Origin of the sequence: Halomonas litopenaei (assembly GCF_017303055.1) — a bacterium.
In the GTDB taxonomy this organism is placed as follows: domain Bacteria; phylum Pseudomonadota; class Gammaproteobacteria; order Pseudomonadales; family Halomonadaceae; genus Halomonas; species Halomonas litopenaei_A.
This window is the reverse complement of record NZ_JAEKJT010000005.1, coordinates 1-230,212: the sequence shown is the minus strand read 5'-3', so window position 1 is coordinate 230,212 and position 230,212 is coordinate 1. Positions and strand designations below refer to the sequence as shown.

Below are 230,212 nucleotides of genomic sequence, written 5' to 3'. Positions count from 1 at the left end.
TCGTCACCGGACAACCGCTACGAAAAGATCGATTTCGAGGACATCCAGGCCGGGAACTTCCAGAATCGTGAAGTCGAGGGCGGCTGGGTCGCCATCATTCAGCACTACTTCACCTCTGCCTGGGTGCCGCCGCAGCAGCAGGACAATCTTTTCTACGCTGCCACCGATAGTCAGGACCGTAACGTCGCCGCCTTCGCTGGTCAGTCTCAGACGCTGGAACCGGGGGCAGAAGCCAGCCTTGGCGCGACACTGTACATGGGCCCCAAGGTCCAGGAGCGCCTCGAGGCCGTTGCCCCCAACCTGGAGCTGACGGTCGATTTCGGCTGGCTGTGGTTTATCGCCAACCCGTTGTTCTGGCTGCTGGATCATATCCACAGCCTGATCGGCAACTGGGGCTGGTCCATCGTGATCCTGACCATCATGGTCAAGGCTGCCCTGTGGCCGCTGTCTGCCAAGGCCTACAAGTCCATGGCACGCATGCGCAAGCTGGGTCCGGAAATGCAGCGTCTCAAGGAGCGCTTCGGCGATGATCGCCAGAAGATGTCTCAGGAGATGATGAAGTTCTACCAGAAGGAAAAGATCAATCCTCTGGGTGGCTGTTTGCCGATCCTCATCCAGATGCCGGTGTTCATCGCGCTTTACTGGATGCTGCTGGAATCCGTCGAACTGCGCCATGCACCGTTCATGCTGTGGATTCAGGATCTGTCGGTGAAGGACCCGTACTTTGTGCTGCCGATCCTGATGGGGGCATCAATGTTCGTGCAGCAGCTGCTCAACCCGACACCTCCGGACCCGATGCAGGCGAAGATCATGAAGATGCTGCCGATCGTCTTCACCTTCTTCTTCCTGTGGTTCCCTGCAGGTCTGGTCATCTACTGGGTGTGCAACAACTGCATCTCAATCGTTCAGCAGTATGTGATCACCCGCAAGATCGAGGACGACCCCGAGGTCGGCAAGGGCTTGAAGACCAAGTAAGCCCCGTGTGATCAGCAAGTGAACCCCCGCCTCGGCGGGGGTTTGTCGTTTCAGGCCGGCGAGCCTGACAGGCGTGTCCCGCTAGGCTGGCAATGCGCTGTCAGGCACCCGACAATAGGCCCAATCCTTCAGGAGCTTGGATATGACCGCCCCGCTTTATACCCAGGACAGCATTTGCGCACTTGCTACCCCGCCCGGGCGTGGAGGCGTCGGCATCATTCGCGTGTCAGGCCCTGCCTGTCGGGACATCGCCAAGGCGATGCTGGGCCATCAACCTGAGCCACGCCAAGCGTTCTATGGCCCTTTCAGGGGTGCTGACAGCATTATTGATGAGGGTATTGCGCTGTTCTTCCAGGGCCCCCACTCCTTCACCGGAGAAGACGTGCTGGAACTGCAGGGGCATGGCGGTCCGATGATCATGGATATGCTGCTGGAGCGCTGTGTCTCCCTCGGCGCCCGGCTGGCAAGGCCAGGCGAATTCTCTGAACGCGCCTTCCTCAACGACAAGCTTGACCTGGCCCAGGCAGAAGCCATCGCCGACCTGATCGACGCCAGCTCTCGGACAGCGGCAGAGAACGCTCTGCGCTCCCTGCAGGGTGAGTTTTCCAGCCGCGTCCAATCCCTGGTTCAGCGACTGATCGAGCTGCGCATGTACGTCGAGGCGGCCATCGACTTCCCTGAGGAGGAAATCGACTTTCTTGCCGATGGCCACGTCGCCGCCAAGCTTCAGCAATTGATGGACCAGCTGGCCGATGTGCGAGCCAGCGCCAACCAAGGTGCCTTGATGCGCGAAGGCATGAGCGTGGTCATTGCCGGACGCCCCAATGCCGGCAAGTCGAGCCTGCTCAACGCGCTGACAGAGCAGGATACGGCGATCGTCACCGACATCGAAGGCACCACCAGAGACGTCCTGCGTGAGCATATCCACCTGGACGGGATGCCGCTGCATATCATCGATACGGCGGGCTTGCGGGACACCCCGGATGCGGTGGAGAAGATCGGGGTTGCACGGGCCTGGAGCGAAATCGAGAAGGCCGACCGCGTGCTGCTGCTGGTGGATGCCACGACCACCAGTGCCACCGACCCTATGCAGATATGGCCAGAGTTTGTCGAACGACTGCCAGACCCTGCTCGCCTCACTCTGGTACGCAACAAGGTCGACCAGAGTGGTGAAGCAGCGGGGCTCGATCTATCCACAACCCCACCTACCCTCCGGCTGTCAGCCCGCTCTGGCGAGGGTGTGGATAACCTGAAGTCCCATCTCAAGAGCATCATGGGCTTCCAAGCCACCACCGAAGGCCGGTTCTCCGCACGACGGCGACACCTGGATGCCCTGGACAGGGCCAAGGAGGCCATGGATAACGGCAATGCCCAGCTCATGGGCCATGGTGCCGGCGAGCTGCTGGCCGAGGACCTGCGAGACGCGCAGCAAGCCCTGGGAGAGATCACGGGTGAATTCAGCGCCGATGACCTGCTGGGCGAGATCTTCGGCAGCTTCTGCATCGGGAAGTGACAGCGCTCGTCAGACCGCACACGCCCTTCTCAAGCCGCTACGGCACAATGCCGGGGGTCGCTGCGTACAGAAGATAGTGAGCGACTCTCTACACTGGAGGGACATGCTGCCCCCTTCAGGAGTCGCTCATGAAAGCGCTAGTCATGTCAGCCGCCCTCGGACTTGCCTGCCTATCGGCCAACGCCTCGGCAGACTGGAACCTGATAGATGACGAATCACGCCTGTGGTTCGGTTCAGTGAAGAATGAAAGCGTCGGTGAAACGCATGTCGTTGGCTCGCTAACGGGCCATATCGACGACGACGGCAAGGTGGCTATCGAGGCCACCACCGCCTCTCTCGATAGCGGTATCGATATTCGCGATGAGCGCATGCAGGAGCACCTGTTCCCGACTCCTAGCCTGGCGATCAGCAGCAACCTGGACCCCACGCAGTTTGCGTCGCTGATGCCCGGCAACACGCTCTTGGCCCGGGTACCCGTTAGCGTCACTCTAGGCGCTGCTGGCAGCGACTATGACGCCACAGTGATGGTCGTTCGACTTTCCGAATCGCGCTGGCTGGTCGTCTCCGATCAGCCGATCTGGGTCGACGCCTCCTCACTGGGGCTCGTCCAGGGTATCGCCACCCTTCAAGATATCGCCGGCCTGTCTTCCATCGCGCGGACGTCGCCGGTGGGTTTTCGGCTGCTGTTCGAATCGCCCTAGGCGCGGTTCGCATCCGTCCGGGAGCTGCTGGTGTGGCGCCAGGTAGCAACTCTATGGTGGCTCAGAACCTGGGCCTGGCGCCCTACTCTTCTACCCACCAGTGCTGTTCATGACGAGCCTGAGGTCCCAGCAATGGAAGCCAGGTGTCGATGGCAGCGCCCATGCGCTGGTCGACGCCCCAGGGAGGATTAGCGATCAACATGCCGCTGCCGTACATGCCGTGACGGGATTCGCCAGGAGGGGCCAGGCTGACCTCGCTGCGCCACAGTTTGCGCACACCGCTTGAGCGCAGCTCCTCCAGCATGTCCTGATGACGTCCAGCCGGCAGCAGTGGGTACCACAGCATGATCACGGCATGCCGAACCTTGCCGAGCACATGTACCAGGGTCCTGGCCACCTCCTGGTACTCGGACTTCTGCTCGAAGCTGGGATCCATCAACACACAAAGCCTTGGTGTTTTCACCGGCACCAGGGATTTCAATCCCGCCAGTCCATCACCATGGATGCGTTGGATAAGCGGCAGCGTGTCGGCATCCACCAGCGATTGCTGGGTCAAATGGCCGTGCTCACCCGGGTGCAGCTCAAACAAACGAAGGCGGTCCTGCTTGCGCAGACGATGCCCCAGCCACCAGGGCGAACCAGGATAGTGGGACAATCCTGTCGACCCTGATTGCAACGAGGCGACAGCATCGAGCCAGGCACTCAACAGCTCCTGCTCTTTCACGTCGCCTTGGTGACGAGATACCCACAGCCGCTGAACACCGGTTTCGTACTCTTTGAGACGTGCCGTTTCAGCGGCAGCGAGAGGATAGCTACCTCGTCCCGCATGCGTATCTACAAACGTAATAGCACTATCTTTACGTAATAGGTGTTCGGTAACACTGTAAAGCCATAAATGCTTGTGAACATCGGCGAAATTGCCGGCATGGTAAGCGTGTTGATAAGAGAGCATGGCATTCCGCCTGGTGTGCATCGCGATGGGGAATCCGCGGTCATCCATCGCAGGATAAAGAGGACTATGATAGCGGGACAATCGCCCAGAGGTCGCGGAAGGCATCTGCCGAATGCCTGACCGCTCCAGCCAACACAAAGGCCCGCGTCCTTTCGGAGCGCGGGCCTTGATGTCGACGGGCCTGGAATCAGGCGTGTCGTCTTATCCCTGCTGGCCGGTCGGCGTCAGGGTGATCTCGACGCGACGGTTCTGCGCGCGACCTTCCTCGGTATTGTTGCTGGCCACCGGCTGGTTTTCACCGTAGCCGCTGACATAAAGGCGGTTGGACGCCACGCCCTGGCCTTGCAGGTAACTGCCGACGGACTGCGCGCGTCGCTCGGACAGGCGCTGGTTGTAGCTGGCGTCACCGGTAGAGTCGGTGTGGCCAGCGATGTTGATGCGGGTTTCCGGATACTGGGTCAGGACATTTGCCACATCATTCAATGCGCTGGTGGCACTGCCGGTGAGATCGGCGGAATCGAAGCCGAAGGTCACGCTACTCGGCATATTGAGCACGATGTTGTCGCCTTGGCGCTCTACACCGATACCGGTGCCCTGCATGCTCTGGCGCAACTGCTCTTCCTGGCGGTCCATGTAAACGCCAATCCCGCCACCAACAGCAGCACCGGCGGCGGCACCGATCAGCGCACGGTCACGCTTGCTGGTGCTACCGTCACCACTGATGGCACCTGCCGCTGCGCCCACTGCGGCGCCCACGGCAGCGCCGATACCGGTGTTGTTACGATCGGTCTGGCCAGTGTAAGGGTCCGTTGTGGAGCAACCAGCCAGAATCACGGCGGCAGCCAGCGGGGCAATCAGTCGAATCTTGCGGCTCATAGCGTCAACGTCTCCTTCCATGTATTACATCGTCCCTTTCAGTCATCGCTGAACAGGGTCAAAAGGTCGTTCAAGAATAATAGACCTTGGGCAGAAGCTTGAACCCTGGCGGCATCTTGCACAATAAGTCCCTTTTCACGCGCCCTGTCGATCTTCGGCGACAGTTCATCAAACGGACGTCCTGTGCACGCCTGCCAGGTCTCAACCGGTACGCCCTCCACCAGACGCAGTGCGTTCATGGCGAATTCCAGCGCCACCTCATCATCTGTGACACGTCGATGTCCAGCAATGAAGCCCCGGGGATCGTTCAAGCGGCGCAGATACGCCTCTGGCTGGCGGGTCTTCCAGCGCCGCTCGATGGCGAACCCGGTCGCGCCGGGTTGGCTGATCTTGGCGTGAGCCCCGGCACCGATGCCGAGATAATCCCCAAAGCGCCAGTAGTTGAGGTTATGTCTCGCGCGTCTGCCTGACTGGGCATAGGCTGAAATTTCATAGCGTTGAAAGCCAGCGGCCTCCAGGCGCTCATGACCTTCATCCTGGATATCCCAGAGCACTTCTTCCTCGGGCAGCGCCGGCGGATGAGCATGAAACTCGGTGTTGGGTTCCAGCGTCAGCTGGTACCAGGAGAGATGCTCCGGCGCCAGGGCAATGGCCTGCTCGAGATCTGCCAGAGCCAGCTGCGGCGTCTGCCCGGGCAGGCCATGCATCAGATCCAGATTGAGATTGTCAAAGCCCGCCTCACGCGCCTCGGTCACCGCGTGAAGCGCATCTTCACCGCTGTGGATGCGCCCCAAGGCCTTGAGCTGTTCCGGATGAAAGCTCTGAACACCCAGCGAAAGACGATTGATACCCGCCTCTCGGTAGGCCGCGAAGCGCCCCCTCTCGAGGGTCCCCGGATTGGCCTCGAGGGTGATTTCGATGTCAGCGGCAAAGGGCAGCCGCATGCGCGCTTCATCGAGCAGACGCTGATAAAAGTGGCCGGACATCAAGCTCGGCGTCCCTCCACCAATAAAGATACTGGTGAGCTCACGCCCCTGGGCCAGACCAGCGTCGTTGTCGAGATCGGCCAACAAGGCAGACAGGTACGCCTCTTCCGGCAACTCTGCCTGTCGGCCAACGCCGTGTGAGTTAAAGTCACAGTACGGACATTTGCGCACGCACCAGGGTACGTGCAAGTACATCGACAGTGGGGGCAGGGTAGCCATCGTCACTGCTTGGCCCGTTCGAGTTCGGCCAGCAGCTGAGACAAGGCACGACCGCGGTGGCTGAGCCGGTTCTTTTCGGCAGCGCTCAGCTCTGCCGCGGTTGCACCCTGGTCAGGAAGCCAGAACAGCGGATCATAGCCGAATCCGCCTTGCCCGCGCGGATGGGCAAGAATTTCGCCGCGCCAGTGAGACTGCACGATCAACGGCACGGGATCCTCGGGATGCTCGAGCAATACCAGTACGCACCAGTAACTGGCACCACGGCTGCCTTCAGGCACGTCGGCCAGCGCCTCAAGCAATGCATCGTTGTTGCGGCCATCATCCTTGGGCTCGCCAGCAAAGCGCGCCGAATAGATCCCCGGACGTCCGGCCAGGGCATCCACTGCCAGTCCTGAATCGTCAGCCAGGGCTGGACGGCCACTCACTCGGCTGGCTTCTCGCGCCTTGAGCAACGCGTTCTCGACAAACGTCAGCCCCGTCTCCTCGACCTCTTTCACGTCGAAATCCGATTGGGCCTGCACCTTGATACCCAAGGGGGCCAACATCTCGCCCAGCTCCCTTAGTTTGCCGGCATTGCCGCTTGCCAGCACGAGTTCTGTCAGGTGGCTCATGGTCTCGCTCATTGGTGGAAAGTATCTTGAAATCCCCGGCGATACGCCGGAATGTTTGCCTATACTCTAGCATGGGCAAGATGAGTTCCGATTCAGCACAAATACTGATACGTGAACCAGAAAAATGCCGCCATATCATGCCGTCAAAGGCGGGTAGAGCCCCTCGTCCGGTCGTTGTTTTGTTCACGGGAGCCGTTTTTTGGCAAACTTTACTGTGCAGGTGTTACAGAATCTTACAAAAGATATAAAATAGGCGCATAATGACCAACACGACTTAGTCATGCCCATCCGCCGAGGGCAGACGGCAGCGGATGCACGGAGACACGACGATGAGCCACGCCACAGGACAGATAGTGCTGGTGACTGACCACAACCCTCAGTCGCTGCTCTTTATCAATTACATCAAGGATCAGTTCCACTGCCCTGTATCCATCGCTGCACCTGCCGACACCATTGATGTCGATGACTCCCAGCCGGTGCTGGTGTTGATGGATGCCGACCATGTGGACGACACCGCCATGCAGCACTGGCAGGATGTCAGCTCTCACCATCATGGGCTGTTGCTCACTGCCTTCAACCTGCGTGATGAAGAGCATGCGCTGGAGGTGCTCTCCTTCATGCATCTACGTGGTGTCTTCTATCGTCAAGACAGCCTGGAGAGCATCTGCAAGGGGATCGCCAAGCTGTTCGAGTCCGACGACCTGTGGATGTCGCGGTCGCTGATGACCCGGCTCATCGAGTTTTCGCGACGCCAGCAGCTCAATGCCTATCGTCCTGCCTGTGGACTGACCCAGCGGGAAATGGAAATCATCGGCCTGCTGGGGTCGGGGGCATCCAACATGGAAATCGCCGAGCGTCTTTGCGTCAGCGAACACACGGTAAAGTCCCACCTCTATAACGTGTTCAAGAAGATTCGGGTCAGCAACCGCCTGCAAGCCGTCAACTGGGCTCGCCAGAACCTCGGCGCCCCGCCCCCCAGACGTAGCACTGCCATGCGCTGATCACTGCCATGCGCTGATCAAAAGAAAAACGGACGCCGGCCATTGCCGGCGTCCGTGCTCTGCACTCATGCCATAGTCAATGATGTGATCGTCAAGCCTTGGGTAGACACTCACGGCCTCTGCTGGCTCGCTACCATCGTCGCGCCGATCACTCGCTACCATCGTCGCGCCGACCACTCGCTACCATCAACGCGCCGACCACTCGCTACCACCATCGCGCCGACTAGAGGACGCGAATGTGCTCTTCAATCAGGCTTGCCAAGGTCTCTGCAGCGTTGTCTGCTGTACTATCGAGGCGCACCAGATGCAGCCTTTCCTCGTCAGTGAAGTCCTCGAACGCATCCTGCTGCGCTGCCAGCACGGCAAGACTCAGTGATTCGTCCCGTTCATTGCGAACCGCCCGCTTGCTGATACGACGTCGCAGGGTCTCGTCATCGGCTTCAAAGCTGACCAGCAGTACCGGCAGGCCTCTGGCTTCCGCCTGCCATCGCAACAGCTCACGCTGACCGCGCTCGAGGAAAGTCCCGTCGACGCACACCATATAGCCGGCATCCAGCAGGATACCCGCACAGGTCGCCAGCCGCTGATAGGTCTTGTCTGTTGCCTCTCGGGTGTAGATATCCACAGGCAGACCATCGCCCTCGGCCTGTGGACTAAAACCATGCAGCAACATGCGCTGCACGTCTGAACTCAGTCTTACCGCTCCGAGGCGACCCACCAGTGTCTTGGTGAAGCGGCTCTTGCCACTGCCGGAGACGCCTACACCGATCACCAACGGAGGGAACCGGAACTCGGCATGTCGCTCCGCCAACGTCAGATAGCGACGGAAGGCATTCATGGTCTCGGCCATCAGCGCGGGTCGCTCATGACCCGACGTGAAGCGACGTTGCAGCACACGACGCATGCCCGCCATTGCCTCGATGACCTGCAGCAGCGACAGAATCCGCGCCAGCTCGTAGTCGCCGCTGCGGCGCAGGTAACCGTCCAGAGCCTGATGCGACAGCGTCATCTCTCCGCGCAGCTCCAGCTCAACCCTGAGGCTTGCCAGATCATGGCCTGGGTCGGCCATCTCAGGATAGTCAAAGGGCTGCGGGTCCTGGGCAGCACTCTGGGCCACCACCAGGCGGCCGTTATCGCAAAGCCGTACATCGGAATACTCCATGTACCAGCGGCTCGGGCGCAAACGGTCCTGGCGAACTTCGATGATCGGGGCCAGTCGATCGAACTCCTGGTCCAGCCACACCTTGAGTGACGCCAGACGTTGCACGTCCTCGTCACCGGACAGCAGGGCCTTGCAGGCGCTGTGTTCTGCCTCGCTGCGTTGTTTCAGCACGCTTAGCGCATCGGGCAGTGCCACCTCGGGCGGCAACGGCTCGGCGTGAAACTCTGCCAGCACATCCAGCAGTTCTTCCAGGGTAAAGGGCTCCAGCGCGGTGTCCGGCGAAGCGGCGTCATTGCCAGTCATGGTCGGCTCCTTTCAGGCCTGGGTCGTCATCTGTGCAAAGGCGTGTTCTGCGGCGTCCAGAGTACGCTGAATATCTTCCGGCGTGTGAGCGCTGGACATGAAACCGGCCTCATAAGCGGAGGGCGCCAGATAGACCCCTTGATCCAGCATGGCGGCAAAGAAACGGCGGAAGGCATCCGCATCACAGGCAGTGGCCTGTGCAAAGTTCTCCACGCTGCTCTGGGCGGTGAAGAACAGGCCGAACATGCCCCCCGCACGCTGCGTGATGAGATCCACACCCGCCGCTCTTGCCCGGCTTTCCAAGCCGTTGCAGAGGGTCTCGACACGCTGTGCCAGCGCATTATGGAAACCAGGCTCACGCAATTTCTTCAGCAGGGCTACCCCCGCTGCCATCGCCAAGGGGTTACCCGCGAGGGTGCCCGCCTGGTAAACCGGCCCTAACGGAGACAGTTCGCTCATGATCTCGCGGCTGCCGCCAAAGGCGCCTACCGGCATGCCCCCACCGACGATCTTGCCCAGGCAGGTCAGGTCAGGCGTCACCCCGTAGTGGGCCTGGGCGCCCCCCAGAGCCACCCGGAACCCGGTCATCACCTCGTCAAAGATCAACACGCTCTGGTGGCGGTCACACACCTGGCGCAGTGTCTTGAGGAAGTCCGCGTTGGGCGGAATGCAGTTCATGTTGCCGGCCACCGGCTCGACAATGATGCAGGCAATCTGGCTACCGATTTCCTCGAAGCAGCGTTCCACCTCGTCGCTGTCATTGTAGGACAAGGTAATAGTGTGCTCAGCCAACGCAGCGGGTACCCCAGGGGAACTCGGCTCGCCATGGGTCAAGGCGCCGGACCCTGCCTTCACCAGCAGCGAATCACTGTGACCGTGATAGTTACCCTCAAACTTCACGATCTTGTCACGCCCGGTGTAGCCGCGAGCCAGGCGAATCGCCGACATGGTCGCCTCGGTACCGGAATTGGTCATGCGCACCATCTCGATGCTCGGGATGATCTCGCAGATCAGGTCCGCCATGGTCGTTTCGACCGCGGTGGGGGTACCGAAGGACAGCCCCTTGTCCAGACGCTCACGCACGGCGCCAAGCACATCAGGATCGGCGTGACCGGTGATCATCGGCCCCCAGGAGCCGACGTAGTCGACATAGCGCTTGCCTTCGACGTCAACGAGATAGGCGCCTTGCGCACTCTCCATGAACACTGGCGGACGATGCAGCCCCTTGAACGCGCGCACCGGTGAATTGACGCCACCGGGGATGTGCCGACAGGCCTGTTCGAAGAGCTCAGCGGATGTGGTCATGGAAACCTCTTTGCCCAAGTGTAAGTTCTGACGTCGGTGCTAGGCACCGATACGGTGAATGAAGGCCTGTGGATAACCCTGTGGAGGGCATGGGATAACCCGGTGAATGTGGCCCAAATGTCTCGCAAGTTGCCCGATTCTGTGACATATGACGCAGGCTACCCATCATACCTTGACCTCGTCTGGCGAAAAGCGTGGCGTCGGCATTTTCCACAGCCTGCGAGGCAGCGACTGGCCGTGGCCGGGATCCCAGCCGTGGGCCAGCGCCTGCCAGGCGAAGACCTGGGCCTGTTCGCAAGCCTGTACCAGAGTTTCACCTGCCGCCAGCCGCGCTGCCAAGGCGGAAGCCAAGGTGCAGCCGGACCCATGATAGCTCGCGGGTAGTCGTGGCCACGTCCACTGACGATCGCTATCGGGCGTGTGCAGGGTGTGAGACACCGTGTCGCGCGCCTTGCCGGGTTCGGGGTCATCGGTGCCGGTCACCAGCACGGCCTGACATCCCTGGTGCATCAGGCTGACACAGCGTTCCGTGTCATCCTGATAGTCGGCTCCGGCCAGCCGTGCCAGTTCACCACGGTTCGGGGTCAGGATATCGATCATCGGGAGCAATTGCTGCCGATAGGCATCGATCAACTCCTGGGTCGCCAGTGATGCTCCGCCTCCCGCTCTCAACACAGGATCTGCCACCACGGGAATTCCCGGTCGCCGCTTGATCACGTCAACCACTGCATCGAGCCCTTCCAGATCCGCAATCAAGCCAATCTTGATCGCCGCAATCGGCAGCGAGGCCAGTGCCTTGGCCGCCTCTCTGATGCCAGACGCCGGCAGCGGATGCAGCGAGTGCACATCACGCAGATCCTGTACCGTCAGTGCGGTCGGAATGGTCATCGCCCAACCGCCGCAAGCCGCCACGCTCTCGGCATCAGCGACCAGCCCAGCACCTCCGGTAGGGTCATGGCCCGACAACACCAGCACTGTCGGCAGATGGGGTGAATATTCCGCGTTCAAGCTATTCAAAAGGGTTTCACCACAGCCAGGATGATGATCGCTACCAGCGCCAGCACCGGCAGCTCATTGAAGACACGGAAAAACGTGGCACTGCGTCGGCAGCGGTCTGCTGCCAGCTGCTTCAGGTAGATCAGGCAAACATGGTGATAGGCCACCAGCGCTACCACCAATGCCAGCTTGGCATGCAGCCAGCCCTGACTCATCCAGCCAGGGTTGAGCCATACCAGCAGGGCACCAAACAACAGCACAGCCACCATGGAGGGGGTCATGATGCCGCGATACAGCTTGCGCTCCATGACCATGAAGGTGTCCATGGTTGCGTACTCACCCTTGTCTCTGGCCTGGGCGTGGTACACGTACAGGCGGGGGAGATAGAACATCGCCGCAAACCAGGTCACGATGGACATCAGGTGAAAGGCTTTTATCCACAGGTACATGTCAACTCCTCAGGCTGTGGATGAATCAGACAGGCGGTAGTACCGCTCGATGGCGTCACGGGTGATGATACCGGAAATTCGTTTCTGCTTCGGTCGATAACCATGTTCTACATAGAGTCCATCGACCTTGCTTTCGTTCAGCACGTTCAATGCTTCCGTCAGTGTTGCCTGTAGGTGGATGGGCACCAGGTCGAGTCGCTGACCGGGTATTTCCAGCAGGTCGAGCAACGCCTGCTTGTCATCGGCCTGCTCGGTTTCCGGTGGAGGCGAGCGCAGGGGGGAGCGATCCACGTTCTTGCCAGCAATGCTCTCCGCTGGCGATTCTGCCTCTATCAACGCTTCCATCATGCTGTCGTCCGGATCACTGACCTTATCCTTGGCCGCTGCCTCCCGCTCATCTTGCTCGATCAGGTAACGCGCCAGATCCGCGGCCTTGAGGGCAAGGGTCGGTTTGTCATCCGTGGATCGCTCGATAATGATCCAGACAGGCTTGGCCTCCAGCAAGGCGCGAGCTTGCCCCTCGGAGACACGCCGCTTGGTTCTCACCAGGCTGCGTTCCATGACCGCAGGCACCGACACCCGGGACAGTGCTTGCATCAACGGTTGCTGGAGCGGATGCAGGCCGTGCAGCTTGACGCTGATGAAGAAACCATCGCAACGACACAATTGCCGTGTGGTAAGGCCCGCAACGACCACTGCCAGCATGCCCGGTAGCAGGATGTGCGGAATATGGGTCAGCTCCAGCAGTGCCATCAACGCAGCGAGAGGCGCCTGCAGCACCGCTCCCATCATTGCCGCCATGCCAATCATGGCGAACAGGCCGGGATCGGCCGCCTTTTCAGGCCACAGCCAGGTCCCGGCCAGACCGAACATGGCTCCCGCTGCTGCGCCAATCACCAGCACCGGGCCAATGATGCTGACCGGCACACCGCAACCTACCGCGAACGCCGTCAGCAGCAGCTTGCCAAGCACCAGGGCCAACAGAATGTCGAGTGCCAGCCGATTGAACAGGGCATCTGACAGGCTGTCATAGCCGATGCCTTGTACCTGGGGATAGCACCAGGCCAGTAACGCCGCCAGGGCACCGACCATCGTCAACCGCCACCACAGCGGCAGGCGTGCCAGTCTCTCGGAACGGGACACGTGAATGAACAACCCCGCCAGCAATCCGATGCCAAAGGCCATGACGGCAATCCAATAAATATTGAATAGCGATCCCAGGGCCAGGTCGGGCACCGCGAAGGCGGGCTCGGCGCCATACACCAGCTGCGATACCAGAGCCCCCATGCAGGCCGCCAGGATCACCGGCATGAAGCCGACAATGGTGTACTCCATCATCACCACTTCCATGGCGAAGATCACCCCAGCGATAGGGGTATTGAAGGAAGCCGCGATACCGGCCGCGGTACCGCAGGCCACCAGCACACGCAGACTGTTGTGGGGAAGGCGCAGCAACTGGCCAAGCCCACTGGAGGCCGCGGCGCCCAGGTGAATCGCGGGCCCCTCCCTCCCGGCAGAGAGACCGCCTACCACCGTCACCACCCCGACCCACCATTGATTCAGCCAGTTGCGCAGCGGAAAGCGTCCCTGGTGATAGGTCAGGCGCTCGATGACATGGCTCACCCCAATCTTGCGGGCCGCCAACGGCTGACGCCACAACGCAAACCCGATGATGGTCACCGCCAGGATCGGGAGTACCATGCGCAGCCCGGTAGACAGCTGTTCGAAGGCCTCAGGGTCGTCATGGGGCATGACCAGCATCGCCCCCAGCATCAGTGCAAGGCGAAACACCACCATCAAACTACCGGTGATCAAGCCGGTCGCAATGCCCAGTACACACAGTTGCGGCAGGGCATCGACGCTCGCCAGCTGGCGGCGGAAGGCATCGAGACTGAGATCTGGCAGGCGCATGGCTTCCTTGTTTCCTTCCGTGAAGGCAGAGGGCGGGTCCCTGTCACACCCAAGTGGCCAAGGCTCGAGTGAAGTGACTGTCTCTTGTGTATCATAGAACGGGACCCGGCACCCAGACGGCTGGCATGACTTGGCTCTGCCCCGGGGACCTCCCGAATGCGTCGGGGCCTTGGCGCCAGGCCGGTATTGCGCCGGCAATGGGCTACTTATCGTTCAGGCAATGCGCTGATAGAGCAAAGTGCAAAGGAGCATCACGTGATCAAGGTTGGAATCGTCGGCGGTACCGGCTACACCGGTGTCGAACTGCTCAGACTGCTGGCTCGCCACCCTGGCGTCGAGGTGGATGCCATCACCTCACGCAGCGAAGCAGGTCTCGGCGTGGCCGAACTGTACCCCAACCTGCGCGGTCACTATGACGGACTGTGCTTTAGTGAACCTGACCCAGAGCGTCTCGCAGCCTGTGATGCGGTATTCTTCGCCACGCCCCACGGCGTTGCTCATGCGCTGGCGGGTGACCTTCTCGAGCGCGGCACTCGCGTTATCGACCTGTCAGCAGATTTTCGCCTGCGCGACGCTGCCGTTTGGGCCGAATGGTACGGCCAGCCTCATGGTGCTCCAGGACTGCTTGAAGAAGCCGTCTACGGCCTGCCGGAAGTCAATCGCGACCAGATCAAGCAAGCGCGGCTGATTGCTGTACCGGGTTGCTATCCTACCGCCGTACAGCTCGGCTTCCTGCCGCTGCTGGAAGCAGGGCTGATCGATCCTGAGCAGCTCATCGCCGACTGCAAGTCCGGGGTGACCGGCGCGGGCAGAGGCGCAAAGGTCCCCTCCCTGCTGGCCGAGGCGAGCGAATCCATGAAGGCCTACGGCGCTTCTGGTCATCGCCATCTACCTGAGATACGGCAGGGGCTTGGGGATGCCGCAGGCCAGGACGTTGCCCTGACCTTCGTGCCACACCTGACACCGATGATCCGTGGCATACATGCCACGCTCTACGGACAGCTCACCGGCGATCCTGGCGACCTTCAGCAGCGCTTCGAAGAGCGCTTCGCCAATGAACCCTTTGTCGATGTGATGCCTGCAGGCAGCCATCCGGAGACCCGCAGTGTCAAAGGCGCCAATCTCTGCCGTATCGCCGTCCATCGCCCTGGCAACGGCAATACGGTTGTCGTGCTCGCGGTCATCGATAACCTGGTCAAGGGGGCGTCGGGGCAGGCCATCCATGCGCTCAACCTGATGTTCGACTTTGATGAGACGGCGGGACTCGATGCCCCTGCCATCATGCCCTGACCGACGGAAATCCTGCCCCGACGGTTTTCCGGGACAGACAGGTCACAACGGGAAGATGGCGCGATAGGTCGCGAGAGACATGAGAAGGAACACGCTGTCGTGCCGTCACGCTGGCGGCGCGGCGCTACCTCCTTGGAAAAGTTGACCCTTTTACTCTGGTTTAGGGATAATACCCGGTGTTGTTCGTCTTGGGCGCCTGACGCCTGGAATGACACTCCATGTGACCTGACCCCCGGAGCTCCTAATGAGCGGTGCCGAATCCTTTGTTCCTACTCCGTTGCTGCTGTCCGACAACGCACAGCGTCGTCTCAAGGCGCTGATGGCCGAGGACGGTGCCGAAAAGATCGCCCTGCGCGTGTATGTCACAGGTGGCGGCTGTTCGGGATTTCAATACGGCTTCGACGTCGCCGACAGCTTCAACGACGACGACACCGAAATCCCTTTCGGCAGCGTTTCGCTGGTGGTTGACCCGCTGTCCTACCAATACCTGGTGGGCTCGACCATTGACTACGAAGAGGGCCTGGCCGGGGCTCGCTTTCTGGTCCAGAACCCCAACGCCACCACGACCTGTGGCTGCGGTGCATCGTTCATGGTGTAACCCGCCGCAAGCCAGACATCTGACGCAGCCCAAGGGCTGCGTCTTTCGTTGCAGGCTAGCGACTCCTTAGGTTCTCCCCAAGACTCCCTTCAGACCCGGTTCCCTCGGCCTGGTCGATCCCCGGGCATGCCCCTGGCAACACGCCCAGCGTTGGCCCAGCGGATTCTTCCCCAGCTTGACCCCCTCGCCGCAACTCGCCATGGTAGTTACGGATTTCACAATAACGTCAACTGGGGAAAACCATGAAAACCGCCCTTACCTCTGCCGCACTGGCCTCTGCCCTGATGACCTTCGGTATCATCGGTACCGCCCAGGCCGAGACCCTGAACGTGGCCACCGATCCCAGCTTCGTACCGTTCGAGATGATGGATCAGGAAACCGGCGAAATGGTCGGTTTCGATATGGATATCATCAAGGAACTGGCCGAGCGTGCCGGCTTCGACTACGAACTGCGCACCATGGACTTCAACGGCATCATCCCAGCCGTCCAGACCGGCAATGTCGACATCGCGATTGCGGGCATCACCATCACCGATGAGCGCGCTGAAATCGTCGACTTTTCCGATGCCTACTATGATTCCGGTCTCAAGATTCTGGTCAGCGCCGACGAGGAAGGCGTGGCAGAGATTGGCGACCTCGCCGGAATGCGAATCGGCACCAAGATCGGCTCTACCAGCTACGACTTCCTGCAGGAAAACCTGGGCGAAGATGCCGAGATCACGCCGTATCCGGGCACTCCTGACATGTACATGGCCTTGCTGGGAGGTAGCGTCGATGCCGCCTTCTACGATGCGCCCAATGTCGGCTACTTCTCTCAGACTCGTGGCGAAGGCAAGGTCAAGGTCGTAGGCCCGCTCTATGAAGGCCAGCAATACGGCATTGTCTTCGTCAAGGGCAGCGAGTGGGTCGAGCCGGTCAACGAGGCGCTGGCAGCCATGAAGGAAGACGGCACCTACGACGAGATTCACACCAAGTGGTTCGGCGCTCCTAGCGAGTGACATAGACCCGCTTAACGCGGTGAAAGCACTGGCCAATTGCCCGCGACGGGGCTGCCCAGCGTCTAGGCAGTAACGTGATGGCGAGAGGACAGTGCTTTCCAGGGGCCGGAGCCATACCGGCCCTTTTCGATCCTGCCCGGACGTCACTTCGAGGCGCAGTCTCGACCCTCGCGTCAAGGCAAGCGGCCTTGTCCTGATCTCATAAGCATGACGGAGACCCACTCGTGGACGTCAATTTTCAATTCGACTGGTCGGCAGCCCTGTCCTCCATTCCTCAGCTGCTGACCGGCATCCCCTACACGCTGATGATCTCCTTCGGTGGTCTCGCCATCGGTTTTATCATCGGCATCATCTTTGGTCTGTTAAGAATCTCGCGACACGCATGGCTACGCATTCCTGCGGTGGCCTATATCGAGATCTTCCGTGGCACGCCCGTGCTGGTTCAGGTCCTGTTTATCTTTTACGGCCTGCCCAGCCTGCTGGGAGGCCCCATCGATGCCATTACCGCCGGTATTGCTGCCATCGCCGTCAACTCAGGCGCCTATATCTCGGAAATCGTGCGCGGAGGCGTTCAGTCCATCGAACGCGGCCAGGGCGAAGCGGGACTGTCTCTTGGCCTGTCACAGCGCCAGACCTTCCGCTACATCATCTGGCCACAGGCATTCAGACGCATGATCCCTGCTCTCGGCAACCAAGCCATCATCAGCATCAAGGACACCTCTCTGTTCGCGGTCATCGGTGTCGGAGAACTGGTACGTCAGGGCCAGATCTATATCGCGACGACCTTCACCGCACTGGAGGTCTATTTGATGGTGGCGCTCATGTATCTCGCCATCACCCTATCCTTGTCGTTTGCCCTGCGCATGCTTGAGCGCAAGGGCCTGGTGGGTCAGTGAGGAGCCGTCATATGGAAAATCACCGTCAGTCCCAAGCTTCTCAGTCTTCTGCTTCGATGCCCCAGGGCGAGCCCATCGTCCGCATTGGCAAGTTGAACAAGCACTTTGGCTCCCTGCACGTACTCAAGAACATCGACCTTGAAGTGGCGCAGGGAGAAGTGGTCGTGATCATCGGCGCCAGTGGCTCCGGCAAGTCGACCTTGATTCGCTGCGTCAATGGCCTCGAAGAATTCCAGCAGGGCGAGCTGCGCGTCGATGGCAACGATCTCAAGCCCTATGGCAAGGCCAGTCGCGCCCTGCAGACGATCCGCACCGAAGTCGGCATGGTCTTCCAGCAATTCAATCTGTTTCCGCACCTAAGCGTCCGTGACAACGTCACTCTGGCGCCGATGAAAGTGCGCAACATGGCGCGAGATGCCGCTGAGGCGACGGCAGAGCGCTTGCTGGACAGGGTCGGGATCAAGGACCAGGCAAGCAAATATCCGACACAGCTGTCAGGCGGCCAGCAACAGCGCGTCGCTTTGGCCCGAGCACTGGCCATGGAGCCGCGCCTGATGCTCTTCGACGAGCCCACCTCTGCACTCGATCCGGAGATGATCGGTGAGGTCCTGGACGCCATGCGTGAGCTCGCCAAGGAGGGCATGACCATGATGATCGTGACCCATGAGATGGGCTTCGCTCGCGAGGTCGCCGATCGGGTCATCTACATCCACAAGGGTGAAATCGTGGAGCAAGGCAAGCCTGAAGATATCTTCGACAACCCGCAAAATGAGCGTACCCAGAGCTTCCTGTCACGGGTACTCAAGCACTGACAACGCTTCCTGAAGCACTGAAAACGCCCTGTCGATATCTCGACAGGGCGTTTTTTTGGCTGTGGACAACTTTTTTGCGCATTCGCCGCTAACCCAGTCGTGGCGCCGACTACGAGGTATCCGCTGAAATGTTCACCGTCACGAGGACAACGCTGCCTGAGCACGGTGGATAACACGTGGACCCTCACGCTTGTGGGCAACCTCGGCTTTCATCCACAGCCTAAGAACATGGCGTCAAGAGCTGGTACGCCTCTTGTCCAACAATCGATCAACATTTCAAGCTATTGTAACAATTAGGGTTTTATAGGTTTTCCACAAATTTTGTCCACACCAGTAGTTACTACCACTACAGAACTTCCTTTCTTATTCTTCTTATTTTTTTATAGGAGAAAAACCAAGTGAGGATCTGGCCGACGAGGGTGTGGAAAACCCTGACGTTTACCCACAGGAGGGTTTATACTGGCGGGCTAATTTTTGCATGACCCATCATTTCCGACGCTGGCGCGCTGCGCCGAACGAGGTGAACCTTGGAGTATCCCGACCGCTTTGACGTCATCGTCATCGGCGGTGGCCATGCTGGAACGGAAGCTGCCCTGGCCTCTGCCCGCATGGGTTGCCAGACCCTGCTGTTGACACACAACATCGAGACCCTTGGTCAAATGTCCTGCAATCCCGCTATTGGTGGGATCGGCAAGAGTCATTTGGTCAAGGAAATCGACGCTCTCGGCGGCGCCATGGGCTTGGCGACGGACCTGGGCGGTATCCAGTTCCGTGTGCTGAATGCACGCAAGGGACCCGCGGTGCGCGCCACTCGTGCTCAGGCCGATCGCGTGCGCTACAAGGCTGCGATTCGTGGAATGCTGGAAAATCAGCCGAATCTGACGCTGTTTCAGCAGGCTGCCGGTGATCTGATCGTCGAACAGGACACGGTACGTGGCGTGGTTACCGAAACCGGGCTGCGTTTCCTGTCAGACACCGTCGTGCTGTGCACCGGAACCTTCCTCGGAGGGGTCATTCACATCGGCTTGGACAACAGCCGCGGTGGCCGCGCTGGCGACCCGCCCTCCAACGCATTGGCAGAACGTCTTCGCGCTTTGCCCTTCCGGGTTGACCGACTCAAGACAGGGACACCACCGCGTATTGATGCCAAGAGCGTTGATTTCGCTCGACTCGAGGAACAGCCGGGTGATGCCCCAACGCCGGTGATGTCCTATCTCGGTTCGCGGGAGATGCATCCTCGTCAGGTCAGTTGCCACATTGCGCACACCAATGAGCGGACCCACGAGATCATCTTCAACAATCTCGATCGCTCGCCGATGTTTTCGGGAGTGATCGAGGGCGTCGGTCCTCGCTACTGCCCATCCATTGAAGACAAGGTCCACCGTTTCGCTGACAAGAACAGCCACCAGGTCTTCATTGAACCCGAAGGACTGGATACGCACGAGCTATACCCAAATGGTATTTCTACCTCGCTGCCCTTCGACGTCCAGCTCCAGGTGGTCCGTTCCATCGAGGGCCTCGAGCGTGCGCACATCACACGCCCGGGCTATGCCATCGAGTATGACTTCTTCGATCCGCGGGATCTGAAGCACTCGCTGGAAACCAAATTTATCCACAACCTGTTTTTTGCCGGCCAGATCAATGGCACCACCGGCTACGAAGAAGCCGGTGCCCAGGGGCTATTGGCAGGCTTGAACGCCGCCCGTCGGGCGAAATCCCTGGAAGCCTGGTGCCCGAGACGCGATGAAGCGTATCTGGGGGTGCTGGTGGATGACCTGATCACCATGGGCACCAAGGAGCCCTATCGCATGTTCACCTCCCGCGCCGAATACCGGCTGCTGCTGCGGGAAGACAATGCCGATATGCGATTGACCGAACACGGCCGTGAACTGGGACTGGTCGACGACGAGCGCTGGTCCCGTTTCAGCGAGAAGCGCGAGGCGGTAGAGCGGGAAAGTGCACGCTTGAAAGCCACTTGGGTTCAGCCTGGCAGCGATGCGGCGAAGTCGATCGAAAGCGTCACCGGCAAACCCCTTGGTCGCGAATACAGCCTGATGGATCTGCTCAAGCGTCCCGAGCTTGGATATGCTGATGTGGCGGGTGCCAAGGGAGATCCTGTCAGTGACGACACCGTGGCCGAACAGGTTCAGATTCAGGCCAAGTATCAAGGCTATATCGATCGTCAGCAGGACGAGATCGACAAGCTCAAGCGCCACGAATCCATGGCACTGCCGGCAGATCTCGATTACGCCCGCGTCGAAGGGTTGTCCCACGAGATTCGCCAGAAGCTGGCGGAAGCGCGGCCCGAGACCCTGGCTCAGGCCGGACGCATCAGTGGGGTGACCCCTGCTGCGGTGTCGATCCTGCTGATCCATCTCAAGAAGCGTCGGCTGCTGGATGATCAGAAAGTGGTGACAGGATGACAGCGTCCATCGATAGCGCGCTGGAGGGGCGTCTGCGCGCCCGCTTGGTCGAGGGTCTCAAGACCCTCGAGATTGCCGTCAGCCCCGGCCAGGTCGATCATCTGGTCGCCCTGGTCGTCTTGTTGCACAAGTGGAATCGGGCCTATAACCTCACCGCGGTGCGAGACCCCCTGGAGATGGTGTCCCGCCATCTGCTGGACAGCGCTGCCGTGCTGCCCTGGGTCGAGGGGCCGCGGATCCTGGATGTCGGCGCTGGGCCCGGTCTTCCGGGGCTGGTACTGGCAATACTCAGACCTGATCTGGACATCAGTCTGCTCGACAGTAACGGCAAGAAGGTTCGCTTTCAGCGCCAGGCAGTGATGGAGCTGGGGTTGACCCGAGTGACCCCGATCCAGGCCCGAGTGGAGTCCTTTGCGCCGCCAGCGGGCGGTTACGACCAATTGATCTCCCGTGCCTTCGCCAGTCTCGAGGATTTTATCGGCATGACACGCAGCCTGCTGGCGCCTGGCGGCCAGTGGCTGGCCATGAAAGGACCGGCAGTAGATGGCGAGCTTGAGCGGCTGGATGATGATATTCGCGTGTTGTCACGTCATCCGTTGAGAGTGCCGTTCGCCGATGGGGGACGAGAACTGGTTATGCTGGAACCCGACGCCGGGGATCGCTAGGCTCAACCTTGGAACGACCTGTCGGGCCCAATTTGGCTGGCCTGCCACCCGAGAATTTCCACGCAAGGATGACGTCGTGACGAAAATCATCGCCTTGACCAACCAGAAGGGTGGGGTCGGCAAGACCACCTCTGCCGTCAATCTGGCCGCCAGCCTGGCGGCGCTCGACCGCCGGGTGCTGCTGGTCGATCTTGATCCCCAGGGGCACGCCACCATGGGCAGTGGCGTTGATAAGCATAGCCTCGAAGGCAGCGTGCTGGACGTCATCCTGGGCGACAAGCGCCCCGTGGAAGTCATCCTTGACTGCCCAGAGGCGGGCTATGCGCTGCTTCCGGGCAATGGTGATCTGACCGCTGCCGAGGTTGAGCTGCTGGACCGTGGAGAAGGGCGCGAGCGTGCCCTGGGCAAGGCATTGTCCGAGGTGGCAGGCGAGTATGACGTGGTCATGATCGACTGCCCGCCGTCATTGAACATGCTGACCGTCAATGCGTTGACGGCAGCGGACGGGGTACTGATTCCGCTGCAGTGTGAGTTCTATGCTCTCGAAGGGCTGTCGGCGCTGCTGGACACGGTTGAACAGATCAAGGACAGCGTGAATCCGGGGCTCGAAATCTATGGCATCCTGCGCACCATGTTCGACGCCCGCAATAGCTTGACGCGAGACGTCAGCAAGCAGCTGCGTGACTACTTCGGTGATGCCCTGCTGAAGACGACGATACCGCGTAACGTGCGGGTTGCCGAAGCTCCCAGTCATGGCCTGCCTGTCACCAAGTATGCGCGCTTTTCAAGGGGTAGCCAGGCCCACCGGGTACTTGCCAAGGAATTGATTCGCCGGTTGTCACTGTAGCCGCGCGGCGGGACGGTCGACTTTTCAAAGCGTGCTGTGATGAGGATGAATCGATGACACGCAAACGCGCCCTGGGACGGGGTTTGGACGCGCTGATCGGGGCGGGCGCCAGACGCCGTGAAAGCCTGGATCTTCCCGAGGTCGACGCTGAATTGATGGAAGCCGAGGATGGCGGCGCCGATGCTGTGGCCCCGGCCATGGCGGAAGAACGACTTGAACGCCTGCCGCTGGGACAGCTCAGCCGAGGAAAGTATCAGCCCAGGCGCGACATTCAGCCTGAGGCGTTGGAGGAGCTGGCCGACTCGATCCGCGCCCAGGGCGTGATGCAGCCTATTGTCGTTCGCCCTATTGGCACCGATCGCTACGAGATCATTGCCGGTGAACGCCGCTGGCGTGCCTCGCAGTTGGCTGAGCTGGATGTGATTCCTGCGGTCATCCGCGACGTCTCCGACGAGGTGGCGCTGGCGCTGGCGCTGATCGAGAACATCCAGCGCGAGAACCTCAACCCGGTCGAAGAAGCGTTGGCGCTCAAGCGCCTGCTCGATGAATTCGAGTTGACCCAGCAGCAGGTGGCCGACGCCGTGGGGCGCTCCCGCGCCCAGGTCACCAACCTGTTGCGCCTGCTGACCCTGGATGGCGAAGTCCAGACCCTGCTTGAGCGCGGTGATCTTGATATGGGGCATGCCCGTGCGCTGCTGTCGCTGCCTGCGGCCAAACAACGCAAGGCGGCTCACGAAGTGGTCAACAAGGATCTGACCGTGCGTGCCACCGAAGCACTGGTGAAGCAACTGGCCAGCGGCAAGCCAAAGGCGGCCAAGGCAGCTCCACAGCAGGACGTGTCGCGTCTGGAGACGCGCCTGGCGGACCTGCTCGGTGCACCGGTCAAGATCAGTCACGGCAAGGCGGGCAAGGGCAAGGTGACGATCCAGTACTCCAGCCTGGATGAGCTGGATGGCATCCTCGAGCATATTCGCTGAAGAGAGCGGATAGGCGCGGCATAGGTGTGTGCGATTTCGCGCAGTAAACCACTTAGGTCGCTAACAACTTTAGCGACCAGTTCTCCGCATTTGGTCGTAAGCCAGCGCGAAGTGACGACAAATCGTTGCGTCTTTGGTTGAAGCCCCAAGGGGGCTTCCCTATAATCGCGCCGGAGTCTGTCGGTGGTCTGTCGCCGACAACACGATGAATATTGAATGCGCGCGATGCGGCGCGTCGGGAGAATCACTTGGCGGCCAGGATTCAACGACCCCAGGTGCAGCGTCTGCTGATGGTGCAGCTTGCCACCGTTGCGCTGATCAGCGCAGTTGCCGCTGTGACCAGCGGTGTGCCGGGGACATCCTCTGCGGCGCTGGGTGGGCTTGTGGCCTTCCTGCCCAACGTGTTCTTTGCCTGGTGTGTGTTCCGCACGCAAGGGGCGCGTCATTCAAAGATCATCGTCAACAATTTCTATCGTGCGGAAGCCGGCAAGTTCGGTTTGACGGCGGCGCTGTTCACTCTAGTGTTCATCGCAGTGCCTCCCTCAAACCCGACTTTTTTCTTTGGCGCTTATGTGGTGACGCTGTTCGTTCATTGGCTGGGGCCCTGGCTAGTGAAACGACCGTCGCACACCTGACAACGAGGCAGACATGGCAGGCACGAATCCGACCCCTACGGAATATATCCAGCACCACCTGCAGAACCTGACCTTCGGGCTGCATCCCGACAACGGCTGGTCCATCGCGCATTCCGCTCAGGAAGCGTCCGACATGGGCTTCTGGGCCGTTCACCTGGACACGCTGGGCTGGTCCGTGGGCCTGGGCCTGATCTTCCTGTGGCTGTTCAAGAAGGCCGCCAACACGGCGACCACCGGTGTGCCTGGCGCGCTGCAGAACTTTGTCGAGCTGATGGTCGAGTTCGTCGATAACTCGGTCAAGGACACCTTCCACGGCAAGAGCAAGCTGATCGCGCCGCTGGCGCTGACGATCTTCTGCTGGGTGTTCCTGATGAACCTCATGGACCTGGTGCCGGTAGACTTCCTGCCGATGCTGGCGGCCAAGATTGGCGCCATGTTCGGAGCCGATCCTGCCCACGTCTACTTCAAGGTGGTGCCGACCACTGACGTCAATGCCACCCTGGGCATGGCGCTGTCGGTGTTTGGCCTGATCATCTTCTACACCATTCGCACCAAGGGCTTCTCCGGCTTCATTGGCGAGCTGACCCTGCACCCGTTCAACTCACCGAACAAGCTGGTTCAGGCGCTGTTCATCCCGGTTAACTTCCTGCTGGAGTTCGTGACCCTGCTGGCCAAGCCGATTTCCCTGGCCCTGCGACTGTTCGGCAACCTCTACGCCGGTGAGCTGATCTTCATCCTGATCGCCATGATTGGCCTGTGGCAGCTGCCGCTGCACTTCACCTGGGCGGTGTTCCACATTCTGGTCATCACCCTGCAGGCCTTCATCTTCATGATGCTGACCATCGTCTACATGAGCATGGCGGTGGAAAAGCACTGACGGTTTCGCATTACCCCTAACCCTTAACCCTAACCCACTGATAAACCTTAGTTTCAACTAAAAACTGGAGAGACCACCATGGAAGCACAAGTTCTGGGTATGACCGCCATCGCCGTGTCCCTGCTGATCGGCCTGGGTGCCCTCGGTACCGCTATCGGCTTCGGTATCCTCGGCGGCAAGTTCCTGGAAGGCGCTGCACGTCAGCCGGAAATGGTTCCGATGCTGCAGGTCAAGATGTTCATCGTCGCCGGCCTGCTGGACGCCGTGACCATGATCGGTGTGGGTATCGCGCTGTTCTTCACCTTCGCTAACCCGTTTGTCGGTTAATGTCCGACCGCTCGTCATGAGCCGTCGAACCCTTAACCCCAAACCCGTAACGCGAGAGGTGCTGGCGTGAACCTGAACCTTACCCTAGTCGGCCAGGCTATCGCCTTTGCGTTCTTCGTCTGGTTCTGCATGAAGTTTATTTGGCCGCCGGTCATGCAAGCTCTGCAGGAACGCCAGAAGAAGATCGCCGATGGCCTGGATGCTGCCAGCCGTGCGGCGCGGGATCTCGAAGTGGCCGAGAAAGAGGCCGACGAGACTCTGCGCAAGAGCAAGCAAGAGGCGGCCGAGATCCTGGAACAGGCCCAGAAACAGGCCAACCAGAAGCTCGAACAGGCACGCGAAGACGCCCGCCTCGAAGGCGAGCGCATGATTGCCAAGGCCAAGTCTGAAATCGAGCAGGAAGTGGCACGCGCGAAAGAAGATCTGCGCGCACAAGTGTCACGCCTGGCGGTGCTGGGCGCTGAGCGAATTCTGGAGTCCTCCATCGACGAGAAGCAGCACGCTGCCATCGTCGACAAACTCGCCAAAGAGCTCTGAGGAGGTGCCCCATGGCGGAAACGTCAACTATCGCTCGCCCATACGCCAAGGCTGCCTTTGAGCACGCCGTGGCCAAGGACGCGCTCGAGGACTGGTCCGGCATGCTGGCCCGCGTCGCGCAGGTCGTCAGCGATGACGACATGCGCGGCCGAGTGCTCGGCAACCCCAAGCTGTCCAGCGCACAGAAGGCTGATGTTGTCGTCGACGTCTGTGGTGACGCCGTCAATGACGACCTCAAGAACTTCGTTCGTCTGGTCGGCCAAAAGGGTCGCCTGACGGCGCTCGGCGCCATCGCCGAGCAGTTCGAGGTGCTCAAGGCCCAGCAGGAAAAGCGGGTCGAGGTGGAGATTGTCTCTGCCTTTCCGCTGGCCGAAGCCCAGGAACAATCGCTCGCGAGTGCACTGGCCAAGCGTCTGAACCGCGAAATCTCCATTACCACTCAGGTGGACAAGACGCTCCTGGGCGGCGTGATCCTGCGTGCCGGCGACACCGTCATTGACGGTTCGGTACGCGGTCGATTGAACCGCCTCCAGGAAGCCCTTTCCGCCTGAGTCTGAGGGACATGGCATGCAGCAACTGAATCCTTCCGAGATCAGCGACATCATCAAGCAGCGCATTGAGAAGCTTGACGTCGCATCCGAAGCCCGTAATCAGGGTACGATCGTCAGCGTGTCTGACGGTATCGTGCAGATTCACGGCCTCGCCGACGCAATGTTCGGTGAGATGATCGAATTCCCCGGCGGCATCTTCGGGATGACCCTGAACCTCGAGCGCGACAATGTCGGTGCCGTGGTCCTGGGTGATTACCTGCAGCTGGAAGAGGGCATGACTGCCCAGTGCACCGGCCGCATCCTCGAGGTGCCGGTGGGCCCCGAGCTGCGTGGTCGCGTGGTCGACGCCCTCGGTAACCCCATCGACGGCAAGGGCGACCTGGGCACCAAGGAAACCGACGCGGTCGAGAAGGTCGCGCCTGGCGTCATCACTCGTCAGTCCGTTGACGAGCCGATCCAGACCGGTTTCAAGTCCATCGACGCCATGGTGCCGATCGGCCGTGGTCAGCGTGAGCTGATCATCGGTGACCGCCAGATTGGTAAGTCGGCGATCGCCATCGATGCCATCATCAACCAGAAAGGCACTGGTGTTACCTGTGTCTACGTGGCTATCGGTCAGAAGCAGTCGACCATCGCCAACGTGGTGCGCAAGCTCGAAGAGCACGGCGCCATGGAGCACACCATCGTGGTTGCTGCCGGCGCCGCCGACCCGGCCCCGATGCAGTTCCTGGCCGCCTACTCCGGCTGCACCATGGGTGAGTACTTCCGTGACCGCGGCGAAGATGCCCTGATCGTCTATGATGACCTGTCCAAGCAGGCCGTGGCGTACCGCCAGGTGTCTCTGCTGCTGCGTCGTCCGCCGGGCCGTGAAGCCTTCCCTGGTGACGTCTTCTACCTCCACTCTCGCCTGCTCGAGCGTGCCGCTCGCGTGAACGCCGACTATGTCGAGAAGTTCACCAATGGTGAAGTGAAGGGCAAGACGGGCTCGCTGACTGCTCTGCCGATCATCGAGACCCAGGCCGGTGACGTGTCTGCGTTCGTTCCGACCAACGTGATCTCCATCACCGACGGTCAGATCTTCCTCGAGACCGACCTGTTCAACTCGGGTATCCGTCCGGCCATCAACGCTGGTCTGTCGGTATCTCGTGTGGGTGGTTCTGCTCAGACCAAGATCATCAAGAAGCTCGGCGGCAGCGTCCGTCTGGCGTTGGCCCAGTACCGCGAGCTCGCGGCCTTCTCCCAGTTCGCCTCCGACCTGGACGAAGCGACCCGCAAGCAGCTCGAGCACGGTCAGCGCGTCACTGAGCTGATGAAGCAGAAGCAGTACTCGCCGATGTCGGTTGCCGAGATGGCCATCTCTCTGTTTGCCGCCAACGAAGGCTTCCTCGATGACGTCGACGTCAACAAGGTGCTGGACTTCGAGCATGCGCTGCATGAGTACATGAAGTCCGAGCATGGCGCCTTGATCGACAAGATCAACGAGTCCGGCGACTACAACGACGAGATCAAGGACGGCCTGAAGCAAGGTCTCCAGAAGTTCAAGTCTTCTCAGAGCTGGTAAGCGCCCTCTGGCCCGCCTGACGGCGGGCCAGCTGGTCGAACAGGATTCTGAGGGTCACCGAACAAGGGTAGATCGCCATGGCAGTCGGAAAAGAGATTCGCACGCAGATTGCGAGCATCAAGAACACGCAGAAGATCACCAATGCGATGCAGATGGTGGCGGCGTCGAAGATGCGCAAGACCCAGGAACGGATGTCGGCAAGCAAGCCTTATGCCGAACAGATCCGTTACGTGGTGGGTCATCTCGCCCAGGCCAACCCGGAGTACAAGCATCCGTGGATGGAAGAGCGTGAGGCCAAGCGCGTCGGTTACATCGTCGTCTCCAGCGATCGCGGTCTCTGCGGCGGCTTGAACGTCAACCTGTTCAAGGCGACGGTCAAGGATGCCCAGGCATGGCACGAGAAGGGCGCTGAGCTCGACTTCTGTGCCCTTGGCAGCAAGGCCAGCAGCTTCTTCCGCAAGTATGGTGGAAGTCTGGTCGCGGCCAAGAGCGGCCTCGGCGAGTCGCCGAGTCTTGATGATCTGATCGGTAGCGTGAAGGTGATGCTGGATGCCTACGATGCAGGCAATCTGGATCGTCTTTACGTCGTGCACAACGAATTCGTCAACACCATGACCCAGAAGCCGGTCGTCCGTCAGCTGCTTCCGCTGACCGAGGACACCGCCAAGGTCGAGGATGACGACGAGAACAAACGTCCCAACAGTTGGGACTACCTGTATGAGCCGGATGCCAAGGCGCTGCTCGACAGCCTGCTCGTGCGCTACGTTGAAGCGCAGGTGTATCAGGCAGTGGTCGAGAACACAGCGTGCGAGCAGGCGGCACGCATGGTTGCCATGAAGAGCGCGACCGACAACGCGGGCAACCTCATCGATGATCTGGAGCTGGTGTACAACAAGGCCCGTCAGGCGGCCATTACCCAGGAAATCTCCGAGATCGTTGGCGGTGCCGCCGCTGTTTAAAGGTATGCAGGTTTCATTTGCAGGTTTTAGAGAGGAACCAAGATGAGCGGACGTATCGTACAAATCATCGGCGCGGTGATTGACGTAGAGTTTCCGCGGGACGACGTGCCCAAGGTCTACGACGCGCTGAAGGTCTCCGACAAGGAAACCATCCTCGAAGTCCAGCAGCAGCTGGGTGACGGCGTGGTGCGCTGCATCGCCATGGGCTCTACCGAAGGGCTCAAGCGCGGCATGAACACCGAGAACACCGGTGCGGCAATTTCTGTTCCGGTGGGCCAGGAAACCCTGGGCCGGATCATGAACGTGCTGGGCGAGCCGATCGATGAAGCGGGTGACATCGGCGAGCAGGAACGTATGCCGATCCACCGCGGAGCTCCGGGCTATGCGGACCAGGCAGCGACCAACGAACTGCTCGAGACGGGTATCAAGGTCATCGACCTGGTGTGTCCGTTTGCCAAGGGCGGTAAGGTCGGTCTGTTCGGCGGTGCCGGTGTCGGCAAGACCGTCAACATGATGGAACTGATTCGTAACATCGCCACCGAGCACAGCGGTTACTCCGTGTTTGCCGGTGTTGGTGAGCGTACTCGTGAAGGTAACGACTTCTATCACGAGATGCAGGAATCCAACGTTCTCGACAAGGTGGCACTGGTCTATGGCCAGATGAACGAGCCGCCCGGCAACCGTCTGCGCGTCGCGCTGACCGGTCTGACCATCGCCGAGAAGTTCCGTGACGAAGGTCGTGACGTTCTGCTGTTCGTCGACAACATCTATCGTTACACCCTGGCCGGTACTGAAGTATCCGCACTGCTCGGCCGTATGCCGTCTGCGGTGGGTTATCAGCCGACGCTGGCCGAGGAGATGGGCGTTCTGCAGGAGCGTATCACCTCCACCAAGACGGGCTCCATCACCTCCGTCCAGGCCGTCTACGTGCCTGCGGATGACTTGACCGATCCGTCTCCGGCCACCACCTTCTCGCACCTGGATGCCACGGTCGTACTGGCGCGCTCCATCGCCGAGCTGGGTATCTACCCGGCCATCGACCCGCTGGACTCCACCTCTCGCCAGCTCGATCCGCTGGTCGTGGGCGACGAGCACTACAACGTGGCTCGCGGTGTGCAGGGCGTGCTCCAGCGTTACAAGGAGCTCAAGGACATCATCGCCATCCTGGGGATGGACGAGCTGTCCGACGAAGACAAGCAGATCGTGGCACGGGCGCGTAAGATTCAGCGCTTCCTGTCGCAGCCGTTCTTCGTTGCTGAGGTCTTCACCGGCTCCCCGGGCAAGTACGTGTCCCTGAAGGAAACCATTCGTGGCTTCCAGGGCATCCTTGACGGCGAGTACGACGAGCTGCCCGAGCAGGCCTTCTACATGGTCGGCACCATCGACGAGGCCGTCGAGAAAGCCAACCAGATGAAGTAATCCCTCTAACCGGGAGACGTCATCATGACGAAAACCATCCAATGCGAGATCGTCAGTGCCGAAGGCTCGGTCTACTCCGGTAGCGCCGAGCAGGTGGTGGCGGCTGGCATCCTGGGGGATCTTGGTATCCTGGCCGGCCACACGCCGCTGCTGACCGAGTTGGCACCTGGTCCCGTGCGCGTGCTCAACGAAGGTCGCGAGGAGAACTACTACGTCTCCGGCGGTTTTATCGAAGTGCAGCCCGAGAAGGTGATCGTGCTGGCTGATACAGCGGTTCGCGCATCCGATCTGGATGAGGCGTCCGCCGAGGAGGCGCGCAAGCAGGCCCTGAAGGCCATGGAAGACAAGTCTGCGGAAATGGATTACACCCGTGCCGCAGCGGAGCTTTCCGAGGCCATGGCTCAGCTGCGTACCATCCAGCAGCTGCGTCGCAAGGCTGGCAAGAGCTAACCGCTCGCGCCCCGGCAAGCAAGCCCCCGCCCCCCGAGTGGTCTCCACTCGGGGGGCGTTTTTTTGCTGGGTTGGGCGGTCGCCGCCAGGGTGACTGACGGAGCGGCGGCTGGAGCAGGGCACGAAGGGCGACGAGACGGCTTATGCGCAGTCCTTGCTCATGATCCGTGCCGGTAGATCTGCGTTGCTGGAGCGCTTTTGTCACGAGAGCGTGGCATCATATCGACTTTCGTTTAATGCTCTGGGGCAGCATGCCTCCCGGCAGGTGCTGACAGCATGGCGAGTCCTCCAAGACGGCCGTGTCGCCGATCATGTCACGGCTCATGCCACTGCCCTTGCCACCGAGCACGCTGGTTGAAGCATGTTGCCACGCCCCGGGTCTGCGCATAGGCCGCACGGCACGTCGCAGCGCCACATTCAGGCCTCTTTCTGTCACGCCCAAGGAGACGCCCATGACATTGACTGCTCCCTTGATGCAGCACCAGCAGGCCCTATTGGCGGCCCTGGCGCAAGGTGACAGTGAGGCGCTGGACGCGCGCTTGCCTCAGATACGGTCGGCTGATCTGGCGGATATCCTCGAGCAGATGCTGGAAGATGAGGCCCAGGTGGATAGCGCCTTGGCGCTGCTCAAGAGCCTGCCCATGGAGCGCCAGGCCAGCGTCTTTGGACACCTGCCGAACGATGCCCAGGATGAAATGGCGGGGCGGGTGGAGGATGCCTGGCTGTCGCGCATCCTCGACAAGATGGGGTCCGATGAGCGAGCCGATCTGTTCAAGGTGCTGGGAGACGACCGCAAGGAGGCACTGCTGCGCCGCATGGCCAGGCGTGAGCGGGAAGCGTTGAAGCGCCTTGCGAGCTACGAAGAGGGCACCGCTGGTGCGCTGATGACCGCGGATTACGTGGCGATCCCGATGGGACTCACGGTCTCTAGAGCCATGATGAGGGTGCGCCAGACCGCCCCCGACGCGGAAACCGTGTATCAGCTGTACGTAGTGGATGAACAGGGGCGTCTGGCAGGCACCATGTCGTTGCGTCAGCTGATGGTGGCACGGCCCCAGGCGACCATCGATGAACTGATGATACGTGACGTCATCAGCATCAATGTGGATGCCGAGCAGGAGGAGGTCGTGCGGGTGGTGGCACGCTACGACCTGCTGGCCCTGCCGGTGATTGATGGCGACGCGCGGCTGGTGGGTATCGTGACCCACGACGACGCGCTGGATGTGGTCGAGTCCGAGGCCACCGAGGATATCCATAAGGGGATGTCCATCGGCCAGCTTGAGGGCGGGGTTTCGCGAGTGCCGTTGTGGAGCCTCTATCGCAAGCGGGTCACCTGGCTGGTGCTGTTGGTGTTCGGTAACCTGTTTTCTGGCGCTGGTATCGCCCATTTCGAGGACACCATCGCGGCTCAGGTGACCCTGGTGTTTTTTCTGCCGCTGCTGATTGGCAGTGGCGGGAATGCCGGTGCCCAGGCCGCCACCTTGATGGTACGTGGCATGGCGACCGGCGATGTGGGGATCAAGGACTGGGGCAAGCTGCTGGGGCGAGAGTTGCTGGTCGCGGGATCGCTCGGTCTGACCATGGCGCTGGCGGTGGCCCCCATCGGCGTGATGCGGGGCGGTGAGGCGGTTGCCATGGTGGTCGCCATCAGCATGATCTGCATCGTGCTGTTTGGCAGCCTGCTGGGCATGTGCCTGCCGTTCGTGCTGGACCGCCTGGGCTGGGATCCAGCGACGGCCTCTGCTCCGCTGGTGACCACCTTGATCGATGCCTCCGGTGTGGTCATCTACTTCTCGATTGCCGCCCTGATACTGACAGGCTCTTGATGGCCGTCTTGCCGGGAGCTCTGCCTCATCTTCCAGCGTGTGAACGGTGGTGACGCGCCAACAGCACGGTAGGTTGTCGGTGGTTGACCCAGGTGGGGAAAACGCTGCCCGTGGGCTCCGCTTCAAGGCTCTGGGCGGACATCCGGCGCGGCGGCGTGTATGCTCTTGCACGCGTTTGCCTGTCACCCTTTCATGCTTACGGGTTATCCGATGGATTGGCTACAGATAGTTGTACTTTCCCTGGTTCAGGGAATTTCAGAGTTCCTCCCCGTCTCCAGCTCCGCTCACTTGATTCTGGTTCCGGTGTTCAGCGATTGGCCCGATCAAGGACTGGCCTTTGATGTCGCTCTGCATCTGGGGAGTCTGGCGGCCGTGCTCATCTACTTTCGTGATGACATCCAGCGCATGATCTTGAGCTGGTGCAGAAGTGTCGCTGGCCGTGGCACCGATCAGGACGGCAAGCTCGCCTGGTGGGTCATCCTTGCCACGATTCCCGTCGGCGTGGCAGGCCTCCTGTTCAAGGACATCATTGAACAGTACGCGCGCTCCCCCATGGTGCTGGCATTCGGTTTGATCGCCTTTGGTCTGTTGCTGGGTCTGGCTGACTGGCGCTTCCGTGGGTCCCGCAGTGAATATCAGCTGAGCTGGAAAGACGCCCTGTGGATTGGCATCGGTCAGGCGTTGGCGCTGATCCCGGGTACCTCGCGTTCCGGCATTACCATTACCGTAGCGCTGTTGCTTGGCATGGGCAGAGAGGCCGCGGCACGCTTTTCCTTTTTGCTGTCGATTCCGGTCATCATCCTGGCTGGCGGGCTGGAAGCCTGTGAGCTGCTGCAGTCCGGTATCGATGTGCACTGGGGAGATCTGGCGATAGGCACCTTGCTGTCCGGCGTCAGCGCCTATCTGTGCATCCACTTCTTTTTGTCATTCATCAAGCGTATCGGCATGCAGCCTTTCGTCGTCTATCGCGTGCTGCTGGGCATCGCGCTGATCTGGCTGTTTGGTTGATGCTCAAGGAGGCCCCCATGATCAGCGCCAAGACTGTGCGACGTTGCTGGCTTTTGCCTGTGCTTGCATCACTGTTGATCGGTTGCAGCGATGAGCCCGACACCACCACGTCGGCGGTGACCCTGGAAGGCGACATCTTTGGCACCTTTTACCAGATCACCGTGGCGGATCCGCTGACCGAACAGCAGCTGGAAGAGATCGAGCAGGGCGTGCTCGACGAAATGCACGATGTCGATGCTTCCATGTCGACCTGGCGGGATGACTCCGAGCTCAGTGCCTTCAATCAGGCCCCGTTGGCTCAGTGGCAGCCGATCTCCGACGAGTTCATGGAGGTCCTGGCCATCAGCCAGTCGGTCAGCCAGCAAAGTCACGGTGCGTTCGATGTGACCGTCGGCAGTCTGGTCAATTTGTGGAGTTTCGGTCCTGAAGCCGAACCCGAACAGATTCCCGATGAGGCGGTGCTGCAGCAGCGCCTGGCCGAAGTTGGCATGGATGCCCTCGAGATTGATACCGACACTGCCCAGGCCAGACGCCTGCGCGACGTCTATGTGGACCTTTCCGGCGTCGCCAAGGGGTTTGCCACGGATGAAGTGGCGGCGTTTCTCGACCGCCAGGGCATTGCCAACTACCTGGTCAACCTGGGCGGCGAGGTCAAGGTGAAAGGCCACCGTGACGGTGGTGATGGCCTATGGCGCATCGGTATCGAGGTACCCGAGAACGGCACTCCCAAGGCACAGCATGTGGTCGGTCTGGACGATATCTCGGTAGCCACCTCAGGCGACTATCGCCATTACTTCGAGGTGGATGGCAAGCGCTATTCCCACACCATCGATCCGCGCACTGGACGTCCGATCACCCATCGCCTGGCGTCGGTCAGCGTGGTGCATCCCTCCAACGCCTGGGCAGATGCCTGGGCCACCGCCATCAGCGTGATGGGCGAGCGGGAGGGCATGCAGGCGGCGATTGCCGCGGAGCTGCCGGTCGTCATGCTGGTACGTCAAGGCGAGGGATGGGAGAGCTGGGTCAGTCCCGCCTTCGTCGAGCGGTTTGGCAGTGATGTCGTCGACAAGCTTGGTCTCAAGGTAGTGTCCCAGGACGACATCCCGCTAGAATAGAAACACTGTTCGCAAGAAGGCGCGACCTGGCGCTGACCAGACTATGCTGTCTCAAGGGCAGCGGTCCCTGCTGGTCAAGGTCATGGCGTTCTGGTCCGTCCGGATCTTTTTCTCTCCTCTACACGACAAGGAGTCACAATGAGCCTCGATGTGGTGATTCTGGCCGCCGGACAAGGCACCCGCATGCGCTCCAGCCTGCCCAAGGTACTGCATACCCTGGCTGGAAAGCCGATGGTGCGTCACGTGGTGGACACTGCGTCGGGACTTGGCGCACAGCGTACCCACGTGGTCATCGGACACGGCGGTGAGCGGGTGCGCGAGGCGCTGGCCGATACAGGAGTGGGATTCGCCCATCAGGCGGAACAGAAAGGGACCGGACATGCCGTGGCCCAGGCGCTGGGACAACTGGGAGATGGCAAGGTCCTGGTGCTGTATGGCGATGTGCCGCTGATTCGTCGCGATACGCTGACGTCATTGCTCACCCAGGTGAATGATCACAGCATGGGCCTTTTGACGGTCACTCTGGAAGATCCCAGCGGCTACGGACGCATCGTGCGCGATGAGCAGGACAATGTCGTGGCCATCGTCGAGCAGAAGGATGCCAACGACGAGCAACTTGCGATCCGTGAGTGCAACACCGGCATCATGGCCATGACCAGTGCGCAGTTAAAGCGCTGGCTGCCCGAGCTGTCCTCCGACAATGCACAGGGTGAGTACTACCTCACCGATGTGATTGCCATGGCGGCTGCCGAGGGTGTCCGCGTTGCTACCGCTCAGCCGTCGCGTCCGATCGAGGTGGAAGGCGTCAACAACCGGTCTCAGATGGCCCGGCTCGAGCGTGCCCACCAGCACAGCATCGCCGAGTCATTGATGGCCAGTGGTGTGGCCCTGGCCGACCCTGCACGACTCGATGTGCGTGGGCGTCTGAGCTGCGGTCACGATGTCTTTATCGACGTAGGCTGCGTGTTCGAAGGCGAGGTTGAGCTGGGCGAAGGCGTGCGGATTGGACCCTACACGGTGATTCGTAACAGTCACATTGGTGCCGAAAGCGTGATTGAGGCGCATAGCACCATTGATGGCGCCGTATTGGCGGGACTCAATCAGGTCGGCCCCTTCGCCCGGCTGCGTCCTGGCTCGCGACTGGCGGTCAAGGCCAAGGTGGGCAACTTCGTCGAGACCAAGAATGCCGAGGTCGGAGAAGGCAGCAAGATCAACCACTTGAGTTATGTGGGCGACGCTCGCCTGGGCCGTGAGGTAAATATCGGTGCAGGTACCATTACCTGCAACTATGACGGTGCCAACAAGCATCGTACCGAGATCGGCGATGCCGCCTTTATCGGTTCCAATTCAGCGCTGGTGGCGCCGGTCAGTGTCGGTGAGGGGGCGACGGTAGGCGCTGGCTCGACCATCAGCCGAGACGTGGCCGATCACAGCCTGGCGGTGACCAGGGCACGCCAGATTGCCAAGGCCAACTGGCCGCGGCCGTCCAAGGACGATGAGTGAGGGTGTCCGTGCCCTGATGCGTAGCTGCTGTAAATCATGATGTTTTTCAAGGAGTGACCCCTATGTGTGGCATCGTCGCCGCGGTTGCCCAGCGCAACGTACAGAATATCTTGCTCGAGGGACTCAAGCGCCTCGAGTATCGCGGCTACGATAGCGCCGGAATGGCGGTGCGAAGCCCCATGGGTAGCCTCGATCGTCAACGTGCCGTGGGCAAGGTAGCGGCCCTGGAAGAACGCCTGCAGGCGACGGGCTTGCCCGGTCACAGTGGCATCGCCCACACCCGCTGGGCGACCCACGGCCGTCCCAGCGAGCCCAACGCACATCCTCACCAGTCCCGGGACCGCCTGGCGGTGGTGCATAACGGCATCATCGAGAACCATGAGTCGCTGCGCCAAGAGCTCAGCGATCAGGGCTATCAGTTCGAATCCGAGACTGACACCGAAGTCATCGCCCATCTGCTGGAGCGCGAGTCGCGCCGCGACGGCAATCTCTTGAGTGCGTTTCAGCGGGTTGTCGCCGGGCTGGATGGTGCTTACGCGCTGGCGGTCATGGCGGTGAATGAGCCGGGGGTCGTGGTGGGAGCGCGCAAGGGCAGCCCTCTGGTGGTGGGGGTCGGTATCGACGAGGCGTTCCTGGCCTCTGATCCGCTGGCGCTGTTGCCCGTCACCGATCGCTTCATCTACCTGCTTGAGGGTGATGTGGTCAGGCTGTCGGGTGACGGTCAGATTGAGCTGTTTGATGCCGACGGCGTTGCGGTTCAGCGTGAGATCCACACCTTCGAGCACGGTGATGGAGCGGCCAGCAAGGGCGCCTACCGTCACTTCATGCTCAAGGAGATTCACGAGCAGCCGGAGGTGATCGCCGCCGCTCTGGAAGGGCGTCTGGGGGATCGCAGCGTGCTGGTGGAAAGTTTCGGTCCCGATGCCGAGCGCCTGTTCAAGGACGTTCGCCAGATTCACATCGTGGCCTGTGGTACCAGCTACCATGCGGGAATGGTGGCGCGGTACTGGCTGGAGCGCTACACCAATGTGCCCGTGCAGGTGGAGGTGGCGTCCGAGTATCGCTACCGTCAGGTAGTGGTTCCCCAAGGTACCCTGTTCGTGACGCTCTCCCAGTCGGGGGAGACGGCGGATACCCTGGCCGCCATGCGCTTTGCCATGCAGCAGCAGAACTACCTGGGTAGCCTGGGGATCTGTAACGTGCCGGGGAGTTCGCTGGTACGTGAGGCCGACCTGACCCTGATGACCCAGGCGGGTCCCGAGATCGGCGTGGCCTCTACCAAGGCCTTCACCACCCAGCTGACGGCGCTGATGCTGTTTGCGCTGGCGCTGGGACGGGTGCGTGGCATGGACGAGAGCGAGCAGGCCGAGATCGTCGATGCGCTCCGTTCGCTGCCCACCCTGTGCAGCCAGGTACTGGGTCTCGACCGGGACATCGAGGCCATGTCCATGGCCTTTGCCGAAAAGCATCATGCGCTGTTCCTGGGCCGTGGTGCCCACTTTCCCATCGCCCAGGAAGGTGCGCTCAAGCTCAAGGAAATCTCCTATATTCACGCCGAGGCCTATCCGGCGGGCGAGCTCAAGCATGGCCCGTTGGCACTGGTGGACAGCGACATGCCGGTGATCTCGGTAGCCCCCAACGACGAGCTGCTCGACAAACTCAAGTCCAACTTGCAGGAAGTCAGGGCAAGGGGCGGAGAGCTGTATGTCTTCGCTGACGAGAACGTGGGTCTGCATGAAAGTGACGGTATCCGCGTCCTGCATCTGCCCCATGTGCATGATGCCTTGGCGCCGATCCTCTACACCCTGCCACTGCAGCTGCTGTCCTACCACGTGGCGGTACTCAAGGGCACCGATGTGGATCAGCCGCGCAACCTGGCCAAGTCGGTGACCGTGGAATAGCCACGGGGCCAGCGGTAAGCCACAAGAGTGGTTCTCTACCATAGACAAGCGACGGCGCCGAACACTCAGTGTTCGGCGCCGTCGCTTCGAGACCTCGTCAACGCTGCCGCATCCGCTGCACAATACCCTTCGACATGTGTGCAATGGCGTGCATTGCGAACTGCTGCGGTGCAGAAAATGTGTCTTTGGCGTAAGGCTAGTTCCCTGAAAAAAGGGATAAAATCCTCTCTAGTGTGCCAATAGATACCATTATGTGCTTAGCCTTATTGAGCACATAATCAAACACCATGGATGCATCTTCGTTCCTATAGTCGCTTATCAAGCGCTTGTGATGTTGGCCGGTAGCGGTGAAGCCCATCTCCTGAGCCTATAACGATAACGACCGAGGACTGGCGATGATCAGACGATGCTCCAGCGGCCCCTTACGCTCCCCTGTCATGCTCTCTCCTGTGGTGCTCTCGGCTGCCATGCTGACCGGCGTTCCTGTGCTCGCCATGGTGCCTATGAAGGCCGTTGCCCAGACCACCATGCAGGAACTCAACGAGCTAAAGGCCCAGATCGAACTGCTGAAACAGCAGCAACAGGCGGCGATGGCGCTGGTCGAGCAGCAGCAGGCCCAGATCGACAGCCTGATCAGCCAACAGACCCATATGCAGCATGAGGTGGCCGAGGTCAGCGACAGCGTGGTCAGGCGCACCGACGACGGCGACTTTCTGGTGGGCGAGACGACGGTGGCCATCGGTGGCTATATCAAGGCCCAGGCGGCCTTCTCCGACAACGGTTTGAGCGACGGCAAGGCCAACGAGACGGTGACGGCGGGGCTGTTGCGTGCCACCGATGATGACAAGGACAATCGGGTCAGCCTCAGTGCTCGTGAAACACGCTTCAATATTGGCACCTCCACGCCGGTGGGGGGCGATACCATGAACACCTTCATCGAGATGGACTTCTACGGTGCCGACGATGAAGCCAACGAATTTGTGTCCAACTCCTACGCCCCCAGGTTGCGGCACGCTTACTTGAGCTGGGGAAACTGGCTGGCCGGCCAGACCTGGTCGACCTTCATGGACGTGAAGGGACTCGGGGAGCTGGACGCCTTCAGTACCCATACGGGCTCCATCTTTGTGCGACAGCCTCAGCTCCGTTACACCTACCCGCTGGACTGGGGCAATCTACAATTCGCGGTGGAGAACCCTGAGGATGGCGACGACGACCAGGACACCCCGGATATGGTGGCCCGAGTCAACGTGGATCAGGACTGGGGACATGTCTCTGCGGCCACCGTCGTCCGACGCTTCAGCCTGGACGATGCCGAGGATGACGACAGTCGCTGGGGGGCTGGTTATAGCCTGACCGGGCGTTTCCCGGTGTTCGAAAAAGATGACCTTATGCTCCAGGCCAACTACGGCAACCTGGGGCGTTACATGGCCCTGGGTGCCTATCCCAACGCCAAGGTCGAGGATGGACAGCTCAAGATGGTCGAGTCCTGGGGGGCGTCCGCCATCTATCGGCACTACTGGACCGACACCTTGCGCTCGAGCGTTGCCTACTCGGCCACGGAACTCGACAGCCATGGCAGCGGTAATGATACGGACAGCTACGACAGCGTTTTTCTCAACCTGATGTGGTCTCCCTTCGCCAATACCACTCTGTCCGCGGAGTACCAGCGCTACGACCTGGACGAGGTCGACGGGGACACCTTCGATCTAGACCGCGTGCAGCTCTCTGCCAAGTACGACTTCTAGACAAGATTCCACCCTCGATGGCGCACCACGATGTATCCAACGGAGACCAGGGGGGCATGCAACCGTGAGAAAGCTGTCATGAAGAGCCGTCATCGCGGATGGCGGCCGGTCTCGGTAGATAAGGCTTTGTCCGAAAAGTCGACGAGCGAAGGTTAGACAAGGCAAAAATCGGTGAGAAAGCGCAATTTACGAGGTGTAAATGAGCATTTTGACCGGGCTGGCGTACCAGCTGATTTTTAACGCCGTATCACCAAGCGCAGGCACTTTTCGTGCAAGCCCTAGGGAGCTCGCGCTGTCGCCGGACGATAATAGGTTGGGGTGGTATCCTGTCGCCCCTGATGGCTCGGCGAGAGCAAGACCTTGTGTGAATCTCCACCTGAACGCCCGCTGCATATCGGCTTGCCCATGTGGGCGAATCCCGACTGGCGAGGCGGGCTTTATCCCCCCCATGCTGGTCGCGACGGATGGTTGTCAGACTACGCCGAAGTATTCAATGCGGTGGAGGGCAACACGACCTTCTACAGCGGTACGCCTAGACCTGACACCGTAGATGCCTGGTCGCGGCAGGCGCCTGCGGGCTTTCGTTTCTGCTTCAAGCTGCCCCAGCGACTGACCCACGGCAAGCGACTCAGGCAGGTGGGGCAAGAGGTGGAGGCATTCCTGGAGGCGTTGGCGCCTCTTCGGGACAGGCTTGGGCCCGCCATGATCCAGCTACCGCGAGACTTCGGTCCGGACGAAATCCCGGCACTGGCGCAGACGCTCGAGGACTGGCCGTCCGACTACCCCTGCGCGGTGGAGCTGCGACACAGTGAGTTTTTCCACAAGGGGACCGCTGAACGGGATATCAACGCGCTGTTGATAAGTCATGGTGTCGATCGCGTCATGCTCGACGTGCGGCCGCTGTTTTCAGGCCCATCGATGGACCATCCCGGGCTGATCCAGGCAAGGCGCGAAAAGCCAAGACGCCCACTACATGTGCTCTCCACAGCAAATTTTCCTGTCATTCGTTACATCGGGCATCTTGACAAGGACGTAAATGAGCACTATTTCGCGCCCTGGGTACGGCAGCTATGCCTGTGGATAAAACAGGGGAAAACCCCTTTCCTGTTTGTGCATACCGCTGACAATCGTCAGGCCCCAGAACTGGCTAGAGTGCTCTACGCCAGAATCGCAAGGGAAATGGGGTGGCCAGAACTCTGCGCTTTCCCCGGAGATCGACAGAATCTGCTGCTTTGACCAATGTTGGCTGGCGTTTGTTGGTGTCATACGCTAGTTTGGTCGGCTGTTCGTCACTTGCCATGGGCCAGGGCGGCCGTCGCCTTACCTCGGACGACGACCCACCTGAACCCAACGGTCTCGACCAGCGCCCAACCGGCGTTGGGGAAGAGTGTTGTGCCGGCAGTGATCCTGCTGACATCCGTCAGACCCCTTGATTATCGGTAGTACCGTGACCCGGGCTATCGAGGACGTGGCGACTACAAACACAACGCCGTCATTGCATCCGATCGATCAATGACGACACGTATCCTCAGGGTGATTTATGTCCAAGACTACACATGCGCAGTGGTCATCGCGCCTGTCCTTCATTCTTGCTGCTACCGGCTCGGCCGTTGGTCTCGGTAACATCTGGAAGTTTCCTTATATGGTGGGCGAGAGTGGCGGTGCCGCCTTCGTTCTTGTCTACCTTCTGTGTATTGGCCTGATTGGCCTGCCTATTCTGGTGACCGAGTGGATGATCGGTCGGCGTGGGCAAAGCAACCCGGTCAATGCCATGGCCAGCGTGGCCAAGCAGGCCGGTCAGCCCAAGATCTGGGCATTGGTGGGTATCTCCGGTGTGATCGGTGCCTTCCTTATCCTGTCGTTCTACAGCGTGATCGGCGGTTGGTCCCTGTACTACACCCTGGGTAGCGTCACTGGCGACTTCAGCGGTCAGGATGCCGACGGCATCGGCGCCCTGTTCGGTGGCATGCTGGCGAGTCCTGGTCTGCTGCTGCTTTGGCACTCCATCTTCATGTTGCTGGTGATCGGCATCGTGGCGCGGGGCGTCACCAAGGGCCTGGAAGGTGCGGTCAATGTACTGATGCCCGCGCTGGCGCTGCTGCTGGTCGTGCTGGTGGGTTATGGCATGACCACTGGCCACTTTGGCGAAGCGCTCAACTACCTGTTCAATCCAGATTGGTCAGCGCTGAACGGCGAAGTGGTGCTGGCAGCTCTGGGACATGCCTTCTTCACGCTGTCTCTGGGCATGGGCATCATGATTGCCTATGGCTCTTACCTGGGCGAAAAGGTGGATCTGATCAAGACCGCTCGCACCGTCGTTATCATGGATACCGTGATCGCACTGGGCGCTGGCCTGGCCATCTTCCCCATCGTGTTCGCCAATGAGCTTGACCTTGCCTCTGGTCCCAGCCTGATCTTCGTTACCTTGCCTCTGGCCTTCGGTAACATGGGTGGCGGCTTGATTCTTGGCCTGATGTTCTTCCTGTTGTTGACCTTTGCGGCCCTGACATCGGCCATTTCGCTGCTGGAGCCGGTGGTGGAATTCGTGGAAGAGCGTACGCCCCTGTCGCGTTCGGCCTCGACCGTCGTCGCCGGTATCGGTGCCTGGGCGCTGGGCATTGCCGCGCTGTTGTCGTTCAACCTGTGGAGCGAGCCGGTACTGTTTGGCCTTGGCGTTTTCGATCTGCTCGATAAACTGACCAGCAAGTTCATGCTGCCGTTGACCGGTCTCGGCGCCATTGTGTTCGCTGGCTGGTTCCTCAGCCGCGAGGGTGTCGCAGAAGATCTGGGCCTATCCGGCGGCAAGGAAATGGTGTGGGTGGCTCTCACCCGTGTTGTCGCGCCCATCGGCGTTATCGTGGTGTTTATCTCGAGCCTGTAAGCCGCTCGTCAGATCGGCGTCGCTGTGGCGTCGATCGACTCAGTGCTTCCAAGACCCGGCCTTGTGCCGGGTCTTGGCGTTTTCGCCGATCTCTTTCGATGCCTGTTGTGCATTGTGCGGCTAAAGGCACATCGCAAGCGCATCGAGCCGCGTTTGGCCAGGGCTCGGGTTAACTGGGCTTTGGTTAACTGGGCTCTGTTTAATCTGGGCTCGAGCTGGGCAGGGGGCGTCGTGAGTAGGGGGGAGACGCTGCTACGCCCATTTTTTAGGGCGGAGCCGATCACCTGCCCTCATGGCGGGGCAAGATGGGGAATGGCATGCCCAGAGAGGACGTTGCCATTCATTGGCGTCAGGCAGGAACGTCGGTGGTGGCAGGCCTGCCTGAGCTGATGAGACTGTCTGGCTAGTGCATTTCGTCTTCGTTGCCGTCTTCCGGCAATTCGGCGATGTCTTCAGAAAGGCGCTTGAATTCGCGATGCAGCTCGATGCCGCGGCGGGCCCTGAGGTTACGCTGGGCCGCGCTACGGGAGCGCTTCTCGTGTTCGGCGACTTCCATGCTCATGAAGATGTCGAGGAGTTCACTCTTTACGGAGGTTAACCGTTCGACATTACGCATGATCGACTCTCCTATGCAGTGAATGTGCCGGCATCCAGGACGCTGCGCGACACTGCCCTTTTACTATACCCCAGTTGACAAAAAGATGACGGTGTGGGTGTCAATTCTGCAACGCTCTGCCAACGCTTGAGAAAAAAGTGCCTTTGTTCAAACCATTGGCCTCTATCAGGGGGATGTCGATTGGTTGGGCAATCCTCGCCGGCATCGGGCATACTGGAATGCAACACCGGCCCGACAGCCATGGAGCTGTATGTCATGCTGCCATGCACGATGTCGGGCGGGACAAGGCTCAAGGCCTGCTACCTCGGGGCCTCCCGTCAGTCAAAGGAGTAAAGGGTGAGTCGCGCGCTGTTTGATGAAATGCGACGTCGCATGGAACACTTCCGGCGGTCAGAGCAGAAGGTGGCACGCTTCGTTCTGCGTAACCCCGATGAAGTTATCCACATGCGTATCGTCGATCTTGCCACAGAGGCAAAGGTCAGCGAGCCCACGGTCGTGCGCTTCTGTCGCGCACTTGGCTGTGACGGGTTTCAGGATTTCAAACTGAAGCTAGCGCAGATGCTGGCGTCAGGTAGCCAGTTCGCTCAATTCTCGATGAATGACAGCGACTCCGTGGCCGAATTCTCCCACAGCATCTTCGACTCGACGGTGGGCACCCTGCTGTCGATTCGCGATCGCCTGGACAATGATGCGTTGAACAGGACCATCAACGCGCTGGCCATGGCCAATCGTGTCGAGTTCTATGGTTTCGGCGCGTCTGGTGCAGTGGCCTTCGATGCGCAGCACAAGTTCTTCCGGCTGCAGATTTCTACCGCTGCCTATGCCGACCCCCATATGCAGAACATGTCGGCGGTGACGCTCAAGGAAGGCGACGTGGTGGTGGCCATTTCCCAGACCGGGCGTACCCGCGCCCTGGTCGCCAGCGTCAAGCTGGCACGGGAGGCGGGAGCCACCGTGGTCGGCCTTTGCCCGAGCGGATCGCCGCTGGCGGATGAGGTAGACCTGCCGCTGTTTATCGATGTGCTCGAAGACACAGAAATTTATACGCCGATGAGCTCGCGGATTGCGCACCTGGTGCTGATCGACGTGTTGGCGGTAGGTGTCGCCAAGACCCGAGGTCCCAAGTTGGCCGAACAGCTCAAGGCGGTAAAGCGAAGCCTGAACCCGTTGCGTTACCCCGAATCCGACTCATCTTGACGCGCACAAGCGGAGACTGACGACCCGCGCCTTGGGGTCGATGGTCTGCTGTCCTTTTATCCAGCATCGCTATGGTAGACTGGGCGCCCACTTTCTCTCCAGCGGTGCCTTCTCCATGGACGACGTCACGGCGATCATTGACGGCCTCAATTCGGCGCAGCACGAGGCGGTATGCGCTCCTCAGGGCAACATGCTGGTGCTCGCCGGCGCGGGCTCCGGCAAGACCCGCGTGCTGGTGCATCGTATCGCCTGGCTGATGCAGGCCGAGGGGCTGTCACCCTACGCCGTACTGGCGGTGACCTTCACCAACAAGGCCGCCAGGGAGATGCGCACGCGTCTTGAGGCCCTTCTGGGACTCTCGCTGAGGCATGTCTGGGTGGGCACCTTCCACTCGATTGCCCACCGCTTGCTGCGTACTCACTGGCAGGATGCTCGTCTGCCCCAGCACTTCCAGATCATCGATTCCGATGATCAACTGCGTCTGATCAAACGCCTGTTGAAAGATAACCAGGTCGACGACGAGCGTTTCCCGCCGCGCCAAGTGCAGTCCTTCATCGGTGGTTGCAAGGAAGAAGGGCTTCGGCCACACCAGGTACGTACCAACGGCGACGCCTATGTCGAGCAGATGGTATCGCTTTACGACATCTATCAGTTGACCTGTGAACGTGGTGGTCTGGTCGATTTTGGTGAGCTGTTGCTGCGCAGCCTGGAGCTCTTGCGTGACAATCCTGCATTGCTGGCCCATTACCAGGAACGCTTTGCCCATGTGCTGGTGGATGAGTTCCAGGACACCAACACCTTGCAGTACGCCTGGTTGAAGCTTCTTACTGGGCAGCGCACGCCGATGACGGTGGTGGGTGATGACGATCAGTCGATCTACGGTTGGCGTGGGGCCAAGGTGGAGAACATCCGTCGCTTCGAGCAAGAGTTTGCGGATACCAAGACCGTCCGACTCGAACAGAACTATCGCTCTACCAGCGCCATCCTTGATGCGGCCAACGCGCTGATCAAGCAGAACTCTGATCGCATGGGCAAGGAGCTGTGGACGGCTGGCAGTCGCGGCGAACCCATTTCCGTGTATGCCGGTTTCAATGATATGGAAGAGGCACGCTTTATCGTCGATACCATCAAGGAAAAGGTCGATGAAGGGTTCCAGCGCCAGGAAGTGGCCATTCTGTATCGCTCCAATGCTCAGTCTCGAGTGATCGAGGAGACCTTGATTCGCCAGGGCATGCCGTATCGCATCTACGGGGGGCAGCGGTTCTACGAGCGCCTTGAGATCAAGAACGCCTTGGCATATCTGCGCCTTTTGCTGAACCGTGACGATGACGCGTCCCTGGAACGCGTCATCAATGTGCCCGCTAGAGGTATCGGTACGCGCACGGTAGAGGGGTTGCGCGATCGTGCGCGCCGCGCGCAGGTATCGCTGTGGCAGTCCATCCATGACACCCTGGCCGACGGCTCTCTCAAGGGGCGTGCCGCCAACGCCGTGACGGCATTTGCCGATCTGATCGAAGGTCTCGACAATGACACCTCGGGGATGGCGCTTCACGAGATCATCGCCCACGTTAACCAGCGCACGGGACTGATTGACCACCACCTCAGCGAGAAGGGCGAGAAGGGCCAGGCTCGAGTCGAGAACCTGGAAGAACTGATCAATGCCGCGCGGGCGTTCTCCCAGGGCGAGACATTGGATACCGTGGAGGCTGGCGAGGGCATGGTGGCGCTCGAGGCCTTTCTGGCCGAGGCGGCGCTCAACGCTGGCGAGCACGAGGCCGACGAATTCGAAGACAGCGTGCAGCTGATGACGTTGCACTCCGCCAAGGGGTTGGAGTTCCCGGTGGTATTTATTGCGGGAGTCGAAGAGGGGCTGTTTCCCCACCGCATGTCCCTGGAAGAGCCCGGCCGCCTCGAGGAAGAGCGCCGACTCTGCTACGTCGGGGTGACCCGGGCGATGAAGAAGCTGTATCTGACCCATGCCGAGATTCGCCGCATGCATGGCAAGGAAACCTTTCAGCGGCCGTCACGTTTCCTGCGCGAGTTGCCCGAGTCGCTGCTGGAGGAAGTGCGTCTTCGCGGCCAGGTATCGCGTCCCGTCAGCGCGCGGCCAACGCCGCCACGCTTTGCCCAGTCCGGTGTCGAGGCCAGCGGTGACCTGCCTGCACTGTCATTGGGGCAGCGGGTTCGCCACCCGGTATTTGGTGAGGGCGTCATCCTCAATGCAGAAGGTGAGGGGGAGCGTGCCCGGGTGCAGGTCAGCTTCGAAGGCCACGGGGATAAATGGCTGGTGCTCGGGTTTGCCAAGCTCGAGGCGCTGTAGCCCACTGCCGTCTTTGCCAGCTGCGCTCTTGAGCGCAGCGTCTCAGGCCTGGCTTGCAGGCTAATTTCTCTTTCCCGCATACTTCCCGGCGGACACCACGCCGGGGAGAGCAGCCTTCGACCCTGCTGCTTTGATGCCGGCGTCGACATAACACGCTTCAGGAGCTCGCCCCATGGAACGCCGTTCCTTTCTCAAGACCGCCGGCCTCGGCGCTGCAGGCGTCGCCGCCGCCCCCTTTGTCAGCACCGCCAGTGCCCAGGAAACCATTACCTGGAACATGGTCACCTCCTGGCCCAAGAACTTCCCCGCATTGGGAACCGGTGCCAATGACCTGGCCGAGCGGATTGAGCGGATGTCCGGCGGGCGCATGAAAGTTAGGGTTCACGGTGCAGGCGAGATGGTGCCGGCCATGGAAGTCTTTGACGCAGTGTCTCAGGGCACCGCCGAAATGGGACATTCCGCTTCCTATTACTGGCGTGGCAAGGTGGCGGCATCCCAGTTCTTTACCGCCGTGCCATTCGGCATGACCACCACCGAGACCAACGCCTGGCTTTACAACGGCGGTGGTCAGGAATTGTGGGACGAGCTGTATGCCGGGCATAACCTCAAGCCATTTGCGGTGGGCAATACCGGGACCCAGATGGCAGGCTGGTTCAAGAAGGAGATCAACTCACTGGAAGATATGCAGGGGCTCAAGCTGCGTCTGCCCGGTCTTGCCGGTGAAGCCATGTCAGGCATCGGGGTCACCACGCTGACGATTCCCGGCAGCGAGATTTTCACTTCGCTGCAGACCGGTGTGCTCGATGCTGCAGACTGGGTCGGACCGTACAACGACTTGGCCTTTGGTCTGCACCAGGTCGCGGATTTCTACTATACCTCTGCCTGGAACGAGCCGAGTGCCATCCTTGAGGGGACGGTCAATCTGGATGCCTGGAACGCGCTTCCCGACGACCTCAAGGCCATCGTGACCGAGGCGGCGAGAGCCTCCAACCTGGCGATGATCAGTGAATTTGCCTTCCGCAATGCCGAAGCCCTGGACGCGTTGGTCAATGAGCACGGCGTGCAGCTGCGTGCCTTCCCTGACGACGTGATCTCGGCGTTGCACGAATCGTCGGAGCAGGTATTGCAGAAGCAGGTGGACAGTGACGAGGCGTCTGCGCGCATCTACGAGTCATATCGCAACTTCCAGGCCCAGGTGCGCAAGTTCTCGGATGTGGGCGAGTTTGCCTATCTCAAGGCGCGGGACAACGTGCTGTCTTGATGTCTGAACGCCCGGGCAACGGTGGACGAGTGCCGTTGCCCGGTGGCAGGCCGCCGGATCAAGCATGCACGCCTCGGATGCGGCCATTGTCGTCCAGTGCCACCAGCACGTGGCGTGCTTCGGTGACCTTGTGGAGGTCGTCCTCGCTGTCGTGAGCTGTACGAACCCATACCTCCACATCAATCTTGATCGAACTGTGGCCAATATCACCGACCTGGGTGTAGACGCAGACCAGAGAGCCCACACGCACCGGGCAGAGAAAGTCCATTCCCTCGATCGCCACGGTGGCGGTTCGTCCCCGTGCCTCTTGGCTGGCGGTCCACTCTGCGGCCTGGTCCATCAGGCGGGCTAACCAACCAGCGGGAATGTCACCGTGCGCGTTGGTGTCCTGGCGAGTCGCCGCGAGCTTCAAGGTCAGTTGACCCTTTGGCACAGGAACGTCATCGACTTCGGTCATCATGATGAGTGGCATCCGGCGTGAGTTGTTGTCATCGCTGACGTTCGCAAGCAAACGCCATCGTCGCTGACGTCATGAAACCACCCCGGAGCGATATACTCCACCGTTCGTGCGTTACCCTGCAGGGACGTCGCGCCGAGGACCACCACGCCCAGAAGCTTTGATAGACGTTCTGGCAGAAGCTCTGGCAGAAGTTCTAGGTGGTTGCCTTGGCAACCGTGTGGCACGGATGATGTGAAAACTCAGGAAGATAGCCGAGCGAAGGCGTCATTCTGTCTGACGTGATGCTGAGCCAATGCCGGGAGGCCAGATGTCCAGCGTGTCCCATTTTGCTGCCACCAGCAGGCGCATCGTGATGCTCCTGTGGCTGGGCTGGGTGGCATGGTTACCCTTGCCGGCGACGGCACACGATGTCGCGGGGGCATTGAACGCAGTAGGTTCGGACACCATGGCCGAGCTGATGCTGCGCTGGGGGGAACAGTTCGAAGAGCAGCGTCCAGGCGTTCGTCTGCAGCTGCAAGTGGCAGGATCCGCCAGTGCTCCACCCGCGTTGATTGCCGGCACTACGCTGTTGGGCCCCATGTCGCGGCCCATGCAGGATGATGAGAAGGCAGCATTTGCGGCACGTCACGGCTATGCCGTCACTCCCGTGGTCGTGGGCAAGGATGCCCTGGTCGTGGTGGTCAATCGGCATAATCCCCTCGAGCGTCTGAACCGCCAGCAGCTCGACGCCATCTTCTCCGATACGCTGGCCTGTGGTGCGGAAGAAAGCATCGACCACTGGCAGCAGCTGGGGCTGGATGATCCCCAGGGCAGCATCCATCTGTACGGTCGTAATGCGGTCTCCGGTACTCACGGTCTGTTTCGGCGTCGTGCGCTGTGTGATGGTGAGTTCAAGGTATCCGTCACCGTCTCGGCGGGATCGGCAGCGGTGGTCGCCGCTGTCGGTGACGACCCGCGAGGCATCGGGTATGTCGGTTTGAATCATTTGAACGCTGACGTGCGTGAGGTGGCCATTGCCGATGGCCAGCGTGACGTGAGACCTGAGCGTCAGGCGCTGCGGGATGGGGACTATCCGTTGGTTCGCGACTTGCTCATTTACGTCAACCGGCCCCCGGAAACACCGCTGCCGGAGGTAGAGCGTGCCTTCCTGGACATGGTGCTGTCGCCGTCGGGTCAGCGCGTGGTGAAGGAACTGGGCTTCGTGGCGCTGTCTCCCTCGGCATTGATGGCACAGCGACGAGCGCTGGGGCTACCGGCGTTGGCACGAGAGGAACGTTGATCAAGCCGCCTTCTGTCATCCAGATGTCATGAAGATGTCGTAATCTTCCGCTATGCAACAATGGCTGGCCTAGATGTCTGATCCTACCTCCACCAATCCTCTCTATCGGTCCCGCCAGCGGCGAGATCGACTGGCCACCCTGCTGATCACGGCAGGGGGGATCGGTGTGCTGTTGACGGTCATTGCCATCGCGGTATTTCTGCTGGTGGAGGTGGTGCCCCTGTTCTGGCCCGGGGCAGACGGAATGTCTCTGAGTGCGCTGTGGTCGGCCCCCGGCACCAGTGGCGAAGCTGAGTTTCGCTGGCTGCCTCATCGCCTCGAAGAGGGGGTGGTTGCCCAGGCCAGTCTGGCGCCGTTGCTGTGGGGGACGCTTGAGGCCGCTATATGGGCGCTGATAGTGGCCATACCGTTGGCACTAGGCGCGGCGGCCCACTCGAGTCTGTATATGACGCCGGGACTGCGTGCGCGCATGAAGCCGACCCTGGAGCTGATGGAAGCCATGCCCAGCGTCGTACTGGGTTTCATTGCCGGGCTGGTGCTGGGCCCCTGGGTGGAACGCCATCTGGCCGAGGCAGTGTCCGTCGTGCTGCTGCTGCCCCTCGCGATGATCACGCTGGCGCTGGGCCATCGTCGGCTACCGGTCCCCGTGCAGCGGTACCTGTCGCTGAATTCGGCCGCCTTGTGGTTATTGCCCTGCCTGTTGTTGCTGGTACTCGCCGCGGTGCAGCTTGCCCCGCTGTGGGAGAGCTGGTGGTTCGCTGGCGACCTGCGCGAATGGGTCGAGCAGCGCTGGGGTCTCGATGTTCAGGCCCGCAATGCCATGATCGTGGGGCTGGCGATGGGGTTTGCCGTGATCCCCGGCATTTATGCGCTGGCCGAGGATGCGCTCAGTGATGTGCCGCGAAACCTGGCGGAAGGCGCCCAGGCCATGGGTGCCACGCGCTGGCAGACCCTGACCCGCGTCATGCTGCCGATTGCCCTCCCGGGGATCTTCTCCGCCATCATGATCGGGGCCGGTCGAGCGGTGGGAGAAACCATGATCGTGTTGATGGCCAGCGGTAACAGCGCCCTGATGACGGCGACGCCGTTGGATGGCCTGAGGTCGCTGGCCTCGAGCATTGCGATTGAACTGCCTGAAGCGGCACCAGGCGGCACCCACTACCGCTTGCTGCTATTGGCGGCCCTGGCGCTGTTTCTGTTTACCTTTCTGATGAACACCCTGGCCGAGCTGGTGCGTGCAAGACTCAGGCAGCGCTTCCGGCGTTCGCGGGGTGATACATGAAGATTCCCGGCCATACGGCGGTCGGCAGCAAGACGCTTAGACGTCCGCATGAGGGGCCCTGGGCGTGGTTGGCTGCGGCCTCGGTAGCGCTGTCGGTATTGATGCTAGGCGCCTTGATTGTTCTGCTCAGCGTGAAGGGGCTGGCCAACTTCTGGCCGTCGACCCTGCACGAGGTCATCCTTGATGACGGCGACACGGTCATAGGCGTGCCTTTTGAGCAGCGCACGCTGCCCGGTGGAGAAGGCGTCGAGCGGCGCTACTGGATAGCCAATCGTGATGATGGCGGTGGCATCTGGCGCTGGTTGAGCGTCCCGCGGCTGGCGAGTGACCAGACGCCTGATGACCTGGTCGTGCTTGAGCGACGTCACTGGGGCACCTTCTTCGGTCGCCTGGTGGCAGTGAGGCTGGAGGGTGAACGGCTGACGGGAGAGGCCGCGTGGCTGGCCATGGAGCAGCGGCTCAAGGAGCTTGATGCCCTGCGCCAGGCCCGACAGCAGTTGACCCGTGATGACATACTGCCGTTGATCCGGCGCATGGAGCGTGAGCCGTCGTCGAGCGAGACACAGCACCGCCTGGATGACCGGCAACTGCAAGCGTTGCAGGCGCGGGCGAAGGAGCTTCGTCGGTTGCAGCAGGGCGGGGTGCTGGTGCTTGAGAACAGCCAGGGCCAGCGTCAGGAGCAGCCCTTGGAGGAAGTGCTGGATGCCTGGCGCCCCAACGCCATGGCCTGGTACGAAAAACTGGGCCACTGGGGAGGAGAACTGTGGCAATTCCTGTCCGAGGGGCCCCGGGATGCCAACACGGCCGGCGGCGTGTGGCCTGCGATCTTCGGCACTATCTTGATGGTGTTGCTGATGTCGGTGCTGGTCACGCCCTTCGGTGTGCTGGCTGCCGTCTATCTCAATGAAGTGGCCCATCAAGGCCGCTTGACTCGGCTAGTGAGGATTGGCGTGCGCAATCTGGCCGGGGTGCCCTCCATCGTATACGGCGTGTTTGGCCTCGGGGTCTTCGTCTATGGTATCGGCGGCAGCATTGATCGGTGGTTCTTCGACTCATCTCTGCCATCGCCGACCTTTGGTACCGGCGGATTGCTGTGGGCATCGTTGACCCTGGCGCTGTTGACCCTGCCAGTCGTGATCGTGGCCACTGAAGAGGGCCTGTCACGGATTCCCCTGCACCAGCGCGAGGGGGCACTGGCACTGGGGGCAACACGCTTCGAGACCTTGACTCGGGTGGTGCTGCCGATGGCCATGCCGGCCATGCTGACAGGATTGATTCTGGCGGTGGCCCGGGCCGCGGGAGAAGTGGCGCCGCTGATGTTGGTCGGCGTGGCAAAGCTTGCACCACAGGTTCCAGTGGACGGTGAGTTTCCTTTCCTCCACCTTGAAAGAAAGTTCATGCACCTTGGCTATCACATCTACGATGCCGCCTTTCATTCCAGCGATGTTCAGGCCGCCATGCCGCTGGTCTATGCCACGGCTCTGTTGTTGGTAGTGGTTATTTTGGTGCTTAACCTGACTGCAATATTCATGCGGCATTATCTGCGCAAGCGTCATGGTGCGCCGGTGCGTCGATGATGCAGGGAGAGTCAATGTCCATCGATGGAAGGCTGCCCCAACGCCAGCTCAGCCAGGCCTCCCTGGGAAGTCGGCGCGGGGCGGTCATGGCGTTTTCGGAAGCCGATACGTGCCTGGATATCCAGGGGCTAAGTCTGGCCTATGCGGGCAAGCCCGCATTGAAGGATCTGACGCTGCGCATCCCGCGGCACCGAGTGACGGCCTTCATCGGGCCGTCGGGCTGCGGCAAGTCGACGTTGCTGCGGGCACTTAACCGGCTGCATGACCTCAACGAGGACGTCAGCCGGCGCGGCAGTATCTATCTCGATGGGCACGACATCCATGATTCGCGAGTGGCCGTGTCGGAGTTGAGGCGACGGGTAGGCATGGTCTTTCAGGCACCCAATCCTTTTCCCATGTCGATCTACGACAATGTCGCCTTTGGTTTGCGACTGCAGGGGGGACTCAGCAAGCGGCGCATCGATGATGTGGTCGAGTGGGCGCTGAAGTCAGCCGCACTGTGGGAAGAAGTAAAGGGGCGCCTGCGTGCGTCAGCCTGGTCACTGTCAGGTGGTCAACAGCAGCGACTGGTGATTGCGCGGACCCTGGCGGTAGAGCCCGAGGTGCTGCTGCTGGATGAACCCGCCTCCGCTCTCGACCCGATCTCGACGCTCAAGATCGAGGAATTGATTCGCACGCTGAAGCCACATCTGACCCTGGTACTGGTCACTCATAACATGCAGCAGGCGGCACGCGTGTCCGACTATACGGCGTTCCTGCATAACGGTGAGCTGGTGGAGTACGGACCGACCGACACCCTGTTCACGCACCCGCGCCTGAGGCGCACCGAAAACTACATCACCGGACGTATGGTGGGCTGATCGCCCCCTGCACCTCCCTTCAGGAGACCTCCATGGATATCACCAGCGATACCCACAGTCAGCATATCTCGCGCCAGTTCAATCACGAGCTTGAAGAGCTCAAGACCCACCTGATGGCCATGGGTGGCCTGGTCGAGAAGCAGGTGCAGGATGCTGTCAGCGCACTGCTCGACTCCGACTCGGCGTTGGCCTCCCGGGTGGTCGACAATGACCGCGCGGTCAACGATATGCAGATCAAGATTGATGACGAGTGCACCCGCGTGCTGGCCCGCCGCCAGCCGGCCGCCTCGGACCTGCGCCTGGTGCTGGCGGTGATCCGCGCCGCATCCGATCTCGAGCGTATCGGTGATGAAGCCAGCAAGATCGCCCGTAACGCCATCGAACTGGTGGACGGCAATAATGGCACTCGCGGGTTCGTCGAGGTGCGCAATATCAGCGAGCACGTTCGCCACATGATGCGCGATGCACTGACCTCTTTTGCCCGCTTCGATACTGAGCTTGCGATGCAGGTGGTGCAGGAAGACGAGCGCGTCGACAGCGAGTATCAAAGCGCCATGCGATCGCTGATGACCTTCATGATGGAAGATGCGCGGTCTATCTCGCCAGTGCTCGCCATCATGTGGATTCTGCGAGCCCTAGAGCGCGTGGGTGACCACGCCAACAACCTGGCCGAGTACGTCATTTACCTGGTCAAGGGCCTGGATATCCGTCACGTCTCGCCGGACAAGATTGACCCGGATCTGCTGGACGACGACGCCTCGTCTTGACCTGAACGCCGCAAGCGGCGTCAATAGGCCGGCCCTGTCAGGGTCGTTGCCGGTACCCTGAACTGCGGGCCATCGTCGAGACGATGGCCCGCAGTCGTTATGGCCTTGTTGATGTCATTGCCAAGGATAGAAGTCATGCTGAATGCTATTGAGGCGGTTCGTCGCGGTACGCGGCTGGTCTATAGCCGTGGACTGCGCCGCTACGTCTTTCTTCCCATTCTGGTCAATCTGCTGGTCTATGCCGGCATGCTCAGCTATGTGCTGGGTGAGTTTGGTGGCTGGCTCGACAGCTGGATGGCCATGGTCCCAAGCTGGCTGGAGTGGCTCGACTGGCTGATATGGCCCCTGTTCGTGGTCAGCCTGATCGTGATCGTGTTCTTTTCGTTCACCCTGGTGACCCACCTGATTGCAGCCCCCTTCTACGGCTTTCTGGCAGCGCGTGCCGAGGTCGAGCTGACGGGGCAGGAGCCCAGCGACGACCGCGGTTGGCTCAAGACCGGTGTTGATGCACTCGGGCGTGAACTGCTCAAGCTGGCGTATATTCTGCCGCGCATGATCGGCCTGTTCATCCTCAGCTGGATACCCGTGGTGAATCTGGTGGCACCGCTGCTCTGGGCGGCCTTCAGCGCCTGGACCATGGCGATTACCTATCTCGACTATCCGATGGACAATAACAAGGTCAGTTTTCCCGATATGCGCAAGCGACTGTCGGCGCGCTGGTGGCCGAGTATCAGCTTTGGCGGCCTGGTGACGCTGATCACCTGGATACCACTGGCCAATCTGTTTCTGATTCCCGGCGCAGTGGCCGGGGCTGTGCTGATGTGGGATCAGCACTATCGCCAACTGCCGGTGGTGCGTCGCTGATGGCGACCTGTCACCTGGCCGGTGCAAGGCGCTGCCGATGTTGACAGGGTTGCCTGGGCTGGCCATCTACCTGTTGGCGGCGGTGGCCGAGATCGCCGGCTGCTTCGCGGTATGGCGCTGGTGGAGGGCGGATGGTGCGGCCTGGTGGCTGTTGCCCGGTCTGTTCAGCCTGGCGCTGTTTGCCTGGCTGCTCAGCCAGGTAGACGCTGACTATGCTGGACGCGCCTTTGCCGCGTACGGCGGCGTGTATATCGCGGCATCGTTGGGCTGGATGTGGTGGGTGGAGCAGCGCCCCCCCGATCGCTGGGACATGATGGGGGCGGCGCTTTGCCTGGCGGGCGCTGCGGTTATCTTGCTGGGTCCCAGGAGCTGAAAAGACACAGTGATGCCAGCCTGGCTTGAAGCGGGGCTGGTGTGTCCCTGGGTCGGGGTCAGGGCGAGGCGGCCGTCTGGCGGTTTTCCTGCACTCGGCTCGAGGGGAAGATACAGCGGAAGGTGGCGCCTTCACCCGGATGTGAGTCGATGTCGAGGCGCGCATCGTGGCGCAGCAGCACGTGCTTGACGATGGCGAGGCCTAGTCCGGTGCCACCGGTCGCCGTGCTGCGTCCCTTGTCTACCCGATAGAAGCGCTCGGTGAGGCGCGGAAGGTGCATCGGGTCGATGCCGTCGCCGTCGTCCTCCACCTCAAGACAGGCGCCATCACCGTAGGCCCGCCAGCGTAGCTGGATACGTGCGCCATCGCCGGCATAGCGCACGGCATTGAAGGCCAGGTTGGAAATGGCACTGTGAATTTCCTTCTCACTGCCCTTGAGCCCACGCGGATCGTCGATGGACACCTCGATCTGCTGGCGCCCACCAGACAGCGCCTGTGCATCTCGCTTGACGGTCTGCAACAGAGTGGTGGGGTCGAGCCGCGTGTGGTCATCGCCGCCCTGATCGTTTTCCAGTCGCGACAGCAGCAGCAGATCATTGACCAGGTTCTGCATCCGACGGGTCTGGTTCTGCATCTGCGCCACCCCCTTGCCGAGCCGTTCGGGCAGCATGTCGGCCATGTCGCCGTAGGTCTCGAGATAGCCGGTCAGTACCGTCAGTGGCGTGCGCAGCTCATGGGAGACGTTGGCCACAAAGTCTCGGCGCATCTGTTCCAGGCGGTGCAGGCGTGTGATGTCGCGCGCCATGACCAGGCGTTCATCGTCACCGTACAGGGTGATCTGGAACTGCAGGATCATGTTCTCGTCGATGGGCGATGGCAGGCTCAGCGGCTCACGATAGTCCCGCTCGTTGAAATAGCCGACGAAGCGCGGATCACGCAGCAGGTTGGTGATATGTTGACCACGGTCCAGCGCCGGCTTCAGGCCTAGCATGCGCTCGGCAGAGCTGTTCCACCATTCGAGATCGCCATGGCGATCCAGCATGACCACACTGTCGCGCATCGCTTCAGAGGACTCCTGGATACGCTGAAGCGTTGAGCGCAGGCGTCGTTGGGTAATGCGCTGGCCCTTCTGGTAGCGATAGAGTCGATCAAACAGCTCGCCCCACAGACCGCTGGCGGTAGGAGGTTCCTGCTGGGGACGATGGGTCAGCCAGTCGTGCATGGCGTGCAGGTTGCGCAGATGATAGGCGAGACCAAGCGTCAGGCCCGCTCCGACGCCGACACTCGTCAAGGAAAAGGGCCAGCCCAGCAGGGCGCCGATGCCGACCAGCAGGGTCAAGCGCCAGACTTCTCGTCTCCACAGTCGACCCACGTCAGCTCCTGGCTCCGTTCACCTATGTCCTCCTGTCTGCCGCCAGCCGTACAGGCGCTATCAAGCTTGCGTGGAAGGGAGGCAAGACGTCACATCTTGGCCGAAAAACGGTAGCCGGTGCCGCGCACGGTCTGGATCAGCTGCTGATGTGGCTCGCCAAGGGCCTTTCGCAGGCGGCGAATGTGCACGTCGACGGTGCGTTCCTCGACGTAGACGTTGCCACCCCAGACCTGATCAAGCAACTGGCCGCGGGTGTAGGCGCGTTCCTGGTGGGTCATGAAAAACTGCAGCAGGCGGTATTCGGTGGGCCCCATGTCGAGCGACTTGCCGTCGACGCTGACGCGGTGGCTGACAGGATCGAGCTTGAGCCCGTCGACTTCCACCGGGTCTTCAACGCCGCGGGGAGTGGCACGACGCAGCACCGCTTTTAGACGGGCGACCAGTTCCCGGGGAGAGAACGGCTTGGTGATGTAGTCGTCTGCACCTGCTTCAAGCCCCTGAATCTTGTTGTCCTCCTCACCCTTGGCGGTGAGCAGGATGATCGGCAGCTCGGCGGTGGTTTCTTCCCGCTTGAGGCGGCGTGCCAGCTCGATGCCACTGGTTCCGGGCATCATCCAGTCCAGCAGCAGCAGGTCTGGCTGATCGTCCACGATAATCGCGTGAGCCGCCTGGGCATTGTCGGCCTCGAGGACCCGGTAGTCGGCCATTTCCAGAGCCACCGCGATCATTTCGCGGATGGGCGCTTCGTCGTCGACGATCAATACGGTCTTGGCTGTCATCCCGGGCCTCTTGTTCAGGGTCTTCCTATCAACGGTGACAGATGACACCACGTCAATGTGACATTTAGATGACATTGGCCGAGCTGTCGAGCCCTCGACAGCTCGACAGGGTCATCCCAGGTCGGGATAGAGACTCAGCGCCAGGCCGGCAAACAGCAGCAGGCCCGACCAGTGATTGTTGAGAAAGGCCTGGAAGCAGCGATCGCGATCACGCTCCTTGATGAGTCTCTGCTGGTGGATAAAGGTAGCCGCCATGGCCAGCCATCCCAGCCAATAGAAACCGCCGATATTCAGCAGAACGCCCGCCCAGGCCAGCAGGCCCAGCGTTGCCAGCTGCAGCAGCGCGATGATGCGAGTGTCCCAGCGACCAAACAGCACTGCGGTCGACTTGATGCCGATCTTGAGATCATCGTCACGGTCCACCATGGCGTATTCGGTGTCATAGGCCACCGTCCACAGTACATTGGCGGTGAACAGGATCCAGCCGACCGTGGGTACCTCGCCCAGCACGGCACCGAATGCCATGGGAATCGCCCAGGAAAAGGCGGCCCCCAGCACCACCTGGGGAAAGTGGGTGTAGCGCTTCATGAAGGGATAGCTGGCGGCCAGCACGGCGCCGATCAGCGACAGCCATACGGTAAAGCCGTTGGTCAGCCAGACCAGCACGAAGGCCGCTGTCAGCAGACCGACGAACAGGACCTTGGCTTCCTGCTCGCTGATACGCCCAGTCGCCAGAGGGCGGTGTTTGGTACGTTTGACGTGACCGTCGAAATGGCGGTCTGCATAGTCGTTGACGACACAGCCTGCTGCTCGCATCAGGTAGACGCCAGCGACAAAGATCAGCAGGGTGTCGCGGGCGGGAATGCCGTCCGCCGCTACCCACAGCGCCCACAGTGTTGGCCACATCAACAGCCAGGTGCCGATGGGGCGATCCAGACGCATCAGCGCCAGGAAGTCGGGAATTCGGGCGAGGCGTCCGGGGGGACGCAGCAGGGAGCGGTCCATCGTGGTCTCTCGAGGGCTAGTGGAAAGTCGCTGTCACAGGCATCGTGGCGGGCACGCTTCAGCCGTGTCCGCATCCGCTGGTGTGGCGTTGAGCGTCGAAACAAGACGAGACAGTTCATCCATGGGTGTCGCCGGGAGCGACCATTTGCTGCCAGGTCTGGTCAGCGCTTGTCGACATGACGGACCAAGCCTAGCGCGGGGAGACGGGCGTGACCAGTACAGCGCGGTCGCTGTCTAGCCTGGAGACGGGTCGAGTGACAGCGCCTCGGCCATGGCGGGCAGAAAGCTCTCTTGCACCAGCATCACCCAGCCCCCGTGGCAAAACAGAGAGCGCCGTTGCCAGATACCGCGGTATCCGTGGATAGGACGAGATATCCGGCTGATCTCGATCGGACTGCGGCGAAGATCCGGCTGCTGAAACAGCCAACTGCCCAGCGAGTTTTCGCCAAGGCCGGCAAAGGGCGCCTGTTGATCGCTCACCCGTGGTGCCACTGAGCGTGCCACCACCCAAGGGACCTCGTCGACGCACAGCGCGACCTCGCGCAGCCAGGCCTGCTGGCCGGCCGCCAGTCCCAATGCCTCGGCCTCGTCCGGCCATGGCTGCCCCAGGTACTGGTCGAGCAGACGCACGTGAAAGCGTCCCTCGCCAGCGGCCGCCATCAGTCTCTCCGTCAGTGAGTCGCGGGAAGCCAGCCACTCCAGCCAGCGCTCAGAGATGGCATGCGACGATGCGGGGATGTCGCGCCACTCGGGAGTCGATCGCGGGCACTCGGGCTCGACATGGCAACGGGACGGGGTGACATGAGGATGCTGTGACATGGGGCCTTGAGGTCCTTGCTGCACCGGACGTCGTGCTCCGGTAGATGGGCGCATAGTGTACCATGGTGCACAGGAGTCACTCGCTGGAGCCCCCGCTGGGCACTCCGGTTTCTTGAATGACCGCAGGGCGGTCGTCGGCAGAGTCGAAGTACGTGATGCAAGCACCCTTGACCATCATCGGCACTGGCATGGCAGGCATTGGCCTGGTGCGCCAGGTGCGCGCACTGGACGCCCGGCGTCCGATCACCCTGATCACGGCCGATAGCGGCGATGACTACGCCAAACCCTTGTTATCCACGGGCTTTGCCAAGGGCTTGGCGGCGGATCGGCTGGCGGCCCGTTCGGCCCTGGAGCTGGCCGATCAGCTGAATGTGGTGGTGCGCCCCCATACCTGGGTAGACCGCATCGACACAGCGTCCTCGTGCCTGTGGATTGGCCAGGAACGGCTGCCCTGGTCGGACCTGGTGCTGGCTACCGGTGCCAGCCCTGTCGCTCCCTTCGCCATTCCGGCGGAGCTCAGCGGCCGCGTGTTCTCGATCAATGATCTCGATGACTACCGCCGCTTCTCGGCCATTCTTGACGGCCTGGAGCGTCCGGCGCGAGTGGCGGTGATCGGGTTGGGCCTGGTGGGCTGCGAGTTCGCCAACGACCTCCAGGCGGGCGGACACCAGGTCATCATGGTAGGCCCGGAGCAAACCTTGCTGCCGAGGCTGCTGCCCCAGCAGCCGGGCCAGGCGCTGGGCAATGCGTTTCGTGACGCTGGCATCGAGATCAGAAGCGGGCGCCTGGTCGACAGCTTAGCGCGTCAGGCTGCGGGCGATGAACAGGAGATCGTCCTTCGGCTCGATGACGGCCAGACGCTGAGCGCTGATCTCGTGCTGGTCGCTACGGGGCTCAGGCCCCGCAGCCAGTTGGCCGAAGCGGCGGGCATCCGTACCGGCCCCGACGGCATCCAGGTGGATCGCTATCTATCGACGTCCTATCCGCGTATACACGCACTGGGAGACGTGGCCTCGGTGGACGGCGTCAACGCGATGTATGTGCAGCCGTTGCAGGCATCGGCCAAGGCCCTGGCCGCTACCCTGTGCGGCAGCCCGACCCCGGTGAGCTACGGCCCATGGCCCGTGCTGGTCAAGACACCGCTGCTGCCGGTGGTGGCGTTGCCGCCGGCAAGTGAGCGAGTGCAATGGCGGATCGAGGCCGATGGCGATGACATCAGCGCCCTTGCCGAGGACGAACAGGGGCAGCTCAAGGGGTTTGCGTTGACGGGAAAATGCGTTCGTCGGAAAGTCGAACTGGCGCGGGCGGCACCGCCGTTGCTAGGCTAGGTTCGTTGATGGTGGCTGGGCCACCGTCGTTGAAGGTGCCATCGTTGCAGTGTGTGATACTGATTCTGATTCGTGTAACACGAATGGACGGTGTCACGTCGATGGATTTCGAGTGTCATCTCACCACAACAAGGATGCACTGATCGATCCGTGACGTTCATTGCCGGCATCGTATGGGAGCGTTGGCATGGCAGGACCTGGAAGGGTCCAGGTGGACACACGGACAGTGTTTCCATAACAATGATCCCGGTGCCATGGCACCGGGTAGTCAAGCCAAAATTAGGAGGGCTGTATGCGCAAGCCAGAACTCGCCGCGGCAATTGCCGAGCGCGCTGATCTATCCAAGGACAAGGCCAGCCAGGTGCTGAACGTGATTCTCGACGAGATCACCGGCAGTGTTTCCTCGGGCCAGGATGTGTCTTTGATCGGCTTCGGCACCTTTACCGTGCGCGAGCGTGCCGCGCGGACCGGCAAGAATCCCCAGACGGGTCAGCCGTTGAAGATTCCCGCCAGCAAGACAGTCGCCTTCAAGCCCGGCAAGGGCCTCAAGGACGCCGTCGCCCGCTGAGGCGACGCTTGCCATTGTCAGAAATGGCAGCGAATGGCTGATATCGCGGCTCGCTTGGCGGGCCGCGCCTTCCTATTCCAGCGTGAGGCAACATGACTCTGAGACTGATGTTGTGGCTGCTGGGTGTCATGCTGAAGCGGGCACTCAAGCGCAAGGCGCGCTTTCGTGAGCGGCTGGAAGAAAAAGGTGGGCTCGACTGGGGTATCGCGACAGAGGACCTGTCGATCGCTCGTTACTACCGCATGCGGCCCAGCGGTATCGAGACCCAGCGAGGACTCCCCGTCGATCTGGACCTCGAGCTGCGCTTCCAGGATAGCCAGACAGCGGTGAAGGTGTTGCGTCGGCCCACCCAGCAAGTGTTTTTCGACGCCATGATGTCGGGACAGTTGCGCCTGGTAGGGGACGCTCAGGATATGGACAGATTGCAGCGTCTGCTCAAGCATCTGTAGGGGGATGACGGCCACCATTGCGTGGCTCGTGATCGCGCGGAGCAGGCCCACCGCCAGCGAGTGAATCTTGGCACCCGCATCCACCGCACCTTGATCTTGTGACAGAACTTGATAGTGCTGCAGGCATTGATGACATCCCGTTTCAGGGGGCATCACCCGCCGTCTTCCTGCACGCTTCCCACGACATGCCTTGTGGCTCTGCGCGGTCTACACCTGCCCATAGCGCCCAGCTTCTTCTCCCAGCCAGCGCCTGATCAGCGGGCGACTGGCCCCAGGATCGCGTGCCAGTAAGGCGTCTGCCAGTGGGGTGATCTGTGGCAGCAGGTCGGCGTCGCGTTCCAGGTCGGCAATCTTCATCTGAGCCAGGCCTGTCTGGCGGGTGCCCAGCACCTCGCCTGGACCACGAATTTCCAGATCCCGCTCGGCAATGCGAAAGCCATCGGTGGTTTCTCGCATCACCGCCAGGCGCTGCTTCGAGGTGTTCGACAGCGGCGGGTGATAGAGCAACACGCAGTAGCTTTCGGTGCTGCCTCGACCGACGCGTCCACGCAGCTGGTGAAGCTGGGAGAGCCCGAGACGTTCAGGGTTTTCGATGATCATCAGGCTGGCGTTGGGCACGTCGACACCGACTTCAATGACGGTGGTCGCTACCAGCAGGTCCAGCTCACCGCCCTTGAAGGCAGCCATGGTAGCGGCCTTGTCGGCGACTTTCATGCGACCGTGTACCAGCCCGATGGACAGCTCAGGCAGGGCCTCTGTCAGCTCCTGATGGGTCACCTCGGCTGCCTGACAGGTCAGCGCCTCGGATTCCTCGATCAAGGTACACACCCAGTACGCCTGCCTTCCTTCGGCACAGGCGTTACGAATTCGTGCAATGACGTCGGGCCGACGCTCATCCGGCACCACGGCAGTGGTCACCGGAGTTCGGCCGGGCGGTAGTTCATCAATCACCGACACATCAAGATCGGCATAGGCACTCATTGCCAGGGTGCGTGGGATCGGCGTCGCAGTCATGACCAGCTGATGGGGCGTCAGACCACCTTGCTCGCCTTTCTCGCGCAGTGCCAGGCGTTGGTGGACGCCGAAGCGATGCTGCTCGTCGATGATGGCCAGGCCAAGGCGGTCAAAAGAGACGTCATCCTGAAAGATGGCATGGGTGCCGACAATCATCCGCGCCCGACCATCGGCGATAGCCGCCTTGGTATCCAGTCGTGCCTTGCCCTTGAGCTTGCCCGACAGCCAGGCAACGTCGATGTCCAAAGCGCTGAACCAGTCGCGAAACGCCCGATAGTGCTGTTCTGCCAACAGTTCCGTCGGCGCCATGATGGCGGCCTGGCAGCCTCCGGCAATGGCGGTCAGGGCGGCCATGGCAGCGACCACGGTCTTGCCTGAACCCACGTCACCCTGGACCAGGCGCAGCATGGGGGCAGGCTTGGCCAGATCGACGCCAATCTCGTCGAGCACACGCCGCTGGGCGCCGGTCAGAGAAAAGGGCAACTGCGCCAGAAAACGCGTCTTTAGACTGCGTCCGCTGGGCAAGCAAGGGGCGCCGTCGGACTGAATGCGCAGGCGCACTTCGCGCAGGCTCAGTTGATGGGCCAGCAGCTCTTCCGTGGCCAGGCGTCTGCTGGCCGGATGGCGGCCGTCGCTCAGGGCGTCGACATCGCTGTCCGGGGGTGGGTGGTGCAGGGTCTTCAGGCTGTCCTGCAGTCCTACCAGGGAAAACTGTTGGCGAATGTCGTCCGGCACATAGTCGGGCAAGGCTGCTGGGTCGGCCTCGAGCATGGCCATGGCCTGGTCGATCAAGGCGCGCAGCCTGGCCTGGTGGAGACCCTCGGTGGTGGGATAGATGGGGGTCAGATGATCTTCCACGGGTGGCTCGTCACCCCCGATCAGGCGGTACTCGGGGTGGTAGATCTCCAGCCCCGTGGCACCGGCGCGGGCTTCACCGAAGGCGCGCACCCGTGTGCCTGGACGGAATTGCTGCTGCTGGGCAGGAGAAAAGTGAAAGAAGCGCAGGCTGAGAATGCCGCTGCCATCCTTCAGTCGCACCAGCAGACTGCGGCGCCGACCGCGGATGACGTCAGCGGCACTGACATCTCCCTCGACGACCGCTTCATGGCCCCCGCGCAGGGTCGCGATGGGGGTGATCCGCGTGCGGTCCTGGTAGCGCAGCGGCAGATGAAAGAGCAGATCCTCGACGGTCTCCACTTTCAGCCGCGCGAGCTTCAGTGCCAGCGCCTCGCCCACACCCTTCAGTGATGTGACGGCTTCGTTCAGGCGACTCACGCCGTCTCCTGGTCGGCGGCGCGGCAGCGGGCGATGGCGTCCGTGACCGCGTCGATCGCCTTGGGCCGCGGAAAGCTGGCGCGCCAGGCGATCGCCACCGTGCGCCCCGGAGGCTCGCTGAACGGTCGGCTGATCAACATGCCGCTCTCATAGTGGCTGGTACCAATGGCGGAGCGTGGCAATACCGTGATGCCAAGACCCGATGCGACCATGTGGCGAATGGTCTCCAGGGACCCGCCTTCTGCGGTCAGCGTGTTGTTGGGACTGTTGAGCTTCTGGCTGATGGCCGGGCAGGCTTCCAGGATCTGGTCACGGAAGCAGTGACCTTCACCCAGCAGCAGCAGGCGTTCTTCCAGCAAGTCTTCCTTGGCGATGCTCTTGCGCTTGGCCCAGCGATGATCTGACGGTAGCAGAACTTCGAAGTCTTCTTCATACAGCGGCTTGGTGACCACGTCGGTCTCGGTAAACGGCAGGGCGACGATGATGGCATCCAGCTCGCCGTTCCTCAGCTTGCGCCGCAGCCCACCGGTGAAGCCTTCCTCGATATAAAGAGGCATCTGGGGGGCGCCTCGGGTCAGCTCCGGAATCAGGTGCGGGAACAGGTAGGGCCCGATGGTGTAGATCGCACCAATGCGCAGGGGACTGGCCAGCTGGTCACGTCCGGCCGTCGCCAGTTCCTTGATGGCGCTGCTTTGTTCCAGCACGCGCTGAGCCTGCTCGACGATCTTTTCGCCGAGGGGTGTGACCTGTACCGTGGACTTGGATCGCTCGAACAGGGCGACCTCCAGCTCCTCTTCCAGCTTTTTCACCGCCACCGAGAGTGTCGGCTGGGAGACAAAGCAGCGCTCTGCGGCACGCCCGAAATGGCGCTCCTGGGCCAAGGTTACGATATAGCGGAGTTCTGTTAGAGTCATATGGTGCCGATCGGCATCCTCTGTTCGGGGTATTGATCAAGGCGCCAGACGCTGGATGCGCGGGTCTCCGGACCGGAGCCTCATAGGGATTTTATATCAGGGGGACGCGGTAAAGGTGAAGACGACGACGTTGATTGTTGGTTGTGGCGACATTGGCATAGCGCTGGGCCGTGAACTTCTGGCCAAGGAACATCGGGTCATTGGTGCTCGGCGCCACCCCGAACGGCTGGCCGAAACGGGCATCGAGGGAGTGACGGTGGATCTCGCCGATCCTGAATCCGTGACCGCCCTACCGGATGCTGACATCGTGGTATACGTGGTCAGCGCCGACCGCTTCGAGGAAGATGCGTATCGTGCGGCATATCCGGAGGGGCTGAAAGCGGTCCTGGGCACCCTATCTGAACGTGATGTCCCGCCCCGCCATGTGTTCTTCGTATCCTCCACCAGCGTGTACGCCCAGCGTGACGGAGAAACGGTCGATGAACAGAGCCCTACCGAGCCATCCGGCTTTTCCGGCGTGTTGATGCGGGAAGCCGAACAGGCGTTGATCGATCACTCGCTACCGGGAACCGTGGTGCGCTTTTCCGGCATCTATGGGCCTGGCCGCGACCGTCTGATTCGGCAGGTCAGTGAAGGACGGATTGCGCCCGCCACGCCCCCCATGTACTCCAATCGCATTCATCGCGACGATTGCGCCGGGGTGCTGGTGCACCTGATCGACAAGGCGTTGCAGGACGACGCCCTGGCCCCGCTCTATCTGGCCAGTGACAGCGAACCGGCCCCGCTCAATGAAGTGATGACGTGGTTGGCCAAGCAGTTGAAGGTCGAGTGCACCGAGACCATTCAGTCCCCGCTGCGGCGCAGGGCCAGCAAGCGTTGCGATTCTCGTCTGCTGATCGAGAGCGGCTACCGTTTTCGTTACCCCAGCTTTCGCGACGGCTACGCTCAGGTGCTCAAGGAAGGGGGCTTCCTGCAGGTGGATCCCGTCGGCTGAGATTGCCTGGAAATGTCAGGGCCCGCGACATATGTCACGGGCCCGGTCGCTAGGACAGCTCGACAAGACGCTGATGGCACAGCGAGTCATCACGGTGCCTATGGGCTTGGCTAGTAGGCCAGACGCCAATTCAACCCATACAGCTCGAAGCCGTCATTGGGTTCCTTGATACTGGCGTTGGAGTAGTGGGTGATGCTGACTGACAGGTCACCATAGCCCCCCATTCTTACGCCCAGAGCCAAACGATCTTCGAACTGAAAGGCGCTGCCCAGGTCTCGGTCCTCGATGTGGGTATCGACAAAACCTGACGCGCCAATACCTCCCTCGACGAAGACGTGTTCCCAGCTGTAGCGAAGTGCCGGACGAACATAAAACGCCTGGTTATCGCTGCGTTCATCCCCCTCGAAAAGAATGAATCCTGTGCCCAGGCGAAGATCCAGTGCCGGATGATAGTGGCTGAGGTCAAAGGTCCAGTCGTAGCCCAGGTCCAGGGCTCCTGTCCCTTCACTGGTGGAGCCGAGACCAAGCGTCGGACCAGCCATGGCTGGAGTGGCAAGGCTGGCAAGCAGGCAGACGGCCAGCGGACGAGCAAGTATGTTTGGCATGAGTTTTCCCTGGTTCTTTTCATCCCTTGTTATTGGCCTGCGATGTCCCTGCAAGCCTTCACCCGAGACAGGGTGAACCTGTCTGTCACGCATGTGCGGTCGGTGCGGACCGCGGGGGGCTGGCAGCACGTTGGGCAAAGGTGCTGGCAACTCTGTGTATGATCGATGCCATAAAGATGCGTCAGTTTGTGCCAATAGAGCCACCAACTGACGGTGATTCACCCTGATGATTCGCCTTCATGCCTTGCTGGAGGCCAAGAGCGTGTAGTGGCTTCCCTCATGGCTTAAAGATGACTGTATTAGGTGAATAGAAGTATAGGACCAGCAGAATTTGTCCACGGATAAAGCTTGTGCCGCAGGCGCCATTGCTCTACGCCGTAGCGATACATGGGGACGAAAATGAGAAGGCCGGTGAGCCAGTCCCATGTCAGCGAGCTGACGAGACAGCGCTGCCTGTTGCAGCAGCAGGTTCTGAGGTGGTTGCCCGGGGCCGATCCAGACAATGCCGGGAGCCGTAAAAACACCGAGGGTATCGAGGACGAGCCGGCCGTTCACGGGCGGGTAGTGTTCAACAAACTGGCGAAGGCGTGCGCTTGTCGTCGCATCCTGTTCACCCAGGAAGGCCAGGGTCAGGTGAATATTGGCATCGGCAATGCGGCGGCCGCCACAGTCAGCCTCCAGCGCTTCGGAGAGGGCACCCAGGCGCTTGCGCAGGGCGTCGTCAGGGAGCAGGGCGATGAACAGTCGCATGATGGGCTGGGCCAGCGAGGAGCCATGCCGGTACCTTGATGACGCCACAGGCACCGGCAGGCGTGAGGGTCATCAGTCGCCGATGACCATGACCGCTTCTGCTTCGAACTGGCTGCCCTTGGGCAGTGCCTTGACGCCCACCGCCGCACGGGCCGGGTATGGCTTGGTGAAGATCTCTTCCATCACCTTGTTGACCGTGGCGAAGTTGTCCAGGTCCACCAGATACAGGTTGAGCTTGACGATGTCCTGCAGTGAGCCAGCGGCTTCTTCGCAGACGGCTTTCATGTTGGTGAACACCTGGCGCGCCTGGGCCTCGAAGTCATCCGACACCAGCTCCATGGTGGTCGGGTCGAGGGGGATCTGGCCTGACAGGTAGACAGTGTTGCCGGCCTTGATCGCCTGGGAGTAAGGACCGATGGCGGAGGGGGCTTGATCGGTGTTGATAACAGCCTTGTTGCTCATTATTGACTCCTGATGTTATGTCGATGGCGACAGCCACGTGGCGAACGGCCATGGGATTCATGGCCTGTTGGCGCCACCCAGGTCAGTTGCCGAGACGAGAAATCTTGCCGATATGGGAGAGATTACGCAGTCGCTTGATGATGCGCGCCAAGTGAATGCGATCCCGCACAGAAAGCGTCAGATTGACGATGGAGAGACGAGCGTCTCTCTCTTCGATACCGATGCGCTCGATGTTGGCGTCGGCATCGGTGACCAGTCCGGCCAGTTCTGCCACCAGGCCGCGACGACTCTCGACCTCCAGGCGCAGTGCCACCTGGAAATCTTCATCAATGGTGTCCGACCAGTTCAGGGTGAACAGCTTTTCCGGATCGCTCTTCAGCTCCTGCAGATTGCGACACTCGGAGCGATGTACCACGATGCCCTTGCCCACCGATAGGTGGCCGATGATCGGATCGCCCGGTAGCGGATAACAGCAGCGCGCAAACTTGATCACCATGCCTTCCACGCCACTGATAGTGACGTTGGAGCTGTCGCTGCTGTCGCGATTCTGCGTGATCCGCTCGCCCCGCTGCAGCTCCACCAGGCGCCGCGCGATGACGTGGGTCATGCGGTTGCCAAGCCCGATGGCTTCCAGCAGATCGGACTCGTTCTGGATCTCCATTTCCTTGAGCAGGCGGGCCATGACGTCGTCACCCAGATCTTCCAGGTGTACCTCGAACTCCATCAACGCCCGGGTCAGCAGGCGGCGACCAAGCTGCACGGCTTCGGTGTGCTGTTGGTGCTTCAAGGCGTGACGAATGGCCGAGCGGGCCTTGGCCGTGACCACGAAATTGAGCCAGGCAAGGTTAGGCTTGCCGCCAGGAGAGGTGATGATCTCCAGCGTCTGGCCGCTTTCGAGGCGGGTCGACAGCGGCGCCAGGTGACGATCGATGCGACAGGCGATGCAGGTGTTGCCGATCTCGGTGTGTACCGCATAGGCAAAGTCGATCACGGTAGCGCCCTGGGGCAGCTCCATGATGTCGCCCTTGGGGGTGAACACGTAGATATCGTCCGGGAACAGGTCGTTCTTGACGTGCTCAATGAACTCCAGGGAGTCGCCGGCATGGCGCTGCATCTCCAGCAGGCCCTTGACCCATTCGCGGGCCCTGGCACGGCTGCCCTCGGCAATCGGATGCGAGGTCTGGCCTGCCTTGTAGAGCCAGTGGGCAGCGATGCCGTTGTTGGCCATGGCTTCCATTTCACGAGTGCGGATCTGCACTTCGATGGGCATGCCGTTGGTGCCGAACAAGGTCGTGTGCAGGCTCTGGTAGCCGTTGGCCTTGGGGATCGCGATGTAGTCCTTGAAGCGTCCGGGTACCGGCTTGTAAAGGTTGTGCACCATGCCCAGGATGCGATAACAGCTGTCGACATCGTCGGCGATGATGCGAAAGCCGAACACGTCCATGATCTCGGCGAAGGACTTTCGCTGGTCGCGCATCTTGCGGTAGATCGACAGCAGATGCTTCTGGCGACCGATGACGGTGCCCTTGAGCTCGTGCTCGTCGAGCCGAGTCTGCAAGGCGTTCTGCACCTGGCGAATGGCGGAGCGACGATTGCCACGGGCGCTGGCCACGGCACGCTTGATTCGCTCGGCCCGCATCGGGTGGATAGCCTGAAAGGACAGGTCCTCGAGCTCGACGCGAATGGTGTTGATGCCAAGGCGGCTGGCAACGCGAGCATAGATTTCCAGGGTTTCCCTGGCGATGCGACGCTTCTTGTCAGGCCTGAGCGCACCGAGGGTGCGCATATTGTGCAGACGGTCGGCCAGTTTGACGATGATGACCCGGATGTCCTGGGACATCGCCAGCACCATCTTCTGGAAGTTCTCAGCCTGGGCGACGGCCTTGTCCTCGAAGGTGATCTGGGTCAGCTTGGATACACCGTCGACCAGGTCGGCCACGGGCTCGCCGAACTGTCTGGCCAGGGCCTCCTTGGGGACGCCGGTATCCTCGATGACGTCGTGCAGCATGGCCGCCATCAGACTCTGATGGTCCATGTGCATGTTGGCGAGGATATTGGCCACCGCCAAGGGATGAGTCACATAGGGTTCACCGGAACGCCTGCGCTGGCCGTCATGGGCCTGTTCAGCGTAGTAAAAGGCACGCCTGACCTGCTGGATTTCCTCGGCGGGCAGATAGCCTCCGAGTCGGTCAGACAGATCGTCGATGGTGAACATGTGGCGTGCCCCGACTGCGTGATGAGGACCCCGTGGGATGGCCAACGGCCATCCCCGGCGCGATCATTCCTCGGAGGGCGAGGCGTGAGAGTACTCGGGACGGAAGCGGCTGGGAGCCTCGACCGGCTCGTCCAGTACGCTGTCATCGATCAGGCCGTCGGCGATTTCACGCAGGGCCATGACCGTGGGCTTGTCGTTTTCCCAGGGCAGCAAGGCATCGCGGGAGCCGCGGGCCAGCTGACGGGAGCGCTGGGTGGAAATCATCACCAGCTTGAAACGGTTCTCGACATGTTCCAGACAATCTTCGACGGTAACTCGCGCCATTGGGCCCTTCCTGATCTGACAGACAGTGTGTCGGGCAGGTGCTGGCCTTTCGCGGTCGGCGAGACGGACTATGCCCCCGCCGACGATTGCGCCCGGGGGTTGCACCTGCGAAGTGACAGGCTAGATTACTCGAGTCACGCCGCTTCTGACAAGACGCTGGACGGTCGTTGCAGTGCCGAACCGCTTGCCCACCGGCGTGGTGGTGAGGAGGTACCTCAATTGTGTGGCTGCGTATCGGTCAACAGCGCTTCGAGCAGGGCAGCATGACGCTGATTCTGGCGCGGGGTCGCCAGGCGCTGGGCGACGACCAGTGCACGCAGTTCGTCCAGCGCCGTGGTGAAGTCGTCATTGATCACCAGGAAGTCGTATTCGTCATGGTGAGACATTTCACTGACGGCTTCACGCATGCGCGCGCTGACGACCTGATGGTCATCCGTACCACGGCTCGACAGGCGACGCTCGAGCTCTTCCCGGGAGGGCGGCAGAATGAACACCGAGACCGCGTCCGGCATCTGCGCCCTGACCTGACGAGCGCCCTGCCAATCGATCTCGAGGATGACGTCCTGACCTGCGGCCAACAGGGTTTCCACGGCGCTTCGCGAGGTGCCGTAGCAGTTGTCGAAGACCCGTGCGTGCTCGAAGAAGTCGCCCTTGTCGATCATGGCGTCGAAGGTCGGCATGTCGACGAAATGGTAGTTCACGCCATCTACCTCGCCCGGTCGCTTGGCTCGGGTCGTATGCGAGACCGATACCTGAATGCCGTCGAGGCCCTCGATCAATTCGCGCACCAGGCTGGTCTTGCCGGCGCCGGAAGGGGCGGAAATGATGAATAGCGTACCTTGGGACATGGGCGGGGTCTTCACCTGAGGGATTCGGAACAGAGAGTGCAATATGAGGGCAACCGAGGGCCCGAAGTATGGCACAGTTGCCGTCCGGGCTGCACCCGTCGACGCCGGAGAGGGAGATCTCGCACGCGGTGCCTGATACAGGGAATGAACATGAAGAAACCCTCTTGGAGGGCGTCATTGACGGGCATGCTGATTCGCCTGTTCGCACGCCTGGTGACATCGCCACGGCCAATCTGGTCGGGAATCGCGCCGATAGCGCGCCAGCGGCTGTATTACGCCAATCACTCCAGTCATGGCGACTTTGTCCTGATCTGGACCACCTTGCCGCCGCGCCTGCGAGCGCGAACTCGCCCGGTGGCGGGGGCCGACTATTGGCTGGCGTCGCCGCTGCGCCGCTTTTTGATCCATGAGGTGTTTCAGGGCGTGCTCATCGCGCGTCAGCGCAAGACAGACCAGACGGCGACGCAGCCACAGGGAGACCCCCTTGAAGACATGGGCGCTGCACTGGCAGCAGGCGACTCCTTGATCCTGTTCCCTGAGGGCACGCGTAACACCCGTGAGGATGGCATGCTGCCGTTCCGTTCTGGGCTTTATCACCTGGCCCAGCGCCATCCCGAGGTCGAACTGGTACCGGTATGGATCGATAACCTCAACCGGGTGCTGCCCAAGGGCGAGGTGGTTCCCCTGCCCCTGCTGTGCACCCTGACCTACGGGGCACCCCTGCCGCGTATTGATCACGAGAGCCGCACAGACTTCCTGGCGCGTGCCCAGGAGTCGCTGATGGCGTTGGCGCCGAACGCGCAAGAAGCATCGCTCCAGGGAGGCGCGTCGCATGAATGACATGGTGATCCCCGCAGGCCTGGGAACGCTGCTGGCGGCGATTGCCGGCATCCTGGTGGTCGCGAGTACCATCGGTTTCGTGTTGGCGAGGCGTTACTCCCCTGGTGGGGAGAACGAGGTGATCGAGAACCTCAACCAGCGTATTCGTTCCTGGTGGCTGATGGCGATACTGATGGGCATCGCCCTGCTGGGCGGACGAACAGGCGTGGTGCTGCTGTTCGCCTTTGCCTCCTTCTCCGCGCTGCGCGAATTTCTCAGCCTGATTCCTTCTCGACGCGCCGATCACTGGGCGTTGGCGCTGGTGTTCTTCGTGGTGCTGCCCGTGCAGTACGTGTTTATCTGGCAGCAGTACTACGGCATGTATTCGATCTTCATTCCGGTGTATGCCTTCTTGCTGCTGCCGGTTGTCGCCGCGATCAGGGGCGATAGCCATGGCTTTTTAGACCGAGTCAGCGAGGTGCAGTGGGCCTTGATGGTGTGCGTGTTCTGCGTATCGCACGTGCCCGCATTGCTGACGCTGGATATTCCCGGTTTTGAAGGGCGCAATGTCCTGCTGATTGCCTTTCTTATCGTCGTCGTCCAGCTCAGTGACGTGCTGCAGTACGTGTGGGGCAAGCTGATAGGTCGGCGCAAGATCGCCCCACGCTTGTCCCCATCGAAGACGCTTGAAGGGTTTGTCGGAGGGGTGGCGAGTGCCACCCTGGTCGGTGCCGGACTGGCCTGGATGACCCCGTTTACCTTGCTCCAGGCGGCCTTGCTGGCACTGATGATCGCGTTGCTGGGCTTCGTTGGAGGGCTGGTGATGTCAGCGATCAAGCGTGATCGCGGGATCAAGGATTGGGGACACCTGATTGAAGGGCATGGTGGCTTTATCGATCGCCTGGATTCAGTGATCTTTTCCGCGCCCATCTTCTTTCATGTGGTGCGCTACTTCTGGTCTGTCGCCTGAGCTGACTCGCTACCTCTGCCTTGTGGGCGTCATGACGACAGCGCCGGTCCTCAGGGGACCGGCGCTGTCGTATGAACCACCCGGCGGAGCGGGTCGGGAGTGTGCCCGGCCGAGATCGTCGGTCGGTCGCCGCCTCAGGCGTTGTTGTCGGCCGCCTGCGCCCGTGCGGCACGACGGGCGTCGCTGCGTTTTTCTGCCCGCAGCCCCAGCATGAACACCACCAGGCCGCCAAACGCCAGCCCTGCACCCACCAGGCCACTGGATGACCAGGGAGCGCCCGCCTTGATGGCCACACCACCGAGATAGGCACCCAAGGCATTGGCACAGTTGAACGCAGCGTGGTTCATCGAGGCCGCCATGGTCTGAGCGTCGCCGGCGACGTCCATCAGGCGGGTCTGCAGGGCAGGCCCCAGCGCCATGCTGGTGCCGACCAGGCCGACAAACAGTATGCCGGTGTAAAGGTTGTTGGCGGCAAAGTAGAAGGCGGCCTGGACGACCAGACACCACAGCAGGATTCTGGGCACCGCTTTCATCAAGTGGCGATCGGCGGCGCGTGCACCGACCAGGTTGCCGATGATGCCACCGATGCCGAAGATCGCCAGGACCCAGGGTCCGATGGACTCGGGCATGTCGGCCTGGGCGCGCAAGGTGGGGACCACGTAGCTGAAGACCGAGAACATGCCGCCAAAGCCGATGCTGGCAACGCCCAGAGTGTAAAGCACGCGTTGTTTCACCAGGGCTGTCAGCTCGCGCTTGGGACTGGCCTTGACGTCATGGGGCTGGCGCGGCACGAACAGCCGGATCATGCCCATGGTAAGGAAGGCGATGACACCGACCGCATGAAAGGCAAACTGCCAGCCCATCCACTGACCGGCCCAGGTCGCCAGGGGGGCGCCGATCACGATGGCACTGGTCAGACCCAGCATGACACGACTGATGGCCCGCGCTCGCTCCTCGACCGGGACCGCGGCGGCGGCGACCAGAGCGGCGACGCCGAAATAGGCGCCGTGGGGCAAGCCCGCAATGAAGCGCAGCCCGACGAAGGGCCAGAAGCTGGTGGCCAGGGCGCTGGCGATATTGCCAATGGCGAAGACCAGCATCAGGCAGATCAGCAGTGTACGCCTGGGCACCCGTGCCGCCAGCGCCGAGATCAATGGAGCGCCGACAACCACGCCGAGGGCATAGGCGGAAATCGCGTAGCCCACGTCAGCGGAACTGACCGACAGGTCCTGAGCGACCCGCTCCATCAACCCCATGATCACGAATTCGCTGGTACCGATGCCGAAGCCACCAAGGGCAAGGGCGAGCTCCGCCAGGCGAGGATGCCGTGCACGAAGATTGGTGATGGAGATTGCCATGGGACCTCCCGACAAACGAAAACGATCCCGACGGGATGTCGAGATCGTAAATTTACGACGAAAGTATAAAGCAACTAACAGGCGTGTTCTACCGTCTGTATGGTCCTTTCTCGGCGACAATGATGACAATATTCTCGAATATGCCGACCTTTTGTCGCCAGTACGCCGGTGGTGGCAGGCCTGCGCAGAGCACACGGCTGGCGATTTCATCGCTGATCAGATTCGGAGCTTTACTACATGAACGGCACGACCTGGCCTGGACGAGACCTCCACTCAGCTTGGTGTGTCGTTAGGTGAAAAAGTTTCATCTCTCGCCAGCCCACTGATTTTCTGTGCACTTTTTTCTCAGGGAACTGACACCACCCGGTGTGGATGATCCGTTCACTCAGATGATTCGATGATGATCAAAGAGTTACGGATAGGTGCCTGAGGTTGCTGGAGCCAGGGCAGCCACAGACGGTTGGCCGTGAAACAACTACCTTGATAATCCATTACGCTGCGGCTAATTCCGCTGAAGAGGGTTCTGCCGGTGAGCGGGACCGTCTCGTTCTGGCGCATCGTCCCTGCTGCCGATGGCAGCAAAGGGTGACTCCATGAAGGTGATACTGAGGCAAACGATAACGTCTTCTTCCGCTCGCGCCAAACCGCTGACAGTAGCGGGAGTCTGGCGGGTGCAGGCGGGAGGTCAGCAGCTGTTGGTCGCGCCCAATGCGCGCTGGCCGGCGCTGCGTGCGACGCTTGATGACGGTACTGGCGATAGTACTGGAGATAGTACTGGAGATAGTACTGGCAATAGTACTGGCAATAGCGCCGACGTGCGGGCGGTGGATGTCGCCCGAGGGAGCCTGCACGGTGTTTGCCAGAAGGGCCGGCTGTTTCAGCAGCAGTATCCCGACGTGCCGGTACTGCTGGATGCGGGCCGCTATCTGGTGGTCGACCTGGACCGAGCCACGGCGCGTCAGATCAACGCTGGGCTCGATGACCATCAGGAGCCGTGTTTTCGCCTGTTTCCGCTGAACAAGGACACTGTTCTGTTCCATCGGGCCAAGCCCAACGAGGGTCCTGAGACTCGCGCCACGTCGCTGACAGCCCTGGTGAACTCGGCCTCGCGTTCACGCTATGACCAGCTGATCAGACAGCTGGTGTCCTGGCCCACTCGGCATTCTACCAGCGCCAGCTATGGCGAGGCCGCAGATTGGGCGGAAGGCCAATTTGCTGCTGCGGGTTTGTCCTGTTCGCGTCAGACCGTATCGATCCCGACAGGGGGCACCAGTAGCAATGTGGCAGCCGCGCTGGCAGGGGTTGGCGCCCATCCTCGGCATTGGCTGGTCGTGGCGCACCTGGACAGCGTCAATCATCAGGGAGGACCGTCGGCGCCAGCTCCGGGCGCCGACGACAACGCCAGCGGATCAGCGGCGCTAGTGCTGATGGCCGAGGTGCTGGCTCAGCACTCGTTCGACGACGACATCAGCTTTGTTCTGTTCGGTGGGGAAGAGCAGGGACTGCATGGTAGCCGTCAGTGGGTCGCGGGACTGTCGAGTAGCGAGCGGCAACGGATCGCGGGCGTGCTCAATATGGACATGATTGGTTCGGTCAATGCGACGCCTCAAGCCGTCCTGCTGGAAGGCGCGCCGCTCAGCCAGGACATGATCGATGGACTCAGCACAGCGGGAGCGCAGTTTACTGATCTTGTGCTGCAGGTCTCGCTGAATCCCTTCGCGAGTGACCATGTGCCCTTTATTGATGCGGGCATTCCGGCGGTATTGACCATTGAAGGTGCCGATGGAGCCAACGCCAATATCCATGGGCCTGGTGACGTGCTGGCCACGGTCGATATCGACTATGCGATGAAGATCATCAGCATGAACCTGGCCTTTGTGGCCGAACGCGCCGGGCTACGGTCGTCGATGCAGCCCCCCGCGCCGCTGCCGCTATGTGTTTGCCGCGGCGACGAGCGCCATCATCGGGGGGACCCGTGGCGTCACTTCGAGGCCCAACGGCAGGCGCTGCTGGCGCAGTACCGTCGTCTGCAGGCGTCTGCACAATGGCATCCGTCCCTCGACGCCGGGTGGCAATGGGCCTTGGCGACGAAGGTCTCTGCATGACCGCGCTGGAGCGTAGAACAACACCTCATAAGGAGGCAGCCATGACGATGCCGCTGTGCGGAGACTGGGTGGAAGTGAAGGAGGAGGGAGTGAACGGCTGCATGATTCTGCGCCATCCCGATTCACCGGCGATCGCCCCGTCGCGCATGCCTCGTCGGCGGCTTTGCCTCCACCCTGATGGCTCTGCCGAGTGCTACGGCGGCAGCGCATCCGACCGGCCCTGTCGTGATGCCACGGGACATTGGCAGCAGCAAGGACAGAAGCTGCAGCTGACGTTGCCCGGATGGGAAGGCGATTACGACATTGATGCAGTGGAAGAGGACATTCTGATCATCACCAAGCGATAGGCTCCTGGCGCAACCCGCCCGAGGCGAATGGGAAGAGCGTTGTGGGGCCGCAGGAGGCCAGCCTGCCGCTGGCCAATGAGTCCGTACTCACAACGCTGGCCTCCTGGCTGGCGGGGAGCAAGTCATGTCTGAAGAAATGAACCATCCAAGAGGATGTCGCTGCTGTGGCACCATGGCGCTGCACCGGCGCCTGCTTGACGAAGACCCAGGGTACGCCCGTCGCCGGGCGCGCATCGAGGAGCACGCCTTTCGCGCCATGCGTGGCACCATGGCACAGCGTCCGGGATGCACGCGCATACCGGTGGTGGTGCACGTGGTCTACAAGACCGATACCCAGAACATTTCCAGAGAGCAGATCGACAGCCAGATCGAGATCCTCAACCAGGATTTCCGCAAGACCAACGCCGATATCTCCAGCGTACCGGCGCCGTTCGCCCCGTTGGCGGCGGATGCCAGACTGCTGTTTGTCCTGGCCACCACCGATCCAGACGGCAACGCCACCGACGGCATCACCCGCACCCAGACCGAGGTCAGCGGGTTCTCGGGGGATGACAAGGTCAAGGCCGACGCCACCGGCGGCAAGGATGGCTGGCCCTCTGATGAGTACCTCAATATCTGGGTCTGCCCGCTGAGCGGAGGTCTGCTCGGCTATGCCCAGTTCCCGGGAGGCCCCGCCGCCACCGACGGCGTGGTCGTGACCTACACGGCCTTCGGCAACATGGGCACCGCCCAGGCGCCGTTCAATCTGGGGCGTACGGCCACCCATGAAATCGGCCATTGGCTCAATCTGTTCCATATCTGGGGGGATGATGGCACCGGCTGTTCCGGCTCGGACTTTGTCGACGATACGCCCAACCAAGGCGGCGCTAACGTGGGCAAGCCCAGCTTTCCCAAGGTGTCCTGCGACAACGGTCCCAACGGCGACATGTTCATGAACTACATGGACTACGTCGATGACGACACCATGGTGATGTTCACCGAAGGCCAGGTGGCACGGATGCAGGCCTGCCTTGACGGACCCCGCAGCGCCATCGGCGAGACGGTGTCCTGTACGCCGGTATTGCCCAAGTTCCCGCCTAAGGACAGCCCCAAGGAGCTGACCAAGGAGATCGTCAAGGAGCTGGCCAAGGACCCGATCAAGGACCCGGCCAAGGAAACCGGCAAGGAGCTGCCCAAGGATCGCCCGAAGGAGGTGATCAAGGATTTTCCCAAGGAGGGACCGAAGGATGGTGGCAAGGATCTGTTGAAGGACGGCATCAAGGAGCCGCCGAAGGAGCTCAGCAAGGAAAAACCCAAGGAGCTGCCAAAGGACCTGGCCAAGGACAAGCCCAAGGACCTGGCCAAGGATCCAGGCGTCGACCCTGGCAAGATCAAGCCGCTGGATCCCCCCAAGCAGGTCTACGAAGCCCCTGGCAAGGCCCTGCTCGAGGGCGGCAAGCAGGCCTTCGAGAATCCGCAGCCCGGCGGCTTGGACAGTGTACCGGTGCAACCCGCCATGCCGGTGCAGCTTGGCACGCCGCTGCAGCCCTTCGTGCTGGCGACCGGCCAGCCTCCTGCCGGAGCGTCATTGAAGCCGCCCACCAGTGACGGTGCAGACAATGGTCAGGCGCTGCTCGCTGAGTACGCGCAAATGCTGGCGTACTACGCTCAGCTTCACCAGATGGGCATGCTCGATCAGCAGGGGATGATGGCCTGGCAGCAGGCCTGGGAAGCCTACCTCCAACTTGGCGGCCAGTAGCTCCCGTTCACATGGCGAGCGTCACCCTGGCGCCCGCCATGTTTCACGTAGCGGTCTCATTGCCCATGGGAGCTTTCCATGATTCTGATCCTGTCCTTTGCCGACAACACCCACGTCGAGCGTGTGCTGGAACATCTGCATTCACCGGTGGACGTCATCGACGTCGCCGACTTTCCCCAACGGCTTGGCATTCTCGCCTACGCCGGTGCCAGCGGCGACAGCCTGTGGTTGACGCTGCCCGATGGTCGGCGTCTGGCACTGGATGAGGTGCGCTCGGTGTGGAATCGACGTCTGCGCCCCTTCGATCTGGACCCGGCGTTGGGCGATGGCACCGAGCGCCTGTTCGCCTGGTCTGAAACTCAGGAAGCGGTTCAGGGCCTGTGGTACGCCATGGACGGCTTCTGGATGAATGATCCTCTGGCCGACGAGCGTGCCCAGCGCAAGCTTGCTCAACATCGACTGGCCCACCGGCTGGGGCTGGAGATACCCGATACCCTGATTACCAACCGTCCGGAGGCCGCCGCGGACTTTGTCGGCCGACACCAAGAGGGTGGCGTGGTGCGCAAGGCCTTTCGCAATATCGTCGAGGCCCCGCGAGAGACCTTGAAGGTCGGTGAGGCCGAGTTCGCCCAGCTCGATGCTGTGCGACTGGCCCCGGTGATCTTCCAGGAATATATCCCGCTGGCGCTGGATATTCGGGTCACCGCCGTGGCCGGCGAGATGTTCGCCACCGCCTTTGAAAGTGAGCCTCAGTATGAGGTCGACTACCGCAGCGGGGTGGGCAGCGCCAGGGTGTCCGCCTATACCCTGCCCGCCGAAGTGGAGACAGGCCTCAGGGCACTGATGAAGGCCTTCGGCCTGGCCTACGGCGCCATCGACCTGAGGGTCACACCCGAGGGACGTCACGTCTTTCTCGAGGTCAACCCGGCCGGTGAGTACCTGTTCGCCAGCGAGCGCACCGGCCAGCCCATTCCCCAGGCCATCGCCGCCGCTCTGGAGCGTGGCGGCGGCGAGTGGTAGCCGTCAGGACTTCAGCGAACGTCAGTAGGGACCATCGGCGGAAGAGGGGGAAGCGGGGCCGAGCGAAAAATCAGCCGCCCGCTGTCGTACCGCTTGCATCAGCAGGCTGACGTCCAGCCCGACCGCTACAAACTGGGCACCAAGGGTCAGGTAGTGCCTGGCCTGATCCGGGTCACCGGTCAGCACACCGGCAGCTTTGCCGCTGTGCTTGACCCGCGTGATGGCGGTGTCGATGGCTGCTTGCACCTCGGGGTGGGACGCATTGCCGAGATGCCCCATGGAGGCAGCCAGATCAGCGGGACCGATGAATACGCCATCGACACCATCCACGGCACAGATGGCTTCGAGGTTATCCAGCGCTGTTACGCTTTCCGCCTGAACCAGCAGGCAAACCTCGTCATTGGCGTGCTGAAGATAGTCCGTACGGGCGCCCCAGCGGGATGCGCGAACGATGGGTGAGGCTTCTCCGCGGATGCCCTGTGGAGGGTAGCGGGTGGCCGCCACGATGGCGCGGGCTTGCTCCGCCGTGTCGACCATGGGCACCAGCAAGGTCTGTGCACCGATATCCAGTACTTGCTTGATCAATGCCGTTTCGCCCTGCACCACTCTTACTACCGGGTGGCCACCGGCGGCCGTCACCGCCTGCAGTTGGAAAAGCAGTGAACGCAGGTCATTGGGGCCGTGCTCGCCATCTATCAGCAGCCAGTCAAAGCCTGCACTGGCGCACATTTCAGCGCAATACGGGTCGCCCAGCGATAGCCATAGGCCGATGCGATGATGACCCTCGGCCATCGCGACCTTGAAGGGATTACCCGCCGAGGGGGCGTGCCGTGGAGTCGTTGTCATTGTCGGTGTCCTTTCGAGCGTGTGAGCAGCGCTGACGCGATGGCCATTTATCTGTCTCTGTGTGCCGATACTCTTACGCGAATTGCCACCTCATCGCCAGCACACGGTCTAGCGCAGTCATCCCTCATCCATCGACATTAGGCGGCGCAGCACCGTCGGATCCTGGCGCAGGCCATCGTGCTCGTACTCGTTGGTGATCCAGTAGCGCAGGTGGGGAATGGCCTCGGCGGTGGCCAACGACAGTTCGGCGTCCACGTACATGTCGTCGAAGTAAATCAATGCCATCACCGGGACCTGATTGGCGGCCAGTTGGTGGCGATCGTAGAAGGGGTGGGACAGGCGGCGCTGTGCCAACCGGTGTACGGCGTCGCGAAACGGCCTAAGGGCCTGGATGTCGTCGAACATCCAGGGGTAGATCATCTCGCCGGTCAAGCTGAGCGGACGCCGCGTTTCGTCGAAGATATCGCCGCGCTGGCGTTCGGCGGACCAGTTGCAGGTGCCCTCGGGGCGGGCGTAGATATTCTCGTGAATGGCGGCAAACAGCGGGTTCTCGTCAAACCCGGTCAGCGTCATCACCTCCACCAGGAAGTGGTGATTGAGGTGGCGACGGTCATCATCGCTGAAGGCTTCTTCCAGCAACCAGTGCAGGCGCTCGGCACCGTCACCCATGCCGAGCATCAGGCCCAGGCTCTGCAAGCGGCGGACGCTGAACGGATCACCATTGGGCAGGCGCACATCGTGGTCGAGCAGGTGATCGGCGATGGCATCGAGCTGGTCCTTGTCAGCCGGAAAGCGCGCCAGATAAGCGTCCAGCTTGGCCGCCACCCGCCGATGGGTACGTCGATAGACCTCGTCGGGGTCGGCTTCGATGGCAGGGAGCCCGCCGGTGATATAGCACCTCTCGAGTCCCTGAGGCGCATAGGACAGGTAGGTCAGTGTAAGGAAACCACCGTAGCTCTGGCCCAGGGTCGCCCAGCGCGCCCCTTGATAGCGAGTCTTGCGCAGGTGCTCGAGATCCGCCACGACCGCGTGGGCATCGAAGCAGGCCAGATATTCCGCAGCGGCTTCGGCATCGTGGAAGGCGGCCATGATGTCGCCGGTGATACGCGAGCTACGCCCCGTACCCCGCTGATCCGGCAGGATCACCCGGTAGTGCTTCAGCGCCTCGTGCAACCAGCCAGGCCCATGGGCTGTGGGGCGGGGAGACTTGCCCCCCGGCCCCCCCTGGAGAAACACCAGCAGTGGTAGATCCTCATCCTGACGCTGTGCGGCAGAGACCTCGCGATAGAACAGGCTGAGGGTGTCGCCGTTGTCCGGATGGGACCAGTCAAGGGGCACGGTCAGTCTATGGTCGGTGATATGCAGGCCCTGGATGGCGTGGTCGGTCGGCATGTTGGTTTCCTGCGTCCTGAATCGATGCAACAACCAGGCGGCGATGGCCGCCTGGCACGTCGTGTGCGGAGTGTGTCCCCTGTGGCAGGGGCGGGGAGAGGGCAGACTCAGTCGGCGCCGCGCATCGCCCGGCGGATGAAGGGCAGGCAAAGAGCCAGCAGCAGGGCGCTACCCCCGCCAATCGCCGCCATGGCGATAAAGTAGCCGACTTCGCTGTCCTCGGTATAGAAAGCGCCCAGCTTGCCGCCGGCAGCGAAGCCAAGTGACAACGACAGGAAGAACAGCGCCATCATCTGAGTCTGGAAGGAGCGCGGCGCCAGTTTCGTGGTCACTGACAGGCCAATGGGGGACAGGCACAGTTCAGAGGCGGTGAAGCCCAGCAGTAACAGCACCAGCATGATCAGGGGCATGCTTGAACCGTCCTCACCGAGAAACGGCAGGTACCCCAGGAAGGTCGCACCGATGATGGCCATGGCAATGACGAACTTGCCGGCAGACGAGGGTTGGCGTTTGCCCAGCGTCGTCCACAGCCAGGCAAAGACACCGGAGAACAGAATGATGGTCAGCGCCTGTACCGATACCAGCCAGCCAACGGGAATCTCCCAACCGAACACGACGCGATCCACGCGCTGGTCGAAGAAGGCAGTGATCACGGTATAGGACTGGCTGTAGAGCGCCCAGTAGGCGGCACTGGTCAGAAACAGCGGGATAAAGGCCAAGACTCGGCTGCGCTCTTCGCGGGTGACCTGTGACGAGCGCAGGATGGTGGCGAAGTAGGCGACAGTGGCGACGGCAATGATGGCCAGCATCACTTCGGACAGGTTGTTGGCGCGTACCAGCCCGCCCAGGGTGGCTACGACCAGAACGGTGATCGCGATCACCGCCATGACCAGATAGCGTTTGAGGGTCGTGGGCGCGACAGGGTTCGGGGCGACCTTCTGGTCATCCGGCAGGCCCTTGCGACCCGCGGTGTACTGGGCCAGGCCGATGGCCATACCGACCGCTGCGATACCGAAGCCGACATGAAAACCGGCCTTTTGCTGTAGCAGCCCGGTCAGCAGAGGGCCGACGAAGCCACCGATATTGATGCCCAGATAGAAGATCGAGAACCCTGCGTCTCGCTTGGGACTGCCCGCTTCGTAGAGCGCGCCCACCAGCGCCGAGCAGGTGGCCTTGACCCCACCGCTGCCCAAAGCGACTAGCATCAGGCCTGCTGTCACGCCGTAGACCCCTGGCAGGATCGCCAGGGCAATATGGCCGAGCATGACCACGATGCCGGAGTAGAACAGGGTGCGCTCAGCCCCAAAGACCCGGTCGGCTAACCAGCCACCAAGAATGGTCGCCAGATACACCGAGCTTCCATAAGCGCCGACGATGCCGATGGCCACCGATTGATCCATCGCCAGGCCACCACGGCTGGCCTCGTAGTACAGGTAGATCAGCAGGATCGCCTGCATGCCATAGAAAGAGAAGCGCTCCCACACCTCCATGCCGAACAGGGTGGCCAGTGGCCAGGGATGGCCGAAAAAACGGCGCTCTTTGCCGGAATTCCCAGCAGGATTGGAGGTTTCCATGGAGTAACTCCCGATGGTTAGCAATATCGAACGGATAATGCGCAATGATGTGGTGAAAACCCTAAGGTTTGTCACGCGTCAGCGCAAAGTTCGTGTCCCTAGACGGCAAAGCTTCGCCGCAAGGTCGCAAATGCTGCCGACGCCGCAACACCGCTGGACGTCAGGCGCTAACGCGATGGGTTGCCTTGGGTAGAAAGAATGTTCTACTCTTCGTGGTAGAATATTCTTTCTACCACGAAGAGTAGGTAGCGCCGCTACCACCTTCTCCAGGACAGTGCATGAATCGAGAACAGATTGCCGAAGGGCTGGAAACCGCCTTTAGTCAGCGTGGCTTCGCCGAGCCCAGCGTGCCGGAGCTCAAGATTGCCTCGGGCGTCAGCTTGAGGACCTTGTATCGGCACTTCCCTTCCAAGGAGGCCATGGTCATCGGCGCGCTGGATCACCGACACGCGCGGTATCTGGCGCTGCTGTCACAGTCGCTGCCCGCTCCGGGGGCGGAAGCAATCTGTGTGCTGTTTGATCGGCTAGGGAGGTGGATGGCCGACAATGCTCCCCACGGCTGTATGTCGATGAGTGCCTTTGCGGCGTTTCCCGGCAACGTCCACATCACCGACTCGGTCATGCGCCACAAGCGAGAGGTGCGTGAACTGATGGGCAGTGCCAGCGGCAGGCCTGACCTGGCGGCAGAACTGTTTTTGCTCCACGAAGGTGCCTCCAGTGCCTGGCCCACTCAGGGTGATGCTGCCATCCACGCGGCCCAGCGAGCCGCTCGACGACTGTTGGGAGATGTCTGATGAACGATGTTCCATGCCACATGATGAAAGGCGTTCAGCTGCTGGGCCATGGCGGCCCTGAGATGCTGGTATACCGTGAAGACCTTCAGGTGCCTCAGCCTGGCCCTGGAGAGGTGCTGATCAAGGTAGCGGCTGCCGGGGTCAACAACACCGATATTAATACGCGCCTTGCCTGGTACTCCAAGGGTGACGGTGACAGCGAAGATGCCAGCTGGTCTGGTCAGCCTCTGCGGTTCCCGCGTATTCAGGGCGCTGATGTGTGTGGCCGGATCGTCGCTGTAGGTCGTGGTGTCGACGACTCGCGGGTGGGCGAGAGAGTGTTGATTGAACCTTGTGTCCGCGAGAGTGCTGGACAGGAACTGGCGGCTCCTTGGTATTTCGGTTCGGAATGTGATGGCGGTTTTGCAGAGTTCACCAAGGTGGCGTCTCGACATGCCTACCGTATCGAGAGTGCGCTCTCCGACGTTGAGCTGGCGTCCTTCCCCTGTTCCTACTCCACCGCGGAAAACATGTTGACCCGGGCCCAGGTGGTGGAAGGCGACAAGGTCCTGGTGACAGGGGCTTCCGGAGGTGTGGGGTCTGCAGTGGTCCAGCTGGCCAAGGCCCGAGGAGCTGATGTAATCGCCATGACCGGGAAGGGCAAGGCGCAGATCCTGCGTGAGCTGGGTGCCAACCAGATCGTGCTGAGGGATCAGCCGTTGTCTGAGCATGTCGCTGCGAATAGCGTCGACGTAGTGATCGATCTGGTAGCGGGCGAGCAATGGCCTGAGTATTTGAACGTGCTGCGCCCGGGGGGACGTTACGCTGTTGCGGGCGCCATCGCGGGCCCTCTAGTGGAGCTGGACGTTCGCACGCTCTACCTCAAGGACCTCAGCCTGTTGGGCTGTACCGTGTTGGCTGAGGAGGTCTTCGGCAACCTGGTCGAGCGTATCGAGCAGGGGCAGGTTGCCCCCCTGGTGGCAGCAACCTTTACGCTTGATGACATCGCTACGGCGCAGCAGCGCTTTCAGGAAAAGCATCACGTGGGGAAGCTGGTGCTGGACGTCGGCAGCCAGCGTTGATGGGGTGATTCCGCGCTAGCGAGGGAGTCCAGAGAAAACCATGAAGGTCTCTGGAGGCCGCCGTCGAGATCATGCTGATCCTGCAATGGCCTCCAGAGCTTGCCATCATGCCGGAAAGGCAGGTAATGCGACGCTACAGCTGCATTGCGTTGGCTTGGTTTGCGCTCGTCGGCAGTCCATCCACAAAGCGTGCGATGCGCTGGCAGGCGTCTTCAAGCTGCGCTTCGGACACGGCGAAGGATAGCCGCACGAAGCCTTTGGCGCTGCTGCCGAAGGCTTCCGCATCCAGTACCGAGACTCCGGTGCTTCGGAACAGCTGCCAGGCGAAGTCGATGCTCGAAAGCCCCGTCTCGCGGATGTCCACCAGCATGAACATACCCGCCTCGGGCGCCTTGATGCCAAGCCGCGAGCACTGTCCCAGACCCTCCATCACTATCGCCCGGCGGCGCCGGTAGACCTCGCGCGCCTGGTCGACAACGTCGTCGTCCAGCTCCAGGGCACGCAGAGTGGCCTGCTGAACGAAACCTGGCAGGCCATACAGCATGCTCAGCAGCAGGTTATCCAGATGCCCGATCAGCGTCTTCGGTCCCACCACCCAGCCGGTACGCCAACCGGTCATGGCATGGGATTTCGACAGGCTGTTGATGACAATGGTCCGCTCCTGCATACCCGGCAGGCTGGCAATGCTTTGATGGTCGCAGTCATAGGTCAGCTGACCGTAGACCTCGTCGGAGATCACCCACAGGTCATGGCGCCGCGCGATCTCGGCGATTGCCTCGAGCTCTTCCGGGCGGTAGACGTTGCCCGTGGGATTGTTGGGCGTGGCAAAGGCGATGCCGCGGGTGTTGGGCGTCAGCGCCGCTTCTATCGCCTCTCGGGTCAGCCGGAAGTCGTCATCGGCATGCTGGGCGATGGGCACCATGCGTGCCCCGGACGCCTGCAGGCTGGCGGCATAGGTCAGGTACATGGGTTCGGGGACGAGCACGTCGTCGCCGTGTTCAAACAGACACAGGGCGGTGGCGAACAGCCCATTTTGTGCCCCCGCCACCAGCGTCACCTCATCGGCGGAGACCGGCGTGCCCTGGAGGCGGCGCTGTTTGGCGGCGATGGCATGGCGCACCTCTTCACGCCCGGTCACTGGGGTGTAGTGGGTATCGCCAGCCGCCAGCGCATCCACGGCAGCTTCGATGATGCGGGGGTCGGTGGTGAAGTCGGGGTCGCCGATACTCAGCACAATGACGTCTTCACCCCGTTCGGCGGCGTCACAGGCCGCGAAGTGGATGTCCCAGGCGGTAACGGTCTCGCCGGCGATACGGCCCACCAATGAGGAATATTTCATGCAAAGCTCCTGAGCTATTGAGCCAGGCTTTGGCGAGTGCCTGGCGTAGACGATCTGGTGTCAATGGTCTGGCGTAAATGCTGTGAGGTCATGGGACCCATAGGGTGTCCTGAGCGCGTCAGGCAGATACCTGCCCCCCCTGGTCCAGCGGGGTTTTTCCGGCGATCTTGCACAGTTCTGCACCGGGGGGCAGATAGCGACTGGATGTGCGCATGTAGACGACGCCCTGACTGGCGCTGACCACCGGCGTCACCTCCGCCGTGAGTGGGTCGACCAGATCCGCCAGCCGCTGGCCGACGTCAACGCGATCCCCGGGGGCCACATGAAAGGCCACCACTCCCGCCACCGGCGCCTTGATGGTCAGGGCGCCCTGGAACGGGGTGGGCTCGGCCTTCAAGGCGGGCGCCGGGGGAATCTCGTCAGCGATGAAGCCTTGCTGGACCAGGTAGCGATACAGGGCAATGGCATCGGCCCGTGCGGTGTCGTGGTCTACGTCCTGCTCTCCGCGCAGTTCCACGGTGGCGGTAACGCAGGCCGCGGGAACCGGGAAGCGATCCTCAAAGTGGTCGGCCAGCCGCCACCAGGGCTGGCCGCAGGCCTCGTCGAAGGAAAAGGATCCGGTGCCTGTCCCCAGCAGCATGGCCTCAGCGCCCAGGTAGCGGGCCAACGGCTCGAGCTGTGGCCAGTAGGGGGCTTCCAGATACAGATGAACAATCGCCTGGGCATCGCAGTGCAGGTCCAGCACCAGGTCGGCGTCATGGGCCAGACGCAGTTGGGCCTGCTTGAGTGACCGGATATCGCTGTCACAGGGCAGCCTGTCGATGGCCCCCGCCAGGGCCTGGCGGATGATCCGGCGGTTGTCCTGGGGGGAAGGGCCGAGTTGCCCTTCCAGCGCCGCCATCAGGGGGGTGGCCAGATCCGGATAGTCACGATTGAAGTTGAGGCCGGTGGTGAAGTCGAAGCGGCCCATGGCATCGTGCATCAGGCGTTGGCCCAGGGCGATGGGGTTGGCCACCGGGACCAGGACGATCTCCCCGCGCAGCAGGTGGCTGTCTTCGGCCTTGGCGATCAACTGGCGCAGGTGGTGGAGCACCAGCATGCCGGGAATTTCATCGCCATGCAGGCTGGCCTGCAGGTAGGCCTTGCGAGCCCCTTCACCAAAGTGAAGGCTGGTCAGGGTTCGTTCCACTCCATGCACCGCTGGCAGCAGCGGGCAGCGCTGTTCACGCATACTCGGTATTCCCGTCCTGATGGGTCGTTGGTGGGGCCATGTCCTGTGTCACGGACGCTTGTGGACGCGCATCGTGGTGGGCCTTTTCTATGTCGGTTGGCCACACCACGCAAGCATCCAGCGTTTCCTGCAGCGTCAGCGGGTCGATGCCTCCTAGCGGGGCGATCATGATCAGGCGGCTGCAGGCGTCTGCCATGGAGGTATCTGCCAAGGTACTTTCTGCCATGGAGGTATCTGCCAAACCACTGTCTCCAAGGGGCGCTATATCGATACGGCTGCCGACCAGGTGCACCGCTACCGCGCGACCGTTCATCTCCTCGGGATAGCAGACCCCCTTGGCCCGGTAGATGGAAGCGGGAAGTGCGCGCAGCGCTTCTCGCAGCGCCTGCAGCCGGACGGGATAACGGCTGGTCCAGTGGGTGCTGGTAAAACGGGCGGCATGGTCCTCACCGGCGCCCTGGCGTGGAGCGACCAGGCCACCGGGGGATGATGGTATCGCCCGCAGCGATATGGGGCGCTGACCCGCATCGACGCCCAGTACCATCGAGAGCGGCACCTGTCCCCGCTGGGTCTTGTATAGACGAACTCCCGGGTAGAGCCAACGGCGCTCGAAGGCGTTAATCTGCGCATCGCTGGCCAGATCGGTCTTGTTCAGTATCACTATATCGGCCACATCCAGCTGCTCCGTGGCCAGTCTCGCCATATCGCCATCCAGGCGATCGAACTGTTCGGCGTCGACCACCGTGAGAATACTGTCGATGGTGACCCTGTCTCGAAAGATCGGGTAGCGCAGCGTACTGGCGATCTTGGTCGGATTGGAGACACCGCTGGCCTCGATCACGATGTGCTCCGGGCGGCCTGCCTGCATGTTCAGCAGTCCCGTCAGCTGATCGATAAGATCGCCCTCCACCGTGCAGCAGATGCAGCCGTTTGCCAGGCTGACGGTGGTCTGGGTTTCGCTGATGATCAAGTCCTTGTCGATATTGATGGCGCCAAAGTCATTGACCATCACCGCGACGCGCCGACCGCTGGTGGCATGCAGCAGGTGGTTGAGAAGGGTCGTCTTTCCCGCCCCGAGAAACCCGGTGATCAAGGTGACGGGAACGACAGGGAGTGAAGATGCCATGGGCCGTCTCCTGGGCGTTAGGCTTTAGTCATCGCAACGTGGTGTCTCAGAACGCCGGCGGCGCCTGAGTCCACACGGCTTCGAGCTCGCTCTGCTGGAAGTCACCTGCGGCGTCCCAGGTCGGGCGACCTTCCAGCAGTGTCCACTCCACCTGGGTGGCATGAATGCCGCCACGGGCGGGCACCTCGAACAGGTTGCGGTCCAGCACGATCAGGTCGGCAGACTTGCCGACCTCGATGGAGCCGGCCTGGTGCTCCATGCCCATGGCGTAGGCGCCATTGAGGGTCGCCACGCGGATGGCCTGCTCCAGGCTGATGGGGGTGCCGTGGAAGGTCTCGTCGTCCTGTGACCAGGGATTGGCGCGGGTGACCATGGCTTCCAGCCCGATCCACGGGTCTGGGTTCGAGACCGGCCAATCGGTGCCCATCACCGCGACACCGCCTGCCTGCAACACGCCGGCAAAGTTGTAGGCGCGCTGCATGCGCTGTTCACCGAACACGGCACGTGCGTAGGCGAACGATGAGGGGAACCAGCCCACCGGCGAGAATTCGGCAATCGCATCCAGCTCGGCGAAGCGCGGCAGATTGGCGTCGAGCAGGGTGGTGCTGTGGGCGCACTGGTGGCGCATGCGCATGCCGCCATTACGACGCTTGGCCTCGGCGATGGCATTGAGAAAAATGTCCGAGGCGCCATCGCCGGTGCAGTGGGCGATGACTCGAATGCCTCGGCGATCCATGTCGGCGATCATGTCGCAGACGTGCTCGGGGGTCAGGTTCAGATGCCCTTGCCAGTCCTTCTCGCCGGGCCAGGGGCTCGACAGATAGGACGAACGGGATTCATGGGTGCCGTCGAAGTGAAACTTGACCGCGTTGGCGTTGAGTCTGGCGCTGCGATAGAAGTGACGCTCACCGGCCAGCAGCTCCCAGCGACGCTTGACCGGGAAGATGTCATCCTGCCAGCTGATGGCGGCTTCGACCCGTGCGGTCAGGCGGCCTTCCTGATCCAGCCGCTTGAGCGCATCCAGTCGATGCTCGCAGACGTGCACGTACTTGGTGCCGACCACCCCGCGTGAGCTTTGGAAATGCACCCCATCGCGGTAGGCGCGGTAGAGCGCCTGGGCCGGTGTCGGCGGCATGGCGGCATGGATCATGGCGTAGGCGCCGTCGACCAGAATACCGGTGGGTTCTCCGCTGATGCTGTCGCGCTCGATGTAGCCATGGCGGGGGTCGCTGGTGTCCGCCGTGATGCCCGCCAGTTCTAGCGCCTTGGAGTTGGCCAGCATGCAACCCCATGAGCGATCGAGAATGGCCACCGGCCTGTCGGCAATGACGCTGTCGAGCCAGTGGCGGTCCGCCGTCAGCCCGGCCTGCTTGAAGGTGTAGCGGACGAAATAGGCGCCGTAGATCCAGCCTTCGGGCGTCTGCTCGGCATAGTCGAGGATCGCCTGCCGGACCTGGGCGGGCGTCGGGTCCTCGATGCCCACATCCAGATAGCCGGCATAGTCAGGGGCCAGCGCAAGATCCGGATGGGTATGCATGTCATACAGACCAGGCATGGCAAAGCGACCTTTCAGGTCCACCACCCGGGTGTGGGGGCCGATGGTTGCGGCAACGTCGGTGTCATCACCCACCACGAGGAAGCGCCCATTGGCAATGGCGACTGCCTGGGCCCAGGGCTGGGCCTCATTGACGGTATAGATACGGCCGTTGGTAAGGACCAGGTCAGCCTGTGGAAGCTGGCTGCCCATGTGAGGGGCGGAAAGTGGTGAGGCATTCGCCATGACATCGATTTCCTGAAGGTAATCATCGACAAGGGGCCGTGAGGCCCCTGACGTTCACAAGTACCGACGCGTGCAGTGACAGCGTGGGGATGGGCACGGTGCCGGGGGCCACCGTGCCGTTTTCGTCAACCGAGCAGCAGGTGGCCGAGCAGTGACAGCACCGGCAAGGACACCAGCACCCGCAGCAGATAGATCCACACCAGGTCCAGAAGGCTCAGGCCGATGTTGGCTCTGACGAGCACGATGGCCACTTCGGTGAAGAACACGATCTGATTGACAGCGACACCGGCCAGGACAAAGCGGGTGACTTCACTTTCGATGCCAGCCCCTAGCAGTGACGGCATGATGCTGTCGATCAGGCCCGCCAGCAGCGCGGGCGCTGCCTGTTCAGCTTCCGGCAGCGCCAGCAGGTCGAGCAGCGGTACCAGTGGCAGCGAGAGGATGTGGACGATATCGGTGAACTGCACCAGCGCAAGCCCGGTACAGCCGATGACCATCATCGCCGGGTATATCGTGATGATGATGTCGCCGCCGACATGCAGGCCACGCTTGACCAGCTCCAGCGGGGAAGCAGCGTGCTCGGCGCGCTCCACCGCGCGACGCACGCCCAGAGCCAACAGGCTTTCTCCTGTCTGGCGGTCTTGCACCTGTTGCTGGCCTTCCGGCGGAAAGTAGGAGTGAGGCTTGCGTGACAAGGGAGGCAGGCGCGGGATGATCAGGGCGCAGACGAAGCCCGTGACGGCAACGCTGGCGTACCAGATCAGGAAGTGCTGCTCGAGACCGATCAGCTTGATCAGCAGGTACGCGTAGGCCAGGGAGACGATCGAGAAGTTGGTCGAGATGATGCAGGCTTCACGCATGGAGTAGAAGCCGTTGCGGTACTGTTGCGTCGTCAGAATGATGCCGACACTCGATGATGACAGCCAGGACGCCAGGCTATCCACCGCGGAGCGGCCGGGAAGGCCGAACAGGCGCTCGAACGCACGGCTCAGCAGGCTGCCGACGAACTCCATCAGCCCGTAGTCGGTCAGCAGCGGCAACAGCACCGAAGACAGCAGGCAGATCGCCACCACCACGGGGCCCACGTCGTACAGCAGCACGCCGCCGGTGTCGCGGTGCCAGATCCACTCAGGGCCCCACTGGAAGTACACCATGACCATCAGAATGGCGCCGGTAACGCGTACCAGCGTCCACACCGGGCCAGGATTGAACAGCTGGATGAACCTGTTTTGGTTGTGCTTCAGCGTCGTCAGGCTGACCACCACGGTGGCGATGGTGGGGATGACGGTGACCAGTACCGTACCTTCCACCATGATGGGTTTGATCACGGCGTTGATGATGTCGACGATGAAGGCAATCATCACCGTGATGCGGCCATCGACAAAGACGGGAGTCAGAAACAGCAGAATACCGAGGAGGGTCGGCAGGAGGAACTTTAGCAGTTGGGAGCGACGATACTGACGTAATATCTGAAAAAGTCCACCGGAATGCGCTTTTATTTCGGGGATATCGTGCATGTGGTTACCAGTTTATTCGTTGTTGTCGAGTATCAGTCTAGGAAGCTTGGCGAGAACCGAATAACGATTTATTCTTCACATGTCATGCGCAAATGGAATGAACTTTCGTGGCCCGTCAACTGCCCACCATGGTGTCTCTCGCCTGCTTCGAGGCAACCGCACGTCATCTCAGCATGACCCGGGCGGCGGAAGAGATGAGTCTGACCCAAAGCGCGGTCAGTCGTCAGATCCGAAATCTCGAGGAGATGCTCGGTTGCGAGCTGTTTCGGCGGGTGCGTCAACGGCTAGAGCTGACCGGTGAAGGTGCCGATTACTTGCGTGAAATTTCACCTTCCATGGATCAGATCGAAGCCGCTACAGCAAAGCTGCTGGCGCGCTGGTCGGGGCAGTGCCACGTGGGAGCAGAGCCCTCCTTCGCCATGCGCTGGCTGTTGCCACGGTTGCCGGCGTTTCAGCAGCGCCATCCGGACATTCAGATCGAAATCATGAATGACTTGAGGCGGCTCTATGAACGCCGAGATGGCTTCGACGTGGCGATTCTCTATGGGGATGGGCAGTGGCCCGATCTGGAGTGCCGACTGCTGATGCCGTGCTCGCTGGTGGCGGTATGCACGCCCACGCTGCGCGACCGCTATGGCGTGATCGATCACACCGAAGAGTTGCTCCGCTATCCGCTGATTCACCACACCTGCGTCAGCTCGGCACGGCTATCGTCGACCTTTCTCTGGCTGGAGGCGGCTGGGCTCAGTGGGGAGCAGATCGAAGCGCTGCCGGGGCAGCGCTTCGAGCACTTTCGCTTTGTGCTGGATGCCGCGTTGCACGGGGTGGGAGCCACCGTGCTACCTGACTACTTTGTGGACCAGGAGCTGGCCGATGGGCGGCTGGTGGCGGCGTCCACGACACCCCTGATGATCGGCAACTACTACGTGGTGACGCCACGCGGACGACATCCCGATCATCGTATCGAGGCCTTTAGCCACTGGCTGCTGTCTTCCATCCAACAGGCTGATGGTTAGCCTGCAAGAGCGGATGATCAGGCAAAGTCGCCCTCTTCACGCACCTCGATCAACCACGGGCCGTCGGCCTCTTTGGCCTGTTGCAGCAGACGCTCAAGGTGGTCAAGGCCGGTCGCGGTATGGGCCTCGCAGCCGTAGCCCCGCGCGATGGCCACCAGGTCGGGCGTATAGATATCCACCCCTATTGTGGGAATTTCCCGCTCCTGCATATAGCGCTTGATCTCGCCGTAGCCCTGGTTGTTCCACAGCAGGATGACGATGGGCGTCTTGGTTTCCACCGCCGAGGCCAGTTCCGGCAGGGTGAACTGGATGCCCCCATCACCGATCAGCGATACGACGGGGCGATGGGGAGCGGCCAGCTTGGCGCCGATGGCGGCGGGAAGGCCGTAGCCCAAGGTGCCGTAGCCGGTTGATGAATTGAACCAGCTGCGCGGCGACTCGGCCTCGTAGAGGAAGTTGCCCGAGTAGACCGGCTGGGTCGAATCCCCCACGACGATAGCGCCTGGCAGCGTGCGCTGGACCAGCTCGAGCACGCGTAGCTGGGTGCGCCAGGCAGGCGGCCACTCGGGGGCGAGCTGACGCTGGATGTCCGCCACCCGCTGCTGTCCTGGCGTCGGCGTCGCGGCGGCTGATGGGGTGGCCGATGGGATAGAAAGACGCTCGAGCAGCGCCTGCATAAAGCGCCCGGCGTCGCTGACGATGGCAAGGTGCGCAAGGTGGTTACGTTGCAGCTGCTCGGCATCGATGTCGACGCGAATCAAACGACCGTCGATCCTGAAGTTACCGTCGAAGACCGCGTCATAGTCGGTCTCGCCAAGCTCTGTGCCGATGGCCAGTACCACGTCCGCCTCTCGTACCAGCTTGCGCACAGGGTCCAGGGACTGGGTGGAGCCCAGCGCCAGTGGATGACCCTTCGGCAGTAGACCCTTGGCATTGACAGTGCAGGTGGTGGGGGCATCCAGCGCCTCGACCAGCGCACGGGCAGCCTCTGCATGGTCGGCAGCGCCGCCCCCAAGCAGGACGACCGGCTGCTGGGCCGCTGCCAGCAGCTCGGCGGCGGCGTCCACCAGCGCCGCATCCGGTGCGGGAGGGGCTGGCAGTGCGGCAGCCTCCAGCATCAGGTGATCGGCGGGGGCGGTGATGACATCAATCGGAATTTCGATATGCACGGGTCTTGGGCGAGCCCCGCGGAACACCGCAAAGGCTCTGGCCAGTACCCGTGGCAGCTCGTCGGGCTGCTGCAGGGTATGGCTGAAAGCACTGACCCCAGCGACCATGTTGCGCTGGGAAGGCAGCTCGTGCAGACGGCCCTCGCCAAGGCCAAGCTGCTCACGTCGGTTGACGCTTGAAATCACCAGCATGGGCACGGAATCCGCGTAAGCCTGGCCCATGGCGGTCAGTATATTCGTCATTCCTGGACCAGAAATGATGAAACAGGTGCCTGGTTTTCCTGTTACACGTGCATAGCCATCGGCCATAAAGCCAGCACCCTGCTCGTGACGTGGTGTCACATGAGTGATCCGGGTGGCAGGCAGTCCTCGGTAAAGTTCTACCGTGTGGACGCCGGGAATGCCGAAGACGGTATCAACACCATAAGCCTCAAGTAGCTGAACCAATGCTTCGCCACAGGTCAACATGTCGCCTTTCCTTCTTGTTGGAGTCGGGCACCGGAGATTAGCGCCTGGTGACAGGTTTGCGCTACAAAAAAACCCGTGTTTTGAAAAGAAAGGGGCGCGCTGAATGGCGAAGCACAGTAGAGATATCGTTCAGTGACTGGGAAAATGCATTGTTCATTTTTCAGCAATATGCTTTATTGACCCTATCGCACGCAAAATTGCGTGCAATCCTGATCCGGCCTATATTGGTCACATAACAACACTAACAATCACGGCCTCGGTGCAGCATGGCGAGGCCTCAGGAGAGACAGGATGTTGCCGCAGCGCGACCTCATCGGCTATGCCGATACTCCCCCCGGCGGGCGTTGGCCCAACGGCGCCCGTCTGGCGATCAACGTCGTCGTCAACTACGAGGAGGGCTCCGAGCGCTCCTTCGCCATGGGCGATGATGACCAGGAATCGATGACCGAGTGGGGCAGCTACGTGACCCCCGCCGGCACCCGTAACCTGGCCATGGAATCGATGTACGAGTACGGCTCCCGAGTCGGCATCTGGCGAATTCTCGATATCCTGCGCGAGGCCGGGGTGCGCTCGACCTTCTTTGCCTGTGCCGTGGCCCTTGAGCAAAACCCCCGCGTCGCTCGGGTGGCGAGTGCCGATGGCCATGAATTCTGCAGCCACGGCTATCGCTGGGAAGAGGTCTTTCGCTTGAGCGAAGACGAAGAGCGTGAGCATATTCGACTGGCCATCGACTCCATCACCGCCACCACCGGCAAGCGTCCTGTTGGCTGGTACTGCCGCTACGGACCCAGCGTGCATACTCGGCGCCTGCTGTTGGAAGAAGGCGGTTTCCTGTATGACGCCGACGCCTACAACGACGACGTGCCCTACTTCACCGAGTTGGAGGGCAAGCGTCAGTTGGTGGTGCCCTATACCACGGACATGAACGACTTCCGCTTCTGGCTCTCGCCAGGACTGACCTCCGGTCGCGAATTTCTCGACAACCTCAAGGAAGGCTTCGACGTGCTGTTCGAAGAGTCAGCGAGGGGGCCGCGAATGATGTCCGTGGGGCTGCATCCGCGGATGGTCGGGCGGCCCGGAAAGATCCGCGCGCTCAAGGATTTTATCGCCTACGCCCAGGCTCACGAGGGGGTCTGGTTCGCGACCCGGGAAGAGATCGCCAGAGCCTGGCTGGAGCGCGAATCAGGCGCGTGACGCTTGATCCAACCACTGGCCTGAACAGCAGCATCGCTACGACAGTGCCTGGTCTCGGCACCCGGTCCCAGGACCGGCACAGAGACAACCGCGCTTCCGCCGCTTGGGGGCGCACAAAAAATAGCCACTCCCGCAACAATGACAACAAGCAGAGGAACGTCCCATGACCCTTTTTTCCAAGACGCCACGCGTAGTGACCCTGGCCGCCGCCCTGGGCCTGAGCCTTGCCGCTGGCAGCGCCATGGCCGAGACCCTCAAGGTCGGCGCCAACATCGGCAACCTGCCCTGGGAATTCCAGGACGATAGCGGTGACTACGTCGGCTTCGAGATCGACCTGGTCAACGAGGTCGGCAGCCGCCTGGGCTACGACGAGGTCGAGATCAGCAACATTCCCTTCAACGGCCTGTTCTCGGCGGTACAGTCCGGGCGTATCGACGTGGCGGTGTCCTCCATCACCATCACCGATGAGCGTCTCGAGTCGGTGTCCTTTGCCCAGCCCTACTACGACAGTGACCAGTCTCTGGCGACTCACACCAGCAAGGGCATCACTGGGCTCGAGGACCTGGACGGCAAGGTGGTTGGCGTAGACACCGGTTCCACCGGCGACATCTGGACCAGCGAGAATCAGGAGCAATACGGCATCAAGGAGATCCGCCGCTACGAGGGCCTGCAGCCAGCCATGCTTGACCTGTCCAGCGGCCGCCTCGACGCCTACATTTCCGACATTCCGGCGGTGCAGTACTACGTGCGCGACAAGCCCAACTTGGAAGTGGTCAGCCGCATTCCCAGCGGTGAGCAGTACTCGATGATGTTTGCCAAGGATGCCGAGCTTGCCGCCAAGGCCAGTGAGGTGATCACCGAGCTCAAGCAGGAAGGCTTTATCGCCGAACTGCACGAGACCTGGTTCGGCGCCGCGCCGGATGCCGGCACCAGCACCGTCGACGTGCGTGATATGCCAAGCGCCAAGTGATGTCGGTGCCGTGGCGCCCGCGCGCCACGGCCCACCCACCCTCGGCCGTGGAGGCTGGTTGAATGGACCTGGTCCAGACATTCTTTAAATGGGAGGTGCTGGTACGCACCTTCCCGATGCTCGTCCAAGGGCTCGGCATGACCATCGCGCTGGGCTTCTTGAGCATCCTGCTGGGGCTGATCGGCGGGCTGGGGCTGGCGCTGTTGCGCCTCTACGGCCCCAAGCCACTGCGCTTTCTGACCATTGCCTACATCGATGTGTTTCGATCGCTGCCGGTGCTGGTGTGGTTGGTCATCGTCTACTACGCACTGCCGTTCGTCGGCATCACCCTGTCACCGTTTGCTGCAGCCTGTACCGCCCTGACCATGATCTCCAGCGCCTACGCCGCCGAGATCTATCGCGCCGGCATCGAGGCGGTGCCTCGGGGCCAGTTCGAGGCCGCCCAGTCGATCGGCCTGAGTCAGTATCGGGTGATGTGCGACGTGGTCCTGCCCCAGGCGATCCGCTTGATCATTCCGCCGCTGACCAGCAACTGCATCAACGTGATGAAGGACACCGCCCTGGCCTCGGTGGTGGCGATGCCCGACCTGCTCAAGCAGGCGACTCAGGCTCAGGCCCTGGCGGCCAATCCCACCCCGCTGATTGGCGCAGCGCTGCTGTATCTGGTGGTGCTGTTGCCGCTGGTGAGGCTGGTCGGCTTGCTCGAAAAACGCTTCGCCCAAGGCCGAGCCTGAAGGAGATTGTCATGATTGAACCGACCCAGCCGGTGTCGCAGGCCCCTTCCGCTGCGTTTGACCGCCAAGCCGCCGCCGCCCGCAGAACCCTCATCTCGCTCAAGGGCGTGAACAAGCACTACGGTGATTTCCATGCGTTGAAGAATATCGACCTGGAGGTGGCGGAAGGCGAGGTGGTGGCGATCCTCGGCCCGTCGGGCTCCGGCAAGTCGACCCTGATTCGCTGCATCAATCATCTGGAGGCCTACAGCGCCGGCGACATCTACGTCGATGGCACCCGGGTCCAGCCCGGCCCCGAGCTGATCGAGGTGCGCAAGGGCGTGGGCATGGTGTTCCAGAGCTTCAACCTGTTTCCCAACATGACGGTGCTGGAGAACGTCACCCTGGGGCCGATCCGGGTACGTGGCAGGAGCCCAGGGGCTGCCCAGGCCAGAGCCAAGGAATTGCTGGAGAAGGTCGGCATCGCCGAGCAGATGTACAAGTACCCGAGCGCCCTGTCTGGCGGCCAGCAGCAGCGGGTCGGTATCGCCAGGGCACTGGCCAATGAGCCGCGGGTGCTGCTGTTCGATGAGCCGACGTCGGCGCTGGACCCCGAGATGGTCGGCGAGGTGCTAGACGTCATCAAGACCCTGGCCGGAACCGGTGTGACCATGCTGCTGGTGACCCACGAGATGGGCTTCGCCCGCCATGTGGCGGACCGGGTGATCTTTATGGAGGCCGGACAGATCGTCGAGGAAGGCGCTCCTGAACAGATCTTCTCTGCGCCGCAGGAAGATCGAACCCGCGCCTTTTTCCAATCGGTGCTGGCGCACTGAGGCGTGGCCTCGACCCTGTTTCTCTTAACCCAGCTTCTCTCGACCCAGTTTCTCTTAACCCAGCTTCTCTCGACCCAGCTTCAAGGATTCCCCATGGCTTTCGAATCACATTCCGCCCCCCCGCTTGATCTGGAAAGCGTCAGAGCCCAGTTCCCCTCCCTTGCCAGTGACTGGGTGTTTATGGATAACGCCGGTGGTGCTCAGGTGCCGCGTGTCGTGGTGGATCGCATCAGCGACTATCTGCTGGGCGACAATGTTCAGCTAGGGGCCAGCTACGCCCCCAGCCAGCATTCCAAGGCCAAGGTCGACGCCGGTCGCCGGGCGGTGGCGACGCTGGTCAATGCGCAGCATGTGGAAGAGCTGGTGTTCGGGCCGAGCTCCACCATTCAGTTCCGGTTGCTGGCGGACGCCATGGCGAGCCAGTTCGCCCCTGGCGATGAAATCATCGTGACCAATACCGACCATGAAAGTCACATCGGTCCCTGGCGTCGCCTGCAAGCACGAGGCGTCAAGCTGCGCTTCTGGAACTGCCATCCCGAGACCCTGGAACTGGAGCTCGACAGCCTGGCCGAACTGCTCAACGAGCGAACCAAGCTGGTCTGCGTGACCCATGTCTCCAACCTGCTCGGCACCATCAATCCGATCAAAAAGATCGCCGCCATGGCTCACGACGCCGGTGCTCGCATCTGCGTCGATGGCGTGGCCTTCGCGCCCCACCGTGCCATCGATGTCCAGGACTGGGATGTCGACTACTACGGCTTCAGTCTCTACAAGGTCTTTGGGCCGCATCACGCCGTGCTTTACGTCAAGAAAGAGTGCCTGCTGGAGCTGGACAGCATCTATCATCATTTCTTTACCAAGGACCAGATACCGGGAAAAGTGGAGCCGGGAAATCCCAACTATGAGCTGACCTACAGTGCTACAGGAATCCTCGAATATCTGACCTCGCTTTCCCCTAAATACGACGGCGTATCCTTGCGCAATAGGCTGGAAGATGCCTTCGAAAGGATCGCGAAACATGAGGCGAAAATCGGCAAGAAATTGATCGACTATCTCAATCAGAAAGAGCGCGTCCGTATCATCGGAAGAGCGGATGCTGACATCGATAAACGTGTCGCGACGATCAGTTTTATTGTGGAAGGAAGCCAGTCTGACGATATCGTCAGGCGCATCGATGACGCGAAGGTCGGTATTCGCTACGGAGACTTCTATGCGCGTCAGCTGGCCGAGGACCTCGGACTGATGGAGATCCAGGGTGTCGTGCGGGTCTCGATGGTGCACTACAACACCGAAGACGAGGTGGACCGGTTGATCCAGGCCCTGGACGCGGTGCTGTAGTAGACGGTCGCAATAGACAGAAGCGAGGCCTGGTGACAGGGGCCTATCGCCGACGAAAACGCCCACCATCGCTGACAAGGCTAGTCAGGCCTGGTCAGTGATGGCGGGTGTCGGTGGCGATATCGTAGATGTTGGCCTCGGCGCGTCGCTGCTCGGACAGTTCCAGGCTGTAAAAGATATGCCGGCAGTGTTCCATCATCGACTGGGCGGCGCCCTCGGCGTCGCCGGCCTCGATCATATCGACCAGGGACTGGTGCTCATGGGTCAGGCATAGCACCCCGCTGGGGCGTTCGTAGAGTGACTGGATAATACAGAAGCGACGAATGATGGGGCGCACGATGGCGATCAGCTCTTCATTGCCGGTCAGCTCCGCCAACAGCAGATGAAAGTCGCCGGAGATGCGGTTGACGCTCGGCTTGCGTTCCTCGAACACCTGATGCTCCAGGGCCAGATGCTTACGCAGGGTGGCAATGCCGCTGGCATCGATGCGCTCGCAGGCGATGCGTGCCACCGCCGCTTCGATGTGCAGCCTCGTCTCGAAGATATCGTAGGCTTCCTTGACGGACGGCAGTGAGACAAAGGCGCCCCGATGCATCTCGAAGCGTACCAGCCGCTCCGCCGTCAGTCGGTTCAGCGCACGCCGAACGCGGCTTCTTGGCGTGTTGAACGCCGTGGCAAGCTTCGCCTCATTGAGTCGCTCGCCGGGACGAAGGCGCTTGTCGATCAGCGCATCAACGATGCGGTCATAGACAAGCTCTTCAGCCAGCGCTTCGGGCTTTTCATGTGGGGATGAAGGTGCGTCTGTCGACATGGCTGCGTCTCGCCATCCCTTTCTCCTTGGTGCTGGCTCCCAGATGCGGGAAAGCCTGTCCAGGCAAGGTGAAAAGTGGAATAAGAAAAAGACAAACCAGCATATGACGCTGGTCTATTTCTTTCCAGAGACTACCATGACCATGGCCGCCACGTCATACCGCTTCTACCAAAGAATGTCTCCCTGTCATCACCTGCTGTGTGACAGCCTAGAGTCTTCAATAGCGAGGCAAATAACGATTGGCTATTGGGCGGCGAGATCGTCGATTTTCTGCCCCTCAATAAAGGCGATAAGGTTGCTGAAGGCATCGCCAAAGTACAGCTCATAGCCATCTTTTTCCACATAGCCAAGGTGGGGCGTTGCCAGCACATTTGGCAGGTGCAGAAGAGGGTCTTCGACCACCGGTTCCTGCTCGAACACATCCACCGCCGCCATGCCGGGGCGTCCGGCGCGCAGCGCCGCCTCCAGGGCGCCAGAGGCGATCAGCTCAGCGCGACTGGTATTGACCAGCAGCGCACTGGATTTCATCGCCGCCAGGTCATCGTCACCGACGATGCCGCGGGTCGCCTCGTTCAGGCGCAGGTGCAGGCTAAGCACGTCGCTGCGCTCGAACAGCTCGCGTTGGCTGGCGACGACCTCGATGCCGGCCTGGCGGGCACGCTCACGGGAGCCTTCGCGCCCCCATGCCAGCACTTTCATGTCGAAGGCTTGGCCGTAGCGAGCGACACGGGCACCGATCTTGCCGTAGCCCAGGATACCGAGGGTTCTGCCTTCCAGGGCGGTGCCCAGCGTACGCTGCCAGCGACCCGCCTTGAGGTTGGCGACTTCCTCGGGAATATGCCGCATGGCGGCCAGCACCAGCGCCCAGGTCAGCTCCGCCGCGGCGGTGGGCGAGCCGCGGCCTGCCAGCACCGTTACACCATGCTCGCGACAGGCCTCGAGATCGATATGGGCCACGCCACCTCCGGTCTGGCTGATGACCCGGAGCTTCGGCAGGCGTTCGAGCAGTGCGCGGGTGATCCGGGTTCGCTCGCGGATCAACACCAGTGCCTCCGCGTGGTGAAAGCGCTCAACCTGGGCATCCAGCGACGTCAACGTGTCGTTGAACAGCGTGACCTGGTGGCCGGACAGACGGTCAAAGGCCGACAGATGGCGAACGACATCCTGGTAGTCATCGGGAATCACGATGTTCATGGCGGGCTCCGGGGTGGGGTCGATGCAGGGGGGATGAAGAAAGGTTGGGTGAAATCCGCGGCTTCTGCCAGAGCTTTTGCTAGAGCATTCAGCAGTTTATGGCGTGGACCGTCATGAAACACTGCGTAGTAACCAATGCTGGGTAGGGCTGGGCGAGTCTCGATGATTTCTAGTTGACTGGAGGTTAGGCTCATCACGCAGTGGGAGGGCAGCACACTGATGCCATGGCCCGCACTCACCAGTCCCACCAGTGCTAGCAGGTTATCGGTGGTGAGGGTGGGAGCGGTGAGGCTGTGTTGATGCAACCAGTGATTTATCTCGTGGGCGAAGCCGGAGCGTTTTCCCTGACCGATGAGAGGGTAGTTACGCAGGTCGGCCAGCGCAACGGGAGTAGGGGTCTGAAGCGTTCCTCGCTTTGCGACAAAGGCCATGTCCACTTCGGCGATCAATTGCCATTCTACCCCTGGCTGGCCAAAGGCGTTCTGGCTTGCGGGCACGACCACGATGTCCAGCTCTCCGTCCTGAAACTGCTGAAAAAGGGTGCGACTCATGTCGATGCAGATTTCTAGGCGGATGTCTGGACGGTCTTGATTGAAGCGTTCGAGAAACGTCGGGAGCCAGGTCAAGGCACTAAGATCGGTCAGTCCAAGCCGAACGCGATGCAGTCTAGACGGTTGGCGCTTGAGCGCCAGAATGCGGTCGGCGTGCTCCATGGTAGCAATAGCATGATCGAGAAGTCGTTCCCCCTGGTCGGTGAGCTGGGCGCCACGCCGCGAACGATCGAACAGGGTGAGGCCGGTAGCATCCTCCAGCTCTGCGATGCGCTTGGAGATGGTTGAAGGTGTTGTTCTTAACCGCTGGGCTGCACGCTCAAAAGTGCCCAGCTCCACGATCTGAAGGAAGGTGTCAAGCTGTTTGAGGGTTAGCATGGGCACTCATCCAGCGTTAGATGAATTTTTGGAAACTAATTGTGTGAATATTATTCGCTTTTTTTCAACAAGAGTCTCTTTCTATAGTTGAGAAGGGTTCGGGAAGCGCTGAAGTCATCAGCGAGTGATGCTAGGCGCCCGCAGCACAAGACCTGGAGCCTATGTGGCATCGGAGAAGAATGTGAGCATCATCTCCGTTGATCCGGCAGCAGATGGCCCTGCGAGATAACAAGTTAACAACACTAGAGCGGGAGACTGACTATGCGGCTTTTGACAACAACGACTAGCACGGCACTGGCAGTGCTAGGCGTGGCCTGGGGCTCTCAAGCCTGGGCCGCTGATTACCCCAGCAAGCCGATTGAGATGGTGGTGGCCTACGGTGCCGGGGGAAGTACCGATACCATGGCCCGCATCTTTGCCAAGTATGCAGAAGAGGAACTGGGCCAGCGAATGGTCGTCGTCAATAAGCCTGGTGCTGGCGGCGAGCTGGGCTGGGTGTACCTGGCCAATTCAGAACCGGATGGCTACACCATTGGCCTCATCAACTCCCCTTCGGTGGAGACTCACCCCTTTACCCGTGCTGATACTGTGGGCTATACGCTGAACGATCTGCTGCCACTGGCCAATGTAGTAACCGACCCTGGCGTACTGGCAGTGGCCGCCGATAGCCCCTGGCAATCCCTGGATGAAATGGTCCAGGCGGTTCGTGCCGAGCCTCGCTCCGTAACCGTCTCCCACGAAGGCATCGGAGGAGACGACCATCTTGCAGCATTGAACTTTGCCAGTACTGCCGGCATTGAGCTCAACTTCGTCTCCTTCAATGGCAATGCGGAGGCTACTGCGGCGCTGCTGGGCGGCCATATTGATGCCTTTGAAGGCAATATGTCTGAGGCTGCGAGCCACATTGGCGAAGGAGACGTGCGTGGGCTGGCGGTGTGGTCCGGCGAACGAATGGACGCCATTACCGATGTGCCAACCGGTGCGGAACAGGGTTATGAGGTGATTTCCTCAGCCTCGAGAGGACTGGCATTGCCGGCAGGGGTACCTGACGAGGTCTATCAGCGTTTGATCGAGGTATCGCGTAGCGTAATCGAGAACCCCGAGTTTGTGGCAGAGCTCGATAAGCTCAACATGCCGCTGGACCCCCTTTATGGCGATGAGTACGCGGCTTCGCTAGAGGCGAGCCAGCAGAGTTTGAAAGCCGTCTGGGACAAGAACCCCTGGATAGAGCCATGACCCTGAATCACATCGATCGCCGCGTCGCGCTGCTGACTGGCGCGGTGGCTGTCGCGGCGATGGTGATGGCCTTGAGTATGCGGGCTGATGCTGGGCTTTTCGTATTGATCACCGCTTGGCTCGGGCTGCTGTCATCGATATGGCTCGGCCTGACCAGCCGTCGCCCAACCGAGGGCGATGGTGCCTCGCCGGTGAGGGCGGTAGCCAAGGCGCGATTGTTTCAGTGGTGCGCGGCGTTGGTGGCGACGCTGGTGTTGATGGAGCCGCTCGGTACCTTCGTGGTGGTTCCGCTGTTTTTGCTGTTCACGCTGAAATCGCTGGCCCGGCTAGGCTGGGGCACGACCGCGCTGCTATCGGCGTGCTTCACACTGTCGCTTTACATCGTCTTCGTGTGGCTTTTGTCGGTGCCGTTGCCAATGGGCGTGATGGCTCTCTGACTCTCTGAGCCCTCGGCATACCTCGGCCTCACTTTTCTCTTCGGGAGTCCTTCCATGGACATTCTTGTGACGGCGCTCGCCAATGTGATGACGCCGGTGGCGCTGGCGACTTTGGTGCTTGGCACTCTAGCAGGCATGTTAGTCGGCGCCTTGCCGGGGCTGTCCTCTACGATGGGGGTCGCGCTGTGCATCCCTATCACGTTCAGCATGCCGCCAGAGCTTGCGCTGATTTTGCTGGGGGCGGTCTACGTCAGCTCGGTGTACGGTGGTTCTGTTACCGCCATACTGCTGCGTACGCCAGGCACGGATGCTTCTATTGCCACAGCGTTGGACGGCTATCCTATGGCGGTGGCTGGTCGTGGCGCCGAGGCTATCGGTATGGCTACGTTGGCGTCTCTGTTTGGCGGCTTGGTCAGTGTCGTCGTACTGCTGGCGATAGCCCCACCACTATCGACCATCGCCTTGGCCTTTGGGCCACAAGAGTACACTTGGCTGGCGATCTTTGGGTTGGTCACCATCGTTGGGGTGGTGTCCGAGCGTCCGGTTAAGGGGGTGCTCTCTGCGGCGGTGGGGCTGATGCTTGCTTGTGTTGGGCTGGACAGCTTCACCGGCGAACAGCGCTTCACTTTTGGCCAGAGCGAGCTGTTTGACGGTGTGCCGTTGTTACCAGTATTGATTGGCTTATTCTCGGTGTCCCAAGCCTTCAACCTGGCCGTTCCAAGCCAGTCTGGCGTGCTGTCTGAAGGCGCTCAGCGCTTTGCTGGGCGTAGCTTTCCCCTCTGGGCGGATATCCGCCGGTGTTTGCGCACACTGGGGCGCTCGTCAGTGATCGGCTCTATCGTCGGTATCCTGCCTGGGGCGGGCACCAGCATCGCAGCCTTTATCTCTTACAACGAGGCGAGGCGTCACTCGGCTCATCCTGAACGTTTTGGCAAAGGTGAAATTGAAGGGGTCGCCGCCTCAGAGGCGGCCAACAATGCGGTGACAGGGGGCACCTTGATCCCGACCTTGACCCTTGGCATCCCGGGTAATGCGGTCACCGCGGTCTTCGTCGGCGGGCTAACTATTCACGGCATGATTCCTGGGCCTTCGCTATTCACTCAGCACGCCGAGAGTACCTACACCCTGATCGTCTCTCTATTGTTTGCCAATGTGTTGTTCGCTGTCCTGGGCCTCTGGCTGTGTCGGTACATGGTCAGCGTGACACGAGTGCCGGGAGGTGTGCTGGGGCCTTTGATCTTGCTATTCAGCGTCGTAGGAAGCTATGCCCTGCGCAACGAAATGTTCGATGTGTGGTTGGCCGTAGGCTTCGGACTGCTCGGTTACTTCATGGAACGCTGGCGCTACCCGGCAGCACCTTTAGTTATCGCTTTGATTCTAGGCCCGATTCTCGAAGTTAATTTCAGGCGTGCCATGCAGATAGCACAGTGGGATTTGACCACCTTCGTTACCCGCCCTCTGTCCCTGGCGCTGTGTCTATTAGTGGTGCTGGCGCTGGTGGTGCCTGTCTGGCGGCGATGGCGACTACGCCGCTCTCTTACCCTTTGATTTGCTATCACGATCTTTCAAGGACTGGCCCATGACCCATGCTCAGGATTCCCGCACCATCCACACAACCGCCGTCAGTGGCTTCGACGACGCGCTGATGGAGCAGGTTCGCGCTCGCTTTCATCACGTGGATCACTGCCCCTACACCGGCCCCCGGGTCTTTTTCGAGAATGCCGGTGGCTCGTTGACCCTCAAGGCGGTGGTCGCGCGCATGGCGGAAGTGGCCGCCTTGCCGGATAACGACCATCGCGACAATGAGGCGTCTCGAGCTATCTCGGCCATGATCGACGACGGACGCCAGGCCATGGGCTGCCTGCTGGGCGTCGAGGATGGCGTCGTGTTCGGCGGTGAGACCGGCACCGAGTGTCTGTTTCGGGTGATTCGCGCTGCCGCCACTGCCGCGCCACCAGGTGGCAGTATGGTCGCCTGCGAACTGGAACACCCCGCGACCTTTGACGCCACCGCTCTGTGGGCCAAGCGCACCGACAGACAGCGCCTGACGGTGCCCTTTGACCCTCATACAGGCAGAGTGACGGCCGAGGAGTATGCCCGCGTTGTTCAGCCTGATACCCGCGTCGCGACGATTCTTCACACCAGTCCGGTCACCGGTATGACCCAGGACGTCGCTGCCATTGCCGCAGCGATCCGGTCTATCGCGCCGGACTGCTACATCATCGTCGATGGAATCCAGCATGCACCCCACGGAGCCCTGTCGGTATCGGCCTATGGCGTCGACGCCTACGCGGTGTCGCTGTACAAGGTGTTTTGTCCCTTCAACGATGGCTACGCCTGGGTCTCTCCGCGCCTGAGCGTCATGGACCATGATCGTCTAGCGGGCAAGCCGGACGACGCCTGGGAACTGGGTAGCCGCGACCCTGCTGCCTGGGCGGGTGCCAGCGAGATGGTGGCGTATCTCGAGTGGCTGGGCGGGAACTTCACCACGGCGAAGGATCGTCGAGCGCGCTTGCTGGCGGCCGGCCAGGCCATGCATGACCAGGAGGCGGCGCTGATGCAGCGGCTGATCCACGGCTCCGGCGCCATCACCGGGCTCAAGGAGCTGCCCGGCGTGACCTTGATCGGCGAGGTCGATAGCCCCTGGCGCGAGGGCGCGGTGTCGTTCTGCGTGGAAGGGCGTGACGCCCTGGACATCGTCGCCGAGCTTGGCGAGCGCGGTATCCGCGTCCACGCGCGCAAGGACGACGCCTATTCGGGCAATATCCTTCGTCCCTTGGGCCTGCCCTCAGTTACCCGAGTCTCGCTGGCCCACTACAACACGCCTGAGGAGGTCGATGCTTGCCTGAGCGCGCTGGCAGAGGTGGTAACGGGCCGGTGACATTGGGTCGGCAAGGGCGGAAGAACCGCAGGTGCTAGCTCTTTTTGATCGAGTGTTTTTTCATACAGAGCAGCTGGCTCGGGACTTCCGACTAAGGGGCTTCTAACTAAGGGGGCCTCTTACTAAGGGCTCTGGCGTCGAGCGATGCAGGTGCATTCACGACCGTCTATCTTTACTTAAGATAGTATGTATGACGTATTGTCGTCTTTGTTGCCTGCCTGCCCGCGCTCGAAGGAGAGAACCCGCCATGCCTCATGATGTCATTGCCCAGATCACGCTGTCCCATGTGCTGTTGCCGTTGAAGCGTCCCATCAGTGACGCCAAGGTGATGACCGGGGTGCAGAAGCCGTTGACGGAAGTGTCCTTGACCTTCGCCGAGATCACCACGCGGGACGGGCACACCGGCATGGGCTTTGGCTATGTGTTGCGAGCCGGCGGCAAGGCTCAGTTTGCCCACGCCCAGGAGTTGGCCCCTTTTCTGATCGGCGAGGACCCAAACGACATCGCCCGGTTGTGGCATAAGCTGGCGTGGCAGGGAGCGTCGGTAGGTCGCTGTGGGGTGGCGGTGCAGGCCATCGGGGCCTTCGATACGGCGCTATGGGACTTGAAGGCCAAGCGTGCGGGACTACCCTTGGCCAAGCTGCTCGGTGCTCAGCGCGAGGCCGTGCCCACCTACAACACCTCGGGGGGATACTTTGGTACCCAGATAGAGGAGGTCTGTGCCAACGCCGACCGCGCCCTGGCCAACGGGATCGGCGGGGTGAAGATGAAGGTCGGCCAACCCGACGTGGCCGAGGATATTCGGCGGGTCGTCGCGCTGCGCAAGCATTTGGGCGACGGCGTGCCGATTATGATCGATGCCAACCAGCAGTGGGATAGAACCACCGCTCTGCGCTTCGGACGTGCCGTCGATGAGTTGGGGTTGGTCTGGATCGAGGAGCCTCTGGACGCCCATGACTATGAGGGGCATGCCTGGCTCAATGCCCGGCTCGACACCCCCATCGCCACCGGCGAAATGCTGACCAGCGAGGAGTCGCTGAGGCGACTGATCGAGCGTGAGTCGGTGACCTACCTGCAGCCCGATGCGCCCCGTTTTGGCGGAGTCTCGCCGTTCTTGAACGTGGCAAGTGCTGCTGCCCAGGCCAATCTCAAGTTGGCGCCGCACTTCGTGATGGAAATCCACCTGCCGCTGGCGGCGGCGTATCGCGGTGATACCTGGGTCGAGCACTTCGAATGGTTCGAACCGCTGTTCGACGAGCGCATCGAGATCCGTGACGGCAGCATGCACCTGCCCAAGGGGCCGGGATTTGGCCTGACCATCAGCGAGCAGACGCGCCACTGGATCGTGGCCAGCGAGCGTTTCGGTGCATCGTAGTCGGCTGGAAGGTAGGTGCCTTTGCTGAGATGGTCTCGGTCCACGACCGTGTCAAAGGCGGCGAGTTATCGTGATAGCGTGCCTGATCAGGCAGACATTACCGTGGCTCATTGAGGCCGACTCTTGGCTCTGAGCTGCCGGGTCTTGCTTGGCGCGCCTCCCTTTCCATCAGTTCGGCTCCTGACCCTGGTCATCCACCTGGTAAGGCGGCGCATCATCGCCCATCAGCACGGGTTTGCCATCCTGCCAGATCACCGCGTACTGGCCCAGTCGCCGCTTGCGCTCCAAGGTTTCGGCGACTGCGTCGCGGAGGCTTTCGAGCATAGTTTGGGTATCTGGTGTCGGCTGAGTCATGGTCGTGCCTCCTTGACGAGGGCGTTGTAGTGAAGGTCATTAAGTATGTGGCGCTGTACGCCGGTCTGTTCAAACACTGGCTCCGGCGTTCCTCCGGCGTTCATAAAGCAGCGCGCACGAGTTACGTTTGGAGCATAGAGTGTCAGCAGGTTATGCAGACTACGCGGGAATCGACGCTGAATGTCCTTCACCGGGATGTTGTGGCCACCATGTGAAACGCGCTCTGCCACACGAAGCCGCGACATCTCCACCGAGGGCAATGCCAGGTAGACAAGCTCTACCCGCCAGCCAACTGCTATCAGTCGCTTTACCAGGCTCAAGTAGCCTCGTCCCGAGAGCGTCGTCTCGAAGGCAAAGTCCTCGCCCTCATCGATGGCGTTTTCGATCTCCCGCAGAAACAGCCGACTGGCAGCGAGCAATTCTCGCTCCGGCGCTAGAGGTGAAAGCCCGGCGGCAATCAGGTCAGCGTTGATGAAGCGCGCGCACTTGGCCACCTGTGGGAGGTAATGAAGTGCAAATGTCGTCTTGCCAGCGCCATTAGGCCCGGCGATGATCCAGCAGGTCGAGGCTCTGGTGTTAGCGTTCATCTTCAAACCCCTCCCATATGCGTCGATGGTGGTTGTTGAACCACGTTTTCGAGCCTGGTGTGGTGAATTCTGCCACACTGGGCGAGGATGTTCCTTTTCCTGAACCGTTACTCGCCGCACTTGCCACCATAGGCAAGCTTTGCTGGCTCGACGTTAGTCTGAGATATCGATCTCTGGCATCGCGAGATGTGGGAGAACGGTCCGCCTAATAGGGAAGCGCCCTTTACAGGCGCCTGAGCCCATCACTCAGTATTCTGAAGCTTAGCGTTGGTTTTAAGGTTAATTTCCAACAAAATCAGTAGATTAGTTTTCAAGCATTCTTTCGTGGTTCTTACTCCCCGGAAGACTGGGTACTGGCTCAATGTGAGCAGACCATCAGAAGCTGCTAGATAGTGCTGCTTACTCGAACAGGCTGGGCAAATTGAAAGGGAAAGCCAGTGATCCATTGCACCCGACAGAGTAGCCGCGGCTGAAATGCCGTCTGTTATAGCTGCACAAGGCATAGTGCAGCTTTCAGGAGGGCAGGAAAGAATTGCTCCATGACACCGTGCAGTATCTCCGGTGCCGGACGGTACTGGAACAGAACATTGCCATCTGTTGGTCCAGGCGAGGGCTCTGTCCACCAGAGTATGGTAGGGGGAAGCCCCTGGCCATCGATATGTCCCGACAAGGGTAGGCTTGTGCAGTCTGGGAAGATGACCAGGCCCCGGGCTGCCTGGTCGTCCGCGGACTAGACAGGCTGGCCGTCGTCGAGACTCAGTTCGGGAGTGGGCCGGCGGAAGCCGCGTGTTAGCCAGAGGAGATGGAGCCCACCGGCCGCCAGCCAGAACAACCCGACGGTGAGCGTGCTCGGGCTGAGCTGGGCGATCAGGGTCAGGGTGATGGCGCCTGCGAGAGCGGGAAAGAGGATATAGCCGAGGATTCCCAGCGGCCGCTCGTGGTGGTGACGAATAAAGTAGGCGATCACGGACAGGTTTACGGCGGTAAAGCCGACGAAAATGCCGAAATTGACCAGGGATAACGCGGTCTCGACGGAGAGGTTGAGGCCGATGAACCCCATGGCGCCGGTCAGTAGAAGGCAGCCGACCGGTGTCCTGGTACGCGGGTGCAGAGTGCCGAGGAGACGCTTCGGCAGCACGCCGTCGCGGCCCATGAAATAGAGCAGTCGGCTGGAGCTGAGCTGCACCGCGAGGCAGGAGCCGAGCCCGCCGATATTGGCGGCGAGGTTGGTCCAGTCGGCGAAAGCCAGGCCACCCACTTGGATGGACATGGTGTAGGAGATGACCTCGGGGTCATCGAAGAAGCCACCGGGGTGGACCAACTGCATCAGGTAGGCCACCGCCGTGAACATCAGGCCGCCGGTGGCGATCACCAGTACCACGGCGCGGGGGATGTTGCGCTTGGCATCCCGGGTCTCCTCGGCCAGAGTGGTTACCGCATCGAAGCCCAAGTAGCTGTAGGCGGCGATGGCTGCGGCAGCGGATACTCCGATAAGGGTGCTGTCGGTGTTCCAGAAGGGCGCGGTATAGGAAGCCGGCGGTCGTGAGCCGAGGTAGGCCAGGCAGTAGGCGGCGAACAGTAGAACCATGAAGACGGCCAGCAGCACCAGGAGCTTGTTGACCCGGTCGGTCAGCCTGATGCCGATGACATTGATCAACGTCGTCAAGCCGGCGTTGACCAGCATCCATGCCCAGAGCGGGATGCTTGGGAACTGGGCATTGAGTAGCAGTGACTGCACTAGCCAGGCGGCCGCTGGCAGCAGCAGGTAGGCCAGCAGCACGCTCCAGCCGATCATGAAGCCGGCCGGTGCCCCTAGCATCTGGCGGGCATAGAAGTAAGCTGAGCCCGAGACGGGGAAGTGGCCAGACATCTTCGCGTAGCTCAGGGCGGTGAGGAGCATCCCTCCGGTGGCTAACAGGAAGGCGGTCGGGGCCGCGCCCTCGCTGACCTCGGCGACTACGCCGAAGATCACCATCACTAGGCTGGGAGCCATATAGGCGATCCCGAAGGCCACCACCGAGGCCAGCGAGAGTCGCGCGGTCAGTTGCACGCTTGGTTCGCTCATCGCTCGTTCCTCCCGTCGGTGGGGCGCAGAGACACGGGGGTCTCGGGGGGGAGTGCTGGCCGCCAGCTGGCAGGATCGATATGGCCGTTGTAGAGGGGCAGCGACAGAGGAGTGTCTCCCTCCTGGAAGTGATTCCAGGGCCAGGAGTCGCCATTGGTGCCGAGCCGTCGCGCTGCCGACACCTGGTTGAAGTCGACGATACCGAGCAGGGTGCACGCCTCCATGCCGCCCGACTCGATGCGGATATTGCCCTCCGGATCTATCAGCAGGCTCTTGCCGAAGGCGGTGGGAGCGGCGCCGTTGACGCTGGCCACCCAGACCTGGTTGACGATGGCGTTGGCGACATTGATCGGGACCTCGGGGATCCGCCCGGTGGTCGGGGTCTGGACAAGGTTGACGATCAGCTCGGCGCCCATCCAGGCGAGGTGCCGGGAAAGCTCCGGGTACCAGGCGTCGTAGCAGATGGACAGCCCGACGCGGCCCTTGCCGGGTATGTCGAACACCACAAACTCTCGGCCTACGCACATGGGTTCAAAGGGGCGCCAGGTAAAGATCTTGCGATATCTGGCGACGAGCTCGCCATGTGGATCGTAGACCACGGCGGTGTTGTAGACGCGCCCGTCGTCGGCTCGCTCAAGGACGGTGCCGGGGATCAACCAGATGCCGAACTCTCGGGCCAACTCGGCCAGTTGCCGGCCGCGGGGGCCATCGAGGGGCTCCGCATAGGCGGCGTAGTAAGCCTCCTGGCTCATCGACTCCATACCCAAGGAGCAGAGGTGAAGCTCGGGGTAGACGACCAGTTCGGCGGCGCTGGGGGAGTGCATGCGCTGGCGCAGCCCCGTGGCGAACTCCTCAAGGGATTCTGCGGCGGACTGGACGAGGGCGAGTCGAAGGTAGCGGTCGGTAGGGGGAACTCCCGCGGTCGCCTGGAGCGGCGATTGTGAGGCCAAATCAGGGGTGGCATGAGTCTTCATCAAGACGTCCTCGTTATCATTGTGGGGGACGCCTATCACGCTATCAGGGAGTTTGTCGGCGATCTTTTGCGCCGGGGCGCAAAAGCTTTGCGTCGGGGTCGCCGGTGTTTCGTTTGTCACAAGAGGTCGCGACGTGGCTCGGGCTAGCAAGGCAGCCGATGACGTCTCCGGTAGGCTCGTGGGGTCAGGCCGACATCACGCTTGAAGGCGGTGGCGAAGTTGGCCGCATGCTCGTAGCCCAGGGCATCGGCGACCTGAGCGATGGTCAGGGCCCCATCGTCGAGTAGCCGCTGCGCCTCGCGCAGACGTGCTTGGCGCAGGCAGTCGGAGAGCGTCTGGCCGTGGTACTCCTTGAAGCGCTGCTTCAGTCGGCGCTCACTCATGCCGATGCGACGCCCCAGTTCGGCGAAGCCTGGCGGCCGGGCCAGGTCGTCGAGGAGCAGTCGCCGTGCCTTTTCCAGGGCCAGCCGGTCTCCTGCAAGTAGTGTCGGCGTCGGAACCGGCTGGGTATGTGAGGCCAGCAACAGGCACAGGAACTCGCCGCTCTTAGCCCGCAGATAGCTGGTGAGCAGAGGCTCGCCGACCGGCGGGTGGAGGATATCGCGCAGGCAGCGGTGGAGGGCCGATGTCAGGACCAGGCAACCGTTGCTGCTGCCGAGCCGCACCAGGAAGGCGAATTCCTTGGAAGCGAGATGGGTAAGGGAGCGGCGCAGGTAGTCGGGAGAAAGGTTCAGCTCCACCATCAGGTAGCGGCCTGGCCTAGGGCAGTGATCGACGAAGAGGGCGTCATCACGCCTGTAGTTGCACATCATTTGGCCGGCGTTGAGTTCGAAGGCCCCGCCCTCTGGTGCTTCCAGAGTGGTGCGTCCTTCTAGCATGGCGGCCAGGCTGAGGTAGCCGCCGGAAATGCGGGCCGGGCTGGAGCCGTCGGCTTGTTCCAGGTCGAGGGTGCGCAGCCAGCAGCCGGGGGCAAGGCGATGGTAAGCCTCCCAGCCGCGGCCTAACGGGCGCTCCCAGCGTAGCCGAAAGGTCGGATGCTGTTGGCTTAGAGGAAACCAGTCGGTGCTGCTCCGGCAATCGAACTCCGGGGTCGTCGTCGGTAGGGTCGTCATTATTGTTGGATAACCTAGTTGAGGTGCCGAGCCTGCGAGGTACGGGTCTCTTAAGTGAAAGATAGTTCTCCCTGGCTATCTCAAATATATCCTGATTGGGGTATGTCGGGGGCTTGCGCAGCACTCGTAAGGTCACTGGAGTGACGAACAAGGCGGTCTCAATAAGCAAGTGCAATACCTGGCCGAATAGGTTCGCTATCGCTATGACTTGTTGCGAGCCTTCGGCACGGGAACGGCAAGCGGCGTGCACTCAACCGTGGGCATGTTGGTCGAGCACGTGACACGGTACTTCATCCAGGGAAAAATGGACGGTGTCACCGCGACGAATGCCGTGATTGGCTTCGGCAACAAAGTGAATCGTGCTCCACGCTCACTTCGGCAATCGATGACCTACGACCAAGAGCATGAGACGGCCAAGCATTCGGAGATGACCCCGCGTACCGATACGGCTATTTACTTCGCCGATCCACATAGCCCATGGCGACTCGGGTCGAACGAGAATACCAATGGTCTGCTTCGACAGTATTTTCCTAAGGGAACAGACCTATCGACCTACACCCAAGAAGAACTTGATGAGATCGCAGACTCACTCAACACCTAGCCTAGAGAGACATTAAACGCTAGGACGCCTCTGGAGGTATACGCGGAGGTTCTCCAGAAGTCAGTGCCCGAGTGCCCGACACTCCAATAGTGTTGCGCTTGTAGTTTGAAACCGCCCACCCAACACCATCACTCAATATTCTGAATCTGAAGATGTAATTTGATGTATTTTTTATTTATAAAACAGTTGGTTAGTTTTATTTTATGCATAGTTTTTTTATTTGTTCCTACCCATCTTACTCCCCATCTGGTAGGAGAGAGACAGTCCTAGCTGAGAGCAAATGCAAACCTACCACAATCAGCTCAAGGTGACGCTCTCGCAGGGGGCTTCGTGCGTGCGATGAAATGTCCACCACCTCTGGGCTGGTATTGAGAGTAATGTCAGCAGCGTAGTGGTGAAAATGCCGCTACTGACCTTGGGGGCGTGCATGATGTCCTGTTCAAGGCTTCCCAGACACCGTTCGCTGCGGGGAACCTTCTTCTTGTTCTGTTGCTGAGCCTGAGCGACAGAAATCTGCTTCATCGGTTGGCTTTGGTCAGACAGTGGCAAGAAAGCCAGGTTTTACCCTGCGGTTGACTCTCCGTCAGCTGCGGAGGTGTTTACGCAGCGCTTCCCTAGCCCCACAGCTACTCACTCTGCGACGGAAATGGGGCTCCCTCGCTTTCTTCCGCCTGATGACGTCGTTGCTCCGGCGTCCATAACGTCTTGAGATAGTTCACCACGGAGCGGATCTCGGCGGGGGTCAGGACATTCTCGAAGGCCGGCATCGTCAGTCGCTCGGTCTTGTTCCAGGGGTCGCGCCATCCCTCGGCGATGATCCGGTAGAGCATCGCATCGGAGTGTTTCCAGGTATGCCCCTCCGGCCCGTGAGGGGGAGCGGGCAATTCGCCCTGGGCATTCTGGTGCTCCCAGTTCGGCTGGCCCTCGCCCTCGCTGCCGTGGCAGCTGGCACAGTACTGCTGGTAGATCCTTTCTCCCTCTTCCAGCCGAGAGGTATCGCGCGAAGAGGGGCCACCCCCCGCCATGGCCTGCCCGGCGGCACTCATCAGCAGCCACGTTGTGACGAGGATCCAGAGCTTACGCATCGGGGGGTGTCCAGGTTTGGCCCTGATCTTCGCTGCGCATGAGCTCCCCCTCGCGATCCAGGGCATAGAGCGTTCCCTGCGGCGCAAGCGTAAGCGTGACGAACGTCGGGCCATCACCCTTTACTTGCTGCCACTCCTGGCCGCCATTGTCGCTGCGCCACAGGCCTTGCTCCGTGGCCACATAGACGTGTTCGGGATCGTCGAGCTTGTAGGCCAGATCATAGACTCTGCCGGCATCGAGCTCCCCGGTCGGTCGCCAGCCGCAGAAGCAATCCATCGACAGGCGAACCGCATCGTCGGACACCGCATAGAGCCAGCCAGTCTGCATGCTCCCCTCCATATCGGAGTGGATGAGCCGGCGAACGGGTTGGGCAGGACCGCTATCCATCTTCTTCCAGGTCGTGCCGGCATCCTCACTCTGGTAGAGGCCGTCGTCGGCAATCACCACATAGAGTGTCTCGGGCTGATGGCGGTGCACGTCCAAGGCGGTAACGTCCTGGTTAGGCAAGCCATCGTTGAGTTCCTGCCAGGTTTCTCCATGATCGGTGCTGCGCTGCACCCCGATCGAGGGGCCGGCGATATAGAGGGCCTGTTCGGCTGTTGCCGGTTCCGATACCGTTACCAACCGTCCCTCCGCTACTTCGTCGGGCAAGGGAATCATCGTCCAGGCCGCCCCGCCATCCGTGCTTTCGAAAAGCTGGTTGGCCTGTACTTTGAGCAGCCGTTCGCCTGTTTGGTCATAACTCAGCGACGGCAATGCCTCCTCGGCGGCCCCGGCCATACTGACGAAGCTCAGACTGGCCATGACCCAGCTCGTCAGTGACAGGGCACGCCAGAAGCGACCCGTGATTTTGTTCATTGCAATATTTCCTCGAATAATGGCTAGCCGATGCTGCCTAGCGCCGGAAAGGTGCGCAATAACCAATAGGACAGCTCGGTCAGTTTGCCGGTGATCATCAAGATGCCCATCAGGATCATGATCAGCCCGGCCGCCAGATGCATGACTCGGCCCCAGCGGCGCAGGAATGGCTGGTGGTGCAGGAAGCGATCGAGCGACACCGCCGTCAACAGAAAGGGCACCCCCAGGCCCAGCGAATAGATGCCGAGCAACGCCATTCCGCTCGAGGCATTGGCCGTCGAGGCGCTGACGGTCAGAATGGCGCCCAGGATCGGGCCGATGCAGGGGGTCCAGCCGAAGGCGAACGCCACACCTAGGAGGTAGGCCGCACCAGGCCCCCCGCCCGCTTCCTTGAGGCGGCCGATCAACCGCCATTCCCGCTGTAACCAGTGCAGCGGAATGAGCCCGGTCATGAAGGCACCGAACAGGATGACGATGAGACTGCCGACCAGGTTCGCCTCCTGGCGATAGATCAGCAGCAGACGCCCGATGGCCGTGGCACTGGCGCCCAGCATCAGGAATATCGTGGTGAACCCGAGCACGAACCAGATCGACTGGGTTAACACCCGGAGTCGCTCCCGTCGATCCGCTTCCCGTATCTGCCCCAGCGAGCGCCCGGCGACGAAGGAGAGATAGCCAGGCACGAGCGGTAAGACACAGGGCGAAGCGAACGAGATCAGGCCCGCCAGAAAGGCCGTCGCCAGGCCGATATTGGCAAGCTCCAGCATCCTCCCCTATCCCGCGGCTAGGCTTGGAGCTTGGATATGGGCCGCTCGGACGGCACCTGGTGATTCGCCGCTTGGCGATTGGCGGATGTCGTCTCCGTGGGTACCGCGGTAGAGGCTTCCACCCCGGCTTGTGTATCAGTGACTTCGTCCTGGTCGGTCGACTTGTTTGTCTTGTCCTTGCATTTCATCATGCACAGTCCTAATCCGCACATGACAAGGCAAGGCAAGAGGCTCACCAAGAGAGGCGCGAGCCCAAGCAGGACCAACTGATCCCAGCCCATGGCAAGACCACCAGCCACCGCCACAGCGCCCAGCAGCATCCAGCGGCGTGGGCCTGTTACCAGGCCTTTCAGTCCGGCTTTCTCTTGGCCCTTTTGGGGCTTGTCGTCACAGCAACTCATGGCGCGTCCTCCTGGGTGGTTTCTATGGTTTCGGCAAGAAAGTCGATCATTTCAGGGGTATCCCACTCGGCCTCCCCGACCAGGCGTCCGATCTCCCTGCCCTGGCGGTCGAGCAGAAGCGTCGTGGGAATACCCACGGCACTGAGGTTCGCGCTGGCCATGCCGGTTGGATCGACGTAGGGAGCGAGATGCTCGATCCCCACCTCCTGATAGAATTCGTTGACGACCTCGATGCCTTTGCGATCGATCGAGAGTGCGACGACCTCGAAATCTGTCCCACCCAATTCAGCCTGGAGGGCATCCAGGGTGGGCATTTCCTCGCGGCAAGGGCCACACCATGTCGCCCAGATGTTGAGCAGGATCAGCTTTCCTCCGAAGGTGGTCAGCGTCAGCGGAGTACCGTCGCCAGCCTCGAAGCTGATTTCCGACACCTCGCGTGGGCTTTCCCAGAGAAGAAACCCATTCGGCCCCACACGTTTGGGTGGTTCGGCGACGGCCAAAGAAGTGATCATTCCCCACAATGCCACCGCTACCCAACTGGTCCCGATCAGTTGTCTCATCACCAAGGCTCACCTTCAGTGGGTGGCGTAAACTTTAGGGGTATCGGTCGGCTGAAAGGCCAGGGTGTAAACCTCCAGTGGGCCCTGTTTCTCGCCCGACATCCCCGGTGAGCCAAGTGGCATTCCGGGTACGCTCAGGCCTTTGATGAAAGGTTTCTCTTCGAGTACCTGGGTGACGCTTTCCACGGGTACGTGGCCCTCGAAGACATAGTTGTCGATGAGCGTGGTATGGCAACCCTGCAGTTTCTCGGAAACATCGTGTTCGGCTTTCATCTTCGCGAGATCGTGAGTATCGATTGTCTCCACTTCGAACCCGTTTCGTTCGAGATACTTGGCATATTCGGCGCAACAGCCACAGTTGGGGTTCTTGTAGAGGGTTGCCGACGTCTCGGCTGCCAACCCTGTCAGGGGGAAGGTCAATAGAGAAGCGATGGTCAGCGCTTTCCAGTGTTTCATACGCTAAGGCTCCATAGAGTTCACGAGAACGTTCGGCAGCGAGGCCGGCTATACTCTCGCGGCATTAATCGAAGGTGTTGACGACAGTATGGCGAATGCGATCCCACACACCGGTGGATAATGTCTCTGGTCCTTCTGCCAACACCTTTACATAGGAAACTAGGTGCTCCGGATCGAATTTGAGCCCATGAAAGCGGGCCCGTATCCGTCCTGATTGGTCGATGACATGAGTCACAACGCCATGCGCCTGGACGCCCTCGGCCACATCGTCGAATTTCAGACCGTAGGCTTCCGCGACCTGGCGTGTGGTGTCGACAAACTCATTTTCGCTTCGATAAAGAAACCGCCAGTTGGCGGGGTCCAGATCGAAATTTTCACCGTAGGCCCGCATGTTGTTGTGCGTGCCGGCAAAGTCCTCGCTGTCGGTAGCGATGGTGATAAATTCAACATCATCTCGTAGGCCGGTATCGTTGACTCGCTCTTGCACCTCGGCAATCAGGTTCATGTGCACCGGGCAGGCTTCCTGGCAGCGGGTGTAGATAAAATTGAGCACCACGACGCGACCTTCCAGGTCGGAAGATGCCACGATGTTGCCCTCAACACCGGCCAGGGAAAAAGTCGGGGCCGGCTGGTCGACAAACTGGGCGTAGCGTTCCCGCTCTTGCAACTCTGCCTCGGCATCTTCAAGGGAATGAGCAAAGGACGAAGCACTTGCCACCAGCCAGAGAATGGCTAATGGAGCATAGATGCATTTACGCAAATGCTGTTCTCCCCTCGCTCCACTAAAATGTAAATGGCTGCTCCTCTGCGGAGCAGCCCCTGGCGATCTCACGTCAGGCGTTACTGTCGGTTTCATGACCCTGTTGCATTTTATCCATCATGGCATTGCATTTTTCCATCATGGTATTCATGTCACTCATCATCCCCATCATGCCACCTTCTTGCATCATGTCCCCATGCATGCCCTTGCCCTCCATTGGCTCCTGCTGCGGATCTTCCTGTGCAAGGAGCGAGCCGGTCCCGAAGGCACTGGTGGCGATGATAGCGACAGTCAGGACTGCAGTGTGACGTTTCCGCATGACACTCTCCTCGATCTTCTTGGGACTCACCTTTCCACCAGCAAGGCTGATGGCACGGCTTGGCTTTGATTTCCACCCTGCAGCAGCGCTGCTTCTTGGAAAGGTATCCTTGAAGCCTACTTCAAGGTCAAGCCCTTATTTTTTGGCGTTTCCGCGTCATGCGGGCGGCCACCCATTGAGCGCTATAACCAGGCCTTGACCTTTGGGCGGCCTCACGGTTGTAGGCTGACTGAAACTGAGTAGGTAAGGAAAAGGCAATGCGAGTCACTGAACTGGCTCGGGCTGGTGGGGTCACTGCGGAAACGGTACGTCACTACACACGTGAGGGGTTGTTACGACCGCAACGGGACCCGCGCAACGGCTATCAACTCTATGACGAGGAGGCACTGGGTCGCCTGCGCCTCATTGATTGCCTTCGCTCGTTGGGAGTCGGCCTCCCAGAAATCAAGCAGATATTGACCTGGGCGGACCAAGACAGCCCTCCGGTTGTTGATAGGCACACGCCGCTGGCTGAACAAGGGCGCCACATTTGCATGAGGATTCAAGAACTTCAGGCGATAGCGCGATGGCTGGATAGCATCGGCCACGATGATGGTCCCGAGGCCCCTAGCCTGAAGCAACTGATCGAATCGCTGGGATCGGAGCAACCGGCCATCGTCACGGATGGTCCGCGCATTGGCCATCAGTGATGCGACGGCGCCATGCTGGCCATATCGTCCATGCCGGTCATGGAGTGCAGATGCCAGAGTTGCCAGACGGCAAACGCTATGATCAGCAACGCCGCCAGCGTGCGGGTCGCTGGATGGCGAATCCATAGCGAGACGCGGCGGGCTGCCATACCGGTCGCCAGGACGACGGGCAGGGTGCCGAGCCCGAAGGCCCCCATCATCGTCGCGGCGCGTAGCGGCTCGGCCACGGCCAGACTCCAGGCCAGCATTGAATAGATCAGCCCGCAGGGCATCCAGCCCCAGATCGAGCCCAGCGCGAAGGCCTGGGGCACCTTCACGACGGGCATCAAGCCTCGACCAAGCGGTTCGATACGCCGCCACAGCGAGCGACCCAGGGCTTCGACACGTAGCAACCCCTTCCACCAGTTGGCGATATACAGCGCCATCAGAATCAGCATGACCGCCGCCAGGATACGCAGCACCATGGCGATGCCGTCCAGGGCATGGTTGAGCACGGAACCGAGCAGCGCCACCAGGGCACCGGCGAGCATGTAGCTGGTGATGCGGCCCAGGTTGTAGCCGAGCAGGAGGCCCGCCAGGCGGCTCGGCTGCCGCATGCTGGGGGGCACGGCAAAGGTCAGGGCACTCATGATCCCGCCACACATGCCGATGCAGTGCGCCCCTCCGAGCAGGCCGAAGACGAAAGCCGCCGCCAATGGCGGTAGGCTCAGGCCGGTGGGATCCATTCAAGGCGCTCTATTTTCGCTATCCCCAGTACCACGAGGAGGAGAATCGAAGGCTGCCGGAGGCGACCCGTGAAGCGCGTCGAGCTCGACCTGCTCGGGTGGATAGCAAAGTCCCCGATCGGAGCAGCCCTGAAAGGTCACCGTGATGGCCAGCGGCCCGGTAGCGGCATCGCTCGCCTCGATGGGCGCACTAAATACCACCTGGTCATAGAACACCTCGATCTCCCCCAGAGACGCGTGCACCATGGGTTCGCCGGGGGGAATTGCCAGCTCACCGAAGCTGACGTCCGCGTCGCGGCTGTCCAGGGCGAATTGGTGGCGATGGAGGTAATAGTCCTCGGCATTGAGGAAGCCGACATAGAGCCGTTCATCGTCTCGCCAGGCGCTAGCCCGGAAGGCTTCATCGGCCGGCAGGAATTCCCGTTGAGCCGAGTTACTGAAGGTGGAGCCTTTGCCACCGCCCACGGGAAACTCTCCACGGGCCGCTACGGGTGTAGCGACGAACAGCAGCACCAGTAGAAAAGCGAAGGCCGTGTTCATGAGGTCGCCGCCGCCTTCGCCCTATCCACTGGCTGACGCCTCGACCAGATGACCAGGGCCAGCCCCGCAATGAGCATCGGTAAGGTCAACAGTTGCCCCATGGTCAGCCAGCCGAAGGCGATGAACCCCAGTTGGGGGTCGGGCAGGCGCACGAACTCCACGCCGAAGCGGAAGGTGCCATAAAGCACCAGGAACAACCCCGAGATGAGCCCTCGCTGGCGCGGTCGGCGCGACAACCACCACAGCACGGCAAACAGTACTACCCCTTCCAGGGCGAACTCGTAGAGCGCTGAAGGGTGGCGCGGCTCCGGCCCCAGCCCCATCATGGGAGGGAAGACCATCGCCCAAGGGATATCGCTGACCCTTCCCGGCAACTCGTGATTGATGAAGTTGCCGAGGCGCCCGGCACCCAGGCCGATCGGCACTAGCGGGGCGATGAAATCGGTCAACTGAAAGAAGGCCAGGCGGTGCTTGCGGGCAAACAGCCATGCCGCGAGCAACACACCGGCCAGGCCGCCATGAAAGCTCATGCCGCCGTCCCAGATTCTGAAGAGCCACAGTGGGTTGGCCAGCAGTTGCTCGAGCCCGTAGAACAGCGCATAGCCCAGACGACCACCGAGGATGATCCCCATGGCACCGTAAAAGATCAGATCGCCGATATCATCGTGATTCAGGTCCAGGCGGTGGGCACGACGACGCCCCAGCCACCAGGCGGCGACCAGCCCGACTACGTACATCAGGCCGTACCAGTGAATCTGTACTGGCCCCAGAGAAATGGCCACGGGATCAATCTGAGGATATTGCAGCATAAGCCTTCCTTATCTGACCGTTACCGGCCGCGTTATCAATAAAAGTAACTTTCAGCACGCTCGATGACTCATTGCTGCCATTTTTCTATCTCCTGAATAACTTTCTCAACATCCTCGGGAGTGATATAGCCCGTATGCTTATAGCGGATAATGCCCTCGGTATCGACGAGGAAAGTCTCTGGCACACCATAGACACCTAGCTCGAACCCAAGATCGCCATCCGGATCAAAAATATTGACTTCGAAAGGTCGTCCAAAATGGTCAAGAAACTCCAGCCCCTTGGCACGGGTGTCCTTGTAGTTGATGCCAATCAAGCGCACACCACGTTCGGCCAGTGTCAGCAACTGGGGCATCTCTTCCTTACAGGTTGGACACCACTCCGCCCAGACATTGACCAGCGTGACCTCACCCTTGAGGAGGGACTCGTCAACACGGCGTGAGGGGGCTTCCAGAGTTGTCAGGGTAAAGGGTGGGAAATGCTTGGCCAGTAGAGCCGAATCGCGAGCGAAAGGATTCATTTCCAAACCACGATAGAGGAAGAACCCCAGTCCCAGGAAAACCAACAGAGGAATAAGCAGTAACAGTCGCCGTTTCACGTATGCGTCTCACAGGATGTCAGCTGTCATGGTTCATGTATTCCGAGCCCAGACGAGTTTTGCCAGGATCGGCAGGAGCGTGATGCCACTGATCAGAATCAACGCGACCGCGAGGCCGTGGGAGTCGGTAGCTATGAGTATCTCCCCGAACATGACGATCAACTACGCCGTCGGAAGTACGCCAGCCAGCGTGGCAATCAAGAAACGCCACCGACCACGCAACAGAAACCTTTTGTACAATGGAGGGTTCTTCATGGAAAAAGACCCCGTTTGTGGCATGAGCGTCGATCCCGCCTCGACGGAGAGCGTCGAGCATCGCGGTGAGCGTTACTATTTCTGTAGCAAGCAGTGCGACGAGCACTTTCGCGAGGATCCAGGCGCCGTGCTTGCCGCCACCTCGGCGGCTGCGTCGAAGCCCAGTGGCAAGGCCAATTATTTCTGCCCCATGTGTTCTGGCGTAGAGAGCGAGGAGCCGGGGGAGTGTCCCAAGTGCGGCATGGCGCTGGAACCCGTCAAGCCGCAACCGTCGTCGAGGGTCCAGTATACCTGCCCCATGCATCCGGAGGTGCGGCAGGATGAGCCCGGCGACTGCCCCAAGTGTGGCATGGCACTCGAGCTCACCCGCGTTTCCGGAGAGGAACGCAGCTTCGAGTTTCTCGAGATGTTCCGACGCTTCTGGGTGGGCGGCCTGCTGACGCTGCCGGTGTTGTTCGTCGCCATGGGCAGCGTGCTGCCCGGTATCGGCCCTTGGGTGGATGAGGTGCTGCCCGCCGGCAGTGGTCACTGGATCGAACTGATCTTTGCCACGCCCGTGGTGCTATGGGCCGGATGGCCATTCTTCCTGCGTGGTTGGAAGTCCCTCGTCACACGCAACCTCAGCATGTTCACGCTGATCGCCCTCGGTGTGGGGGCGGCCTATGGCTACAGTGTCGTCGCCACGCTCGCCCCTGGGATATTCCCGGCCACTTTCCGTGACGCCGATGGCTCGGTCGGCGTGTATTTCGAGGCGGCGGCGGTGATCGTCGTGCTGATCCTGCTCGGTCAAGTGATCGAGGCCCGCGCCCGCGAGAAGACCGGCAGTGCGCTGCGCGCGATCCTCGATCTCGCGCCGCCGACCGCACGACGCATCGATGCCGAGGGCAATGACGAGGAGGTCTCGCTCGACGAGCTGTGTACCGGTGACCGTCTACGGGTACGCCCCGGTGACAAGGTGCCGGTCGATGGCGAGGTGCTCGAAGGCCACAGCACGCTGGACGAATCGATGGTGACCGGGGAGTCCCTTCCCGTCGAGAAGCGCGAGGGCGACACGGTCATCGGCGGCACCGTGAGTGGTCAGGGCAGCTTCGTCATGCGCGCCGACAAGGTCGGCGAGGACACGGTGCTTTCGCAGATCGCGGAAATGGTGGCCGAAGCGCAGCGTTCGCAGCCGCCCGTTCAGCGGCTTGCCGATGTGGTCGCCGGCTATTTCGTCCCCGCGGTGGTTATCGTGGCGATCCTGGCATTTATTGCCTGAGGGATCTGGGGGCCACCGCCGGCGATGGCCTACGCGGTGATCGCCGCGGTATCGGTGCTGATCATCGCGTGTCCCTGTGCGCTCGGCTTGGCGACGCCGATGTCGATCCAGGTTGGGGTCGGTCGCGGGGCCCGGGCGGGCGTGTTGATCAAGAATGCCGAGGCACTGGAACGTTTCGAGAAAGTCGACACCCTGGTCGTCGACAAGACCGGCACCCTCACAGAGGGTAAACCCCGGGTCGTATCCCTCAAGCCCGTTTCCGGCAGTGATGAAGCGCAGTTGCTGCAACTTGCCGGCAGCCTCGAGCGAGGCAGCGAACATCCGTTGGCCGAGGCCATTGTCAGTGCTGCGCAAGAGCATCATGTCGAGCTGAGCGATGCCAGCGATTTCGAGGCGGTGACCGGCATGGGGGTCACCGGTCGGGTCGAAGGACGCGAGCTTGCGCTTGGCAATGCCCGGCTGCTCGAAACACGTGGTGTGGAGGCGCGGGAATGGACGCAGCGTGCCGAGACGCTGCAAGCCGAAGGGCAAACCGTGATGTTCCTGGTGGCCGATGATCAGGTCATGGGACTCATCGGTGTCGCGGACCCGATCAAGGAAACCACCGCACAGGCGATCCGGACGCTCAAAGAGGATGGCCTGCGCCTGGTTATGCTCACCGGCGACAACCGTACCACCGCCGAAGCCGTGGCGCGCCAACTTGGTATCGACTAAATTGAAGCGGACGTACTGCCGGAAGATAAAGGGCGTATCGTGCGCGAGCATCGCGAGGCCGGGCGCGTGGTCGCCATGGCCGGCGACGGCGTCAATGACGCCCCCGCCCTGGCCGAGGCTGACCTCGGTATCGCCATGGGCACGGGGACCGATGTCGCCATCCAGAGCGCGGGGGTGACTCTGGTGAGAGGGGATCTCTCCGGCATTGTTCGCTCCCGCCATCTCAGTCGCTGGGTGATGCGCAATATCCGCCAGAACCTGTTTTTCGCCTTCGTCTACAACAGCCTGGGGGTGCCTCTGGCCGCCGGGGCGCTGTTTCCGTTCACCGGCTGGCTGCTCAGTCCCATCTACGCCGCCGCCGCGATGAGCCTGAGCTCGGTCTCGGTCATCGCCAACGCACTGCGGCTACGCGCCGCCAAGCTATGAGCCGGGGCCGCCGACAACCATAGAGGAGGGGGAGCATCATGGCTTATGTCGACCTGCAGCGACGTAGCGTATTGCGCCGCATCGGCGGTGTGGCGGCGTTGTCGACCCTGGTGGGGGCCGGGGTATGGACCGGGAGATATCGCCCCGCTCTGCGGGCGGCGTCCGCGTCAACGGCCATGGAGGGGCCCTTCGACGTCGACCTGCGTGTGCGAGCCCGTCCCGACAAGGTGGCTATCCTGCCCGGTGCGCCGAGCGACGTCTGGCGCTACACGGCCGAGCGAATCGTCGGGCCTGAAGATACCCTGACGCCCGTGGGTGAGAGTTATACGGGGCCATTGATTCGCCTGCGTCGTGGTCAGCGCTTGCGGGTACGCATCGACAACGATCTCCCCGAAGACACCACCGTGCATTGGCATGGTCTGCACGTACCACCGGACGTGGATGGTCAACCGCGCCTGCCGATCGCGCCAGCGACGAGCATGGCGGTCGCCTTCGATGTCGTGGATCGTGCCGGTCTGTACTGGTACCACCCCCATCCTCACGGCCCCGATGGTGGCCGGGTTGGCTTTCAGAGTTACGCCGGCCTTGCCGGTCCACTGATCATCAACGACGACGCCGAGCGTGCCTTGGAGCTCCCCGACGGAGAGCGGGAACTGGTCCTCATCCTGCAGGATCGCACCTTTAGCAATGGCAATGAGCTTCAGTACATCGACGATGGTGGCATGGGGGCGATGATGACCCGCATGCAGGGCTTTCGCGGGGAGCGGGTACTGGTGAACGGCCACCCGGACGCGCGACGCGAGGTGTCCACGCAGCCATATCGATTGCGCCTGCTCAACGGCTCCAACTCGCGCATCTACAAGCTGGCCTGGAGCGATGGCCGGGCGGTGACCGTCATCGGCACCGACGGTGGCCTGCTCGCCAAGCCCGAGCGGCGCCGCTCGGTCACACTGGCGCCGGCCCAACGGATCGATCTGTGGGTCGATTTTGGCGACACCGAGCCGGGAGAGTCCGTACAGCTGGTGAGCGAGGAGTACCAACTCGGCATGATGGGCGAGCGAATGGGCGACATGATGGACCGGGGCATGATGGGCGATCGAATGGGCGGCATGATGGATCGAGGGATGATGGGTGATCGAATGGGCGAGATGATGGATCGAGGCATGATGCGCGACATGATGGGAAGCGAGCGGCTCTCGCTAGTTACCTTCGCCGTCGTCGCACGGGCGAACGATGCGGAAACCCTGCCGGAACGCTTGGCTCAAGACCTGCCGGCCTCCCCGGTTCAGGCCGATACGCCAGTACGCCGCTTCGAGCTGGGCATGCGCATGATGCAGGGGTTCACGATCAACGGCCGGCAGATGGAGGGCGCGACGGTGGCAGATGACGAGATCGTCCGGCTGGCGCAGACGGAGATCTGGGAGTTCGTCAACAACACCATGATGCCGCACCCCATGCACGTTCATGGACTGCAATTCCTGGTTCAGGAGCGGATATCGGCGGGCGGCAAGACGGACCTGCACGATGGGATCATCGACGCGGGATTGCATGACACGGTGCTGGTGTTCCCGGAGGAACGGGTGCGCATCGCTCTGACCTTCAAGGACTTCGAGGGGTTCTACATGTACCACTGCCACACCATGGAGCATGAGGATGCCGGTATGATGCGCTACTTCAAGGTGGTGGCATAACGAACCGGTCTGGTTTCGATCACACCGTATTTCGATCACCTGGCAACCACACGGGATGACGATACAGATGTCCTTCTACGAGAATCGTGTTCTGCCGCATTTCCTCCACCTGGCGTGTGGCAACACGGTGGTCGATCGTCAGCGGGCGGCCGTGGTGCCGCAAGCCCGGGGCCGTGTTCTGGAGGTGGGTATGGGGTCCGGGCTCAATATTCCCCACTACGATCCGGACCGGGTCGAGCTGGTCTGGGGGCTCGAGCCTTCCGAAGGCATGCGACGCAAGGCCCGCCACAACGTCGCCAGCGCACAGTTCGAGGTGCGCTGGCTGGACCTGCCGGGCGAGGAGGTCCCTCTCGACGACAACAGTGTCGATACCGTGGTGCTCACCTACACCCTGTGCACGATTCCGGACTGGCACCGGGCGTTGGAGCAGATGCGTCGCGTGCTCAAGCCGGGTGGCCAACTGCTGTTCTGCGAACACGGCACGGCGCCCGACGAAGCCGTACGCCAGTGGCAGCGCCGTATCAATCCCCTGTGGCGCAGAGTGGCGGGGGGCTGCCATCTCAACCGCGACATACCCGAGCTTATCGGGCACGCAGGCTTCGGTATCCAGCGGATGGAGACGGGCTATCTTTCGAAGGTCCCGAGGTTCGCTGGCTTCAATTTCTGGGGGGGTGCTGTTCCCCGCTGATCAAGCTCGCGTGTAATGAGGCGATTCCCCGAACAACTGGCCATCCACTTCGATGGCGGTGCCATCCACGAACACTGGCACATAGCTCAGGGTCTTGACCTGATAGTCCAGGATCGGCGGCGCCAAGTGCCTTGCCCAGTAGCGAGCGATGCTCTGGAGCGCGTCGAGGTGGACCGTCCCCATGCGTACCAGGTATTTGCCGAGGCGGCCTCTCGCCGGCACGGTCTCGATGCCCAGCAGCTTCGCCGTGACCGGATCCTGACGAAAGGCGTCCAGATCGGACGCGCGCCATTGCCCGTGGCGAGGGAGGCCACCAGGCTCCAGAGTGTCTTCGCAACACTGGCGTCGTGCTTGAGGTGACTTTGCTAGGTGAACTGGCTCAGCAGGCCACTGAATAGCTATTAATAGACATTATTTAACCCTTGAGCGCCAGAATGCGCCTGGCACCGTTGAGCACAATGACCCCCGCGATGGTGCCGATAATCAGATCCGGATAATTGGTTCCGGTCCACGCGACCAAGGCGCCGGCGGTGATGACCCCCAGGTTGATCACCACGTCATTGGCCGAGAATATCCAGCTTGCCTTCATGTGCGCCCCGCCCTCTCGATGTTTGGATATCAGCAGCAGACAACTGGTATTGGCAATCAATGCGACGAATGCAATCGCCATCATCATCAGCGATTCAGGCTCGCTACCGAATACAAAGCGCCTGACCACCTCTGCGAGTACGCCAACCGCCAGAATCAGTTGGAGCACACCTGCAAGATGCGCGGCACGCACCTGCATTTTTACGCTATGCCCAACCGCATACAGGGCGAGCCCGTACACGGCCGCATCGGCAAAATTGTCCAGGGATTCTCCAATCAGGCCGGTGGAGTGCGCGATCAGGCCGGCCGTCATTTCCACCACGAACAGGACCGCATTGATACCGAGCAACCAACGCAGGGTGCCGGACTCCTGCGCGGCAGAGGCCGACGTGTCACCGACCGCCTTGATCGACTCAGGATCGGCAGCGGCCGTTTCCTGAAGCGAGGCTCCTAGCCCCAAGGTTGTCAGTTTTGCGGTGATGGGCTCGACCTCGCCGTCATGCACGACCTCTAATCGGCGGTTCGACAAGTCGAAGGACAGCACCCGAATCTCCTCAAAGCCGTTCAGGGCAAGGCGAATCATTCGCTCTTCCGATGGACAGTCCATCTTCGGCACGGCATAAACGCTGACCCATTTCCCCGATGCTTCGGAGGAGCGACGCATATCGGTATCCGCTATGGGCGTCGCATCGCCGCCACAGGGGGCTCCACAGGTTTTGCTCATGATACGACTCCACTTGAATATTATCGGGCTATCATTTAAAACCATATAGTCACTATAAGGTCAACAGAGCGGAGAGAATCCGTTGAGGAGGAGCTTGGTGCGTATTGGTCAGTTGGCAGAGTTGGTAGGGGTCGATACACAGACGATCCGCTTCTATGAACGACAGGGCCTGTTACCGTCGCCTGATCGGCAGGAGAACGGTTACCGTGTCTATACCGAGGAACATGGTGAGCGGCTGGCTTTCATTTGTCGCTGCAGAATCCTGGACCTGTCGCTAGCAGAGATTCACGAGCTACAGAGGTATCAGGACGACCCTCACCAACCTTGTGCCGCCGTGAACGCTTTGCTCGATGATCACATCTCTCACGTGCGCTCGCAGATAACCGCTCTACAGGCGCTTGAGAAACAACTCGTTTCACTGAGAGCGAGTTGCAACGATGGCCGGGAAGTTGAGGCGTGTGGGGTTCTTGCTGGAATTAGCGAGGGAAGCATGCACCAACAGTAGGTTGACGCATCAACCATTAAATCCGGATACCCTCCCCAGCCGTGCATTAGAATGTACGAGAGTCTGAAGAAACGCCCCAGCGATCCTGTTCGCCAGGGCGCCGCTGTGCTGATGTATTGAACGCTACTCAGTCGCGGTTAGTCACCATTGCCCACTCGCAGGGCCACGAAGTAGGTGCGGCCTTCGCGGTTGAGCAGAACAGGCACCGCTTGATCATCTGGCAGGCGGGTCAGCATCTCCTTCAGCTGTTCCGGACTCTCTACCGGCTGCTGGCCCAGTCTGACCAGCACATCGCCGGGGCGAATGCCGACGGCAGCGGCATGTCCGGCGGGGGCCACCTTGACGATGCGCACCCCGTGATCGATGCCAAGCCGACGCTTCTCCATGTCGTTCAACGGCTGAACCGCGATGCCCAGTCGAACCGGGTCGCCATCGGATTGACCGGGGCCGGCATCCGGCCACTCGCCAACTTCCACCGTGATGGTCTCCTGCTGACCATCGCGCAACACGGAGAGATCAACGTCTTCGCCGGGGGCCGTCTCACCGATCAGGCGCGGCAGCGTGGTGGAGTGGTCCACTTCCTGGCCGTTCACCTCAAGGATGACATCACCGGCCTTGAGGCCGCCTTCTGTCCCAGGGCTGCCGGGCTCGACCTGGGCAATCAAGGCACCCTCGGCCTGCTCCATGCCGAAGGACTCCGCCAGGTCCTTGGATACCGGCTGGATGCTGACGCCCAGCCAGCCGCGGCTCACGTACCCCTCTTCACGGAGCTGGTTGGCCACATCCAGTGCCACATCAATGGGAATGGCGAAGGAGAGGCCCATGTAGCCTCCACTACGGGTCAGGATCTGGGAATTAATGCCCACGACCTCACCGTCGAGGTTAAACAGTGGTCCGCCCGAGTTGCCCGGGTTGATCGCCACATCGGTCTGGATGAAGGGAACGTAGACGTCTTGGGGCAGGGTGCGGTTGATGGCACTGATGATCCCGGACGTCACCGAGTGGTCGAAGCCGAAGGGTGAGCCTATGGCGGCGACCCACTGGCCGACCTGGAGGTTGTCGGAGTTGCCCAGTTGCAGGGTGGGTAGGTTATCCGCCTCGACCTTGAGGACCGCCACATCGGTCTTCTCGTCGGCCCCCACCAGCTCGGCCGAGAGTTCGCGACGGTCGTTGAGGCGCACCAGAATCTTGTCGGCCTCCTTGACCACGTGCGCGTTGGTCATGATGTAGCCGTCTTGATCGAAGATGAAGCCCGACCCCAGTGACCGACGCGGCTCTTCATTGCGATTGGGCGCACCGCCAGGTGGCATCGGGAAGCGGTCGTCGAAGAAGTCACGGAGGATCTCCGGCACCTCCTGCCCCCCAAATTGCCGTGAGGACGTCATGGACCTCTCGACCTTGCGGGAGGTGGAGATGTTGACCACGGCCGGCGCGGCCTCGTCGACCAGTTCCGTGAAGTCCGGCAGCTGTGGCTCGGCGAGGGCTGGCGTTGCCACCATCAGCAGTAAAGCTAAGCTCATCAGCCAGGCGTGCGAGTAAGGCTTGGGTATCACAATGGGCTCCTTCCGGGGGCATGGAACATGGTAGCCAACTTGGTACAGTGCCCACTATGCAAAGTTCCGTACTCCTAACCCCGGCTCGGCCTTCAACAGAGTTCGGGCTTGAAGCTTGAGTTGCTATAGGTTTTATACTGCTGGGTCATCAGGTGACACCACAAGGATGACGCATGGGACATCATCACGATCATCCCCATCTTGCCCCCACCTCTGGTGACCGTCGGGTGAGTATCGCCATCTGGGCCAACGGGATATTGACCCTTGCCCAGATCGTTGGGGGCATTCTGGCGGGAAGCCTCTCGCTGATCGCGGATGCGCTGCACAATTTTTCCGACATGGCTGCGCTTGTCATTGCGTTTGCTGCCCGCAAGATCGCGAGACGACCGCCCGACTCACAGATGACGTTTGGCTATGGCCGAATCGAGGTTGTCGCAGCGCTGATCAACTACACCACCCTCATTATCGTTGGCATTTATCTAATTTACGAAGGCTTCATGCGCATGATCAACCCGCCAGAGATTCAGGGCTGGATAGTCGTTATCATTGGCATTGTCGCTCTTCTTGTCGATGCGCTAACGGCCTTGCTCACCTGGTCGATGCAAAAACATAGCGTCAATATCCGCGCCCTCTTCCTGCACAACCTGTCTGATGCCTTTGCGTCCATCGCCGTGATCATCGGGGGCTCACTGATTCTGCTGTATGACATGCGTTGGGTAGACCCCGCGATTACGATCGGTATTGCACTCTATATTCTCTATCTTGCCTTTACGGAGATAGGTACCCCTATCCGGACACTGATGCTGGGCTCGCCACCCGATGTCGATGGTCAATCCGTCATTGATCTCCTGCGCAGCGTCGAAGGGGTTGAGGATGTGCATCATGTTCACCTATGGCAAATGCAGGAGAATACCGCCGCGCTTGACTGCCACGTGGTGACGACGGAAGCCGGCTGGCAGCAGCTCGAGGCGATCAAGGCGGATATCAAAGCTCAGCTGAAAGCGCGCTTTGGCATTGGCCACTCCAGCTTGGAATTCGAGCATATTGATTATGCACATCAGGATGCCAACCTTTATGGGCATGGATAACACGCCACTATTCGCCGACTTAGGCACCCAACAGCGGCTGAGCTCCACTCAGCAGTATCCTGAGCTTTTTTAAACCTAACTCTTTGAAATTGAGAGAAAAATGTACAAAAAGGCGACGTTTATCCTGGCCGGAGCGTTGATGCTGACGGCCATCATCGTGATCGTGTCGAGGCCCTCGTTGTTGGGCATGGGCGCCGAGACGGCGAGCCGAGAGGGTGCACAGGCCGAGAATTCGCTGGTGCGCGCGCACTCGCCGGTCCTAGGATCGGAAGAGGCACCGGTGACGGTCGTGGAGTTCTTCGACCCGGCCTGTGAGGCCTGCCGTGCCTTCTATCCGCTGACCAAACGCATCCTGGAAGCCTACCCCGAGAAGGTGCGGCTGGTGGTGCGCTACACCCCCTTCCACGGAGACGTATCCGAAACCGCCATTCGCGTGCTCGAAGTGGCCAGGCGCCAGGATGCCTTCCAACCGGTGCTGGAGGCGCTGCTGGCTCGGCAGAGCCAGTGGGCGGCTCATGGCAGTGTCGATGAGGAAGCGATCATGGAGATCGCCAGCGAGGCCGGACTGAACAGAGCCACAGCCGAAGAGCAGCTCAATTCACCAGAGGTACAGGCGGTCTTCGACCAGGACAAGGCTGACGTCGAGGCCAACCAGATCAGCAAGACGCCGACCTTCTTCGTCAATGGCGAGCTGTTGGACCCCTTCGGCATGCAGGAGCTGGTCGACGCCGTTAACCGTGAGGTAGCCGAGGTCTCCGGCGAAGGGGATGCATCATGACACGACGCTGGTTGCTAGCGGGACTGATGGTCCTGAGCCCCGTGTTGGCTGAAGCCCGTTGGCAAGAGCGTGCCGGATTATCACCGGCCAAGCCGGTATCGGCCAGGGCACAAGGTCGCGTCGCCCAAGAGCTCACTGTGGCACCAGGGGATACCCTGGACGCACTGCTGCAGCAGCTTGGCGTGGATGCCGAGATGCGCACCCAAGCGGCGACCTCGCTGGCGAACAGGTTCGACCCGAGACGATTGCTGCCCGGAGATCGTATCACTTTCACCTCTATGGCGACGGGACAGCCGGTGTCGGTGGCCATCGAGCGTGACTCGGGTATTCAGTACGTCGTCACCCTGGGTGAGCGTCCGTCGACGCGCATTGTCCAGCCTCGCCTCGACACCCTGACCTTGGGTCGTGAAGTAGATGTCAAGACGTCACTCTATGCCGCCTTGGAGGCTGAGGAGATACCCAGGCGTTTCGCAGCAGAGCTTGACATGCTGCTGGGCGGACTCATGGACACACGCCGTGATATCGCGGGGGGCGAGCGCCTGCAATTACTGTGGGAAGAAGATCGCCGTGAGGATGGCACTCGAGTCGGGCCTCCCCGTCTGACCTATATGAGGTTGGTTGACCAGGGGGAGCGGCTGGAGGTGCTGTGGCCGGCGGACCAGAGAACCACCGTGATGCTATTTAAAAATGGTAGCCTCTTGGACTCCTTGCAGATTCCGGTTCTCGGCGCACGCCTGACATCTCCCTTCGGCAACCGGCGCCATCCCGTATCCGGAGAGGTCCGACGTCATGACGGTATCGATCTTGCCGCGCCTCGCGGCACCCCGGTCATGGCCACCGCACGGGGGCGCATTTCCTTCATCGGTCGCCGGGGAGGTTATGGTCGTGTCGTCGAGATAGAGCACGAGACGGGCACCATCAGTCGCTATACGCACCTCAGCCGGTTCGTCGCCAGGCTGGCGGTCGGGGACTCCATCAAGGCCGGCGAAAAACTGGGTGAGGTAGGGGCCTCCGGACTCGCCACGGGGCCCAACCTGCACTACGAGGTGAGAGTGGATGACCGCCCCGTGGATCCTCTCGAGGAAGGGCAACTCATCCTTCTGAGTGAGTCACCCACACGCCAGGAGTATCGCAGCGCACTTTTCGAGGCTCGGACACGTCTGCAAAAAAACATTGGAACGTCCGCTGCTCCCGATCTGGCCGCATTGGACAATCGATAAGCCACCAGGCGGGCTTGCGATGCAACCCGCCTCGGTGGGCACGATCTGCCTATCGTCATGAGACCCTACCGCCTCAGCGGCAATCGCTTCACCCGGGAAGGGGTTATGGAAGGTATCTCGACAGTCACGCTGGGTTTTTAGGCAGCCTCACCGCCGGCGTGATGGTGTATGTCATTGGCCATGAGATCACTCCCGAGACCATCGCAGCGGTCACCAGAACAAGGCGACCCTGGGAGTCTCAATGGAGCATGGTGATCATGCTGCTCCTGAATGTCTCAACTAGGGCACGCTGGGACGCGCAGGAGGTTACCCAAAGTCGTGAGCGCCTTTGTGGGCTGTCTCACTGATACACAGCTGGTGATCACTCAGCACCTCGATGATCCGGCAGCTTTCGACTTTCCCCCCATCACACTGGCTCACCATCCGCCTGAGCTCGTCACGCAGTGCCGAGAGCCGCTGCAGACGTGACTCCACTTCCTCCAGGTGATGCTTGGCAACGGCATCGACCTCCTGACAGGACATGTCGGGCTGGTCGGACATCGCCAGTAGCTCACGTACCGCATCCACCGAGAAGCCGAAGTCCCGGGCATGGCGAATGAAGGTCAGCCGTCTGACGGCGCGCTCGTCGTAGCGACGCTGACCCCCTTCAGTCCGTAAGGTGTTTTCCAGCAGCTCGATGCGCTCATAGTAACGCACCGTTTCAGGCTGGCAGCCGGTACGGCGAGCCAACTCCCCGATACCGATGGCATGGCTAATCTCCGGCATCCTGATGCTCCTCTTGCATGACTTGAACCTGTAGTTGCTACAGGGATTATGCTTCCGGACAAGATTAAGACATTCGGAGAGGCAGCGCCATGACCGAACCAACGCAAGGCACCATCCCGTCGACGCTGACACTGCAGGTGGAAGGCATGGACTGCGGCGGCTGCGAGCGCAAGGTAGAGGCCGCTCTGGGCCGCCTGGAGGGCATCGGGGAGGTGTCGGCCAGTTCGGTCACCGGATCGGTGAGGATTCACCCTCAACAGGATACGACGCCTTCTCATGAGGCGATCGAGCGGATCCTTAACGAGCTCGGCTACCAGCTTGCCACCGATGATGAGGGAGATGAGGCGGATGCCGCTCCGGCCTCTTGGTGGCAGACCGCCAAGGGACGCTTGGTGCTCGTCACGGGGGGGCTGCTGGCTCTGGCCTTCGTTCTCCGCCTGGTCTGGCCTAGCCTAGGCAACTGGCCCTTCGTCGCGGCCACCCTGGTGGGGTTGGTGCCCATTGCACAAGGCGCCTGGGGTGCGCTGAAGATGCGCAACCCCTTCACCATCGAGATGCTGATGAGCATCGCCGCCTTGGGGGCCCTGGCCATCAATGCCGCCGCCGAAGCGGCGGTGGTGGTCTTCCTGTTCGCCGTAGGCGAGTTGCTGGAGGGGGTGGCCGCGTCGAGGGCGCGACGCAGCATCTCGGCCCTGGCGGACCTGACGCCGTCCACGGCGAGGCTGATGGAGGATGGGGATACCCGTGAGGTCTCGGCCGCCTCGCTCACGCCTGGGCAGCGAGTCCTGGTGCGACCGGGCGACCGCGTGCCCTGCGATGGACGTATTCTGACCGGCGAATCCGACCTGGATGAGTCACCGATCAACGGGGAGTCGGTGCCCCGCACGCGGGCGCCGGGGGACGACGTCTTTGCCGGCACGGTCAACCTCGATGCCGCCCTGGAGGTGGAGGTAACCCGCGGCGCCGAGGACAACACCATCGCACGGGTCATCCGCCTGGTGGAGGAGGCCCAGGCCGCCAAGGCGCCGGTGGCACGTTTCATCGACCGCTTCGCTCGCTACTACATGCCGGCGGTGGTGGGGCTCGCCCTGCTGATGGCGGTGGTGCCGCCGCTGGTCTCGACCATGGCCTGGTCGGAATCGATCTATCGCGCCCTGGCCCTGCTGTTGATCGCCTGTCCCTGTGCTCTGGTGATCTCAACCCCCGCGGCGATCGCTGCCGGCCTCTCGGCGGGCGCCCGGCGGGGCCTGCTGATCAAGGGCGGCGCGGTGCTCGAACAGCTGGGTAAGCTGCGGACGGTGGCGCTGGACAAGACCGGCACCCTCACCGCCGGCACCCCCAAGGTCACCGACGTGGAGGACTGGGCCACTGGCCAGGGCACGCAAGAGATCCTGAGGCTGGCGGCTGGGATGGAACGTGACTCCAGCCACCCCATCGCCACGGCCATCCTCGCCCACGCTGAGCAGTTGGGCCTTTCCCTTCCACTGGCGAGTGAGAGCCGCGCCCTGTCGGGCCGAGGGGTCTCCGGTCGGGTCGAGGGGCGTGAGTTGAGCCTGATCACCCCCCGCCACCTGGCAGAGCAGGCCGCCCTCGATCACGATCTGACCGCTCGGATCGCCGAGCTGGAACACGCCGGCAAGACTCTCGCCGTGCTGGTCGAAGGCGAGCGCCCGCTGGGCCTGATCGCCGTGCGCGATGAACCTCGCGACGATGCCCGGGAGGGGCTGACGGCGCTGTCGCGCCTGGGCGTGCAGGCGGTGATGCTCAGCGGTGACAATGCGCGTACCGTCGCGGCCATCGGTGACAGCCTGGGCATCGAGGCACATGGCGAGCTGATGCCCGAGGAAAAGGCCCAGCGCGTTCGTGACTGGCAGGCCGCCGGCCGAGGCCCAGTCGGCAAGGTGGGCGACGGTATCAACGATGCGCCGGCGCTGGCCGCGGCAGAGGTGGGCATCGCCATGGGCGGCGGCACGGATGTGGCACTGGAAACCGCGGATGCGGCGCTGCTCAAGAACCGCGTCGGCGGCATCGCCGAGCTGATCGCCCTGTCCCGGGCCACGCTGCGCAACGTCAAGACCAACGTCGCCCTGGCGCTGGGCCTGAAGGCCATCTTCCTGGTGACCACGGCGCTGGGCATCACCGGCATGTGGATCGCGGTGATGGCGGATACCGGCGCCACCGTGCTGGTGACCCTGAACGCCATGCGGCTGCTGGGCTATCGCTTCTCGCCAGGCAATAATGCCACGACTGGCTCGGCAAGCCCGCGCTACCAGGAAGCCACGTCATGAGGACAGAGCGGATACCGACAGTGCCGCGCCGCTGGTACTGGTTGGCATTGGCCGTTATGGTCGGCCTGGCCGACCAGGCCATCAAGGGGCTGGTGCAGGCGCTGATGCCGTATGGCCAGACCATCCCGCTAGCCCCGTTCTTCAATTGGGGCCACTGGTGGAACACGGGAGCGGCCTTCAGCTTCCTCGCCGATGCAGGCGGCTGGCAGCGCTATCTCTTCTTGGGCCTGACAGGGATGGTGACTATTGTCCTGACGATCCTGCTGTGCAGGCCCAGGCCCCGTCTGGAGGCGCTGGGGTACAGCTTGATGCTGGGTGGCGCGCTGGGCAATGGCATCGACCGCCTGGTACGAGGGTATGTCGTAGACTACCTGGACGTCTACTGGCATGAGTGGCACTGGCCCGCCTTCAACCTGGCGGATATCGCCCTGTTCCTGGGTGTCATCGCCTTTGCGATTGCGGCCTTACGTGAGCGTCCCTCCCCCAGAGCGTCTGAGTAACGGCATGGATGCAGAGAACCTGCCAGTCCGGTACATGACGCTTGCCGGCCGGATCTCTCCGGCCCTCGGCTGTTTCCTGGCCCTGACCGCCGGGGGACTGACCACTCTCAGCGCCGCGCCCTTTGCGCTGTGGTGGCTGGGCCCGGTGGCGGTGGCACTGGTCTATTCCGGCATCCATGTCCTGACACCCGCTCAGGCCGGCCTCCGCGGCTGGTGCTATGGGGTGGGCCTGTTCGGCTCCGGTGCCTCCTGGGTCTTCGTCGCGATCCACGACTACGGCTATACGGGGGCGCCCCTGGCGCTCTTCCTCACCGGCCTGTTCGTGGCCAGCCTGGCGCTGTTCTTCGCCGTCCCCTTCTGGCTCTATCGCCGCGTCACGGGCCCACGCCTGGCCTTCCTCAGCTTCGCCGGCATCTGGGTACTCAGCGAGTGGCTGCGCACCTGGCTGTTTACCGGGTTTCCCTGGCTGCTGCTGGGCACGTCCCAGGTAGACTCGCCGCTGGCGGCCTGGGCCCCGGTGGGCGGGGTCTATCTGCTGTCGCTGATCACCGCCCTGACCGGCACCCTGGGCGTGGAACTGCTGAGACGACGCTGGTGGGCCGCGGCGCCCATCGCTGTTCTCTGGCTAGCCCCGATGGCCTTGCCGACCCAGTGGACCTTCCCGGCCGGCGAGCCGCTGCGGGTCGCCCTGCTGCAGGGCAACCTGGATCAGGCGATCAAGTGGACTCCCGAGGGGCAGCGCGAGGCGGCCAGTATCTATACGGCGTTGACCCTTGCACAGTCCAACGACTTCGACCTGGTTGTCTGGCCCGAGGCGGCCCTGCCGATGCTCGAGGAGGAGGCCCGGCCAATACTGGAGCGGGTGCAGTCCAACCTCGCCCCCGACACCGCCTTGCTCACCGGCATCCTGCAGCGCGACGGCGGCGACTACTACAACGGCGTGATCGGCCTGGGTAACGCCGAGGGAAAGTACCGTAAGGCGCGCCTGGTGCCCTTCGGCGAGTACCTGCCGTTGGAGAGCCTGCTCGCCGGCACCATCGCCTTCTTCGACCTGCCCATGCCCACCATGACGCCTGGCACCGACGATCAGGAACCGCTGCGCGCCGCCGGAACCACCATCGGTAACGCCATCTGCTACGAGATCATCTATGCCGACCGGGTGGCCGAGCAGGCGCGCGACGCCGAGCTGCTGCTGACGGTCTCCAACGACACCTGGTTCGGACGCTCCATCGGCCCCCTGCAGCATCTGCAGATGGCCCGCCTGCGCGCCCTGGAGAACGGCCGCTATCTGATCCGCGCCACCAGCAACGGGGTGACCGCCATCGTCGATACTCAGGGCCGTGTCACGGCCCGCGCACCACAGTTCCTGGCGACGAGCCTCCGCGGCGAGGCGCTGCCCATGGTGGGGAACACACCGTTCACACGTACCGGTAGCTGGCCGACCTGGGTGTTGGCCGCCTTACTGGTGCTGCTTGGATGGAAACTCAACACACGTCGGTCTGGATGATAATAGTCCAGTCGAAAAGGGAGAGAATAATGGCTTTATCGGAACGTCACTCTAGTACAGCGAGGAAAGGTCCATGGTGGCAGCTCCGAGCACGCTCAGTGGTGGGGGTGCTGGTCGGTTGGCTGGCACTCATTAGCGTTGCTCAGGCCGAAGAGGAGAACGAGTGGCCCCGCGGCCACTATCCGCTGCCTGAGGAAGGCAATGTGATCGGCGACACCTACCGCATAACGGTGGATGATCGAGGAGATACCCTGCTCGATATCGCCAGGCGACACAACCTGGGGTACAGGGAGATCGTGCGAGCCAATCCGGATGTGAGTCTCTGGATTCCCGGCGAGGGTACCGAGGTGACCATACCCGGGCGCTTCATCCTGCCCGATGCTGAGCGCACCGGGATCGTCATCAACATCGCCGAGCTGCGCCTCTACTACTATCCGGAGGTTGACGATGGTGAAACGCCACGCGTTGAGACCTATCCCATCGGCATCGGTCGTGAAGGCTTCGGTACCCCCCTCGGTGTCACCGAAACCACCATGAATATCGAGAACCCTGCCTGGTACCCACCCGAGTCGGTCCAGCGTGAAGCCAGGGCACGCGGTGAGAAGGCGCCCAGCGTGGTGCCTCCGGGTCCGGATAATCCACTGGGGGATCATGCCATTATCCTGGGTTTCGACGGTTACTTGATTCATGGCACCAACCAGCCGGATGGTATCGGCATGCGTGCCAGCCGTGGCTGTATTCGCATGTTCCCTGAGGACATCGAGTCGATTTTCGACCGCGTGCCACCGAACACCCAGGTCCAAATCGTCAACCAACCCATCAAGATCGGCTGGGAGGAAGAGCAGCCGCTGGTTCAGGCATTCCCGCCGCTGGAAGAAGAAGGGCACAGCATGTCCGCGTTGGAAGACACCGTCACACGCCTCAACCAACGCGGTGTCGAGGGCTTGAGCTTCGATGATGGACAGCTTCGCGGCCTATTGGATGACCCCAGCGGTCGCATGGTGTCCCTGAACCCCAAGCCGGCGCCGGAACCGGATAGAAAGCACGACACTGGCTACAAGGGTATCTACGCAGAAATCGCGCTGCGTAGGCCATGACGACGACATGGCGAGTCTTGTCAGTCTCGTGAGCTGACTCGGTCGTGGCTTATCCAAGGTCTATCGCCCTCTGCATGGCCACTGGCGGTGCGTTGGGGCTCGGCCTTCCTCGCCTACCAGGCACCGAGCTGCGGGCTCTGGCTTTGCCTGCGTTTATAGGCCCACCTTGCCGCATGGTGCGGCGGGCTCCTAAGCTCACCATTGGCGTGCCGATTCTGGGGAGGGAAGGGCTATCGAGCTCGACGTCGCTCTGGGCTACCTGCTGCCGTGGGAGTTCTCACTGACCTGGTCGGCGAGCTGCCTGCTGGCCATCGTGCTCTACCTGCGAGGCCTGCGGCAGCGCAGACGGCGCGGCGAGGCCACCGGCGCGGGCCGAATCCTGGCCTACCTGCTGGGTGTCGCCACCATCTATGGCGTCACCCAGACTCATTACGACTACCTCGCCCAGTACATGTTCTTTACCCATCGGGCCCAGCACCTGGTGCTGCATCACGCCGGCCCCCTCCTGATCGCCCTGGCCGCCCCCTTGCCGGTACTGGCAGACGGCTTGCCGACTCGAATCAGACCCTTCCCCGGGTGGAGCCTGGCCGCGCGCCTGCTGCGTCCTGTTTATCGGACTCTGCAGCATCCACTGATCGCCCCCCTACTGTTCGTCGGGCTGATCTATTTCTGGCTGATTCCCGAGATCCACTTCGACGCCATGCTCAGCGCTGATCTCTATCAGGTGATGAACTGGAGCATGGCGCTGGATGGGTTGCTGTTCTGGTGGCTGATCCTGGATCGCCGCTCGCCGCAACAAGGCGGTCTCGGCTATGGCAAGCGTGTCGCCATCCTGTTGGCGGTGATCCCCCCGCAAATTCTCCTGGGCGCCTATATCACCTTCAGTCGCGACGTGATCTTCGATGTCTACGAGGTTTGCGGTCGCGCCTGGCCGCTGGATCCTCTGACTGACCAACTCCTCGGCGGCCTGCTGACCTGGATTCCCGCCTCGATGATGAGTGCCATTGGGGTTCTGATCATTCTCAGCTTTCTGTTCCGTGACGCCCGCAAGGAGGATGCCGCTGATGTCTCTCACGCCACACGCTAGTCTGCCGCGCCTGGCGAAACGCTGGTGCTGGGCCTTCCTGCTGCTGATCGCGACGCCCGGCACGGTGGCTGCTGCCGAACTGCAGGTCAGCGAGGCGCGTCTTCGGCTTCTGCCCGGGGACCTGCCCGCGGCAGGCTATTTCACCCTCACGAATACCAGTGAGAAGGGCGTCACCCTGACAGGAGCGGATAGCCCCGCTTTCGGCAATGTCACCATGCATCGCACTGTCAATCAGGATGGCATCACCAGTATGCAACCCGTCGCCCAATTAGAACTGGCAGCGGGGGAGCAGATCGAGTTCGCACCGGGGGGCTATCATCTCATGCTCATGAAACGGACTCGCCCCCTCGTTGTTAGTGACGACATCGAGGTGAACCTTCATTTCGCCGGCGAGCAGCGACAGCGTGTCACCTTCCGCGCCGTGGCGCCGACAGCACAGTAGGGGGAGCAGGATGCACCGATGGATCATGGCACTATTCGTGACCCTATGGCTTGCGGGCTGCAGCGAGCCGCCTTGGCAGACCAAGGATATCTCGGGGCTCATGCCTCCCCTGGCGTTCGAGCTTGTCGACGAGAACGGCAAAGACGTCAACGCCGATCAGTTCCTCGGCAAGAGCACACTGCTGTTCTTCGGCTTCACTCACTGCCCCGATGTCTGTCCCACCACCCTCGCGCGCCTCGACGCCGCCACCCAACGCATGGGTGAGGCGGCGCGCGACGACATTCAGGTGCTCTTCGTCTCGGTCGACCCTCGTCGCGATGACGCCGAGACGTTGCGAGAGTACACGGATGCCTTCGGCCCCCAGTTCATCGGCCTCACGGGGGATAAAGCGGCCCTCGATGAACTGACACGCCGCTATCGGGTGACCTACGGGTATGGCGAAGAGGACAGCGAAGGCAACTATGATGTGTCGCACTCCAGCGCTGTTTTCGCCTTCAATGATCAGGGAGAGGCGCGCCTGCTGATCCGCGACAGCGATCCTATGGAGGCCGTGGTTGCCGACCTCGAAAGGCTTGCCAGCGGTGCCTGAGTAGTCACTGTCCATCGCCCCTATCTTCCGTAGAGGATCGGTACGGTTCAGGGGGCTGCCGAGGGGGGCTTGGCTAGGAGTACGGTGCAAGGTTCGTCGTTGCGCCTTGAGGCAGCCGAACACGACGTTCGATCACATTTTACTCCTGGAAATTGGATGGGGAGCTGCAAGGGCTATGTGTGAGAGGGCTCCGGGATCAACTTGCCTGGCACCCATCTCAGGTACACCACCATGCCGAACAGCTCGACCAGCGACTGGAAGACGATGACCACCACGGCGGCTTGCCAGGCATCGGGCAGCGTCAGGGCGATGGGTAGCACCACGAAGGAGTTGCGTGTGCCGAAGCTGAAGGTCAGAGTCCTGGCTGATGGCGCGGAGAGCCGGAAGAGCCTGCCGAGGGTCTTGCCCAGGATGGCGGCAAAGGCCAGGTAGGCGACGAAGATCGGCAGCACTTGCAGCAAGACCCCGCCGAGGCCGGCCACGGTCGTCACCTGGGAGGCCGCGATGACAAAGACCACCAGTGCCAGCAGGGGTACGGGCAGTAGGCCCAGGCCATGAACCCACCGTCTGGCATTGAGGTGACGCTCGGCCAGCCGCTCGGTCACCCAGGCCAGGGCCAAGGGGGTGAGAATCAATCCCGCGAAGGCGCTGAGGAGGTGGGTGCTGATCGCTGCCTGGAACCACTCCGCGCCCAGAAAGAGCCAGAGATAGACCGGTAAAGCCAGCAACTGCACGAGCAACAGCGCCGACGTGGCGCGCATGAAATTCGTGAAAGCGGTGCAGCGGCTGGGATTCAGCCTGGACGAGATCGGGCAGCTACTGGCTCTGGAGGATGGTGCTCATTGCAGCGAGGCGGCGGAACTAGCGTCACAGCGACTTGACGACGTGCGCGCCAGGCTGGCTGATCTGACCCGCATCGAGGCGGCCTTATCCCGGCTGGTCGATGAATGCCATGTGCATCAAAGAAAGGTGTCGTGCCCGTTGATCGCTGCCCTGCATGACTGGTAGGTCATGACGGGGCTCGTCAATGTGGTGCTGCCAGCTTCTGGCATTCCATGCAGCCATCTGTTGAAACTGACAGTCTCGAAGAACTCCGACATGCGGTGCAGCGAAGACCTTGACAGCTGTTGGCGGCCAGCCGGTCGTCCATGATGGAGTTGATACGGCTGTTGGGTGGAAATTTCATGCGTGGCCGCCGTGGTCAGTGGGCTGTGGGTAGAGACGGCGACGTTATCGCGCCATGCCGCTCTGTGCGGCGTTTATGCCGCTACCTGATGATTTCGTATCTCACGGTATAAAAGCGGCCCGGGGCCGCTGTGCGCCATTTGTAAGGCAGGGGGTGGTGATCGAGACGACAAGTCGCCTCTACTGTCTCGGCCATGTAGCCGCCTGGCTTAAGAAGCCTGAGGTATCACAGCTAACGAGGGGGATCGGGAAGAGCGGATGTCAGAGGTCCGTGTGATAGGCTTTGCGAGATATTCGATGGCGAAAAGGCACGAGGTAGGGAATGACGGATCATGGTCAGGATAACCACGAGTCTCATCCAGTGGGACACGAGGTAGCCAATACCAAGCACCGGCGGCAGAGGTTTGGCCTGAGTGAGCATTGGCGTGAGCAAGCTCGGAAGGTGGCTTCTGGTGAGCTTGATGATGCCGCAGAGACTTCGCCTACGCCCGATACAGGACCCTCTTCCTCATTTCCCAATGCATCACACGATGATGAGCCACCGGCCACTTTAAAGTCCCTCTTTAGTGACCCCGATCTCCAAGCTGCGCTCAATGCTCCTTGGCCTTCCTGGCCGGCAGCGCCTGATTTGAGCAGTGAATCTGGTGCTGGGGGCATGGGGTTATTTGGAGCGCGCCAAGCGCCAAAGCAATCTCGTCACGATAGACAAGTAGCCGATGTCATGTCCATGCTTCAAGGACAGTTTTATCTCACTACTAATGAGTCGAGAAGCCCACTGCTGACTGATAAGTTTACGGGCGAGACTTTGCCACATTTCGACCCAAAGATCCTTGAGAGGCTGAAGGGAGAGTATTGGAGAACCTCCATAGGAAGGCAGCAGGATGTCTCCTATGGTGTCATCAGGTCTGCCATCAGCAATTTTGTTTATGGTGCTATCCCCGAGGCTGTTCTACCGGTTTACGGTCGTGCAGGCGTTGACTTGAACAGTGGTCGACGTGCGCTGATCTTGGGGAATCAATGCTTGATTTTTTCACCGGGCTTATCGAGCTATGAGATACGGACTGGGATTCCCCATGTCATGCCTCGAGAAAGCTTGCCGGTGTGTGTTCCTGATAACGTTGGGAATGTGCTTCCTCAATCGATATCTACTTTATTCGATGTCACTTCGCTGCCGAAAGATAGTGACCTGTTGGTGATTGCCTGGATGGTCATGGCCTGGCGCTCAGATAGTGCGCCCGTGTTGCTTGAGTTGTTAGGTGAGCCTACTCCTGAGCTGATCGATTCACAGAAGATGCTGAAGACGGTCATAGACCCGGCGAGTAGTCTGTTTGAGATCGAGGTTCCCAAGTCGATAAAGCAAGTGGATATTCGGGCGCAGTGCCATTACCTGATGAGTTTCCATCGAGTGGATTCGCTGTCCAAAACACAGCAGAAAGGCTTGCTTTCGATCATGCAGGGAAAGGCAATGGAGTGGCGCACGAAAACGAAGCGTTCTGGGGTAGATCTTTCCGTCCGTTGTGCGGTCATGCTGAATAGCAGCGAGAGTGTAGTGACCTATGCACCGCTATCCGACGCTACCTTGAGCATAGAGCTGGATGATGCAGGAGGGGGCAAATCTCAAAATGCTGTGGAGGATCGCAGCATGGCGGAGAGAACCATCATTCATGGCCTTCTCCAAATATTTGGCTATGTTAACCAGTTCTGGAGCCATGTTGAAAATGATCGACAATGCGACCGCTATGGTGGTTTGCGAGACCTATGCCGGATAGGTGTACTGGTGGCTGATGCTTTGGGTCGAGATACTGCCGAATTCTGGCAACAACTTGATGCCAACCAGCAAAGTCGTCGCGATTATGAGCTGGAGGAAAATCCTGTCGCGATGGCCGTGAAGCGTCTCATCGATGCGTCGGAAGATGGACGGATAGAGGCCACGGTCAAGGATTGGCTTGTGCTGCTCGATGGGTATCGCCCTGAGCCTGATCCTTCAGGTTCCTGGCCTGTCACGTCCCGAGGGTTGGCGGCCAAGTTCAAGCAGAGCAGGGCCTTGCTTGCGACGTTCGGGGTTCAGCTTGTCCCTCTCGAGAAACGTGGCCCCTATGGGCGCTGGCGTGCCTCATGCGATGCCTCTCGCCAGAAGTAGCGATGGGCTGCCTAGAGCGTGCAAACTGGTATTGGGTTAGACATTGTGACTTATAAATCTAAAAAAACATGAAAATCGACATCCTGCGGCGCTCATGTTGTACGATAATCCATCGCAATGTCTCAATCTCCATCGCTTTGGTGGGTCTCTACCCACTGTCTGAGCAGGGCATGGCCAACCCCCGAGGGCAGTCGTCGCCCCTGCTCCCACTCCTGCAAGGTTCGCACGCTGACTCCCAGATCGGCCGCCAGCGCTGTCTGGCTCATGCCACGAATCCGGCGTAGGGCCATGACGTCACGTAGCAGTCGACGGGTCGGTTCCTTGCGTTCCATCCTGGCGAGGCGACGATCTCCCCAGGGATCGTGGGATGACGATTCTTCTTGGCTGCCACGGGTGTTGTGAGGGAACGAGAGGGAGGGAAACATCGAAGTCGGAAACATTGCAGGCACCATGTTGAGAGAGGTAGGACGGGTCCGCCTAGGACGGACCCATACCATGTCACTCAATCACCAAAGACGACTGCCATCGAAGACATGCGCCCTCTGGCCGAACGGTTTACTGAAGGCCTTGCACAGATAGCTGGCCATGAATACCGCCTCATTCATGGCTATCCAGTCATCCCGATGCAGGGCGCAGGACCAGGGCTCTTTTGTGACCGGGTCTTTGCAGACATGGATCAGCTGATGGAAGCGTGGATCGTCATGATCGAACCCCATTGCCTTCAACCAGGAACGCATCATGCGGTGGTAGAGGTTGTTGAATGAGTAGACCCCGAACCAATCTGGACCGAACGCCCCCAGGCTGTCGTAGGCGTTCCTGTTGAGCATGATCATCAGGTGGTAGTGCGGCTTGTCGCTGTTGACCTGCTCGCGTGCCCACAGGTAGTGCAGCTGGGTCGGGTACTTGGTTTGCCTCCGCTTGAGCTCGTAGCGGAAGAAGTAGAAGAACCGTGCCAGCACGGCGTTGGTCTCATGCATCGGCAGACGCGGCATCTCATCCGGGAAGTGGAGATCCACGCGAAAGATGAAGGTGGAATGGTTGATCCGTGTCACGGCGTCAAGGGTCTGCAAGGACCGTTCCAGGTAGTTCACGACCAGTGGGCCATCTGTCCAATGCTGGACGTCAAAGCCTCGATAGATGTCTTCGTAGTGAAGGCGCAGCTTGTCGTTAAGCGGATGGCAGAGGGGGTGATGTTGAAACATGAGGAGATACCTCGCTGTGGGAATGGTGAAAGATTCCGCAGCGATGGTCTTGTCGATCGATAGGAGGATAATAGGAAGCGGTATGTACTGACCTTGATGTGATGCTGTCGCTCACTTGAACTTCATCATCAGGCGTTTTCCAGTCGCCTGTGAGGTCAATCCCTAGAAGGTCATGTTGGGTGATGGTTTCATTGGGAGTGGTCTGTATGGGACCACTCCTCGGATGATCCTTCATGATCCTGGATGGGCTTTCACAAGTGAGCCCATCATGACCTAGTGACCTATCCCTGTAGACCCTGTTAGGAGTCTAGTGAATCTCCCTATAATACTTACCCGTCAGTGACGCATGTCGGAACCCCAGGGAAACGCTATCCCTGGACATGCCAATCGCCCCAGTTTTCTGGCGAATGAGGTGTCACTAACTTTCTCGGGAAATTCCGTTATCGATCCGTACAAGACACCGCGACGCGATGACGTCACGGTTTCGCTGCATCCCATCTCACAGCGCTGTAAAATATTACGTCGTCCTGGCTTGTCATCCTGGGAAACATCGGACGGATGTTCTGAAACATGCTCAGGAAGCCGACGGAGGCCGGAAAACCCGGCTTTTTCCCGTAGCTGACGTATACCTCGATGATGTTGCGGGTGTGTCGCCCAGGATCTTGCCCGTTGTCGATTCAATCGAATTTCAAACCTGTACTACCTCCTTGAAGCCCCAGACGGGTGGCTTCGTTCTCATGTCTTTTTCGATGGAAGAGGTAATGTCATGTCCATGTCTTGTCCCAGCTGTGGCGCGTTGCGGGTCGTGTCGCGCCATCGCGGGCGGAAGGTAGGAGGCTCCACGGGGGCGGTGGCCGGTACCGCCAGTGGGGCGGCCGGCGCCTGGAGTGGCGCCGAGGCCGGAGCCCTGGTGGGCGCAGTAGGCGGTCCGGTCGGGATCGCTGTCGGCAGTATCGCCGGAGCCGTCTTTGGTGGATTGGTCGGTGGCACGGCAGGCGGTGTCGCTGGGGCACGGCTGGGTAGTCAGCTGGATGATCAGGTGCTCGACAATCTCGAGTGCCGTGCCTGCGGCCACACCTTTCGTCCCCATATCGATTGACCCCTAAAGATCCGTCTCACGAGTCCATCGCTGCTCAGCGATGATCCCGCGACTCCCTTTATCAACATGCTCACGGTCGGCCTGCTTCCTTGGGGAGCGGGCTGTTATGCAGTGCTCGACTCTCAAGGAGCTTTCCCCATGGCACACCTGATCGAACAAATGGCCTACGTTGGCGATACCCCCTGGCATGGCCTGGGCCAGCAGCTGTCTCGTCATCAGCCGCTGGAAGTCTGGCGACAGCAGGCCGGCATGGACTGGCACATCGAGGAATCCCTGGTGCGCTTCATTGCCGACGGCGCTGGCCACCTGGGCAGCATCCATTCCTTCCCCGAGCAGAAAGTGCTCTACCGCTCCGATACCAAGGATCCACTGTCGGTGGTCTCCCAGCGTTACAAGGTGGTGCAACCGGAGGAGGTGTTGGAGTTCTACCGTGATCTCACGGAATACGCGGGATACGAATTGGAGACGGCCGGGGTGCTCAAGGGTGGCCGCAAGTTCTGGGCCCTGGCGCGCAGCGGCCTGGGCGGGGCATTGAAGGGCCAGGATCAGGTCAACGACTACCTGCTGCTGGCCACTTCCTGCGACGGCTCGTTGGCCACCGTCGCCACCCCGACGTCCGTGCGGGTGGTCTGCAACAACACCCTGACCATCGCGGTGGATGGCACCTCCCAGGGCGTGAAAGTGCCACATAGCACCGAGTTTCGCCCTCAGCTGGTCAAGCAGCAGCTGGGGATCTCCGTGTCCCAGTGGGACGACTTCATGTACCGCTTGAAGACCCTGGCTGAGCGCAAGGTCAGCCAGGAGGAAGCGAGAACCTACTTCCAGTCGGTGGTCTGCAACGCCGAGGCGCCGATGGACGATCCGTCCAAGCTGCCCAACGTTCGCGCCCTCAATCGCGTCCAGAAGCTCTATCAGGGTGAGGGGCGCGGCTCTCAGCTGTGCACGGCGCAAGGCACCGCCTGGGGCTTACTCAATGCGGTCACCGAGTACGTGGATCACGAGAAGCGCGCCCGCAGCAACGACTACCGCATGGACTCCGCCTGGTTCGGCCAGGGCGCCGGCCTCAAGGACAAGGCGCTGGAGTCTGCCCTTGCGCTGGTGGGCTGATCATCACTCAGCAAAACATCCACCCAGCCTTTCCCTCATCGCGGCAGAGCGCCCGGCCCCTTCAAAGGCCGGGCGCTACTGTTTCAGGAGATACCAATGCAATCGCCCATGACGTTCGAGATATGCCGGGCCCTGACCCAGCTGACCCGTCAGCTGCTGGAGGCCGGCGAACAGGCAACCGAAACCCACGTTCTGGCCAAGGGGCAGGTCTATCGCGTGGCCGTGTCCCTGGAGCCGGTCCCGATCGAGCAGCTCCCTGACGTCATCCAACGCTATCGATAACGGAGGCCATCATGGCAACCCCTATTCATCCCAAGACCGCCAACCAGGCACCGGTCGCACAGGCCACCCAGGACAGCACCGCGATCATCCAGGTGATCGAGCGGGCCGCACTCAATCCCGAGGTCGACATCGACAAGATGGAGCGTCTGCTCCAGATGCAGGAGCGTGTGCTCGACCGCCAGGCGCTGATGGCCTACAGCGCCGCGATGGCGGCCATGCAGACCGAACTGCCGAGCATCGCCGAGCGTGGCAAGACCAACAACGGTCACTACGCCACCTTGGAGGACATCGTCGATACCGTGCGCCCGATCATGAAAAAGTACGGCTTCGCGGTGAGCTTCCGCATTCAGACCCAGGAACGCGGCATCCAGGTCACCGGCGTGCTGATGCACCAGGACGGCCATCGGGAAGAGACCAGCATGCTGTTGCCGGCCGATACCAGCGGCAGCAAGAACGCCGTTCAGGCCTTCGGCTCCTCTACCAGCTACGGCAAGCGCTACGTGCTCTGCGCACTGCTCAACATCACCACCCGCGGCCAGGACGACAACGGTCAGGCCGCCGCCCCGGTCAAACTCGTCACCCCTTTCCAGGCCGGGCAGATCCGGCAGCTGATCGCCGCCTGTCCTCCTGCGACCCAGGAGTGGTTCGTCGGCAAGTACGGCGACGCTGAGCAGGTGCCGCGCGGCGACTTCGACAGATTGCGTGCCTCCCTGCAGAAGCGGGCGCAGCCCAACCATCAACATCACTGATCGGGCGGCGAAGGGACCTCCCCTCGCGGCCTATGCCGTGTCATCGAGAAGGAGAACGTCATGCAGATACTGGCGCTGGACCAGGGCACGCCCGAGTGGCATGCCGCCCGTCTGGGTATCGTCACCATGTCCGAGCTGAAGACTCTGCTGGTCAAGGGCAAGGGACCGGGCGGCTTCGGTGCCGGGGCCCTCAGCTACATGCATCAACTGATCGGAGAGCGCATCACCGGCGAGCCGTCCGATGCCTTTCAGGGCAATGCCCACACCCAGCGCGGCCATGAGCTGGAGCCCGTGGCCCGGGAGCTCTATCACGAGGCCACCGGTCTGCCCCGCCTGGCGCAGGTCGGCATCATCCTCAACCACGGTGTGGGCTATTCGCCGGACTGCCTGGTGGATACCAATGGCTTGGTGGAGATCAAGACCAAGCTGCCCAAGTACCAGATCGAGCTGCTGCTGGCCGACGAGCTACCTCAAGAGCACGTCGCTCAGTGCCAGGGCGGCCTGTGGGTCAGCGAGCGGGAATGGATCGACTTCGTTAGCTACTGGCCGGGGATGCCGCTGTTCGTGAAGCGGGCCTACCGGGACGAGGTGATGATTCGCACCATCGCCGAGCGGGTCGAGGCCTTCTACGAGGAGCTTGATCGTCGCATGGCCATGGTCATGGCGGCCTGATGCCTGATGAAAACCTGGTGGATTTACACGCCTAGTGGTTGGCAGTGAGGAGGTGGTGTCCTTCGCTGAGAGGGGATGCCTTTGAAAAAATAACATGATAATGCCGACACAGCTTCCTGCTTAGGAAGCTGTGTCGGCTGGTGGAGCGGTATTTTTTTAGTCGGCGGGAATGTTGCGGCTAGGTGGAATGACGAGCGTGTTTTTTTACCCTATTTATGCAAGGTCTCTTTCGGCTATTTTTTCTAGGATCCAGTCCTGAATTTCTTCCTCTACCCAGGCGACATTTCTTTCTCCCAAGGATACTGGTTTTGGGAATCTTTCTTCGGAAATGTATTTGTAAATGGTGGAGCGTGCAAGACCTGTAAGGCTGGTGACATCTTTAAGCTTGATTAGTCTCATGGCGCTTTCTCCAGAATTGGCTCATGAGATGTTGTTGGTGTGTAGAAATTTACGTTGTGAGTTAGGGAAGATTTATTGCAGGGCCAAGAAGATTTGCGACCTTGATAATCGCTTCTTTTCGCTCGTCGAAGTAGTCGTAACGGTCGTAGATGCCTTCGACGCCCTTGAGCTTGTGATTCAAGCAACGCTCCGCGACATGCCCCGGTACACCAACGGCAGCGAGCAAGCTGCGGCAGGTGCGGCGTAGATCATGCACAGTAAACTCGGTGATATCGCCCATCCGGTTCTCTGGTTGCGGCTTCTTGCCAGGCTCCTTGCCAAATAGCTTGGCAATGGCACGATTCAGCGTGTCTTTGCCCATGTGGGCCCGCTTACTGCTGCGGCGATTAGGAAAGACATAGTCCGAGCCGCAGGCACGGATCTTGAGCTCTTCCAGCCAGCCGATGGTTTGCGGTGGGAGGGGAATGACGATCCCGGCGCCTGTCTTACTGCGCTCACCGCTCAGGTTCCACCGGCCGTTCTTAAGGTCGAATTCTGACCACTGGGCTTCGGTAAGTTCGGTCTTACGTACCCCCAGGACGAGCAGTAGCGCGCAGGCGAGGTAGTTGTCGCGGCTGAAGCTGTCGCTATTGTCTCTGAAGGCTTGGAAAACGTTGCGAATCTCATCGAGGCTCAAAACCCTATCGCGGCTTTTCTCAATACCGCCTGCGTCGTTGACGTTGAAAGCGGATGCTGGGTTGTAAGTTAAAATTCCCAGTTTTATGGCGTGGTTGAACATCTGTTTAAGATACATCAGTGTGTCATTAGCTATTGTCGGCCTACCGCTATTTGTTACTCTTCTAATTATTTCACGGATATCAATTGGGGTGACAGCATCCAGCGATCTACCCCCGATGAGGGGCGCCACTTCTTTTTTGTATATCCGCTTTGGGATAGCTGGGTGCTTGAGTCTTCTCTCTAGCTCTGGGTACCAGTCAGCAAACAGGTCCTCCACTGTCCTGATCAAGGCTTGGCTATCGCGTTTGCGTTCCTCGATGGGGTCAAGGCCTTCGCGTATAGACTTCTGGTTTTCAACCGCTTTCGTCCGAGCCTCGGCGAGAGAGAGGTGGGCATGTTTGCCCAGCGTCATCTCACGCCGCTTGCCAAACAGCGTGTATCGCAACATCCAGTAAGGAGTTCCTTTCCTCGGTATCATCAGGTATAGGCCGTTGCCGTCGCTGTAGCGCCCTGCTTTACCCTCCTTGACAAGCGACTGGCTCTTCTTGGCGGTAAGGCTTCCCATTATTTCCTCTCGTCCCCCGCGGAAAATAAAACAAACGACCGTTTGATAACTACTCGGGCTAGGCTTGGGCTAGATAGTCGGCTTAATGTCATATGAGCTCGTCACTGGCGCCTAGTGGGCCTTTTTCCAACGGCATTTAGAGTGCCAGCGGGCACCCCCCCACTTGCTCCCGGTCATGCACTCGGATCGACATAGCTGGGGAGTATCTGTAAGGGTATGTGTCGGAGGGAGGAGAGGCAATACTTTTTCTCCCCGTTTTACTCCCCTATATGATCTGGATTTCCGGGGAGGTTGGTGGAACTTGGTGGACTTCTTGCACCTTTTTTCCATTTAAAAACATTGGTTTAATGGTTTTTGATGGCCTTTGGTGGATTCTACTCGATGTTCTGAATCTGCTCGCGCATCTGCTCGATCAACACCTTCAGTTCCACCGCGCAGCGGGTGGTGTCGGCGACCACGGACTTGGATGACAGGGTGTTGGCTTCGCGGTTCAGTTCCTGCATCAGGAAGTCCAGGCGGCGGCCGATGGGGCCTTTCTGGCGGAGCTGGCGGCCTACCTCGGTGACGTGGGTGTCGAGCCGGTCCAGCTCTTCGGCGACGTCGGCCTTCTGTGCCATCAGCACCACTTCGGCTTCCAGTCGCTGGGGGTCCAGCTCGACCTGCAGGCTGGCGAGCTTGTCTTCCAGCTGAGTGCGCTGACGTTCGAGTATGTCGGGCATTTTTTCCCGGACTTCCGCCACCAGGTCGTGGATTGCGCTCAGCCGCTCCTCGATCAGGGTCTTGAGCTGCTCGCCTTCACGGGCGCGACCTTCCACCAAGTCATTCAGCGCCTGCTGGAACATCTGCTGGGCGGCGGACTTGACCGCCTCGATATCCAGGCCGCTGCTTTCCAGCACCCCCGGATGGCCGAGCATGGCCAGTGCATCAGGCATATGCACTTCAGGAATGACGGCACGCACTTCGCCCAGCGCGGATGACAGTGCTCCCAGGCGTTCGCGGTTGACGCTCAGGCTTGCCCCGGACTCGCTTGCCTCGAAGCGCAGCGTGCATTCGATCTTGCCCCGGGCCAGGCGCTTGCGCAGGGCGTCGCGAAAGCTGGGTTCCAGGTCTCGCAGGGCTTCCGGCAGGCGAAAGTGTGGTTCCAGGTAGCGCTGGTTCACGCTGCGCAACTCGAGCTGCAGGCTACCCCAGTCGGCTTCCAGGTCCTGGCGCGAGAAGGCGGTCATGCTGTGAACCATGGTGATCTCCTGATTGGGCGGCTGCGGCAGTGGTGGCAACGGGGACGGACACCAGGACAGGGCGCGGCTCATGCCTTTGGCTGATGGCGGTTGTCTGGTGGTTCTCGGCAGTGTACCCGATTCGTCGGCCAAGGCGTGTAGAATGGTCGGCCCTGTTTTCATTCCATGATCGGTGTCGTCGCCCCGGTCAGGTCGCGTTGTCTACCTGGCCCAGGCGTGATGTCGACCAAGAGAGGTGCCATGTCCTCCGACATTCGTCGTCCCAGCGGACGCGCTTTTGATCAGACCCGCGAGATTCGCCTGACCCGTGACTATACCCGCCATGCCGAGGGCTCGGTATTGGTGGAATTCGGCGATACCAAGGTACTGTGCAACGCCAGCGTCGAGGCCGGTGTGCCCCGTTGGCTGCGAGGCAAGAAGCAGGGCTGGGTGACGGCCGAATACGGCATGCTGCCCCGGGCCACCCACTCACGCAGCGGACGCGAGGCGTCACGCGGCAAGCAGGGCGGTCGCACCCTGGAAATCCAGCGCCTGATTGGACGCTCGTTGCGCGCCTCGGTCAATCTCAAGAAGCTTGGCGAGTTCACCATTACCGTGGACTGCGACGTGATCCAGGCCGATGGCGGCACTCGCACCGCTTCCATCACCGGTGGCTGTGTGGCACTGATCGACGCGGTTCGCTACCTGCAGCGAGAAAAGCTGATCAAGACCGATCCCTTCGAGCAGCTGGTCAGCTCGGTGTCGGTGGGGCTCTACCGCGGTCAGCCGGTGGTGGATCTCGACTACCCGGAAGACTCCAGTGCCGATACCGACATGAACGTGGTACTGAGCGAAGCGGGTGAGCTGATCGAAGTACAGGGCACGGCCGAGTCAGGCACCTTCTCCCGCGCTCAGCTCAACGCCATGCTCGACCTGGCCGAGAAAGCCGGTCATGAGCTGTTCGAGCATCAGCGCGAGGCACTGGGCAACCGTAGCTGAGTGCCGACCATCCAGCGGTGGCGCCACCCAAACGATGACGCCGGCCCCCCATCTTCACAGGGGGCCGGCGTTTTCGTGCCAGGCCCCGGACCAGGGCCTGACGGCGACGTAGGGAGGCTTACAGCTGCAGATCGTACTCGACGATCAACGGTGCGAATTCAGAGAAGGTCGCATCGTAGTCGATCCAGGCATCGGTGATATGCCGGCGGAAGTTCGGCCCGACGATCTGGTAGTCCAGGCGCCAGCCCTCCTGGCGGGAGCGCGGCTGATCCTGATCCAGCGCCGGCCACCAGGTGTATTCATCACCATCGCGGTTGATCTCGCGGAAGGTATCGATGAAGCCGGTGGGGCCGAACACCTGGTCCATCCAGGCGCGCTCTTCGGCCTTGAAGCCAGGCGTCGTCTGGTTGTCCGACCAGTTGGCCAGATCGATGGTCTTGTGGGCGATATGCCAGGTGCCGCAGATGATGTACTCGCGACGTTTGCGAGCCATCTTGGACAGATATTCCTGGTACTGCGCCATGAATGCCTGCTTGGCGGCGGGGTCGCTGCCATCAGGCATCAGGAAACTGGCGATCGAGAAGCGATCGTAGTCGGCCTGCAAGAAGCGGCCTTCGTGGTCGCACTGGGGAAAGCCCAGGCCGTACATGATGGCCTTGGGGATTTTGCGGCAGTAAAGTCCGACCCCTGCAAAACCGTCCTGCTCGGCGTCGAGGAAGTAGCCCTCGTAGCCCTCAGGGTAAAGAATGCTGTCGTCCAGCTCGAAGCTTTTGGCCTTGATGTTCTGGACGCAGACAACGTCGGCGTCCTGGTTGGCAAGCCAGTCGAGAAAGCCTCGACCGACGGCCTCGCGGATGCCGTTCACATTGATAGTGGCGATTTTCATACGTGGTCCCTTTTGCGTCGCGCGTGTATGATACCCGACGTTTCGACGTTTGGGTAAATGGCCGTTCGAGAAAAACGTGATAAGGCCAGGCAATTGGACAGGAGGCCTCGTGGCTGACAAGGCACCACAACAGCCAGGCGCGGCGCGCCTTCACCCCTACCAGCGGGAATTCATCGAATTCGCCATCGGCGAGGGCGTACTCAGCTTTGGCGAGTTCACCCTGAAGTCCGGGCGGGTGAGCCCGTACTTCTTCAATGCCGGCCTGTTCAAGACCGGGCGTGCTCTGGCCAGTCTCGGCCGCTTCTATGCCAAGGCCATCGAGCACAGCGGTATCGACGCCGACGTCCTGTTTGGCCCCGCTTACAAAGGCATCTCCCTGGCTGCCACCACGGCAGTGGCATTGGCCGATCATCATGACCGCGACATGCCCTTTGCGTTCAATCGCAAGGAGGCCAAGGATCATGGTGAGGGCGGTAACATCGTGGGGGCCGCGCTGTCTGGCCGCATCATGATCATCGATGACGTGATCACCGCGGGTACCGCGATTCGCGAGGTGATGGGCCTGATCGACGGCGCCGGTGCTCAGGCGGCGGGCGTGGTAGTCGCGCTGGATCGTCAGGAGCGCGCCAGCGACGACACCGACAAGAGCGCTATCCAGCAGGTCAAGGCCGAGTTTGGCATCCCGGTGGTCAGCATCGTGGGGCTCGACCAGGTATTGGCTTACCTCGAAGAAACCGGGGGCGATACCCTCCAGGTTCACGCCGACGCCATTCGCGCCTATCGCGAACGCTATGGGGTCAGCGCCTGACGCTTGTTCGCATCCCTGCGCCGAGGCCTGTGTCCACCGAGGGCCTCGGTGATCTCCCTGCCTCACATCGTCCTCCGCCATCCTGGTGATGTCTCATGCTCGACGTGGTGCTGTATCAACCCGAAATTCCGCCGAATACCGGCAATCTGATTCGGCTGTGCGCCAATACCGGATTTCGTCTGCACCTTATTGAGCCGCTAGGTTTCACCCTAGACGATAAGCGGCTCAAGCGCTCGGGCCTGGACTACCATGAATGGGCCAGGGTCAGGGTGCACGCCGACTGGGATGCCTTCGTCGGTGAGGTGGCGCCAGAGCGCATCTTTGCCGTCTCCACCCGTGGACGTCGCGGCTACCACGAGCCCGACTATCGCGCTGGTGACGCCCTGGTATTCGGCCCCGAGACTCGCGGCCTGCCTCAGGCCATGCTCGATGCGCTGCCCGCGTCTCAGCGCCTGCGCATCCCGATGCTCGAGGATAGTCGTAGTCTGAACCTGTCCAATGCCTGTGCGGTGCTGGTGTTTGAAGCCTGGCGACAGCTCGACTTTGCCGGTGCGCTGCAGCTGGACCCGGTATCCGAAGCGCCGCAGGCGGTCAATGCAGGTGCCCATGGCGGCGCCCAGGAAGACGCATGAACGCTCCCGTGAAGACCATCCGTGAACGTATTCGGGGCCTCAACCCGCGTCAGCGTGAGGCCGTCCACTACATCGATGGGCCTTGTCTGGTCTTGGCCGGCGCCGGTTCCGGTAAAACCAGCGTGATCACCACCAAGATCGCTTACCTGATCCAGGAATGCGGCATGAGTGCCCGCCGTATTGCCGCGGTGACCTTTACCAACAAGGCAGCCCGGGAAATGAAGGAGCGGGTCAGCTCGATGCTGCAGGGTCGCGAGGGCCACGGCCTTACCGTCTCCACCTTTCATACCCTTGGCCTCAATATCATTCGCGGTGAGCTCAAGGCGCTGGGCTACAAGCCGGGCTTTTCGCTGTTCGACCCGGAAGATGCCAAGGCGCTGCTGCGCGACCTGATGAACAAGGATGCCCAGGTCGACGCCGACCAGATCAATCAGGTCCAGGCGGTGATCTCCAACTGGAAGAATGACCTGGTGCTGCCGGGGCAGGCGCTGTCCCATGCCGCCACGGAAGACGAACAGTATGCGGCGCGGGTCTATGAGGCCTATGTGCGTCACCTCAAGGCGTACAACGCGGTGGACTTCGATGACCTGATCCTGCTGCCGGTGGTGCTGCTGCGTGACGATCCTGAGGCGCTGGCGCGCTGGCGGCGCAAGATTCACTACATGCTGGTAGATGAATATCAGGACACCAACGTCAGCCAGTACATGCTGGTGCGCATGCTGATGTCCGAGCGCCAGACCTTTACCGTGGTTGGCGATGACGACCAGTCCATCTACGCCTGGCGCGGCGCCAGGCCGGAAAACCTGGTCACCCTGGGGGAGGATTTTCCGCGGCTTAACGTCATCAAGCTGGAGCAGAACTATCGCTCCACCGGCATCATCCTGCGCGCCGCCAACACGCTGATCGCCAACAACCCCCACGTCTACGACAAGACCCTGTGGTCGGACATGGGCCAGGGCGATCCCATTCGTGTGGTGGTCACACGCCACGAGGAAGCCGAGACCGAGCGTGTGGCCAGCGAGATCCTGACCCGGCGAATCAAGGAGCGCGCCGAATGGCGGGACTTCGCGGTGCTCTACCGGGGCAACTTCCAGGCGCGCCTTCTGGAGTTGAAGCTGCAGCACTACCAGATTCCGTACAAGCTGTCCGGCGGCACCTCGTTTTTCTCCCGTGGCGAGATCAAGGACGCCATGGCCTACCTGCGGCTGCTGATCAATCCAGCAGACGACAATGCGTTCCTGCGAATCGTCAACGTGCCGCGCCGCGAGATCGGCCCGACGACACTTGAGAAGCTCGCCAACTACGCCACCGAGCGGGGCGTATCGCTGTTTGCCGCCTGCCATGAGCTGGGGCTTGCCGAACAGTTGCCGGCCCGCGCGGTGGAGCGCCTGACACGCTTTACCCACTTCATCGACGGCGTACGTCGACGGATGGATCAGGGCGACGCCATCGCGGCCATTCGCGAGATGATGCGCGAGATGGACTACGAGGCCTGGCTCTATCAGAACGCCAGTGCTCCCACCATTGCCGAGCGTCGCATGGCCAACGTGTGGATCCTGATCGACCAGCTGGAAAAGTCGATGCAGTCGGACCCTGAGGAAAACACCGCCAGCACCGATACCGAGACGGACGACGTGGAGTCAGCCATTTCGCGCCTGGTGCTGCGTGACATCCTCGAACAGCAGGCCGAAGAGGATGACTCGGACAGGGTGCAGCTATTGACCATGCACGCGTCAAAAGGCCTCGAGTTTCCCCACGTCTACCTGATGGGGTTGGAGGAGGAGCTGCTGCCCCACCGAAACTCCATCGAAGCCGGCACGGTGGAAGAAGAGCGCCGCCTCGCGTATGTGGGCATCACCCGCGCCCGACGTACCCTGACCATGACCCTGGCCCGCCAGCGCAAGGCCTACGGTGAGCTGATGGACTGTGTGCCCAGTCGCTTCCTGGATGAACTGCCGCCGGATGACCTGGAGTGGGAAGGGCGCGCCGACCGGGAGGACCCGGATCGCAAGCAGGAGCGTGGCAAGAGCGCGATTGCGGGGCTTCGCTCGCTACTGGATTAACGTTATCCACACCCCTTTTTCGTGGTAGGCGGTGTGGATAAAGGGTTGCGGTGAAATGATTGGGGTGAAGGGTAGCGCCAACGACGGCGGGGCGCCCTTGGGCGCCCCGCCGCATCTCGTGATGAGATAGCCAGTCATGAGCTGGCCAGTGATGAGTCAGCCCTTACTGGACCATGTAGTGAACCGCGGCCTTGATCTCATCGTCGGACAGGCTCGGATTGCCTCCCTTGGGCGGCATGGCATTGAAGCCGTTGATGGCGTGGTCGTACAGGGTCTCGAAGCCCTGGGCCAGACGCGGCTCCCAGGCGGCAGCATCACCGCGCACCGGGGCGCCAGCGATACCCGCCTCATGGCAGGCCATGCAGATACCACCGTAGACCGCAGCGCCGTCAATGGCGGCAACAGCGGGATCCATCTCCGCCGCAGCGCCGTCAGCTGCCGCTTCGTCGTTTGCTGCCTGGTCTTCCACTGCCTGGTCTTGCACTGCAGGATCGCTGGCGGCGGTGTCAGCGGCAGCCGTGTCCTCAGCCGCCGTCTCTTCTGACGCGGTAGGATCTTCTGACGCAGTAGCGTCTGCCGAGGCATCTTCGGTGGCGGCTGCGTCGGCTGCCGGCACGTCCATCACCGGTTCCACCAGGTAGGCCACCGCTGCATGGACTTCCTCGTCGGACAGGTTGGGGTTGCCGCCGCGGGCAGGCATGGCATTGAAGCCATTCAGCGCATGATCCAACAGCGTGTCGAAGCCTTTGGTGGTGCGCTCGGCCCAGGCGGCTTCGTCGCCGCGCTTGGGCGCGCCGGCGACGCCGGTATCATGGCAGGCCATGCAGATGCTGCCATAGACGGCTTCGCCGTCGGCGCCACCCGATGCACCTCCGCCGTCGCCCCCTGCTGCCGCCATGGCCGCGCTGCCGCAGTCCTGGCCCTCGAGGCAGAGCGATCCCACCGGTGCCAGGCGCTCGGCCATGGCGTCCCGTGCGGCGTCGTCCTGCGCCATTGCCTGGCTTGTGGCCAGGCCCAGGGTGATCAGGCACCCCAAGATCAGCTTGCTGGATTTCACTCTCACCACCTCTAGTGACGGTCTACTGAATCACAGTTTTTGTATCGGTGGCGCCGAGCTCTTGATACCCCCTCGCCGGGCGTCACGCTGTGCCGGCAGTATAGCGACAACGCTGAAAGCGGGAAAATGCCCCACCCTGGCGCAAAGGCGCGCGATAGCCCGTAGCGTGCGCCATCGGGTGGACACTGAGTGGCGCCCGATGTAGGATATGGCTCGCCGTGTGGCAGCTGTCCACGGCATCGCGCGCCCTTAGCTCAGCTGGATAGAGCGTTGCCCTCCGGAGGCAAAGGTCAAAGGTTCGAATCCTTTAGGGCGCGCCATAGAATTCAAAGGCTTACGACACGTTCGTAAGCCTTTTTTCGTTTCGGGAGAAGGGGCGTTTCAGGCTTGCTGGCGGTCCTTCTGAGCTGTGCAGAGCAAGGCTTTCATACGCGTCCCATCTGCTTGAAACAGCGGGTTTTCTGATCGAAAGAGCACGTTTTGCTCGATGTTTGACCTGACCGAGAGTCAGCGCTTTCGATGATCCAGGTCATGTTTGTAGTGACGAAGACGACGCATCTGCCAGCAGTGAGGCGCTGTCCGTCCTCAAGTGGCTGGCCGAGTCGTCTACCTTGAAGCGCCCCACCAATGCGGCCATCTCACGGGCGCGTTGATCCAGCGCCTGGCCTGCCGCCGCCACCCTTACCACAAGGTTGGCGTTTTGCTGGGTCACGTCTTCCAGCTGTGCCAGTGCCTGGTTGACCTGCTCAATGCCCAGAGACTGCTCGCTAGCGGCGATCGATATTTCGGAGACCAGCGTCGCCGTGCGTTGGGCATGCTCCGAAATGGTGTCCAGGGCCTCGCTGGTAGATACCACCAGCTGCTCCCCCCGATCGACTCGCTGCGTGTTCGTGTTGATCAACTGGCGGATGAGGGTGGCCTCCTCCGCACAACGACTGGCCAGCTTCTGGACCTCCGAGGCCACCACGGAAAATCCTCGTCCTTGATCACCGGCACGTGCCGCTTCGACAGAGGCGTTAAGGGCAAGGATATTGGTCTGGAAGGCAATATCGTCTATCGCTTCCACGATCTTGGTGACCTCCTTGTTGGCGTCACGTATGTCTGCCATGGCCTCACGGGTCTGGGCGGCATTGTGGCTGACGTTACTGGCTCGACTGGCCACCTCTTGGGTCATTGCCTGGGCCTGCTGAGCGGAGTCCGAGGTCTGTTTCACGGTCGCCGTGATCTGTTCCATGCTGGAAGCGGTCTCGACCAGTGAGGCGGCCTGCTGCTCCGTTCTGCTGGCCAGGTCCTGATTGTCCCGGGCAATCTCGCCACTCACCGCCTCGACGGCACTGGAACCGCGCTTCAGGTTGATCACCAGGCTCGCCATGTTGCTCAAGGCGCCGTTGAAGGCCCGATACAGTGTCGACAGTTCATCGGCGCCAGCCACCTCCAGGCGCTTGGTCAGGTCATCTTTCTGTTTGCTGATCTCCGCCACCGCGGTCGACAGTGGCCGCACCACGCTGCGTGCCGTGATGAGCGAGAAGCTCAGGGTGATGATCACCACCGCCAGCATGACAAGCCCTTGGTAGATCAGTTGCTCGAGGGCTTGTTGCTGAAGGTGTTCGGTCGTCTCGTAGAGCGTCTGCTCGGTATTCATGGCAACGTCTTTCAGGCCATCGATGAAGGCTGTCTGGGCGTCGAACCAGGTGTGGGGATCGATACCGAAGCCACCATTGGTCGACTTGTCGAAGACCACCTCGCGCATGGTGGTGAGCTCTGTGCCCAGAGGACTGTCGAGCAACTCCTGCAGCGCGAGCTGGCTGTCCTGTGGAGACAGCTCAAGGAAGTTCTTCCTGTGGACGTCGGATTTCACGATCAGCGCGAGGAGTTTTCTGAACATGCTGGTCGACAGGGAGTCGGCGCTGAAGGCAGCGGCCAGCACCGCACGCTCGATCCCGGCAAGCTCCTTGATGTTCAGCAGATCGTAGTAGCCAGTCAATTGCCGCGAGACGTCGCCCTGATCAATGCCGAAGGTCTCCTTGGCGACGATGTCGATCAGCGCCTCGTTGATCGCGCTGTAAGCATCCGTGACGTCCTCGGCACTTGCCGCGAGGTTGTCGGCGCGCTGGCGCAGCTGGTCCGTCTTCTGGAGCAGGCTCAGTGCATGCTTGACCTGCGACTCAACCCTGGCGTCGTGATGAGAAAAGTCGATTGCAGCGACATGGTCGTTAAAGGCATCCGCTTCGACGCTGGTTGCCTGCCGCTGTCCAGGCAGCTCCGTGCGGTAGTTGACGCCATGGCTGCTGACAAAGGCGGCGGTCATGCCCCGCTCACGCTGAAGCTGATGCACCAGGTTGCCCGCATATCTGCTGAGAGTGGCCATCTCCTGCAGATCCTCCATCTCGGCCACGACTGCCTTGCGGTCCATGACCGTCGTGATGGTGATCCATGTGATGGCCAACAAGGGAATAGACAGCACGAGGAGGAATTTACCTCCCATGCTCAGGCGATTGAGAAGTGATGTCATGGGTACGGGCTCGCGATGAAAGAGTGCTATCGCCTGTCGCAGGGAGGAAGTGGCGAGTGCTCACTTCCCCCATGACGGCAGCAGGTAGCGGTGATGCGAGGGTTATCGACCTGTGATGAAGCAAGGTTGAGGAGCTTGTGCCATTGCCGCTGGGCGGCATGATCTGAGTCACCGGAACGGGCTTTTTACACCGAAGAGGTAGTGCGTTTTCTTCACTGGTAGCGTTAGCCGTCGCCGTGTCGCAGCGCGTTGTCCTGCCTGTGGAGCAGCGGGTGGCCGACATGCGGTGACGGTCTTGAATAAGCCATGCTTATTCAAAGAATAAAATCTCGAAAATTGTCTTATACATCCCCCTGTCCGACTCTCTTGTGATGCCGGTAGGCCTGCGTCCTGCTGGTCCCGTTCCCACAATCACAACATCACTCGGGCAGACTCATGAACTCAAGAACACTTGGTGTGCTGGCGCTTGGCGCCTTTGCCGGACTGTCTTCTTCCGCTCACGCTCTCGATATCAAGCTGGGCCACGTGCTGGCACCCACCCATAGCTGGCATATCGCCGCGGAAGGCTTCGCCGACGACGTGCGCGAGGCGACCGAAGGGCGCGTCAACTTCCAGGTCTTTCCCAGTGGCCAGCTCGGCAACGAGAAGACCATGGTGGAAGGCATGCAGATTGGCAGCGTTCCGGCGGGAGTCATCGGGTGCGGCTCCTTCCAGCCGCTTGATGCACGCTTTGGCATCGTCGAGCTGCCCTATTCCTGGGCGGACCGCGAAGACGCCTATGCCGCCTACGACGGTGACCTGGGTAGCGCGCTGGAAGAGATCGCCGCGGGCTACAACATGAAGATTCTGTCCTGGTGGGAAAACGGTTTCCGCCACGTCACCAACAACCGCGCCCCGGTGGAAACGCCCGAGGACCTGGCCGGCCTCAAGATTCGGGTGACTCCGGACAAGATGCGCCTGGACACCTTTACCGCCCTTGGCGCGAGCCCCGCTCCCCTGTCCTTTGGTGAGCTCTACTCGGCACTCCAGCAAGGCGTGTTCGACGCTCAGGAGAATCCGCTGTCCATCATCCACTCCTCGTCGTTCTTCGAGGTGCAGGACTATGTCTCGTTGACCGGACATGTCTGGGCGCCCGCCTGCCTGACCGTTGCCAATACGGTATGGCAGCGACTGTCCGAGGAGGATCAGACGGTCGTCCAGACGCTGGCGAACCAGTGGCGGGATGAGCAGCGTCGCATGACCCAGGAAGATGACTCGCGCCTGGTGGCCGAGCTCGAAGCAGAAGGCATGAGCGTCAACCAGGTCGATACCGCGCCCTTCAATGCGGCGGTACAGGGTGTCTGGTCAGACTACGAAGACGTGTTCGGCAGCGAGCTGATGGGTCTGGTCAAGCGCTATCGTGAAGGTCAGTGAGCCCCATGGGACTCGCGACTCTCGCTCGTTTCGTCTCGCGCCTGAGCCTGGCGCTTGCCGGTATCGGTGCCGCCATGCTGGCGGCACTGGTGGCCTACTCGGTGTTCATGCGCTGGGTGGTAGGGGCACCGCCACACTGGGCAGAAGAGCTGCCCCAGCTGGTACTGGTCTGGACGGCTCTGCTGGCCGGAATCGCCTGCACCCACAAGCGCAGCCATCTGAATGCCGGTCTGCTGCCGCTGTTGGTCACTGCCCCTTCACTACGCCGCGTGATCACGCGCATGACCGACCTTTTGCTGTTGGTCATGCTGCTGATACTGGCCAAGGCCGGGTGGGACCTGGCCTGGTTGACCATGTCCCAGACCACCACCGCGCTGCAGCTGCCGGCCGGGCTGGTCTACCTGTCGGTCCCGGTCTGCTGTGGGGCGATGGCGTTGATGCAGTGTGGCCACGTGCTGGCCCCAGCGCCGGTGACTGAGGAGCGTGCATCATGACCCTGGGAGCCCTGACCCTGGTGGGCGTTTTCGCCCTGGCCATCCTGATCGACATTCCGATTGCCTTCGGCCTGATCCTGGCGGTGCTGTCGTACCTGCTGATGTTCGGTGCCGCGCCAATGATGGTATCGGCCCAGCAGTTCGTGGCCGGCATGGAAAGCTTCACCCTGCTCGCCATTCCGCTGTTCGTGCTGGCCGCCCAGCTGATGAACCATGCAGGTCTGACCCAGCGCCTGGTGCGCCTGTGCATGGCTCTGGTGGGCGATATCAAGGGCGGACTGGCGGTAGTGGCGGTGCTGGCGTGCATGATGTTCGGTGCGCTGTCTGGCTCCGGCGTGGCTGACGTCATTGCCATCGGCAGCATGCTGCTGCCGGCGATGCAGCGCAGCGGCTATCACCGTGGCTTCAGCAGTGCCCTGGTCGGTACTGCCAGCTCCATCGGTACGGTCATACCGCCCAGCATCGTCATGATTGTCTACGGTACGACCTCCAACACCTCCGTCGGCAAACTGTTCATGGGCGGTGTGATCCCCGGGCTGCTGCTGACCCTGGCCCTGGTAGGCGTGGCCATCTACGTCTCTCGGCGCAACGGCTGGAGCGGCGGCACCCGGCCCGAGCCAGGCGAGCGTCGCCGGGCATTCATTGCCGCCTTGCCGGCCCTGCTGGTACCTGTGCTGATTATCGGAGGCATTCGGTTTGGCGTCTTCACGCCTACCGAGGCGGCTGCCTCGGCCATCGTCTACGCGCTGATCGTCGGCACCCTGATCTACCGCAGCCTGAGTCTCAAGGACATCGTCGACAGTGTCATCGCCACCGCCGAGACCTCCGGGGCGATCCTGATCATCATCGGGGCGGCCGGCATGTTTGCCTGGGGTTTGACCTACGAGCAGGTGCCCCAGGCCATCGCCGCGCTGATTGGTGACATCACCGACAGCCGCTACGGCGTATTGCTGCTGCTGACCGCCGTGTTGCTGGTGCTCGGCTCCTTCATGGAGAGCATCGCGATCATCATCATTGTCACCCCTATCGTGATGCCGCTGCTCGGTCAGTATGGCATTGACCCGGTCCACTTCGGGGTGCTGCTGACGGTGAATCTGGCGATTGGTGCGAATACTCCGCCACTGGGTGTCGACCTGATGGCTGCCTGCCGTATTGCCGGTATCAGCGTCATGGAGTCGCTGCGCTATCTGGGACTGATGCTGGGGGCCATGGTGGCGGTGCTGCTGCTGATTACCTTCGTGCCGGACATCGTCCTGTTCCTGCCCAACTTGATGGAGTGACCGTCATGAGTGCCACGACGTCGATCAGCGCTCCTCTCAGCGCCTGCCGTAGCTGGCTGTTCGTGCCAGGACATGACCCGCAGCGTCTGGAAGAGGCGCTGGCAAGTGGCGCCGAGGCGATCATTGTCGACCTGGAGGAGTTCACCCCCGCGCCGCAGCGGTCCCGTGCCTGCATCGACTTTGCGTCCTTTGCCGAGCGTTGCCGTCAGCGGGGGCGCCTGCCCATGGCGCGCATCAACCCGCTGGCTCAAGGCGGTGATGGCGAACTGGCGGTGCTGATGCGTGGGCTGCCGGCCGCCATCTTCCTGCCCCAGGTCGAGTCGTCCATGGACATCGTGCTGCTGGCGATGGCCATGGCACGGGAAGAGCGCCGCGGCCGCCTGGAGCAGGGGTCGACGGCGCTGATTCCGACATTGGAGAGCCGCGTTGGCGTGCAAGCCGCCCAGCACATCCTCAAGGCCAGCCCAAGAGTCACGGCGGCGCTGCTGGGTACCGGCGACCTGTCTCGGGATCTGGGGGTGGCCGCCGACGCTGACGTGAGTCACCGCGTCCAGGTGCTGGCCCCCTGGCGCGAGCGCTTCTTCGCCGCCTGTGCCGAGGCCCAGTGCCTGGCCATCGATGGCCCATGGCCCTATCCGCAGGGCATCGACGACGATCTGGCCTGGGCCAGGTCCCGTGGCATTCGCGCGCGCTGTGTGGTGCTGCCAGACCAGGTGGCCACCGTTCATCGCGTCCTCGGTGACGCCTGAATTGCCTTTTCATACCAACAACGATATCGAGAACTCTGACATGAGCCAGCCAGCGACAACTGCCGTGACTTCTGCCTCTCAACCACGCCGCAACGGTGGTCAGATCCTGATGGATCAACTGCGGTTACACGGCGCGCGCCGAGTCTTTCTGGTGCCTGGTGAAAGCTATCTACCGTGCATTGATGCCTTGAACGAGCACCGTGGTGCCATCGACCCCATCGTCTGTCGACAGGAAAGCGGCGCGGCCTATATGGCCGAGGCCTACGGCAAGCTGACCAACGAGCCCGGCATCTGCTTCGTCACACGAGGACCCGGAGCCACCAACGCGTCCATCGGCGTGCATACCGCTTACCAGGACTCCACGCCGATGATTCTGTTCGTCGGCCAGGTGGGGAATGATTTCGTGGAGCGCGAGGCCTTCCAGGAGATCGACTACCGTCGCATGTTTGGCCCCATGGCCAAGTGGGTGGCGCAGATTGATGCCACCGATCGCATTCCCGAGTACATTGCCCGTGCCTACCGCGTGGCCACCAGCGGTCGACCGGGGCCGGTGGTGCTGGCGCTGCCCGAAGACACCCTGTGGGGCGAAGCGGAGGTTGCTGACGCCCGGCCCATGGCAGCCTTGCATAGCTATCCCTCACGCGATCAGTTGGCTGAACTGAAGGCACGCCTGGCCGAGGCCGAGCGTCCTTTCCTGTTGATTGGCGGCAGCGGCTGGACGAGCGAGGCCCAGGCGCAAATGGTCGCCTTTGCCGAGCGCTTCGACTTGCCGGTGGGCGTCGCCTGGCGCCGGCTGGAATGCTATGACCAGCACGATGAACGGTTCGCCGGACATGTCGGCTTTGCCATGGACGACGCCCTGCGCGAGCGCCTGAAACACAGCGACCTGCTGATCGCTGTCGGCACTCGCATGGGGGAGGCGACCAGCGAAGGCTACTCCTGGATTCAGTCGCCGAGTCCCCGCCAGACGCTGGTGCATGTCTATCCGGACCCGGAGGAGTTGGGCCGGGTCTATCATGCTGACCTCGCGATCAACGCTGACGTGGTCGGATTTGCCAGCGGCCTGGACGCGCTGGCCCCTGATGCGCCGCCACGTTGGGCCGAGCAGACCCGTGCCGCCCGTGCCGATTATCTGGCAACCCTTGAGCCGCAGCCCGCGCCGGGACCGCTGAGCCTCGACCGTGTCGCTTGCAGCGTGGACCGTCGGCTGCAGGGACAGGGCTGCGTCACGGTGGGGGCAGGCAACTACGCGCTTTATGCCCACCGCTACGTGCGCTTTTCCGGCCTCGGCAGCTCACTGGCGCCGACCGTAGGGTCAATGGGCTACGGGCTGCCGGCCGCGATCTCATACAAGCTTGAATACCCTGATCGTCCTGCCGTGTGCTTCGCCGGGGACGGCTGCTTCCAGATGAACCTGCAGGAGCTGGGGGTCGCACTGCAGTATGGCGTGGGTATCGTGGTGCTGGTGTTCAACAACGGCATGTGGGGCACCATTCGCGCCCATCAGGAAAATGACTTTCCGGGGCGTGAGATTGCGCTGACCTTTACCAACCCGGCGTTTACCACCCTGGTGGAGTCCTACGGTGGCCTGGGCGAAGTCGTTGAGCGTGACGCGGACTTCGACGGCGCCTTTGAGCGTGCTTTGGCCTACGCCGAGCGTGAGCGGCGCCCAGCCTTGATCGAGCTGCGCTACGAAACCGACGGCATCGCCCCCGGCAAACGTCTAAGCGCGATTCGCGAGGCGGCCCTGAGCCGGTGATAGCCCTGCTTATAGCCCCGCTTATAGCCCCGCTTATCGCCCAGCTTATCGCGCAGGTGGCTAGCCTGGCTCGTCGGGGCTGAGCGAGGCGGCGAGCGGAGTCAGGGCGGCATCGGCCATGTCGATACCGGTCGTCAGCCGAGCTTCCATCGGCACCTTGGCCATGCAGGTCTGAAAGAACTCGATGAAGGTCGTCTCGGCAACACTGGCGCGACCTTCACGATGCCACATCACGTGCAGGTCGATGTCGGCCACGCCGGCGTAGGGCGGCAATGGCCACAGGTCGCCGTCCGCGACCTCTCGGGCGACCAGGTGTTCTGGCAGACAGCCGATGCCCCATCCCGCCATGACCATGCGCTCAATTTCCTGCAGGCGACTGGACTGGCCTACCACCGGGCCCTTGAGACCGTGCTGGGCGCGAAACACGGCCAGCGGCGACAGCACTCCGTCGAGCTGTTCGCTACCGAAGGATACGTAGGCCTCACGCTGGAGTTCGTCCATCGGCAGGTTGTCCCTGCCGAACAGCCGATGGCTGCGGCCACAGAACAGGCGATAGCGCTGACGGGCCAGAATCTGGCTGTCGAGATTATCCGGGCAGCCCTGGGCCAGACAGATGCCCAGGGCGCTCTGGCGCTGGGACAGCACATGCTGCACCTCCTGACTGGACATGTCCTCGATCTCGAAGGTGATCTGCGGATAGCGACGATGGAAGGCGGCCAGCACGCTGTCGAGAAAGCGACATTGAATGCCGGTGATAAACGCCAGTGAGACGTGGCCGGCGACCTCGGGATCCGCCTCTCCCACCGATGCCGCCAGGCGCGCTACGTTGGCGTAGATATCCACCGCCTCGCGATACACCAGCTGGCCCGCCTGGGTCACCCGAAAGCGATGGCTGTCGCGCTCGATCAGCTTTTGCCCGAGCCGCTCCTCCAGGCGTTTCAGCGACAGGCTGACCGCCGGCTGCGACAGATACAGGCGCACGGCGGCCTTGCTGACGCTTTCTTCCTGAACGATGACGATGAAGGTACGTAGCAGATTCCAGTCCAGAGTATCGTGAATCGGCCGCATCGCTGGCTCCTTTCGCTATGGTGGGCGTTGTTGTTGATATTGGGCTTGTCATCGCTGCTGGCATCGCTGTTGTTGCTGTTGTGAGCGATGCCGAGGGCACGGACACCAGACGTGGCATGACGCCCTGGCGCATCGGTTGCACCTTTTTGGTGATTTTTCCGCTGTGGCTCAGCTTAAAATGCGCCGTTACTTCTAGCGAGTTTATGTGTGTATTTTTTTGCATAAATCACATAAATTCTAAGTATTAAAAATCGAAAAACTCCGTGGCCTGATAGTCGTTGACCCTGGCGTCGTGCCCTGACTAGATTGAAAAGGTATCCAGGAACCTTTTGCCAGGCACCTCCCGCCTCGGCCACGGATGATAACAACCATAATCGCGAGGAAACCCATGAATCGCTCCCTGTCCCGACTCTCCCGCTCTCTGCTGACCGTGTCAGCGCTGTCGCTTTCAAGCCTGACCCTGTCCGCCGTTTCGACGCCTGCCGAGGCGACCGACCTGCGTATGCTGTCGAGCTATGATCTGACGTCGGCCTACACCCGTGAAGTCGCCCAGCGCTACATCGACAAGGTCCAGAGCGCCAGCGATGGCGACGTCAACATTGCCCTCAATGGACCCGATGTGGTGCCGCCCTTCGAACAGCTGCAGCCGGTCTCGGCAGGGGTGTTCGACCTGCTCTACACCCATGGCGCCTACCACACGAACACCACTGGCGTCGGTGCCGCCATGGACGGTGTCTTCGTCGACCCTGCCAAGACTCGTGAATCCGGGCTGTGGGACTTTATCGACAGTGAATACAACGCGCTGGGCCTGAAGCTGCTGGCCATTCCCCCGCTGGGCTCCAGTGGCTTCCAGTACATCCTCAAGGATCCCATCGATGGCACGCCTGGACTGGAAGGGCGACGCCTGCGCGGCAGCCCCACCTACACCAACGTGACCCAGGGCCTGGGGGGCACCCCGGTACTGATGTCCAGTGGTGACGTCTATTCCTCCCTGGACCGTAACGTCATCGACGGTGCTGCCTGGGGTCTCAACGGCGTCGAGGACCTGGGCTGGCATGAAGTGGCGGGGTATTTCTCCAAGCCGACCTTCGGCCAGACCTACACCTACCTGCTGATGAACCTCGATACCTTCAACGGACTCGACGACGCTGAGCAAAGCGTGCTGCTGGCCCAGGGCGAAGCGCTCGAGGCTGAGATCGCCGGAATCCTCGACCAGCTGGCCGTGGAAGAGTGGGAGCGCCTGAAGGAGCTGGGCATGCAGGAGACCGAGTTTGCGCCGGAAGACGCCGAGCGGCTCGACGCCCTGGTGACCGAAGGCATTTGGCAGCTCGGACTCGACAAGTCCCCCGAAGCGGTCGCCAAGATGCGTGAGATCGCTGAAAGCAACGACATGACCCCCTAAGCGGATGGCACCCATGCTGGCTACCCTTGCCCGTTGGCACGATGGCCTCACGCGATTCGGCTTTTACCTCGGCGGTGCCACCTTGTGTGGCATCGTCGTGTGCTTCTGGATCGAAGTGGTGGCCCGCTACTTTTTCAATGCTCCGACCCTGTGGTCGAGTTCCATCGTCGCCTATTGCCTGTGTCTTTCCGCCAGCCTGGCCATGCCTGAGCTAGCTCGCACTCGCGGTCATATCGCGATCAGCGTCGTTCAGGACAGCCTGCCGGCGGCGCGCCAGCAGGGCTTCGAGCGCGTGACGGCGCTGCTGACCGCTGCGGTCTGTGGACTGGCGGCGTGGATGCTGATCAGCGAAAGCGCCCGCCAGTTGGCGAGTGGCACCACCACGGCCATGGGGCTCGACATCCCCAAGGTCTGGGTATCGAGCTTTATCGGCTACGGCTTCACCAACACGGCGCTGCATTTTCTGCGACGCGCGGTGTTTCCCGCCACCGTCGAGTGGCCCAGCGACACCCACGGCGACAGCCCACAGCAGGAGAGCTAGGTGATGGAGTGGTATGTGACCCTGGGCGTGGCCATCGCCCTGCTGATGGGATTGTTTGCCTTGGGCGTGCCGGTCTTCGTGGCGTTTCTGGCGATCAATGTGGCCGGCACGTTCTGGCTGATGGGCAGCGCCGGCTTCGGCATGTTCGCCAACAGTGTCTACGACACCGTCACCTCGGAGACGCTGACGACCATCGCACTGTTTGTGCTGATGGGGGAGCTGCTGTTTCGTTCAGGCTCCATAGACGTCATCTTTGACTCCCTGGACACCCTGATGGGGCGCATCAAGGGACGTCTCTATTTCTTTGTCGTGGCACTGTCCACCTTGTTTGGTGCCCTGTCGGGGTCGGCCCTGGCGGTGACGGCCATGCTCAGCCGTTCAGCGCTGCCGACGATGCAGCAGCGCGGCTATGACGACCGCCTGTCGATCGGCCTGATACTAGGAGGGGCCGGCCTTGCACCGATCATTCCGCCGAGCCTGCTGGTCATCATCATTGGCTCCATGGTCGATGTTTCCATCGCGCGTCTGCTGATCGCCGGCATCATCCCGGGGATGCTGCTGGCCGGACTGTTCGTCACCTATGTGGTCGTGCGCATGCTGCTGGACCCGTCGCGGGCCCCCGCGGTGGATGACTCCGGTGGCGGTAACTGGCGACAGCGAGGGCGTGCCCTGGCCAACATGGCGCCGTTCTCGATCATCATCTTCTCGGTGCTGGGGCTGATGATGCTGGGGGTGGCGACACCTTCTGAGTCCGCTGCTACGGGGGTGCTCGGTGCCATTGTGGTGGCCATCTACTACCGCAAGTTCAGCCTCAAGATGGCAGGCCAGGCGTTGCTGTCGTCGTTGTCCATCAGCGCCATGATCATCACGATCCTGGCCTGCTCCAAGCTGTTCAGTCAGCTGTTGTCCTTTACCGGGGCAACCTCGGGACTTGTCGCCGCGGCGACCGCCATGGACCTGAATGCCGGACTGATGCTGCTGCTGTTGATGCTGATCCCGTTGATTGCCTGCATGTTCATCGACCAGATCGCCTTCATGATGGTGGTGATTCCCATCTATGCACCGCTGGTCAAGGCCTATGGCTTCGATCCGGTATGGTTCTGGACGCTGTTCTTGATCAATCTGGCGGTGGGCAGCCTGACACCTCCCTTTGGCTACAACCTGTTTGCGGTCAAGGGCGGGGCGCCGTCGGTGTCGATGCCGACCATCTATGCTGCTGCCTGGCCCATCGTGCTGTGCTTCCTGCTGGGCATGTTGCTGCTCTATTGGGTGCCGGCGTTGATCACCTGGCTGCCCAGCTTGATCTGATCCTGGCGCTACCTACTCAACCGGCCTCAGCGGTCCTCAATCATCATTGCAAGCCGTTAACGTGCTAGTTACGTAATGGCATTACGGGAGTTACATGTACACCATTGCTGATCTTCCTGCCCCACTGGAGGCAGCCCGTCACGAGCGCCTGCTGATGTGCGAGACCGCCACCATCGGCCATTTCCGCGAGAGCGGCTTTATCGATCCCGAGATACGCTGTCAGCTCGATGAGGTGCGTGTTGCCGGCGTGGCCGTCACCCTGTCACTGCCACCAGGGGATGGCACCCTGCTCAACCATGCGATGCGTCTGCTGCGCCCGGGAGACGTCCTGGTGATTGACCGTCAGGGCGACCGACATCACGCCTGCTGGGGTGGCGTACTGACCGAGGTTGGCTCTCGTCTGGGACTGGCCGGGGTGATCATCGATGGCACCGCCACGGACCTTGCGACCATAAGGGCCAAGCGCTTTCCGGTGTGGAGTCGCGGTGTCTCGTCGTTGACCACCAAGCTTGCCAACCAGGGCGGCGCGATGAATCTGCCGGTCAGCGTCGGCGGTGTAGTGGTGTCAGCGGGAGATGTGGTACTGGCCGACGAGAATGGCGTGGTGGTCATCCCCCCCTCGGAGGTCGACGCAGTGATCGATCACACCCTGGAGCTACAGCGGCAGGAAGAGATCATCCTGGAGCGCTTGGCCGCGGGCGAGTGCCTGCCAGATATCAGCGGTGCTTCTGCCCTGGTGAACGCCGCCACGGTGTGATGGGCGGCTATTGCTCTGGAGCGCATAAAAAAGCCGCCCCGGAGGGCGGCAGGCTAGTCACGACCTTCCAGGTCGTGGACATCGCAGGGGCAAGGGGGCCTTGCGATGTCGTCAGGGAACGTCGTTACGTCTCGATGCCGGCGATTTCCTTACTCGAACGCTGCACAAATGCCTGCATGGTCGAGTCGCTGCACGGCGGGTGCCAGGCATCGCTGGGCTCATGTATTCAGTGCTTGCTACTGCCGGATCAGGTAGTCAAAGGCACCGAGAGCAGCGGTGGCGCCTTCACCGACGGCAATGACGATCTGCTTGTACGGCACGGTAGTGACGTCGCCAGCAGCAAAGATGCCCGGCACTGAGGTCATGGCGTGGGCGTCGGTCACGATCTCGCCGCGCTCAGACAGTTCGATCGGAGAATCCTTCAGCCACTCGGTGTTGGGTACCAGGCCGATCTGCACGAAGACACCTTCCAGCTCGACCGTCTTGAGTTCGCCGCTGGAGCGCTCTTCGTAGCTGAGGCCGGTGACGCGATTGCCGTCGCCGTTGATCTCGGTGGTGCGAGCCCCGGAAATGATCTCGACATTGGGCAGGCTGCGCAGTTTCTTCTGCAGCACGGCATCGGCACGCAGCTCGTCCATGAACTCGAACAAGGTCACGTGGGAGACGATGCCCGCGAGGTCGATGGCAGCCTCGACGCCGGAGTTGCCACCGCCGATGACCGCAACCCGCTTGCCCTTGTACAGGGGGCCATCGCAATGGGGGCAATAGGCGACGCCGCGATTGCGGTACTCGGACTCGCCGGGCACGTTCATTTCGCGCCAGCGGGCACCGGTGGCCAGGATCAGGGTCTTGGAGCGCAGGCTGGCACCGGAGGCAAAGCGGACCTCATGCTCGCCGCCCGGGGTGCTGGCCGGTACCAGTTCCACAGCCCGCTGCAGATTCATGATATCCACATCGTACTGCTTGACGTGTTCTTCCAGCGCCGTGGCGAGCTTGGGACCTTCGGTCTCCTGCACCGAGATGAAGTTCTCGATGGCCATGGTATCGAGTACCTGACCACCAAAGCGGTCTGCCGCCACACCAGTGCGAATGCCCTTGCGCGCCGCGTAGATCGAGGCGGCGGCACCGGCGGGGCCACCACCGATGGTCAGCACATCGAAGGCCTGCTTGGCGGACAGCTTCTCGGCTTCGCGTTGTTCCGCGCCGGTGTCGACCTTGGCCAGAATCTGTTCGAGCGTCATGCGGCCCTGGTCGAAGGGCGCCCCGTTCAGATAGACACTGGGCACCGACATGATTTCGCGGGATGCCACTTCGTCCTGGAACAGCGCGCCATCGATGGCATCGTGGGAGATGCGCGGATTCAGGATAGCCATCAGGTTCAGCGCCTGGACCACGTCCGGGCAGTTCTGGCACGACAGCGAGAAGTAGGTCTCGAAGTGCATGTCCGCATCGAGGGACGTGATCTGTTCGATCACGTCTTCGCTGGCCTTGGGCGGATGGCCACCCACCTGCAGCAGTGCCAGCACCAGCGAAGTGAATTCGTGGCCCATCGGGATACCGGCAAACACCACCCCGGTAGGGGCACCGTCGCGATGCAGGGCAAAGGAGGGCGCGCGCTGGTCCTGGCCGTCGGTGGACAGGCTGATATGGTCACTGAGTGCGGCAATATCGCTCAGCAGACCGTGGAGTTCCTTGGACTTGTCGCCGTCATCCAGAGTGGCGACAAGCTCGAAGGGGCGAGTGACGCGTTCGAGATAGGCTTTCAGCTGTTGCTTGAGAGAGTCGTCCAACATGACAGCGGCAATCCTGGTATCTATGGGAAAGTAAAACTCTGCGGCGGACTCGGCTTCACTCGGTCACGCGCTTGAGCGCAAGCTGCGTGGGCGTTGAGCAGGCCGCAGAATCCCCACCGAACCCCTCCAAACCCGCAGGGACCCGATCTCGCTTGCGCGACTGGTAGGATGACCGGGACGAGGAGCCCGGTGGGGAAAAGGGAGATCATCCCAGCGGGATGACAGGCGCCTCGCAGGAGGCGCCGTACTGCATATCGGCGAGGTTTAGATCTTGCCGACCAGGTCCAGAGACGGAGCGAGAGTCTCTTCGCCTTCCTTCCACTTCGCCGGGCACACTTCGTTCGGGTGAGCGGCGACGTACTGAGCAGCCTTGACCTTGCGCAGCAGCTCTTCGGCATTACGGCCGATGTTGCCAGCGTTGATCTCGACGATCTGGATCTTGCCTTCCGGATCGATGACGAAGGTGCCACGCTCAGCCAGACCGTCTTCTTCGATCAGCACTTCAAAGTTGCGCGAAATGGTCAGAGTCGGGTCAGCAATCATCGGGAACTGCAGCTTGCCGATGGTCTCGGAGCTGTCGTGCCACGCCTTGTGGGTGAAGTGGGTGTCGGTGGAAACGCTGTAGATTTCCACGCCCAGCTTCTTGAACTCTTCGTAGTTGTCCGCCAGATCACCAAGCTCGGTCGGGCAGACGAAGGTGAAGTCGGCCGGATAGAAGAAGACGACGCTCCACTGGCCCTTCAGGTTGTCGCTGGTGACGTCGACAAACTCGCCATTGTGGTAAGCGGTGGCCTTGAACGGCTTGACTTCGGTGTTGATCAGGGACATTCCCGTCTCCTTTGAGCGATGGGTGTGTTGTCTGAAGACAGGGCATACCTTACGCAGATTCGGACGATAGGATAAATTGAATGGCCTGATGATCCTGATAAGAGCTGGCTATGTTTGAGCGCGAGTGAAAGCGGGACACTCTTGCCCACAGGGTGACTTCAGAGGGCCTTGCACCAGCGCCTCAGTAGTCGGCGAGATAGCCCCGCAGACGGCTGACGGCCTGGCTGTGGAGCTGACACACCCGCGATTCGCTGACCCCCAGCACGGCGCCGATCTCCTTCAGGTTGAGCTCTTCCTGATAGTAGAGCCCCATCAACAGCTGCTCGCGCTCTGGCAGGGCGGCAATCGCTTCGACCAGGGCCTCGCGGCGCTCTCCGTCCAACAGGTCTGCCAGCGGCGCAGCAGCAATCTGGTCGCTGAAACGGTGCTCGTTGCCTTCGGCCAGCAGTTCCTCGAAGGGCATCAGCTGGCCGTTGTTGACGTCGCCGAGCAAGCGCCGATAGCTGACCAGGTCCATATCAAGGGCGGCCGCTATTTCATGCTCTTCGGGGGCGCGGCCCAGGCGTTGCTGCAGCTCCCGGGTGGCTTGATCCAGGGCCCTCGCCTGGCGCCGCACACTGCGCGGCAGCCAGTCGCGGCTGCGCAGTTCGTCCAGCATGGCGCCGCGTACGCGCTGGCTGGCAAAGGTCGAGAACTGGGCGCCCTGGCTGGCGTCAAAGCGCCCCAGGGCTTCCAGCAGACCGACGATGCCAGCCTGAATCAGGTCGTCCAGGTCCACCCCGGCGGGGAGTTTGACCTGCAGCGCCAGAGCCTGTCGGCGCACCATGGGAAGGTAGGCCTCAAGCTGGGATTGGTGCTCCATTCTGCCTTGAGCGGTGTACATGGCATTGTCCTCGGCGACAGCGTCAACGGTGATTGACGATCACGGTCATGCCCTCGACCGTCTGCGGTGGCGCACCCTCCGCCAGACGAAAACGAAAGACGAAGGGGCCGGCGGCGGCGAGCCCGGCAAAGGCCTCGGTGCTGCCACGCGCGGCGTTCAGGCGTACGCAGCGATGGCCGTGGCACAGGCGTGCCAACAGGCCTGCGCCAGGGGCCTGACGATAGCGCCAGACCACTCGCTCGACGACACCATCGGCGTGTCCGGCGGGCGGTGCCAGCGCCGCTGAATCACGCTCCAGTTGGCTGGAGGCGACGGACAGGCGCGGAGCACTGGCGGTCCAGGCGCCCGGAAAGGCCACGGCGGTGGCACTTGCCAGCACGACCGCGATGGCCACAGCGGCAGCGCTAACGGTGCGACGCAGGAAGCGGTTCACATGCCCCCCACTTGATGAGTGACGCGCAGTAGCCTGTCGTCTGGAATTTCGGCCTGGGACATCACCACCAGGTGACGCAGGCGCCGACGCAGGAAGCGCGCCAGCACTGGACGCATGTTCGGCGATACCACCAGGACCGGCGGCTCGCCGGTCGCTTCGTGACGAGCCAGGGCGGCCTCGGTCTGGTCCATCAGGGTCTGGGCCAGCCCCGGTTCGAGCGCACCGTTGCCGTTCATCGCCTGATTCAGTACCTGCTCCAGCTGAGGTTCGAGGCCGATGACGTTGAGGGACGCCTGGCCGGCAAACCACTGCTCGGTGATGGCCCGGCCCAGGGCAATCCTCACCAGCGCCGTCAGCTCGGTGGGGTCCTGTTGATGAGTAGCGTGCTCTGCCAGGGTATCGAGAATCGTGCGCAGGTCGCGGATCGACACATCCTCGTCCAGCAGCTGCTGCAATACCCGGGTGAACGCGGTCAGTGATAGCGCCTTGGGAACCACCTCTTCCACCAGTGACTTCTGTTCACTGCCCAGCTTGTCGAGCAGTTTCTGTACTTCCTGGCGACCCAGCATCTCGGACGCATGACGATGCAGCAGGTGATTGAGGTGGGTGGCCACTACGGTGCTGGCGTCGACCACGGTGTAGCCATAGACCTGAGCGCGCTCACGCTGGCTGGCATCGATCCAGATGGCAGGCAGGCCAAAGGCGGGGTCCTGGGTCGGCGTGCCTTCCAGCTCGCCGGACACCTGACCGGGGTCGATGGCCAGCCAGCGGCCTGGCCAGGCTTCGGCGCGGCCGATCTCTGCCCCCTTGAGGGTGACGCGATAGGTCGAGGCGTCGAGCTCCAGGTTGTCGCGAATATGGACCACCGGTGGAAGAAAGCCGACTTCCTGGGCAAACTTCTTGCGCACACTCTTGATCCGCCCCAGCAGCTCACCCTGCTGGCGGGCATCGACCAGGGGAATCAAGCGATGTCCCACCTCAAGACCCAGGGTGTCGACCAGCTGCACATCATCCCAGCTGGCCTCCGGGGCTTCGGTGGGAGGTGCCGGCGTTGCGCTTTCCTGCTCTTCCACCAGGCGTTTCTCGGACTGCCGCGACAGCCACCAGGCAAGTCCTGCCAGCAGACCCGTGAACAGCAGGAAGACCAGGTTGGGCATGCCCGGCACAAGACCGAGCAGGCCCATCACTCCAGCGGCCAGCAGCAGTACCTTGGGATTGACGAACAGCTGGCTGATCATCTGCTGGCCCACGTCCTGGTCGGTGTTGACCCGTGAGACCGTGACGCCGGCGGCGGTGGAGATGACCAGGGCCGGGATCTGGGCAACCAGACCGTCGCCAATGGTCAGCAGGATGTAAGTGCGAGCGGCGTCGGAAAAGGCCATGTCGTACTGCATCAGGCCGATCATCAGGCCACCAAGGACGTTGACCACCATGATCACCAGGCCCGCCATAGCGTCGCCGCGCACGAACTTGCTGGCACCATCCATGGAGCCGTAGAAGTCGGCTTCCTGGGCCACTTCGGCACGCCGACGCTTGGCGTCTTCCTCGCCGATCAAGCCGGCGTTGAGATCGGCGTCGATGGCCATCTGCTTGCCGGGCATGGCATCCAGCATGAAGCGAGCGCCCACTTCGGCGATACGCCCCGCGCCCTTGGTGATGACCATGAAGTTGATGATCACCAGGATCAGGAAGACCACCAGCCCCACGGCGAAATTGCCGCCGACCAGGAACTGGCCGAAGGCCTCGATCACCTTGCCCGCGGCGTCTCCACCTTCGTGGCCATTCATCAGCACGACCCGGGTCGAGGCGACGTTGAGTGACAGCCTGAGCAGGGTGGTGAACAGCAGCACCGCCGGGAAGGCAGCGAAGTCCAGCGGCTTCTCGGTGAACATGCTGACCAGCAGCACCATCACCGCCAGGGCGATGTTGAAGGTGAAGAACAGATCCAGCGCGAAGGGCGGCAGCGGCAGGATCATCATCGACAGGATCATGATGATCAGCAGCGGCCCGGCCAGCACCTTCATTGGCACCTCGGCCATCCAGTCGCGGCGCGTCAGATACTGGGAAAACGACTTCATCCGCGAGCTCCGTCAAGCCTGGATCGGGTGCTGGTGTCAGCGGTCATGGCTGTCTCTCATCGGTAGTCACGTCCTGTTCGGGCGCATCGGCGGCCACGGCCAGCTCGTCGGGAACGGCGATGGCCGTGGGGGCAGGGGGCGGGGCCTCGCCCTCGCTGGCGGCTCGCTTGAGGCCGAAGGCCCAGGCCAGCACCTCAGCCACGGCGGTATACAGCGCCATGGGGATCTCGCGATCGAGATCCACGTGGCGGTAGAGCGTTCTTGCCAGTGGCGGCGCCTCCAGCAGCGGCACCCCAGCCTCCTGGGCCAGGTCGCGGATGCGTGCGGCCACCGCGTCGGCTCCCTTGGCCACCACCCGCGGCGCGCCCATGTTGCCCTCGCGGTAACTCAAGGCCACGGCGAAGTGGGTGGGGTTGGTCACGACCACATCGGCCTCGGGCACCTTGCTCATCATGCGTCCGCGGGCCATGGCCTGCTGCTGCTGACGAATGCGGCCCTTGACCTGGGGGTCGCCCTCGGATTCCTTGTGTTCCTGCTTGATCTCTTCCTTGCTCATGCGCAGCTTCTTGGCATGGCTCCAGAGCTGATACGGCACATCGATCAGGATCACCACCACCAGGGTCAGCACCATCAAGGCGCTGGCTTCGGCCGCCATGCGCATCGCTGCGGCCAGGGCGGCGGCGATCGGCATCTCCATCAGGCCCAGCGCATCGCCCTTATGCAGATAGACGTAGCCCAGGCCGACGCCGCCGACCAGTACCGACTTGGCAATGGCCTTGGCCAGCTCTGCCAGGGCGTGGGTCGAGAACATCCGCTTGAGCCCCTTGGCGGGGTTGAGCTTGGACAGCTGCGGCTTGAGCGACTTGGCCGACACCAGCCAGCCTCCCAGCAGCGCCGGCGCCACCAGCGCGATCAGTGTCAGCAGCAGGAACAGGGGAATCAGGCTGATCAGGGTGCGGCTACCCAGGTCGAGGGCCTGGGACAGCATCGGCATGGTTTCCATGGCCTCGCGCCGCTCGAACAAGAAGGCCTGCTCCATGACCGAACCTAGCTGACCGTAGAGCATGGCACCCATCGACCACAGCCCGACCACGCCGCCCAGCAGCAGCATAAAGGTGGCCAGCTCGCGGGAACGGGCTACCTGGCCCTCCTCCCTGGCCTTCTCCAGGCGCCGGGGGGTGGCCTCTTCGGTCTTTTCCTGATCGCTCGCGCTATCGGCCATGGGCAGTCAATGGGCACAGATTCTGGTATGACCCATTGTCGCCGCTGTTAGCCAGATCAAAGGCTCGAAAAGATGACGAGAACGCAGGCTTACCCCCGGATGGAGGTAAGCCCAGAGACATTCCTGGGAAGGACGGTCAGACGCCGGATCAGCGCCGCAGCCGAACGATGTCGTCGGCGATCACGCGGGCGTCAGGCCTGTCACCAGGCGTATGGACAACGGCGTGAGCTTAGAAGCCAAGCTCGTCCAGCAGATCGTCGACCTGGTCCTGACTGGCCACCACGTCGCTGCTTTCCGGCTTGATCTGCGGGCCGTTGAGCAGCGAGTCCTCGTTGCGCCGCCGCAGGCTGTCGCGGGCATCCGTATCAGGCACATTGTCGATGAGCACCTGCACCAGCTGGTCCTCGATCTCACGGATGACGTCCATCATGCGCTTGATCACCTGGCCAGTGAGGTCCTGAAAATCCTGTGCCATCAAGATTTCCAGCAGCTCCTTCTGGGTGGCCTGGGTGTTTTCCGGCACCATCGCCAGGTAGGCGCGAGTGTCGCTGACCAGGTCGCGGGCGTCGTCCAGCTCCTTGGGAGCGTCGAACCAGGCCTGCCAGCGCTCGTCCAGGGCCTGGGCATGCTCGCTCAGGCTATCCTGCAGAGGCTGGGCGCGATCGATGGCGTTGAGTGAACGTTCTGCGGCCTGCTCCGTCATGCTGGCCACGTAGCTGAGACGATCACGAGCGTCGGGGATGGCCTCTGCGGCCTTTTCGATCTCCTTGTCCAGGCCCAGCTCACGCATGCTTTCGCGCAGCATGCGGGTCAGCTGGCCAATGCGCTGGACCAGGTCGTCGCCTTGTGCACCGGAGTTGGCGCTGGCGATCTGCGGGTGTGTCATCGTTGTCTCCTGGTGACGCCTTGGCGTCACATGCCGAGCTTTTCGAAGATCTTATTCAGCTTTTCTTCCAGGGTGGCGGCGGTGAAGGGCTTGACCACATAGCCGTTGGCGCCAGCCTGGGCCGCGGCAATGATGTTTTCCTTCTTGGCCTCGGCGGTCACCATCAACACCGGCAGTGCCTTCAGACTGTCGTCGCCGCGGATGGTCTTGAGCATCTCGAGGCCGTCCAGGTTCGGCATGTTCCAGTCGGAGACGACAAAGTCGTAGCCGCCTTCACGCAGCTTGTTGAGCCCGTCCTGTCCGTCCTCGGCTTCTTCTACATTGGTGAAGCCCAGTTCCTTGAGCAGGCTGCGCACGATACGTCGCATGGTGGGAAAATCGTCCACCACCAGAATGCGCATGTTCTTGTCGGCCATGAATCAGGTTCCTCATCGTTCGCTTGGGGAGGAGGGGGCCTAGAAGGCCTCCCATTCGGTTTCTTCGTGTCGTTGTGCGGTGCGTGTCGCGGGGGGCGCCGACTCGTCGTTGCGCGGTCTTGCGTCAGCAAGCGTTGGCGCGTCCGCGGCCGGTTCCGGGGCACGCTGGGAAAGCTCGGCGTTGCTATCGTCGGGCAGCTGGAAGATGGCTACCGTCGTGGCCAGCTGGCGGGCCTGGATGGCCAGGTCTTCGGCGGCGCGGGATACCTGCTGTACCAGCGCTGCATTTTGCTGGGTGGTCTGGTCGAGCTGGGTGACGGCCTGTCCGATCTGGCCGATACCCTCGCTCTGCTCGCGGGAGGCCACGGCGATCTCGTCGACAATGTCGTGGACCCGGCGCACGGCGTTGACCACCTCAGCCATGGTGTCACCGGCCTGGCGTGCCAGCTGGGTGCCCCCGTCGATACGCTGGGTGGATGTCTCGATCAGCGTCTTGATACGTCCTGCCGCCTCGGCGCTGCGGCTGGCCAGGCTGCGCACCTCGCCGGCGACGACCGCGAAGCCACGGCCCTGCTCGCCGGCCCTGGCGGCTTCCACCGAGGCATTCAGCGCCAGAATGTTGGTCTGGAAGGCAATGGCGTCGATCATCCCGGTGATATCGCTGATCTGACGGGAATCCTGGCTGATGGTCTCCATCGTCTCGACCACCCGCCCGACCACGTCTCCGCCCTGCTCGGCGGTGGTCGACGCCTGGCTCGCCAGATGTCGCGCCTGGCCTGCATTATCGGCATTCTGGGCAACGGTGGTGGTCAGTTCGTCCATGCTGGCGGCGGTCTGTTCGATCGATGCCGCCTGCTGTTCGGTGCGTGCCGACAGGTCGACATTGCCAGCGGCGATCTCGCGACTGGCGTCGGCCATGCGAGTTCCTCCATGGCGAACCTCGCTGACGGTCTGGCCCAGCTTGGCCTGCATCTGGTGCATGGCGGCGAACAGCTGGCTGATCTCGTTGTTGCCGCGCACCTCGATGGGCTGGGAGAGGTCGGCGTGGGCGATCGCGTCCAGGGTACTCACCGCGCGCTTGAGCGGTTTGATCACCAGGCTTCGCAGCAGCAGGTAGGCGCCCAGCACCGCCAGCAGGATCATCACCAGGGCAGCGATCTCGAGCAGGCGGTCCGTGGCCACCTGGCGTTCGAAGTCGGCCTTGATGACATCGCCACGGCGGTCGGCGTAGTGACTGAAGTCGTCGAGCACGTCGTTGAGGGCGTCAAGCTGCGGTGCCAGTTGACGGCTGCCCGCGGTGAAGCGCGTCATGTCGCCGGCTTCCAGCGCGTCGATCAGCATCACCGCGCCCTCGATAACCTGGGGATAGCGGTCCTCGATCAACTGCCCCGTGGCGTCTCCCTGGGCGGTGCGTGGCACGGCGGCAAAGCGTTCGAAGTGGGTCCTGGCGCGTTCGACCAGCTCCCTGGCATGGCCAAGTCCGGACACCAGTTCCTGGTTGACGCCGCCTGAGGCCACTTCCACTTCCAGCAGGGCCTCATTGAGCAGCGCGTCACCGCGGCTGACGGCGTTGAGCTGCTCGACGTTGATACGATTGAGCAGCGACAGGGTCTGGGCGGCCTTGTGGCTGCTCAGCATGCCGATCCCGAGGCCGACAATGGCCGCCACGAGCAGGCTGGCGAGCATCGCCACCATCAGGGTGTGCAGGCGAATATGATGAAGTCTTGCCACGGTAGAGTCCTCTAGCTGACGGCGCCCTGCCCAGGGCGATGATCAAACACGTTGGGCGCGCCCTGCTGCGGCCACCAGGGCCAGGATGCGCGGCGCGACGTCGGGCAATGCAATCACTTCCGTGGCGCCGCCCAGGGCGATGGCTTCCCGCGGCATGCCGAACACCACACAGCTGGCTTCGTCCTGGGCGAGGGTCTTGGCGCCGGCTTCGCGCATGCGCAATAGGCCCGCCGCACCGTCCTTGCCCATGCCGGTCAGCAGCACGCCGACGGCATTGGCACCCGCCAGGCGTGCCACGGAGTCGAACATCACGTCCACCGAGGGGCGGTGACGGTTGACCGGTGGGCCTGCGTGAAGTCGCGCGATGTAGTTGGCACCGCTGCGGGCGAGTTCCAGGTGATGATCGCCGGGGGCGATATAGGCATGGCCCGGCAACAGGCGCTCGCCGTCGCTGGCTTCCTTGACGGCGATCTGGCACAGCCGGTCGAGGCGTTCAGCGAAGGAGCGGGTAAAGCCCCCAGGCATGTGCTGAGTGATGATGATCGCCGGGCTGGCGGCAGGCAGTGGCTCGAGCACCTGCCGAATGGCTTCGGTGCCGCCGGTGGAGGCCCCGATGGCGACCAGCTTTTCGCTGCCGATGATGGGTGCCGAAAGGCGCTGTGGTGGGGCTTCCCGAGGCTTGGTCTGACGCGGCCGAGAGCGCGCAGCAGCGCGTAGCTTGTCGGCAATGTCATTGGCGTAGTCGAGCATGCCGTCGCGGATGCCAAGGGTCGGCTTGGCCACAAAATCCAGCGCGCCAAGCTCAAGCGCCCGCAGGGTGATGTCCGAGCCGGCCTGGGTCAGTGACGACACCATCAGCACGGGCATCGGTCGCAGCCGCATCAGGCGCTCGAGAAAGTCGAGCCCGTCCATGCGCGGCATTTCCACGTCCAGCGTCAGCACGTCCGGGTCGTGGCGCTTGATCAAATCGCGCGCCACCAGGGGATCCGGCGCCACTGCCACCACTTCCATATCCGGCTGGGATTGGATGATTTCCTTGAGCAGGTTGCGAATCAGTGCCGAATCATCGACGCACAACACCTTGATCTTGGGGGCACTCAAGCCGCTCTCCTCTGGGTGGTCCATGCCAGGATTATCGGCAGGCGCGCGCCGATCTTTAGACGTCTGTCAGGGCGCCTGGCAACTGGTAGACCGTCTGCCCGCGCAGGCGGAAGGCGGCGGTGATCTGGGAAAAGTTCTCGGAATGTCCGGCGAACAGCAGACCGTCGGGCTTGAGCAGGGGGGCAAATCGCTCGAGGATGCGCTTTTGGGTTGGCTTGTCGAAATAAATCATGACGTTACGACAGAAGATGGCGTCAAAACGCCCCTCCAGCCCCCAGCTGGGCGAGAGCAGGTTGAGGGCGTTGAAGCTGACCCGACGGCTGAGCTCGGGATGGACTCGAGCCATACCCTCCTGACGTCCCTTTCCCCGCAGGAAGTGGCGCCTCAGCAGGGCCGGGTCAAGCCGCGACAGCTGCTCGATGCTGTAGACCCCGGCCCGGGCGCGGGCCAGGGCCTCGGTATCGATATCGGTGGCGATGACCTCCAGATTGGCGGTGTTGCCGCCAAGGGCATCGCTCAAGGTCATGGCGATGGAGTAGGGCTCCTCGCCGGTAGAGGCGGCGGCGCTCCAGACGCGGTAGCCGCCGGAGCGCTGACGAGCGTGCTCTGCCAGCAAGGGAAAATGGTGGGCCTCACGGAAGAAGGCCGTGAGGTTGGTGGTCAGGGCGTTGGTGAAGGCTTCCCATTCCCTGGCGTCCGGGCGCTGTTCGAGCCGCTCCAGGTAGTCACTGAAGCGTACCAGGCCGTGATGGCGCAGGCGCTTGGCCAGACGGCTGTAGACCATCTCGCGCTTGTGCTCGGCCAGCACGATACCGGCCCGCTCGTAGATCAGCTGACGAATGCGAGAAAAGTCTCGTTCGGTCAACAGCAGGTCGCGCTCGAGCGAGGCCATGGCCTCGCTCGGTTGACCGCTGATAGAGGCTGCCAGGGGGTCGTTCAAAAGGCTTCCCACTCCTCGTGGTGTGATGATGGGGCCGCAGGAGCTGCGCGGGAGGGCGCTGGCTCGTTGGCAGCCGGGCGGCGTGTGGTGTCGGGCTGTTCACTGACCTCTTCGCGCACGGCGCCCTTGAGACGGAAGGCGCGGATAGCGAACGACAGCGCCTCACTGTGATCCCGCAAGCGCATGGCGGCAGCGGCGGACGTCTGCACCCGAGCGGCGTTCTGCTGGGTGACCTGGTCCATTTCGGCGACGGCCTGATTGATTTGCACGATGCCGTTGCTCTGCTCGTTGGACGCTGCGGTTATCTCCGCCATGATGTCATTAACCCGGGTGGTGGCTTCCATGACCTCGGTCATGGATGCCTCGGCTTGACGTACCAGAGCGGCACCGCCATCCACGCGCTGGTTGGCATCGTCGATCAGTGCCCGAATTTCGCTGGCGGCATCGGCGGAGCGCCCGGCCAGGGTGCGCACCTCTCCGGCCACCACCGCAAAGCCACGGCCTTGCTCACCGGCACGGGCGGCTTCGACCGAGGCGTTCAGTGCCAGGATGTTGGTCTGGAAGGCGATGGCATCGATGGTCGAGATGATCTCGGCCATCTTGCGTGACCCTTCGGTGATCTCCCCCATGTTGCCGACCAGGCGCTGCATCAGCTCGCCGGTGGCCTGGGTCCGTTCAGCGTTGTCAGAGGCCAGGCCGCTGGCCTGACGGGCGTTGTCGCTGTTATGGGCCACCGTGGTGGTCATCTCTTCCATGCTGGCGGCGGTCTGCTGCAACGACGACGCCTGCTGTTCGGTACGTGCCGACAGGTCTTCGTTGCCACGCGCGATCTCACCCACCGCAGGCGTGACTTGGGCGATGGCGCGGTTGACGTCGCCGACGATGCTGCCGAGGCTCTTGCGCATGACGTCGAGGCCAGAGACGACCTGGCCAAACTCATCGCGGCGGGCACGCGGGACCTGGGCACCGAGATTGCCGGAGGCGATCTGCAGGCTGAAGCGCTGCACATCGCGCAGTGGCTTGAGCATGGCGCGCAGGGTCAGGGTGCCAATCAGCACCAACAGCAACAGGCCTGCGCCGAGAACGCCGGCGAGCACCATCAGCATATTTTGCTGCATCTGGTTGGCCTGCATGGCCAGGGCATTGGCGGACGCCTGCTTGTCCTGGATCAGACTGGTAACGCGATTCGACAGCGCCTTGCCCTGGGCCTCCACACCGCCGATATGATTGGGCAGGGCCACAAACACTTCGTAGCTGTCATCACCGGACAGGATATCGATGGAGGCGCCGAGGCCTTCTTCCAGATAGTCGTTCAACTGGGTGTCGAAGGCGTCCGCCAGCGCGGTCTGGTTGACCTCACGGGCGTGATAGCCGTCCCATAGCTTCGTCAGGCTTTCCTGAATGCCCGCCAGGTTGGCGGCATGCTCTTCGCGCTTGTCCATCAGCGCCATGCGTTCCTTGCCGACCAGCGACTGGTAGCCCTGGGTGATCAGCTGATCCATGCGCTGCAGCCGGGCCACGTCCTGCAGGCCATCCTGGTGAATGGCGGCCAGGTGGCTTTCCGCCTGACGCTCGGCGTACAGACCCACCGCGCCGCTGGTGGCCAGCAGCAGCACGGCGACGCCGATCAGGCCAATCAGGCGGGCCTTCATGCTGGTCAGGTTCAGGCGGCCCAGGGCGCCCAGCAGGCCACGTCGCTTCAGCTCACCCTGGCGCAGGACGAAGCGAGGGCGACGCTTGCCCGCGTGGTAGTCCGCGTAGGCGCGCTCGGCAAGCGCCACCTCATCGGCAGAGGCCTTGGTACGGACAGAGGCGTACCCCACGACCTCTCCGCCTTCTTCCAGCGGAGATACGCTGGCCTTGACCCAGTAGAAGTCGCCATTCTTGCGCCGGTTCTTGACCAGGCCTTGCCAGTTGCGCCCAGCCTTCAGGGTCTTCCACAGATCGGCAAAGGCCGCTGGCGGCATGTCCGGGTGGCGCACCAGGTTGTGATGGGCGCCGATCAGCTCGTCACGGGCGAAGCCGCTGACCTCGACGAACGCCGGGTTGGCGTAGGTGATACGGCCCTGAAGGTCGGTACGGGAGATCAGGAAGTGCTCGTCGTCGAGGACGAACTCTCGTTGTGTCGTGGGTTGATTGTTGCGCATCATGCCCCCTGCGTGGCGGTGTTCTTATGTGTTTCTTTTTGGGCTCCGCGCTGGGTGTTTAGGGGCACGCCAGCGCGGTTCTGGTCAGGGCGTCAGAATGACTCCCACTCCTCTTCACTCGCATTGCCGTCTGCGCGGCTGGTGGTACTGCTGGCGTGTTCGTTGCGCTGTTGCGAGTGACGGCTGGCGTCGGCATCGCGCTGACTCGAGCGCAGCGCCGGCATCCAGCGGGTGAGGTCGTCCTGGCGCTGGCGCTCACCGCTTTCGACAAGCTGGAAGCGGCTCATGGTGGCGGTCAGGCGGCTGGCCTCGGCCTCAAGCTGATTGGAGGCCGATGCTGCCTGCTGCACCAGCTGGGCGTTCTGCTGGGTGACCTGTTCCATCTGGGTGATGGCGTCGTTGACCTGGCCGATGCCGTGGCTCTGTTCGGTGGTGGCAGAGGCGATTTCGTCCATGATGTCGCTGACCCGCGTCACCGCCTTCACCAGCTCGCGCATGACCCCGCCGGCTTCATCGACAAGCTCGGAGCCGGAGCCGACCTGGCTCAAGGAGGCGTCGATCAGCTCGCGAATTTCGCGGGCCGCCTCGGAGGAGCGGCTGGCCAGCTTGCGCACTTCCTCGGCGACCACGGCGAAGCCGCGGCCATGTTCACCGGCACGGGCGGCTTCCACCGACGCATTCAGCGCCAGGATGTTGGTCTGGAAGGCGATGGCATCGATGGTGCCGACGATGTCCGCTACCCGGTGGGAGCCAGAGCGGATGTCATGCATGGTGGTGACGACCGATTCCATCACGTCGCCGCCACGGCCAGCGGCACTGCTGGCCTCATTGGCCAGCTGGCTGGCCTGGCGTGCGTTGTCGGCGTTCTGGCTGACCGTGGAGGACAGCTCTTCCATGCTCGAGGCGGTTTCTTCCAGGGCTGCCGCCTGCTGCTCGGTGCGCGCGGACAGGTCGTTGTTGCCGCTGGCGATATGCTGGGCGCCACGGTAGATCAGGTCGCCGCTGTCGCGCACGGCACCGACGGTACTGGCGAGTCCGGCCTGCATCTTGGCCAGGGAGGCGTAAAGACGGCCGATCTCGTTGTTGCCGCGCTGAGGAATCTGCTGGTCGAGGCGTCCTCCCTCCACGGCTTCGAAGTAGCCAACCAGCCTGCCCAACGGACGAATGACGTTGATGGTCACTCCCCACAGCACGCCAGCGATGGTCAGGGCAGCGATCACAAGTACCGCAATGATGGCCCATTGCAGTAGGCTCATGCGCTCGAGAAAGGTGTCGTACAGGGCATGACCGTTGTGCTCGGCCGTTACGAAGAAGTCGACCGCCGCGGTATAGAAGGCTGTGCTCAGGCCGATCAGGTTCTCGCGACCCTGGGTGAAGGCATCGGTATTGCCCGCAGCCAGCGCGGCCTGCTGCGGGGCCAGACCGTCATCGACCAGAGCATGAAAGCTGGCTTCGACAGCAGCGATCCGCTCCGCTTGTTCGGGCCGTGCCGGCAAGGCCATGAACTCGTCAAAGGTCTGTTTGAGCTGGACCAGCTGGGCGTCCAGCGCGGCGGCGGCGGCGGTCAGGGGTTCCCGCTCCTCAGGCCAGACGGCGTCGAGCAGTCCGGCTTGGATGTCGCGCAGCTCCACCTGTACGAAAAGCTGCTGGGAATTGACCCGATTGAGCGTCGACTGCTGATCGACATTGACTTCATTGAGTCGCTGGATCGAATTCTCACTAAGCGAGGTGATGTACAGGCCAAGGCCGCTGAGCACCAGTACCAGCAGCGCGAAGGTGCCGAGTACCAGGGTCCAGCTCAGTCTTACCGTCATGTCGTTGAGTCGCTTCACGTGCCATTCCTATTGGGGCGTCTTTTCTTGTCAGCCGTGGGGCGTTGGAGTCGTCAGGGGCGTGTTCAGGCGCTGGCGCCGGCGTGCTCGACCAGGGCCATTTCATCGCTGGTCAGCAGCTTGTCGATGTCCACCAGTACCAGCATGCGGTCATCGAGGCTGCCCAGACCGCTCAGGTAGTCCGACGACAGGGTCACGCCGAATTCCGGCGCTGGCTTGATCTGGTCCGGCGCCAGGGTCATGACGTCGGAGACCGCATCGACCACGATGCCGACCACCCGTGTGCCCACGTTGACCACGATGACCACGGTCTGGCCGCCGTACTCCACGCGTTCCAGGTGGAACTTGATGCGCAGGTCGACAATCGGAACGATCACGCCACGCAGGTTGGTGACACCCTTGATGAAGGCCGGAGCGTTGGCGATGCGGGTGACGTTCTCGTAGCCACGAATCTCCTGAACCTTGAGGATGTCGATGGCGTATTCCTCGTCACCGAGGGAAAACACCAGAAATTCACGATGGCTCAGGTCGGTGGCGGCCTGTGCCGCCAGATCGGTGTGCTGGTTCATGCTGAAAGGTCCTCCGTCAGGGAGTGAGAGGCGGTCTGGCTAGCGAGGTCGCGGGGCTTGCGCTGGCGCTTCTCCCGATGCAGCCGGTGCAGATCGGCGATATCGAGGATCAGCGCCACGCTGCCATCACCGAGGATGGTGGCGGCAGAGACACCGGGGACTCGCCGGTAGTTGGTCTCGAGATTCTTCACCACGACCTGCTGCTGGCCGATCAGGTCGTCCACCAGCAGGGCATAGCGGCGGCCCTCGCCCTGGACGATGACCGCGATGGTCTCGGTGATCTCGGTTCGGGCATTGGCGACATCCAGCGCTTCGTGTACCGCCACCACCGGCAGGTATTCGTCGCGAACCTGCAGCACCTGGTCATCGCCGGCCATGGAATAGAGGTGCTCCCTGGACGGCTGCAGCGACTCCAGCACCGCCGACAGGGGCAGGATGAAGGTTTCGTCGCCGACCCTGATCGACATGCCGTCGAGGATGGCCAGGGTCAGCGGCAGCACGATGCGGGTGGTGGTGCCCTGGCCCTGGCGCGACAGAATTTCCACGTGACCGCCCATGGCCTGGATGTTGCGTTTGACCACGTCCATGCCGACCCCGCGGCCAGACACGTCGCTGACCTGGGCGGCGGTCGAGAAGCCCGGTGCGAAGATCAGCTGCCAGACCTCATCGTCGCTCATGCTGTCGGACACGCTGAGGCCGCTGTCTCTGGCCTTGGCCAGGATGCGTTCACGGTCGAGTCCGGCACCGTCGTCGATCACCTCGATCAGAATGTTGCCGCCCTGGTGCTGAGCCGACAGGGTCAGGCGTCCGGTGGCGGGCTTGCCGGCGGCCAGGCGGGTCTGGGGAGACTCGATACCGTGATCCAGGCTGTTGCGAACCAGGTGCGTCAGCGGGTCGATGATGCGTTCGGTCAGGCTCTTGTCGAGCTCAGTGGACTCGCCTTCGGTGGTCAGCTCCACTTCCTTGTCGAGCTTGCCGGCCAGGTCCCGAACCAGTCTGGGGTAGCGGCTGAAGACATAGTCCATGGGCACCATGCGCACCGACATCACGGCTTCCTGCAGGTCCCGGGCATTGCGCTGCAGCAGGTTCATCCCGTTGAGCAGGCGCGGATCGGCGGCGCCGTCCAGCTCGCTGACCGTCTGATCGAGCATGGACTGGGTGATGATCAGCTCACCGACCAGGTTGATGATCTGGTCGACCTTGTCCACCGACACCCTGATGGAGCTGTTTTCCTTGGCCGGTTTCGCGCTGGTCTTGCGCTCGGTACCAGCCGCCCCCTTGGCAGGGGGCGTAGAGGCAGAGGGCGTAGAGGCAGAGGGCGTCGAGGCAGGCTGTGATGTGGACGCAGAGTCGGTGGAAGCAGAGCCCTGTGAAGAAGCGCCCGGTGAAGAAGCCTCCGGCTCGCTGCCTGTTGCCTGCGCGTGCACGTCAGCGGCCGCGTTGGATGAGGCTGCGGTGCTTATCGCTACCTGCTCTGGCTCGGCGATAAAGCACATCACCGCCTCGATATCTTCGGCGCTGACGCTGGTGGACAACACCACTTCGTAGCGCTCGGCATCGCCGCGCTGTTCCACCACCTCGCCCAGCTGGGCCAGCTCTTCCACCAGCAGTTCCCGGTCCTTGTCGCCGACGCCGATCAGCGCGACTAGCAGTTGGTCTCCTGCGCTCGGGAGGGTGGGCGCGTCCTCGGCCGGGGCGGCCTCAGGCTCTGGAGGCGTGGCGGGCGTTGGCGCTGGTGCTGCCTCATGGCCGCCATCCAGAGACTGGCCGATCTCTTCCAGGGCCAGCGTCTTCAGGGTCTGGCAGATGCGCTCGTAGGCCTCTTGATCCGGCGCCTGTTCGTTGCGATAGGCGTCCAGCTGGTCGTTGAGCATGTCCTTGGTTTCCAGAAAGATATCGACGATGTCGGGGCGCAGGCGCAGCTCCCCCCGGCGGGTATGGTCGAGCAGGTTCTCGAAGAGGTGTGTGGTGCGTTGCAACACGTCGAAGCCGAACGTGCCGGCGCCGCCCTTGATGGAGTGGGCGGCACGAAAGATGGCGTTGAGCTGCTCGGTGTCCGGCGCCGCCGGGTCAAGCTCCAGCAGATGGCGCTCCATGTCTGCCAACAGTTCTTCGGCTTCCTCGAAGAAGGTGTCGTAGAAATCGGTGATATCCATGCGTGTGTCACCCGGGGTCAGTGGGGCTCGTCGGACGGCGCTGTCGTGGCATTGGCCAGGGCGCCCTGGAAGCGCGCTTCGATGTTCTCGAGGGGGCCTGCCATCAGTGCCCTGTTGTCATTGCTGGTGGGGGGCGTGGAGCGCGGATCCAGCGTGCCGGGATGACGGATCAGCTCGGCCACACTGGGAAACAGCACCACCAGCTCGATGCGGCGGTTTATCGGGTCGTCGGCCTGGGTGTCGGGCATGACGACCTGGTCGGCCAGACCGGCCACGCGCAGCAGCTTGCCACTGTCGAGGCCGCCGCCGATCAGCTCGCGGCGCGACGCATTGGCGCGGTCCGAGGACAGCTCCCAGTTGCTGTAGCTACCGTTGCTGTTGAGGTAGGCCAGGCTATCGGTGTGGCCGCTGATGCTGAGGTCGTTGGGCAGGTCATTGAGCAGGGGAGCCATGGTACGCAACAGGTCCCGCAGGTAGGGCGCCACCCGATCGCTTCCCAGCGCGAACATCGGACGCTGCTCATCGTCCAGGAGCTGAATACGCAGGCCTTCCTGGGTCATGTCAAAACGCAGTTGATCGCGCAGGCCACGCAGCTTGGGGTCCTGCTGGATGGCCAGCTCGATACGCTGCTGCAGGTTGCGAAAGGCCCGGCGCTGTTGCTCGCTGGGCCGGGTCTGGCGCTTCAGGTCGATGCGCATGCGCTCGCCCTGCTGGCTGGTCACGTCGGGGCCGCCTCCAGGAATGACCTGGGGGCTCATGGCGACGCTGTCACCGTTGGTCATCGACGCCAGCAGCGGCATGCTGAAATAGTCGGCGACCCCCTCGCGGGTCTCGCGGCTGGAGGATGACAGGATCCACATCACTAGAAACAGCGCCATCAGTGCGGTCATGAAGTCGGCCAGGGCGATCTTCCAACTGCCACCATGGTGACGATGCACCACTTTCTTGCGGCGGATGATGATGGGGCGACGCTGGTCGGCGCTGCTCATGCCGCCCCCGCGCCAGCCTTGGCGTCACGCACGTGATCTTCCAGCTCCTTGAAGCTGGGGCGCTCGCTGGTGTGCAACGCCTTGCGGCCGAATTCCACCGCCAGCTGCGGCGGGTAGCCATGCAGGCTGGCCAGCATGGTGACACGCAGGCATTGCAGCATCTTCACCGACTCGCCTGTCTGGCGCTCGATGCGGCTGGCCAGTGGGCTGATAAAGCCATATCCCAGCAGAATCCCGAGGAAGGTGCCGACCAGAGCGTGGGCAATCATCACGCCCATCTCGGAAGGGTCGGCGGCGGAAGCGCTGAGCGCCTTCACCACGCCCATGACCGCGGCCACGATCCCGAAGGCCGGCATGGCGTCGCCGACCTTGGCGATGGCATCGGCGGGGATATGCGCTTCCTGTTCGAACATCTCGATCTCATGGAGCATCAGTTCGTCGATCTCCATGGGATCCATGCTGCCGGCGACCATCAGGCGCAGGTAGTCGGTCAGAAAGTTCATGATCATGGGGTCGGCGAGCACCTTGGGATACTCGCTGAACAGTGCGCTCTCGGCGGGGTTGTCGATATCCCGCTCGATTCCGAGCATGCCGTCGCGCCGGACCTTGGCCAGAATCCGGTAGAGCAGCGCCATCAGCTCCATGTACATAGCCTTGTCATAACGCTTGGAGCGTTTCAGGCGCGGGAAGATGCGGAAGGTCGCCTTGAGCGCCTTGCCGTGGTTGGAGGCGATGAAGGCACCGAGACCGGCGCCACCGATCATCAGCAGTTCGGTCGGCTGGAACAGCGGGCCCAGGCTGCCGCCGGAGAGCACGAAGCCTCCGAACACCGACAGCAGCACGACCGCGAATCCGATGGGTATCAGCACGACGACTATCCTTTGCTGGGACGTGGAAGACGTTCTGCTGGTGTTATCGGCCTGATCACGCAGGACTTGAGCGTGAAATCAGCGTTCATGGAAAAAAAGTGCCTGTTCGCGGCGGGTCGGAGTTTGCACCGGCTCCATCGTGGTCGCGAAGAGCGCCAAGCTATTCCAACGGCGGTGCTGGGCTGGGCGGCGAGGATCGGGCCGCTGAGGTGAGCTGAATCGGAGCGAGAGAGGCAGGAACCACCACGCCGGGGCTTGCTGCGAAGCCCTCGGCGCGGGGCTGGATCAGGCTTGGTGCTTGACCGGTCGGGCGATCGGCTCGGCGCTGACGCCGTCCTGTGTCAGCGCCTGGCGACGGCGGGTCTTGCCGGCACGGGAAGGGGGTTGGCAGATGCCGCACACATAGTCATGGCTGGGGGAGTGGGCATGGGCCACGAAATGTCCCTGGCACCGGGTGCAGGTGTTCAGCTGCAGCAGGTCGCTTTCGAAGAAGCGGATCAGGGTCCAGGCGCGGGTCAGGCCCAGCACCGGCTCGGCGGCGTCGATATCGACCTGCTCGGTATACAGCCGGTAAGCCTTGACGAAAGCCTCCATGCGCTCGCAGTCCTGCTCCAGCAGACGCTGGTAGTAGGCATAGAACAGCGAGGAATGGATGTTGGGCAGCCAGGTGATGAACCAGTCCGTGGAGAAAGGCAGCATGCCCTTGGGCGGAGACATGCCGCGAACTTCCTTGAACAGGCGAATCAGGCGCGCCCGGCTCAGGTCGGTTTCCGTCTCGAGTACTTGAAGACGAGCGCCCAGCTCGATCAAATCGATCGCGAGCTGAACCTGGTGCATCTCCTCGACCAGACTCTTGGTGCTCATGGTCATGCCCCTCCGGCGCGAGCCGAGTTGCAGGCCATCAGCAGGGAAGAATGAAGATGGGCAAGTCCCTGCTCCCGCGGGTTGTCCACGACTTGGCGCAGCTGGTCGGTGGAACCGATGCCAAGCTGGCACAGCAGCTGGTTGGTGCGGGACAGGCGGGTCAATTGGCGTGCGTTGAAGCTCTCGAGAAGATCCGCCTGTTCCTCACTGATGTTCAGGCGTAGCCTGGCAGTGGTGCGGTCTTCGGCCAGCAAGCGCTGCGCCAGCAAGAGATAGGCAAGATTCAATTCCTGAATCTCGTCGATCAGTGAGTGACTGCTCATAGGTTCCCTGCCTTGATCGTTTTCTTTTTTGCTGATCATCGCCAGCTTTAGATAAAACTGTTACACCCCTGGGGATGCGGACGAAGAGTATCGCCACTGTGTGACGTTTACGTGTTCGTCTTCACTCCTTCGTCGGGGGTATTGTCGATCAGTAACAGTGTGGCGCAAGGCAAGAGTGCCGCCAACGCATCAACGCTGGTTGGCTGATATGTATCAAGAAAAATGAATGTTCATAGAAAACCGACGCTTACGACGCCATAAAAAGCCAAGTAAACTTAGCGTCGTACATTTATTTACCTTTTTGTTTCATTGCTTACATCATTCAGCTCGCCAATCCATACCAGCAGCTCGGCAATGACCTGGTAAAGCGCAGGCGGGATCTTTTCATCCAGATTCAACTGCATCAGCAGACCCACCAGGGCGGGTTCGTCGTGGACGTGAATGCCCTGCTGGCGCGCCTGGTCGATGATCCGGGCAGCAATGTCCCCATAGCCCTTGGCGATCACCCTGGGCGCACTGTCTCCCTCGCCGTAAGCCAGGGCAACGGCCTGGCGCCGTGAAGGCGTGTCATCCGTCATTGTCGGCGCCTCGCTGGATGGTCATGCTCACCTCGCCAACGCCATGGCCGCTCAGGCGTTGGATCAGAGTCGCGCGGCCCTGTTCCAGCTGCTGCCTGAGGGGTTCGCTGGCGGTAGCAAGAATCAGTTTGAGGTGCTGTGGTCCGACCACGGCAGTGACGCTGAGCATGCCGTGGTCGGGCAATGTGAGCTGGATGTCCGTGCGCCAGGCACCCTCGTCGCCAGGCTCCTCACCGCGTTGCTGGCCCCCTTCGCGCCGATCGGGTTCGCGTTGAGGCGGATGGATGGCCAGGGCCATGAACAGGCCGCTCCAGACATCGCCTTCCCAGCGCAGGACGGGGGCGGCGAGCAGCTCTAGCTGATGGCGCACCAGCGGCGCCAGGCTCTCGTGAACGCCGGTCGGCTGCGCGGGCTCCTGGCGTCCCGAGGACCGCTCGCCCGCTTCGACCAGGACATCGCCCCGAGGATGGGCCACCGGTGCCAGGCTGGGCAGGAAGCCGGCGGGTTGGGTGGTTCGCCAGGGCGCCAGTAGTGTCGATGGGCTCGAAGGCGCCGCGCTGGGATCGCTGAGGGGGCGGAAGATCAGGGGGCGCCACATCTGTGGCTCCCGAGCGAGTTGGGCGCGATCCAGCTCGCCACCCAGCCAGCGTCCCAGATGGGATTCGTAGAACAGGCCACTGTCACGCACGCTGGAGCCAAGGCGCTCGGCCAACTGGGCCACCGCTGGGGTCGAAGGGCCAGCCACAGGCGCACTAGCAACAGGCGCACTCGCAGGCGGTCGGCTAGCAAGGGAGGCTGCGGCGGCAGAGCTGGCCGCGGTTGCTGCCGGCGGAGGTGGCGAGCTTGCGGCTGGTGACAGCGTTGCGGGGGATGGCTGGGCAGCCGCTGCAGGCCCTGGTGGTGTTGCCAGCAGCGGACGTGACGGCGACAGCGCCGAAGGCGGTGCTGGAAATCGCGCCAGCAGCTCAGCGATACGTGCTCCCGGAGCGCTGAGCTGGGTGATGGTCGAGGCGGGTCGGTCAGCGCTTGGTGCAGTGTCCCCGCCGGCTGAAGCAGGCGCCGAGGTGGTGACACTGCTGTGAGCGGTACGTCGAGCGTCCAGCCGCGAGTCGCTGTGCACGGCGCCTGGCCCGCGACCGGGGTCGATCGGCTTGACCGGGGCGTTGGGGTCCTTGGCGGGAGGCACATCGACACGCTTGCCCAGCACCTGGTGGAGTAGGGTGTCGATCAGCGGAGTGATGCCGCTCACGGCGTCTCACGACGGAAGCGAGCGCCGGCGTTCACCACGCGACCGCCGGTGTAGGCACGGTGCAGATCCTGTTGGTTACGAGAGACGTTGAGCAGCTCGCCCAGCTCGTCCCGCCGTTCGACCAGACATTCACGCACTACCAGGTCATTGTGCAGGATGGCCTCGAGCAGCTCACCCAGACGCTGGCGCTGGGTATCGCTCATGCCGTCTGCGGGCAAGGGGCCCTGAAGCGCCGTGACCTGGGTCACGTAGTCCGTTTCCAGGCGCACCAGACCGTCCCAGTCATGCTCGCTGGCCATGGCCAGCATCTGCTCGGTCAGCGCCAGCAGCGCTTCGTAGCGAGTCAGCAGCAGGGTCGCGGTGTCGGTACTGTGGTACTCGGCAAGCGGGGGCATGGAGAACCTCGGGCGCTCAGGGGTGATTAGGGGTGCCGATCTCGCGCCAGGCCGAGGCGACTTCCTCGATCAGGCGTTCGGCTTCGTCGAGGCCAGCGACATCGTTGCGCAGGTTGGCATCGAGCAGACGGCGGGCGATGTAGTCATAGAGGCTATCCAGCTGGATCGCCACCTCCCCACCCTTGTCGCCATCCAGCACAGCACGCAGGCCGCTGTTGATGATGTCGAGAGCCTTGGAAATGGCGGCGCCCTTGGCCGCGATGTTGCCGTCTTCCAGGTGTAGCCTGGCGGCGCGAATCGAGGCCTGAGCGCCGTCGAACAGCATCACGATCAATTGATGCGGACTGGCCGACATCACGCCGCTTTCTACTCCCATGCGCGCATAGGCGCCGGCGCCGCGGCCGCGGCCGTAAGTGGCCTGTGCCTGGTTCATCTCACTCTTCCTCTTGTCGTGGGGCTGACGACATCATCGTTGTGGACTCAACGTCATTGATTTAACTGAGCATTGAGGGCATCGAACTGCTGGGTCAGATAGCTGCTGGTCTGGTTCATGCTGGCGATCATGCTGTCCAGCTGGCCGAACTGAGTGCGGTAGCGACTGACGGTGGCATCGATGCTTTTCTCGGTGCGTTCGTACTGGCGCTCGAGGCTCTCCATGCGGGTCTCGAGGCCGCTGGTGGCATTGTCGAGCAGGCCACCGTCATCCAGGATGGCGGCCAGGGTGTCATCGAGACTGTCGGCCAGGCCGACACCGTCCTCACCACCGGTGAAGAAGCTGGCAAGATCGTTGCGCTGGGTGGTGATGACCTCGTTCAGGCGGTCTTCATCCAGCTCCAGGGTGCCGTCCAGCTGCAGGGTGATGCCGATATCGGTCAGGCTGCGGAATTCGCCCTGGGCGACGCCGCCCGTCAGGGTGCTGCGTAGCCGCGACTCGATGCTGCGCAGGGTGGCATCGCCCAGCAGCTCGCCGGAGGCGCCAGTCTCGGCATCGAAGCTGGTCAGGGTGCCCATGGTGCCCTTGAGCTCGTTGTAGCTCTTGACGAACCCGCTGACCGCCTCGCGCAGGGCCAGGTTGTTGTATTCGACCTTGACGGTGGTGTCGCCGGTCTCGGTCAACGACAGCTCGACCCCTTCGATGGCGTCCTTGACCGTGTTGGAGGCACTGGTGATGGCGATCCCGTTGACGCTGAGCTCGGCGTTGGCGCCGGCGACGGACTGGTGCATGCCAGCGCCGGTGTCGTCGGGGTCGGGGGTGGCGATATCGAAGGCCAGCTTGGTATCCAGATCGCTGGTGACCCCGGCATCAGGGGTGAAGCTCATGGCGCTGATGGAGGCGTCCACGCCGGTCTTGCTGGTGGACAGTACCAGGCGATACGGATTGTCGGCGTCGCCGGTATCGATGATCGAGGCGCTGACGCCGGCCTCGGCGTCATTGATGGCATCGCGCAGGCCTTCCAGGGTGCTGTCTTCCTGGCTGAGGGTAATGCTGATGTCTTCGCCACCCACGGTCAGTGACAGGGTGCCGGCGCCAAGCTCGCTATCCTTGGTCGCGAAACCGTCACTGGCCAGGCTCTGGGCTCGGGCCAGCTGGGTCACCGATACGTCGTAGCGTCCGGGGCTTGCGGCCTGGCTGGCGCTGGCAGTGATGCCTTCACCGGAGACATTGCTCGACAGGCTCTGGTAGAGCGCCGGGTCTCCCAGCTTGTCGACCGCTTCCTTGAAGCTCTCTAGCGATCCTTCCAGGGTGCCGTAGGCGGAAATCTTGGCCTCATAGCTCTGCTGCTGGGCCACGATGGGTTCCAGCTGCTTGCGTTCCGCCGCCTCGAGCTGGTCGAGCAGCCCATTGAGGTCGAGGCCGGAGCCTATGCCGAGCGATGAAATCGAGGCCATGTCGTGATTCCTGTGTAGTGTGACCAGTGTGACAGAACGCCAGAGGGCCCGTGGCTCGAACAGGCGTCCTTGTGCTTGGTATATCGTCTTATCGGCGGTGTGATTGGCAACTTGAGCCAGCCTGCATCACGCGCCGATGATCACTTCTCCCTGAATGGCGCCGAGCGCCGCCAGGGCCTCGCCCTCGACCCGGGTCCCGTCGAGCGGGGCGCGCGGCACCTGGCTGGGGGGCTTGCCCGTCGTACGTTGCACGCAGGCCGGTCGGCCCTGGTCGTCCAGGGCCAGAATCCAGCCCAGGGAGTCATCGCTGAAGCGCACCAGGGCGCCGATCGGGTACAGGCCGAAGCGCTGGATGAAGCGCTTGACCCAGACGCTGTCGAACTTTTCAGGATGATCGAGCAGGTAGCGGTAGATCGCGGCGATACGCCAGGGCGGTCGATCCGGACGCTGGGCGCGCATGGCATCGATGGCGTCGACCACCGCGCTGGCCCGGGCCAGTTCCCGCAGATCGGCATCCTGAATGCCCAGGGGGTATCCGCTGCCGTCGAGGCGTTCATTGATCTGACAGGCCACGGCTTCGAACACCGAGGCGTTGATCCAGGCGCAGTGACTGAGTCGCTCTTTCAACCAGCCCACGTGCTGGATCAGTCGGCTGCGTTCGGCGTCACCAAAGGTCGGCGTCAGCCGCAGGGGGGCCGGCAGCAGTACCTTGCCCAGGTCATGGATCATGGCGCTGGCGGTGATGGACTTGCGCAGCTCCGCTGGCAGGCTGTCGGCCAGCAGGTCAACCAGCAGGATGGCCACCGACAGTCCATGGCGCACCGGCCAGGACTCCCGGGTCAGGAAGCGCAGCGCAAATATCAGGCCGTTGCGGTCTTCATCGTAGAGCGCCAGTAGCTGATCGGTCTGGCGAGACAGGCGCGGGCCATGGATGCAGCCTCCTTGGGCAAGCTCCAGGGCCTGGGCATGCAGGTAGCCGGCGATGCGCGACAGGCGGCGAGTCATGTCGGTGGGATAGGTTTCTGCCTCGCGCCGGCCAAGGCGAGGCCCGCGCCGCCCCTGGCTGGGCTGGAACAGCGCTGAAGGCGGTCGCCGTGAATCGACCCCCTCGGCGATACGCGCGGACTCTCGCTCTATTTCTCTCACCAGCTGCCACAGGGTGCGCTCCTGGTGGGCGCGTACAGCGGTGAAGTGAAAGCCCGCCTCGACCAGCCGACGCTCCGGATCGAAGCGGTGATGCTGGACGCAGGCCTTGAGCGTCAGCCGCGAGCCGTCAGGAAAGCCCAGCTCCAGGGGTATGGCAGCGCCGCCGTTGCCCAGCAGTGCCGCGGCGGTGTGGGGCAGATCGAGGCGACAGCCATCGATGGACAGGTCGATCAGATCACCGGAAAAGCGCTGTCCGTCACTATCGTGCAGGATCGCTTCGGCGGCCATGCCCAGGCGCAGCCTGGCCCGGAAACTGCGCCGGCGCTGCAGTCGTTCCAGCGTTTCCGGATAGGGACAGCGCCACAGCTGGCGCGGTGGCACTCCGCTGCCCCGTGGGCGAGCGGCCTCCGCGGCCTGGGCCGTTTCACTGAGCACTGTGACGACCTCGCCCTGACTGGCTTCGAGGACTGAGGTGCGGGTGATCATGCCTTCGCAGTAGCCCATCAGCCGGAAGGGCTGACCTTGCTTGAGACGCCTGCCCAGATCGCCGGCGGCGGTAATATCCAGGGTGATCGACTCGCCGGGCAGCAGCTCCACCAGAACCACTGGCGCCGGAGTTCCCGCACTGTTCTCCCACACCAGTCCGGCGCCTTGTGGCCCACTCAGACAGTCCAGCAGTTGGGCCACTTCCTGGGGGTGACGGATGGTTTCGAATTCTTGTTGGTCTGCCACCTGCGGGGCTCCTCGACGACGCTTGTTCACTCGTGCACAGGTTATCGGCGGGGAGCGGTGGATCTTTAGCCTGCACATGACGCTCGCGAGGGGGCGAGACCGTATCAGCCGGGCAAGGACTGGCGCTTGCGTGAGCGGGCCATGACCTCTCCCTGGGTGGCCAGCGGGTGCTCGCCCAGGAACTGTTCAAGCTGGTCAAAGGGCATGGGGCGTGCCAGGTGAAAGCCCTGGAAGGCATCGCAGTGATGCTGGTTAAGAAACTGCCACTGTGCCTCGTGTTCGATGCCCTCTGCCACCACCATCAAGCCCAGGTGATGGGCCATGGCGATGATGCCTTGAAGGATGGCGCCATCCTCGTGGTTGTCAGGCAGGCCTTTGACGAAGGTGCGGTCGATCTTCACGGTGCTGACCGGCAGATGCTTGAGATAGCCAAGGCTCGAGAAGCCGGTGCCAAAGTCGTCGATGGCGACTTCCACCCCCATGTCCCGCAGTGACTGGAGGGTCTCGATGGCACTGTTGGTGTCATGCATCAGGATGCCCTCGGTCAGTTCCAGGACCAGCTGCTGGGCGTCGATGCCGGTGCGATTGAGCGTGTCGCGCACGGTCTCGAGGAAGTTGGCCCGTCGGAACTGCAGGGGCGACAGGTTGATCGCCACCGCCAGGCCGCGTAGCCCTGACTCATTGAGCAGTTGCAGGTCGCTGCAGGCCCGGGTCAGGACCCAGTGGTTGATGGCGATGACCTGTCCGGTCTCCTCGGCCAGCGCAATGAAGTCCTGGGGCGGCACCTGACCGCGCACCGGATGCTCCCAGCGCAGCAGCGCCTCGACGCCGATGATCGCCCTGTGGCTGTCGAATACCGGCTGGTAGTGCAGGCGCAGCTGGTCGTTGTCGATGGCGGCCTGCAGGTCGTGACGCATGGCCACCCGCTCCGACATGCCCCAGTGGATGTCCTGGCTGAAATGCTGCAAGGCATTGCGGCCCTGGTGCTTGGCCCGATACATGGCCATGTCGGATTGTTGCAGCAGTTGCATGGGCTCCAGAGTCGAGTCGTCGGAGACCGCGATGCCGATGCTGGCGGTGATGTGCAGTTCGTGCTCGCCGACCCGGTAGGCCCGTGCCACCGTGGGCAGCAGGCGTTCGGCCAGGCTGACCGCTTGTTCCGGCTGTTCCAGGTCCGGCAGCAGCACCACGAACTCGTCACCGCCAAAGCGTGCCACCGTGTCACCGGGACGCAGCGCGTCGGTCAGGCGCTGGGCCACCTGCACCAGCACCTTGTCACCTACGTCGTGGCCAAGGCTGTCGTTGATCGGCTTGAATTCGTCGAGGTCGATGAACAGTACGCCAAGGTGATGGTGCTGACGCTTGGCCAGGGCAAAGTCGTGACGCAGGCGATCCTCGAACAGCGCGCGATTGGCAAGCCCGGTGAGCGCGTCATGGCTGGCGTGGTAGGCCAGGCTTTCCTCGTAGGCCTTGTGCTCGGAAATATCGTGCTGCACCCCGACAAAGTGCGTGATGTCGCCGTCGGCATCCGTCACCGGAGAAATGTACAAGTCGTTCCAGAAGGCTTCACCATTCTTGCGGTAGTTGCGCAGGGTGGCGCGCACCTCACTGCGATTGGCCAGCTGCCGACGGATGCGCTCCACCACCTGGGGGTCGCTTTCCCCCCCTTGTAGAAAACGGCAGTTGCGGCCCAGCACTTCATCTTCGGGATAGCCGGTCATCCGCATGAATGCCGGATTGGCGTAGATGATGGGGAAGTCCGGCAGGCGCGCATCGGCAATCACGATGCCGTTGATGCTGGCCTCGACGCTGCGCTGCAGGATACGCAGCTGGGTTTCCTGGGTGTGGCGCTCGGTGACGTCCTTGGCAATGCCGAAGGTGCCGCGAATGTCCCCTTCGATCATGATCGGCAGGTTGGTGATATCCATCACCCGCTTGCCCAGCGGGGTGGTGATGTTCAGGGTGTAGTGAGTGACTTCTCCCTTGAGGGTCTTGCGCACCGCCTCTCTGACCCAGCCGCGGTCCCGGTCCTTGACGAACATGTCGTAGTGACGGCCGAGGATATCGTCCAGCGGCACGCCGGTGAGGGTCGAGCAGGTGGTGTTGGCGGCGATGAAGATGCCTTCGTGATCCAGCGAGTAGATGGCATCCGGGTTGTAGGTGAACAGCGAGCGGTAGCGCTGCTCACTCTGGATCAGAGCCTGGCGGTCCTGGTCGCGCTCCACCGCCAGGGCGATCAGCTCCAGGCAGCGCTCGATCCGGCGACTGTGTGTCTCTTCCAGGGTGGCCGGCGAGTGAAAGAACAGGCTGACCACCCCCAGCAGGCGGTCGTCGCTGGCGGTTACCGCGAAGGCCCAGCAGGCTTTCAGTTCGCTGTCCAGGAGGCGTGGATGAATGCCGGCGCAGGTCGGATCGTGGCTGATGTCTTCGCTGACGCGGGTGGCCTTGTCCCTGGCGGCGATGGCCCAGGTACCAAAGGTGTCGCCGATGGGCGTGCGCTCCAGCAGGGGGGCAAGGTCGGCGGGTAGACCACGGCCGGCGACCAGGCTCAAGGTCTCGTTACCTTCGTCGACCGTCAGGACGGTGGCGATGGCATCCGGCAGCTGGCCTTCGACCAGTCGGCAGCAGGCTTCCAGGGTTTCCGCCAGCGGCGCCTCGCGGGCGATCATCGACTGAATGCCCTGATAGCTTTCCAGTTGGTCCTGGGTGGCGACCAGGCTATGGGTCTGCCATAGCAGGGTGCGCATCAACGACAGCGTCAGGGCCAGGCTGTAGGACATCACGAGCCCGATCAGGGTGATCAGCGCCGGCAGGCTACCGGCCAGCCACCAAGGGCTGGCCGGGCCGGGCAGGGCGCGCATGCTCAGGGTACGCCCATCCAGTGACAGGGAGAGTTCAGCCAGCCGCGGAATGGTGGGGTCCTTGACCTCGATGCTGTCCTGACCGAAGCCGCACCACCAGTCGCCATCGACATCCTGCATGGCCAGGATGGTGGTGTCGTCAGCCACAGCAGGTGCCAGGGTCCCGGGAAGGTCGATGCAGGCAATCAGCCTGAGCTGCCCATCGGCCAGAGTTCTGACCATGCGTGCCGGTGCCGACAAGGGGTTGTCGGGAAGCTCCAGTTCAAGGCTTCCGCCAGCAGGCAGGTTCAGCGGAGTGCTGGCATGGCAGATGGCGGGCTGGGCGCGCCGGGAGCGTTGCCACAGGCGCTCGTCGCCGCGATACAGGGACAGGCTTTCCAGGCTTTGCACATCGCGCAGGTAGAAGGTGATCATCCCGGCCAGGGTTTCCACGTCGCTGCTCTGGTCGCCGATTCGATTGGCCAGACGATCGAGCCAGCGACGATGCAGCGCCATCTGGTCGTGGCCACGCTGTTCGATGCTGGTCAGGGTGTGTTCGGCTTCCAGCTTGACGTGGCTCTGGCGCACATGATTCAGCGATAGCCAGGCCAGGCTGCTGAGCAGCACGCCAGCGCAGGCCACCGCGACGCTGGCCCGTTGCAGGTGCAGTGGTCGTGTGGGCGGACGTGAGGCCAACACCAGCGACGCCGGGCCAGCCAGCAGGTAGAGCAGACAGACCGCCATCGGTGAGGTGCTGCGAGTCACCTGCCAGATCTGGGGAGCTTGCCCGGGAATCAAAAGCCAGACCGTGAACAGCAGGCCGATCAGCAGCAGCAGGGTGCCGGACAGGCGCCACCAGAAGCGCCCGTGACGGTGTTCCACGCCAACGATCAAGGCGACGCAGCCCGGCAGCATCGAGATGCCGGCCCAGCTGGTCATGCGCGGTCCTCCCGTCAGCAGCGAGAAGACGTCCATGGGGCCGCTAGCGACCAGGTCGTGGACGATGGCGTACAGCGCCAGCAGCAGCGTCAAGGCACCACAGAGCATGCGCCCCTTGGCGTAACCCAGCACTTGCAGCAGCACACCGCCACCGCCTGCCAGGCTGGCCAACGCGACATCCGGCACCAGCAATGGCTGGCCCCCCGGCTGAATCAGCCAGGCAGCGAGGCCTGCCGCTCCCACCATCAACATCCCGCAGGAGGCCATCAGCAGCCAGGTGTCTTCTGCTACATCACGAAGTCTGAACGGCATCCTACCTTCGACCTCCCTCGCGCCGGTGATGCATGGCGCTCGCGTTTCCTTGGTACTGTGCTGCTTTGATACCACGCTTCCAGCATGGCAGGTGCCAGCGTTGATAGATGCCTGTGGCAGCGTCTTGCCGCCGCCATCGAAGGCAACTTCGGATCGCGGCACACGACACGCGATGTCACCACGTGCCGCGTGGTGGCATATCACCCCTCAACATACCTGAATGCCCCTGATTCGCTAACCTGTATCGACGATATAAGGCAACGGTTGCGGCCGATCTGATCAGGAAAGGTGGACAAGAGTCCAGTATTGATCGCGCAAGAACAACCGCATCGCGCATGCCTCAGCGATTGGGCATAGGGAGGTAGGGGAGAAAAAGGAGAAAGGTGGGGGAGAAGAAAGGGAGAGGACACCATGATGCATCTGTCAGGCCCGCCGGTGTGGCGCGAGCGCTCCCCATGGAAGGCCATCGGCCGCCCCAGCGAGAAATTTTTTTGCTGTCAGCCTAAAGCTTCCGGCCAAGCCACCGATAAAAGAGGGTAACGGCCAACGGCGCCGTTGCGGCAGGCCAAGACGGTCCGCCAATGGAGCCCAACACTTTAAGGAAGGATGACACCATGTCCGTGATCAATACCAATATCACTTCCATGATCGGTCAGCAGAACCTGAACGCGTCCAAGAGCGCCCTGACCACCTCCATGGAGCGCCTGTCCTCCGGCCTGCGTATCAACAGCGCCAAGGACGACGCCGCCGGCCAGGCCATCGCCAACCGCATGAGCGCGCAGATCACTGGTCTGTCCCAGTCGCAGCGAAATGCCAACGATGGTATCTCTATCGCGCAGACCGCCGAAGGTGCTTTGAACCAAGTCAACGATAACCTTCAGCGTATCCGTGAACTGTCTGTTCAGGCCCAAAACGGTACCAACTCTGTAGAAGATAAAGAATCTATTCAGGCTGAAATTTCCCAGCGTCTTGCTGAGATTGATCGTGTGTCTGAAGAAACCAATTTCAACGGGGTGAAAGTCCTCTCAGAAACTATCGCCCCTATTTCTATTCAAGTTGGCGCTAATGATGGTGAGTCTATTAGTGTTAACTTGGAGACCATAAATAGTAGCACGCTCAACCTAAGCAGTTTCGATGTTACACAAACATTAGAAGAAGTGTCTGCTGGCGATGCAAAGTTCTTTTCTGGTGCTGTTTCATTTACTAAAGCAGATATGCAAAACGCTGCGAATACAGGGGCAGCTCTTTCCAATACTGAAATAGATCCTGCTGCAACAGGAACTTTGACAATCACCGATGAAATGGGCACAGACTTTACTGAAGCTGATTTCGAAATCCGTAAGTATGATGACAAGCTTTATGCAGTCGGCACCGCAAACGGTGCTGATGGTAAAGTTTTTGAAGTTTCTTCTACGGATGTTGTTTCGAACAACCTTACTGTCACTATCGGTGATGAAGTAACAGGCGAACTCGCATCCTCTGCTGGTGAAAAAGGTACAGAATTTTCCTTCGACACTAGTAGCGGTGGCGATGCTAATGATAAGATGTCTCTCGTCACATCAGATGGTGGCAGTACTTATCACGTTCGCTCTGAAGATGCCAATGGTAATGTTGCATACTACTCAGCTACAGTTGCGAAGTCTGATGCAAATGGTGTTGTACAGGTAACTATTTCAGACAATACCGATGACTCGGCTGCTCTTGAAGCTACTAAAACACTTGATCCACTGAAACAGTTGGATGATGCACTTAGTAAAGTGGATAGCCTGCGCTCTGATCTTGGTGCTATTCAAAACCGCTTCGACTCTGCAATTACGAATCTGAGCACTACTGAAACTAACCTGTCTGCCGCTCGTTCAAGGATTGAAGATGCGGATTATGCCACAGAAGTTGCCAATATGACCCGCGCCCAGATTCTGCAACAGGCTGGCACTTCCGTTCTGGCTCAGGCCAACCAAGTGCCGCAGGGCGTGCTGTCTCTGCTGGGTTAATCTGAAGCCCTTGTGTCAGACCTTGGGGAAGGCTCTCTTCCCCTTGGTTCGCACCGAACCGGCTCCCATCGTGGGGTCGGTTTCTTGCTTCTGGAGGTTGCATGACGGTGGATGACCACCAGCGGGTGATCGATGAGCTTCAATCTGTCATCAATGATACCCAGCACACCCTTGATCGTTTCGAGGCTGCCTGCATGGAGGATGAATTGCCGGAGGACTATGACAGGCTGCTGGCCATCCTTGATAATGCCGTGACCCAGCAGAAGGCACATACGCTGGCGATGTTGTCCAGTGTGACCTGACGTTGCCGTTGAGCTGCTTCATGCTCCAATGTATGACGACTCGACACTACCCGTCTCCTGACCTGCCCCTTTGTTAGAGGCTCACGGAGGGAAGGCGCCGGCAAGTCATAATGCCTGGTGCCAGCCGTTGCCAGACATGGCACTCTGAGGATCATGATCTTGGGCCTAATCCAGTAGGCGCATGCATCGATAGGGCGTCACGTCCTTCTTCATGCACAGCTTGCAAGTGTGATCTCACCGCTTCTCCTCCACGGTGTCTCGTTTTGCCGAATAATCGTGCAAAAACTGCCCGTCCGAAGACTAAAGAGTGCACTTTGCCAGCCGATAATGACTATATTAGGTAATGCGCACCGCTTACCTTTTTCTGGGCAGGGCACATGGCTAAGGATCGACGAGGAAACATGGGCCCAAGGTCGCTGTCGCAGGCAGCTGCCAGCGGCACTGTGACGCGCCACCCTTCGGTGGTGGCGGGGCTGGTATTGGACCGGGCGCCGGTCGGTATGGCACTGATTGATGCCAACGACAGACTGGTGTGGGTCAACACGGCCCTGACGGTGCTGGCATGCCCCACCGGCGGAGAGCTGATCGGGCGTAATCTCAACGAGTTGTTTCGCCCCTTCGTCAACCTGCTGGGAGAGCGTGGCAGCTATCACACCCTGTCACCCGGTGAAGAATGGCAGCAGGCCTGGCTGCTGGTAGATGACAGCGCCAATGCTCGCCTGGGCCTGATGTCCTGTGTTTCCTTCGATCGCGACGCGGGCGAGGCGGACTCGCCGTCAGAACCGCTCATGTGGCTGGTCACCTTTATCGACCTCAACGCTGACGCCGAGTCGGTGCTCGAGCGCCGCCATGCGGATATCGGCAGCGTGGCCAGCGCCTGGATCTTCGAAGACCGTCTGTCCCACGCCTTCGAACGTGCCGACCGGCTGGGCCAGCGCCTTGGGGTCATGCTGGTCGAGCTGCATGGTATTTCACGTTTGATGGTGGAGCATGGCGCCGAGGTGGCGTCACGTGTGTCACGCCGCGCAGGCCGTCGCCTGGTCAACACCCTGCGACGCGAAGACAGTGTGGTGCAGCTCGACCGGGAGCGCTGGGGCATCCTGCTGGAACATCCGATGTCCCCCGAGACCCTCCAGGTGATCGCCGATCGCTGCCTGGAGGCGCTGGAGCCCCCGTTTACCCTGTCCGGCTACTCGCCTGCGCTGATCGAGCCGCGCATCGGTATTGCGCTATGCCCCGAGGATGGGGAAGAGGCGGGCGAGCTGCTGGCCCATGCGGAAAAGGCGCTGGAAGAGGCGCCGCTGGGTAGCTTTGCCTTCTATGACGGCAGCCTTCAGCAGTTGATGGAAATCCAGCAGTGCTTCCGTCAGGAGCTGCAGGAAGCGCTGATGTTTCCCGATCAGCAGCTGTACCTGGTGTTTCAACCCCAGTTCGATCTGTCCTCGCGACATTGCTGCGGGCTCGAGGCGCTAGTGCGCTGGCGCCATCCCCGCCGCGGGGATATCGCCCCGGAGGAGTTTCTGGGGCTGGCGGCGGAGATGCAGCTGATCGATCGGCTGGACCGCTGGGTGTTGAAGGAGGTCGTGGCCCAGCGCCGGCGTTGGCGCGAAGCGGGGCTGGCGCTGGGGGACTGGGATGTGGCGGTCAACATTCATCCCTGCCTGCTCGATCAGGTCAGCTTTGATGGCCGAGCGCTGGATCTGTATCTCCGTCAGCTGTGCAGTGCAGACAGTGGTGGCGACGAGCGTCTTGACTGGCTGAGCCTGGAGGTCGATGGCACCGGTCTGTTTGAGGTGGGCTACCGCCAGTCACACCTGCTGCGGCGGCTGGTGGCTCTGGGCGTTCGACTGGGGGTGGACCGGCTGGGCCAGTCCCCGGTGGACCTGTTCGGTATGGCCTCGCTGCCGGTCTCCCTCGGTAAATTGGGGCCCGATACCCTGCGCGCGCTGGCCGAACCCTCATCGAGTGCACGCCAGAGCGTCGCGGCGCTGATTCGCTGCTTCGAGACCCTGGAGTTCACCGCGGTGGCCGTCGGGGTAGAAACCGCCAGCCAGCTCGAGACGGTGCGATCGCTGGGGCTGATGCGGGCTCAGGGGCATTTGCTGGGGGCGCCGCTGGAAGCTCACGCCTTGCTGGCCTGGGTGGCGGCGGGAGCGAGGCCGGCGGCACCGCTGTAGTCATACGGCCACTGCCCGGCTGTCGGTGCTGGCTGGGCAACCGCAGTGTGGGTAACAGCAGTATGGGTAACCGCGGTGTGAGTCACTGACGTGTGGAAAACCGCAGTGGCTGGCTGAGGGTTGCCGCGGTTCAGGCCGAGACGTTCAGGCGCGAGGGTTGCAGGCGGGTACGCCCGTCTGGCCGATAGACGCTGGCGTTGGCGATGCGGTGAATCTCGTCGAGCATCTGTTGGTTGTGCTGCATACGCAGGCCGAGCAATTCGCCGCAGCGCAGGTTGGCGCGGGAGACGTCCCTGGCCATCGCCATGGTGGAGTCCCACTGCGCGATACAACCTGCATCCATGGCGGCCTGGCGCGCTCCCTCGCGGTCGTCGGCGTAGCCCAGGCGGCACTGCACCTGGCGACGTCGCGCCTCGGTCTCGGCAAGTTGCTGCTGAATCTCCGACTTGCGTGTGGCCAAGCCTACCAGGGCCTCGGTGTCGACCTGGCCTTGCACCAGGCACTCCTGCTCCTGCTGCAGCAGTCCCAGCAGATCGCTCAGGCGGATGTGTTGCTGATCCAGCAGGCGGGTGAGGCTCATGACGGATCGCGTCCGTTGCCGGCCGCCGGCTCGTCCAGCATGCTGCGAATACTGTCGATCAGCCCGTCGGCGATCCGCTCCGGATTGATCTCCAGGCGACCTTCACGAATGGCGTCGCGAATCTCTTCTACCCGTGCCATGTCGATGTCCTGGCTGGCATCGGCCGCCGGACGGCTGAGGTGGGTCTGGGCGCCGGCTTCCGCCGATGACGAGGTGCCAGCGGGCGTCGGTTTTTCGCTCTGCTGAGGCCCTTCGCTCTGGGCGGGACGGGTCAGCGGCTGTTGCGAATCGATTTTCACGGGCATGGCCTCACAAGATTGGCGCTAGAAGCAGGCGCGGCTGACGTGCCTGACTCGGTAACTAGAAAGGGTATCGGCAGCGCTGCGCCAAACTTTAGGCCAGCAGGGTCTGGATGACCAGTGGTGGGCGCTGCAAGCATGAAGGTAAGCGGCTAGAAGGCCACGGCCAAGCGCCCGCGATCGACCACCCTGGCCACGAGCACCTGGCGCCGATCCACCCTGACGCGCACCCTGTCCCCCATTCCTCCTGCCTCCAGAGCCTCGCCCTGGCGGCTAATGCGAAAGCCGCGTCCGCTGGCTTCCACCGCGACCTGTTCGCCTCGTCTGACGAGTTTCGGAGCGCTGAGCTGGTGGCTGGCCAGGGCCTGCCCCTGTCGGATGCCGCGCCGGGCGACCTGACCGATGGCGCTGGCAGGGTCGCTCAATGCCTGGGAGGACAGCCGGGCCAGGTCGACCCGTTCACGGCTCAGCATGTCGTCGCTCAGACGTTCCCCGGGAGCAATGTCGCGAGCCGCCACCAGCTGCCAGCCCATGCGGGTGATGTCAGCCTGCAGATAGCGCGTGCGGTGCGTCTCCCCGGCGCAGCGCAGCCCGACCGAGACACGTCCGGCCAGGCGCGTACCAGCGCGAGGCAGAAAGGGCTCTGCTGCCTGGCAGTCCGTCAGGTCTGCCGCCGGTGCAAAGACCTCGATCTGCAGGTCTTGTGGTGAGGCGCCGTCGGTCAGCGCCTGTTCGAACAGAAACCCCTCGACCCGATCAAGCAACGCGGTGTGCTGCGGTTCATCCGCGGCCTGTGCTGTGCAGGCAATGGTCAGCAGGGAAGTGGCCAGCAGGAAAATGACCAGCAGCAGCCGTGCCAGCGGCGCAAGGCTTGAGCGTCGCTGCGGGTCCAGCAAGGAAAGGGTGTCTAGGCGCTGCGAGCGCTGTGGCATGGCGGGTACCTGTCGCCGAGAACATGGCCTGGGATGGCGTATGGCACACCAGTCTAGCCTTGGCGCGGCGCCGGTATGGATCGAAATGGGCACGCTTATGACGGCTGTTCACGGCTTTGTGCTGACACCGGGCTGGGTATTCTTCATCGTCGAAACCTTTGTCTTTGTTCCCTGCCTACGGAGCGCACTGGGATGATCGATCAGCTCGAAGCCTCTCTGGCCTTTCATCAGCAGGCCTTGTCGCTGCGACAGGAGCGCCAGAAGGTGCTGGCCAGCAATATCGCCAATGCGGATACCCCTGGCTACAAGGCCCGCGACATGGATTTCGCCCAGGCGCTGGAATCCGCTACCCGCGGCATGTCCCAGCCGGGGCTGGCGCTGTCGCGGACCTCTGGCCATCACCTGTCGGGGCACGGCAGCGCGCTGTCCCTGGGCGGCAGTGAACTCAAGTATCGCGTGCCGGAACAGGCAAGCCTCGATGGCAACACCGTGGACATGGATCGTGAGCGGGCGGCGTTTACCGACAACTCGGTGCGCTATCAGGCTGCGCTGACCATCCTCAACAGCCGCATCCAGGGCCTCAAGCAGGCCATGCAGCCAGAGCAATAAGCCCAGGCCACCATTTATTCCACGCAGGGAGAGCGCTCCATGTCGATGTTCTCGATCTTTGATATTTCCGCCTCGGCGATGACCGCCCAGGCTCAGCGCATGAACGTCACCGCCAGCAATATGGCCAACGCCGACAGCGTGGCCGGCCCCGACGGCGAGGCCTACCGGGCGCGCCAGGCGGTGTTTGAATCGCGCGCCGCCAGCGACGGCATCGGCGGTGTGGCGGTGCGCGAGGTGGTCGAGGATCCCTCTCCGCTGCGTCAGGAGTACCGCCCCGAGCACCCGCTGGCGGACGATGCCGGCTACGTGTCGATGCCCAACGTCGACCCGGTGGGCGAGATGGTCAACATGATCTCCGCCTCCCGCTCCTATCAAGCCAACGTCGAGGTCATGAACACCAGCAAGCAGCTGATGCTCAAGACGCTGACCCTGGGCGAGGGCTGAGCCGATGGCCACTACCATTGATCCCAGCGTCTATAACGCCGTCAATGCCGCGACTGCTCAGGCCAGCTCCAAGCAGGCCTCCGATGAGCTCGGCGACAACTTCATGACGATGCTGGTGACGCAGCTGCAGAACCAGGATCCACTCAACCCCATGGACAACAGCGAGATGACCTCGCAGTTGGCTCAGATCAATACCGTATCCGGCATCGAGGATCTCAACGAGACCATGTCGTCGATCACTGGCCAGATCAATGCCGGCCAGGCGCTGCAGGCGACCTCGCTGATCGGAAAGGGCGTGCTGGTGCCCGGAGATCGCATCGTCATGGCCCACAACGACGATGGCACTCCGGTCTCCACGCCCTTTGGTGTCGAGCTGGATAGCCCCGCGGCCGAGGTCAAGGTGACCATCACCAACGAGTCCGGCGAAGTCATCAACAGCTACAACCTGGGCCCGGCGTCGGCGGGGAGCGAGTCATTCCAGTGGGATGGCATGACCGCGGAGGGTGTGGCCGCCCCTGAAGGTGCCTATCGCGTCAGCATCGATGCCACCGGTGTCGAGGGTGAGGCGCTGTCGGTCACCGCCTTGAACTATGCCCAGGTGGGGGGTGTGTCCCCGGCCACGGACAGCGGCCAGGTCATGCTCGACCTTGGCGCGGTCTACGGCCAGGTGGCGCTCAATGATATTCGCCAGATTCTGTAGGGCGAGTCGAGAGGTCGCTGGCGACGTCCAGGCTGTGCCGATGAGGCTGCCGTGCGCCGCTGAAGGTCGAGAACATGATCGTCGAGTCATCGACGCAGGGAACTATCTAAGGAGTGTGACATGGGCTTTTCACAAGCGCTTAGCGGCCTGAATGCCGCCGCCGACAGCCTGGATGTGCTGGGCAACAACATCGCCAACTCGCAGACCGTGGGCTACAAGAGCGGCAGCGCCCAGTTCGCCGACGTCTTCGCCAATTCCCAGATCGGCCTGGGCACCAAGGTCTCCACGGTGCTGCAGGACTTCAGCGGCGGCAACCTGGAATCCACCAATCGTCCCCTGGACCTGGGCATCAGCGGCGATGGCTTCTTTCGCATGGAGCAGAACGGCCAGGTGGTGTACAGCCGCAATGGCCAGCTGACGATGACCCCGGATGGTTACCTGCAAAACGCCCAGGGCGCCCGCATCATGGGCTACGGCGTCAACGCTGCCGGTCAGGTGCAGGTCGGCGGTCAGCCCGAAGTGCTGCAGATCGAGGCCGATGAGATGCCGGCCAGCGCCACCACCGAGGTGGCCACCACCTTCAATCTGGACTCGCGCAAGGAAGTGGGCGTCGACACCAACAGCGTGACTCTGGCCGGGTCTGGTGGCGCCACCAACGTGCAGGTGGATTATCACTACTCCAACAACTTCACCGCCTACGACTCCCTCGGCAACCCGCGCAACGTGACGGTCTACTACGAGAAGACCGGGCCGAATACCTGGACGGGCACCATGGCGATGGACGGCAAGGTGCTGATGGATGGGGCGACGCCCAGTGCCCCCCAGACCATGGCTATGGAATTCGATGAAAATGGTCAGCTGACCGCGCCGGCCAACGGTCAGTTTGCGATGTCCTTTGCCTCCGCCGACTACTTCGACGGCGCCGCCACGGACATGGACCTGACCTTCGATATCTCCGGCTCCACCCAGTTCGGTAACAGCGCCAGCACCACGGCACTGAATCAGAACGGCTATACCTCCGGCGCCCTGGTCGGTATCAGCATCCAGGACGACGGCACCGTGGTGCGCAGCTATTCCAACGAGCAGACCCGTCCGGCCGGTCAGATCGCCCTGGCCAACTTCCGTAATCCGGAAGGCCTGTCCCCTGCCGGTGACAACACCTGGGCGGCGACGGACGCCTCTGGCCAGGAGCTGGTAGGCGCACCGGGCACCGGCCTGCTGGGTGGCATCCAGTCCGGCGCCATCGAAACGTCCAACGTCGACATGGCCAAGGAGCTGGTCAGCATGATCGTCACCCAGCGGGCGTATCAGGCCAACTCCCAGACTATCAAGACCCAGGACGAAGTGCTGCAGACCGCCATCAACCTGCGCTGATGATGACCGCCCCGGCCGCTGCCGCAGGCAGTGGCCGCCCAGACGCCCCAGAGGGATAGCCGATGGATCGCATGCTCTACACCGCCATGAGTGGCGCCCGCCAGACCATGGAACAGCAGTCGGTGGTCAGCCACAACCTGGCCAACGCCTCCACCTCCGGTTTTCGGGCCCAGCTGCATGCCATGCGCGCGGTGCCGGTGGAAGGCGAAGCGCGTCTGGACACTCGGGTCTCTACCGCCGCCACCACGCCAGGCACCGACTTCACGCCAGGCGCGATTACCCGCACAGGGCGCACCCTGGACCTGGCCATCGACGGTGACGGCTTTCTGGCCGTGCAGGGCGACGATGGCGGCGAGGCCTACACCCGTCGGGGAGACCTGCAGGTCGATGCCAATGGCCTGCTGACGTCGATGGGGCGTCCGGTGATCGGCGAGGGCGGCCCGATTCAGATCCCGCTGGAGGCCGAGCTGTTTGTCGGCGCCGACGGCACCCTGAGCGCCATCGGCATGGGCCAGGACCCGGACGCCCTGGCGGAAGTGGGTCGACTCAAGCTGGTCGCTCCCGAGCCTGGCGAGCTGGAGCGTGGCGCAGACGGACTGTTCCGTGCGACGGGCGCCAACGGCCAGCCAGCTGAGCTGCCGGCGGCGGAGCAGGTCACGGTGGTCAGCGGAGCCCTGGAAGGCAGCAACGTCAATCCGGTGGAGGCCATGGTCTCGATGATCGATGTGGCGCGCCGCTATGAGCTGCAGACCAAGATGATCTCGAGCGCTGACGAAAACGCTCAGAAAGCCAACGGCCTGCTGTCGCTGAACGGCTGATACCACGGCCCCTGAATACAGGCCGGCGCTGGCAAGGCCCGGCACGAGGAGAGAAGCACCATGATCAAGTCGCTTTGGACGGCCAAGACCGGACTGGAATCGCAGCAGGTCCAGCTGGACGTGATTTCCAACAACCTGGCCAACGTCTCGACCAATGGGTTCAAGCAGTCCCGCGCCGTGTTCGAGGACCTGCTGTACCAGAACATGCGTCAGCCGGGGGCCCAGAACAACGTCCAGGATCGCCTGCCGTCCGGCATGCAGATCGGTTCCGGTGTGCGCCCGGTAGCCACCGAACGGCTGCATACCCAGGGTGGCCTGGAGTCGACCGAGAACTCCCGGGACCTGGCGATCAACGGCAAGGGATTCTTTCAGGTACTGATGCCTGATGGCACCACCGCCTTTACCCGCGACGGCAGCTTCCAGCTCGACGAGAACGGCCAGATGGTGACCGCCAATGGCTATCCGCTGGAGCCGGCCATCATCATTCCTGACAACGCCCTGTCCGTGGACATCGGCGAGGACGGCATCGTCTCGGTGACCCAGCCCGGCACCAGTGAGTCCGACGAGGTCGGCCAGATCACCATCTCGACCTTCGTCAACGCCACTGGGCTTCAGTCCATCGGCGGCAACCTGTACGTGGAGACCAGCTCCTCGGGGCCGCGCAATGAGCTGATGCCTGGCATGAACGGTGCCGGTCGCTTGCTGCAGGGCTACGTCGAGACGTCCAACGTCAACGTGGTGGAAGAGATGGTCAGCATGATCGAGACCCAGCGCGCCTACGAGATCAATTCCAAGGCGGTGCAGACCAGCGACGAAATGCTGGCGCGCCTGGCGCAGCTGTGATCTCGGCCTGTCACTGACACGCCCCTGACCATCGACGTGCTGACACCCTGAATCACGTCCCTGATAGCGCTGGAGCCGGCCATGTACGCTGACACTCACTCTTCCCTGCGGCAGCCACGTACTGGCGTTGATGGGGGCTCTCATGCGGTGCTGGGGCCAGCGCGGCGCCTGGTGATGCTGGCCCTGGCGCTGGCCGTGCTGGCGCTATCGGGCTGTGCCCAGATTCCTCATGCCTCGGTGGTCGGCGAGCAAGAGCAGATCGAGATCCCCGACCGCCCGTTGCCGGTGGCCAACGGCTCGATCTTCCAGAAGGCACGGGGCTACCAGCCGCTGTTCGAGGATCGTCGTCCGCGCAGCGTCGGCGACATCCTGACCATCGTGCTGGATGAAGAGGTCAGCGCCAGCAAGAACTCTCGCTCCAACGCTGATCGTGATGGCAGCTCCAGCCTGACCTTCTCCCAGGTGCCGGATGGCCTGGAAGACCTGCTGGACTATGGCTTCGAGATCGACGGTGACTCGGACTTTGCCGGCGGCGGCGGCTCCCAGGCCAACAACTCCTTTACCGGCACCATCACCGTATCGGTGATCGAAGTGATGAACAACGGCAACCTGAGAGTGCGCGGCGAGAAGCAGATCGCCATCAACCAGGGTACCGAGTTCATTCGCTTCGGTGGCGTCGTCAATCCGCGCTTCATCACCACCCAGAACACCGTGCCCTCCACGGCGGTGGCCGATGCCCGTATCGAGTACGTCGGCAATGGCTATATCAACGAGGCCCAGCACATGGGCTGGATGCAGCGCTTCTTCCTGAACGTTTCTCCCTTCTAGGCCTGGCATCATGAGACATCCCGTTTCCCGTCGCTTCATCCTGACCCTCGGCAGTCTGATGCTGGTGCTGCTGATCGGCCTGAGCGCCTGGTCGTCCCTGGCCCGCGCCGAGCAGGTCCGCGACCTGGCCACTTTTGCCGGTGTGCGCGACAACCAGCTGGTGGGGTATGGCCTGGTGGTGGGGCTGGATGGCACCGGCGACCAGACCATGCAGGCGCCGTTCACCGGCCAGAGTCTCAACAACATGCTGTCCCAGCTGGGTATCACGGTGCCGCCGGGGACCAACATGCAGTTGCGCAACGTGGCAGCGGTGATGGTGACCGCCGATCTGCCGCCCTTTGCTCAGCCGGGACATCGCCTGGATGTGGTGGTCTCGTCGATCGGTAATGCGCGGAGCCTGCGCGGCGGCAGCCTGCTGATGACCCCGCTGAAGGGGGCCGATGGAGACGTCTACGCGCTGGCCCAGGGCAATCTGCTGATCAACGGCGCCGGCGCGCAGTCCGCCGGTTCCAGTGTGCAGATCAGCCATCAGGCCGCGGGTCGCATCGCCGGTGGTGCGATGGTCGAGCAGACCGTGCCGCTGTCGCTGGGCAGCCGCGACGGGGTGCTCGAATTGCAGCTCAACCAGGCCGACTTCGGCACCGCCGAGCGCATGGTGCAAGCCATCAATGACGAGTTCGACTACCCGGTGGCGTCAGCGCGCAACGGCGGAGTGATCGCGCTGAATGGGCCGACCAACGCCAACTCTCGGGTCAACTTCATGGCCAGGGTCGAGAGTGTGGAGCTGACGCCAATGCCGGCCCGAGCCAAGGTGGTGTTGAATTCGCGGACCGGTTCCATCGTGCTCAATGGCAGCGTGACCCTGAAGCGGGCAGCGGTGGCCCATGGCAACCTGTCGATCGTCATCGATACCGCCTTTGGCGTCAGCCAGCCTACGCCCTTCAGCGAGACCGGCAATACCGCGGTCGTGCCGGACTCCGATATCACCATCAACGAGGAGCAGGGCACCCTGCAGATCGTTGAGGGGGCGAGTCTGCTGGACGTGGTGGACGCGCTGAATGCGCTGGGTGCGACCCCCAATGACCTGATGTCGATCCTGGAAGCGCTCAAGGCGGCAGGATCACTCAGAGCGGAGCTGGAGATCATCTGATGGCCATATCCGATCTGTCGTCGAGCCTTCCGCTGGGTCTGTCCGGGTCTGCGCTGGCAGGCGCCAGCCGTGCTACGGGCAGTGTGGGGCAAGCGGGCTTCGCGCTGGACATGCAGGGACTGTCGCGACTGAAAACCAGTGCGCGCCAGCAGGATCCGGCTGCCGCCGCTGAAGCGGCGCGCCAGTTCGAGGCGATGTTCATCAACATGATGATGAAGAGCATGCGCGATGCGGTGCCCAGCAGCGGCCTGACTGAATCTCGCCAGACCCAGTATTACCAGTCCTTGCTCGACCAGCAGTGGTCGCAGACCATGGCCAGCCGTGGCATCGGCCTGGCGGATCAGCTGCTGCAGCAGCTGCGCGGGCCCCAGCCAAGCAGCGAAGAACAGCGCTCGGAGGTGGAGGCGTTGATCGCCGGGATACCGCGCGGTACCCCGCGTCCGCTGTCCAATGCATTGAGAAGCGACGCTCCGGCCGCTGATGAGGTCGAGATGCCCGCCAGCTTCCTGGATGAACTGGGCGCCGTTACCGCGGGGCTGGATCGGCAGGCAGCGGATGCCCAGATCAGTGGCCGCGAGGCACGCGACACACCGGCCCATGTCCAGGCCTTCCTCGACAAGCTGGCCGCGCCTGCCCAGGCGGCCAGTCAGGCCTCAGGCGTGCCGGCAGAGTTGATTCTGGCGCAGGCGGCCTTGGAAACCGGGTGGGGGCGTCATGAGATCGCCACCGCCGACGGCGGCAACAGCCACAACCTGTTCGGCATCAAGGCCGGTAGTCGCTGGGAGGGCCCCACGACCCGGATCACCACCCACGAGGTGGAGCAGGGGCAGCGCCTGCGCATTCGCGATGACTTCCGCGTCTACGGCTCCTTCGAGGAAGCCTTTACCGACTACGCCCGCTTGATCAGCGACAACCCGCGCTACGCCGCTGTGACCACGGCCCCCGATGCGGAAGCGGCCGCCCACGCGCTGCAGCAGGGGGGCTACGCCACCGACCCGGCCTATGCCGCCAAGCTGATTGCGGTCATGCATACCTTCGGTCCGCTGAGTGATGCTCCCGCGGCGACCCAGGTGGCCGCCGTCGAGCGGGCCAGCGCTGACGCGAGCACCCGCCAGGCCAGCAGCCAGGCCAGCGATAGCAAGGCAAGCGTCAGCCAGGCCAGTGACAGCGGAGACTGGTTGGCACGGGCGGATATTGCGACGAACCCTACCCGCGTCTTCTAGACCCGCAGCACGGCAACGGACGAAATGGTGCTGTCGGCCTCAAGCCTGAAGCGGTTTGGCCGATAACGCTTCTATCGGCGAAAGGAATTCCACCATGAGCATGTTCTCCATCGGCTTGAGCGGTCTGAATGCTGCCCAGAATGCCCTGTCCACCACCAGCAACAATATCAGTAACGTCTACACCCCTGGCTACAACCGCGAGATCACGGTGTTGGGCGAGGGAAGTGGCGGTACTCAGGGGGTGCAGGTCAACGACATCGAGCGCCAGTTCAATCAGTACGTGGCGGACCAGCTCAATGGCTCGATCAGCGCCTACTCGGCGTTGAATGCCTACCAGACCCAGGTCAACCAGATCGATAGTCTGCTGGCCGACCAGGACGCCGGTCTGGCGCCGTTGATGCAGAACTTCTTCTCCTCGATGGAAGACCTGGCCTCGGCACCGTCTGATCCTGCTGCCCGTCAGGGCGTGCTGGGAGCGGCGGATACGCTGAGTGCCCAGTTCCGCGCCTTTGACAGCTACCTGCAGGACATGCAGGACGGCATCAATGGCCAGATTCGCGACGAGATCACCCAGATCAACAATCAGAGCGAGGCGCTGGCCTCCCTCAATCGCGAGATTGCCCTGGCGCGGGCCAAGACCGGCGAAGCGCCCAATGCCTTGCTCAACCAGCGCGACCAGCTGGTCACGGAAATGAGTGAGCGTATCGGGGTCGAACTGACGGTCCAGGACGGTACCTCCTACCGCGTCAATCTCCCTGGCGGTCAGCCGCTGGTGGCCGGCACTCAGTCCTATCAGTTGAAGGCGGTATCGTCTCCCAGCGACCCTCAACGCATCGTCGTCGGCTACCAGGATCCCGGGGGTGGCCTGCAGGTGCTGGATGAAGACGGTCTGCAGGGCGGCTCCCTGGGAGGCTTGATCCAGTTCCGCTCCGAGACGCTTGATCGCACCCAGAACCAGATCGGCCAGCTGGCGGTATCCATGGCGGTGGCCTTCAACGAACAGCACGCCCTCGGCAAGGACCTGGAGGGTATGGACGGTGGCGCGATGTTTGATATCGGCGCTCCCAGGGTCTTCACCCACGATGCCAATACGGGCAGTGCGACCCTGACGGCGAGCTTCGACACCGCCAATATCAGCGAGCTCGAGGCGGCGGACTACCAGGTGCGGGTCACCGATGCCGCGGCCACACCACCGACCTTCGAGGTCACCCGCAGCGATACCGGAGAGACGATCACCACGACCTTCGATACGGTCGAGAACACCCTCAGTTTTGGCGGCGTGACGCTCACCATCGACGATCCCACGGCGCTGGCCGATGGTGACCGTTTCGAGATTCAGCCGGTGCGTCGCGCTGCCGGTGAATTCGAGACCGCCATCAGCGATCCCGACAAGATTGCGGCTGGCCTGTCCGGAGCCAGCGGCGACAACGAAAATGCGCTGGCCATGCAGGGGCTGCAGGATGCGCTCACTGTCGGTGGCAGCGCGACGCTCAGCCAGGCCTACGCGTCACTGGTCAGCGACGTGGGCAACCGGACCAATGTGGTGCAGGTCAATCTGGCGGCTCAGCAGGGGCTGACCGAGCAGCTCAGCGCGGTCAAGCTGTCCGAGTCCGGGGTCAACCTGGACGAAGAGGCAGCCAATCTGATCCGCTATCAGCAGTATTACCAGGCGAATGCCAAGGTCATCGACACCGCTACCTCGGTAGTCGACACCATTCTTGGACTGAGAGGCTAAGGAGCATCAGGTCATGCGTATCAGCACCGTTACCATGTTTGACCAGAGCGTCAGCTCACTGAACCGTCAGCAGTCCGACTTCATGCACCTGAGCCAGCAATTGGCGACCGGGCGCCGAGTGGTCAACCCGTCGGATGATCCCCAGGCGGCCTCTCGCGCGGTGTCGGTCAGCCAGGCCCAGGCGGTGACCCAGCAGTACACCGATGCCAGGGTCAGCGCACGCAATGCGCTGTCCCAGGAAGAAAGCGTGCTCAATAGCGTCAGCGACGCGCTGGCCAGTGCCAAGACCCTGGTGATTCAGGCGGCCAACGGCACCCTCAGCGATGCCGACCGTCAGTCCATCGCCAGCGACTTGCGCGGTATCTACGAGACGATGATCGGTCAGGCCAATGCGACCGATGGCAATGGACGCTACCTGTTCGGTGGCTATGCCGATGGCAGCGAACCGTTCAAGGACTTTGGCAGTGGCATCGAGTACGCTGGCGCCGATCAGGTGCGCAAGCAGCAGGTCGACGCCTCGCGCAAGATGCCGGTGGGGGATACCGGTGCCGCCATTTTTACCAGCGTGCCCAGCGGCGCGGGCTACGTGGCTGAGCAGGGCAGCACCAATGCCGGTAGCGTGACCTTTGCCGGCCCCGATGTCGTCGACACCGGTAATGCCGGCTATGGCGATCGCTACCGGGTCGAGTTCGGTGGCACGGCGGATGCGCCCACCTACAGCGTCAAGGTCGAGGTCGAGAACAATAGCGGCAACTGGGTCAGCGCCGGCGCTGCGTTCGAGGATCAGCCCTTTGCAGCCGATGGCACCACGATAGAGGTGGGAGGCCTGCGCCTCGAGCTCGAAGGCGAGCCTGTGGCAGGCGATACCGTCGTGTTCGGCCCCGCCGACGAGATGAACACCAACGTCTTTACCACCTTCGAGAAGGTGTTGGCGGTGCTCGAAGCGCCGGCGGACACACCCGCCCAGCAAGCGACGCTGGAGAACACCCTCAACGGCGCCATGCGCGAGCTGGATGCCAGCCTCGACAACGTGCTGACCAAGCGCGCCTCGGTCGGCGCACGGCTCAATGAGCTGGACGTGATCGACTCGGTCAGCGGCAACCGTGAACTCAACTACGCCCAGACCATGTCGGATCTGGTCGACCTGGACTACAACCAGGCGATCTCTGAGTACAGTCTGCGCCAGGTGGGCATGCAGGCCGCCCAGCAGGCTTTCGTCGGTATTCGTGACCTGTCGTTGTTCAACTATCTGTAAAAGGGGGTGGCGTGGGGCTTGCCCCATTTCTCTCCCCATCCCCATGCAAAAACGGCGCGTCCTCTCCGGGGCGCGCTGTTTTTTTTATGACTGCAAGGGCACCGGCGAATCACCGGTCATCAGTCTGTCCGTGGGGCTTCGGCCGGGCTCCCATCACCGGCTGCTCTATGCCGTTGCCCCATGCCGTTGCCGCCAGACTAGTCACTCCAGGGTTGACGTATCGATCAATATGTCCATAATTCCGGACATATGGACACTAAAGACTTTCAACCGACTCTCGATACCTTCGCGGCGCTGTCCCAGCCTACTCGGCTGGCGGCCTTTCGCCTGCTGGTGCGGCATGAGCCCAATGGCCTACCGGCGGGGGAATTGGCGCGCTTGCTGGAGGTGCCCCACAACACCCTATCGGCCCACCTTGGCGTGCTCAGCCGCGCTGGGCTGGTCAGCCAGCGCCGGGAAAGTCGCTCGATCGTCTATCGGGCAGATCTGGCGCACATGGCCAGGACACTCGACTTCCTGGTGCGCGATTGCTGCGCCGGACGTCCTGAGGTGTGTCATCCGCTGGCCGACCTGATGACGCCTGGCTGTAGCGACCCCACCTGACGGAGCGACCCCGACCATGACCCTGATCTATCACAACCCAGCCTGCGGTACCTCACGTAATACCCTGGCGATGCTCAAGGCCTCCGGCGAGACCCCAGAGGTCATCGAGTACCTGGTGACGCCGCCCAGCCGTGAACGCCTGGTCGCGCTGATCGATGCCATGGGCATTACGCCGAGGGCATTGCTGCGCCAGAAAGGGACGCCCTACGCAGAGCTGGGCCTTGAACAGCCACACCTGTCGGACGAGGCGTTGATCGACGCCATGATGGCGCATCCCATCCTGATCAATCGGCCCATCGTGGTCACCGACCTGGGCACCGCCTTGTGCCGGCCCTCCGAGCGCGTGCTTGACCTGCTGGCGGCTCCGCTGTCGCGTGTGGGGGGCACCTTCACCAAGGAAGATGGCGATATCGTGACCCTCAAGGAGGGCAACTCATGACCGCAGCATCCTTGTTGCATGATCTGCCGAACATTGATCCCGAGCACTTCCAGGCCATCGATGTAGATGCCCTGGTACCCGCCGATGCTCCGCGCCATGCCCCGCGCATTCTGGTGCTGTACGGCTCGCTGCGCGAGCGCTCCTACTCGCGCCTGGTCGCCGAGGAGGCGGCGCGGCTGCTGACGGCTTTCGGCGCAGAGGTGCGCACGTTTTCCCCGGCAGGACTGCCGTTGCCTGACGGCGCCGAGGCCGGTCATCCCAAGGTGGCCGAGCTGCGTGAGCTGGCGACCTGGGCCGAAGGCATGGTGTGGGTCAGTCCGGAACGCCATGGCGCCATGACCTCGGTGATGAAGGCACAGATCGACTGGCTGCCGCTGTCACTGGGCGGGGTACGTCCCACCCAGGGCAAGACCCTGGCGTTGATGCAGGTATGTGGCGGTAGTCAGAGCTTCAATACCGTCAACCAGATGCGCATTCTGGGGCGCTGGATGCGCATGCTGACCATCCCTAATCAGTCCTCGGTGCCCAAGGCATTCAATGAATTCAACGAGGCGGGCCGGATGCGTCTGTCACCGTTGTATCTGCGTATCGTCGATGTCTGCGAAGAGCTGGTGAAGTTCACCTGGCTCAATCGCGACCGTGCGCGCTACCTGACCCAGCGCTACTCCGAGCGGGTGGAAAGCGCCGAGGCGCTGTCGGCGCGGGTCAATCAGGACAGTCTTTGACAGGGAGTCGAGCATGTTGGCCTTTGCTATTTTTGTGGTGACCCTGGTGCTGGTGATCTGGCAGCCGAAGGGGCTCGGCATCGGTACCAGCGCCCTCGGCGGCGCGCTGGTTGCCCTGGTGGCTGGCGTCGTCGACCTGCCCGATGTGCTGGTGGTATGGGATATCGTGTGGGACGCGACCTTCACCTTTGTCGCCCTGATCCTGATCTCGCTGATCCTGGATGAGGCCGGGTTCTTTGCCTGGGCGGCGCTGCACGTGGCCCGTTGGGGCGGTGGCAACGGCCGTCGCTTGTTTCCGCTGATTATCTTGCTGGGGGCGGTCATCGCGGCCTTCTTTGCCAACGATGGTGCGGCGCTTCTGCTGACGCCCATCGTCATGGCCATTCTGGTCCGCCTCAAGTTTTCTCCCCAGGCGTCATTGGCCTTCATCATCGCCACGGGCTTTGTTGCCGACTCCACCAGCCTGCCGTTGATCATCTCCAACCTGGTCAACATTGTCAGCGCCAACTACTTCGACATTTCCTTCAATCGTTACGCCATGGTGATGGTGCCGGTGGACCTGGTGTCGCTGGCGGCCACCCTGGTGGTACTGGGCTGGATGTTTCGTCGCGACATTCCTGGGCAGTACGACGTGGCCTTGCTGGAAGAGCCGCGTCAGGCGATTCGCGACCCGCTGGTGTTTCGCGCTGCTTTCCCGGTGCTGACGGCGCTGCTGGTGGCCTTCTTTGTCACTGCACCGCTGGGCGTGCCGGTGGCGGTAGTGACCGGATCCGCCGCGCTGATCCTGGTGGCGCTGGCGGGGCGCTGGGTCCAGGGTGGGCGTAGCGTGATCTCCCTGCCCAAGGTGTTCAAGGGAGCGCCCTGGCAGATCGTGCTGTTCTCCGTGGGCATGTACTTGGTGGTCTACGGGCTCGGCAATGCCTGGCTGACGGCAGATGCCAGCGCCCTGCTGACCTGGCTGGGTGAACAGGGCACCCTGGTAGCCACCCTGGGGACCGGTCTGGCGTCGGCGCTGCTGGCGTCGGTCATGAACAACATGCCGTCCACCCTGGTCGGGGCGCTGGCCATCGACCAGGCCCAGGTCAGCGAGCTGACCCGGGAGCTGATGGTCTACGCCAATGTGATCGGCAACGATCTCGGGCCCAAGTTCACCCCCATCGGTAGCCTGGCGACGCTGCTGTGGCTGCATGTACTGGCCGACAAGGGCACCCATATCAGCTGGGGGCAGTACATGAAGGTCGGCATCGTCATTACTCCGCCCGTGCTGCTGGCGGCACTGCTGGCGCTATGGCTGTGGTTGCCGGTGGTATCGCCGTGAGGAGGCAATATCTCTAAAGGCACTGATGCCATTTCGCGCCATCGTCCCTCGAGCCCACGGCTACCTGCAGCGTGTGTATTGCCAACTCGATGGCGATAGATCCGACTGGTAGCCGTTGTCGTCGCGGCTTTCTGAGTAGCGCTAGCTCGTTGGAGTGCTAGCGTTGAGGTAGCCGGGCCCAGTGGAACCCTTCATGTCGATGGAAATTGTGGGACAAGGCGCTGTTTCCAGTTTTTTTGCGGCTGATACTTTCTTCACCTGAACTGGCGGATACCCAAGGAGAGCCACTGTCATTTTGGCATGTGGCTGCGGCTAAGAGGTGTTCAGCCCGATCTGTGAGAGGTCTATCTCGCCGGTCCGTGGGTGCATGTTACCGCCTCCGCGGTTGAGCGATCTTTCTGTCGACTGAGCCTATTCAACATGAATGCAATGTTGGCATGGAGTGTTTTCATGCCAGGCATAAGCCGCTAGCGAATGCGAATTTTTTCATCAATTCACCTTTTGTCGAACAGTCTGGTGTTAAAGAAGTTATGTGTTTAAAAAGCGTTGTCGTCGAACTGTTCAGTCATATCCAAAGTTTCTTGTTGTAACAATATCCTTTACTAAATATACGTTTCTTAAAATAAAGAATAGATAAAAAAATGTTTTTTTATCAATTGGTTGCATTTCTCTCCTGTTAGCATGCTTACATCTCCATCTGCAAAGAAACATGTTTTATATATTGTTTTTTTATTTAACCGATTTTTAAACGGTTTTTCTCACCAGTAATATCGATTTTTCCCTCTTGCCTCTCCAGGTTCCTTTGCCTTACATGGTTAATCACAAGTCCTCTATGAAAATAAGTTGGGCTTGCTGTGAGCCAGAGCGAAAAGCGCAGGAAGCCAAAGGAACTGACAAGGGGTGTCGCATGGGAATGACTGTCAAAGTAAGCCGTCTGGATGAAACTTTATCCGAGGCTGTCGCGTGGGAGGTCGAGGGGGAGCTTGTTCTCGAGACGTCGAGCAAGGTATTGCTGGATATAAGCCCTGAGGATGTCATTTCCCTTGTTAGAGACGGCGACGATCTCATTGTCGAGATGGCCAACGGCCAGACGTTGAAGATCGCCGGGTTTTATTCCGACGCGGGCGCAGGCCAGAGCGAGCTTTACCTCTTAAATAGCGAGGGCGGGGTGGCCTGGGCGGACCTGGCGCCAGCCGCCGACAACGGCGTCGTTGCTGCGCAGTATGTCCCTCAGCCTGACATGGCCGGCTTCGAGATGGTGGCTGTAGCTGAAGAGGGTGGCAGCGGCTGGATTGGCGCTGCGATTCTTGGCGGTGCCGCCGCTGCGGGTCTGGCAGCTGCGGCATCCGATGATGGCAGCAGCGATGATAGCGATGACGCCCCGGTCAGTGATGACGGCAGCGACGATGGCAGTGACCAAGATAGCGACGGCAGTTCTGATCAGATAGCACCGCCAGCTCCTCAGATTGAAGACATCCGCGATGATACGGGGGGCGTCATTGGTCTTTTGGCTAGCGGCGACAGCACCGACGACACCACCCCGACGCTGTCCGGCAGCGCTGAAGCGGGCAGCACCATTACCATTCGTGACGGCGATACCGTGCTGGGTACCGTTATTGCGGACGATAGCGGCAACTGGAGCTTCACCCCCAGCGAGCCGCTGGCCGAAGGTAGTCACAGCCTGACAGTCACTGCCACCGATGCCGCCGGCAACACCTCGGAGGCGAGTGATGCCGTTGAGGTCACGGTCGATACCACCGCGCCCGATGTTCCGACCCTGAATCCGAGTGACGGCACTGTCATCAGCGGCAGTGCTGAACCTGGAAGCACGATCAACGTCGACCTCGATGGCGATGGCACGGTGGACTTGACGATCGTCGCTGATGAGACAACTGGAGAGTGGTCGGCGGAGCCCTCTTCGCCGTTGGTTGACGCTTCTATCGTCACGGTGACAGCGACCGATGCGGCGGGCAACACCAGCCCGGAAGCATCGTTGACGGTAGATGCTGCTGCCCCGGCGACCCCGAGCATTGCAGAAGTCGCGGACGATGAAGGTGGCGTCACCGGGGCACTAACCAGCAGTGACAGCACCGACGACACCTCTCCGACACTGTCTGGCACCGCCGAGGCGGGCAGCACGGTGACCATATTCGATGGTGATACCGAGTTGGGTACTGTCGAGGCTAACGGGAGCGGTAACTGGACCTTCACCCCTACCACTCCGCTGGCCGAGGGCAGCCATAGCTTGACGGTCACAGCGACGGATCCCGCCGGCAACACTTCGGAGCCGAGCTCCGCCTTCGAATTGAGCGTGGATACTAACGCTCCAGACGCGCCACTCACCAATCCGACCGACGGAACCGTGATCAGTGGCAAGGCTGAGCCGGGATGCATGGTCGAGATTGACATCCGCGGCGATGGCACCACGATAATGCGGGTTGAGGCAGACCCAAGGACCGGTGATTGGTCGGTGGCACCTTCTTCTCCGCTGACCGACGGCACCATGGTGGTAGTGGTGGCGATCGACGAGGTCGGGAACATCAGTCCGACAACCTCGGTAGCGGTAGATACCTCTCTGGATGACACCCTGGCTCCAGCCGCGCCGACCATCTCGGTGGGGGTGGACGACGAAGGCGACATCACCGGGCAGTTGGCCAGCGGAGACAGCACTGACGATACCACTCCGACGCTTTCCGGTAGAGCAGAGGCGGGCAGTACGGTAACCATATTCGATGGCGATACCGAGTTGGGGACCGTCGAAGCGAATGGGAGCGGTACCTGGACCTTCACTCCGACCGACCCGCTGGCCGAGGGCAGCCATAGCCTGACGGTCACTGCGACTGATGCCGCCGATAATACCTCGGATCCAAGTGACGCCTTTGAACTGAGCGTGGATACCGAAGCGCCAGAAGTGCCGGCCATCGTCCAGGTTCAGGACAATACCGGTGATATCACCGGGGCGCTGACTAGCGGTGATAGTACCGATGACACCACTCCAGCGCTGTCCGGCACCGCCGAGGCAGGCAGTACGGTAACCATATTCGATGGCGATACCGAGTTGGGGTCCGTCGAAGCGAACGGGAGCGGCACCTGGACCTTCACCCCGACCGACCCCCTGGCCGAGGGCAGCCATAGCCTGACGGTCACAGCGACGGATGCCGCCGGCAATACGTCAGAGCCGAGCGACGCCTTTGAACTGAGCGTGGATACTACCAGTCCTGGCGGTGACGCCGATACCGATGCCCCGACTCTGGCGATTGCCGAGGCTGAGGACGACAGCATCAACGCTGCTGAGCTGTCTGATGGGGTTCAGGCCAGCGTCGGTCTGACTGCCGGGACCCAGGCCGGTGACACCCTTACCCTGCAGATCGATAACGCGGACGACGTGACCTACACCGTGACGGCGGACGACGTCGACGCAGGTAGCGCCACGGTGGTGATCCCAAGCGATGCACTAACCGATGGCGACTATAGTGTCGCGGCGGTGATTACCGACGCTGCCGGTAATAGCTCCGCTGCCTCCAGCAGCGTCGACTTCACGGTGGATGCGACCAGCCCTGGCGGCGACGCCGGCACCGACGCCCCGACGCTGGCAATCGCTGAGGCCGCGGATGGCGTCAACGCTGCTGAGCTGTCCGATGGGGTTCAGGCCAGCGTTGGTCTGACTGCCGGGACCCAGGCCGGTGACACCCTTACCCTGCAGATCGATAACGCGGGCGA

The 230,212-nt window shown here is 61.8% G+C and carries 212 protein-coding genes, 1 tRNA gene and 2 pseudogenes (1 of these 215 cut by a window edge); 120 read left to right on the top strand and 95 right to left on the bottom strand.

Annotated elements, in window-relative coordinates:
• From yidC to JF545_RS11190, 3 genes are all read left to right on the top strand, one after another.
• Nucleotides 1-975, top strand: partial view of a membrane protein insertase YidC gene (gene yidC / locus JF545_RS11200; RefSeq protein ID WP_206942094.1) — the 3' portion only. It extends 702 nt beyond the left edge of the window; 975 of the gene's 1,677 nt are visible here — the last part of the coding sequence; its start codon lies beyond the left edge, outside the window; it ends in the stop codon at nt 973-975.
• A gap of 142 nt (nt 976-1,117) precedes the next feature.
• A complete protein-coding gene (mnmE, locus tag JF545_RS11195; RefSeq protein WP_206942093.1) occupies nt 1,118-2,488 on the top strand; it encodes a tRNA uridine-5-carboxymethylaminomethyl(34) synthesis GTPase MnmE in 1,371 nt (456 codons plus the stop codon).
• 128 nt (nt 2,489-2,616) lie between these two features.
• Complete coding sequence (locus JF545_RS11190; RefSeq protein WP_206942092.1) at nt 2,617-3,189, top strand: YceI family protein; 573 nt, start codon at nt 2,617-2,619, stop codon at nt 3,187-3,189.
• A gap of 82 nt (nt 3,190-3,271) precedes the next feature.
• On the opposite strand, the gene JF545_RS11185 is transcribed toward JF545_RS11190, so the two are convergent.
• The 4 genes from JF545_RS11185 to rdgB all read right to left on the bottom strand — a co-directional run bounded on the left by JF545_RS11185 (nt 3,272) and on the right by rdgB (nt 6,833).
• Entirely contained in the window at nt 3,272-4,141 is an 870-nt protein-coding gene (locus tag JF545_RS11185) for a 23S rRNA (adenine(2030)-N(6))-methyltransferase RlmJ (RefSeq protein ID WP_206942091.1), read from the bottom strand.
• A 201-nt stretch (nt 4,142-4,342) separates the two neighbouring features.
• A complete protein-coding gene (locus JF545_RS11180) occupies nt 4,343-5,017 on the bottom strand; it encodes an OmpA family protein (protein ID WP_206942090.1) in 675 nt (224 codons plus the stop codon).
• A 38-nt stretch (nt 5,018-5,055) separates the two neighbouring features.
• A complete protein-coding gene (gene hemW, locus JF545_RS11175) occupies nt 5,056-6,222 on the bottom strand; it encodes a radical SAM family heme chaperone HemW (RefSeq protein ID WP_206942089.1) in 1,167 nt (388 codons plus the stop codon).
• 2 nt (nt 6,223-6,224) lie between these two features.
• Nucleotides 6,225-6,833, bottom strand: coding sequence for an RdgB/HAM1 family non-canonical purine NTP pyrophosphatase (gene rdgB / locus JF545_RS11170; protein ID WP_206942088.1), 609 nt, complete (start codon nt 6,831-6,833; stop codon nt 6,225-6,227).
• 329 nt (nt 6,834-7,162) lie between these two features.
• Between rdgB and JF545_RS11165 the strand changes: the two genes are divergently transcribed.
• Nucleotides 7,163-7,834: a LuxR C-terminal-related transcriptional regulator gene (locus JF545_RS11165; RefSeq protein WP_206942087.1), complete on the top strand. Its 672-nt coding sequence runs from the start codon at nt 7,163-7,165 to the stop codon at nt 7,832-7,834.
• Nucleotides 7,835-8,057: 223 nt separating this feature from the next.
• Here the strand turns inward: JF545_RS11165 and JF545_RS11160 are convergent, their stop codons facing one another.
• The 5 genes from JF545_RS11160 to JF545_RS11140 all read right to left on the bottom strand — a co-directional run bounded on the left by JF545_RS11160 (nt 8,058) and on the right by JF545_RS11140 (nt 13,960).
• Entirely contained in the window at nt 8,058-9,299 is a 1,242-nt protein-coding gene (locus JF545_RS11160) for an AAA family ATPase (protein ID WP_206942086.1), read from the bottom strand.
• A 12-nt stretch (nt 9,300-9,311) separates the two neighbouring features.
• Nucleotides 9,312-10,604, bottom strand: coding sequence for a glutamate-1-semialdehyde 2,1-aminomutase (gene hemL / locus JF545_RS11155; protein ID WP_206942084.1), 1,293 nt, complete (start codon nt 10,602-10,604; stop codon nt 9,312-9,314).
• Nucleotides 10,605-10,769: 165 nt separating this feature from the next.
• Nucleotides 10,770-11,621, bottom strand: coding sequence for a bifunctional hydroxymethylpyrimidine kinase/phosphomethylpyrimidine kinase (gene thiD, locus JF545_RS11150; protein ID WP_224907860.1), 852 nt, complete (start codon nt 11,619-11,621; stop codon nt 10,770-10,772).
• Nucleotides 11,618-12,049 (bottom strand): protoporphyrinogen oxidase HemJ, encoded by a 432-nt coding sequence (gene hemJ, locus JF545_RS11145; RefSeq protein WP_206942082.1) that lies wholly within the window; start codon nt 12,047-12,049, stop codon nt 11,618-11,620. Before hemJ ends, thiD begins: the two co-directional genes overlap by 4 nt.
• 9 nt (nt 12,050-12,058) lie before the next feature.
• Nucleotides 12,059-13,960, bottom strand: coding sequence for a chloride channel protein (locus JF545_RS11140; protein ID WP_206942080.1), 1,902 nt, complete (start codon nt 13,958-13,960; stop codon nt 12,059-12,061).
• A 255-nt stretch (nt 13,961-14,215) separates the two neighbouring features.
• On the opposite strand from JF545_RS11140, the gene argC reads away from it, so the two are divergent.
• The 26 genes from argC to JF545_RS11010 all read left to right on the top strand — a co-directional run bounded on the left by argC (nt 14,216) and on the right by JF545_RS11010 (nt 42,761).
• Nucleotides 14,216-15,250 carry an N-acetyl-gamma-glutamyl-phosphate reductase gene (gene argC, locus JF545_RS11135; protein WP_206942078.1) on the top strand — a complete coding sequence of 345 codons (1,035 nt, stop codon included), beginning with the start codon at nt 14,216-14,218 and terminating at the stop codon, nt 15,248-15,250.
• 244 nt (nt 15,251-15,494) lie between these two features.
• The gene (gene erpA, locus JF545_RS11130; protein ID WP_206942076.1) at nt 15,495-15,848 is read left to right on the top strand and encodes an iron-sulfur cluster insertion protein ErpA; all 354 of its coding nucleotides are present in this window, start codon (nt 15,495-15,497) and stop codon (nt 15,846-15,848) included.
• A 242-nt stretch (nt 15,849-16,090) separates the two neighbouring features.
• Complete coding sequence (locus JF545_RS11125; protein WP_206942074.1) at nt 16,091-16,846, top strand: transporter substrate-binding domain-containing protein; 756 nt, start codon at nt 16,091-16,093, stop codon at nt 16,844-16,846.
• 224 nt (nt 16,847-17,070) lie between these two features.
• Complete coding sequence (locus JF545_RS11120; RefSeq protein ID WP_206942071.1) at nt 17,071-17,742, top strand: amino acid ABC transporter permease; 672 nt, start codon at nt 17,071-17,073, stop codon at nt 17,740-17,742.
• 11 nt (nt 17,743-17,753) lie between these two features.
• On the top strand, nt 17,754-18,554 hold the full coding sequence (locus JF545_RS11115) for an amino acid ABC transporter ATP-binding protein (protein ID WP_277987384.1): 801 nt from the start codon (nt 17,754-17,756) through the stop codon (nt 18,552-18,554).
• 527 nt (nt 18,555-19,081) lie between these two features.
• Nucleotides 19,082-20,977 (top strand): tRNA uridine-5-carboxymethylaminomethyl(34) synthesis enzyme MnmG, encoded by a 1,896-nt coding sequence (gene mnmG, locus JF545_RS11110; protein WP_206942070.1) that lies wholly within the window; start codon nt 19,082-19,084, stop codon nt 20,975-20,977.
• Nucleotides 20,974-21,642: a 16S rRNA (guanine(527)-N(7))-methyltransferase RsmG gene (rsmG, locus tag JF545_RS11105; RefSeq protein ID WP_206942069.1), complete on the top strand. Its 669-nt coding sequence runs from the start codon at nt 20,974-20,976 to the stop codon at nt 21,640-21,642. The genes mnmG and rsmG overlap by 4 nt, the downstream gene beginning before the upstream one ends.
• A 76-nt stretch (nt 21,643-21,718) precedes the next feature.
• Nucleotides 21,719-22,489: a ParA family protein gene (locus JF545_RS11100; protein WP_206942068.1), complete on the top strand. Its 771-nt coding sequence runs from the start codon at nt 21,719-21,721 to the stop codon at nt 22,487-22,489.
• Nucleotides 22,490-22,542: 53 nt separating this feature from the next.
• Nucleotides 22,543-23,466, top strand: a complete 924-nt coding sequence (locus tag JF545_RS11095; protein ID WP_206942067.1) for a ParB/RepB/Spo0J family partition protein — start codon at nt 22,543-22,545, stop codon at nt 23,464-23,466.
• 248 nt (nt 23,467-23,714) lie between these two features.
• Nucleotides 23,715-24,101, top strand: a complete 387-nt coding sequence (locus tag JF545_RS11090; protein WP_206942066.1) for a F0F1 ATP synthase subunit I — start codon at nt 23,715-23,717, stop codon at nt 24,099-24,101.
• A gap of 13 nt (nt 24,102-24,114) precedes the next feature.
• Nucleotides 24,115-24,978 carry a F0F1 ATP synthase subunit A gene (atpB, locus tag JF545_RS11085; protein WP_206942065.1) on the top strand — a complete coding sequence of 288 codons (864 nt, stop codon included), beginning with the start codon at nt 24,115-24,117 and terminating at the stop codon, nt 24,976-24,978.
• 78 nt (nt 24,979-25,056) lie between these two features.
• Complete coding sequence (atpE, locus tag JF545_RS11080; RefSeq protein WP_045992712.1) at nt 25,057-25,305, top strand: F0F1 ATP synthase subunit C; 249 nt, start codon at nt 25,057-25,059, stop codon at nt 25,303-25,305.
• Nucleotides 25,306-25,371: 66 nt separating this feature from the next.
• Nucleotides 25,372-25,842, top strand: a complete 471-nt coding sequence (locus JF545_RS11075; RefSeq protein ID WP_045992711.1) for a F0F1 ATP synthase subunit B — start codon at nt 25,372-25,374, stop codon at nt 25,840-25,842.
• 11 nt (nt 25,843-25,853) lie between these two features.
• Nucleotides 25,854-26,393 (top strand): F0F1 ATP synthase subunit delta, encoded by a 540-nt coding sequence (locus tag JF545_RS11070; RefSeq protein WP_206942064.1) that lies wholly within the window; start codon nt 25,854-25,856, stop codon nt 26,391-26,393.
• 16 nt (nt 26,394-26,409) lie between these two features.
• Nucleotides 26,410-27,954 (top strand): F0F1 ATP synthase subunit alpha, encoded by a 1,545-nt coding sequence (atpA, locus tag JF545_RS11065; RefSeq protein WP_206942062.1) that lies wholly within the window; start codon nt 26,410-26,412, stop codon nt 27,952-27,954.
• 77 nt (nt 27,955-28,031) lie between these two features.
• Entirely contained in the window at nt 28,032-28,913 is an 882-nt protein-coding gene (atpG, locus tag JF545_RS11060) for a F0F1 ATP synthase subunit gamma (RefSeq protein WP_206942061.1), read from the top strand.
• A gap of 42 nt (nt 28,914-28,955) precedes the next feature.
• The gene (atpD, locus tag JF545_RS11055) at nt 28,956-30,332 is read left to right on the top strand and encodes a F0F1 ATP synthase subunit beta (RefSeq protein WP_206942060.1); all 1,377 of its coding nucleotides are present in this window, start codon (nt 28,956-28,958) and stop codon (nt 30,330-30,332) included.
• A gap of 24 nt (nt 30,333-30,356) precedes the next feature.
• Entirely contained in the window at nt 30,357-30,782 is a 426-nt protein-coding gene (locus JF545_RS11050) for a F0F1 ATP synthase subunit epsilon (RefSeq protein ID WP_206942059.1), read from the top strand.
• Nucleotides 30,783-31,255: 473 nt separating this feature from the next.
• Complete coding sequence (gene mgtE, locus JF545_RS11045) at nt 31,256-32,608, top strand: magnesium transporter (protein ID WP_431606264.1); 1,353 nt, start codon at nt 31,256-31,258, stop codon at nt 32,606-32,608.
• 210 nt (nt 32,609-32,818) lie between these two features.
• Entirely contained in the window at nt 32,819-33,616 is a 798-nt protein-coding gene (locus tag JF545_RS11040; RefSeq protein WP_206942057.1) for an undecaprenyl-diphosphate phosphatase, read from the top strand.
• A 17-nt stretch (nt 33,617-33,633) separates the two neighbouring features.
• A complete protein-coding gene (locus tag JF545_RS11035; RefSeq protein ID WP_206942056.1) occupies nt 33,634-34,731 on the top strand; it encodes an FAD:protein FMN transferase in 1,098 nt (365 codons plus the stop codon).
• Between the two features lie 138 nt (nt 34,732-34,869).
• Nucleotides 34,870-36,234, top strand: coding sequence for a bifunctional UDP-N-acetylglucosamine diphosphorylase/glucosamine-1-phosphate N-acetyltransferase GlmU (gene glmU / locus JF545_RS11030; RefSeq protein WP_206942054.1), 1,365 nt, complete (start codon nt 34,870-34,872; stop codon nt 36,232-36,234).
• Between the two features lie 62 nt (nt 36,235-36,296).
• On the top strand, nt 36,297-38,135 hold the full coding sequence (glmS, locus tag JF545_RS11025; RefSeq protein ID WP_206942053.1) for a glutamine--fructose-6-phosphate transaminase (isomerizing): 1,839 nt from the start codon (nt 36,297-36,299) through the stop codon (nt 38,133-38,135).
• 395 nt (nt 38,136-38,530) lie between these two features.
• Nucleotides 38,531-39,880 (top strand): DcaP family trimeric outer membrane transporter, encoded by a 1,350-nt coding sequence (locus tag JF545_RS11020; protein WP_206942052.1) that lies wholly within the window; start codon nt 38,531-38,533, stop codon nt 39,878-39,880.
• A gap of 405 nt (nt 39,881-40,285) precedes the next feature.
• Nucleotides 40,286-41,116: a DUF72 domain-containing protein gene (locus JF545_RS11015; RefSeq protein WP_206942572.1), complete on the top strand. Its 831-nt coding sequence runs from the start codon at nt 40,286-40,288 to the stop codon at nt 41,114-41,116.
• A 304-nt stretch (nt 41,117-41,420) separates the two neighbouring features.
• The gene (locus tag JF545_RS11010; protein ID WP_206942050.1) at nt 41,421-42,761 is read left to right on the top strand and encodes a sodium-dependent transporter; all 1,341 of its coding nucleotides are present in this window, start codon (nt 41,421-41,423) and stop codon (nt 42,759-42,761) included.
• Nucleotides 42,762-43,164: 403 nt separating this feature from the next.
• Here the strand turns inward: JF545_RS11010 and JF545_RS11005 are convergent, their stop codons facing one another.
• Nucleotides 43,165-43,377, bottom strand: coding sequence for a PA3496 family putative envelope integrity protein (locus JF545_RS11005; protein ID WP_206942048.1), 213 nt, complete (start codon nt 43,375-43,377; stop codon nt 43,165-43,167).
• A 336-nt stretch (nt 43,378-43,713) separates the two neighbouring features.
• Between JF545_RS11005 and hexR the strand changes: the two genes are divergently transcribed.
• The 3 genes from hexR to JF545_RS10990 all read left to right on the top strand — a co-directional run bounded on the left by hexR (nt 43,714) and on the right by JF545_RS10990 (nt 48,155).
• On the top strand, nt 43,714-44,574 hold the full coding sequence (gene hexR / locus JF545_RS11000) for a transcriptional regulator HexR (protein WP_206942046.1): 861 nt from the start codon (nt 43,714-43,716) through the stop codon (nt 44,572-44,574).
• A 115-nt stretch (nt 44,575-44,689) separates the two neighbouring features.
• Entirely contained in the window at nt 44,690-46,894 is a 2,205-nt protein-coding gene (uvrD, locus tag JF545_RS10995) for a DNA helicase II (RefSeq protein ID WP_206942571.1), read from the top strand.
• A 172-nt stretch (nt 46,895-47,066) separates the two neighbouring features.
• Nucleotides 47,067-48,155 (top strand): TRAP transporter substrate-binding protein, encoded by a 1,089-nt coding sequence (locus JF545_RS10990; protein ID WP_206942044.1) that lies wholly within the window; start codon nt 47,067-47,069, stop codon nt 48,153-48,155.
• Nucleotides 48,156-48,213: 58 nt separating this feature from the next.
• Here JF545_RS10990 and JF545_RS10985 read toward each other — a convergent pair whose 3' ends face one another.
• A complete protein-coding gene (locus tag JF545_RS10985) occupies nt 48,214-48,612 on the bottom strand; it encodes an acyl-CoA thioesterase (RefSeq protein ID WP_206942570.1) in 399 nt (132 codons plus the stop codon).
• Nucleotides 48,613-48,922: 310 nt separating this feature from the next.
• Between JF545_RS10985 and JF545_RS10980 the strand changes: the two genes are divergently transcribed.
• From JF545_RS10980 to JF545_RS10950, 7 genes are all read left to right on the top strand, one after another.
• Entirely contained in the window at nt 48,923-49,894 is a 972-nt protein-coding gene (locus JF545_RS10980) for a phosphate ABC transporter substrate-binding protein (protein ID WP_224907864.1), read from the top strand.
• A gap of 73 nt (nt 49,895-49,967) precedes the next feature.
• A complete protein-coding gene (locus tag JF545_RS10975) occupies nt 49,968-51,176 on the top strand; it encodes an ABC transporter permease subunit (protein WP_206942042.1) in 1,209 nt (402 codons plus the stop codon).
• Entirely contained in the window at nt 51,173-52,753 is a 1,581-nt protein-coding gene (gene pstA / locus JF545_RS10970; RefSeq protein ID WP_206942040.1) for a phosphate ABC transporter permease PstA, read from the top strand. Before JF545_RS10975 ends, pstA begins: the two co-directional genes overlap by 4 nt.
• 86 nt (nt 52,754-52,839) lie before the next feature.
• Nucleotides 52,840-53,613 (top strand): phosphate ABC transporter ATP-binding protein PstB, encoded by a 774-nt coding sequence (gene pstB / locus JF545_RS10965; protein ID WP_206942567.1) that lies wholly within the window; start codon nt 52,840-52,842, stop codon nt 53,611-53,613.
• A 32-nt stretch (nt 53,614-53,645) separates the two neighbouring features.
• Complete coding sequence (gene phoU / locus JF545_RS10960; RefSeq protein WP_206942038.1) at nt 53,646-54,380, top strand: phosphate signaling complex protein PhoU; 735 nt, start codon at nt 53,646-53,648, stop codon at nt 54,378-54,380.
• A gap of 135 nt (nt 54,381-54,515) precedes the next feature.
• Nucleotides 54,516-55,244: a sulfate transporter CysZ gene (gene cysZ / locus JF545_RS10955; RefSeq protein ID WP_206942036.1), complete on the top strand. Its 729-nt coding sequence runs from the start codon at nt 54,516-54,518 to the stop codon at nt 55,242-55,244.
• A 37-nt stretch (nt 55,245-55,281) separates the two neighbouring features.
• A complete protein-coding gene (locus tag JF545_RS10950) occupies nt 55,282-55,617 on the top strand; it encodes a YnfA family protein (RefSeq protein WP_206942033.1) in 336 nt (111 codons plus the stop codon).
• Between the two features lie 58 nt (nt 55,618-55,675).
• Here the strand turns inward: JF545_RS10950 and phoR are convergent, their stop codons facing one another.
• From phoR to JF545_RS10930, 4 genes are all read right to left on the bottom strand, one after another.
• Entirely contained in the window at nt 55,676-56,989 is a 1,314-nt protein-coding gene (phoR, locus tag JF545_RS10945) for a phosphate regulon sensor histidine kinase PhoR (protein WP_206942032.1), read from the bottom strand.
• A gap of 89 nt (nt 56,990-57,078) precedes the next feature.
• Nucleotides 57,079-57,768 (bottom strand): phosphate regulon transcriptional regulator PhoB, encoded by a 690-nt coding sequence (gene phoB, locus JF545_RS10940; protein WP_206942029.1) that lies wholly within the window; start codon nt 57,766-57,768, stop codon nt 57,079-57,081.
• A gap of 111 nt (nt 57,769-57,879) precedes the next feature.
• Nucleotides 57,880-58,773 carry a 4-hydroxybenzoate octaprenyltransferase gene (gene ubiA, locus JF545_RS10935; RefSeq protein WP_206942027.1) on the bottom strand — a complete coding sequence of 298 codons (894 nt, stop codon included), beginning with the start codon at nt 58,771-58,773 and terminating at the stop codon, nt 57,880-57,882.
• A gap of 234 nt (nt 58,774-59,007) precedes the next feature.
• Nucleotides 59,008-59,592, bottom strand: coding sequence for a chorismate--pyruvate lyase family protein (locus JF545_RS10930; RefSeq protein ID WP_206942026.1), 585 nt, complete (start codon nt 59,590-59,592; stop codon nt 59,008-59,010).
• A gap of 155 nt (nt 59,593-59,747) precedes the next feature.
• On the opposite strand from JF545_RS10930, the gene JF545_RS10925 reads away from it, so the two are divergent.
• The 3 genes from JF545_RS10925 to JF545_RS10915 all read left to right on the top strand — a co-directional run bounded on the left by JF545_RS10925 (nt 59,748) and on the right by JF545_RS10915 (nt 61,937).
• Entirely contained in the window at nt 59,748-60,920 is a 1,173-nt protein-coding gene (locus tag JF545_RS10925; RefSeq protein ID WP_206942025.1) for an FAD-dependent oxidoreductase, read from the top strand.
• A 292-nt stretch (nt 60,921-61,212) separates the two neighbouring features.
• On the top strand, nt 61,213-61,488 hold the full coding sequence (locus tag JF545_RS10920; protein WP_045991652.1) for an HU family DNA-binding protein: 276 nt from the start codon (nt 61,213-61,215) through the stop codon (nt 61,486-61,488).
• A 92-nt stretch (nt 61,489-61,580) separates the two neighbouring features.
• Nucleotides 61,581-61,937 carry a hypothetical protein gene (locus tag JF545_RS10915; RefSeq protein WP_206942024.1) on the top strand — a complete coding sequence of 119 codons (357 nt, stop codon included), beginning with the start codon at nt 61,581-61,583 and terminating at the stop codon, nt 61,935-61,937.
• Nucleotides 61,938-62,144: 207 nt separating this feature from the next.
• On the opposite strand, the gene recG is transcribed toward JF545_RS10915, so the two are convergent.
• The gene (gene recG / locus JF545_RS10910) at nt 62,145-64,226 is read right to left on the bottom strand and encodes an ATP-dependent DNA helicase RecG (protein ID WP_206942023.1); all 2,082 of its coding nucleotides are present in this window, start codon (nt 64,224-64,226) and stop codon (nt 62,145-62,147) included.
• Complete coding sequence (locus tag JF545_RS10905) at nt 64,223-65,140, bottom strand: hydrogen peroxide-inducible genes activator (protein ID WP_206942022.1); 918 nt, start codon at nt 65,138-65,140, stop codon at nt 64,223-64,225. The genes recG and JF545_RS10905 overlap by 4 nt, the downstream gene beginning before the upstream one ends.
• Before the next feature lie 115 nt (nt 65,141-65,255).
• On the opposite strand from JF545_RS10905, the gene JF545_RS10900 reads away from it, so the two are divergent.
• Entirely contained in the window at nt 65,256-66,134 is an 879-nt protein-coding gene (locus JF545_RS10900; RefSeq protein ID WP_206942021.1) for an SDR family oxidoreductase, read from the top strand.
• Nucleotides 66,135-66,244: 110 nt separating this feature from the next.
• On the opposite strand, the gene JF545_RS10895 is transcribed toward JF545_RS10900, so the two are convergent.
• The 6 genes from JF545_RS10895 to gmk form a co-directional block, all read right to left on the bottom strand.
• A complete protein-coding gene (locus tag JF545_RS10895; RefSeq protein WP_206942020.1) occupies nt 66,245-66,739 on the bottom strand; it encodes an acyloxyacyl hydrolase in 495 nt (164 codons plus the stop codon).
• A 237-nt stretch (nt 66,740-66,976) separates the two neighbouring features.
• On the bottom strand, nt 66,977-67,489 hold the full coding sequence (gene thpR, locus JF545_RS10890) for an RNA 2',3'-cyclic phosphodiesterase (RefSeq protein ID WP_206942019.1): 513 nt from the start codon (nt 67,487-67,489) through the stop codon (nt 66,977-66,979).
• Between the two features lie 72 nt (nt 67,490-67,561).
• Entirely contained in the window at nt 67,562-67,951 is a 390-nt protein-coding gene (locus JF545_RS10885; RefSeq protein WP_206942017.1) for a RidA family protein, read from the bottom strand.
• Between the two features lie 82 nt (nt 67,952-68,033).
• On the bottom strand, nt 68,034-70,166 hold the full coding sequence (locus JF545_RS10880; protein ID WP_206942015.1) for a RelA/SpoT family protein: 2,133 nt from the start codon (nt 70,164-70,166) through the stop codon (nt 68,034-68,036).
• A gap of 63 nt (nt 70,167-70,229) precedes the next feature.
• Nucleotides 70,230-70,490, bottom strand: a complete 261-nt coding sequence (rpoZ, locus tag JF545_RS10875; RefSeq protein WP_206942013.1) for a DNA-directed RNA polymerase subunit omega — start codon at nt 70,488-70,490, stop codon at nt 70,230-70,232.
• A gap of 215 nt (nt 70,491-70,705) precedes the next feature.
• The gene (gmk, locus tag JF545_RS10870; protein ID WP_206942011.1) at nt 70,706-71,338 is read right to left on the bottom strand and encodes a guanylate kinase; all 633 of its coding nucleotides are present in this window, start codon (nt 71,336-71,338) and stop codon (nt 70,706-70,708) included.
• A 150-nt stretch (nt 71,339-71,488) separates the two neighbouring features.
• On the opposite strand from gmk, the gene JF545_RS10865 reads away from it, so the two are divergent.
• On the top strand, nt 71,489-72,178 hold the full coding sequence (locus JF545_RS10865; RefSeq protein WP_222486896.1) for a lysophospholipid acyltransferase family protein: 690 nt from the start codon (nt 71,489-71,491) through the stop codon (nt 72,176-72,178).
• Nucleotides 72,171-73,127: a phosphatidate cytidylyltransferase gene (locus JF545_RS10860; protein WP_222162294.1), complete on the top strand. Its 957-nt coding sequence runs from the start codon at nt 72,171-72,173 to the stop codon at nt 73,125-73,127. Before JF545_RS10865 ends, JF545_RS10860 begins: the two co-directional genes overlap by 8 nt.
• 134 nt (nt 73,128-73,261) lie before the next feature.
• Here JF545_RS10860 and JF545_RS10855 read toward each other — a convergent pair whose 3' ends face one another.
• Nucleotides 73,262-74,485 carry an MFS transporter gene (locus JF545_RS10855; protein WP_206942010.1) on the bottom strand — a complete coding sequence of 408 codons (1,224 nt, stop codon included), beginning with the start codon at nt 74,483-74,485 and terminating at the stop codon, nt 73,262-73,264.
• Nucleotides 74,486-75,078: 593 nt separating this feature from the next.
• On the opposite strand from JF545_RS10855, the gene JF545_RS10850 reads away from it, so the two are divergent.
• The 4 genes from JF545_RS10850 to JF545_RS10835 all read left to right on the top strand — a co-directional run bounded on the left by JF545_RS10850 (nt 75,079) and on the right by JF545_RS10835 (nt 79,695).
• Entirely contained in the window at nt 75,079-76,590 is a 1,512-nt protein-coding gene (locus tag JF545_RS10850; RefSeq protein ID WP_206942008.1) for a M28 family metallopeptidase, read from the top strand.
• A 41-nt stretch (nt 76,591-76,631) separates the two neighbouring features.
• On the top strand, nt 76,632-76,937 hold the full coding sequence (locus tag JF545_RS10845; protein ID WP_206942007.1) for a hypothetical protein: 306 nt from the start codon (nt 76,632-76,634) through the stop codon (nt 76,935-76,937).
• 124 nt (nt 76,938-77,061) lie between these two features.
• Nucleotides 77,062-78,675, top strand: a complete 1,614-nt coding sequence (locus JF545_RS10840; RefSeq protein ID WP_206942006.1) for a zinc metalloprotease — start codon at nt 77,062-77,064, stop codon at nt 78,673-78,675.
• Between the two features lie 78 nt (nt 78,676-78,753).
• Complete coding sequence (locus JF545_RS10835; RefSeq protein WP_206942005.1) at nt 78,754-79,695, top strand: ATP-grasp domain-containing protein; 942 nt, start codon at nt 78,754-78,756, stop codon at nt 79,693-79,695.
• 21 nt (nt 79,696-79,716) lie between these two features.
• On the opposite strand, the gene hpaI is transcribed toward JF545_RS10835, so the two are convergent.
• From hpaI to JF545_RS10820, 3 genes are all read right to left on the bottom strand, one after another.
• Nucleotides 79,717-80,541, bottom strand: coding sequence for a 4-hydroxy-2-oxoheptanedioate aldolase (hpaI, locus tag JF545_RS10830; protein ID WP_206942004.1), 825 nt, complete (start codon nt 80,539-80,541; stop codon nt 79,717-79,719).
• Nucleotides 80,542-80,658: 117 nt separating this feature from the next.
• Complete coding sequence (locus JF545_RS10825) at nt 80,659-81,933, bottom strand: alpha/beta fold hydrolase (protein WP_206942003.1); 1,275 nt, start codon at nt 81,931-81,933, stop codon at nt 80,659-80,661.
• Between the two features lie 107 nt (nt 81,934-82,040).
• Nucleotides 82,041-83,507, bottom strand: coding sequence for a peptide MFS transporter (locus tag JF545_RS10820; protein WP_206942002.1), 1,467 nt, complete (start codon nt 83,505-83,507; stop codon nt 82,041-82,043).
• A 278-nt stretch (nt 83,508-83,785) separates the two neighbouring features.
• Here JF545_RS10820 and JF545_RS10815 point away from each other — a divergent pair, with 278 nt between their 5' ends.
• Both JF545_RS10815 and JF545_RS10810 read left to right on the top strand, forming a co-directional pair.
• A complete protein-coding gene (locus JF545_RS10815; RefSeq protein WP_206942001.1) occupies nt 83,786-84,301 on the top strand; it encodes a TetR/AcrR family transcriptional regulator in 516 nt (171 codons plus the stop codon).
• Entirely contained in the window at nt 84,301-85,362 is a 1,062-nt protein-coding gene (locus JF545_RS10810; RefSeq protein WP_206941999.1) for an alcohol dehydrogenase family protein, read from the top strand. The genes JF545_RS10815 and JF545_RS10810 overlap by 1 nt, the downstream gene beginning before the upstream one ends.
• Before the next feature lie 133 nt (nt 85,363-85,495).
• Here JF545_RS10810 and JF545_RS10805 read toward each other — a convergent pair whose 3' ends face one another.
• The 5 genes from JF545_RS10805 to JF545_RS10785 all read right to left on the bottom strand — a co-directional run bounded on the left by JF545_RS10805 (nt 85,496) and on the right by JF545_RS10785 (nt 92,355).
• The gene (locus JF545_RS10805) at nt 85,496-86,701 is read right to left on the bottom strand and encodes a pyridoxal phosphate-dependent aminotransferase (RefSeq protein ID WP_206941998.1); all 1,206 of its coding nucleotides are present in this window, start codon (nt 86,699-86,701) and stop codon (nt 85,496-85,498) included.
• A gap of 118 nt (nt 86,702-86,819) precedes the next feature.
• On the bottom strand, nt 86,820-87,932 hold the full coding sequence (locus tag JF545_RS10800) for a succinylglutamate desuccinylase/aspartoacylase family protein (RefSeq protein WP_206941996.1): 1,113 nt from the start codon (nt 87,930-87,932) through the stop codon (nt 86,820-86,822).
• Nucleotides 87,925-89,058 carry a CobW family GTP-binding protein gene (locus JF545_RS10795; protein ID WP_206941994.1) on the bottom strand — a complete coding sequence of 378 codons (1,134 nt, stop codon included), beginning with the start codon at nt 89,056-89,058 and terminating at the stop codon, nt 87,925-87,927. Before JF545_RS10795 ends, JF545_RS10800 begins: the two co-directional genes overlap by 8 nt.
• Before the next feature lie 46 nt (nt 89,059-89,104).
• Nucleotides 89,105-90,838 (bottom strand): amidohydrolase, encoded by a 1,734-nt coding sequence (locus tag JF545_RS10790; RefSeq protein ID WP_206941992.1) that lies wholly within the window; start codon nt 90,836-90,838, stop codon nt 89,105-89,107.
• A 125-nt stretch (nt 90,839-90,963) separates the two neighbouring features.
• Nucleotides 90,964-92,355 (bottom strand): YjiH family protein, encoded by a 1,392-nt coding sequence (locus JF545_RS10785; protein ID WP_206941990.1) that lies wholly within the window; start codon nt 92,353-92,355, stop codon nt 90,964-90,966.
• A 107-nt stretch (nt 92,356-92,462) separates the two neighbouring features.
• On the opposite strand from JF545_RS10785, the gene JF545_RS10780 reads away from it, so the two are divergent.
• Nucleotides 92,463-93,371, top strand: a complete 909-nt coding sequence (locus JF545_RS10780; RefSeq protein WP_206941989.1) for a LysR substrate-binding domain-containing protein — start codon at nt 92,463-92,465, stop codon at nt 93,369-93,371.
• A gap of 17 nt (nt 93,372-93,388) precedes the next feature.
• On the opposite strand, the gene JF545_RS10775 is transcribed toward JF545_RS10780, so the two are convergent.
• Nucleotides 93,389-95,008, bottom strand: coding sequence for a 5-guanidino-2-oxopentanoate decarboxylase (locus tag JF545_RS10775; RefSeq protein WP_206941987.1), 1,620 nt, complete (start codon nt 95,006-95,008; stop codon nt 93,389-93,391).
• A 291-nt stretch (nt 95,009-95,299) separates the two neighbouring features.
• On the opposite strand from JF545_RS10775, the gene JF545_RS10770 reads away from it, so the two are divergent.
• From JF545_RS10770 to JF545_RS10750, 5 genes are all read left to right on the top strand, one after another.
• A complete protein-coding gene (locus JF545_RS10770) occupies nt 95,300-96,202 on the top strand; it encodes an allantoinase PuuE (protein WP_206941985.1) in 903 nt (300 codons plus the stop codon).
• A 163-nt stretch (nt 96,203-96,365) separates the two neighbouring features.
• Nucleotides 96,366-97,172 carry a transporter substrate-binding domain-containing protein gene (locus tag JF545_RS10765; RefSeq protein WP_206941983.1) on the top strand — a complete coding sequence of 269 codons (807 nt, stop codon included), beginning with the start codon at nt 96,366-96,368 and terminating at the stop codon, nt 97,170-97,172.
• Nucleotides 97,173-97,234: 62 nt separating this feature from the next.
• Nucleotides 97,235-97,906: an amino acid ABC transporter permease gene (locus JF545_RS10760; protein WP_206941982.1), complete on the top strand. Its 672-nt coding sequence runs from the start codon at nt 97,235-97,237 to the stop codon at nt 97,904-97,906.
• 11 nt (nt 97,907-97,917) lie between these two features.
• On the top strand, nt 97,918-98,721 hold the full coding sequence (locus tag JF545_RS10755) for an amino acid ABC transporter ATP-binding protein (RefSeq protein ID WP_206941980.1): 804 nt from the start codon (nt 97,918-97,920) through the stop codon (nt 98,719-98,721).
• A 93-nt stretch (nt 98,722-98,814) separates the two neighbouring features.
• Complete coding sequence (locus tag JF545_RS10750) at nt 98,815-100,059, top strand: cysteine desulfurase-like protein (RefSeq protein ID WP_206941978.1); 1,245 nt, start codon at nt 98,815-98,817, stop codon at nt 100,057-100,059.
• A 94-nt stretch (nt 100,060-100,153) separates the two neighbouring features.
• On the opposite strand, the gene JF545_RS10745 is transcribed toward JF545_RS10750, so the two are convergent.
• The 3 genes from JF545_RS10745 to JF545_RS10735 form a co-directional block, all read right to left on the bottom strand.
• Nucleotides 100,154-100,870 (bottom strand): GntR family transcriptional regulator, encoded by a 717-nt coding sequence (locus tag JF545_RS10745; RefSeq protein ID WP_206941976.1) that lies wholly within the window; start codon nt 100,868-100,870, stop codon nt 100,154-100,156.
• Between the two features lie 243 nt (nt 100,871-101,113).
• Nucleotides 101,114-102,064 carry a D-2-hydroxyacid dehydrogenase family protein gene (locus JF545_RS10740; protein WP_206941974.1) on the bottom strand — a complete coding sequence of 317 codons (951 nt, stop codon included), beginning with the start codon at nt 102,062-102,064 and terminating at the stop codon, nt 101,114-101,116.
• Nucleotides 102,061-102,993, bottom strand: a complete 933-nt coding sequence (locus tag JF545_RS10735; protein ID WP_206941972.1) for a LysR family transcriptional regulator — start codon at nt 102,991-102,993, stop codon at nt 102,061-102,063. The genes JF545_RS10740 and JF545_RS10735 overlap by 4 nt, the downstream gene beginning before the upstream one ends.
• 261 nt (nt 102,994-103,254) lie before the next feature.
• Here JF545_RS10735 and JF545_RS10730 point away from each other — a divergent pair, with 261 nt between their 5' ends.
• The 5 genes from JF545_RS10730 (at nt 103,255) to JF545_RS10710 (ending at nt 108,922) form a co-directional block, all read left to right on the top strand.
• On the top strand, nt 103,255-104,229 hold the full coding sequence (locus JF545_RS10730) for a tripartite tricarboxylate transporter substrate binding protein (protein WP_206941970.1): 975 nt from the start codon (nt 103,255-103,257) through the stop codon (nt 104,227-104,229).
• Nucleotides 104,226-104,666, top strand: a complete 441-nt coding sequence (locus JF545_RS10725) for a tripartite tricarboxylate transporter TctB family protein (RefSeq protein ID WP_206941968.1) — start codon at nt 104,226-104,228, stop codon at nt 104,664-104,666. The genes JF545_RS10730 and JF545_RS10725 overlap by 4 nt, the downstream gene beginning before the upstream one ends.
• 54 nt (nt 104,667-104,720) lie before the next feature.
• Complete coding sequence (locus JF545_RS10720) at nt 104,721-106,214, top strand: tripartite tricarboxylate transporter permease (RefSeq protein ID WP_206941966.1); 1,494 nt, start codon at nt 104,721-104,723, stop codon at nt 106,212-106,214.
• Nucleotides 106,215-106,245: 31 nt separating this feature from the next.
• Complete coding sequence (locus JF545_RS10715; RefSeq protein WP_206941965.1) at nt 106,246-107,547, top strand: aminotransferase class V-fold PLP-dependent enzyme; 1,302 nt, start codon at nt 106,246-106,248, stop codon at nt 107,545-107,547.
• A 247-nt stretch (nt 107,548-107,794) separates the two neighbouring features.
• Nucleotides 107,795-108,922, top strand: a complete 1,128-nt coding sequence (locus JF545_RS10710) for an L-talarate/galactarate dehydratase (RefSeq protein WP_277987382.1) — start codon at nt 107,795-107,797, stop codon at nt 108,920-108,922.
• Nucleotides 108,923-109,090: 168 nt separating this feature from the next.
• Here JF545_RS10710 and JF545_RS10705 read toward each other — a convergent pair whose 3' ends face one another.
• From JF545_RS10705 to JF545_RS10685, 5 genes are all read right to left on the bottom strand, one after another.
• Nucleotides 109,091-109,276 carry a hypothetical protein gene (locus JF545_RS10705; protein WP_206941963.1) on the bottom strand — a complete coding sequence of 62 codons (186 nt, stop codon included), beginning with the start codon at nt 109,274-109,276 and terminating at the stop codon, nt 109,091-109,093.
• On the bottom strand, nt 109,273-109,863 hold the full coding sequence (locus tag JF545_RS10700; protein ID WP_206941962.1) for a zeta toxin family protein: 591 nt from the start codon (nt 109,861-109,863) through the stop codon (nt 109,273-109,275). Before JF545_RS10700 ends, JF545_RS10705 begins: the two co-directional genes overlap by 4 nt.
• 730 nt (nt 109,864-110,593) lie before the next feature.
• Nucleotides 110,594-111,928, bottom strand: a complete 1,335-nt coding sequence (locus JF545_RS10695) for an APC family permease (protein WP_206941961.1) — start codon at nt 111,926-111,928, stop codon at nt 110,594-110,596.
• A complete protein-coding gene (locus JF545_RS10690; protein WP_206941960.1) occupies nt 111,925-112,902 on the bottom strand; it encodes a carbon-nitrogen hydrolase family protein in 978 nt (325 codons plus the stop codon). Before JF545_RS10690 ends, JF545_RS10695 begins: the two co-directional genes overlap by 4 nt.
• A gap of 143 nt (nt 112,903-113,045) precedes the next feature.
• Complete coding sequence (locus tag JF545_RS10685) at nt 113,046-114,014, bottom strand: helix-turn-helix domain-containing protein (protein WP_206941959.1); 969 nt, start codon at nt 114,012-114,014, stop codon at nt 113,046-113,048.
• A 250-nt stretch (nt 114,015-114,264) separates the two neighbouring features.
• On the opposite strand from JF545_RS10685, the pseudogene JF545_RS10680 reads away from it, so the two are divergent.
• Nucleotides 114,265-114,705, top strand: a pseudogene (locus tag JF545_RS10680) (IS30 family transposase); the annotation flags it as partial.
• Between the two features lie 536 nt (nt 114,706-115,241).
• On the opposite strand, the gene JF545_RS10675 reads toward JF545_RS10680, so the two are convergent.
• From JF545_RS10675 to JF545_RS10645, 7 genes are all read right to left on the bottom strand, one after another.
• Complete coding sequence (locus tag JF545_RS10675; RefSeq protein ID WP_035414159.1) at nt 115,242-115,700, bottom strand: c-type cytochrome; 459 nt, start codon at nt 115,698-115,700, stop codon at nt 115,242-115,244.
• Nucleotides 115,693-116,505 (bottom strand): WD40/YVTN/BNR-like repeat-containing protein, encoded by an 813-nt coding sequence (locus JF545_RS10670; RefSeq protein ID WP_242520795.1) that lies wholly within the window; start codon nt 116,503-116,505, stop codon nt 115,693-115,695. The genes JF545_RS10675 and JF545_RS10670 overlap by 8 nt, the downstream gene beginning before the upstream one ends.
• A gap of 77 nt (nt 116,506-116,582) precedes the next feature.
• On the bottom strand, nt 116,583-117,326 hold the full coding sequence (locus tag JF545_RS10665; protein WP_181248616.1) for a cytochrome c biogenesis CcdA family protein: 744 nt from the start codon (nt 117,324-117,326) through the stop codon (nt 116,583-116,585).
• 397 nt (nt 117,327-117,723) lie between these two features.
• Nucleotides 117,724-118,287: a TlpA family protein disulfide reductase gene (locus JF545_RS10660; protein ID WP_071211088.1), complete on the bottom strand. Its 564-nt coding sequence runs from the start codon at nt 118,285-118,287 to the stop codon at nt 117,724-117,726.
• 15 nt (nt 118,288-118,302) lie between these two features.
• Nucleotides 118,303-118,743 carry a DUF411 domain-containing protein gene (locus JF545_RS10655; protein ID WP_206941958.1) on the bottom strand — a complete coding sequence of 147 codons (441 nt, stop codon included), beginning with the start codon at nt 118,741-118,743 and terminating at the stop codon, nt 118,303-118,305.
• Nucleotides 118,744-118,807: 64 nt separating this feature from the next.
• Entirely contained in the window at nt 118,808-119,503 is a 696-nt protein-coding gene (locus JF545_RS10650) for an SCO family protein (RefSeq protein WP_231498566.1), read from the bottom strand.
• Nucleotides 119,504-119,576: 73 nt separating this feature from the next.
• Nucleotides 119,577-119,822, bottom strand: coding sequence for a hypothetical protein (locus JF545_RS10645; RefSeq protein WP_035414167.1), 246 nt, complete (start codon nt 119,820-119,822; stop codon nt 119,577-119,579).
• Between the two features lie 257 nt (nt 119,823-120,079).
• Between JF545_RS10645 and JF545_RS10640 the strand changes: the two genes are divergently transcribed.
• A complete protein-coding gene (locus JF545_RS10640) occupies nt 120,080-120,511 on the top strand; it encodes a MerR family transcriptional regulator (RefSeq protein ID WP_081919054.1) in 432 nt (143 codons plus the stop codon).
• Here the strand turns inward: JF545_RS10640 and JF545_RS10635 are convergent.
• The 4 genes from JF545_RS10635 to JF545_RS10620 all read right to left on the bottom strand — a co-directional run bounded on the left by JF545_RS10635 (nt 120,505) and on the right by JF545_RS10620 (nt 123,181).
• Nucleotides 120,505-121,236 carry a sulfite exporter TauE/SafE family protein gene (locus JF545_RS10635; protein ID WP_035470139.1) on the bottom strand — a complete coding sequence of 244 codons (732 nt, stop codon included), beginning with the start codon at nt 121,234-121,236 and terminating at the stop codon, nt 120,505-120,507. The genes JF545_RS10640 and JF545_RS10635 overlap by 7 nt on opposite strands.
• Nucleotides 121,237-121,776 carry a protein-disulfide reductase DsbD domain-containing protein gene (locus JF545_RS10630; RefSeq protein WP_035470142.1) on the bottom strand — a complete coding sequence of 180 codons (540 nt, stop codon included), beginning with the start codon at nt 121,774-121,776 and terminating at the stop codon, nt 121,237-121,239.
• Entirely contained in the window at nt 121,773-122,585 is an 813-nt protein-coding gene (gene lgt, locus JF545_RS10625) for a prolipoprotein diacylglyceryl transferase (protein ID WP_035414172.1), read from the bottom strand. Before lgt ends, JF545_RS10630 begins: the two co-directional genes overlap by 4 nt.
• Nucleotides 122,586-122,653: 68 nt before the next feature.
• A complete protein-coding gene (locus JF545_RS10620; protein WP_035414173.1) occupies nt 122,654-123,181 on the bottom strand; it encodes a DsbE family thiol:disulfide interchange protein in 528 nt (175 codons plus the stop codon).
• A gap of 16 nt (nt 123,182-123,197) precedes the next feature.
• Here JF545_RS10620 and JF545_RS10615 point away from each other — a divergent pair.
• The 3 genes and pseudogenes from JF545_RS10615 (at nt 123,198) to JF545_RS10605 (ending at nt 128,213) form a co-directional block, all read left to right on the top strand.
• Nucleotides 123,198-125,834 (top strand): annotated as a pseudogene (locus JF545_RS10615) (heavy metal translocating P-type ATPase).
• A gap of 38 nt (nt 125,835-125,872) precedes the next feature.
• The gene (locus JF545_RS10610) at nt 125,873-127,525 is read left to right on the top strand and encodes a multicopper oxidase family protein (protein ID WP_035470148.1); all 1,653 of its coding nucleotides are present in this window, start codon (nt 125,873-125,875) and stop codon (nt 127,523-127,525) included.
• A gap of 67 nt (nt 127,526-127,592) precedes the next feature.
• Nucleotides 127,593-128,213 carry a class I SAM-dependent methyltransferase gene (locus JF545_RS10605; RefSeq protein ID WP_035470151.1) on the top strand — a complete coding sequence of 207 codons (621 nt, stop codon included), beginning with the start codon at nt 127,593-127,595 and terminating at the stop codon, nt 128,211-128,213.
• Here JF545_RS10605 and JF545_RS10600 read toward each other — a convergent pair whose 3' ends face one another.
• Nucleotides 128,214-128,435: a hypothetical protein gene (locus tag JF545_RS10600; protein WP_108131996.1), complete on the bottom strand. Its 222-nt coding sequence runs from the start codon at nt 128,433-128,435 to the stop codon at nt 128,214-128,216.
• Nucleotides 128,436-128,628: 193 nt separating this feature from the next.
• Entirely contained in the window at nt 128,629-129,525 is an 897-nt protein-coding gene (locus JF545_RS10595) for a cation transporter (protein ID WP_035414185.1), read from the bottom strand.
• Between the two features lie 97 nt (nt 129,526-129,622).
• Between JF545_RS10595 and cadR the strand changes: the two genes are divergently transcribed.
• A complete protein-coding gene (gene cadR / locus JF545_RS10590) occupies nt 129,623-130,030 on the top strand; it encodes a Cd(II)/Pb(II)-responsive transcriptional regulator (RefSeq protein WP_035414187.1) in 408 nt (135 codons plus the stop codon).
• Nucleotides 130,031-130,167: 137 nt separating this feature from the next.
• On the opposite strand, the gene JF545_RS10585 is transcribed toward cadR, so the two are convergent.
• A complete protein-coding gene (locus tag JF545_RS10585; protein WP_051895595.1) occupies nt 130,168-131,550 on the bottom strand; it encodes a DegQ family serine endoprotease in 1,383 nt (460 codons plus the stop codon).
• A 206-nt stretch (nt 131,551-131,756) separates the two neighbouring features.
• Between JF545_RS10585 and JF545_RS10580 the strand changes: the two genes are divergently transcribed.
• The 3 genes from JF545_RS10580 (at nt 131,757) to JF545_RS10570 (ending at nt 134,669) form a co-directional block, all read left to right on the top strand.
• Nucleotides 131,757-132,671, top strand: a complete 915-nt coding sequence (locus tag JF545_RS10580; protein WP_035470160.1) for a cation diffusion facilitator family transporter — start codon at nt 131,757-131,759, stop codon at nt 132,669-132,671.
• A gap of 100 nt (nt 132,672-132,771) precedes the next feature.
• Complete coding sequence (locus JF545_RS10575; protein WP_035470163.1) at nt 132,772-133,449, top strand: DsbA family protein; 678 nt, start codon at nt 132,772-132,774, stop codon at nt 133,447-133,449.
• Complete coding sequence (locus JF545_RS10570; RefSeq protein ID WP_197037084.1) at nt 133,446-134,669, top strand: M23 family metallopeptidase; 1,224 nt, start codon at nt 133,446-133,448, stop codon at nt 134,667-134,669. Before JF545_RS10575 ends, JF545_RS10570 begins: the two co-directional genes overlap by 4 nt.
• A gap of 306 nt (nt 134,670-134,975) precedes the next feature.
• Here JF545_RS10570 and JF545_RS10565 read toward each other — a convergent pair whose 3' ends face one another.
• Entirely contained in the window at nt 134,976-135,434 is a 459-nt protein-coding gene (locus tag JF545_RS10565) for a MerR family transcriptional regulator (protein WP_035470166.1), read from the bottom strand.
• An 89-nt stretch (nt 135,435-135,523) separates the two neighbouring features.
• On the opposite strand from JF545_RS10565, the gene JF545_RS10560 reads away from it, so the two are divergent.
• The 7 genes from JF545_RS10560 (at nt 135,524) to JF545_RS10530 (ending at nt 142,944) form a co-directional block, all read left to right on the top strand.
• The gene (locus tag JF545_RS10560) at nt 135,524-137,722 is read left to right on the top strand and encodes a heavy metal translocating P-type ATPase (RefSeq protein WP_035470168.1); all 2,199 of its coding nucleotides are present in this window, start codon (nt 135,524-135,526) and stop codon (nt 137,720-137,722) included.
• Complete coding sequence (lspA, locus tag JF545_RS10555; protein ID WP_035470171.1) at nt 137,719-138,222, top strand: signal peptidase II; 504 nt, start codon at nt 137,719-137,721, stop codon at nt 138,220-138,222. Before JF545_RS10560 ends, lspA begins: the two co-directional genes overlap by 4 nt.
• Nucleotides 138,223-138,226: 4 nt before the next feature.
• Complete coding sequence (gene lnt / locus JF545_RS10550; protein ID WP_035470174.1) at nt 138,227-139,729, top strand: apolipoprotein N-acyltransferase; 1,503 nt, start codon at nt 138,227-138,229, stop codon at nt 139,727-139,729.
• 29 nt (nt 139,730-139,758) lie between these two features.
• A complete protein-coding gene (locus JF545_RS10545; RefSeq protein WP_045993870.1) occupies nt 139,759-140,826 on the top strand; it encodes a L,D-transpeptidase family protein in 1,068 nt (355 codons plus the stop codon).
• A 313-nt stretch (nt 140,827-141,139) separates the two neighbouring features.
• Entirely contained in the window at nt 141,140-141,913 is a 774-nt protein-coding gene (locus JF545_RS10540; RefSeq protein WP_071211138.1) for a cytochrome c oxidase assembly protein, read from the top strand.
• Nucleotides 141,891-142,355: a copper chaperone PCu(A)C gene (locus JF545_RS10535; RefSeq protein ID WP_035470183.1), complete on the top strand. Its 465-nt coding sequence runs from the start codon at nt 141,891-141,893 to the stop codon at nt 142,353-142,355. Before JF545_RS10540 ends, JF545_RS10535 begins: the two co-directional genes overlap by 23 nt.
• Before the next feature lie 25 nt (nt 142,356-142,380).
• Complete coding sequence (locus JF545_RS10530) at nt 142,381-142,944, top strand: SCO family protein (protein ID WP_231498569.1); 564 nt, start codon at nt 142,381-142,383, stop codon at nt 142,942-142,944.
• A gap of 173 nt (nt 142,945-143,117) precedes the next feature.
• Here the strand turns inward: JF545_RS10530 and JF545_RS10525 are convergent, their stop codons facing one another.
• On the bottom strand, nt 143,118-143,705 hold the full coding sequence (locus tag JF545_RS10525; RefSeq protein ID WP_231498570.1) for a hypothetical protein: 588 nt from the start codon (nt 143,703-143,705) through the stop codon (nt 143,118-143,120).
• Here JF545_RS10525 and JF545_RS10520 point away from each other — a divergent pair.
• Nucleotides 143,704-143,952: a MerR family DNA-binding protein gene (locus JF545_RS10520; protein ID WP_081919056.1), complete on the top strand. Its 249-nt coding sequence runs from the start codon at nt 143,704-143,706 to the stop codon at nt 143,950-143,952. The two genes, JF545_RS10525 and JF545_RS10520, sit on opposite strands and share 2 nt — an antisense overlap.
• 499 nt (nt 143,953-144,451) lie before the next feature.
• On the top strand, nt 144,452-146,269 hold the full coding sequence (locus JF545_RS10515) for a hypothetical protein (protein ID WP_146164642.1): 1,818 nt from the start codon (nt 144,452-144,454) through the stop codon (nt 146,267-146,269).
• A gap of 122 nt (nt 146,270-146,391) precedes the next feature.
• On the opposite strand, the gene JF545_RS10510 is transcribed toward JF545_RS10515, so the two are convergent.
• Together JF545_RS10510 and JF545_RS10505 are read right to left on the bottom strand one after the other, a co-directional pair.
• Nucleotides 146,392-146,709, bottom strand: a complete 318-nt coding sequence (locus tag JF545_RS10510) for a helix-turn-helix domain-containing protein (RefSeq protein ID WP_231498571.1) — start codon at nt 146,707-146,709, stop codon at nt 146,392-146,394.
• 66 nt (nt 146,710-146,775) lie between these two features.
• Nucleotides 146,776-147,471 (bottom strand): YagK/YfjJ domain-containing protein, encoded by a 696-nt coding sequence (locus tag JF545_RS10505; RefSeq protein WP_035470195.1) that lies wholly within the window; start codon nt 147,469-147,471, stop codon nt 146,776-146,778.
• A 766-nt stretch (nt 147,472-148,237) separates the two neighbouring features.
• Here JF545_RS10505 and JF545_RS10500 point away from each other — a divergent pair.
• The 5 genes from JF545_RS10500 (at nt 148,238) to JF545_RS10480 (ending at nt 151,380) form a co-directional block, all read left to right on the top strand.
• The gene (locus JF545_RS10500; RefSeq protein WP_035470198.1) at nt 148,238-148,570 is read left to right on the top strand and encodes a hypothetical protein; all 333 of its coding nucleotides are present in this window, start codon (nt 148,238-148,240) and stop codon (nt 148,568-148,570) included.
• A 138-nt stretch (nt 148,571-148,708) separates the two neighbouring features.
• Nucleotides 148,709-149,677: a DUF932 domain-containing protein gene (locus tag JF545_RS10495; protein WP_035470200.1), complete on the top strand. Its 969-nt coding sequence runs from the start codon at nt 148,709-148,711 to the stop codon at nt 149,675-149,677.
• 96 nt (nt 149,678-149,773) lie between these two features.
• Nucleotides 149,774-149,959: a hypothetical protein gene (locus JF545_RS10490; RefSeq protein WP_035470203.1), complete on the top strand. Its 186-nt coding sequence runs from the start codon at nt 149,774-149,776 to the stop codon at nt 149,957-149,959.
• A gap of 11 nt (nt 149,960-149,970) precedes the next feature.
• Nucleotides 149,971-150,708 carry an ERF family protein gene (locus JF545_RS10485; protein ID WP_035470206.1) on the top strand — a complete coding sequence of 246 codons (738 nt, stop codon included), beginning with the start codon at nt 149,971-149,973 and terminating at the stop codon, nt 150,706-150,708.
• A gap of 60 nt (nt 150,709-150,768) precedes the next feature.
• Nucleotides 150,769-151,380, top strand: coding sequence for a lambda exonuclease family protein (locus JF545_RS10480; RefSeq protein ID WP_035470208.1), 612 nt, complete (start codon nt 150,769-150,771; stop codon nt 151,378-151,380).
• A 213-nt stretch (nt 151,381-151,593) separates the two neighbouring features.
• Here the strand turns inward: JF545_RS10480 and JF545_RS10475 are convergent, their stop codons facing one another.
• From JF545_RS10475 to JF545_RS10465, 3 genes are all read right to left on the bottom strand, one after another.
• Nucleotides 151,594-151,779 carry a helix-turn-helix transcriptional regulator gene (locus tag JF545_RS10475; protein WP_035414227.1) on the bottom strand — a complete coding sequence of 62 codons (186 nt, stop codon included), beginning with the start codon at nt 151,777-151,779 and terminating at the stop codon, nt 151,594-151,596.
• 61 nt (nt 151,780-151,840) lie between these two features.
• Nucleotides 151,841-153,061, bottom strand: coding sequence for a tyrosine-type recombinase/integrase (locus JF545_RS10470; RefSeq protein WP_035414229.1), 1,221 nt, complete (start codon nt 153,059-153,061; stop codon nt 151,841-151,843).
• A gap of 374 nt (nt 153,062-153,435) precedes the next feature.
• Complete coding sequence (locus JF545_RS10465) at nt 153,436-154,299, bottom strand: YicC/YloC family endoribonuclease (protein ID WP_206941956.1); 864 nt, start codon at nt 154,297-154,299, stop codon at nt 153,436-153,438.
• Nucleotides 154,300-154,539: 240 nt separating this feature from the next.
• Between JF545_RS10465 and rph the strand changes: the two genes are divergently transcribed.
• Nucleotides 154,540-155,277 (top strand): ribonuclease PH, encoded by a 738-nt coding sequence (rph, locus tag JF545_RS10460; RefSeq protein ID WP_206941954.1) that lies wholly within the window; start codon nt 154,540-154,542, stop codon nt 155,275-155,277.
• A 118-nt stretch (nt 155,278-155,395) separates the two neighbouring features.
• Here rph and JF545_RS10455 read toward each other — a convergent pair whose 3' ends face one another.
• Entirely contained in the window at nt 155,396-156,163 is a 768-nt protein-coding gene (locus JF545_RS10455) for an exodeoxyribonuclease III (protein ID WP_206941952.1), read from the bottom strand.
• Nucleotides 156,164-156,272: 109 nt separating this feature from the next.
• Here JF545_RS10455 and pyrE point away from each other — a divergent pair, with 109 nt between their 5' ends.
• The 3 genes from pyrE to rep all read left to right on the top strand — a co-directional run bounded on the left by pyrE (nt 156,273) and on the right by rep (nt 159,666).
• Nucleotides 156,273-156,971, top strand: a complete 699-nt coding sequence (gene pyrE, locus JF545_RS10450; protein ID WP_206941950.1) for an orotate phosphoribosyltransferase — start codon at nt 156,273-156,275, stop codon at nt 156,969-156,971.
• Nucleotides 156,972-157,066: 95 nt separating this feature from the next.
• Nucleotides 157,067-157,603 carry a tRNA (uridine(34)/cytosine(34)/5-carboxymethylaminomethyluridine(34)-2'-O)-methyltransferase TrmL gene (gene trmL, locus JF545_RS10445; RefSeq protein WP_206941948.1) on the top strand — a complete coding sequence of 179 codons (537 nt, stop codon included), beginning with the start codon at nt 157,067-157,069 and terminating at the stop codon, nt 157,601-157,603.
• On the top strand, nt 157,600-159,666 hold the full coding sequence (rep, locus tag JF545_RS10440; protein ID WP_206941947.1) for a DNA helicase Rep: 2,067 nt from the start codon (nt 157,600-157,602) through the stop codon (nt 159,664-159,666). The genes trmL and rep overlap by 4 nt, the downstream gene beginning before the upstream one ends.
• A gap of 163 nt (nt 159,667-159,829) precedes the next feature.
• Here the strand turns inward: rep and JF545_RS10435 are convergent, their stop codons facing one another.
• Complete coding sequence (locus tag JF545_RS10435) at nt 159,830-160,723, bottom strand: c-type cytochrome (RefSeq protein WP_347401326.1); 894 nt, start codon at nt 160,721-160,723, stop codon at nt 159,830-159,832.
• A 243-nt stretch (nt 160,724-160,966) separates the two neighbouring features.
• Here JF545_RS10435 and JF545_RS10430 point away from each other — a divergent pair.
• Nucleotides 160,967-161,043: transfer RNA gene (locus JF545_RS10430), tRNA-Arg, on the top strand.
• Nucleotides 161,044-161,252: 209 nt separating this feature from the next.
• On the opposite strand, the gene JF545_RS10425 is transcribed toward JF545_RS10430, so the two are convergent.
• The gene (locus JF545_RS10425) at nt 161,253-163,235 is read right to left on the bottom strand and encodes a nitrate- and nitrite sensing domain-containing protein (protein WP_206941945.1); all 1,983 of its coding nucleotides are present in this window, start codon (nt 163,233-163,235) and stop codon (nt 161,253-161,255) included.
• Nucleotides 163,236-163,670: 435 nt separating this feature from the next.
• Between JF545_RS10425 and JF545_RS10420 the strand changes: the two genes are divergently transcribed.
• The 5 genes from JF545_RS10420 (at nt 163,671) to JF545_RS10400 (ending at nt 168,930) form a co-directional block, all read left to right on the top strand.
• Nucleotides 163,671-164,648, top strand: a complete 978-nt coding sequence (locus tag JF545_RS10420; protein ID WP_206941943.1) for a DctP family TRAP transporter solute-binding subunit — start codon at nt 163,671-163,673, stop codon at nt 164,646-164,648.
• Between the two features lie 5 nt (nt 164,649-164,653).
• The gene (locus JF545_RS10415) at nt 164,654-165,142 is read left to right on the top strand and encodes a TRAP transporter small permease (RefSeq protein ID WP_206941941.1); all 489 of its coding nucleotides are present in this window, start codon (nt 164,654-164,656) and stop codon (nt 165,140-165,142) included.
• Nucleotides 165,139-166,422: a TRAP transporter large permease gene (locus JF545_RS10410; protein WP_206941939.1), complete on the top strand. Its 1,284-nt coding sequence runs from the start codon at nt 165,139-165,141 to the stop codon at nt 166,420-166,422. Before JF545_RS10415 ends, JF545_RS10410 begins: the two co-directional genes overlap by 4 nt.
• Nucleotides 166,423-166,427: 5 nt before the next feature.
• Nucleotides 166,428-167,171: an HpcH/HpaI aldolase/citrate lyase family protein gene (locus JF545_RS10405; protein WP_206941937.1), complete on the top strand. Its 744-nt coding sequence runs from the start codon at nt 166,428-166,430 to the stop codon at nt 167,169-167,171.
• A gap of 64 nt (nt 167,172-167,235) precedes the next feature.
• Nucleotides 167,236-168,930 carry a thiamine pyrophosphate-binding protein gene (locus tag JF545_RS10400; RefSeq protein WP_315900645.1) on the top strand — a complete coding sequence of 565 codons (1,695 nt, stop codon included), beginning with the start codon at nt 167,236-167,238 and terminating at the stop codon, nt 168,928-168,930.
• Nucleotides 168,931-168,990: 60 nt separating this feature from the next.
• On the opposite strand, the gene JF545_RS10395 is transcribed toward JF545_RS10400, so the two are convergent.
• Nucleotides 168,991-169,998, bottom strand: a complete 1,008-nt coding sequence (locus JF545_RS10395) for a LysR family transcriptional regulator (protein WP_206941933.1) — start codon at nt 169,996-169,998, stop codon at nt 168,991-168,993.
• 388 nt (nt 169,999-170,386) lie between these two features.
• On the opposite strand from JF545_RS10395, the gene dctP reads away from it, so the two are divergent.
• The 4 genes from dctP (at nt 170,387) to JF545_RS10375 (ending at nt 174,006) form a co-directional block, all read left to right on the top strand.
• The gene (gene dctP / locus JF545_RS10390; RefSeq protein WP_206941931.1) at nt 170,387-171,400 is read left to right on the top strand and encodes a TRAP transporter substrate-binding protein DctP; all 1,014 of its coding nucleotides are present in this window, start codon (nt 170,387-170,389) and stop codon (nt 171,398-171,400) included.
• A gap of 13 nt (nt 171,401-171,413) precedes the next feature.
• Complete coding sequence (locus JF545_RS10385; protein ID WP_206941929.1) at nt 171,414-171,941, top strand: TRAP transporter small permease; 528 nt, start codon at nt 171,414-171,416, stop codon at nt 171,939-171,941.
• Between the two features lie 3 nt (nt 171,942-171,944).
• The gene (locus JF545_RS10380; protein WP_206942559.1) at nt 171,945-173,249 is read left to right on the top strand and encodes a TRAP transporter large permease; all 1,305 of its coding nucleotides are present in this window, start codon (nt 171,945-171,947) and stop codon (nt 173,247-173,249) included.
• Between the two features lie 94 nt (nt 173,250-173,343).
• Nucleotides 173,344-174,006, top strand: a complete 663-nt coding sequence (locus tag JF545_RS10375) for an RraA family protein (RefSeq protein ID WP_206941927.1) — start codon at nt 173,344-173,346, stop codon at nt 174,004-174,006.
• 236 nt (nt 174,007-174,242) lie between these two features.
• Here the strand turns inward: JF545_RS10375 and ahpF are convergent, their stop codons facing one another.
• The 26 genes from ahpF to JF545_RS10245 all read right to left on the bottom strand — a co-directional run bounded on the left by ahpF (nt 174,243) and on the right by JF545_RS10245 (nt 206,147).
• Complete coding sequence (ahpF, locus tag JF545_RS10370) at nt 174,243-175,799, bottom strand: alkyl hydroperoxide reductase subunit F (protein ID WP_206941925.1); 1,557 nt, start codon at nt 175,797-175,799, stop codon at nt 174,243-174,245.
• A 264-nt stretch (nt 175,800-176,063) separates the two neighbouring features.
• On the bottom strand, nt 176,064-176,627 hold the full coding sequence (gene ahpC / locus JF545_RS10365) for an alkyl hydroperoxide reductase subunit C (protein ID WP_206941923.1): 564 nt from the start codon (nt 176,625-176,627) through the stop codon (nt 176,064-176,066).
• 181 nt (nt 176,628-176,808) lie between these two features.
• Nucleotides 176,809-177,510 carry an RNA polymerase sigma factor FliA gene (locus JF545_RS10360; protein ID WP_206941922.1) on the bottom strand — a complete coding sequence of 234 codons (702 nt, stop codon included), beginning with the start codon at nt 177,508-177,510 and terminating at the stop codon, nt 176,809-176,811.
• 22 nt (nt 177,511-177,532) lie between these two features.
• Nucleotides 177,533-177,943: a flagellar protein FlhE gene (locus tag JF545_RS19930; RefSeq protein WP_206941920.1), complete on the bottom strand. Its 411-nt coding sequence runs from the start codon at nt 177,941-177,943 to the stop codon at nt 177,533-177,535.
• Nucleotides 177,940-180,021, bottom strand: coding sequence for a flagellar biosynthesis protein FlhA (gene flhA, locus JF545_RS10350; protein WP_206941918.1), 2,082 nt, complete (start codon nt 180,019-180,021; stop codon nt 177,940-177,942). The genes JF545_RS19930 and flhA overlap by 4 nt, the downstream gene beginning before the upstream one ends.
• 43 nt (nt 180,022-180,064) lie before the next feature.
• A complete protein-coding gene (flhB, locus tag JF545_RS10345) occupies nt 180,065-181,243 on the bottom strand; it encodes a flagellar biosynthesis protein FlhB (RefSeq protein ID WP_206941916.1) in 1,179 nt (392 codons plus the stop codon).
• A gap of 229 nt (nt 181,244-181,472) precedes the next feature.
• Nucleotides 181,473-182,129 carry a protein phosphatase CheZ gene (cheZ, locus tag JF545_RS10340; protein ID WP_206941914.1) on the bottom strand — a complete coding sequence of 219 codons (657 nt, stop codon included), beginning with the start codon at nt 182,127-182,129 and terminating at the stop codon, nt 181,473-181,475.
• A gap of 26 nt (nt 182,130-182,155) precedes the next feature.
• Nucleotides 182,156-182,545 carry a chemotaxis response regulator CheY gene (gene cheY, locus JF545_RS10335; RefSeq protein WP_206941913.1) on the bottom strand — a complete coding sequence of 130 codons (390 nt, stop codon included), beginning with the start codon at nt 182,543-182,545 and terminating at the stop codon, nt 182,156-182,158.
• Nucleotides 182,546-182,584: 39 nt separating this feature from the next.
• Complete coding sequence (locus JF545_RS20145; RefSeq protein WP_206941912.1) at nt 182,585-184,276, bottom strand: methyl-accepting chemotaxis protein; 1,692 nt, start codon at nt 184,274-184,276, stop codon at nt 182,585-182,587.
• A gap of 42 nt (nt 184,277-184,318) precedes the next feature.
• Nucleotides 184,319-185,377: a protein-glutamate methylesterase/protein-glutamine glutaminase gene (locus JF545_RS10325; protein WP_277987381.1), complete on the bottom strand. Its 1,059-nt coding sequence runs from the start codon at nt 185,375-185,377 to the stop codon at nt 184,319-184,321.
• Between the two features lie 55 nt (nt 185,378-185,432).
• Nucleotides 185,433-186,269: a CheR family methyltransferase gene (locus tag JF545_RS10320; RefSeq protein WP_206942557.1), complete on the bottom strand. Its 837-nt coding sequence runs from the start codon at nt 186,267-186,269 to the stop codon at nt 185,433-185,435.
• 44 nt (nt 186,270-186,313) lie between these two features.
• Nucleotides 186,314-188,464, bottom strand: coding sequence for a methyl-accepting chemotaxis protein (locus JF545_RS10315; protein WP_206941910.1), 2,151 nt, complete (start codon nt 188,462-188,464; stop codon nt 186,314-186,316).
• 92 nt (nt 188,465-188,556) lie between these two features.
• The gene (locus JF545_RS10310; protein ID WP_347401325.1) at nt 188,557-190,296 is read right to left on the bottom strand and encodes a methyl-accepting chemotaxis protein; all 1,740 of its coding nucleotides are present in this window, start codon (nt 190,294-190,296) and stop codon (nt 188,557-188,559) included.
• A 65-nt stretch (nt 190,297-190,361) separates the two neighbouring features.
• Nucleotides 190,362-190,865 carry a chemotaxis protein CheW gene (gene cheW / locus JF545_RS10305; RefSeq protein WP_206941909.1) on the bottom strand — a complete coding sequence of 168 codons (504 nt, stop codon included), beginning with the start codon at nt 190,863-190,865 and terminating at the stop codon, nt 190,362-190,364.
• The gene (gene cheA / locus JF545_RS10300) at nt 190,862-193,021 is read right to left on the bottom strand and encodes a chemotaxis protein CheA (protein WP_206941908.1); all 2,160 of its coding nucleotides are present in this window, start codon (nt 193,019-193,021) and stop codon (nt 190,862-190,864) included. The genes cheW and cheA overlap by 4 nt, the downstream gene beginning before the upstream one ends.
• A gap of 17 nt (nt 193,022-193,038) precedes the next feature.
• The gene (gene motB, locus JF545_RS10295; RefSeq protein ID WP_206941907.1) at nt 193,039-194,010 is read right to left on the bottom strand and encodes a flagellar motor protein MotB; all 972 of its coding nucleotides are present in this window, start codon (nt 194,008-194,010) and stop codon (nt 193,039-193,041) included.
• On the bottom strand, nt 194,007-194,879 hold the full coding sequence (gene motA, locus JF545_RS10290) for a flagellar motor stator protein MotA (protein ID WP_206941906.1): 873 nt from the start codon (nt 194,877-194,879) through the stop codon (nt 194,007-194,009). The genes motB and motA overlap by 4 nt, the downstream gene beginning before the upstream one ends.
• Before the next feature lie 285 nt (nt 194,880-195,164).
• The gene (gene flhC / locus JF545_RS10285; RefSeq protein ID WP_206941904.1) at nt 195,165-195,743 is read right to left on the bottom strand and encodes a flagellar transcriptional regulator FlhC; all 579 of its coding nucleotides are present in this window, start codon (nt 195,741-195,743) and stop codon (nt 195,165-195,167) included.
• 2 nt (nt 195,744-195,745) lie between these two features.
• Nucleotides 195,746-196,066, bottom strand: coding sequence for a flagellar transcriptional regulator FlhD (locus JF545_RS10280; RefSeq protein WP_206941902.1), 321 nt, complete (start codon nt 196,064-196,066; stop codon nt 195,746-195,748).
• Nucleotides 196,067-196,359: 293 nt separating this feature from the next.
• Nucleotides 196,360-196,644, bottom strand: a complete 285-nt coding sequence (locus tag JF545_RS10275; RefSeq protein ID WP_206941899.1) for an EscU/YscU/HrcU family type III secretion system export apparatus switch protein — start codon at nt 196,642-196,644, stop codon at nt 196,360-196,362.
• Nucleotides 196,634-197,893: a flagellar hook-length control protein FliK gene (locus tag JF545_RS20140; protein WP_206941897.1), complete on the bottom strand. Its 1,260-nt coding sequence runs from the start codon at nt 197,891-197,893 to the stop codon at nt 196,634-196,636. Before JF545_RS20140 ends, JF545_RS10275 begins: the two co-directional genes overlap by 11 nt.
• Complete coding sequence (gene fliT, locus JF545_RS10265; RefSeq protein ID WP_242520793.1) at nt 197,890-198,288, bottom strand: flagellar protein FliT; 399 nt, start codon at nt 198,286-198,288, stop codon at nt 197,890-197,892. Before fliT ends, JF545_RS20140 begins: the two co-directional genes overlap by 4 nt.
• Nucleotides 198,289-198,304: 16 nt before the next feature.
• Nucleotides 198,305-198,721, bottom strand: coding sequence for a flagellar export chaperone FliS (gene fliS / locus JF545_RS10260; protein WP_206941896.1), 417 nt, complete (start codon nt 198,719-198,721; stop codon nt 198,305-198,307).
• A gap of 53 nt (nt 198,722-198,774) precedes the next feature.
• Entirely contained in the window at nt 198,775-200,178 is a 1,404-nt protein-coding gene (gene fliD, locus JF545_RS10255; protein WP_206941894.1) for a flagellar filament capping protein FliD, read from the bottom strand.
• Between the two features lie 126 nt (nt 200,179-200,304).
• Entirely contained in the window at nt 200,305-202,056 is a 1,752-nt protein-coding gene (locus tag JF545_RS10250; protein WP_206941893.1) for an HD domain-containing phosphohydrolase, read from the bottom strand.
• Between the two features lie 104 nt (nt 202,057-202,160).
• Nucleotides 202,161-206,147 (bottom strand): bifunctional diguanylate cyclase/phosphodiesterase, encoded by a 3,987-nt coding sequence (locus tag JF545_RS10245; RefSeq protein WP_206941891.1) that lies wholly within the window; start codon nt 206,145-206,147, stop codon nt 202,161-202,163.
• Between the two features lie 614 nt (nt 206,148-206,761).
• Between JF545_RS10245 and JF545_RS10240 the strand changes: the two genes are divergently transcribed.
• The 3 genes from JF545_RS10240 (at nt 206,762) to JF545_RS10230 (ending at nt 210,617) form a co-directional block, all read left to right on the top strand.
• Nucleotides 206,762-208,138: a FliC/FljB family flagellin gene (locus JF545_RS10240; RefSeq protein ID WP_206941889.1), complete on the top strand. Its 1,377-nt coding sequence runs from the start codon at nt 206,762-206,764 to the stop codon at nt 208,136-208,138.
• A gap of 101 nt (nt 208,139-208,239) precedes the next feature.
• Nucleotides 208,240-208,440, top strand: a complete 201-nt coding sequence (locus tag JF545_RS10235; protein ID WP_206941887.1) for a hypothetical protein — start codon at nt 208,240-208,242, stop codon at nt 208,438-208,440.
• Nucleotides 208,441-208,841: 401 nt separating this feature from the next.
• Nucleotides 208,842-210,617 carry an EAL domain-containing protein gene (locus JF545_RS10230; RefSeq protein ID WP_206941885.1) on the top strand — a complete coding sequence of 592 codons (1,776 nt, stop codon included), beginning with the start codon at nt 208,842-208,844 and terminating at the stop codon, nt 210,615-210,617.
• A gap of 130 nt (nt 210,618-210,747) precedes the next feature.
• On the opposite strand, the gene JF545_RS10225 is transcribed toward JF545_RS10230, so the two are convergent.
• The 3 genes from JF545_RS10225 to flgA all read right to left on the bottom strand — a co-directional run bounded on the left by JF545_RS10225 (nt 210,748) and on the right by flgA (nt 212,428).
• Nucleotides 210,748-211,197 carry a flagella synthesis protein FlgN gene (locus JF545_RS10225; protein ID WP_206941883.1) on the bottom strand — a complete coding sequence of 150 codons (450 nt, stop codon included), beginning with the start codon at nt 211,195-211,197 and terminating at the stop codon, nt 210,748-210,750.
• A complete protein-coding gene (gene flgM / locus JF545_RS10220; RefSeq protein ID WP_206941881.1) occupies nt 211,194-211,496 on the bottom strand; it encodes a flagellar biosynthesis anti-sigma factor FlgM in 303 nt (100 codons plus the stop codon). Before flgM ends, JF545_RS10225 begins: the two co-directional genes overlap by 4 nt.
• 152 nt (nt 211,497-211,648) lie before the next feature.
• Nucleotides 211,649-212,428: a flagellar basal body P-ring formation chaperone FlgA gene (flgA, locus tag JF545_RS10215; protein ID WP_206941879.1), complete on the bottom strand. Its 780-nt coding sequence runs from the start codon at nt 212,426-212,428 to the stop codon at nt 211,649-211,651.
• Nucleotides 212,429-212,468: 40 nt separating this feature from the next.
• Here flgA and JF545_RS10210 point away from each other — a divergent pair, with 40 nt between their 5' ends.
• The 17 genes from JF545_RS10210 to JF545_RS10130 all read left to right on the top strand — a co-directional run.
• Nucleotides 212,469-212,624, top strand: coding sequence for a hypothetical protein (locus JF545_RS10210; protein WP_206941877.1), 156 nt, complete (start codon nt 212,469-212,471; stop codon nt 212,622-212,624).
• Complete coding sequence (flgB, locus tag JF545_RS10205; protein ID WP_206941875.1) at nt 212,621-213,037, top strand: flagellar basal body rod protein FlgB; 417 nt, start codon at nt 212,621-212,623, stop codon at nt 213,035-213,037. The genes JF545_RS10210 and flgB overlap by 4 nt, the downstream gene beginning before the upstream one ends.
• 39 nt (nt 213,038-213,076) lie before the next feature.
• Complete coding sequence (gene flgC / locus JF545_RS10200; protein ID WP_206941873.1) at nt 213,077-213,481, top strand: flagellar basal body rod protein FlgC; 405 nt, start codon at nt 213,077-213,079, stop codon at nt 213,479-213,481.
• A gap of 4 nt (nt 213,482-213,485) precedes the next feature.
• A complete protein-coding gene (gene flgD, locus JF545_RS10195) occupies nt 213,486-214,181 on the top strand; it encodes a flagellar hook assembly protein FlgD (RefSeq protein WP_206941871.1) in 696 nt (231 codons plus the stop codon).
• A 120-nt stretch (nt 214,182-214,301) separates the two neighbouring features.
• A complete protein-coding gene (gene flgE, locus JF545_RS10190; protein WP_206941869.1) occupies nt 214,302-215,555 on the top strand; it encodes a flagellar hook protein FlgE in 1,254 nt (417 codons plus the stop codon).
• A 62-nt stretch (nt 215,556-215,617) separates the two neighbouring features.
• The gene (gene flgF / locus JF545_RS10185) at nt 215,618-216,373 is read left to right on the top strand and encodes a flagellar basal-body rod protein FlgF (protein ID WP_206941867.1); all 756 of its coding nucleotides are present in this window, start codon (nt 215,618-215,620) and stop codon (nt 216,371-216,373) included.
• A 60-nt stretch (nt 216,374-216,433) separates the two neighbouring features.
• Nucleotides 216,434-217,216 (top strand): flagellar basal-body rod protein FlgG, encoded by a 783-nt coding sequence (gene flgG / locus JF545_RS10180; RefSeq protein WP_206941865.1) that lies wholly within the window; start codon nt 216,434-216,436, stop codon nt 217,214-217,216.
• A 174-nt stretch (nt 217,217-217,390) separates the two neighbouring features.
• Nucleotides 217,391-218,044, top strand: coding sequence for a flagellar basal body L-ring protein FlgH (locus JF545_RS10175; RefSeq protein WP_224851953.1), 654 nt, complete (start codon nt 217,391-217,393; stop codon nt 218,042-218,044).
• A gap of 10 nt (nt 218,045-218,054) precedes the next feature.
• Nucleotides 218,055-219,194, top strand: coding sequence for a flagellar basal body P-ring protein FlgI (locus tag JF545_RS10170; RefSeq protein WP_206941860.1), 1,140 nt, complete (start codon nt 218,055-218,057; stop codon nt 219,192-219,194).
• Nucleotides 219,194-220,417 (top strand): flagellar assembly peptidoglycan hydrolase FlgJ, encoded by a 1,224-nt coding sequence (gene flgJ, locus JF545_RS10165; protein WP_206941858.1) that lies wholly within the window; start codon nt 219,194-219,196, stop codon nt 220,415-220,417. The genes JF545_RS10170 and flgJ overlap by 1 nt, the downstream gene beginning before the upstream one ends.
• A gap of 94 nt (nt 220,418-220,511) precedes the next feature.
• A complete protein-coding gene (flgK, locus tag JF545_RS10160) occupies nt 220,512-222,152 on the top strand; it encodes a flagellar hook-associated protein FlgK (RefSeq protein WP_206941855.1) in 1,641 nt (546 codons plus the stop codon).
• A 13-nt stretch (nt 222,153-222,165) separates the two neighbouring features.
• Nucleotides 222,166-223,407 carry a flagellar hook-associated protein FlgL gene (gene flgL / locus JF545_RS10155; RefSeq protein ID WP_206941853.1) on the top strand — a complete coding sequence of 414 codons (1,242 nt, stop codon included), beginning with the start codon at nt 222,166-222,168 and terminating at the stop codon, nt 223,405-223,407.
• 249 nt (nt 223,408-223,656) lie between these two features.
• Entirely contained in the window at nt 223,657-224,010 is a 354-nt protein-coding gene (locus tag JF545_RS10150) for an ArsR/SmtB family transcription factor (RefSeq protein ID WP_206941852.1), read from the top strand.
• 16 nt (nt 224,011-224,026) lie between these two features.
• Nucleotides 224,027-224,449, top strand: coding sequence for an arsenate reductase (glutaredoxin) (gene arsC, locus JF545_RS10145; RefSeq protein WP_206941850.1), 423 nt, complete (start codon nt 224,027-224,029; stop codon nt 224,447-224,449).
• Nucleotides 224,446-225,174: an arsenical resistance protein ArsH gene (gene arsH, locus JF545_RS10140; RefSeq protein WP_206941848.1), complete on the top strand. Its 729-nt coding sequence runs from the start codon at nt 224,446-224,448 to the stop codon at nt 225,172-225,174. The genes arsC and arsH overlap by 4 nt, the downstream gene beginning before the upstream one ends.
• A gap of 13 nt (nt 225,175-225,187) precedes the next feature.
• Nucleotides 225,188-226,492, top strand: a complete 1,305-nt coding sequence (locus JF545_RS10135; protein WP_206941841.1) for an arsenic transporter — start codon at nt 225,188-225,190, stop codon at nt 226,490-226,492.
• A 913-nt stretch (nt 226,493-227,405) separates the two neighbouring features.
• Nucleotides 227,406-230,212 (top strand): Ig-like domain-containing protein (locus tag JF545_RS10130; RefSeq protein ID WP_206941840.1); only part of this gene is annotated, 2,807 nt, incomplete at its 3' end.

Bases quoted from the DNA above. Each gene is read 5' to 3' on its own strand.
- mnmE (WP_206942093.1), top strand. From the start codon at position 1,118: ATGACCGCCCCGCTTTATACCCAGGACAGCATTTGCGCACTTGCTACC.
- JF545_RS11190 (WP_206942092.1), top strand. From the start codon at position 2,617: ATGAAAGCGCTAGTCATGTCAGCCGCCCTCGGACTTGCCTGCCTATCG.
- JF545_RS11185 (WP_206942091.1), bottom strand. From the start codon at position 4,141: ATGCTCTCTTATCAACACGCTTACCATGCCGGCAATTTCGCCGATGTT.
- JF545_RS11180 (WP_206942090.1), bottom strand. From the start codon at position 5,017: ATGAGCCGCAAGATTCGACTGATTGCCCCGCTGGCTGCCGCCGTGATT.
- hemW (WP_206942089.1), bottom strand. From the start codon at position 6,222: ATGGCTACCCTGCCCCCACTGTCGATGTACTTGCACGTACCCTGGTGC.
- rdgB (WP_206942088.1), bottom strand. From the start codon at position 6,833: ATGAGCCACCTGACAGAACTCGTGCTGGCAAGCGGCAATGCCGGCAAA.
- JF545_RS11165 (WP_206942087.1), top strand. From the start codon at position 7,163: ATGAGCCACGCCACAGGACAGATAGTGCTGGTGACTGACCACAACCCT.
- JF545_RS11160 (WP_206942086.1), bottom strand. From the start codon at position 9,299: ATGACTGGCAATGACGCCGCTTCGCCGGACACCGCGCTGGAGCCCTTT.
- hemL (WP_206942084.1), bottom strand. From the start codon at position 10,604: ATGACCACATCCGCTGAGCTCTTCGAACAGGCCTGTCGGCACATCCCC.
- hemJ (WP_206942082.1), bottom strand. From the start codon at position 12,049: ATGTACCTGTGGATAAAAGCCTTTCACCTGATGTCCATCGTGACCTGG.
- JF545_RS11140 (WP_206942080.1), bottom strand. From the start codon at position 13,960: ATGCGCCTGCCAGATCTCAGTCTCGATGCCTTCCGCCGCCAGCTGGCG.
- erpA (WP_206942076.1), top strand. From the start codon at position 15,495: ATGAGCGGTGCCGAATCCTTTGTTCCTACTCCGTTGCTGCTGTCCGAC.
- JF545_RS11125 (WP_206942074.1), top strand. From the start codon at position 16,091: ATGAAAACCGCCCTTACCTCTGCCGCACTGGCCTCTGCCCTGATGACC.
- JF545_RS11115 (WP_277987384.1), top strand. From the start codon at position 17,754: ATGGAAAATCACCGTCAGTCCCAAGCTTCTCAGTCTTCTGCTTCGATG.
- rsmG (WP_206942069.1), top strand. From the start codon at position 20,974: ATGACAGCGTCCATCGATAGCGCGCTGGAGGGGCGTCTGCGCGCCCGC.
- JF545_RS11095 (WP_206942067.1), top strand. From the start codon at position 22,543: ATGACACGCAAACGCGCCCTGGGACGGGGTTTGGACGCGCTGATCGGG.
- atpB (WP_206942065.1), top strand. From the start codon at position 24,115: ATGGCAGGCACGAATCCGACCCCTACGGAATATATCCAGCACCACCTG.
- atpE (WP_045992712.1), top strand. From the start codon at position 25,057: ATGGAAGCACAAGTTCTGGGTATGACCGCCATCGCCGTGTCCCTGCTG.
- JF545_RS11070 (WP_206942064.1), top strand. From the start codon at position 25,854: ATGGCGGAAACGTCAACTATCGCTCGCCCATACGCCAAGGCTGCCTTT.
- atpA (WP_206942062.1), top strand. From the start codon at position 26,410: ATGCAGCAACTGAATCCTTCCGAGATCAGCGACATCATCAAGCAGCGC.
- atpG (WP_206942061.1), top strand. From the start codon at position 28,032: ATGGCAGTCGGAAAAGAGATTCGCACGCAGATTGCGAGCATCAAGAAC.
- atpD (WP_206942060.1), top strand. From the start codon at position 28,956: ATGAGCGGACGTATCGTACAAATCATCGGCGCGGTGATTGACGTAGAG.
- JF545_RS11050 (WP_206942059.1), top strand. From the start codon at position 30,357: ATGACGAAAACCATCCAATGCGAGATCGTCAGTGCCGAAGGCTCGGTC.
- mgtE (WP_431606264.1), top strand. From the start codon at position 31,256: ATGCAGCACCAGCAGGCCCTATTGGCGGCCCTGGCGCAAGGTGACAGT.
- JF545_RS11040 (WP_206942057.1), top strand. From the start codon at position 32,819: ATGGATTGGCTACAGATAGTTGTACTTTCCCTGGTTCAGGGAATTTCA.
- JF545_RS11035 (WP_206942056.1), top strand. From the start codon at position 33,634: ATGATCAGCGCCAAGACTGTGCGACGTTGCTGGCTTTTGCCTGTGCTT.
- glmU (WP_206942054.1), top strand. From the start codon at position 34,870: ATGAGCCTCGATGTGGTGATTCTGGCCGCCGGACAAGGCACCCGCATG.
- glmS (WP_206942053.1), top strand. From the start codon at position 36,297: ATGTGTGGCATCGTCGCCGCGGTTGCCCAGCGCAACGTACAGAATATC.
- JF545_RS11020 (WP_206942052.1), top strand. From the start codon at position 38,531: ATGATCAGACGATGCTCCAGCGGCCCCTTACGCTCCCCTGTCATGCTC.
- JF545_RS11015 (WP_206942572.1), top strand. From the start codon at position 40,286: ATGTGGGCGAATCCCGACTGGCGAGGCGGGCTTTATCCCCCCCATGCT.
- JF545_RS11010 (WP_206942050.1), top strand. From the start codon at position 41,421: ATGTCCAAGACTACACATGCGCAGTGGTCATCGCGCCTGTCCTTCATT.
- JF545_RS11005 (WP_206942048.1), bottom strand. From the start codon at position 43,377: ATGCGTAATGTCGAACGGTTAACCTCCGTAAAGAGTGAACTCCTCGAC.
- uvrD (WP_206942571.1), top strand. From the start codon at position 44,690: ATGGACGACGTCACGGCGATCATTGACGGCCTCAATTCGGCGCAGCAC.
- JF545_RS10990 (WP_206942044.1), top strand. From the start codon at position 47,067: ATGGAACGCCGTTCCTTTCTCAAGACCGCCGGCCTCGGCGCTGCAGGC.
- JF545_RS10985 (WP_206942570.1), bottom strand. From the start codon at position 48,612: ATGACCGAAGTCGATGACGTTCCTGTGCCAAAGGGTCAACTGACCTTG.
- JF545_RS10980 (WP_224907864.1), top strand. From the start codon at position 48,923: ATGTCCAGCGTGTCCCATTTTGCTGCCACCAGCAGGCGCATCGTGATG.
- JF545_RS10975 (WP_206942042.1), top strand. From the start codon at position 49,968: ATGTCTGATCCTACCTCCACCAATCCTCTCTATCGGTCCCGCCAGCGG.
- pstA (WP_206942040.1), top strand. From the start codon at position 51,173: ATGAAGATTCCCGGCCATACGGCGGTCGGCAGCAAGACGCTTAGACGT.
- pstB (WP_206942567.1), top strand. From the start codon at position 52,840: ATGGCGTTTTCGGAAGCCGATACGTGCCTGGATATCCAGGGGCTAAGT.
- phoU (WP_206942038.1), top strand. From the start codon at position 53,646: ATGGATATCACCAGCGATACCCACAGTCAGCATATCTCGCGCCAGTTC.
- cysZ (WP_206942036.1), top strand. From the start codon at position 54,516: ATGCTGAATGCTATTGAGGCGGTTCGTCGCGGTACGCGGCTGGTCTAT.
- JF545_RS10950 (WP_206942033.1), top strand. From the start codon at position 55,282: ATGTTGACAGGGTTGCCTGGGCTGGCCATCTACCTGTTGGCGGCGGTG.
- phoB (WP_206942029.1), bottom strand. From the start codon at position 57,768: ATGACAGCCAAGACCGTATTGATCGTCGACGACGAAGCGCCCATCCGC.
- ubiA (WP_206942027.1), bottom strand. From the start codon at position 58,773: ATGGACCGCTCCCTGCTGCGTCCCCCCGGACGCCTCGCCCGAATTCCC.
- JF545_RS10930 (WP_206942026.1), bottom strand. From the start codon at position 59,592: ATGTCACAGCATCCTCATGTCACCCCGTCCCGTTGCCATGTCGAGCCC.
- JF545_RS10925 (WP_206942025.1), top strand. From the start codon at position 59,748: ATGCAAGCACCCTTGACCATCATCGGCACTGGCATGGCAGGCATTGGC.
- JF545_RS10920 (WP_045991652.1), top strand. From the start codon at position 61,213: ATGCGCAAGCCAGAACTCGCCGCGGCAATTGCCGAGCGCGCTGATCTA.
- JF545_RS10915 (WP_206942024.1), top strand. From the start codon at position 61,581: ATGACTCTGAGACTGATGTTGTGGCTGCTGGGTGTCATGCTGAAGCGG.
- JF545_RS10905 (WP_206942022.1), bottom strand. From the start codon at position 65,140: ATGACTCTAACAGAACTCCGCTATATCGTAACCTTGGCCCAGGAGCGC.
- JF545_RS10895 (WP_206942020.1), bottom strand. From the start codon at position 66,739: ATGCCAAACATACTTGCTCGTCCGCTGGCCGTCTGCCTGCTTGCCAGC.
- thpR (WP_206942019.1), bottom strand. From the start codon at position 67,489: ATGCGACTGTTCATCGCCCTGCTCCCTGACGACGCCCTGCGCAAGCGC.
- JF545_RS10885 (WP_206942017.1), bottom strand. From the start codon at position 67,951: ATGAGCAACAAGGCTGTTATCAACACCGATCAAGCCCCCTCCGCCATC.
- JF545_RS10880 (WP_206942015.1), bottom strand. From the start codon at position 70,166: ATGTTCACCATCGACGATCTGTCTGACCGACTCGGAGGCTATCTGCCC.
- rpoZ (WP_206942013.1), bottom strand. From the start codon at position 70,490: ATGGCGCGAGTTACCGTCGAAGATTGTCTGGAACATGTCGAGAACCGT.
- gmk (WP_206942011.1), bottom strand. From the start codon at position 71,338: ATGTCCCAAGGTACGCTATTCATCATTTCCGCCCCTTCCGGCGCCGGC.
- JF545_RS10865 (WP_222486896.1), top strand. From the start codon at position 71,489: ATGAAGAAACCCTCTTGGAGGGCGTCATTGACGGGCATGCTGATTCGC.
- JF545_RS10860 (WP_222162294.1), top strand. From the start codon at position 72,171: ATGAATGACATGGTGATCCCCGCAGGCCTGGGAACGCTGCTGGCGGCG.
- JF545_RS10855 (WP_206942010.1), bottom strand. From the start codon at position 74,485: ATGGCAATCTCCATCACCAATCTTCGTGCACGGCATCCTCGCCTGGCG.
- JF545_RS10850 (WP_206942008.1), top strand. From the start codon at position 75,079: ATGAAGGTGATACTGAGGCAAACGATAACGTCTTCTTCCGCTCGCGCC.
- JF545_RS10845 (WP_206942007.1), top strand. From the start codon at position 76,632: ATGACGATGCCGCTGTGCGGAGACTGGGTGGAAGTGAAGGAGGAGGGA.
- JF545_RS10840 (WP_206942006.1), top strand. From the start codon at position 77,062: ATGTCTGAAGAAATGAACCATCCAAGAGGATGTCGCTGCTGTGGCACC.
- JF545_RS10835 (WP_206942005.1), top strand. From the start codon at position 78,754: ATGATTCTGATCCTGTCCTTTGCCGACAACACCCACGTCGAGCGTGTG.
- hpaI (WP_206942004.1), bottom strand. From the start codon at position 80,541: ATGACAACGACTCCACGGCACGCCCCCTCGGCGGGTAATCCCTTCAAG.
- JF545_RS10825 (WP_206942003.1), bottom strand. From the start codon at position 81,933: ATGCCGACCGACCACGCCATCCAGGGCCTGCATATCACCGACCATAGA.
- JF545_RS10820 (WP_206942002.1), bottom strand. From the start codon at position 83,507: ATGGAAACCTCCAATCCTGCTGGGAATTCCGGCAAAGAGCGCCGTTTT.
- JF545_RS10815 (WP_206942001.1), top strand. From the start codon at position 83,786: ATGAATCGAGAACAGATTGCCGAAGGGCTGGAAACCGCCTTTAGTCAG.
- JF545_RS10810 (WP_206941999.1), top strand. From the start codon at position 84,301: ATGAACGATGTTCCATGCCACATGATGAAAGGCGTTCAGCTGCTGGGC.
- JF545_RS10805 (WP_206941998.1), bottom strand. From the start codon at position 86,701: ATGAAATATTCCTCATTGGTGGGCCGTATCGCCGGCGAGACCGTTACC.
- JF545_RS10800 (WP_206941996.1), bottom strand. From the start codon at position 87,932: ATGCGTGAACAGCGCTGCCCGCTGCTGCCAGCGGTGCATGGAGTGGAA.
- JF545_RS10795 (WP_206941994.1), bottom strand. From the start codon at position 89,058: ATGGCATCTTCACTCCCTGTCGTTCCCGTCACCTTGATCACCGGGTTT.
- JF545_RS10790 (WP_206941992.1), bottom strand. From the start codon at position 90,838: ATGGCGAATGCCTCACCACTTTCCGCCCCTCACATGGGCAGCCAGCTT.
- JF545_RS10785 (WP_206941990.1), bottom strand. From the start codon at position 92,355: ATGCACGATATCCCCGAAATAAAAGCGCATTCCGGTGGACTTTTTCAG.
- JF545_RS10775 (WP_206941987.1), bottom strand. From the start codon at position 95,008: ATGTTGACCTGTGGCGAAGCATTGGTTCAGCTACTTGAGGCTTATGGT.
- JF545_RS10770 (WP_206941985.1), top strand. From the start codon at position 95,300: ATGTTGCCGCAGCGCGACCTCATCGGCTATGCCGATACTCCCCCCGGC.
- JF545_RS10765 (WP_206941983.1), top strand. From the start codon at position 96,366: ATGACCCTTTTTTCCAAGACGCCACGCGTAGTGACCCTGGCCGCCGCC.
- JF545_RS10760 (WP_206941982.1), top strand. From the start codon at position 97,235: ATGGACCTGGTCCAGACATTCTTTAAATGGGAGGTGCTGGTACGCACC.
- JF545_RS10755 (WP_206941980.1), top strand. From the start codon at position 97,918: ATGATTGAACCGACCCAGCCGGTGTCGCAGGCCCCTTCCGCTGCGTTT.
- JF545_RS10750 (WP_206941978.1), top strand. From the start codon at position 98,815: ATGGCTTTCGAATCACATTCCGCCCCCCCGCTTGATCTGGAAAGCGTC.
- JF545_RS10745 (WP_206941976.1), bottom strand. From the start codon at position 100,870: ATGTCGACAGACGCACCTTCATCCCCACATGAAAAGCCCGAAGCGCTG.
- JF545_RS10740 (WP_206941974.1), bottom strand. From the start codon at position 102,064: ATGAACATCGTGATTCCCGATGACTACCAGGATGTCGTTCGCCATCTG.
- JF545_RS10735 (WP_206941972.1), bottom strand. From the start codon at position 102,993: ATGCTAACCCTCAAACAGCTTGACACCTTCCTTCAGATCGTGGAGCTG.
- JF545_RS10730 (WP_206941970.1), top strand. From the start codon at position 103,255: ATGCGGCTTTTGACAACAACGACTAGCACGGCACTGGCAGTGCTAGGC.
- JF545_RS10725 (WP_206941968.1), top strand. From the start codon at position 104,226: ATGACCCTGAATCACATCGATCGCCGCGTCGCGCTGCTGACTGGCGCG.
- JF545_RS10720 (WP_206941966.1), top strand. From the start codon at position 104,721: ATGGACATTCTTGTGACGGCGCTCGCCAATGTGATGACGCCGGTGGCG.
- JF545_RS10715 (WP_206941965.1), top strand. From the start codon at position 106,246: ATGACCCATGCTCAGGATTCCCGCACCATCCACACAACCGCCGTCAGT.
- JF545_RS10710 (WP_277987382.1), top strand. From the start codon at position 107,795: ATGCCTCATGATGTCATTGCCCAGATCACGCTGTCCCATGTGCTGTTG.
- JF545_RS10705 (WP_206941963.1), bottom strand. From the start codon at position 109,276: ATGACTCAGCCGACACCAGATACCCAAACTATGCTCGAAAGCCTCCGC.
- JF545_RS10700 (WP_206941962.1), bottom strand. From the start codon at position 109,863: ATGAACGCTAACACCAGAGCCTCGACCTGCTGGATCATCGCCGGGCCT.
- JF545_RS10695 (WP_206941961.1), bottom strand. From the start codon at position 111,928: ATGAGCGAACCAAGCGTGCAACTGACCGCGCGACTCTCGCTGGCCTCG.
- JF545_RS10690 (WP_206941960.1), bottom strand. From the start codon at position 112,902: ATGAAGACTCATGCCACCCCTGATTTGGCCTCACAATCGCCGCTCCAG.
- JF545_RS10685 (WP_206941959.1), bottom strand. From the start codon at position 114,014: ATGACGACCCTACCGACGACGACCCCGGAGTTCGATTGCCGGAGCAGC.
- JF545_RS10675 (WP_035414159.1), bottom strand. From the start codon at position 115,700: ATGCGTAAGCTCTGGATCCTCGTCACAACGTGGCTGCTGATGAGTGCC.
- JF545_RS10670 (WP_242520795.1), bottom strand. From the start codon at position 116,505: ATGGCCAGTCTGAGCTTCGTCAGTATGGCCGGGGCCGCCGAGGAGGCA.
- JF545_RS10665 (WP_181248616.1), bottom strand. From the start codon at position 117,326: ATGCTGGAGCTTGCCAATATCGGCCTGGCGACGGCCTTTCTGGCGGGC.
- JF545_RS10660 (WP_071211088.1), bottom strand. From the start codon at position 118,287: ATGAGACAACTGATCGGGACCAGTTGGGTAGCGGTGGCATTGTGGGGA.
- JF545_RS10655 (WP_206941958.1), bottom strand. From the start codon at position 118,743: ATGAAACACTGGAAAGCGCTGACCATCGCTTCTCTATTGACCTTCCCC.
- JF545_RS10645 (WP_035414167.1), bottom strand. From the start codon at position 119,822: ATGCGGAAACGTCACACTGCAGTCCTGACTGTCGCTATCATCGCCACC.
- JF545_RS10640 (WP_081919054.1), top strand. From the start codon at position 120,080: ATGCGAGTCACTGAACTGGCTCGGGCTGGTGGGGTCACTGCGGAAACG.
- JF545_RS10635 (WP_035470139.1), bottom strand. From the start codon at position 121,236: ATGGATCCCACCGGCCTGAGCCTACCGCCATTGGCGGCGGCTTTCGTC.
- JF545_RS10630 (WP_035470142.1), bottom strand. From the start codon at position 121,776: ATGAACACGGCCTTCGCTTTTCTACTGGTGCTGCTGTTCGTCGCTACA.
- lgt (WP_035414172.1), bottom strand. From the start codon at position 122,585: ATGCTGCAATATCCTCAGATTGATCCCGTGGCCATTTCTCTGGGGCCA.
- JF545_RS10610 (WP_035470148.1), top strand. From the start codon at position 125,873: ATGGCTTATGTCGACCTGCAGCGACGTAGCGTATTGCGCCGCATCGGC.
- JF545_RS10605 (WP_035470151.1), top strand. From the start codon at position 127,593: ATGTCCTTCTACGAGAATCGTGTTCTGCCGCATTTCCTCCACCTGGCG.
- JF545_RS10595 (WP_035414185.1), bottom strand. From the start codon at position 129,525: ATGAGCAAAACCTGTGGAGCCCCCTGTGGCGGCGATGCGACGCCCATA.
- JF545_RS10585 (WP_051895595.1), bottom strand. From the start codon at position 131,550: ATGAGCTTAGCTTTACTGCTGATGGTGGCAACGCCAGCCCTCGCCGAG.
- JF545_RS10580 (WP_035470160.1), top strand. From the start codon at position 131,757: ATGGGACATCATCACGATCATCCCCATCTTGCCCCCACCTCTGGTGAC.
- JF545_RS10575 (WP_035470163.1), top strand. From the start codon at position 132,772: ATGTACAAAAAGGCGACGTTTATCCTGGCCGGAGCGTTGATGCTGACG.
- JF545_RS10570 (WP_197037084.1), top strand. From the start codon at position 133,446: ATGACACGACGCTGGTTGCTAGCGGGACTGATGGTCCTGAGCCCCGTG.
- JF545_RS10565 (WP_035470166.1), bottom strand. From the start codon at position 135,434: ATGCCGGAGATTAGCCATGCCATCGGTATCGGGGAGTTGGCTCGCCGT.
- JF545_RS10560 (WP_035470168.1), top strand. From the start codon at position 135,524: ATGACCGAACCAACGCAAGGCACCATCCCGTCGACGCTGACACTGCAG.
- lspA (WP_035470171.1), top strand. From the start codon at position 137,719: ATGAGGACAGAGCGGATACCGACAGTGCCGCGCCGCTGGTACTGGTTG.
- lnt (WP_035470174.1), top strand. From the start codon at position 138,227: ATGGATGCAGAGAACCTGCCAGTCCGGTACATGACGCTTGCCGGCCGG.
- JF545_RS10545 (WP_045993870.1), top strand. From the start codon at position 139,759: ATGGCTTTATCGGAACGTCACTCTAGTACAGCGAGGAAAGGTCCATGG.
- JF545_RS10535 (WP_035470183.1), top strand. From the start codon at position 141,891: ATGTCTCTCACGCCACACGCTAGTCTGCCGCGCCTGGCGAAACGCTGG.
- JF545_RS10530 (WP_231498569.1), top strand. From the start codon at position 142,381: ATGGCACTATTCGTGACCCTATGGCTTGCGGGCTGCAGCGAGCCGCCT.
- JF545_RS10520 (WP_081919056.1), top strand. From the start codon at position 143,704: ATGAAATTCGTGAAAGCGGTGCAGCGGCTGGGATTCAGCCTGGACGAG.
- JF545_RS10525 (WP_231498570.1), bottom strand. From the start codon at position 143,705: ATGCGCGCCACGTCGGCGCTGTTGCTCGTGCAGTTGCTGGCTTTACCG.
- JF545_RS10515 (WP_146164642.1), top strand. From the start codon at position 144,452: ATGACGGATCATGGTCAGGATAACCACGAGTCTCATCCAGTGGGACAC.
- JF545_RS10510 (WP_231498571.1), bottom strand. From the start codon at position 146,709: ATGTTTCCGACTTCGATGTTTCCCTCCCTCTCGTTCCCTCACAACACC.
- JF545_RS10505 (WP_035470195.1), bottom strand. From the start codon at position 147,471: ATGTTTCAACATCACCCCCTCTGCCATCCGCTTAACGACAAGCTGCGC.
- JF545_RS10500 (WP_035470198.1), top strand. From the start codon at position 148,238: ATGTCCATGTCTTGTCCCAGCTGTGGCGCGTTGCGGGTCGTGTCGCGC.
- JF545_RS10495 (WP_035470200.1), top strand. From the start codon at position 148,709: ATGGCACACCTGATCGAACAAATGGCCTACGTTGGCGATACCCCCTGG.
- JF545_RS10490 (WP_035470203.1), top strand. From the start codon at position 149,774: ATGCAATCGCCCATGACGTTCGAGATATGCCGGGCCCTGACCCAGCTG.
- JF545_RS10485 (WP_035470206.1), top strand. From the start codon at position 149,971: ATGGCAACCCCTATTCATCCCAAGACCGCCAACCAGGCACCGGTCGCA.
- JF545_RS10480 (WP_035470208.1), top strand. From the start codon at position 150,769: ATGCAGATACTGGCGCTGGACCAGGGCACGCCCGAGTGGCATGCCGCC.
- JF545_RS10475 (WP_035414227.1), bottom strand. From the start codon at position 151,779: ATGAGACTAATCAAGCTTAAAGATGTCACCAGCCTTACAGGTCTTGCA.
- JF545_RS10470 (WP_035414229.1), bottom strand. From the start codon at position 153,061: ATGGGAAGCCTTACCGCCAAGAAGAGCCAGTCGCTTGTCAAGGAGGGT.
- JF545_RS10465 (WP_206941956.1), bottom strand. From the start codon at position 154,299: ATGGTTCACAGCATGACCGCCTTCTCGCGCCAGGACCTGGAAGCCGAC.
- rph (WP_206941954.1), top strand. From the start codon at position 154,540: ATGTCCTCCGACATTCGTCGTCCCAGCGGACGCGCTTTTGATCAGACC.
- JF545_RS10455 (WP_206941952.1), bottom strand. From the start codon at position 156,163: ATGAAAATCGCCACTATCAATGTGAACGGCATCCGCGAGGCCGTCGGT.
- trmL (WP_206941948.1), top strand. From the start codon at position 157,067: ATGCTCGACGTGGTGCTGTATCAACCCGAAATTCCGCCGAATACCGGC.
- rep (WP_206941947.1), top strand. From the start codon at position 157,600: ATGAACGCTCCCGTGAAGACCATCCGTGAACGTATTCGGGGCCTCAAC.
- JF545_RS10425 (WP_206941945.1), bottom strand. From the start codon at position 163,235: ATGACATCACTTCTCAATCGCCTGAGCATGGGAGGTAAATTCCTCCTC.
- JF545_RS10420 (WP_206941943.1), top strand. From the start codon at position 163,671: ATGAACTCAAGAACACTTGGTGTGCTGGCGCTTGGCGCCTTTGCCGGA.
- JF545_RS10415 (WP_206941941.1), top strand. From the start codon at position 164,654: ATGGGACTCGCGACTCTCGCTCGTTTCGTCTCGCGCCTGAGCCTGGCG.
- JF545_RS10410 (WP_206941939.1), top strand. From the start codon at position 165,139: ATGACCCTGGGAGCCCTGACCCTGGTGGGCGTTTTCGCCCTGGCCATC.
- JF545_RS10405 (WP_206941937.1), top strand. From the start codon at position 166,428: ATGAGTGCCACGACGTCGATCAGCGCTCCTCTCAGCGCCTGCCGTAGC.
- JF545_RS10395 (WP_206941933.1), bottom strand. From the start codon at position 169,998: ATGCGGCCGATTCACGATACTCTGGACTGGAATCTGCTACGTACCTTC.
- dctP (WP_206941931.1), top strand. From the start codon at position 170,387: ATGAATCGCTCCCTGTCCCGACTCTCCCGCTCTCTGCTGACCGTGTCA.
- JF545_RS10385 (WP_206941929.1), top strand. From the start codon at position 171,414: ATGCTGGCTACCCTTGCCCGTTGGCACGATGGCCTCACGCGATTCGGC.
- JF545_RS10380 (WP_206942559.1), top strand. From the start codon at position 171,945: ATGGAGTGGTATGTGACCCTGGGCGTGGCCATCGCCCTGCTGATGGGA.
- JF545_RS10375 (WP_206941927.1), top strand. From the start codon at position 173,344: ATGTACACCATTGCTGATCTTCCTGCCCCACTGGAGGCAGCCCGTCAC.
- ahpF (WP_206941925.1), bottom strand. From the start codon at position 175,799: ATGTTGGACGACTCTCTCAAGCAACAGCTGAAAGCCTATCTCGAACGC.
- ahpC (WP_206941923.1), bottom strand. From the start codon at position 176,627: ATGTCCCTGATCAACACCGAAGTCAAGCCGTTCAAGGCCACCGCTTAC.
- JF545_RS10360 (WP_206941922.1), bottom strand. From the start codon at position 177,510: ATGTACACCGCTCAAGGCAGAATGGAGCACCAATCCCAGCTTGAGGCC.
- flhA (WP_206941918.1), bottom strand. From the start codon at position 180,021: ATGAAGTCGTTTTCCCAGTATCTGACGCGCCGCGACTGGATGGCCGAG.
- flhB (WP_206941916.1), bottom strand. From the start codon at position 181,243: ATGGCCGATAGCGCGAGCGATCAGGAAAAGACCGAAGAGGCCACCCCC.
- cheZ (WP_206941914.1), bottom strand. From the start codon at position 182,129: ATGACACACCCGCAGATCGCCAGCGCCAACTCCGGTGCACAAGGCGAC.
- cheY (WP_206941913.1), bottom strand. From the start codon at position 182,545: ATGGCCGACAAGAACATGCGCATTCTGGTGGTGGACGATTTTCCCACC.
- JF545_RS10320 (WP_206942557.1), bottom strand. From the start codon at position 186,269: ATGGCCTCGCTCGAGCGCGACCTGCTGTTGACCGAACGAGACTTTTCT.
- JF545_RS10315 (WP_206941910.1), bottom strand. From the start codon at position 188,464: ATGCGCAACAATCAACCCACGACACAACGAGAGTTCGTCCTCGACGAC.
- cheW (WP_206941909.1), bottom strand. From the start codon at position 190,865: ATGAACCAGCACACCGATCTGGCGGCACAGGCCGCCACCGACCTGAGC.
- cheA (WP_206941908.1), bottom strand. From the start codon at position 193,021: ATGGATATCACCGATTTCTACGACACCTTCTTCGAGGAAGCCGAAGAA.
- motB (WP_206941907.1), bottom strand. From the start codon at position 194,010: ATGAGCAGCGCCGACCAGCGTCGCCCCATCATCATCCGCCGCAAGAAA.
- flhC (WP_206941904.1), bottom strand. From the start codon at position 195,743: ATGAGCACCAAGAGTCTGGTCGAGGAGATGCACCAGGTTCAGCTCGCG.
- JF545_RS10280 (WP_206941902.1), bottom strand. From the start codon at position 196,066: ATGAGCAGTCACTCACTGATCGACGAGATTCAGGAATTGAATCTTGCC.
- JF545_RS10275 (WP_206941899.1), bottom strand. From the start codon at position 196,644: ATGACGGATGACACGCCTTCACGGCGCCAGGCCGTTGCCCTGGCTTAC.
- fliT (WP_242520793.1), bottom strand. From the start codon at position 198,288: ATGCCCCCGCTTGCCGAGTACCACAGTACCGACACCGCGACCCTGCTG.
- fliS (WP_206941896.1), bottom strand. From the start codon at position 198,721: ATGAACCAGGCACAGGCCACTTACGGCCGCGGCCGCGGCGCCGGCGCC.
- fliD (WP_206941894.1), bottom strand. From the start codon at position 200,178: ATGGCCTCGATTTCATCGCTCGGCATAGGCTCCGGCCTCGACCTCAAT.
- JF545_RS10245 (WP_206941891.1), bottom strand. From the start codon at position 206,147: ATGCCGTTCAGACTTCGTGATGTAGCAGAAGACACCTGGCTGCTGATG.
- JF545_RS10240 (WP_206941889.1), top strand. From the start codon at position 206,762: ATGTCCGTGATCAATACCAATATCACTTCCATGATCGGTCAGCAGAAC.
- JF545_RS10235 (WP_206941887.1), top strand. From the start codon at position 208,240: ATGACGGTGGATGACCACCAGCGGGTGATCGATGAGCTTCAATCTGTC.
- JF545_RS10230 (WP_206941885.1), top strand. From the start codon at position 208,842: ATGGGCCCAAGGTCGCTGTCGCAGGCAGCTGCCAGCGGCACTGTGACG.
- JF545_RS10225 (WP_206941883.1), bottom strand. From the start codon at position 211,197: ATGAGCCTCACCCGCCTGCTGGATCAGCAACACATCCGCCTGAGCGAT.
- flgA (WP_206941879.1), bottom strand. From the start codon at position 212,428: ATGCCACAGCGCTCGCAGCGCCTAGACACCCTTTCCTTGCTGGACCCG.
- JF545_RS10210 (WP_206941877.1), top strand. From the start codon at position 212,469: ATGGCACACCAGTCTAGCCTTGGCGCGGCGCCGGTATGGATCGAAATG.
- flgB (WP_206941875.1), top strand. From the start codon at position 212,621: ATGATCGATCAGCTCGAAGCCTCTCTGGCCTTTCATCAGCAGGCCTTG.
- flgC (WP_206941873.1), top strand. From the start codon at position 213,077: ATGTCGATGTTCTCGATCTTTGATATTTCCGCCTCGGCGATGACCGCC.
- flgD (WP_206941871.1), top strand. From the start codon at position 213,486: ATGGCCACTACCATTGATCCCAGCGTCTATAACGCCGTCAATGCCGCG.
- flgE (WP_206941869.1), top strand. From the start codon at position 214,302: ATGGGCTTTTCACAAGCGCTTAGCGGCCTGAATGCCGCCGCCGACAGC.
- flgF (WP_206941867.1), top strand. From the start codon at position 215,618: ATGGATCGCATGCTCTACACCGCCATGAGTGGCGCCCGCCAGACCATG.
- flgG (WP_206941865.1), top strand. From the start codon at position 216,434: ATGATCAAGTCGCTTTGGACGGCCAAGACCGGACTGGAATCGCAGCAG.
- JF545_RS10175 (WP_224851953.1), top strand. From the start codon at position 217,391: ATGCTGGCCCTGGCGCTGGCCGTGCTGGCGCTATCGGGCTGTGCCCAG.
- JF545_RS10170 (WP_206941860.1), top strand. From the start codon at position 218,055: ATGAGACATCCCGTTTCCCGTCGCTTCATCCTGACCCTCGGCAGTCTG.
- flgJ (WP_206941858.1), top strand. From the start codon at position 219,194: ATGGCCATATCCGATCTGTCGTCGAGCCTTCCGCTGGGTCTGTCCGGG.
- flgK (WP_206941855.1), top strand. From the start codon at position 220,512: ATGAGCATGTTCTCCATCGGCTTGAGCGGTCTGAATGCTGCCCAGAAT.
- flgL (WP_206941853.1), top strand. From the start codon at position 222,166: ATGCGTATCAGCACCGTTACCATGTTTGACCAGAGCGTCAGCTCACTG.
- JF545_RS10150 (WP_206941852.1), top strand. From the start codon at position 223,657: ATGGACACTAAAGACTTTCAACCGACTCTCGATACCTTCGCGGCGCTG.
- arsC (WP_206941850.1), top strand. From the start codon at position 224,027: ATGACCCTGATCTATCACAACCCAGCCTGCGGTACCTCACGTAATACC.
- arsH (WP_206941848.1), top strand. From the start codon at position 224,446: ATGACCGCAGCATCCTTGTTGCATGATCTGCCGAACATTGATCCCGAG.
- JF545_RS10135 (WP_206941841.1), top strand. From the start codon at position 225,188: ATGTTGGCCTTTGCTATTTTTGTGGTGACCCTGGTGCTGGTGATCTGG.